The organism is Bacillus cereus group sp. MYBK216-1, from assembly GCF_051916495.1.
Taxonomy (GTDB): Bacteria; Bacillota; Bacilli; order Bacillales; family Bacillaceae_G; genus Bacillus_A; species Bacillus_A thuringiensis_K.
The window spans coordinates 346,030-576,715 of the sequence record NZ_JBQAGT010000005.1 but is presented as its reverse complement, the minus strand read 5'-3'; the positions used below and the strand labels follow the sequence as shown (position 1 = coordinate 576,715).

The window sequence follows — 230,686 nt, the reverse complement described above, 5'->3', positions numbered from 1 at the left end:
CCTCTATTGTCACGTCTGTTAGCTTTCCGTTCTTTACCGTATTTTTCATACTAATTCGGTATTCTACTTCTTCTCCTAACTTAGGTGTTTCATTATTTACGCTTTTCTTCGCTTTAATTTTTCCATCTTTGTGTAATGGTGTAATTTTTGCTTCTGGTTCTTTCGGATGTTTCATATCATCAACAATTGCCTTATTGATGATTTCCTTACCCACTTCCGCTTCTTCCTTCACCTTTACCTTAAAGACAATACTTCTTTCTTTCGTATCCGTAATATTTTCGTATTCAGCAATAACTTTTCCATCTTTCACACTTAACTTTAATGGAGCTGGTTTATCACCTTCAGCCTTTTCACTGCCTTTTACATACTCTAAACCGTTAGGAATTGTATCCTCTATTATTACCTTTTCTAGTTTTCCGTTTTCTACCGTATTCTTAAAGCTAATTCGGTATTCTACTTCTTCTCCTAGTTTTGGTGATGGATTATCTACTGTCTTCTTCGAATCAATTATTCCATCCTTATGTTGCGGAGTAATTCTTTCCTCCGGCTCAATCGGTGGATTTTTCGTATCATCAACAATTGCTTTATTGACAATCTCTTTATCTACTCTTACTTCTTCCTTTACCTTTACTTTAAAGACGATACTTCTTTCTTTCATATCCATAATATCGATATACTTAGCTTTGACTATCCCATTTTCAACAGCTAATTCTACTGGTCCAGGTGCTTCTCCTTCAGCCTTGATGCTATTTTCTACATATTCAAGACCTTTTGGAATTGTATCTTCCACTCGCACCGTTTCTAGTTTTCCGTTCTCAACCGTATTATGAAAACTAATGCGGTACTCGATTTCTTCACCTAGCTTCGGTTTCTTATTATTAACTACCTTTGTAGCAGCAACTTCACCTTTTTTACTTTGCGGTGTAATAACAACCTTCGATTCAACAGGCTCATTTTTCGGATCTTTTGCAATTGCTTTATTTACAATTGCCTCCCCTACTTTTGCCGAATCTTTTACTTTCACTTTAAAGACAATACTTCTTTTTTCTGTATCCGTAATTTCTGGATACTTTGCCATTACTTTGCCGTCTTCCACTTTTAGTTCTACTGGCTCTGGTTTTATACCTTCTGCTTTCAAACTATCTTTCACATATTCAACACCTTTAGGTAGTGTATCTTCTACTAGCACCGTTTCTAGTTTTCCGTTTTCTACCGTATTATAAAATGTAATTCTGTATTCCACTTCTTCTCCTAGTTTTGGTGTTTGATTCGTTACGTTTTTTTCTACATCCACTTTACCGTATTTATAATCCGGCGTAATCTTTTCTTCTGGATGCTCAGACTGTCCATTTGGCTCACTCACAACCGCTTTATTAACGATCGTTTCTCCCGCTTTTGCCTCTTCTTTTACTTTCACTTTAAAGGCAATGCTTCGCTCTTTTGTATCCGTAATCTCTGGATATTTTGCGATTACCTTACCATTTTCTACTTTTAACTCTACTGGATTTGGTTCAGTACCTTCAGCTCTCTCACTGCCTTGAACAAATTCTAAGTTAACTGGAATTTCATCTTCTATTGTAACTGCATCTAGTTTTCCGTTTTCCACCGTATTTTTAAAGCTAATTTGATATTCAAATTCTTCTCCTAGCTTCGGCTTCTTATTTGTCGCTTTTTTCTTTGCGACAATTTTACCAGCCTTATGCTGTGGTGTAATCTTCTCTTCTAGATTCTTTGGTGGATTTGTTTTATCACTAACGGTTGCTTTATTAACAATTTCTTCACCAATTTTTGCAGTTTCTTTTACTTTTGTTTTAAAGACGATACTTCTTTCTTCCATACCCATAATTTCTGGATACTTTGCCATTACTTTGCCATTTTCAAACTTCAGCTCTACTGGCTCTGGTTTTGCACCTTCTGCTTTCAAACTATCTTTTACGTATTCAAGACTACTTGGTAATTCGTCTTCAATCGTCAATACATCTAGACGTCCATCTTTTACCGTATTTTTAAAGGTAATACGATACTCTACTTCATCACCTAACTTCGGTGTTTTATTAGATGCTATTTTTTTAGCTTCTATTTCTCCAGGGATCTCTTTTGGAGTCGTAACCGTAATATCTGCATCGTCCTCAGTTTCATACTTTATCTCGGCACTATCTTGTCCCTTTACAACAACGATATTTTTTACTGTTGTATCTGATTGTACAGAATGTTTCACTTTTACTTTGAATGTAATAACGGCACTTTCCCCCGGCTTTAAAACACCGCCGTCTTTAGCATTAGCACCTTCACCAACACGGAAATCAATTTGATTATTTACAAACTCCGCTTCATCATCGCTTGCATCATCTGTTTTATTTCCTTTATTACTTCCAGAAATATATTGTATAGATCCCGGAACATACTCTAAACGATCATCTAATTTATCAAAACCTTTTACATTCGATACCGGCGCTTGATTATTTTTCGTATCATTTTTCACTTCAATTTGATACGTAAACTCTTCACCGGCTTTAATTTCCTTAACTTCTTTACCGGTACTATCTAATGCCTTTTTATCAACTTGTAAGTTTGGAGCATTATGTTCTGTAACAAATGTGGCGTTATTTAATACGTAAATATCACCAGTACCACCATATGCTCTAAAACGCATTTTCCCTTCTTTCAAACCATTCTTTACTTGAGTCGGTCCTTCAAGATGATACGTATGAATGTCAGTACTGAATGAATTTGTCCAAGCTGGTTTATATCCTGGATATTTTTTTGTAACAAACTCGTTAGTGCCATCTACTTGTACTTCTGTCATAGATGAGTCATTAACATCATTATCTTTACCTTTAATATTTTTAAACTTTTGATACCCTAACCCAAAATCATATTCTCCATAATCATAGGCATATCCATCATTATCAGCTGGATCACCTTGCGATGAAAAATAACTAAATTTTGCTTTAAAAGCACCTTCTTTTGGTGTGTTTATTTTATTAACACTAATATCCGTCCAAGCTGTACTTTTTTGAGAAACTAACCCTTCCCAAATTTTCATATCTTTTACTGTTTCTTTATAGTTTTCATAAACTAATATGAGGTTCCAGTTACCCCAGTAATAGCCGCCACCTGTTACATCTTTAATTTGTGGCACATTCGCAACTGTCAACGTTTGAGAAATACCTTGCTGTGCAATTACATTTGTTACATCTGCATACGCAACATATCCTGCACCACTACCTGAGTAATTAGAAATATAGGGTAGATAATCAGCTTTTCGTATGCTATCAGCACGTACCTCTGCATATTCTTTATTTCCCATTTTCATTTTGACTGGTTGTCGTACATCATTATCACTAACTCTTTGATTAACATTTGTACTAGTTACATTTCCCATTGCAGCTGTCCAAAACAAATACGCCTTTTTCACTTTACTTCCAGCAGGAATGTTAGGAAATGCACCTGTTGACGAATTAAAAGTACTATCATCGTTATCAACGTCCACAGTCATTTTATTCGTTTTATAACCCATACTTTGTCTGCCATAATGATCAGTTGTCAAACCAAGGGTCACATTACCAGTCTGTACTAAATTACCAGGAGCAATTGTAGAATACAGCGGGTCTCCAAATCCTTGTTTATCTCCTGTTTGGATTTGAACCTTCGAAGCATTTTCTGATGCAGCTTGTACTTCTGCATCCTTCTGCTTTATTGTTAGAGGTGATTGCTTTTCCTCTTTTTCTAGTTGCTTTTCAGCTTCAGGTTGTTTTACCTTCTCTATTTCTGTTTTTTGTGTAGATATATTTTTATCTTCTACAGATACTTTTAATTTTCCATCCACTTCTTTAGTTTTTGAATCAGTTGTTGATCCGATAGCTTTCTTACTACTGTCAGCCTCATCATCGGTATTAGCTTCTAACTTCTCTTCAGAAGGAAGCCCTTCAACATCTACAGACATGTTTCCTATTTGTAGTTGATCCTTTTGCACACTAATTTTTTGCTTATACTCTTTATTAAAATGTTGCGCACGACGAGCTTTTATTAATACATTCATTTTTTCATGTGATTTTAAATCTTGAATTTTAAGATTAGAAGAAAGAACCTTTCCTCCATTATCTTTTTCCTCTACATAGAAATCCGCTACCTTATTTTCAAGTAACTTCTCTCCGTTTACTTTCACAGATTGCGAAAGAAACTCAATTCCATTGTCATTATTTTGATTAATTACTAATTCTCGGATTGGTGTATCTCCCGTATTTTCAATCTTATATTGAAATACGTGCTCCCTCTCCGCTACTTCTCCCTTATACATTTCAGCATTCACTTGCTCTGCCTTAATTTTCACATCATTTCCTTGTAACTCATCCCAGCTTTTTTTATTTATCTCTGTAGCAAAAGCACTGGGCGAAGGCAATATGATGGATAGAAGAAGTGTGATCATTGTTACGACATTAAAACACTTCAATACTTGTTTCATATTTTCTACCTTTCTCCTTTCTATATACTTGCTATCCGTCTACTTAATTTCAGTAATCCTTTCATTTAGTAGCCGAATACATAGCAATATATATCCACTCGCAACAATCCGACCTACGAAAATGTATCGTTGAAATCCCAATGTCAACAATATAAATCTCATAGAATATTACTATTTTAATTTATCAAAAATAGCATATATATCGGACACTTATACAAACCTTTACCATATTTTTAATATAGTAAAAACACCGTGCTGTATAGGTTTATATAACAGTTAAAGGATACTTAAAAATTTTAACATACTCATTATCCTATTTATACATACAATAGAAATTTTACCATTTTTTAGTTATTTTCAGTTTGTTTTTTATGATTGAAATTTTCTAAAAATCACAACCGTTACATGTAAAAATATGTTATATTAAACGAGAACAAATGTTCTTATTTAAAAGGAGGAATTTTTTATGCTACACGAACCCATTATCGTAAAAAAAGAAGCTTTCCACGCAATCGGCGTTTCGGTTACAACGACTAATGAAAAAGAGGCATCTACTGAAGGAAACATTCCACAACTTTGGAACCGATACTTTCAAGAACAAATGATGCATCACATCCCAAATCAACAAACGAAAGAAACATTTGCTTTCTATTCCAACTACGAGTCAGATGAAACTGGTACATATACATTTACAATCGGTATGCCAGTTTCTTCACTAAAAGACGTTCCTGAAAATATGACAACTTTAACAATACCTACCGCTACATATGCGGTATTTACAACAAGAAAGGGACCAGTTGCTGAAGTCGTTTGTGAAGCTTGGGAATATATTTGGCAATGGTCGAAAGAAAATAAACGTGCCTTCACAACAGACTTTGAGCTTTACGACGAAAGAGCATTAGACCCAAATCAGGCACAACTGGATATTTATATTGCGTTAGCCTAAAAAAAGATGCCCATTCGGCATCTTTTTTTGTCGTTAAATAGCTACTGGGCAAATCCATTATTATTGTCTACAATGAGAAAGTGCAGTATAGAAATATTAGAAACTGTATAAAGTGAAACTATACTCAGCTGTGGGTATCTCCCATTGAGTATTAGCCCTTACCAATTGGGCGTTTACTGGTTTTTTAGTTTAAATTTGTCACATAGAAAGGAAGCAATATGGAGGAACTACAACAAAATAAAACTGCTTTAGAAGGAAGCGGAAAACCGTTATTAAAAAATACGAATTTCCTTTTTCTTTGGGCAGCTACTCTTTTTTCAAGCTTTGCTTTAGCCTTTTTTACTTTTTCACAAACGTGGTACATAGCAAAAACATTAAACCTTGAAGCTTCACTCGGTGTTGTTTTCGTAGCCCTTAGTGTTCCAAGGCTTATTTTTATGATTGTCGGCGGCGCTGTAGCTGATAAATTCCCGAAAAAAAACATTATGTTTTACTCCAATATCATTCGAGCGATTCTTGTCGCAACCATTCTCACATGGTTCATTGTCGGTGATGTAACGCTATATACATTTGCTTTATTCGCTTTATTCTTTGGACTTGCTGATGCTTTCTTCTGGTCAGCAGATGGATCTATCTTACCGGAATTGGTAGAAAAAAGCCGGTTAACACAAGCGAATTCACTTACACAAATGACGAACCAAGCATCGGTCATCTTAGGCCCTGTACTTGGCGGAATTCTCATTAAATTTACGAATTATGAGACAATATTTTCCATTACGATTTTATTACTGATTGTCGCGGCCATACTCGTTCAAAAAATACAATTTACGATGCCAGAACAAAAAGATACAGATAAAGGTATGTTCACTTCCATTAAAGAAGGAATCTTATATGTAAAGGAATCGCCATTCCTTTCAACTTTCCTTATTTGTAGCGCTTTTTTAAACTTATTTTTAATCGGCCCGATGCAAGTTGGTTTCCCGCTTTTTGTTAAAAATGTGCTGCATGGTGATTCGCTCCAGTTTAGTTACTTAGAAGCATCTGTAGGCGGCGGAATGGCAATCGGTGCTGTCATTGTCGGTTTAAGAAATATTAATCGTAGACGCGGTCTATTTTGTATTATCATGATGCTATTGTCTGGTGTCTTCTTCTTAGCCATCAACTTTAGTACCGTACTTTGGCAAGCACTATTAGCCGGCATGTTTTACGGTATTACAATCGCAATGGCTATCGTTCCGCTTATGGCGATGATTCAATCGACAGTAAAAGAAGAAATGATGGGACGCGTAATGAGTTTACTTATGCTATCATCAATGGGCTTTATCCCGCTCTCTTATGCATTCACATCCATTGCACTTGCAATAGGAATTCCAATCGTAACCGTTATGAAAAGTGGTGCAATAGCTGTTATTGTCTTCGTACTATTTGTAGCGATTCGTGTTCCAGTTGTAAGGAAGTTCGATTAGCTAATTAGAGTCATGTATTATACACATGGCTCTTTTTTGAATGGATCAAATAGTGTTATTCCCTTACTTCTCCTTAATGCTGCTCCCCATTCTAATCCAACCTCTAAAAATAGATCCCGCACTGTACTATATAAAAGAGCCTTCACATTTTTACGGATTTCTCCGTATTTATAAGCTCTCACAACACTCTTTACTCGCCAAATGAAATTTCCGTACACTTCTTCATCAGCTAATATTTGCTCCAGTAAAACACCTTGTTCTAGTAACCCGCTCTTTTTATATGCAAGCTCGACCTTACTCCAAAATATATTAATTTTCTTCGGATTACTCGTCATCGGCACCAGTGCGTATATAAAAGGCTTCGGTATATCATGACGGCAATACGTCTCATCAAGCTCGTACGTTCCTTTTCTTTTCTCTTTTATTTGTGGAATGTTTTTAGAAAGAATTGTTTCCCCAGCGCTTTTTTGCTCATTTTTACTACAGCCAGTTGCATTATCCTCACTTTTACAAGCGGACATTTTCATACGGTCATCCATGCGGTCAATCGCAGATATAAGAAATACATATAGGTTCGCACTATACCCGCCGCGCTTATGTCTCTCTTTTGTTGCAACACGCTTTATAATTCCTAGTTCCTCTAACTTTGCAATTGACCGGCGTACTGTACGAATACTCTTTCCAACATTCGTCGCAATCGTCTCCATTAATGGACAAGCGACCCCTACTGTTTTTTGTTTCTCATTTACCGCATATTTTCCTAAAAAATGAATGATGGTAGCATCCGTTTTATTTAATTGAAATCGATAATATTTCAAAACTTGCTTTTGATATGTATTAAACTCTTCTTTACTTCGAAATTCACTGTATGGTTTCATTAAGTTATATAAACTTCCCATTTTTATCACCTCACTTATAAATAAGAGGCAGGAAGAGAAATTGGCGTGACATTAAATATTTTTTATTGGAGATGAAAATATGATCGTAATTAGCGCTTGTTTAGGTGGGATTGCTTGCCGGTATGATGGAAATGACAATCTCTTTTCAAAAATAGAGGAGCTTCTGCAACAAGAAGATACAGTCCTCATTTGTCCTGAAGTATTAGGGGGATTACCAACACCTCGTCCCTCAGCCGAAATTATTGGCGGGAATGGCGATGACGTTTTAGACGGAAAAGCAAAGGTAATGACAAAAGATGGTGAAGATGTCACAGCAGCTTTCGTAAACGGTGCTTATAAAGCATTAGAACAAATCAAAAATTTACACCCAGAATATATTATTTTAAAAGAACGCAGTCCATCTTGTGGTAGTTCTACGATTTATACTGGAGAATTTAACGGTAATAAGCAAACTGGTTTCGGAGTGACAACTGCTTTATTTAAAAGACACGGATTTACAGTCATTTCAGAAGAAGAATTTGAAAACAAAAAAAGGAATTGACCCTGTTCGTCAATTCCTTTTTATCTGTCTTATTTCACACTTAGTTTTTCTTTCACTTTCGCTGGAAGCTCGTCTTTTTTCACTTCTTCCCAAGCTGTTACACCTTTTTTATCTGAGTGGTATACGCGTAAGAATGCATCTTTACGTAAGTTTTTTTGAGCTGTGAATTCTAATTCTTTCTCTTTACCATCTTTATCAAAGCCAGTCAGCTTATATTCGTAATCTTTATACGGCTCACCGTTATCAGCTTTACCATTATATTCTTTTCCATCTACTGTAATTTGAACGTAATACTCGTCTTTACCCATACGATTTAAATCACAGCCAACTAATAGGCTTGCAAATACAACTAAAATACTAAAAAGTGCAATATATCTTTTCATTTCCTTCACCTCATGTGTTTTTTCTTATATTCTTATCTTAAAGCCTAAACTTTAAAGAAGAAATTCAAAAACATGACATGAACATTACACTTTTGTAAGATAATAATTATTTCTTCACTTTAGAAATTGTCATTCCATTAAGCTTCTGTATAACGTTTTTGTTTCGCACGCTCATCAGCTACACTACCGCCAATAACGTCTTTCACGCCAATTTCGCCACTTATCACGTAATTTCCTTATACCGTTTATTACGCCTTCTATTATGCCCTCAATTATAATCTCTATTACAAAATATCTTATTAAACTAATAATAGGTTTAATCACGTATCTCCCTATAAATTCAAGAATATCCTCCATCATATTTTCCTCCTTCTTTCAAAAGGAAGCTGCTACTCCTCCGCGTCCTTTTACGTCCAGTTACAATTGCTGCCCTACTGCGGTATATATCAACAAAAATAATACGACAACAACATCCACAATAACGCTATTGAATTTGGAAGAACCTTCGGTAAATACTAATATGTAGTTAACATGGCTAAGAGAATTATTTTTTCACCTATATTCGGAGATGCTCCCAAAAACTTTATAAAATCAAAGACAACTTTACTACAATTCTTCCCGTAACTAATTTATTATCGTGGTAAACCGTTTTCCACTACATCCGTAACAGTTCCATTCGGTTCAAAGATTACACGTAATGATCCTTCTCCACCATAACCAGTATAGTCATATACTGAATATGATTTATATTTCTCAATCACATGTGGCTGTCCAATTGCAGCTTTTACTTGATTCGCGGCCATACCTTTTTTGATTTTCAAATAGTGATTGTAACTTACTGCTACCGAATTGTTATTTACATCTTTATACCACGGTACACGATCGTTTTTTTCTTCATATTCCTTTACAGGCTCTTCACTACGTTTCGTAAATACCTGATTCTCTTTATCTGTATCTGTATCTTTATCTTTATTCTTTATAGCAGTACGTTCAATATTTACAACATAACCATATGTATTTAATTCAACCATAATTTCATATGTACCATCCGTATCTTTTTCAGTATAAAATACGCGTTTTTCATGGTTATTATAATGTTTTATGTTCTCACCACCATAGTCAATCGTATTAAGAATATCCGTATACGTCATACCTTCCTCAATCTTTTGAGATTCATCATGAGAAATATAACGCTTTTGTGATGATGGTGCATCCTCATTTTTAATACTTTCACGTTTGCTCGTAGTCATAGGTGTTTTCTTCTGATCTTTTAGTACTTCACCTTCCGCCTTCGCTGGTTGCTTTGCTCCTACTTTTGTTAATACGTCTGTATCGCTAGAACAAGCTCCCAAAATCGATACTGTAATCAACGCCATCCCTACTATAAGTACTTTCTTAAATGACTTCACTCTAATCCCCCCGGTATTTTTAATATCTAGTAATCAACGTATTTTAATTAATACGGAACTATTCAGTTCTATACAATTGGCTATAACCTTCTCCCTTATGCACCTTTTTTGTATAAAGTGAAACTTTAATCAGTGGGGGGGGTCTTCATCCTCACTGATTATTAGTTGAACCAATCGTGCTGCATAAATCTACCTATTAGTAATAACCGATGCATTTACAACTATTTCGAACATAATTCCCAATCATCTTCGTTACAAATATTAACATTAAATATAACTAATAAATAGTATATTTTTGCTAATTATTTACATTTTGTCTACATAATCTTATCTTAAAACGAATAATATGAATCTCGAATTCACAGTATAAATTATATATACTATATATAATAACATTTAAATTAAAATCTAAAGTAACTTTACATGCATTTTCTGTTTTAACACAAAAAGAAAAGACCTTTCTAACGATTTTATTCTATCGCTAAAAAGGTCTTTCTCTATTTCTGCTAAAAACTTAGCACTCTTCTGGCTTACCAGCATTCGATGCTGTACGGAAAGATGATCCACATCCGCATGATGCGATTGCGTTTGGATTGTCGATTGTGAATCCACCGCCAAGCATAGATTGTTTATAGTCAATTTTTACTCCTTTAACAATTGGAGCACTTTCTGTATCGATAACAAATTCAACACCGAAAAACTCAAGAACTGTGTCGTCTTCTTTTGGTTCTACTTCAAATCCTAAGCCGTAAGAAAGACCGCTACATCCGCCGCCGTGGACAGCAAGGCGCACGTACTTCTCTCCATCTTCAGCATCTTTTAACATATCTTTAATTTGAAAAGCTGCTTGTTCTGTTACTTCAATCATGAAATACACCTTCCTTTCTGTTCTTAGTCCATTATACATCTTTACGCTTCTATCTTGTACTCATACACTCCGCGACAAATTACTTCCGCAGGTCCTTTCATCAACACGCTTCCCTCTTCAGTCCACGCAATCATTAAATCGCCGCCAGCTAAATGAACTGTAATTTCCTTACCACGTTCCATCTTTCCATTCAAAATAGCAGCTACAACTGCAGCACACGCCCCTGTTCCGCAAGCTTGCGTTACACCAGATCCACGTTCCCAAACGCGGAAGTTCATCTCTTCATCATTCAAAATTTCGATAAACTCAACATTTACTCGCTCTGGAAACATTTCATGTGTCTCAAGGACGGGTCCAAGTGTTGTAAGAGGTGCTTTTTCTACATCATCAACAAAAATAATCGCATGCGGATTTCCCATTGAAACAGCTGTAAATGCATAACGATGATTATTATATAAGAAGTTTTCACGAATAAATGGTGTTTCATCTTCACCAAGCATCGGTATTTCTGCACGTGTTAGACGCGGTGCCCCCATATCGATTTTCGCTAATGTAACTTTCCCTTCTTCTACTGTTACTTCCGCCGTTACAATGCCAGCTAACGTTTCAATTGTGAAAACTGTTTCTTCTACTAGTTTATGCTCATACGCATATTTCGCTACGCAGCGTAAACCGTTACCACAGCTCTTTCCTTCAGAACCATCATTATTAAACATACGCATTTTCACCGGAGCTACGTCTGAAGGGCAAATTAAAATCATCCCATCTGCTCCAATACCAGTATTAATATTTGAAACCTTTTCCGCCACAAGGGCTAAATCTTCTTCAGAAATTTGCTCTTCAAACATATTTACATATATATAACTATTGCCAAGACCATGCATTTTTGTAAAAGAAAATTGGCTCATTTATATTCACTCCAAAAATAATTTGTTATGTTAAGTATAAAATGCATGCTTTTAGAACACAATATGAATGTCCCCCGTTTCTCATATTTGACAACGTTTGGCGATGAGCCACTCTTACACAATTTGTGTAAGAAAAAAGCCCTTCTAAAAAGGGCCTTTTTTTATTTATCCCACTATTTTCGATTGGGGAAGGCTAATAATCAGTATTAGCCTTCCCCACGAAATAAAGTTTTATCTAATGAAAAAGGTGCTGCTGATTCGCAACACCTTAAAACATTGGATTTTCATCCAAATACTCATATACATTATTAACAAGCTCTTCTACTGTTGCACCTTGTACAACTTCACCATTTACAAGTGCAAACGGTCCCTCAAAACAAATACCACAATATCCTAAACAACCATACTCCATTACATCTAAATTCGGATCTTTTTCTAATTTTTCTAGAGCTGCTTGCGAACCACTTGCAAGGTTACCTACACAAAATTCAATTAATGGTTTAATCAAAATTCTCCCCCCTGTACTACAAAACAAATTACCTTCTGACTTTATCTATAAGAAGAAAACTAAGCTGTTTCTTGTTGTTTTCGTTACACAGTCTAAACTATTTAGTTACTTCATTACTTCACTTCAAAGTAGATGACTTCTTCTATATAACATGCTACTTCTAATGAAATAGTAACTACAAAGGAAAAACAGTTTACTTTACTTTTCTTCTTATTGTACAACAGAGTATTCATTCATGCATTGTTATTTGTTCACAAATTCGATATAATTTGATTGAGTAAAGTCAAAATATTTTATTAATATAAAATTTTATGATTAGGGGATATTTCAACAGAAAAGGGGTAATCCATCATGAAACACCTCGTAATACTAGGTGGCGGCTACGGTGGAATGAGAATTCTGCAAAGGCTACTTCCAAGCAACCAACTTCCAGATGATGTACAAGTGACATTAATCGACAAAGTACCATACCATTGCTTCAAAACTGAATATTATGCATTAGTTGCGGGTACTATTTCAGAAACGCATATTCGTATACCGTTTCCTGAACACCCACGCCTCAATATTCAATACGGCACAGTAACAAATATTGACCTCGAAGAAAAAGCTGTTCATCTCGATGGCGGCGAAGCGATCCAATATGATGATTTAATTATCGGACTTGGCTGTGAAGATAAATATCATAACGTTCCTGGGGCTAGGGAATATACACATAGTCTACAATCAATTGAACAAACACGTAAGACATATGAACAATTAAATAGTCTAGAACCAAATGCAACAGTAGCTGTCGTTGGTGCTGGCTTAAGTGGTGTTGAAGTAGCAAGTGAACTTCGGGAAAGCCGTTCTGATTTAAAAATCTACTTATTTGATCGAAAAGATAGAATTTTATTCCCATATCCAGAGAAATTAAGTAGATACGTAGAAGAATGGTTTGTAAAGCATAAAGTTAACATTATACGAAACTCTAACATTACAAAAGTAGAACCAAATATTGTGTACAACCACGATGAACCACTTGAATGTGATGCAATCGTCTGGACAGCTGGTATTCAAGCGAATGAAGTTGTTCGAAACCTTCCAGTTGAACAAGATGGTAGCGGACGGGTTGTCTTAACTAAATATCATAATATTCCAAATAACGATCATGTTTACGTTGTAGGAGATTGCGCAGCACTTCCACATGCACCATCTGCCCAACTTGCTGAAGGTCAAGGAGAACAAATTGTCCAAATATTATTAAAACGTTGGAATAATGAAGCACTTCCTGACGAACTACCTGTAATTAAATTAAAAGGTGTTCTCGGTTCTCTCGGTAAGAAGCACGGCTTTGGTTTACTAGCAAACCAACCATTAATGGGACGTGTACCGAGATTATTAAAATCTGGTCTTCTTTGGATGTACAAATATCATAAAGGTTAATACTTTACAGGCTGTCTACTAAGTAGGCAGCCTCTTTTATGAGTTAACATATAATTATCAGACACATCTTTTTCAATATGTATAATGATTTATTTTTCATTTTCATATTAAAAACTATTGATAAAAAGTGTATGCTATTTGTAAGTTGTCTTATTATTTCCTTTAAGACCGAATTCATTCGGTCTTATTTTTTATGTGATAAATACTTTTGTAGGAGGCATTACATTCAACTTATGAACTTATCGAAACTAAACAATCGAATAGAAGCGAAAAAGAAAGAGTTAATCTATCTCGTTGAACAATACGGATTCACTCATGATAAAGTGATTTCTTTCAGCCAAGAATTAGATCGTTTACTTAACTTATTAATAAAACTCAAGATGAAGAAAAAACGTTGTTCGTTATAACCATTTCCCCCTCTTTTTTGATACGATATAACTAGAATCAGAAAGGAGCGATTTATGTTTATATTAAAAGACGTTATATATAAAGATATACTACACATTCCTTATTTACGGATTCAAAAAGAAAAGATTACTTGCATTATCGGTGAAAGCGGAAGCGGAAAAAGTACATTGCTTCGGATGTTAAACGATTTACAATCTCCAACATCCGGTACAATTGAATATAACGGAAAGTTAATTTCTAATTATCCACCTATTCAATTACGTCGTGACGTAGTTATGCTTGGGCAAACTCCACCTATTTTTGATGGAACCGTTAAAGACAACCTATTAATGGGACTTCGTCTTTCTGAAAAACCATTTCCAAATGATGATGCCCTGCGGAGTGCACTAAAAACCATTAGTTTAGACAAGCAATTAGAAGATAGCGCTTCCTCATTATCCGGCGGTGAAAAACAAAGGCTTGCCTTTGCTCGTATTGTACTTATGGATCCACCTGTCTATTTATTAGATGAACCTACTTCAGCATTAGACAGTGATACAGAACGACGCGTAATGAAACAATTTACTGAACTAGCACGAAAAAAGAAAAAAACAGTTATCTTCATCACACACTCGCAACAACTTCCAGAAGAAATTGCAGACGACATTATTGAAATTAGTAAGGCAAACGGTGCAACTAGAAAGGAAGTGCTCTCTGTTGAAGGGCGTTATTGAACTCCAAATTTGGCAACTTGCGGCTGCCTATATTTTCATTCTTATTTTAATCGGGATTGTGAAATTAAAAGGGATACCTCGCGAAAAACAAATCGCGCTCGCAACATTCCGTATGACCATCCAACTCGTACTTGTTGCATATGTCCTTACATACGTATTTGAAAATAGTAATCCATTTTATACAATTGCTCTCATTACTTCTATTACTACCTTTGCAATTTTTAATATTTATAAACGAGTTAGCATCCCAATGTCTAAAGAATTAAAACGAGTAGCCGCCCTTTCCATGGTCGCCGGATCAATTGGGCCACTTCTACTATTTATCTTTGTTATTATCGGTCATGACCCTTGGTATGCTCCGCAATATATCGTCCCTATTACAGGAATGTTAGTTGGGAATGCCATGACTGGTGTTTCTCTCGGTGCAAATACGTTCTTAAACAATATGAAATCGCAAAGAGGTCAAATTGAAGGTGCACTTATGCTGGGCGCAACACCGAAAGAAGCTGCTGCTCCGCTCATACGCGACGCTTTTGACTCTGCCATTTTACCTACAATCAATTCTATGGTCGGAATGGGGATTATAAGCCTACCAGGCATGATGACAGGACAAATCTTATCTGGTGTATCACCGTTCACAGCTATTCAATATCAAATTGCCATCATACTCGGTATTTCTGGAAGTACTGCCTTTGCTGTCATTATCTTTTTACAGCTTGGATATAAAACGTTCTTTAATAAGCGATGTCAGTTGAAAGAGGTTGACTATAGTGCGCGGTAAATGATACTTCTTGCTCGGTAAATCATGCTCTGTTCATCGTAAATGAAATCATATCGACTTACCGAAAAAAAATGACAATAAAAAAGAGGAGGCTACCCGCCTCCTCTTTTTTATTACGCCTTCTTAACGAATTGTGATTTTAACTTCATAGCTCCGAAACCGTCGATTTTGCAATCAATATCGTGATCGCCATCAACTAGACGGATACTCTTTACTTTCGTACCGATCTTCACAACTGAAGAAGTTCCTTTTACTTTTAAATCTTTAATAACAGTAACAGCATCGCCGTCTTGAAGAACGTTTCCGTTCGCATCTTTTACAACTTTTGCACCATCATTATTTTCAGCTTCTGCTTCTTGGCCCCACTCATGAGCACACTCAGGACATACGAAAAGAACGCCATCCTCATACGTATATTCTGAATTACATTTTGGACAATTTGGTAAAGTAGCCATAAATTCATTTCCTCCGTTCATTATTTATACGTAAAAATCAAAATTGATGTTTACATCTCGATAAATAAAATTTGTATAGCATTTCTTTATAGTGCCATAGTCTCACGTTATTGACAAGCCTACCTCAAATTCTCATTTTTTATTGTATTTTACAAAATTTCAATTTGTATGGTGTTTCCAATAAAAAAAGAAGAACCTTCACAAGGTCCTTCTTTCCAAAATGAACGAGTTTCGCTCTAGAAACTCCAACTATTTTCTTCAATATAAAATTGATACTCTTCTAACTCTTCTTCACTTAACTTCTTATTATTCTCGTATACCTCTTGCCACTCGAAATAATCTTCATCGAAATAAACAGCAAATTTTATTTTCACGTTTTTCTTCTCTGTATAATCATAACCAGTAAACTCTACTACGTCATACTCTTTTTCTTTCTTCACAAACTTCCAAGTTGGGTTATCTGTCATAATTTCTAAAGTAACCCCTTCATCACTTGAACGAACAACGTTTTTAATATTCGGCTCAGTTGGTAAAAAGGACAGCCCGAACGCAGCTAAACCAAACACAATCCCGACTATAATCTGTAAACCAATCATACCAGCTACACTAACGCCGCCCTTTGATTGTAAGAAATACGCCTTCTCATGATCAGACGCATCTTCTCCCTTACGAAAAACACGAACAGCATGCTTATAATATAAACGGTTTCCTTGCCATCCAGTAAATATCATCATTCCTAATTGAAGAGCTAAACTAAATGTTACATAAATCCCATCTGGAATATCTATAAAAGGGGGTATAACTATACTAGGTATAGCCAATAACGCAAATATAATAAATAACTTATACATTTTACGATAAGCTAACCAAAAGGTTGGGAAGAAAAAGGCTACCCAATTCCATGTATTCCCTTGCGCAGGATTTTCTACTTTACCCCACTTAAAATCATAATAAGCTGTATTTTTTTGAACAACTTTATGTAATTCTTGCTGAGAAATTGTTTCTTGTAAAACAGTGTCCTTCACGTACATCATCCTTTTCTTATTTCTATATACATTTATTGTATATGTACAAAATGAAGGAATCTAACAAAAAGTACACATATTTTATAAAAATGAACGGAAATCGAATATATTCCGACAATTATTCATTAATTATTTCATTTTCCTTTTAAATATATTAAAATACTTATGAATGATATGTTTAATACACTAAGTTAAACTTTATATATATTTAATACTAAAAATGTTTCACATGAAACTATCCATATTTCGTATTATTTTGCTATCATTTTCGATTTGCTGCAAACATCAGTCCTATATAAAAAACTAATAGAAGAAGCAATATAACTTCACATTGCATTTCTACTAGTCATTTATCCCATTTTTATATCCTCTCCTACAACTCCCAAGTAATATTCATTTCTTCAAATGAGTCCTTACATACTTCCAGTCCTCCGTCATCATCCGTTCCAATCATCGCTACTTCTTCTTTAGACAACATAATTTCCTCATTTGGATTTTTGATTTTTCTCTCATACACGAGTTGTAAAAGCTCTATTTGCTCTTCTGTCAGCTCATATTCTTCTTCTAATCTTTCCATTGCTGAGTGCAGATTAAGTAGCGGGATTTCTAATAAGGATCCGCCATGCTCTTCTATCTCTTCAAATGAATCAATTGAATATGCACCGCTCTCCTCAATCCAAAATGCTGCTGTAATGAAAGGCACTGTTTCGCCTTCTAATTCTTCTAATACGTATTGAAGAGCTTCTTCTTTCGCAATGTCTATTACTTCCGAAGGTGCCCCTTCAAAATAATTTGCCGCATCAATCCACTCATCAATTCTTTCACTATTCACATCTTGAAGACATACGATCGTATAATCCGGATGAAACGTAATTGTTCCTCTTCCGCCTTGACTATCTTGCATACTATAGTTACATCCATCCCATGAATTCTCATGTGAGAAATCAGGAGCATGTGCTGCAAAAATTGCATCTGCAATCGACTTTAAGATGCAACCTTTCCATAGTTGTTCTTTACTTATATGTAATTTATATTTACTCATCAACTTCCCCCATACACATATTTTTTCTATTATCTTTCCTCTACATAATACTTGTAAAGCCTTTTCTACCTAATACCAAATACGAAAGACGCCCTTTTCAAAAGGCGTCTTTTTACAGTTGAAAATTTACTAATATAAAAAATGCGTTATTTAATAAATGAATCCCCCATGGGACGAGTAAATTATTTGTTTTCTTATACGTATAAGCTAAGCATATACCGCCACCCAAAATATATAAAACGCTCCCTACTGTAAGGGGATGCCCTAAAGTAAATATAGAAGCACTTATAACGGCACTACTAAGTATAGAGAAGCGCTGAGATAATTTCGTGAAAAATATCCCACGAAATAAAAGTTCTTCCCAAATCGGTGCAAAAATCGTGAGTACAACTACGTATAAAATGATTTCATTTTTAGTAGGCTCTATTACTATATTAGGTTCATCCACACGAAGCCCATGTGGTAAAACTAAATTTAATATTGCAAGATATATAAGCAGTACGATCATCGTCATTACTATCGTTACATAATGTTTAAAATTATTGAACTGTATTGATTTTACTAACTGTACACAGTGATTTCTTGCTGGTGAATATATATAAATAATAGTAAGAAATGTTAAAGGCGGAATAAGATGATCTACATACCATGGATATAAGGAAGAGTCATATATAATGTTTAAAAAACCAATTCCATACATTACTCCAAAAATAATTATTATCATGCTAATTACTTCGCGCATACTCATTACTACATTCTTTTTTTCATATGTAGCTAATTCTGTATTCATCTTATCCCCTCCAGTATAATTAAACCTTTTAAACCATTATATACCATTTCCAACACAAAAACCGACGATACAATTTACTGTATCATCGGTTTTTTCCCTACCATTTCTCTTTACATGTTTCAATTAAATGCAGTAAGTACCTCTTCGTCATATCTGCCCTTCTCCACCTTGAGAGCATTCGCTTTTCTTTTGGATTGTGTCGTATTCGCTCTACTTCTTTTAATAAAAGCTCCCATTCTTCCGATGAACGTTCTGACAAGTATTGCAATCCTCTATCTTTTGAAACGATTGTTTTATGATCTAGTGTATATAAAATACGTCCCATCGTAACGACAGCTGATTCTACCCACTCTTCTATAAAAAATAAATATGGCTTCTTCGCCTTTTCACTCCAGTACTGTTCTACGTTATATTTCATCGTATTTACTACATCACTCCATTGTATTTGCAGCGGAAGATCTTCTGCTTCTTTTCCGGTAACTGTAATGCCTTGATTTTTCAACGTCCACCATGTGACCGCATTAATGTCCCAATGACCAACATTAGCTTTACCATCTGCACAATACACATACTCGTTTATTTCATCATTGTATTTCCCTAAATCAGCAAGCGGAATATACATACCGTCCATTCTTTTACCTAGCGTATTATCACTAAGTTTCTCATGTAGTTCCACAAGCTGCTGTTTTTCAGCTTCATTCACGGAATCATTTATCACTGTAACAAAATCAACATCGCTCGTTTCCTTATGAAATGCGCCTAGTGCGATGGACCCGTAAATATATACGCCGACTATTTTTTCATCTAAAAAAATTTCTTTTAATTCTACTGTGTACTGCTCCATTAACTGTCGTACTTCCGTTGGTAACGCATGCTTCACTCCATTTTTCACATCTATCCCTCCAATAAAAAAGAGCCTTTGCAAATTCGCAAAGGCTTCCTGCTTTATAAATATTTCTCGATTTCTTCGTAAACATCCTTCAAACGAGGATTTCCTTCTCCAACAATTTCTCCATTTACAAGAACGACCGGATAAAATAGATCTTCCTCCACTACGCGCTCAGCGAATGCTCTCTTATCTTCATCTTCTTGTTCTTCTTGAAAATCAATATACTCGAAATTAAATTTATTTTCTTGTCCTTCATATTTACGACCAATCGCCGCTTGTAACCACTCAAACGTTTCTGTTGAAGATGGCATTCCAACGCAGCTCGCACAAATTACTTTCGTCCCATACACTTGCACATTAACCATTTCTTCTCCCCCACTTCTTGTTTCAACAGTATATTCAGATGTCTTATTACATAAGCACATCATTTTACAAACTTATTCCATACCCCTATACTGAAAAAACACGTTGTAAACATGATAAAAAATTTCAACATTAAAACAAGAACAGAAAAAATAGATTTTCCCCTCTATCTTGATTATAATAAAACTGATGAAAGGAGTCGATAAAAATGGAAAACCCACATATGCAAGAACAAGTACTAGAAGTATTAGATAAATTACGTCCATTCTTACTTCGCGATGGCGGAGACGTTGAATTAGTAGACATTGAAGAAGGTATCGTAAAATTACGCCTTATGGGTGCATGCGGAAGCTGCCCAAGTTCTACAATCACACTAAAAGCTGGTATCGAACGCGCATTACTTGAAGAAGTACCAGGCGTTATTGAAGTAGAACAAGTATTTTAATTAAAAGCAGAAGCGGCTCGTTCAGAACAGGAGGTCATTGGAGCTCCTGACGAAGAGGCGCTTTTTGCCTCGCAGGAAGGTGCGAAATGGCCGACTGTTTTAGCCGCTGGAGCTGGATAACTAAAAGCAGAAGCGGCTCGTTCAAAATGTGAGGAGGATGGAGCTTCTGACATAGAGGCGCTTTTGGCCTCGGCGGAAGAAGCGAAGCCACCGAACATTTTAGCCGCTGGAGCTGGATAACTAAAAGCGGAAGCGGCTCGTTCAGAATCGCCTTCTAAAAGGAGACCAAATTTGGTCTCCTTTTTTTATTCAAATTACATTTATCCGTTAACATCATAAAACAAAATTGGAAATCCTTCTCAAAAAATGCGATAATTAATAATATAGAATCGTTCACACATATATAGAAAAAAACATAGGGGGACGACACATGCCAAGAATGGGGAACACTTTTTTAACAATTCAAGAACTAGAAAAGAAAAAAGAGTATTTATTAGACCTTTCATCTGTTATACCAACATGGAATGCGAGCTACCAATTTTTATTTAAAGAAATCCAGCAAGAATTATTGGATAAAGTAAATGAAAAGCTCGAAAAGCATCAATTCGTTTTAAATATATGTACAGATCAGCAGGTAGGGGCATAATGTATTACATAAAATTGTGGTATATAAAAAAGAGACCTCACTCGGTCTCTTTTTTATATTTTTAAGATAACCAATCTAATTTTCTAATCCCAAGCTTATCTACTGGTAAACGAAGTGAGCCATAAAAGTGCTTCATAAATTGCTCTGAGCGGTTCACATCGTGTAAAATGGCTTCTAAGCGATCTCTATATATGCTTTTTTGTTCTTCGTTTCCAGTTTGGTAATATCGTTCGACCGTTTCAAAATAGTGAAGCGGGAACAGGAGCCTTGCAAATAATAAGCGCCAACCAAATGAGGACAGCGAGTAATTCCGTTCATAATCTGTAACAAATTGAACGATTGTTTGATCCCAGTCTTTCTTTTTTTCAATCATCATATAGCGAATCCATTCTGCTATATCTCGAGTTGGGTGATCATACACCCAATCAAAAGGGAGTTTGAGACGCTTCGTTTGATGCCATAATAAAGGTGTAAATCGTTCTTGGCAAATTGTTGCTGCATCAGTCAGTTGGGGCGTATCATCCATCTCTGTATCGACAACATATTGAATTGCATTTTCTGCAACTCCTAAGTAATACGGGAAGGATTCAATAAACAATTGATCGAATACGTCTGTAGGGTGGTTCATCACTTGTGATTGCCAAAACTTTTCTAATTGATCGAGCCTTTTTTCCCATAACGCTTTCCATTCACCAATGCGGCTTAATTGCTCGATCTCTTCTGGAAAAAAAGCACCTCGTTTATGGAATATAGAAAGCTCACTTCCTAATGATGTAGCATGTCGTTCTAATGCACGCATACCTTTTAATAAGCAGTAATTTTGTTCTTCTATCTCACTTACATAGTAGCCGTGTATAGTCGGAACGAAAGTCGCTACAGTTATATCCCCTTGCTGGTTCATATAGTCACTGAGCTTTTTCATCTCTACAAGTACTTCTTCCTCCATGTCTCCAATTGGAACAAGTACATAAATTTTGTTGCGAATCCAAAAGCTTTTATAGGGGCCAAGGGGGATTAATTCTTTAACATGCATGTGATAATGCTCATAAATATGATGAATCATCGCAGTCGCCACCTATGGTTTTTCTTTATATATATGAGCTTGTGCTCGCCTTTCATTCCTATGCACATGATAAAGCAACGAAACGTATACAAATACTAAAAAGAAAAAAAGGTGATAAACATGAAAGAATCAAATCAACTACAAGAAAGAGCATTACAACTATTACAAGAGCGCGGTGTAACAATTGACGATATTGCTGAGCTTGTTCATTTTCTTCAAAAAAAATATCATCCAAATTTAGAGATGTCAGAATGCCGTTACAATGTAGAACGTGTACTATCAAAACGTGAAGTACAAAACGCACTGATTACTGGTATCGAGCTTGATGTCCTTGCTGAAAAGGGAATGCTAAGTGAGCCGTTACAAGATATTGTAAAACGTGATGAAGGCTTATACGGAATTGATGAAGTTATCGCACTTTCTATCGTGAATGTGTATGGCTCTATCGGTTTCACGAACTTTGGATATATTGATAAATTAAAACCTGGTATTTTAGAATACTTAAATGATAAATCAACTGGAAAGGTGCATACATTCCTTGATGATATCGTCGGCGGAATCGCTGCCGCTGCGTCAAGCCGTTTAGCGCACCGAGCTGAGCACTCAGAATGATAATGTTTTCTAGGCCGTCAGTTTCATGCTGACGGCCTTTCGTATTCCATCAGCATAAATTCTCTTCCGCGACTCAAAAAAATAGTCCCTTGTCTAAATCCGATATTTTTATATAACGTAATTGCTCTTGTATTAAATGTCGCTACGCTTAATCGAAACATTTTTGCATTAAACTCTTTCGTGGCGAACGCTATTCCAGCTTGGAAGAATTCTTTCCCCATTCCTTTCCCAGTTAACGCCGGCTTCATGCCAAGTCCGATATCAATCACATCTTCTCCACCATATAAATTAGCATCTCTTCCACCTGGTACTTGTGCATTTGCTCCAAAACAAAAATAACCGATGAACTCTCCTTGACCGTCACAACAGCCATAATACATTCCATCTAATAGCTCTTCCATTACTTCTTTCTCGCCTGAAAAACTATATAAATTATATGGTTCCTCGTACGCCCACGTATTTATCTCCATCGCTTCTTCTTTTGTTAACACATGTATATCCAATCTTCTCACTCCTTATCAAATATTCTATATATTTACTCATTCATTTTTCACATTAAATTTCCCTCTAATTGCAATATGCAGAATTACATACGCACAGCCATTAAACAAGTGGTACAATTTATTTGAATCGCTGTTGCTACACTTCTTGATTAGAGAAAAGGCGTTAACACGGAAATTAGCGTCTTATCAACCTCAAGCAATTGGCACATTTTGTCATCTTAAAAGACACTCCAACGAGTGTCTTTTTTTCTATATCCAACAAGGACTTACTCATTTCAAAGTATAAATACATAAAATAATGTAAATCATTACACGCATGAATCACTTTCTAAAAATTATAAAGTAGATTCAAAATAAAAAAGCACTCTTAACTAGAGTGCTTTTTACTTTCAAGCAAGGAGGCTACATATATGGATAGTACTCTCGTATTTAACTTCGGCATTGGTATTGTCATTATTTTATTTGTCTTTTTTGTACTTTGTATGAGCGGGGTATAAAAAGGCGATTTTCGGGCGTCTTTTTATACATACATATGTATTACTTGACTTCTACAAAAGCAGTAACCATAATAGTTACAGATATACAAATAACTATTCACATATCCACAAATAGGAGGAAGAACAATGAAACATGTAATCGTTTATGCACACCCAAATACAGAAAGCTTCAACCATGCGATTTTAGAAACGGTAAAAAGTAAATTAGAAGAAAAAGGCCATGAAGTACGCGTTCGCGATCTATATGAATTAAACTTCAATCCAGTATTAGGCGCTTCCGATTTCATCTCATTTTCTCAAGGAAACACACCAGCAGATATTAAAGAAGAGCAAGAGCATATCTCTTGGGCTGACAGCATTACATTTATTTATCCAGTTTGGTGGGCGGGACTTCCTGCTATTTTAAAAGGATACGTTGACCGTGTATTTAGCCACGGCTTCGCTTATGCTTACGGTGAAAATGGCATCGAGAAGTTATTAAGCGGTAAAAAAGGGTTATTATTATCTACAATGGGCAATACGAAAGAAGCATACACAGCAGGCGGCATGTTTGATGCAATGAAGAAAACAGCGGATGTTGGTATTTTTGAATTTACAGGCATTGAAACAATTGAGCATACATTCTATACAAGTGTTCCTTCTGTGGATAACAGTGTGCGTAAACAATATCTTGAAGAGGTTAAAGACGTTGTGAATCGTGCTTTTTAATAAAATTAAATCAGCGCAACTCAGATTATATCAGCGATTTTCTAAATATATCGGCGCAACTCAGATTATATCGGCGATTTTTAAAATATATCGACTTACCGACAAAAATCGACACTAGTCACAACTGAATGTTAGCCCACACCAATCGGGCTGCCTGCAAATAGCAGGAATAAAAAAAGCTGTTCCAAAGTTTGGAACAGCTTTCTTCACTACATCTTCTCAATCCACTCCGTCAAGTTATGCACAACTTGCGTTGGTTGTACTTCATATTCTGTTAACTTCTCCACAGTTGTGACTCCAGTGTGGACAAGAAGGGTATGCATACCAGCATTTATTCCTGCTAAAATGTCTGTATCATAGTTATCCCCAACCATTAATGCTTCATTTTTTTCTATGCCAAGCACTTTTAAAGCTTGTTCCATAATGATTGATTCTGGTTTTCCGATAAAGATTGGATCCACACCTGTTGACACTGCTACAACTGATGTTAATGAGCCGTTACCTGGTAACAATCCGCGCTCAGTCGGAATGGCAATGTCTCCATTTGTAGAAATAAACGTTGCGCCGTTACGCACAGCAAGACAAGCTTTTGCTAATTTTTCATATGTGATGTCACGATCTAAACCAACAACAACGAAATCAGGATTTTCATCCACAAGTTCAAATCCTTTTTCCACAAGTGCATCGTGTAAGCCTTCTTCACCAATCATATATACAGTTGCGTCTTGTTTACGTTCATAAATGAAGTTCGCAGTCGCCATACTCGTTGTGAATACTTGCTCTGCTTTCGCTGGAATATCGAAACGAACAAGTTTTTCTGCTACCTGTTCTGGTTTACGAGTTGAGTTATTCGTAACGAATAAATATGGAATGCCGCGCTCTCCTAATGCTTTTACGAAGTCGCTTGCTTCTTCAATTTGTTCTTCTCCGCGATACATCGTACCGTCTAAGTCAATTAAGTACCCTTTATACATCGATTATGTCTCTCCTTCTATGCTAACGTTCTCACCTTATCATACCATTCTTATATTACCCGCTTTTTACAAAGAAAAAAACGCTTTACCTTAAAGCGCCCCATAACGTTCATTTTTTCTCTTTTACTTGGTAAGAACAACTACAATCGCCCTCGCACATGTTTGCTAACGTCTTTACATCTGCCCCTGCAAATAAACGCTTATACATCTCTTTTTCATCTTCACATACTTGCGGAAATCTCTCTGCAATTTCCTTTAACGGACAGTTTTGTTTTTCAATTACGAAAGAGTTCTCTCCGTCTCTCTTAATTTGAACCATATAACCATTTTTCTCTTGCATCGCTGCTATCTCTTGCACTTTATATGCTAAATTCTTTTGATCACTCACTCGCTTTTGTAACTGTTCTTCCATTCGCTTCGTTCTCTCTTTTAAAACATAACGAAGTATTTTTTCATCGCCCATTCGAGCTAAATCTTCTAGCATATCAATCGCAAATTGCTTATACTCTTTCGGGAATGTATCTTCTCCCTTTTCACTTAATCCATACAAATAAGTTGGTCTTCCGACATGTTGCCTTACCATCTTAGAATAAATGAGTCCGTCTTTCTCAAGATTACTTAAATGTCTTCGGATTGCCATTTCTGTAATCTCTAAAACGTCAGCTAGTTCCGCTACCGTGTGCTCTCCCTTTACTTTCAACAATTGTACAATCTCGTCTTTCGTAGTACGTGCTTCCCCCATACTTCACCCTTCTCCCTTTTCTTTCTCACATACAATATAAGATCCCCAAAAGGCATTCTCTGGGGATCTTATAAGCATAATTATTCTGGTACAAATGCAGATACAGGTCCTAATTCCTTTTCTAAATAACTGCGAATATTTGCTGGGTATTTTTCTACCACTGCAATATGTTTTTGAATCGTCTTATATAATTCATCATGATTCATTTGAATATAATCTTGCATAAGCATTTTTCGAAGAAGGATAATTTCTTTCATCCCTTGTCCATCTTCTTCACTTATCACTCGCTCATCCATTAAAATATCAATAATATCTTCATAACTTCCTGGATCGCGCATAATAAATCCATCAATCATCGCATTTCCTACATCTAATACAGTATCAATAATAAGATGGGCTATGCGCTCTAATGCATAAAATTCAAACTCGGTTTCATATATCTTTTTCTCTTGAAATGTACTTGTTGCTCGTTCTAAACATACTAGCATTTGTTCTATTTTCTTTCTGTCTACAAAATACATGAATGTCACCTACCTGGAAATTAAAGCATTTACATTTTAATTGTAACGCTTTCTTCTGAAAAAATCGACAATTTTTCGAATTCACCTTTTCTCTGTTATTTGTTATAGTTATATTTGTATGATTTTTGAAATTGGAGGAATGAAATCTTGGAACGTGAACTCGCACTAGAAATTGTCCGTGTAACAGAAGCAGCAGCATTAGCATCCGCACAGTGGATGGGCCGCGGAAAGAAGAACGAAGCAGATGATGCAGCAACTACAGCAATGCGTGATATGTTTGATTCAGTAAACATGGCAGGTACAGTTGTAATTGGTGAAGGAGAACTTGATGAAGCACCGATGCTGTATATTGGTGAAGAACTAGGAACAGGTAACGGTCCAGAAGTAGACATCGCCGTTGACCCACTAGAAGGTACAAACATCGTTGCAAAAGGTCTTGCAAATGCAATGGCAGTTATCGCAATCGCAGATAAAGGAAACCTTCTTCATGCTCCTGATATGTACATGGAAAAAATCGCGGTTGGTCCAAAAGCAGCTGGTAAAATTAGCTTAGATGATCCAATTGAAAAAACAATTGAAATTGTAGCAGAAGCTAACAATAAAAAGATTCGCGATCTAACAGTTATCGTTCAAGAACGTGAACGTCATCAAGATATTATCGATCGTGTTCGTGCTAAAGGTGCACGTGTAAAATTATTTGGTGACGGTGATGTTGGTGCGTCAATCGCAACAGCACTACCTGGAACAGGTATTGACTTATTCGTAGGTATTGGCGGAGCTCCAGAAGGCGTTATTTCTGCAGCAGCATTAAAATGTCTTGAAGGTGAAATGCAAGCTCGCTTAGTTCCAATGAACGAAGAAGAAGAAGCTCGTTGTCGTGAAATGGGATTAGAAGATCCTCGTCAACTTCTTATGTTAGATGACTTAGTATCTGGGGATGATGCAATCTTCTCAGCAACTGGTGTATCTGCTGGTGAGTTATTAGACGGTGTTAAATTCCTTGGCGGAGATTTAGCTGAAACATACTCTATCGTAATGCGTTACAAAACAAGAACAGTACGATTCATTAAAACGCATCACCATTTAGATCATAAACCACACTTAAACTTAGATATTTAATAAAGGAGCCATGTGTATGGAAGAACGTTTCTTTCTGTACGACGATACTGTCGCTACAAAAACTCGTTTCGTTAGCTTTATGGGAGAAAATGAGCGTCATGATTTAGCGCTTTTATACTCCGATCGTCATTACGGTAAAACAATTGTACTTGATATGCAAAGTAATAAATTTGCAATCATCGGCGCTGACGATTTAAACGAACCAGGCTACTTAGAGCACGCATTTTCTATGACTGAAGAAATTGCAGAAGAACTACGCTCATTTTTATTTGAACTTATATAATTTATCGTATGCACCAGCTATTTTAGCTGGTGTTTTTTCGCCTTTATTATTTTGAATTTTCAGTATTATATGTTATAATGAAGAATAAATCTATTTGGATAGAAAGGACGTTATCTACGTATGCCAACATTTACTTTGTAATGGACCAGCAATTGGATAGCATTACTCTCAAAAAAGCACCACGCTTTTTCAAGGGAGTAGTCTGCCCATTCCCATTACAAAGGAACGTATTGCATCTGTAGTATGATGTTTACGGAGGTTCCTCTTTGGGGAACCTCCTTTTATTTTTGTCTTTTTCTCATGTCTTCATACTACAAGACATCCAAATAGCTGTATTACGTTTCTTTGCCACTACTATAAGAGGTGAAGGAAAATGCAGAAAGTACAAATTTCTTGGAGTTTATATGAAAATCAGCAACACACAATCGAAAAATATTGTAAAAATTGCGGACGTACTACCCTATTTACTGATACGAATATTCGTAGGCATAACGCCAATGGAAAAAACATATACCGCTTTGCTATTTATAAATGTCCGAAAGATCATACGTGGAATCAAAAACTGCGTATTTATAAATCATTTACTGATCACGTTGAAACGATCGATATGACCCAGCAAGATCAAGCCGAAACAACAACTACTATTTCCATTATGCAACATAAAGAAAACGGCATAGCCGAAATCACGCTTGTATTAGACCTCATTTTCGGTTCCCACCGCATCGATAAAGCCTTATCCACATATATTTCTGACTGGAGCCGTACACTCATTGTGGATAAAATTAAAAATGGGGATATTCAATTGAACGGACAACAAATGAAGCCAAATACAATACTTTCTGAAGGCGATTATATCTCGATTTGTTTGTAAGCGAGCATATGCAAAAAATCCTCTTACAATTGTAAGAGGATTTTTTTATTTCTTCACTTTTCGTAATACGAAGTGTGCACAACCGAAGTTACAGTACTCGTATAAATACTCTGATAACGTACTAATTTTCGTATCATATGTCGAACGTTGATTACTATCATCAAAGAAACCGCGCAATCTAAGTTGCTCATAACCCCAGTCTCCAACGATGTAATCATATTTATTTAAAATTTCTGCATAACGCTCTTTAAATGCTTCTTCACTAAAACCATCACGAAAGTTTTTAATTACTTCGTACTGAACATTATTAATGCTCACCGTAGCATGCATCTCTTGCTCTTGCTTTTGCTCCATCATTAACTTCCTCTCTAAGCATTCTTCTTTTTATCGTATCACAAAGCATACCAACCAACAATTTCAAATACAAAAAATTGAAAATTAGTGCATGCTATGGAGAAGGAGGTGATACATCGTGAAAAAACAAATTATGCTCTCTCTCCTCACTCTTTCCTTATTTGCAGGCTGCCAGCCAGCAAATAAAGCCGAAATGGAACGTGAAGAAGGAAGCCGTGTTCTTGTTTCCAATAAAAATGACATGTATCATACGGAAAATACAAATACAAGACTCACAAGAGTCGGTTATTCTTCTAAACAAAAGCATGAAGTATCTAACAAACAAGTAGGGGCCATTAATCGCGAGAAAGTCGCTGAAATGATTACAAGCATGACCGTCAAACTTCCTGACGTTACAAACGCTGCTACACTCGTTACCGATGATGAAGTATTTGTTGTATATCGTGCAAACACAACGGATCCAAAACTTGTAGCGGATCAAGTATATAGAGCTGCTTTGTCCATCGTCCCTCGCTATTATAAAGCATATGTATCAACAGACCAAAAGTTGATTTCCCAAATTCAAGGCCTTCAATCTGGCGCATTAAATGATACAGAATATACGCAAAGCCTCGATATGCTAAAACGTGAAATGAGTAAAAATCCTCATTTGAACAATACGGGAGATCAGACCTTGAATGATATGATTAAAAAGTAAAACAGGTGGAGAAAATCTCCACCTGTTTTACTTTTTATTTTTTATTACGATCCGCATAAACTTCCATTGCATCACACATAAACTGCGCTAAACCTTCGCCAAACTTATCGATATTTTTCGTAAAGCGCTCATCAGCGACGTACATTTGGCCGAGTCCTTTAAAAGCATCTAATGAATAGTGACTAAAGTTTTGCAAGTAATCGTACCATACTTTGATAGCTTCTTGCGCCTCTTTGGAATCAGGTGCACCGTGTCTAAGTGCCGCTAAATTTCTGTAAATAGCATTAAACTCTTCTTGCTTCTCTTTTGACATACCTTTCGCATATTCATTCGCTTTATCTACAGCTGCGTCTCCCCATCTTTCACGTGCTTCTTCTTCATATGGGTTATGGCTGAAATCGAATCCTTCAAATTTCTCTTTATTCGTCATTTCAATCTCTCCTTTTGTATGCTGAATTGTTTTATCAATCGTCGCAATCACCTTATCTAATCTGGCACGCTTCTCAAGAAGCATTTTCTTATGAAGCTGTAGTGCCTCTTCGCGATCAAATGATGGACTCATGATAATTTCTTTAATTTTCTTCAAAGGGAAGCCTAGTTCTTTAAAAAACAAAATTTGCTGCAACGTCTCTAAATTTTCATTGGAATACAGACGATATCCAGACTCTGTCGTCTCGTCTGGGGTTAACAACCCAATTTCATCGTAATGATGCAGTGTGCGCACACTAATTCCAACTAAATCAGCTACTTCTTTTACTCTCATTGTCATTTGTATCCCCCCTTAGTACATACGATAAAGTATGACGCAACGTTAGAGTCAATAAGTAAATTCATTTTCTTTCTAAAAGTTTCATCTCTCCCCTATTTCATGCATAATAGATATGTACATATATTAGAAAGCGGTGAAAGTATGGTTTCAAATACTGTAATTGCCAGCATCATCTTTCAACTCATTGTCTCGATTCTGGTCCCAATTATCGTACTCGTTTATTTCCGTAAAAAATATCATATTAATTGGAAAGTGGTCGGCATTGGTGTTCTTATCTTTATCGGATTTACCCAAATTCTTGAAACACCATTCCACCTATTTATGCGCGGTAATCCAACAATCGCTCCATTTTTAGAAAATCCGTTTGGCTTCGCAATTTATGGCGGATTGACTGCTGGTATTTTTGAAGAATTAGGACGCTTCGTTGCCTTCTTCTTCTTACTAAAAAAATATCTAGAATATAAAGATGGCTTCGCTTATGGAATAGGTCACGGCGGAATTGAATCTATTTTAATTGGCGGCTTTTCTGCATTACAAGCATTAATCTTTGCTAATTCTATTAACGATGGTAGCTTCGCTCGACTGATTGAACAAAAACCCGAGCTCAACATTTTACAGGACATGTTAATTCAGCAACCTGCCTACTTATACTTCCTTGGTAGCTTAGAAAGAATTATGGCACTCGTGCTTCAAATCGCCTTTACAATGCTTGTTTTATACGCAGTAAAACAGAAGAAATATATCTTCCTAGTATACGCTATACTATTCCACGCATTTGTAGACTTTTTCGCGGCACTTTACCAAACAAAAACAATCAATCTCTTCGTTGCCGAAGGAATTACACTTCTCTGTACAATTGGCGCTGTCGTTCTTATTCGCAAGATGAAAGCGAAATTAATGAGTGTGCCGGAGTAAAAAATAAACCACCAAAATTGGTGGTTTATTTTTTATATGAATTACCACACTAATGATAACTTTTGCCCTCTTGCAGCTCCCTCTTTGTTTCTGCATCTATAACGATATATTTATGAAACTCTTCTACCTCATTTTGAGAAAAGGAAGCGAAAAAATAAACTTGGCGATCAGGATGAACAAAAAAATCTTGAAGCATCACACTACTCCGACGACCCATGGCTGTTTTTTGTAGGAAAGAAAATTCTTCATCAGCCACTTCTTTAAATAAGATTTTTTTCCGAACACTATATGCTGCATTATTGTATTCTTTATAGATTTTCTTGTCTAACTGTTTATAAAAAACATCCTCACTCACAAATGACTTATTTCGATTGCTTGGATAATTTACTTTTTGATTCGACTCTGCATAAGTTGTGGACAAGTGTATAAAAAAACAAAGACTAAATACAATACATATCATTTTATTCATGATTGCACCTCAAATGTTCATTATCCACATTAATTTTCCACATATTTAAATCAATATGCCGTTTCCAAGAAAAAGGAATTATTTCCACATTTGTCGAAGTATATAGCGTCAACTTGAAAGATGGGGATGAATTATGAAGAAAATTATTGTAATACGACATTGTTCAGCAACTGGGCAAAAACGTGATGATGAATTAACGACCGATGGAAAAGACCAAGCAAATACTCTTGCTACATTCCTCTTAGAAAATCATCTACAAATCGATCATATTATTTCAAGCCCATTTGTCCGAGCTATCGATTCCATTCGGCCCTATGCGCTCCAAGCTAACTTATCTATCCAAGAAGATGAACGATTAACTGAACGCATATTGAGCAACGTTCCAATGGATGATTGGATGCAAAAACTAGAATCCACTTTTACGAACATAGATATTGCCTTTTCAGGCGGAGAGTCAACAAAACAAGCAACAGACCGTGCCATTTCGCTTATTCAAGACGTTTTACAATTAAACCATACGACAACACTATTTGTTACACATGGCAATTTACTTACGCTCATTTTAAAGCATTTTGATCATACGATTGGCTTTAATGAATGGAGAACTTTAACCAATCCTGATATTTACGAAATTACAATCGACGAACAATGTATCATAAAACGCTTATGGGAAGCATCGTCCAAGTAATATCCCTTTCCAAAACATTCAGTTGACGCCACGAGAAGAGACTGTTCTAACAATAGAAAGGGGTATCATTTCATATGTACGAAGACGTACTTGCTTTACTACATAAAACAAATGTTTCTTATGAAAAATTCGAACACGAACCAGTACTCGATTATGAGACGGATCGGATCGTACGTGAGAGACTTGGCTTACAAGGCACTCCAAGTAAAAGCTTATTTTTAAAATCAAAGTCTGGAGATTATTACGTATTTTTTACGTTAGAGGGCACAAGGCTCAACCGGGGGGAGATGAAAGAGCTAACAGGAGAACGCTTATCTCTCTGTTCTCCTGATGAACTGCGAGACAAAACTGGTTGTACGCCGGGATGTGTAGCTCCTTTCGGATATTCACACGATGTAACAATTATTGTGGATAACGCTATTTATACGTACGATAAAATTTTAATTACACCTGGTGTTCCTGAATTTACAATTGAATTATCCACAGAAGAATTAAAAAAGATTTTATTAACATGTACAAATACCGTTTTAGAGTACAAACAAAAAGAGAGCTAATCGCTAGCTCTCTTTTTTCATTATTTAGCTTCTGCTGTTTTTTCTTTTGCAGAACGTACTTGCTCATCCGCATGGTAAGAAGAACGCACAAGTGGGCCAGCTTCACAGTGGCTAAATCCTTTGCTAAGTGCAATTTCTTTAAGCTCTGCAAATTCTGCTGGTGGGTAATATTTAAGAACTGGTAAATGCTTCTTAGATGGTTGTAGGTATTGCCCAAGAGTTAAAATATCCACATTGTTTGCACGTAAGTCATCCATTGCTTCAATTAAATCTTCTCTCGTTTCACCTAAGCCCACCATAATGCTCGATTTAGTTGGAATATCAGGCTGCATTTCTTTCGCTCGACGTAAAAACTCTAATGAACGTTCATATTTTGCTCTAGCGCGAACTCGGTCAGATAATCGACGTACTGTTTCAATGTTATGGTTTAGAATATCTGGTTTTGCATCCATTAACATTTTTAAGTTTTCTTCTACTCCACCCATATCAGATGGTAATACTTCGATAGACGTGAATGGGTTTTTACGACGTACTGCGCGTACTGTTTCAGCAAAAACAGCTGCTCCCCCGTCCTTTAAATCATCACGTGCAACCGCTGTTATAACAACGTGCTTTAAGCCCATTTGAACTACTGAATCTGCTACGCGTTCTGGTTCTTGTAAATCAAGCTCAGTTGGTAAGCCTGTTTTAACCGCACAAAAACGACAAGCACGTGTACAAACCGCACCTAAAATCATAAATGTTGCTGTTTTTCTTACAGCCCAGCATTCATGAATATTCGGACATTTTGCCTCTTCACAAACGGTATGAAGATTCTTAGAACGCATCATTTTCTTTAAGCCTGTATAGTTTTCATTCGTGTTTAACTTAATTTTCAACCATTCGGGCTTGCGCTTATATTCTGTTTGTTTTGTCATGGTTATCAACTCCGCACAATATGAAATAGTTTACCGTGTTCGCTTCTTTCAATGTAACATATCTATTCTAACGTATGAAAGCGATTTGCTCAAATGAAGATTCTAAGATTTTTTCCAATCGTTCCCTATAATGAAATACTCCGTATATCCCACACTAAAAAGAGTGATGTTGTGAAAGGAGTCTATTTCATGCTTCGAAAAATTTCTCTTTTGCTTTCTATTTGTTTTCTTCTCCACCAAAACATCGCTTACGGTGAAGATAATCAGCAAAGCATATACGAAAAGCGCATGGCACTATATAAAGAAACCGAGCAGTCTTCAGGCATTCCATGGTATTACTTAGCTGCAATGGATCAATATGAAAGAAATATACGGAGCGTAAGAAAAGATATTCCGAAAAAACCAGATGCCATCATTTCCCTTTATTTCAAACCAGAAATATGGGCTGGGCCTATTAATAGTAACGATACTCTCCCCCATACAATTTCTCTATTTGGCGGAATAGGTTTAGATGGTGACAAAGATGGATTTGCAAATGCAAATAGCGACCGTGATCTTCTGCATACCGCAGCGACTATTTTAAGGAAACAAGGAACGTCAGAAGACCGTATTAAAATTATGCTTTGGGAATATTATAGACGTGCAAAAACAGTTGATTTAATTAGCGAATACGCCCAAATTTATAAACATTATGGACGTATTAATTTAGAAGGAAATGCTTTTCCTCTTCCGATTCGTAGTGACCATAGCTACCGTAGTACTTTCGGCGCTGGAAGAAGTTTTGGCGGCAGAAGGATTCATGAAGGAACCGATATTTTCGCCGGATATGGCGTGCCAGTAAGATCGACTTGCTATGGCATTATTGAAACGAAAGGTTGGAACCGCCTTGGTGGATGGCGCATTGGTATCCGTGACCTTCATAACAATTACCATTATTACGCCCATTTAGGCGGGTTTTCAAAAGAAATACAGCTTGGACAAATTGTTGAACCAGGAAAAGTAATCGGATTTGTTGGTAGCACTGGTTATGGACCTCCTGGTACAGCCGGAAAATTTCCACCCCACTTACATTTTGGCATGTATAAAGACAATGGCTATACAGAATGGGCCTTCGATCCATACATGCATTTAAGCCTTTGGGAACGCAAAGAACGAGCAAATACAAAACGATAACCGTAGCGCATTGCTACGGTTATTTTTTATCCAGTAAAAGCCCGGCTCAGCCGAGTTTCACTTTATATGCAATTAACTATCTGTTTTCTTTTTATCAGGTACAGCAACACTTCCGCTTCCATAATACGTAGGCACTTCCCCTTGAACGATACGCGTCGCAATTGGAACATTTTGTTTCACCGTTATCTCTTTCGTATGAAATGGAATAATTACTTGCAATGTTACTTCCATTTCCATAACAATTTGAATTGCTGTAGTATTAATCCCATGCGGCTCAATTTTTTGTTTAATATCTGTATTCACATGACCAATTGGCGTGAAATGAATTGGAATATCTGGTCCTATATTACCAAGAAGTGCATTATCCGTTACACGCCCAAAAGGAACTGCCATAGTCGCCCCGTTTTTTTCAGAAATACCTAGCTCCTTCAACTTCCCTTGTTCTACTTGTTGCAAATATTTTTCTATGTACGTGGTCGTTGACATTACGATTTCATTTACTTGCTTCGTATTTAAATTAATTGTGGATACTTTTCCGTTTTTATCATTCTGTACTTTCATTAATGAATCGACATCGAATCCTTCATTAATTCGATCCTTTACTGCCTTCGTCATAATTGCTGTAGCCATTTTATGTGTCTCTACTTCCCCATATTTAATTAAGGTCGGCTGAATATTATTATTCACAATCCACAACCCTTGCGTAAGTAATATAACAAAAAGAATAAACGACATAAGCAGTATATACCGAAAGGCAATAGGTCCCTTTCGAAACCGCGAGTTTTTCGAGCGAAATATACTCATAAAAAAACCTCCTTCTTATATCATTTCTATGCAAGAAGGAGGGACGATATATGCTTATCTCATTTTTAATAATGCTTCTTTTCCAATCGTTCCTGCTGGAATGCCTAATGCTTCAGCTCCAGTCGTTACCGATTCTAGTGGCGCTTCAAGAAGTTGTTCAATCGTTCTTACACCAACCGCACGACCAGCAATAATTCCTCGATCACCTAATTTCTCATTTAAAAGACCTACATCTAATGCACCACACATAATATATCCTTTATCGCTCATTACAGCTAGCAAATTCGTCTTTGGAAGTTTCACGCTAACTGCAATAAACGTATAATTATCAATTATAATTGGCTCCACATTAACCATAGTTCACACTCCTCTCTTTCTTATCTGTATGACAAGAGAAAAATGAGTGTTACAAGTTAACTAGCCTATAGTTTAACGGAAGATGTATAAGTTATTAACATATCTGTTAACACATCTCTAAGTAGTTCTGGCATATAATATTGTTTGTCAGAAAGTGTGGATAGCTCTGGGTATAAGTAGCCAAATGTAAACATATCAATCGTTCCTACTGTATATATACGATCTAATTCCAGCGATTCCCCGTTAATTAATACATCTTCGAGTAAAATTTTATTCCCGGGAATCGTATCTGGAATGACTTCTACACCAGCGTAAATCATTTTCCCCATCACTTTTCCCCGAAATCCGAATCCTTTTACCTCAAGATTCTCCATATTCGGTTTACGTGCTTTCAAAATAACTTCTCTTAATATCTTTCCTGGAACTTTCAAAGCACAAGGATTAATTGGATGTGGACAAATTCTGTGAATATCTCCGCGCGTCACAACACCTTCTTCTAATCCTTCAAGAAGTACACCCGCGTTCACCATTCCAATCTCTGCACCGCACCACATTTTCAGCGCATTTGCTAACATGTGCGAAAATGCTGTTTCCTGAAACCAATCGACTGGCAATGATTCCTTTACATGAACGACAGGCTCTGCCATAATCTGTTTACTTTCTTCCTGCAGCAATTCAATTGTGGATAACGGTTTGCTGTAAGCACCTAAACGTTCTGTCTTAATCGCTCTACCGTCCTTTTTCAACAGCTTCTTCGTCTCTTTATCCACAGTAAGCTGAACGTGCCCAACGTAACGTCCCCACTTTTCACAACAACAAAGTAACGTATTATTCATAAGAACGCCTCGCTCAAATAAATGATGCGTATGTGCCCCTAAAATAACATCTACATCATAATGCTCCGCCATATACTCATCCATGCTTTTTCCAAGGTGAGAAAGAACAACTGTAATATGAGCCTCATCTTTCACTTCTTCTAAAATTGACTCTAAATGGATAAGCGGATCTTCAATATGCCAATCGAGCATATAATAAAACTCCGGATAAGCTACCGTTAATCCGATAAAAGCAATCGTAATCCCATCTGTCGTTGTATGTAATTTATAAGGCTTTGCCCACTCCGGACGTACCCCTTCTTTTTCAAATAAATTCGCGACGAGCACCTCAAATCCAGCATCATCATATAGACGATTCAAATGCTCCTTCGCTAACGTAATTCCTTCATTATTTCCGATCGTTACATAATCATATAACGCCTCATTTAAAAGCTTCGTATTGCCAAGTCCATTCGTCGCTTCCGAAATACTATGAAAACGATCCACATGATCGCCGATATCAACCGTCAAGACGGTCTCTCCCGCTTCCTGTCTTCGCTTTTTCTCCTCTTGTACAAACCGAGAAATTTGCGGCCAATTTTCAAAATGACTATGTATATCGTTTGTATGATAAAGATGGATGATTGTTTCTTTATTTATATTCAGAGAAAAAACCTCCTCTCAGTTCCTTACTGCCATTTACGCTATGCGCACGCAATAATCCTGTAAATACTTTTCGTCTTTTCTTGCTATTTTACATTGTACTCGCATTGTGAGAAAAAGCAAAAGATTGTCCTTTTTTATATGAGAAATTTTCTTTTTTTAGTTGTTGAATTCTTTGATAGAACGGGGATTTGTCAGAAAGTTTGTTAAGTGGTTTTACGAGTATTTTGGTGGATTTCCTTGTGGATTCTCCTGTGGGTTTGTCAGTATCTTAGTCTCAACTACTTCCATTCGGCCACCTTATGGATATCATCTAAATATTGAGGGGGGTATATGCCAGCTCTACTATGTCGTAATTTGTCGATAAGTCGATATCCCTTGTCGAATCGTCGATATATTGAAATAATCGCTGATATATTCGGAGTTATGGTCGATATATTTGAAAAATCGCTGATATATTTAGCTGGAAACCTACCTGGGTATCCAGGTCACACTCAATTTCAGATAAACAAAACAAAAAAAGCGCCCTGCTGTGCAGGGCGCTTTCTTCATACTTATATTAACCGATAGAACCTTCCATCTCAAACTTGATTAGGCGGTTCATTTCAACTGCGTATTCCATTGGAAGTTCGCGAGTGAATGGCTCGATGAAGCCCATTACGATCATTTCTGTAGCTTCTTGCTCAGAAATACCGCGGCTCATTAGGTAGAATAATTGTTCTTCTGATACTTTCGATACTTTCGCTTCGTGCTCAAGTGAAACGTAATCGTTTTTGATTTCGTTGTAAGGAATTGTATCAGATGTAGATTGGTTATCCATGATTAACGTGTCACACTCGATGTTAGAGCGAGAGTTTTTCGCTTTTGGTCCGAAGTGTACGATACCACGGTAAGTTACTTTACCACCATGCTTCGCAATCGATTTAGAAACGATTGTTGAAGACGTGTTTGGTGCTAAGTGAATCATTTTCGCACCAGCATCTTGGTGTTGGCCTTTACCAGCAATCGCGATAGATAATGTTAAACCACGAGCGCCTTCGCCTTTTAAGATAACTGCTGGATATTTCATTGTTAATTTAGATCCGATGTTACCGTCAATCCATTCCATCGTTGCGTTTTCTTCACAAACCGCACGTTTTGTAACTAGGTTGTATACGTTGTTCGCCCAGTTTTGGATTGTTGTATAACGGCAATAAGCATCTTTTTTAATGATGATTTCTACTACCGCACTGTGAAGTGAGTTAGTCGTGTAAACAGGTGCTGTACAACCTTCTACGTAGTGTACGTGTGCGCCTTCGTCTACGATGATAAGCGTACGCTCGAATTGTCCCATATTTTCAGAGTTAATACGGAAATACGCTTGAAGTGGTGTATCAACTTTAACACCTTTTGGAACGTAGATGAATGATCCACCAGACCAAACTGCAGAGTTTAATGCAGAGAATTTGTTGTCTGTTGGTGGAATTACTTTTCCGAAATGTTCACGGAAAATATCTTCGTTCTCTTTTAATGCGCTATCTGTATCTTTGAAGACGATTCCTAGAGCTTCTAGGTCTTCTTTCATGTTGTGGTATACAACTTCAGATTCGTACTGTGCAGATACACCAGCTAAATATTTTTGCTCAGCTTCTGGAATACCTAATTTATCAAATGTTGCTTTAATTTCATCAGGTACTTCATCCCAAGACTTCTCAGATTTCTCAGATGGTTTTACGTAGTACGTAATTTCATCAAAATCTAAGTCATTTAAGTCGCCGCCCCATTGTGGCATTGGCATTTCATAGAACTTATCCAGTGATTTTAAACGGAAGTCTAACATCCACTGTGGTTCTTCTTTCATACGTGAAATCTCTTCAACGATCTCTTTTGTTAAACCGCGTCCAGCACGGAAAATCGAAACGTCTTTGTCTTTGAAACCATATTTATAATCGCCGATATCTGGCAGTTGCTTCGCCATGTTGGTGTGTCCCTCCTTAGATAACCTCATTTTTAGGAACCTTTAACATTACTTATCTTCGTTTAAGCCCTTTTCTAACGCTTTCCACGCTAATGTTGCACATTTAATACGTGCAGGGAACTTGCATACGCCTTGTAATGCTTCAATATCTCCTAAATCGATGCTGTCATCGTACTCTTTTCCTAGCATCATGTCAGAGAAAATTTTCGAAAGCTGAAGTGCTTCTTCAATTTTCTTACCTTTTACTGCTTGTGTCATCATTGAAGCTGAAGACATTGAGATTGAACATCCTTCGCCTTCAAACTTCGCCTCTTGCACAATACCTTCTTCTACTTTCATCGTAAGTTGAATACGATCGCCGCAAGTTGGATTGTTCAAGTTAACAGTAACACTATCTTCTAACACGCCATTGTTACGAGGATTCTTATAATGATCCATAATAACTTGACGATATAACGTATCTAAATTATTAAATGACATTTGTGAAATACTCCTTTGTCTTGATTAGCGATTCAACAAATGTATCAATTTCTTCTTTTGTATTATATAAATAGAAGCTCGCACGTGCTGTTGAAGAAGCTTTTAGCCACTTCATAAGCGGTTGTGCACAGTGATGTCCTGCGCGAACTGCAATGCCTTCTATATCTAATACAGTCGCTACATCGTGAGGATGTACGTCTTCAATATTAAATGTAACAAGACCAGCGCGATGCTTTGGACCATAAATTGTAACGCCATCTACTTCTGATAGTCTTTCTAAAGCGTATTGCGCTAATTCATGCTCATGCTTTTCAATATTATCAAGACCGATTTCTTCTAGGAAATCAATTGCCGCACCAAGTCCGATTGCATTACCGATAATCGGTGTACCTGCTTCAAACTTCCACGGAAGCTCTTTCCAAGTAGATTCTTGTAAATCTACGAAATCAATCATTTCACCGCCAAATTCAATTGGCTCCATATTGTTCAGCAATTCTTTTTTACCATATAATACGCCGATGCCTGTAGGTCCGCACATCTTATGAGCAGATAATGCGTAGAAATCACAGTTTAAATCTTGTACATCTACTTTCATGTGAGGTGTACTTTGTGCACCGTCAACGACCATAATTGCGCCATTTTCGTGTGCGATCGCTCCGATTTCTTTTACAGGGTTAATCGTTCCAAGCACGTTTGAAACTTGCATAATAGAAACGATTTTTGTATTCGGTGTAACTGTTTGACGAACATCTTCTAAAGAAATTGTACCGTCTGGTTGAAGCGGAAGGTATTTTAAAGTTGCACCAGTTTTCTTCGCAACTTGTTGCCACGGAATGATGTTACTATGGTGCTCCATGTAAGAAATAACGATTTCATCGCCTTCTTTTACATTTTCAAGACCATAGCTAGCCGCTACTGTATTTAATGCAGTTGTCGTTCCGCGCGTGAAAATAATCTCTTCCATTGATTTCGCGTTAATAAACTTGCGAACTTTCTCGCGTGCACCTTCATACGCGTCGGTAGCTTTCGTACCGAGCGTATGAACACCGCGATGCACGTTAGAATTATATTCTTTATAGTAACGTTCTAACGTTTCAATGACTTGAATTGGTTTTTGAGAAGTTGCTGCACTATCGAAATATACAAGTTGTTTGCCGTTCACTTTTTGATCAAGAATTGGAAACTGTTTGCGTATTTCATGAATATTCATTAGCGAACTTTCCTTTCAATTACCTCAACAAGCTGTGCTTTTACTCCTTCAATTGGAAGCTCATTTACTACAGGTGCTAAGAATCCATGGATGACTAAACGTTCTGCTTCGCGTTTTGGAATACCACGGCTCATCAAGTAGTATAATTGGTACGGATCTACGCGGCCTACTGAAGCTGCGTGACCTGCCATTACATCATCTTCGTCGATTAAAAGAATTGGGTTTGCATCACCGCGTGCTTTCTCATCTAACATAAGAACGCGAGAAGATTGTTGTGCGTTTGATTTAGATGCACCGTGTTCAATCTTACCAATCCCGTTAAAGATAGATGTTGCACTATCTTTTTGTACACCGTGTTTTAAAATCCAACCTTCAGAGTGTTTACCGAAGTGAACAACTTTAGTTGTAAAGTTTTGTGTTTGGTTACCACGGCCAATTGTTACTGTTTTCGTATCAGCATATGAACCGTCGCCCATTAAGTTTGTAACGTTCTCGGAAATTGTATTTCCGTCATTCATAAGGCCTAGAGCCCAATCAATGCGGCCGTCGCGTCCAACAACACCGCGGCGGTTAACGTAAGTTGTTACGTCTTTTGCTAATAGATCAACCGCACCAAATTTAACTTGTGCGCCTTGTTCCACGATTACTTCTGCTACGATATTTGCAATACCTTTAGCATTTTCATTTGCAACATAGTTTTCTACATAAGTTGCAGTACTGTTCGCATCAGCTACGAATAATACATGGTTATATACGTTAGCTTCTTCGCCGTCTACTAAGAATACAGCTTGAAGTGGAGTTTCAAGAACAACGTTTTTCGGAACATATACGAATGCACCGCCGTTGATTAATGCAGCATGAAGTGCAGTTAAACGATGCTCGTCTACCTTCACGCCATCTTTCATTAAGTACTTTTGTACTAGCTCAGCGTGCTCAATTGCAGCTGTTACGATGTCTGTAAAAATAACACCTTTTTCTTTTGCTTCGTCTGCTAAAGAAACGAACGCTGTTGTACCAGTGCGTTGTACTAATACGCTGTTGTTTTCATCGATTAAGTTTTTCACTGCTTCTGGAAGCTCTGTTAAAGAACTTACAGGCTCTTGCTTAGCAGCGTCGCCTTTTCCGATAAAGTCCCATTTTTCAATTTTCGTTTTATCAGGCGTTGGCATTGGAAGTTCAGTTGCTTGTGCAAGAGCTTGTAAGCGGAACTCAGTCAACCAAGCAGCTTCGTTTACTTCGCTTGCCCGTTGACGGATTGTTTCTTGATCGAAAGGTAATGTACCGATTGTCATGTTTATGCTCCTCTCTTACGCTTCTTGCTCTGTTGTTTCGTCTTCAATACCTAATTCTTTTTTAATCCAGTCGTAACCTTCAGCTTCTAGACGTTGTGCAAGCTCAGGACCACCAGATTTAACGATACGACCGTTCATCATAACGTGAACGAAGTCTGGAGTGATGTAGTTTAATAAACGTTGGTAATGCGTAATCATTAGGCAACCGAACTCTTCGCCGCGCATTTCGTTAATACCTTTAGATACAACTTTTAATGCATCGATATCAAGACCTGAGTCGATTTCATCTAAGATTGCGATTTTTGGCTCAATCATCATTAATTGAAGAATTTCGTTACGTTTTTTCTCTCCACCAGAGAAACCTTCGTTTAAGTAACGTTGTGCCATTTCTGGATCCATTTCTAGGAATTCCATGTTTTTATCTAATGTACGGATAAATTTCATAAGAGAAATTTCATCGCCTTCTTCACGACGTGCATTAATTGCAGAACGTAAGAAGTCAGCGTTTGTTACTCCGCTAATTTCACTTGGATATTGCATTGCTAGGAATAGACCCGCTTGTGCGCGCTCATCTACTTCCATTTCTAATACATCTTCACCGTCGATGATGATGCTACCTTCTGTTACTTCATACTTTGGGTGACCCATAATTGCAGAAGATAAAGTTGATTTACCTGTTCCGTTAGGTCCCATAATTGCGTGGATTTCTCCACCTTTTACTTCAAGGTTTACACCCTTTAAAATTTCTTTGCCATCAATTGATACGTGTAAGTCTTTAACCGTTAATGTAGAACCAGCCATCTCAATACCTCCATTAATCCTATATATACATTTTAAAAATTCCTAAAACGTTCATATTCTCATTTTATTCTCATTCTAATTTTATATCAAATAAAATGATATCGCAAACGACGAAAAAAAGTAACCGTTTTTTCACAAATGTATATAAGTATTTCCTTTGCATCTTTCTATGATACACCTTTCTTCTTATTTATATAAAGAAAAAAGGACTGGTAATTTTCCAGTCCTTTCCTTATAATTATTCACTTACCGGAAGTACAGCACCTTTATATTCTTTATTAATAAAATCTTGAATTTCTTTTGAATGTAGCACTTCTACTAGCTCTTTAATTTCTTTTTTCTTCTCATCACCTTTACGAACTGCAATGATGTTTGCATACGGAGAGTCTGCTCCTTCAATCGCAATTGCATCCTTTGTTGGATTTAATTTTGCATCAATTGCATAGTTTGAATTAATAAATAAAGCATCACCTTCATTATTTTCATACAGCTTTGGTGACAATCCAGGCTCTACATCTGTTTTAAACTTTAAGTTTTTCGGATTTTCGACTACATCTTTTACGGTTGCCTTAACAACATCTACACCATCTTTAAGCTTAATCACTCCGCCTTTTTGTAACAATGCTAACATACGGCCTCGCTCCGCTACGTTATTACTCATAATTACTGTTCCGCCATCTGGTAAGTCTTTTAAGCTTTTATATTTCTTAGAATAAATACCCATCGGCTCTAAATGGATTTTTCCTGCGTTTACAATTTTATATCCCTTTTCTTGGATTTCTTTATCTAAGTACGGAATATGCTGGAAGTAGTTCGCATCAATTTCTTTATCCGCTAACGCTTTATTTGGCAGTACATAATCCTGGAACTTTTTAATCTCTAACTTAATACCTTTTTTCTCTAATATTGGCTGTGCCTTCTCTAGAATAACAGCGTGCGGCACGTTAGAGGCTCCAACAACAAGCTTATTCTCTTCTTTTCCTCCGCAAGCAGCTAATGTAAATACAGACAGCGCTGTAACAACTGACAATAAAATCTTTTTCATATGATGTCCCCTTCTCCCCTATAGTTATGTAGTTATAAAAAAGGCTGGCATACACCAGCCTTTTCAGCAATTATTCTTTTACAGGAACAACTGCCCCTTTATATTCTTTATTAATAAAGTCTTCGATTTCTTTAGAATGCAATACTTCTACAAGCTCTTTAATCTCTTTTTTATCTTTATCACCTTTACAAACCACTAATACGTTTGCGTACGGTGAATCATCACCTTCAATTGCAATTGCATCTTTTTCTGGATTTAACTTTGCATCAATTGCATAGTTCGAGTTAATTAAAACAGCGTCGCCTTCTTTATTGTTATACACTTGTGGTAACAAACCTGGCTCAATGTCCGTTTTAAACTTTAAGTTTTTCGGGTTATCTGCAATATCTTTTGGAGTTGCACTAACTGGATCTACCCCGTCTTTAATTTTTAAAATGCCTTCTTTTTGTAAAATTGCTAAACCACGTCCATGGTCAGTAACGGAATTACTCATAATGATTGTCGCTCCGTCTGGAAGTTCTTTTAAGCTCTTATATTTTTGAGAATATACACCGATTGGTTCTAAATGAATTTTTCCTGCTATTTCAAAATCATATTTTTTATCTTTAATTTCTTTCTCTAAATACGGAATGTGCTGGAAGTAGTTTGCATCTAAATCCTTATCCGCTAACGATTTATTTGGCAACACGTAATCTTGGAACTTTTTGACTTCTAATTCAATTCCTTTTTTCTCAAGTAACGGTTTTGCTTTTTCTAAAATTTCAGCATGCGGTACGTTAGAAGCACCCACAACAAGTTTCTTTTCATCTTTATCTTTCCCACCACAAGCAGCTAACCCAAAAATTGAAGTTGAAATAAGTGCCGTAAGTAATAATTTTTTCATTTGAAACATCCTCCCGTTTTTTATTACCGTTTATCTATTCGAGTCGTTAAACTATCACCAATCCACTGAATTAAAAATACAACTAGTAATACACAAATTGTCGCAACGATTGTTACATCGTTATTCCCTCTTTGGAATCCTTCTAAGTAAGCAAGTGTTCCAAGGCCACCAGCACCAACAACTCCCGCCATTGCTGTATAGCCTACTAAAGCAATTGTCGTAACAGTAATACCAGATACTAATGCTGGTAACGATTCTGGAATTAACACTTTCAAAATAATTGTGCTTGTTTTCGCTCCCATTGCTTTTGAAGCTTCAATTACACCTTTATCAATTTCGCGAAGTGCGATTTCAACCATTCTCGCGTAGAATGGTGCCGCTCCAATAATTAAAGCTGGCAATGCTGCACTTGCTCCAAGAATTGTTCCAAGAAGAATCTTTGTGAATGGGATTAATAAAATAATTAAAATGATGAATGGTATAGAACGGAATATATTTACGAATGCTCCAATCACCGTATTAATTGATTTGTTTTCCCATAAATTATCTTTCGCTGTCATGAAGAGTAACAATCCTAAAATTAGTCCTAAAACAAATGTCGCAAGAGCTGCGATTGCCGTCATATATAACGTTTCACCAGTTGCTTCTAACATTTGATTCCAATCAACATTTGCGAGTAACTTATCCATGTGCAATCACCTCCAGCTCTACTTGATCTTGATGAATTCCTTCTATTGCTTGCTGGATCGCTATTTCCTCACCATTTAAATGAACAACTAAACTACCGTAAGAACCGTTATTCGTTTGTGCGATATTCCCTTGCAAAATGCTAACTTCTATATCACTGCGTTGCATTAATCGTTGAAGCACTGGTCTTTCTACAGCCTCACCGATAAATTGCAAACGAATTACTTTTCCATCTGGATATTTTTCAATTAAACTTTCAATCGTTTCATTTGTATCTTCAGAATCTGTTAACTGCTGTACAAATCGTTTCGTAATATCTTGCTTCGGATTACGGAATACATCAAGTACTGGACCTGTTTCTACAATCTTTCCTCTCTCCATTACCGCCACTCGGTTACATATCTTTCGAATCACGTGCATCTCATGTGTAATGAGTACAATTGTTAAACCAAGGCGCTTATTAATGTCTAATAGTAAATCCAAAATTTGATCTGTCGTTTCTGGATCAAGAGCTGACGTTGCTTCATCACATAAAAGCACTTGTGGATTGTTAGCTAAAGCTCTTGCAATCCCGACGCGTTGCTTTTGTCCTCCGCTTAGCTGAGATGGGTACGCGTCTCCTCTCCCTTCTAATCCAACAAGATGAATTAATTCATCAACACGTTTTCTTCTCTTCGCTTTATCAACACCTGCAATTTCAAGTGGAAACTCTATATTTTCACGTACAGTTCGTGACCAAAGTAAGTTAAAGTGCTGAAAAATCATTCCGATTTCTTGCCTTGCCTTACGAAGTTCACTTCCTGTAATTGCTGATATAACACGATTGGCAATTGTAATTTGGCCAGAAGTCGGTTTCTCTAACTGATTAAACAATCTAATTAACGAACTTTTCCCAGCGCCGCTATATCCGATAACACCAAAGATTTCACCTTTGTCTATTTTTAAATTGGCGTTATCTACAGCAGTGACATCACCGCTTTTTGCTTTATATATTTTTTTTACATTTTCTAATAAGATCATGATGTTCACCCCTTTTTGTTTAGATCGACTCCGCAATTTTTTATGTTTAATGCGCGTAGTCCACCGTTATCACTACCTTTATTATTTGAATGTCCTCCACATTCAAACAATAAAAAAACCTTTCTGCTTTAGAGAAGCAGAAAGGTTTATGTGCGTATATAACAACATTATCCCTCTCTCTCATCTCTCAAAGCATTTGCTTTGCAGGAATTGGCACCATTTCAACATAAGTTGACGGTTGCCGGGCTTCACAGGGCACAGTCCCTCCACCTCTCTTGATAAGAGAAATCAGATTCAATTTTCGTCTGATTTGTAATTTATGAAATTGTCTATATTTTATGAATTGAATTGTATCAATATCTAAACACCATGTCAACAGAAATTTTCGTAAAAAATGAACCTTCAGAATTTTAAGCACCTACTGACATCGGTTTACATATATGAAACATCGATTCGACTAATAGCATCGTTCGATACGTTCCCGAATATTGTACACGTCCATCGTTCATTAACATTTGCAATCGTACATTGCCGTTTACCAATTGTTTTACATCTTCTTCATCTACACAAACGATTTGCTCCGTCCCTATTTCCTCATGTAGCAGTTCTATATAATCTCTTGAAATTTGTAACGAACAACTTTCATCTCCAAAGCGGAAATTAACAGTTTTTTCTTCTTTTCTTAAAAGCGGCTCTAAATGATATTGACCATTAGCGTAATTTACAAATGATTGAAGCAAAGAATATAATTTCACCTTAAATCACATCCTTCATATCACTTTCTATTACATACCATTCCCTCTCACTAAAGAGCAATCCTGTTATTTTCGCTCGACAAATACTGTATCCACCCTGCATCTCGACATATTTCCCAAGAAATATGTCGAGGCGGCAAAAATTTTGCCGCCTACTTTAATTCCGTATATAAATATTCAACCGAATGAAATGCGTATATCTTCTTCATCAGTGTCCCATTTTCAAAAACAAGTAAACAAGGTACACTTTCAATCCCATACTCTTTCGCTAAATGCGGAGCATAATTTAAATCTAACATCCCAATTTTGAGGCCTTCAATTGTCATCTCAACGACTGTTAACATCTTTTTTGCTAATTGGCATGTTCCACACATTGGAGTATATACATATAATACTGTTTTTTCTTCGTTCTCTATTAGGGCTGTAGCTTCGGCTCCTGTCCAATCAATCACTTCTATCATTCCTTACCGTAAATATTCTGTATAAACGTCAATGTCGGCTCCCCATAATACATTTGCTAAGTGTGTAGATGGCGCAGTTGCCACTTCTCGGTACGAGCGATCAATATAGATATGCTCGGCTTGCGGAAATTCTTTTCGAAATTGTTTCCTTAACTTTTCTCCAGCATCATCAGCATCCACTAGCACATACACTTCCTTATCAAAAAACTGATCAACGAGCTCATCCATTTTCGACAAACCAATTGTACCATTTGTACAAACAATTTCCACCGGTTCACGAATAATAGATTCAATCTTTCTTCTATCTGATGTACCTTCTACAATAATGACTTTTTCTACATAAATCATATGTCATCACCCGATCACCATATACTATATAACCTTGAACTTAGTATATAGTATATTCGTTATTTTCATGTTGTTTCCTGTTTATTTTTGCAAAAGAAAAGCGTAAGCGGCTCGTTCAGATTGTGAAGACTTATGAAACCTTACCACAAAACAGTTTTTCTCATAATAGCTTATTTATTTACATATAACTTGAATTTCATTATTTCACACAAAATAAAAAAAGACAGCACAAAGGCTGTCCTTTAATCGACTATAATTAGTCTTGGTTTGTCATTTCTGCATATTTTTCAGCAGTTAATAACTTCTCAACTTGGCTTGCATCAGAAAGTTCAACTTTAACCATCCATGCACCCTCGTATGGAGATTCGTTAACAAGTTCTGGTTGGTCACTTAATTCTTCGTTTACTGCTACAACTTTACCGCTTACAGGTGCGTATAACTCAGAAACTGTTTTAACAGATTCTACGCTTCCGAATGGCTCGTCAGCTTCGATTGTTGCACCTACTTCAGGAAGTTCAACGAATACGATATCGCCTAGCTCACCTTGTGCAAAGTGAGTGATACCGATAACAACTTCATTACCTTCAGTTTTTACCCATTCGTGTTCTTCAGAGTAACGTAAATTATTTGGAATGCTCATGACTGTACCTCCAGTGAATGTATTAATTATGTAAAAATACCTTATTGGTACTTTTTCCACACACTTTCAAACTGCTCTTCGTTAAAACCAAGTGTTACATTCGTTCCATCTGTTACAATTGGACGTTTAATCAACATGCCATCAGATGCTAAAAGCTCGTACATTTCGTCTTCGCTTGCATCTTTCAACTTATCTTTCAGACCAAGTTCACGGTAACGCATTCCACTTGTATTAAAGAATTTTTTTAATGGTAATTCACTTTTTTCATGTAAATTACGTAAATCTTCTTTTGATGGTGGATTTTCAACAATATGAATCATCTCATATGCTACATCGTTTGCCTCAAACCATTTCTTTGCCTTTTGACATGTGCCACACTTTGGATATGAATAAAATGTTACTGTCATAAATTCACCTACTTTTTTACTAACCTTTACCTTTATCATATAGAAAACGTTTTATTATTTCAAACCATTATTCGCTAAACTTTTACTTATTTCGTGATAATTTTTAATAATCCTGCGAATTTTTCTTATTTTTCCGCCATTTGTTAAGAAAAAAATAAATATATAAATTTTTTTAGATTCTGCACCAAACATATATCTTAAACAAGCGTTTGATTAATTCCACATTTTTCTTTCTTACGCCTTGAGCTGCATCGGTTTCTTCCTACCGAACATACAGCTTAAACAAACGTTTGATTAATTCTCCATTTTTCTTTCTTAACCCTTAAGTTACATCGGTTTCTTCCTACCGAACATACAGCTTAAACAAACGTTTATTTAAAAAAATAAGAAGCCTCGTTTACAGGCTCCCTCATCATCTATTCAAATAATCTGCGATGGTTTGAAATACGACGATATACATATTATGAATACTTTCTTCTGTATTTCCTCCATTAGATAAACCAATTGCCCATTGTTGCCCTTCACCACTTCCGATATTTGCAAAACCTTGCGTATACATCACATTTACATCTTTTCGTGCACTGTTATACTCTGTCCCTTTTGTAATAAAAATTGAATATGATTTATCTTGTAAACCGATAAAAAACACTGGTTTCTTTAGCGATGAAAATACATTTTTGTACTGCTCTGTTGAGGCTTCTTGAAAGTGATCTTTCATTATTAGAAAACCATCCACTTCCTTAGATTTCTTTTCCAGTGCCTCTAACTTCATTTCCTCAAACTTTACATTCCTAAACGTATCTTTCGGCTTTTCTCCAACAACTCCAATTACGAGTGCTCTTCCGTTATATTCTAATTTCTCTCCTTCTTTATCCTTTGCACACCCAGCACTGACTAGGCATATCAATATAAAAAATAAGAAATACGATAAACGCTTCATATAGCACCCTCCCCTTCTTTTTAGTCAAGTGACAAAAACGTAAGGTTAATTCAAGAAAATGTAAGTAAAATCGATAGCCCAATTCACGTTTCTATATTATAATCAATTGAATTTACTTACATTACTAAACATAGGAGATCAACATGAAGAAATTTAAACTTTCATCTTTTCTTCCGTTAAGTTATATACTTCTACTTGTACTCGTAAGTCCCCTTTACGACGTATTAAATAAATCGACTGTTCACGCAGTAGACGTTACAACTGTAGTAGATGATTGGATTCCATTTGTAAAAGCATTTATTATTCCTTATTTACTTTGGTTTCCATACTTATACGGCGCACTTATTTATTACTGCTTTGCTGACCGAAAGCAATATTATGTCACTTTAAGTAGTGTTATTTTTGGAAAGCTTGCTTGTTTTTCTATTTATTATTTTTGGCAAACAACTGTACCGCGTCCGACTGTCGTTGGAACAGATGTATTTTCTGAACTAGTTCGCTATATTTATAGTATCGATCAACCGGTAAACTGTTTCCCTAGCATTCACGTTCTTACTACATTTGTAATTATGTTAGCTGCCTTTAAGCGTAGAGAGCAACATGCTTTTGAATATTACATCCTTACTTTCTTCGGTACACTTATTATTTTATCAACGTTATTTACGAAGCAGCATGCCTTTGTAGATGCCGTTTCTGGAATGACGCTTGCAAGCATACTTTACTTCGGCGTTCAACTCTTATTGGCGAAAGAACCAATAAGAGTTCCAGTAAAACAAAATCATAGAATGTAACATGACAAAAAAGCAGACTGTGGCTTCTCAGTCTGCTTTTATCTATTATTAAGGAGATTTTCAATTTAAGATTGCGGTACAGTCATATCACCAGAATGAATACGACCTGCTTTTTTAAGAGCAATGTAAAGTATATAAGAAACAGCTACTGGAATAACGATATAAGTAATTACCATCGCTGGGAGAACTCCCCATCCTTGGCTGGAAATTAAATTAATTGGTGCGATAAGAGAACTTAATCCAAGACCTGCAATTTCCTTTCCTGCTTCCAGTTGGAAAATTAATGCGGATACTGGACCGACTATAGCACTGGCGACGACAGTTGGAACGAGAATCATTGGATTTTTAGTGATATTTGGCAACTGTACTTTCGGAGTACAAAGTGCTTGAGCTAATATGCCACCTAAATTGTTTTCTTTCGCTGAGATGACAGAGAATCCGATAAACTGAGCGACGCATCCGGCAAGAGCAGCACCACCTGCAACACCGTCTAAGCTAAGTGCAATTGCTAACGCAGCTGATGAAGCTGGAGAGATAAGTAATAGTCCCCAAACTACTGCAATGACGATAGAAGCGATAAACGGGCTACCAGCCGAGCTATCTTTAATAAAAGCTCCAACTGCGTTTAAAACAGGAGTAATATTATGAGCTAACCAAATACCAACTAAACCAGAGCCTAATATTGCCGCAAATGGAACGAGCATCATATCTAAAGCAGTTTTTCCGCTTAAACGTTTACCCATATATACAGCTAAAGTTGCTGTTAATAAAGCACCGATTGGCTCACCTGTTTTAATAATTAGACCTGCTTCAGTAATTGAAATGGATCCGGCACCAATTGCTCCAGCCACCATAGCCGAGAAGATTACAAGGCCATTTGCACCGAGCATAAAAGCAATCCCGGCACCAATTGCTGGTGCCATAAGTGATTTTGCAACAACTCCGATTGTAATAAGTAATGGTATATCAACAATTCTTCCTATATTTTCGATCAGTAAACCAATTCCGAGGGATACGAAAATACCTTGTGCGATTCCAGCAGATGCTTTAAATACACGAGACATTATATATTCCTTCATTTGTTTCACCTTCTTCTATAAGTTAGTAACCAATTGTTTTCATATAATCACGTAAAATATCGTTTGATTTTGCGAATCGAGATTCTTCATCCTCTGTTAAATTGAGTTCTACAACTTCTCTTATACCGTCTCTAGTAATAATAGCTGGTACTCCTGTACAAATATCATATTCACCATACTCACCATCTAAAATGGCTGATACAGCAATGACACGGTGATCATCATTAAAGATTGAACTCGCAATATATGCTAGAGAATTTCCGATTCCGTAATAAGTAGTTCCTTTTCGCTTATAAATTTCCCATCCAGCTTTCGCAGTCTTCTCAACAATTTCATCTAAATCTATTTCACCAAATCGTTCTTTTTGTTCTTCTAAAATTTGCAGAATTGGCTTTCCACCAACAGTTACGTGAGACCAAGCAACCATTTGAGAATCACCATGTTCTCCCAATGAATACCCATGAATACTACGAGGGTCTACATGTAACATTTCAGATAAAATTGTTCTTAAGCGAGAAGAATCTAATGATGTACCTGTACCGATCACACGATTTCTAGGTAATCCAGATAATTTCCATACTTCATATGTAATAATATCAACTGGGTTCGATGCGAGTAAGAAAATACCATCAAATCCACTTTCCATTACACCACCAACAACACTTTCCATAATCTTTGCACTTGCTCCTAAAGTATCTAAGCGACTTTGTCCAGGTTTTGGTGCTGGCCCTGCAGTAATAATAACAATGTCCATATCTTTGCAGTCTTCATAGCTTCCTGCATATACTTTTGTTCTTGTATTTGTAAAGTTAATGCAATGTGATAAATCCATTGCTTCCCCAACTGCACGTTCATGATTTATATCAATTAATAATAGCTCTTCGCAAATGCCTTGATTCACAATAGAATACGCACAACTTGATCCAACTAATCCAGTACCGATAATTGCAATTTTTCTTGTATGTCTTTTCATAGCAATCTCTCCTAAGTGATCATATAATCTATTTCTTTTGTTCTTTACACTCTTAATTATAGAGGTTATCACGATAGAAACCATGGATACTTTGTGAAATATTGAACAAAGTTTTTGTCCTTTTTGTGAATTGTTATATTCCATTTTCGTCATATTTGTTACAACTGGAAAAATATTTATTATATATTTATTGACATACAACAAAATAAAACGAGCGAATCCATTTTCGCTCGTTTTTTCATCCTATTATTCTGCACTTAACTGACTTTTCAATTGCTGCACAATCATCGGATTCGCAGGTGCTGCTGGTTTATAATAACTCTTTTGCTTTGCGTACTCATACATATTACGTTGGCGCATCTCATCTTGATTACGAATTTGGATTAACGTTTGATGTAACTGCTCATTATCAGACTGAGCAATATAATTTGCATAACTTGTTAAACTTGCATTTAATCCTGCTAAATAATCATTTACCATATCTTTTTCATTCATGTTCCGCTTCCTCCTATCCTAAAAAAGTCATTAATTGTTGCTTCGTATTTCGTGCATCTTGTGCATCCTTTTGTAGCATTTGTTTCAGTTGTGGATCTGTACACGTCTGTGCATACTGCTCCAACTTGTTAATAATTGTTGCATGTCCACCGATTAAATGACGTAAATTTTCTACTTCAAGCTCTGTTAAGTTTTGCATAGGATACTCCTACCTTTCTTTATTCGTTCACTGTTAGTATTTAGCTATTTTTTGATTGTATACATGAATTAACTTTTTCACGTGCATACAAAATAAAAGATGAATAGCTAAGCCATTCACCTTTTATACTGGTTATGTATTTATTTTTATAGAGATACAATCATACTTATACTCACAAGTAAGTTCCATACAATGTGTAAAATAATACTAGGTATAATAGATTGCGTCTTTTTGTATAACATTGCAAATACCATTCCCATAATCGTTGCTGTAATTAGAAGCCCCCCATGAAGAAGTCCAAAAATGAAGGAAGAGATAATGATACTAACTAAAAAATTATATTTCTTTTCTAAAAATCGATATAAAATACCTCGAAATAGAATTTCTTCTTTAACCGGCGTAATGATAGCAACACTTAACACATATATAATACTTTGTATGCTATTTTGAAGCCTTAAACTCCCTAATTGTTCCTTTTGTTCCGCTGCACTTTCAAAACTAAACACATGTAACATTAAATATTGTGATACTGCAATGATAATAAAACCAATTAATAGATATAAATATGTCTTCCCATTCTTCAAAACGGATACATCCCAAATGTATTTAATAAAATGAAAAACCGGTTTATAGGCTAATAAAACGATAGCAACAACAATTGCATCGAATAAGAGTAAATAATATCCTTCTAATTTAGTACTTAATGCTTCTTCTCCATAAATCTCAAAGGCTAAACCAAGAAATAATCCTCCTAGGAGTGAAATCCCTATAATCATTGCTATCATTACAAATAGATTTTTATATGTTATATTCTCGATTTTTCTTTCCACACTATACGCTTCTAACACTGTTTTACCCACAGTATCCCTCCAGTTATTCTCATTTATCTCATTAAAATCCTTTAATTTAAATATAAAGATAATATAACAAAATTTACAAAAAGAATAATATGCAATTTTACATATTATGAAAACTTTATATTTTATAGTTTTAGGAATAGGATTGCTATGCAATAATTATTATATGAAATTTCAAAAAACACTTACTATCCACCATAATCCTCGCATCATATAAAACTTATTAGTTAAAGGAGCAATGAACATGAAAACACATGACTTCCTTACAGAAATCCAGAAGGGCTCTGAGCCTAGTCCCTATCAAGACCCCATCGTATTCAGTTTCGTTTGCTTTTTCTTAGCGATATATACATTTTTCAAACCTGCAAAATAATATCATTTCATAAGAAAAAGCCTACCATTCTTTTCGAATCATATGCACTAAAAAACCTTAGAATCACTTCTAAGGTTTTTGTTTACCTTGCTTCTTATTCACGTAACCCTTTAATAAACGTTTCCAATAATACATGTAAACTTATATCTAGATCTAACGGCAAACCAAATCCGCCTTGCTGTTCAATCGAAGCAAATCCATGACAAATACTTCTGAATCCGCGTGTCGCATGAAGTGCATTCTCTCCTTCTAAGCCATACTGTTGTAATACTTGAAGACAAAGCTTTACAATTCCGTCACCTGCTTTTCTTACTTCTTCATCTCGTAAAAAAGTTGCTTCATATAGTCCAGGATGTTTTCGGACAAATGCTACATACGCTTCTCCTAATGCATGAATTGCTTCATCCATACGTTTATCCTCGGCCGCTTCTTCCAGTTTGTTATGCAGCTGTTTTATTCCGTAAATACCAAGATTTTTCCGTACATCTTGTAACCCTTTTACATGATTATATAGTGAGGGCGAACGTATCCCTAACCTTTTCGCTAATGAAGCTAACGTTACTTCTTGTATTCCATTTGTATCTGCAATTTCTGCAGCTGTTTCTACAATTTTCTGTAATGTAAGTCCGATTCTCGGTGACATAAATTAACCCTCTTTCTTACTTTCTATATTCCGTTTCGCTTCCTTAATAGCAAGCTCTATGACAGTCCCTGGATTCTTTATCATTTCCCCATGCCCTGCCGCAAGTAAGGAAGGCTCATATTCGCTTAACTTCTCTGCACTTTGTAATGATATTTCTTTGCTCCACGTTGCCATCGCAGGAAACGGAAACCAAAATTTCATTTGTCCCGAAACAGCCATACCTCCTCTTGTTTGGAATGCATCCCCAACAATAAGAGCTTTATTTCGTACATCAAGAAATGACATGGATCCTGGCGTATGTCCCGGTGTCATAATCGCAAGAAGCGATCCAACTCGGTCGCCATCTTCTAATAAAACATCAGGTACCGTTTTTACCTTTTTAGGTACACCGCCTTTTATCGGTATATTTGGTTCATCCTTTTGTAACGTCGTATCTCCTTCTAACAGCTTTGCGTCCCGCTTAGAAATATAGACTGGAACATTAGGGAGTACTTCCTTTATTGCGTCTAATGCACCGATGTGATCATCATGCGCATGTGTTAATACAATCTTAGTAATTGGTTTTCCTATTTTCTCAGCCGCCTGTAAAATACTTTTTGCGCTATATGGCAAAGCCGCATCAATTAAAGTTAAACCATCTTCTTCCTCCACAAAGTAACAATTCACAGGAAACACTCTTGGCAAAAATGACAATTGATATACCGTTTGTTCATGTATCATTCTCATATTTCCATCTCCCTTTTCACGAAAACTAATACCATTAGTTTTATTATACTAATGGTATTAGTTTTATGTCACTAAAAAATTTCTTTTTTTCAAAAAAAAGAACAGTAGCCGTATAAACGACTACTGTTCTTTAAAGATATTAAACTGTATAACGCTCATCTTCTAAAATTTTCGCAGCAATTTCACGTTTCTTCGGAATTACGTTAAGTGGTGTGTGGCGAGTTAATTTACGTAATGATGATAACATCATGCGCAGCATGTCGCCGTTTTCAACTGCGATAAGTGTTTCTTTCGCATCTGCTTCAATTTCGTTGAATGCTTCTTGGCAGAATACTTCAGTGTATAACACTTTTTGTTTATTCTTTTCAAGACCAGTTGTTTTAATTGCTTTTTCTGTACGAAGAACAGCTGATTCCATTGCATATAGGTTACTTACGATGTCAGCGATATTCACAAGAATTTCTTGCTCTTTCTCTAATGCTTTACCGTATTTTTGAGCTGCTAATCCAGCTACCATTAAGCCGATTTTCTTCGCGTTACTTACTAAATACTTTTGAAGTGCTAATGGCTCATCGCCTACTTCTTCTGGCATCATCATCATTAACTCTTCTTGTAATTTTTGTGCTTTTTGAAGAAGTGGTAATTCACCTTTCATCGCTTTACGTAAGAACGTACCTGGTACGATTAGGCGGTTAATTTCATTCGTTCCTTCGAAAATACGGTTAATACGAGAATCGCGGTACATTCTTTCAATCTCGTACTCTGCCATAAATCCGTAACCACCGTGAATTTGAACACCTTCATCTACTGTATAGTCTAATACTTCAGAACCGAATACTTTATTTAAAGAGCACTCGATTGCATATTCAGCGATAGAAGCTGCTACTGCTTTACCGTCTTTTACTTCTTCTTCAGATAATGTGCTCATGCGGCTTTCGAATAAACCTACTGTACGATATACAGAACTTTCAGCTGCATATGTTTTTGCTGCCATATTCGCAAGTTTCTCTTGAATTAATGGGAAGCGAGCGATTGGTTGCTTGAACTGTTGACGTTGGTTTGCATATTGTGCTGAAATTTCTACTGCACGTTTCGCAGATCCAACTGTACCAACACCTAATTTATAACGGCCGATATTTAAAATGTTGAATGCGATAATATGACCTTTACCGATTTCACCAAGTAGGTTTTCTTTCGGTACTAATGCATCTTCTAAAATTAACGTACGAGTTGAAGAACATTTAATACCCATTTTCTTTTCTTCTGGGCTTGTAGATACGCCAGCATATTCTTTCTCTACGATAAATGCTGAGAAGTGCTCTCCATCAATTTTTGCATACACGATAAATACGTCAGCGAATGCAGAGTTTGTAATCCATTGTTTTTCACCATTTAATACATAATGTGTACCTTCTGCATTTAAACGTGCAGTTGTTTTTGCACCTAATGCGTCAGATCCTGAACCTGGCTCTGTTAATGCGTATGCAGCTAATTTCTCACCAGTTGCAAGTAATGGTAAATACTTTTTCTTTTGCTCTTCGTTACCGAATAATACGATTGGTAACGATCCGATACCTACGTGAGCACCGTGAGTAATTGCAAAGCCACCTGCGCGAGAGAATTTCTCTGCGATTAACGCTGAGCTTACTTTATCAAGGCCAATTCCTCCGTACTCTTCTGGTACATCAGCACCTAATAAACCAAGTTCTCCAGCTTCTTTTAACAGACGAACAGAACGATCAAACTCATGTTGCTCTAAATATTCAAGCTCTGGAAGAACTTCATTTACGATAAAGTCCTCTGTCGTTTTTGCAATCATTTTATGCTCAGATGAAAAATCTTCTGGCGTAAACACTTGATCAATCGTAATCTCATCTACTAAAAAGCTACCGCCTTTAACCGCATTTCCTACTGTTTTTTCCATGAAAATTTCCTCCTTCATATTTTCATGAGCAGCTTCTTTCAAAAAAGAAAGAAGCTGGCTCTCAATTTTATTTTTTATAAACCTTCGTTGCTTCCATTCTTTTTTTATAATCCAGTTCCAGTGGCTAAAACAGTCGGTCGTTTCACCCCTTCCTGTGAGGCAAAAAGCGCCTCTTCGTCAGGGCTTCCAACGCCCTCCTGTTCTGAGCAAGCCGCTTCCACTTTTTTATAGTAATTCAAATACTCCCGCTGCTCCCATTCCGCCACCGATACACATTGTTACGATACCGAATTGTTCGTTGCGGCGTTTCATTTCGTGAATAAGAGATAGTGTTAGTTTTGCTCCTGTACAGCCAAGTGGATGTCCAAGTGCGATTGCACCACCGTTTACGTTTACTTTTTCTTCATCTAAACCAAGTTCACGAATAACTTGGATTGATTGTGAAGCGAATGCTTCATTTAGTTCGAATAGGCCGATATCAGATAGCTCTAAACCAGCTAGTTTTAACGCTTTCGGAATTGCAGCGATTGGACCGATTCCCATTACTTCTGGTGGTACGCCAGCTACTGCAAATGAACGGAATTTCGCAAGTGGCTTCATACCATCACTTACTGCTTTTTCACGATCCATCAATAATACAGATGCTGCACCATCACTCATTTGTGAAGAGTTACCAGCTGTTACAGAACCGCGAACGTTAAATGCTGGACGTAATTTACCTAAGATGTCTAATGTCGTTTCTGCTCTTACACCTTCGTCTTGTGCGAAAGTGATTGTTTCTTCTTGTAATTTGTTGTTTGCTCCAACAGTACGTAACGTTACATCTACAGATACTGTTTCATCAGCAAAGTTCCCTGCCGCTAATGCTTTGGCAGCACGTTGATGACTTCTTACTGCGAATGCATCTTGCTCTTCACGAGAAATTCCATATTTCACAGCAACTTGCTCTGCTGTATGTCCCATACCCATATAATATTCTGGAGCTGCTTCTACAAGGCGACTATTCGGACGAACAACGTGTCCCATCATTGGAACTAAACTCATTGATTCCGCTCCACCTGATAATACAGCTTCAGAGTGACCAAGCATAATACGCTCTGCTCCGTAAGCGATACTTTGTAAACCTGAAGAACAGTAACGGTTAATCGTAATAGCTGGAACATCGTAAGAAAGTCCTGCTAATCCACCGATATTACGAGCCATATTTAAACCTTGCTCTGCTTCTGGCATCGCACAGCCGAAAATTAAATCGTCAATTGGTCCTTCATAATTCGCACGCTTTAACGTTTCCTTTACTACTAACGCCCCTAGATCGTCAGGACGAACTGTTTTTAATGAACCCCTCTTTGCTTTTCCAATTGGTGTTCTTGCTCCCGCAACAATGACAGCTTCTCTCATGAACGATATCTCCCCTCGTTATTAGTTACGTAATGGCTTTCCTTTTACAAGCATGTGCTGCATTCTTGCTTGTGATTTCATCTCACTTACTAAGCTAATAAATGCTTCACGTTCTACATCTAATAAATATTGCTCATCAACTTCTGTTCCGTACGGCACTTTTCCACCCGCAATGACATATGCAAGTTTCTTCGCAATGTGAAGATCATGTTCAGAAATGTAACCTGATAAATGCATTGCTTCTGCACCAAGTACAAGAGTTGCATATCCTGTTTCACCAACAACTGGTATCTTTTTACGAATCGGTGCTTTATAACCAGCTTCATATAAAGCAAGTGCTTTCTGTTTCGCATCATATAGTAAGTGATCACCATTCACACTAATACCGTCTTTATCGCCTAAGAAGTTGTTCGATACAGCTTCTTGGGCTGATGTAGAAACTTTCGCCATCGCTACAGATTCGAACACTTTATTCGCAACTTTTTGCAGGTCAAACTCTACACCATTTGGCATTTTATTTAAGTGTTTAATGTATAGCTCTTTATTACCGCCTCCGCCAGGAATTAAGCCAACACCAACTTCTACTAAGCCCATATACGTTTCACTAGAAGCTTGAATGCTAGCTGCTGGTAAGCAAACTTCTGTACCTCCGCCAAGCGTCATACCATATGGTGCTGCTACAACTGGCTTAGAAGAGTACTTAATTTTCGTCATTGCATCTTGGAAGTTTTTCACAACCAACTCAATTTCAAAGTAATTGTCGTCTTGTGCTTCCATTAAGATCATCGCCAAGTTCGCACCAACGCAGAAGTTCTTCGATTGGTTACCGATAACAAGACCTTTATAATTTTTTTCTACTTCATCAACAGCATAGTTAATCATTTGCGTAATATCCATACCGATTGCATTGCTCTTCGAATGGAATTCTAAGCAAAGGATGCCGTCGCCTAAATCAATTAAGCTCGCTCCGCTATTTTTCTTTAATACACCATTTTTCGCTTTTAATTGCTTAAGAGAAATTGCTTTTTTATTACGCTCGATTAGCTTATATTCGCCATTATCGTAATAGTAGCTATCGCCGTTATCATGTTTATAGAAAGTAGTGAAACCTTTCTCTAACATTTCTTTCACCCAAGTAGGAACAACTACGCCGTTTTCTTCCATCTTTTGAACAGATTTTTCAACACCGATTGCATCCCACACTTCAAATGGTCCTTGCTCCCAGCCGAAGCCCCACTTCATCGCTTGGTCAATTGCAACGATATCGTCAGCAATTTCTTTATGAAGTTTTGCAGAGTATAAAAGAGTTGGTGTAATGATGTTCCATAACAACTCTCCTGCACGATCTTTCGCGTATACAAGCGCTTTCAATTTATTCGCTAATCCTTTTTCTTGTTTACTTAACTCTACGGATGCAGCTTTTAATTTTTTACGCGCTTCATATTCCATCGTTTTAGGGTTTAACTCTAAAATTTCTTTCCCTTGTTTTAAGAAGAAGCCTTGACCCGTTTTACTTCCAAGCCATTTTTTCTCAAGCATTTCATGCATGAAAGCTGGTACTTTAAATACATCACGCTCTTCTTCTTGCACATTTTCATATACGTTATTTGCAACGTGTACGAATGTATCTAAGCCGACAACATCTAATGTGCGGAACGTTGCGCTCTTCGGACGACCAATAAGTGGGCCTGTTACAGAATCAACTTCCCCAATACTATAGCCGCGTTTTACCATCTCTTGAAGAGTAACAAGTAAACCGTACGTACCGATGCGGTTTCCAATAAAGTTTGGTGTGTCTTTTGCGATAACAACGCCTTTTCCAAGAACGTCTTCGCCAAATAGTTTCATGAAGCTTAATACTTGTGGATCTGTTTCTTTCGTCGGTATTACCTCTAGAAGTTTTAAATATCGTGGTGGGTTAAAAAAGTGTGTGCCTAAGAAGTGTTTCTGGAAGTCGTCTGAACGACCTTCTGCCATTTTTTCAACTGAGATGCCTGACGTATTCGAGCTGACAATAGAACCCGGTTTACGAACAGCGTCTACTTTTTCAAATAATTTCTTTTTAATCTCTAAGTTTTCAACTACTACTTCAATAATCCAATCTACATCAGCTAGACGCTCAAGATCATCTTCTAAGTTACCTGCTTCAATCAGTGCTAGATTTCCTTTCACTGTCAGAGGAGCTGGTTTTTGCTTTAATAATTTTTGCACAGCCGTATTACTAAAACGATTTCTCACACTTTTATGTTCTAATGTAAGTCCCTTCGCTTCTTCTTCTTTCGTAAGCGCAGGTGGTACAATATCAAGCAATAATGTCGGAATACCAATATTAGCTAAGTGTGCCGCAATTCCCGAACCCATTACGCCTGAACCTAGAACAGCAGCCTTTTTAATTTGGAACATCCAATTCTCCCCCTATTCTTGAATGAATGCTCATTCAATTTTTCGACATAAGTCGCAATCAATGAGTGAGCCTCTACTAATAAATATATGATACTGTTTAAATTTTCGCAATATATTTATTGATAAAATTTTCTGAAATAAATATTTTTCTTTCATTTGGCTATGCTATACATGTGTATTTTCTTTGTTTAAATGCACTTTTCCTTTTTATAATCTGACGAAACTGGAGGAATATATATGGCAAAACTTAAGAAGAACCCTTCAAAGGCTGGAATTAGTGCAGCTAGTGTAACTGGAAACGCAGGTCCGCATAATCACGGTGTTGAAAAAGGACGCCAAGGTAACAACCAACAATATAAGAAGCATAATATGGGCGAAAAATAACGCTATATTTTTGGGCAGAGAACGTGGCATAATGATTAATGGCTGCTTTTTCTGCCCAATTTATTTGTACATATGGAAAACAAAAGAGGGACCGATGATGAAACGAACAATAGTTATGATTGTAATGATTGCTACACTATTTACAGGGATGATTTTCTTCTCTTATGCACAAAGGCAACAAGCTGTAAGAGTTAATCAACCTAACATTACTGGGCAATACGCCATTACAATCGATGCAGACACAGGTGAAATTTTGTATGGGAAACGTGAAGACGAACGCTCTTATCCGGCTAGTATAGCCAAAATGATGACAACCCTTCTTTTACTAGAGAATGTAAAAGAAGATGAAGAAATTACAGTTACAGAAAATGCAATTAAAACAGAAAGTCAAAGTAAGAAAATTAAACTTCGTGCTGGAGAAAAATTAAAACGTGATGAGGCATTAAAACTTATGCTTATCATTAGTGCAGATCCAATAGCTGAATCAATTGCAGAACATATCGCAGGATCAAAAAATGAATTTGTGAAAATGATGAATGCTAGAGCGAAGGAACTTGGTACAAAGCATGCGACTTTCAAGAACGCAAGTGGTGCTGATGCGATTGGAAATAAAGTATCACCATATGACATCGCTATGATTACGAAAGAAGCATTAAAGTATCCAGTTGTTTTAGAATATATGAATTCAACACGTACAACTCTACATACTTCAGAACGCTCTCCAAACATCGCAAACTATGGACGAGAAGAACTATATGACGATCCATATGCGATTGGAAGTAAAAGCGGTCTATCAGCACTTGGCAAATATACAGTCGTAACAGTCGATGAAAAAGATGGTAAACGCGTCATTAACGTCGTATTATCTTCTACTCGGGCGCAACTATATCCTGATACGAAGAAAATGGCACATTATGCATTTCAGCAATTAAAATAACCAAGGAGTATTTTCTCCTTGGTTATTTTTTAACCATACCTTTTAATACGAACGCAACGTTTGCTGGACGCTCTGCTAGACGACGCATGAAGTAGCCATACCAGTCGTTTCCATAAGGTACGTAAACACGCATTTTGTAACCTTCTTTTACTAGCTCAAGTTGACGCTCATTACGAATACCATATAACATTTGGAATTCAAATTGATCCCTTGGAATGTTGTGTTCTTCAGCAAGTTTTTTTGTATATTCAATAATCGCTTCATCATGTGAAGCAATCGCAGTATAATTTCCATTTAATAAGTGCATTTTAATAATCTTTTTATAATTGTCATCTACATCTTTCTTATCCGGGAATGCTACCTCTTCAGGTTCTTTATAAGCACCTTTTACAAGACGTAAATTAGGATTATACGCATTTAATTCTTCCATATCTTTTTCTGTACGATATAGGTAAGCTTGAATAACAGTACCAATATTATCGTATTCAGATTTTAATTGTTTAAAGATATCAATTGTTTTACCACAGCGTGTATAATCTTCCATATCAATTGTAACGAACACGCCATTTTCTTTTGCAGCTTCTAAAATACGGCGCATATTGTTCATTACGATTTCATCAGAGATATCTAATCCCATAGAAGTCATCTTTAAAGAAAGTTGCGAATCAAGACCTTCTCTTCCAATTGCACGGATCGCTTCAATCGATTGGTTAGCCATTTCATTTGCTTCTGCTTCATTATCAACGAATTCCCCTAAATAATCGATTGTTACACAAAGTCCTTGCTTGTTCAATTGTTTAATAGCTGCTGTCGCTAATTCAATTGTCTCCCCTGCGACAAAGCGACCTGCACCAAAGCGTAAACCGTACTTTTTAGCCAGTTTTGTTAGCGCTTTATTTTTAGATAAGAAAAGAAACGAATTTCGCATTAATTGTTCCATGTAATTCACCCCTATGACTGTAATTTATCTGTTTTTTACCCCTCTTCAAAATTATATCATTGTTTAAAATTATTGGATACAAATAATTATTTAGATAATTTATAAAATACTATAAAAACATTTAAAAACCTATATTCTCGCATGCAAATATGAAGGGAATATTTTTCGACATTTAGAAAAAACGGGTTTACTAGGGCAAAAATAGGCATACCGAAAATATTCGACATGCCTATAGAACCCTTAATATTCCACGTAAGTTATATAAGGATATTAATACAGAAAACTTGCGATTATATTTCCCTCAAGTTTTTTTATTGCTCATTTCGCTTCTCTTCATTCAGCCTTTTAATATCTGTAATTAACTGCACCATCTCTTCTTTCGCATCTGGATATGTCTCATTCCAATGCTTTACTAAAGCTGGCATTGTCTTCGCTATGTAAGAATAAAGCGCCCACTTCTGCACCTGCTCTTTTCTCTCTTCATTGCTCTCTCCAAGTAATAGTTCCGTGTATTTCTCTAACAACCCGTCAAATTGTTCATTAAACTTTTCACTCATCTTATTTACCTCCTATATGAAAAAAGCAGCGAAGATCGCTGCTTTTTCTTATAATTTTGATCGAACAGAGTTTAATTTTTTCTCCATTGTGCTTACTTTATCACGACGATCATCAATACGAATAGTTGTTGCAACACGCTGTGCACCTTTCGTATATGGAACTTCATGCATTTGTTGAATTACTTCTAGAATGACAGGAAGATCTCCTTCAATAATTGTATTCATCGGTGTTAATTGATACTTCACACGATCCGCATTTTTCTCTAGCACCTTTTGTACTTCTGCTACATATTCACTAACACTTGGATTACCTGTTCCTACTGGAATAATCGATACATCAACAATTGCCATAGTAGTCTTCCTCCTATAATCGTTTCTTATATATCCATTGTCTATTTTACCGAAATCCTCTTCATTTTACTAATATGTTACTCTTCCACTTTAAACTGCTCGACTAATCTTTCTAAATCTCTCATATGTTCTGTCAAACTTTCCATCGTGTGAGCTACCTTTTCTAAATGATTCACCTGTGATTCCGTTGCAGCATGTACCTCTTCAGAAACAGCTGCACTTTCTTGACTCGTACCAGCAATTGTATGCATTACCGCTGTAATTTCCCCTTGCTCGTAACCTATGTTATGTACCTCTGCTACAATTTTTTCAACTGAAGTACTAATCGTATTTACAACTGACATAATTGTCCGGAACTCTATTTCCGCCTCTGTCGTCACTTTATTTTGCACATCTGCAATATCTTTCAATTTACTTACAACTTCTACAACTCTTTTTACTTCTACTTGCACATCACCAATCATCTTTGTGATTTCTCCAGTTGCCTCTTTTGATTGTTCCGCTAATTTACGAACCTCCTCAGCAACAACCGCAAATCCCTTACCTTGCTCACCTGCACGGGCAGCTTCAATCGAAGCATTTAAAGCAAGTAAATTTGTTTGATCCGAAATACCTTTTATAAGCTCAACCACATTTTGAATAGATCCAACTCTTTGTTCTAACTTACCCGATGCTTCTTCTGTATGAACAACAATTGAAGATGATTGTCCCCTCGTACGGATTAAATTCCTCATTGTATTTAATCCTTGCTTAGATGCCTCTTCCGCTTTGCCAGCCACTCCTTTTATTTCATCAACAGAGCTGTTCATTTGTTCCACTGACTCCGCCATATTTTCGAGCTGAGCTGAAACTTCATCCACACTATTCGCAAGAGTAGAAGCTCCTCCGCTCACATCATCCATTGCTCCTGACACTTCTCTACTAGCCGCTACTGTTTCGTTCGTTAAATAATGTAAACTATTCGTTGATTGTTGCACCGTTGATACGCTGTTTTTAATTTTACTTACCATTTCATTCATTTGTTCAACCATATCATTAAAGTGCTTAGTCAACTCTCCAACTTCATCTTTACTTGTCACTTTCATTCGCAGCGTTAAATCGCCTTCTGCTACTTTTTGCACGTGATTCTTTAATAGTTGCAGTGGTCTTGCTAATCTTCTTGAGAACAAGTAGGAAGCTACGATTCCAACTAATAAACTAATACATGCCATTATAATAACTGTATTTCTTGTACTATTTAATAGCCCATCGATCGTTTCTTTCGGATAAAAGATTCCTATCGTCCATTTCATCGTATCAAATGATTGACTATAAACAACTACATCTTCACCTTTTATTGTAGTGACCGCATATTTTGTTACCTCTTTATTTAAGCTCTTTATAAGTGGCTCTTTAGAAACATCTTTCCCTATCTTTTCTGGATAAACAAGAGCCATATTTTTATCATTTATAATAAACATTTCTCCGTCATTATTGTATTGAATATTGTGAAGCAACTTCTGAATCGTCCCAAGCGATACATCCATCGCAACAACACCTAATACAGACCCATCTTGAGCTGTAATTGCTTTAGAAACACCTACACTTAACTTTCCTGTTGCAATTTCATAAGAAGGTTGTCCCCAATGGACCTTTTTTACATCAGCCTCTGAATCTTTATACCATGGTCTTGTCGTTGGATCGTATCCTTCTGGCACTTGCCCATCTTCAGCAAGATTGGCACTTAATGTTTTTTTATCTTTCGTACCAATATATAAATCTAAAATACCAGGATGATTCTTTTTATACTCTGCAAACTCTTTCGTTAAAAACGCTTCCTCTTCTGGAGTAACCCCACCTTGAAGCATATTACGAATCATCTCACTGTTCGCATAATACCCCATATCTTCATCCGTTCTTTGAACAAATGTCGTAAGTTGCTCTGTCACAAGATCCATCGCATTTTGAGAATACTCGTCTAAGGAACGCACTTCCTTTTCTTTCTGTAATTGATACACAGCTGTACCCAATATTACGAACATCATAGAAATAAGTACTGAAAACACTACCGCAATTTTTAAACGTAAACTTCTTAACATCTTCCCCCTAGCATCCCCTTCGCATTAAACTAAAATCTTATTAATCATTATATTAAGTATAATAGATAAAATTAAAAAATTGAAATTAATTCTCACCTTAATACAATTAGAAAACGGACTACCACTTGTGCAAAAACAAATAGTTCATTATCCTTAAAATATAATCTCATTCGTTCGGAGGTAACTATGTTACAAAAATTCGGTTTCTCACAATATGAAAGCCAAGCTTATGAAGTTGTCGTATCAAGCAATGAACCATTAGATGCTACAACAATTGTGAAGCATTCAGGTGTTCCAAAAGCAAAAATATATGAAGTGCTAGCACGCCTAATCGATAAAGGAATGGTAATGGATTCTGTTTCAGAAAAGAAAAAATTGTATACAGCATTACCACTAAAGCTAGCAATTGAAAAATTAACGACAGAATTCCAATCAAATATTAAAGAACTGGAAACAAATATATCAAAAAAATCATTTACAGATGACCGTGTGTGGAGCTTAAAAATGCAATCTTCTATTCGAGTTCAAAGTAAAGAACTCATTGAAAGTGCAAAAGAATCAATCCGTATTTCAGCTTGGAATGATACTCTTTTAGAATATCTCCCTTTACTAGAACAAAAAGCAAAACAAGGTGTTCAAATTGAATCCCTTATTGTTGGAGAAGTAGAAACAGACTTAGAAAAGATGCATTTTCTAATCCCAGCTGAAGAGCCTAATGCATTAGAGCGCTACTTACTACTCATCGTTGACGATCGTGAAATTTTATTTGCTGGCGTAGAACAAGAGTCATGGCAAGCGATGAAAACAATGTCACAACCTTTCGTAAAGTTCTTTACAGAATTTTTCTATCACGACGTTGCACTTGCAAAGATTACCCAGAAACACCATGACCTCTTTATGGAAGATGAGGAAATTAAGAGTTTGTTAATGAAATTAAGATACTAATTAAATAATAAAAAGGAGTCTAGTTTTTCACTTAGACTCCTTTTCGTTTTGTTCCTTTATCTCCATCAACAGCTCAATGATTTTCTCATTTTGCTCTACCTGTTTCTCAGAATTTTTATAGATGAAACGAACCCATCTAAGTGCAAGAATAATAAGAAACAAAGGGAGCATTGAAATTAGAAGACCAATAATTGAAAAATTCGTATACATATACCTCACCTCGCTATATACACCTTCTCCATCTTTCTACTAAAACCTGCAATTTTTTACAAATAAAAAAGAACCTATCAAACGATAGATTCTTCTTTCACGAACTGAGTAGAGCGTCCTCTTGTAATCGAGAAAATCGCACAAAGTAGTGCTAATATAATAAAGCCACCGCCTACCCAAGCATTATATATAACAGATGATTTTTCAATAACAACTCCACCTACTGTTGAACCGAGTGCAATTCCTAAATGAAGCGCAGAGTTATTTAAACCTTGCTGAATACCAGCTGATTCCGGTGCAATTTCAATTAAATAATTTTGCTGTGCTGGTGAAATCGCCCAGCTCAGCATACTCCAAAGTCCCATCATAATGATGAAGAGCGGGAATGAGAATGTCATTAATGGCAACATGAAGATTGCACATGCAAATACGATAATAATCGAGATAATACTTTTCTTCGACCCCCATTTATCAGCAAGCCATCCACCAAATCCGCCGCCAATTACTGCTGCGATTCCGAAAATGAAGTAAAACACACTAATCCAGTTTGCTTCAACATGCATGACATCCTTTAAGAAAGGCGTTAAATATGCATATAGTGTTAAATGACCCGTTAAAAATAAAAAGGATGTTAACTGTGCACTTACAATTTTTTTATCTTTTAAAGTAGCAAGTTGTTTCTTTATTGATAATACCGATGTCGGTGGTACTTTCGTTAAGAACAATGAAATACAAGCAATAGCCATAACTGTTAATATTGAAATTAATACAAATGGCGCACGCCATCCGTATGCATTTCCGAGCACAAGACCGAGCGGTACTCCAAGTACGAGTGATCCGCTAATCCCCATAAAAATGATTCCAATTGCACGCGCACGAAAATGCGGTTCCACTACACTAGAAGCAAGTGTTACCGATAGTGCAATAATTAATGAACCACTTGCCGCACAAATAACCCTTGAGAACATTAACATTCCGTAATTTACACTAAATGCCGAAATGATATTTCCGATTAAGAAAATCGATAATGCTCCAACATACAATGTTTTTCTTTCAAACTTCCCTGTCACAGCTAATAAAACTGGACCTGACAAAGCAAATACTACCGAAAATATTGTGATAAGCTGACCAGCTGCGCTAATAGATACTCCTAAATCATTGGCAACTAAATCGAGCGTTCCTCCTATAATTAACTCAACCGTTCCGACTACGAAAGCCGCGATAGCTAAAATATAAACACGAAAATTCAAGTCTTTCCCCACGCTTTCTATTTTGGTTACTACGACTATAGTAACCAAAATAGAAAGTGGACGCAAGTATAATTTTTTTGCAGTAAAAAAGGTAGGCGTATTATACGCCTACCCTTCCATCATTCTGTTTCTTTCTTCTTATTCAAGTACCAATACACCGGAAGTCCCGTAAATACAATTCCAATTGATAAAAAACAACTTACTGGATCGTTAATAATCGCACTACCGATTACAAAAAGTGAACCTAAAATCGCAACAATTGGTACGATTGGGAATAACGGTACACTATATGCACGCTCTTTATTCTTATTACGTTTTCTTAAAATGAAGACACCAATAAACGTCATCACATAGAAAATATAAATAATGAATACGGAAATCTCAGATAGCTTATTTGGATCACTAATAATCATTAAAATAATTCCTAAAATGATTTCAACAGTAATCGCATTTGCTGGTGTTTTAAATCTTGGACTTTCCTTTGCAATAAACTTAGCAAATGGAAGTTGTCCACGTTCTGCCATCGACATCGGGATACGTGGGAACGTTAAAATCTTTCCATTTAAACAACCGAAAATAGAAACGATAATACCGATACTAATAATTTTCCCGCCATATTCTCCAAGTAGCATGCCGGCAGCTGTCGCTGTTGCATTTTCTCCAAGGTCTACAATTTTCGCTGCTGGTAATACATTTAATAACGCCAAGTTAATTAATACGTATGCAGCTGTTACAATTAAAATCCCAACTGTCATTGCTTTCGGTAATAACTTTGTTGGATTCTTCATTTCCCCGCCAATTGAAGCAAGTAAAATCCAGCCGTCATAAGCAAATAACGTTGCTAAAATTGCCATACCGATACTTTGATTTTCCGATATCGGCACAACTACGTTAAAGATATCGCTATTCCCTTTCCAAAAACCTAGCACAACAATTAACACAATCGGAATCATCTTCCCAATTGTCGTGATTGTTTGAACGATACCTCCGTATTTTGTTCCCATACTATTTACAACGCCAAGGAACACAACCGTTCCAATTGCGATTGGTAAATTCCATGCTTTATCTAAATAGAAAAAATTAATCATTAAAGAACTAAAGTATAAGCCTAATGTTCCGATAATAGCAGGTCCATAAACAATTGTTTGCATCCAACCTGATAAATATCCCCAAAAACTTCCGTAAATCTCCTCTAAATACGTATACAAACCACCATTTTTCGGGATTTGCGCTCCAATTTCAGCTACTGTTAAACCACTCGCTAGCGTCAATAGACCACCAATTACCCAAGCAAGAATGGCCATATTAGAACTTCCCGAGTAATCTAATACGCTCCCTGGCTTCATGAACACACCAGATCCAATAATCGTTCCTACTACGATAGAAAGTGCTACTGTTAAACCAATTTTGTTCTTCTCATCATGATGCATGCTGCGTATCCTCCTTCCAATCCTAGTGTGATGCAAAAATGAAATAAAAAAACACTCCTCCCTAAAAAAGGGACGAGTGTTGTATTCGTGGTTCCACCCTTGTTTCAATTCGTAAAGTAACACACTTCACCAATTTCTCAAGTCTAAATAACGGTTTTTGCCGGCAAGCAATTACTAGATATTCGTTCACTGCTGCAGTTCAGAGGTGGTAATCTATTTTTCCGTATTAGGAAGCTCACAGCCAAAGGCTTCCCTCTCTGAGAATCGTAAAAAATTGATCGTGTCCTCATCATCACTTCTTGATGTCGAATTTTGTAGTTATTGTTCATTATATTGAATTGTTATAAAAAATCAATATATTTTTTATATAACATAAGAAAGAATTCTCTTCTTATATTATAACAGAAGATACAAAACTTCTCTATTTCCCTAAAAATGGTATAATCCATTTAGGAGGTGCATCAATAATGATTGCTGTCTTTTGTATCATCGCTACATGTCTCTCTGTTCTATTCGCTATCATGCATCGGCACAAGTATCCTGGTTATAGCATTTTAGCGGTAGCTATTATACCAGCTGGTTCCTTCTACGTATTGGGTAAATATCAATATACGGAAGTGTTTATCGGTTTTGCAATCTTCTACTGCGTCTTCGGATACATACTAACAATGAAAAGAATTTTATTGAATCATTAAAAGAGACCGATTTCTATAAGTAGAAATCGGTCCTCGCACGTACCTTCCGGTTGCCCCACGAAAGATACATAAATCCATTATTTATCTTCTTTTTTCATAAAAAAACTTGCCCCGTAAAAGCCCGATTGGTGAGGGCTAATAATCAGTGGAAATGCACCACTGATTAAAGTTTCACTTTATGATGCGGAAGATCCACATTTAATTCCTCTAATTGTTTCTTTTCATTGTCTAAAATCGCTTTTGCTTTTGTTTTCGTTGCTTCATCTAATCCCACAAAGATATCTTCATGCTTCTCTTTCTCTGGAAGTTTTACACTTAGTTTTGTTAATTCTTCTTTTGCTTGCTCATGCGTTAATTTTCCGGACTTTTCTTGTTCAAAAATAGACTTTGCTTTTTTCTTTGTTGCTTCATCTAAGTTAGCAAGCATGTCTTTACGCTTACCCTTCTCCGGCATGTTCACTCCTATCTTTGTTAATTCCTCTTTTGCTTGCTCATGCGTTAATTTTCCAGATTTCTTTTGCTCTAAAATCGACTTCACTTTTGCTTTCGCCTGTGCATCTAATCCTGCAAACATGTCTCCATGCTTACCTTTCTCCGGCATGTTCACTCCTATCTTTGTTAATTCCTCTTTTGCTTGCTCATGCGTTAATTTTCCAGATTTCTCTTGCTCTAAAATTGACTTCGCTTTTTCTTTCGTTTGATCATCTAATCCTGCGAACATGTCTTTACGTTTTTCTTTCTCCGGAAGCTTTACACCTAGTTCCTCTAACTGTTTCTTTGTATCGTCCATAATTGTTTTTACTTTTTGTTTTGTAGCATCATCCAAATCCTTTTTCGCCGTTTTTGCAGGCTGATCTGTTGCTGGAGTATTCGTTGCCGCGAATGCCGGAATACCGACTCCTCCAATGATTCCGAATGATAAAGCACCTGCAATCGCTAAATACCCAACTGTTTTCTTCTTCATAGGAAATTTCCTCCTTCATATTTCTAAAGCATGTACACTTTCATATACATCACCTATAGTAATGTTGGTTCCTTAAAATTTCCTTAACGATTCAAATAAAAAACACCGCTCGTGATGAGCGGTGTTTCTCTATGCTTTTTGTAATTGTAACTCTTCACGTTCCATTATTTTTCTTAATACAATTGTTTGTGTCATTGTAAATAAGTTACCTGTTATCCAGTACAATACAAGTCCTGATGGCGCCGCAAACCCCATAAATAGAATCATTGCCGGCATCATAATTTGCTGCATCTTTAGCATCTGTACTTGTTCTCCAGGTGTAATATTAGATTGGAAAACTTTCATTTGAATAAATGTCGTTAACGCTGCAATAATCGGTAATATATGATATGGATCTGCATGTCCTAAGTTCACCCATAAAAACGAAGATGTGCGAATCTCTTCTGTTCGGCTAATCGCATAATACAAAGCAGAGAAAATCGGCATTTGTATAAAAATTGGCCAGCAACCAGCAAGTGGATTCCAACCGCCTGATTTCATTAGTTCTGACATTTCTTTTTGATACTGTTTTTGTTTTTCAAGATCTTTACTTACATCACCGTATTTTTTCTTTAGCTTCTGCAATTCAGGTTGCATTTTCTTCATTTTCGCTTGGCTGCGATATTGCGAAACAGCTAATGGAATCATGGCTGAACGAATAACGAGCGTCATAATAATGATGGCAATCCCAAAGCTAGCTCCAGATATATGATGCGCAACAAATTGAATCATAAACGAGATTGGATATACAAAATAATGATCCCAAATCCCAGTACTATGTGCATCAATTGGGGCCGCATTACTGCAACCAGATAAAACAAAAACAAGTAATAATGATAAACTAACGAGCACAGCTCGGTATGATTTTAACATGTTCATTCCTCCAATGTTTCGTAATTATTTAGCGAAACATTGGTGTATACGGACCGACCTCGTCATTCTCTTCACTTGATTCTTGTCTGCGTACAGAACGTATCATTCCATATTTATAAAAAATAGAAAATAGCGGTACATTTCCCGCACTATCTTCACATGTATCAACTAACGCAAAAGCTCTTTGTCTACCGCTTGATGCTTGTTGACGCACAAAGCGAGAAACATTAGTAAGGAAGAAAACTTCTAATAAACAAAGTGCTGTCGTTACAAACGATATATATAGAATTGCATCCTGCAATAAAAATTCCATCGCTTCACATCCTTAATAAGGTCATTTTAGCACATTCGGCAAACATTCTCTATTTCCTTTTATTTTCAAAAAAAGCATTTTGCATATTTTCTCAAGAAAATAATAATTAAGAAACATTGTATTCGCTTTCTTTAGTATATTCACACACATCAATGAATAGGCTTGATTTATTAGAAATTTATAAAATTTTTGCATTATAATAAAACTATTGCCAGTTTTTGAAAAAACCTTTATTCTCTTCTTGTAATCAAAAATGAATATGGAGATGAAACATACTATGGGTCAACTAGGAGACGCCGATTACGTTCCCGACACCGCCTTTTTATCCTTCCCAGCAGCGAAAACATTTCACTTAGAATTTATAATACAGTTGGTTGTTATTTTTATAGCTTCTATTTTGTATGCAATTTCTATGAATATGTTTTTTATCCCGCATAATATGATTAGCGGTGGGTTCGCTGGTGTAGGGATGATTATCGGTTATTTAATGCACTACAATATCGGTGCACTTATCTTTTTACTAAACATTCCTCTTCTTATTTTAAGTCACTTTTACTTAGGCAAGAAGACAACCTTTTTAACAGCGTACTTTGTAGCTGTATCATCGTTAGCGATGAACATTATCCCGGTACACCAAGTTTCAGACGATATTTTACTTTCTTCTGTATTCGGTGGTGTTATCTGCGGAGCAGCTTCAGGAATTATATTCCGATTTGCTTCTTCAACAGGTGGTTTTGATGTTGTTGGATTGATTGTAGCGAAATATCGAGATGTTTCAATTGGAGCAATCATATTTGTATTCAACTTAATCTTACTTGTAGCAGCAGGTTTTATTTTCGGTTGGGATATTACACTTTATACGTTAATTAGTCGATTTGTAGTCAGCAAAGTTATCGACGCTGTGCATACGAAACATATTAAATTAACGATAATGACTATTACAGAAAAAGGCGAGGAAATAAAAAGCGCACTACTACATCACGGTATACGCGGGGTGACAATGGTAGACGCTGTCGGCGGCTATACAAACCATAAGAAAAAAATGATTTACACTGTCGTGACTCGCTATGAGTTAGGCGAAATGAAACGTATTATCCGTCAAGTGGATAACAAAGCATTTATGAACATTACTGAAACAGTTGAAATTGTCGGCCGTTTCAAACGTATATAAAAAAGGGTAATAAATTAAAGGGCATAACATATTAGTCATATATAATATGTTATGCCCTTTGTTATTCAACTAACGCACCTTTTAGCATAATAAAATCACTAAGTTTATTACTACAAATCGGAGGATAGCATTCCATATACAATACTATCTGTCCATTCATTTTTATTCCAAAAATCTTGTATGAAATGTGCTTCCTTTCTCATGCCTATTCGTTCACACAATTTTTGTGAAGCTGTATTACGTGCATCAAGATTAGCCTGTATACGATGTACATTACATTCATTAAATAATTTCAATACTAAACTACTTACTGCTTCTGTTGCCAAACCTCTCCCAGCTACTTCATTTGAAAAACTATAACCAATCTCAACAGTGTCTTTCATATTTGTGTACCATACGGATAAATCACCAACTACTTTAGCCTTATATATAACTGCCAAACTTAATATTGATTCTTTAGTAAGTACATTATTTGCTAGCTTCTTATTAAATCTTTTCTGCATGTCTTCATGAGTCCACTTATTATGTAATAGGAACTTACATGTATCATCACTATTATAAATAGCAAATACATCCTGTAAATCAGTACTCTTAAAAGGTCTAATTATTAATCTTTCTGTTGTGAACTCCAAGTTAGCTCTCCTCCCTTACATTCATGCTATAAAACATTTTTTATAGTATTTAGGCCTCATTCTTAGATCTCACTTTGATTACATATTTCATCATAATAAATTAAAATCCTTCTTCCACTAAACTGCACCGTTAATGGTATTTCCTTACGCTTTTTATTTTTTACACTTATTACAAAATCAGATAATTCTATTATTATGTCCCTAAATGTGTTATAATGAAAGCAGACTCACAAAAAAGAGTATATAGACTTGGAAGTTTCTCTTATTTTACAAGCAAAAAGAAACGAGCAGTCGGGTATATTTCAGACACCATACACGTAACGGTTTAAACAACCGATCATCTTAGTTACTCTTCAATGATCTTTTTATAAAAAGATACGTACAATTAAAACTCACTTCAATATACTATACCTACCTTTTTGACTTCCAAATCATCTTATTACATAGGGAGATGAACATATGAATCAATATATACGATATACAATAGCTGTCCTGTTTGCTATTATCGGCGGAACAATCTGCTTCTGGACAAACACTCAGCTTGGAGAGAATATCATTTTTAATGGAATCGAAACACTTGTAAGCGCTTCAATTTTAGGCGGATACATTTACTTCCTCTTCAATCCAGAAGAAAATGCTCAAAAAACAATGTTATTAACAATGATTGGAATCGTTGGTGGATGTATTTCCTACTCAATGACAAACTATACATTACCACTTCAATTAAGCTCAGCTTTCTTCCACGGTCTATGGACTTGGTTCATTGCATTCTGCTTAGCAGACGTATTCAACCTATTACAAGACAATGAAGAAGATAGCGGTCGCCAAATTGAAAGTAACTCTTAAGCTGGAAGGAATTCTTCCAGCTTTTTTATGTTGGTTTACATACCCCGGTTAGTATCTACCGTAATATATCAGCGATTCTCCAAATATATCGGCGATTTCTCCACTTATATCAGCGATTTTTTCATTATATCGACGGTTCGACACATTATATCGACTTACCGACAATTTTCGGCAACCTATTTATGCTCTATACCCCGTCACCACAATAAAAAGAAGCTACCCAACGGCAACTTCTTTTCCACATACCCCACTTCGTATTCACTTAAATATATCAATGATTTTTCAAATATATCGATCGTTTCTCCACTTATATCAACGATTCGGCACAAGATATCGTTTTAACGACAATCTTCCAAACTCGAAACGTACAACATACCCTATCCCCCAAGCAACTTACTGCCGAACTCTACGATTAAAAAGATAATTAATAGGATCGCGAGTATCTTTAATGCTACATATGCCACTTTAAAAACAACATAAATGAGCAAGACTATCAAAATAATTGATAAAATTTCCATATTTACTTCCTCCAAGCTGCGCTCTTCTTATCTTATTTTACTCGCCCTAGGCTGTTTATGGAACGGCATAAGATGACATAGAAAAAAGAGGATACCTCACCCATCGTAAGATACCCTCTTCTTTAGCTGCTCAAACCATTCTCTCTCTAATTGTAAATATCCCATTTCACTCTTCTCGGCGCTCTTTAATTCTTTATCAGCTTTCCTCATATAAGTACGGGATGCTTCCATATCGCCCTCTAAATATTTAATAATTCCTTTTGTACGGTAATATCCGTTTAGATCCATTTTTGTAATGGCCTTTGCATGTTCCTTTGCTTCTTGCAAAGAAAGACTATCCATCTCATAAAGTGCTTTATATAAAAGGTACCAACTATGAAAACTACTAACGAAAAACTTATTTTCTTTCGTTACAGGTAGTTGAACAATTCGTTCTATATGCGGTATCGCTCTTTCCATTCCCTCTTGATCTGCACGAGCAAAAAAGACAAGCATAAGCCTACTCATTATCTCTCTTATCTCTTTATTCTCTTTTATTTTCTCCTCACTAAGTTCTACTAATCTTTCATCCCAATCTTTCGGTCTTTTATAACTAAATAACTCACTCGATATTTGAATCTCATATAAATGATTTCTAGCTCTTTCATCATCTTTAATTAAAATAAGAAATTGCATCCCATCACTCATAAGCGTTCCTTTTATCGGCACAATTGTAACCGCAAAGATTGCAAAATGGAAAAAGGAAAAATATAAAAGATATTGATAATAACTTACCATGTATATGTAACCAAAAGTAATACCAAATAGTAAATTCGTAATCGGTCCACCTAAAGTGAGCCAAGCCCATTTTTTCGAAAGATTCGGTGTCTCTATAGAAGGTGGTACTAGTGTTGCAACGCCTCCAAAGTACGCCCATAATTTATTTTCTCGAATGCGTAATTTTCCTTTTTCTTTTTGAATAGTAATGGGTCCTACTGTTATAAATTTAAATGTCAAACCACCTATTACACCAAATACTACATGTCCTAGCTCATGAATGGCTAACACTAACAATGCAATTCCAACTATTGTCCACAGGTTCAAAATTACTTCTAATTTCCCAGTTCGGATTACTCCGTATAAAATGGACAGAATTAGCGCCACTGTCATTGAGCCAGCTGGCCTTCTTAAAATATCCACCTTTTTCTCCCCTTAATAAATCATTTTTCTCTGCATTTCGTACATGAACTTCCCGAGATGCAATATCCAAATAAATGAGATTAAACCAATTAACACAAAATCGATATCACTAGCAGCTGTATATATAACAGCAGCCCACCATACATATGCCAATATTGTATTCGTAAATTCATATGCTTTATATCCAGCCTCATGCACAATGTGCTTTAATCCTTCATCTGCGTTTTTCGTCCACATTTTCATAGATTCCATATATGTTACACCTTGTTCAGGATATAGCTTATTATAACGATTTTTTGTTATGAGTCCGATAATTACTACAGTAGTTAAACAAGCAATAGAAGCTACTAAATTCCACACCGCAAATGAAACATTTGTATCTTGCAACAGTGCACGTCTACATGTAATAACTGCATATACAAACCATGCCTGCGTAACTATATCACCTACACGTAAATATATACTTATAATGCCTAATTTTCTGCCTTGCACGCTCTCTTCTTCATCGCGTGCCTCTGCTAACATACGTGTATTCTTCCAAGTGTAGTACATCATTAAGATTCCAAAAATAGTACATATACCTATAAATGTATTGGATGATAATTTTCTCGGTTCATCCGAGAGTAAATTTAAAGCTATATAAGACGTTAAAAAACCACCCAGCATACTTAATGCTATTTTCCCTACAGAATCAAATTGTTTTTTTTGCTTACTCTTCATCGTCCTCTTCCCCCTCTACTAACGTAAATATTTCCTCCACCGATACGTTGAAAATTTTTGCGATTTTTAAAGACAATACGATAGATGGCGCATAATCCCCACGCTCGATTAAACTAATCGTTTGCCGCGATGATCCAATCGCTTTCCCTAAATCCCCTTGTGATAAACGATGCTTTGCTCGCAATTCCCTCACTCGATTTTGAAGCTTCATGTCTTCCCTCTTTTTCATTTATTTAATTAAAATTGTAAATAATATCCTTGTTTTTGTCAATTATAATTGTCATTACGACTATGATAATTGACAAAAATAAGGATATCTTATGATAGAAATAACCTATATAATGAATGTGAAATATTAAACAAAGGAGATTCCATATGAAGAAAACATCTACCTTTTCTTACATTCTTACTAAGCTTACAGCAGCTTTCTTGTTATTATTACTTATTAGCACGCTTCTCTTAACAACTAGTCAACCAACACTATATAGTTTCTTAACTGGATTACGCGAACTACTATATGTTCCCTTCGTTCCTATTCTTGCTGCATATGCAATTTTTTGTTCTATTTGCATCGATAAATTGAAATTAAAAACACATACAAGACTAAAGACATTATTCCTTTATATTTTTTGCGGCTATTTATTTTTTCTTCCCTTCCTAATATTTAAAGAAGCTAGTCTAACACAGTTCTTGTACCTCGGATCAATTGGAGCATTATGTTCTCTTTTTTTCTATTTATGTATAGTTATAGCAACAAAATTTAAGTGGATACAATATGTCGTCCCAGGCATTATGCTTATTATATTTATCACAATCAACTTTATTGATTTAGAAAAGGTTGGAACATCAAAAGAGCAATGGGTCGAAACAATAACAGATAACTCTTTCGAAGCATCTTTTCAACATTTTAGTGGTGAACATAAAGTCCCCATTGAGCTAAAACGAGGTGACATATTAGAATTCACCATTGAATCACAAGCTGAAAATCCAGATGGCTACATGGGAGACGTAAAAATGGCTAGTGAGTTTCAAGAGGAAGAAAATTATTTAGCTTCAGTCGGCCCTAATACATACCATTTCGCAGCAATTAAGACCGGAACTTACTACATTATAGTTAGCGGACACCAGTTAAAAGGAAAATTAAAAATAAACTGGAACATAAAATAAAAAAGGCAGTGCGTCTGCACTGCCTTTCAAAATTTTGACATAGAATGGATTTCATATTAACTTGCGTTTTGTAGTAATACTCGTTTTAACTGCTTACGGAAACGAATACCTAACGTAACCGCTACAATCACAATCACCCCAAAAATGATTTTACCGATGTGACCTTCTAGCGCCCCAAAAATATCATGTAAGTTGCCACCTAACCAGTAACCACCAATTAAGAAGAATGATACCCAAAATAGAGCACCTGAGTAAATTGTAATGGCAAAACGACGGAATGGTAAGTTAATAATTCCTGCAAAGTATCCTGTGAAATGACGTACACCAGGAATAAAGAAACCAATAAAAATTAAGAAGTACCCATACTTATCAAACCACATTCTCGTTAAGTCAATTTTTCTTTGTGTTAAAAATACGTATTTTCCATACTTTTGAATGAAAGGCATACCTAATTTATTTCCTAAAAAGTATTGAATCGTCATTCCTACACTTGTCCCAATAAAGGATAGAATAATTAAAATCGGTAAACTTAAATCACCCTTATGTGCTAAAAATCCCGCATATGCTAATGTTGGCTCTCCCGGAAACGGAAGTGCAATATATTCTAACAGCAAGCCGACAAGTACAACATAGTACCCGTATTGCTGAAATAATTCATGAATCCATTCCATGTCATCTCTCCTTTCAGTCACGTACAACTTCTTACTATTATTGTATAAAAAAATTGTCGAAATAACTATCACAATAGCTTACATTTTTATTACATTTTTGTAAGGGTCACACTAATGATTTTCGTTCTTTATTAAATAGTAAAAATCATTTTTTAAGTCGAAATAGCGAAAAGGTACATTAATAACATGCAGATTTCATCCATTTTTTAGCACTAAAAAACCTCTCTTATTTTGTTCTCAATAAAAAACCATCACAAACTCATGCTAACTTCATATTAGCTTCATATACGTATTGTAAGATTATATCGGAATTTGTTGAAAAATTTAACCAATATATGACTAAGCATTAATTTGAATAAATATAAGTCGTTTTTCGAAATTGAAAAAAGGGTGAATACGAAATGGAAGCATATAAAATGCACGATTTTATTAATACAAATGTTGAATCTCATCAAAATGAAACCGTTTTTAATTTACAAATATGTGAAACAAGTGAATTTGACGTAAGTTTAACAAAATCTACAACACTATCTTTTATCGTTTCAAAAAAGAATATTAAAATTGTCACGAAAAAATGGATTAATTCAAATCAAGAAAGCATGATTGGCAAAAGCTACATCATTCCAACAAAAGCTTTTCACTATTTCTTACCAATCATTTCTGAAAATGAAGATGAGCTAAATATTCAAGTTCAAAGTTTTGGACTACGTGGTGAGCTTTTATTAAATGAAAGATTACTTATTGATAACAACAAACATAACAGCAAAATCACTACATTCTTTGAAACATTAGATGAAAATGTAAATAAAGCATTACGAGGATTACAACTTCATTGTATGTAAGACTATTACGATAGTAAAAGGAGAATAACAATGAAAAAATTATTATTAAGCGCACTATTATCATTAGGATTTTTAACTCTTCCATTCGCTAGCACAGAGGCAGCTACAACGAAAGATCAATTAATCGTAGATACTCAGTTAAATAAAATGGATTATTATCAGGATGGAAAATTTATAAAAAGTTTTACTGTCGCTACTGGAAAAGCAGCAACACCTACACCTAAAGGCACTTTTCAAATCGTAAATAAAATTAAAAACCGCCCTTATTATACAGGCAAAATTAAAGGCGGCGATCCACGTAATCCACTTGGTGACCGTTGGCTTGGATTAAATATGGCAGGAACTTACGGAACAACTTATGCGATTCACGGAACTAACAATAATCAAGCAATCGGCAAATGGACAACACTTGGTTGTATTCGTATGTATAACAATGATATACACTGGTTATTTGAGCGCGTTCAGCAGCAAGCTACCGTCACTGTAAAATAGCCTAAAAACAAGATTTATGTGTAGCCAAGAATTTTATGTCTTGGCTTATTTTATTTATTCATTTACAGTAGCAAAACAACTGTATTTACATATATAATAGGAATAGATTTGATTAGCTAATGTCTAAACATTGATAAACGTAGATATTAAAATTATACAGTTATAATATTTTATAAATTTTATAATACATACTATAATAGAACTACTGTAATTCTGAACTATTCAGTAACACTAAACTATTCCCCTTGCTACCTTCATGATTATTTTATAGCGGGGGCTTATTATATGTATAAACAATCTGAGTCACTCGAAAAATGATGAATTCGAATATTGCAGTAAAAAGCGTTATTTAGGAGGTGTTACTATGACGCATATACTGGTGATTGAAGACAACCCAGATATACAAGAACTTATTCGTGAATTTCTAATGGCACAAAACTTTACCGTTGATGTAGTTGGTGCTGGAACAGAAGGTATTCTTCTTTTCCAAAAAAATTCATACGATCTTGTCCTCCTCGATGTAATGTTACCAGATATAGATGGCTATAGTATTTGTAAAATTATGCGAGGACAATCTGATGTACCAATCATTATGTTAACAGGCTTACATAATGAAGAAAGTGAAATTAAAGGATTTGAATTAGGTATTGATGACTATATTACGAAACCGTTCCATTACACTGTATTTATTAAGCGTGTAGAGGCTGTATTAAGAAGGGCAGCAACGAAGGAAGCAGAAGCTGCAACTATACTACAATTCCATGAATTGATGTTAAACTCTACAGCATATGCAGCTTATGTTCATGGTAATCAAATTGAATTGACAACAAAAGAATTTGAAATTATTTATACTTTACTGCAAAATCGAGGAAAAGTATTATCAAGAAGTGATTTGTTGAATAAGGTATGGGGCTATGAACATTATGGTGATGTAAGAGTTATAGATACACATATTAAAAACTTAAGAAAAAAATTAGGAATTCCTTATATTAAAACGGTGAAAGGCATTGGCTACAAAATCGAATCGTAGCAAAGACAACATCACCAAAAATATTTTCATCAAAACCTTATTATTTTGTATTCTTTTATCACTTTGTCTTTATCAAATGATTTACTTTCTAGCTTCAAACTACGATAAAGAACGTTTTGCAAAAGAAAATGGAACGCCGACTACAGAACAGGCCGATTCAGATAAGCAAAACGACGAAAGTAAAACGACGCAAAATAAAGCTGTATCAAAGGGGAGCATTTCTAATTTCCAATCTTCTATTATAGATTATAAATCTCTTTCTACGGCTATCAATCACCTTTTGCAGCCTAGCCAAACTGCAAAGGCAAAAGAACATACACAAAATCTTTCGGGGAAAAATAGCACTTCTAATCTGCCTATAGAAGCAGAAAAGAAAGCTGCTAATAATGATGCCTTACATACACAAAATGCAGCAAGTAAAACAAATGATACAAATGATAATCCAAAGTTAGCAGATGCGTTGCAGCAATTAGCTCCACATATTGGCGCGACAATGCTTGCATTATCACTACTCGGATCTTTAATTTATACAAAACTAATTGCCAAACCTTTTCAATATATGAGCGATGCTTTAAAAGATATTATGAACCTTGATTTCTCAGATAAAAAGCTACTTAACAAAAATACAGATCAAACAGATTTTAATTTGCAAGTAGCCGCTTCACAAGTACCAAATATTGTGAAGAATTTACATGCAAGCAATCAAGATTTAAGAAATGAGCTCAAAAAGGAAAAACAATTAGAGCAATCTCGTAAAGAATTTATGTCTATGGTATCCCATGAATTAAAAACACCAATCGCAGCCGTTATGGGACAGCTAGATGGCATGATTCACGGGATTGGAGCTTATAAAGATAGAGATAAATATTTAAAACGTTCCTATGAAATGATGCAAGACATTAACATATTAACGGAAAAAATGTCGGAATTATCCAAAATACAGAACCCTCAATTTAAACCAGATTTAAAAGTTATCTCATTAACTAACATTATTGAGGACGTTATGAAGAAGGTGGATTATTTCGTATCTGTAAAGCAATTAAATGTTCAATCTAACATTAAACAAGATGTACAGGTTTTAGCTGATCCTACATTTATTCAAACTGCTATTTTTAACATCATTTCAAATGCAATTCATTACACAATTGACCATCAGCATGTATATGTAAAACTTTATGAAAAACCAAACGGTTATGCATTAGAAGTATTAAATACAGGTTCGCAAATTGATGAAGATAAACTTGCTCATTTATTTGAGCCTTTCTATCGCGCAAACCCTGGCAAACATGGTTTAGTACAAGGTAGTGGTCTTGGATTATATATCGTGAAACAAATATTAGATAAACATCAGTTTCCTTATGGGATACAAAACACAGCTCAAGGTGTAAAATGCTCCATTGTATTCCCAAAAGCAATGTAACATTCACTATAATTACATACCCCAAACTCATACTTCATGTGTGAGTGGCGGAATTTTGTAGAGTATCTTACTCTGTTTCGTTCGCCCGTTATCCTTATTTGGATAGCGGGCGTTTTTTATTACTTAAAAGGAGGATTTTTTATGGAGAAGTTTAAATATTCCTTGCTCGTTTTATTTGGTGCTTGCAGCTACGGCATACTTTCAACTATTTTCAAACTCGGATTCCTAAATGGATTTTCAGCACATCAACTATTAGGAGGACAATATGTCTTCGGATGGATTGGACTTCTTCTACTCGTTCTTTTCTTTTCACGTCATAAAGTAACAAAAAAACAATTCTTTTCATTACTAACCGTCGGAACAACAATGAGTATGACGGGGATTTTCTACGCTATTTCTGTAGAAGAACTACCCGCATCTATCGCTGTCGTCCTACTCTTTCAGTTCACTTGGATTGGTGTCATTATCGAAGCCATTGCAAATCGGACATTTCCAATCCGCGATAAGATCATATCTATCCTTATTTTATTTGCTGGTACATTGTTTGCAGGTGGTGTATTTGAAGGCCTCGGACAAAGTTTTTCTACGAAAGGGATTATATTTGGACTATTAGCTGCCGTCTCTTTTTCATTCTATGTTTTTGCAAGCGGACGCGTTGCTACCGATGTTCCGCCTTATACGAAAAGCTTTCTTATGACAACAAGTGCGACTCTTATTGTATGTCTATTCTTCCCGCCAACCTTTTTAACAGATGGTGCCCTGCAAGCCGGTCTATGGAAATATGCTTTCTTCCTCGGATTATTCGGCGTTGTTGTACCTGTCATTTGTTTTTCAATCGGTGTACCAAAGGTTGGAACAGGACTCGGTACAATATTAGGTGCAGCTGAATTACCAACTGCTATTATCGCTTCTATTACACTTGTACATGAAGTCGTAACATTCATGCAGTGGATTGGAATTATTTTTATATTGATTGGGATTTTCACTCCCCAGCTGCTTACAGCTAGGAAAGCAAGGAAACATAATCGCGTGCATAGCGCTTGAAAAAAATGCAGAATTTATCTGGAGGTATAAATGACTATTTTAAGCATCGTATTTTTTGCTATTATGTGTATCTTCTTCCTAATAAGATATATGAAAGAAAAGAAATTTTACGATTTACTTCTCATTCCCGTTTGTATATATGCAGGAGCAGTGAAAACTCCTTTCGTAGAGTACTTAAACTTTAATACTACATTTAAAATAACGTATGATATTGCAGCTATTATTCTTGTAATCCTTGCTGTACTTTTCTTTTTGAAAGATAAGAAAGAGAATCATACTGCATAACAAAAGACCTTTCATTTACTTGAAAGGTCTTTTTCTATATTTCACGTTACCGCTCCATACAGCTTCTCTATCTCATGTTCAATTTGTTTTACATCGATTCGCTCAAATAATGGCTGCACGCTATCAATTCTACTTGGCAACGTATTTTGAGGTTCCCAATTTCGTTTCACAATCGATAATGTGTTTCTAACCCTTTCACTTGAAAATGGTAAAAACGGTTCAAGGAGATTTGCAAAATTAGCGATAAGATACACACAGTTATAAATCATTTCTTCACACGAAACTGGATCATCTTCTCGTTGTTTCCAAGGCTGCTTTTCATCAAAATATTTATTTGCAAAACGGACTGCATCAAATATTGTCTCTAACGCCACCTTAAATTGAGTTTGCTCAATCGCCTCTCCTACATATTTATATAATCCTTCTACTTTATCTTTCAGCTCTACCTCAATACTTCCCTTCGGCACGATACCACCATAATATTTTTCAATAAACTTTAATGTCCGGTTCACAAAGTTCCCGTATGCACCTAATAATTCACTATTATGACTGTAAATAAATTCCCGCCATGAAAAATCAGTATCGCGATTTTCTGGTGCATTGACGGTTAAAAAGTAACGAATAGAATCTGGATCATAGCGTTCTAATATGTCAGGCACCCATACTGCCCAGTTTTTACTTGTAGATAATTTTCTTTTTTCAACTGTTAAATATTCATTCGAAACGATATGACGCGGGCTTGCTCCTTCCCCTATTCCAAGTAATACCGCTGGCCAAATGACGGAATGAAACGGAATATTATCCTTTCCGTGCACATAATATGTTTTCGCTTCGCTATCCCAAAACTCTTGATCATCTTTCCCTGTTTTTTCAGCCCAATGTTTACTCGCTGAATAATAGCCTGTCACTGCTTCAATCCATACGTAAATTTTCTTATCTTCATACCCTTCTACTGGAATTGGTACCCCAATTGGTAAATCACGTGATACGGCCCTATCTAGTAATCCTTCCTTTACATATCTCTCTGTTAGTTGAATCGCATTGTCGCGCCATGTCCCTGTTTGTTTGGCAATTTCTACAGCCCTTTTAATTTGCTCCTGAAATGTATGCAACGCGAAATAGAAATGCTCTGTTTCCTGTACAGATGGTGTACTACCACATAACTTACATTTCTTTTCTAACAAATCGAGTGGATCTAAAATAGCTGAACACGCATCGCATTGATCTCCTCTTGCTGCTTCATGACAATGCGGACATATTCCTTCTACATAACGATCCGGTAAAAATTGCGTACACGTTTCACAATATGCTTGTTCCACTGTTTTTTTATAAATATAGCCTTCTTCTAATAAACGTAAAAAAACATTTTGAACCGTTTCATGATGATGCTCGCTAGCGGTATGTGTATAGCAATCATAGGTAAAACCTAGGTCATGAAAACATCTCTGGAATTCTTCATGATACTTATTAGCAATTTCTTTCGCTGTCACACCTTCTTGTTTTGCCCTAATTGCAATCGGTGTTCCATTACAATCACTCCCTGAAACATACAACACATTCTCACCTTTTGCCCTATAATAACGCGCTAAAATATCTCCTGGTAATAAACTTGCAATATGGCCAAGGTGTAACGAACCATTTGCATACGGCCAAGCGCCTCCAATAAAAATACTCATCTTATATTCCTCCTTTAAAATATAAAAAGCCCCGCCCTTATCTTAAAAAAGATAAGGGCGGGGCTGTATAAACAGTCGCGGTACCACCTTATTTCGCTAATTACTCACATAATTAGCCTTAACAAGTACGGAGCTCTATGCTCTTATACTGTGGTTTTGATAACGAGTACCAACTCTCGTCGCCGCCTACTATTATCATTTGATAAGTTCAGGACGAAGCTCAAAGGCCATTGTTCAAATGAATATTCTTGCTTCTTCTCAGCTACCGAAGCTCTCTGGAAAGAATGTGTTCATCCTACTTTTCCTTTTCAACGCTTTTACGTATAACAAGTATTGTACGACTTAATCACAGAAAAATCAAACTTTTATCCAGAAAGAAAAGGAAATCCCATCCTCTCACCGAATACCTATACGTTCACAAAAGGAGTGATAACATTGAACCAAAAACAACTAAGCACTATAAATGAAAAAAGCTGGAATGCAGCTGCCTATGAAGCTTGGACGAATCGCCATGGGGCGCCGGAGGGTTATGCGAAAAAAATTATGGAAGATCCCACGCGCGAGGTAGCACATTATTTACCTTACATACAATCTCCAAAAGGAAAATGTATTATTAATTTACTCGGCTCAAAAGGAAATAAAGGTGTTGCTCTCGCCCTTTTAGGAGCTGACGTAACAGTTGTTGATATTTCAGCGAGTAATGCAAAATATGCAAATGAACTTGCTGCCGCCGCAGACGTCTCTATTCATTACATCGTTTCTGATGTACTAGATGTAAATCTCTCCAAATCATTTGATATCGTATTGCTGGAGCTTGGTGTACTTCATTACTTTCTAGATTTAAAACCACTCTTTCAAAAAATTGCTACTTTACTTAAGCGAGATGGAATGCTTATCCTTCGTGACTATCATCCTGTTTACACGAAATTATTAGGAGTCAACCACCCATCATTTCAGGCCAATGGAAATTATTTTGATGAAGAATTAATTGAAGATGATGTTGCTTATAGCATCCTTCTTACAGAACCACAGAAAGAATCGTTACCTAAAACAACCATCCGTCGCTGGACGCTAGGAGAAATCATTACAACACTTGCGGAAGAACGTTTTAAAATTGAAAAACTAGTTGAAGAACATGGGCCCCATCAAAGATGGGTCTTCCCTTCTACTGCACCAGAAGGAATCGAAGAACGTATCCCTGGTCTATATACAATAATTGCGACAGCATGCAAAAAAGGATCCCTTCACGGATAGGATCCTTTTTGCATGCTCACGCATATAAGTTGAGGTTGGAGATTACCATAATTCTGTAGAATAGGACACAAGATATTTCAACATTTCGTCTCTGACTTACGTCGTCAAAAAGGGGTATGACCAACATAACGAAGAGTAATGTTTTTAGTTGATATTGATAATCGTTATCAACTAATTAGAAGTATACATGATGTCATTTCAAATTTCAATAGCATTTCTAATATTTATTTATGAATTTTATGATATGCAAATGTATACATTTTAAGAACTTTTTCTAATACCAATCTGACTCCTTCCATTATCTGCTATAATTTTCATTGAACAGATTAATAACTTCATAATAATGTTTTTATTAATTTCGTTTCAAAAATCTATAAATCATAATAAATAGTTTAAATGAGGGTAGGGGTAACGATGAAATATGTTAGTATTCGAAAAAAACTACTGTTCACACTCTTAAGCATTTCTTCTTTATTTAGCATTGCTCTTATTGTTATTCTTTCATTCGCCATGAATCAAGCAAGTGAAATCGAAACGTTAAAAAATGATGTATCAAAAAGAGCGACGATTTTAAAAGAACGTGGCGATTGGTTCCAAGCACAAGTTGCTGGTTTACAAGAATATTTACTATCACATGATCAAAAAGGATTAGATAAGTTCAACCGAGAAGGGAAAAAATTAGCTGATACTAGAGAGAAAGTAACAAGTGACAAGAAGCTCCCAGAAGGAATGAAAGAAGCTATTTTAATGGGGGGAAAATGGCGTAGCGTCATAGATAATGAGGTACTCCCTCTTGCGCGTGAAGGAAAATGGGACGAAGCATCTAAAATTGCTTTAGCACAAACAGATTATGTAAATGATCTTTTAGGTCGTTTTAATAAATATACAAATGAAGAAAATGAGAAACGTGACGCATTAATTGCTGACGTCGAGTCTTCTTCATCACTTATTCAATATATTATTTTCTTCTCACTCATTGCATGTACATTAACGTCTATCTTATTAGCATGGTGGTTCTCTGGTAAACTCGTTAAACCAATTCGACAAATTGATGAGAAGTTAAAAGAATTAGCTTCTCAAGATGGAGATTTAACGGCTAGATTACACGTAACAAGTAAAGATGAAATTGGTGACATTGCAAATTCCTTTAATCAAATGCTCACTAACTTACAGCATATAATAAAACAAGTTCAACAAACATCAACAAGTGTAAAAGAAGCTTCCGAAAATGTATTTATCGAAACAACCGCTTCTATGGAAAATACCGCAAGAACCCAAGAAACTATGAATGCTCTTGAACACAATATTCGTTCACAAGTTTCTAGCATTGAAGAAAGTTCAACCGCGATGGATGACATGGCAACGAGTGTTCAGCGTATCGCTGAGTCCGCCTCTTCTGTTACTAGTTTAGCTGTCACAACGTCAGAAAAAGCAGATGATGGGAATAAAGTCATTGAGAAATCTATTACACAAATGCATACAATTAACGAAGCTGTTAACGCTACATCACAAGTAGTTGAGCGACTCATTACACATACAAATCATATAGATACTGCACTTCAATCTATTTCGAATATCGCCGACCAAACAAATTTACTCGCTTTAAATGCTTCTATTGAAGCAGCTCGTGCTGGTGAACACGGAAAAGGATTCGCTGTTGTTGCCGATGAAGTTCGAAAACTTGCTGAACAATCTCAACTAGCCGCAACTGACATTAACCATTTACTGCATCAAATTCAAGCCGATACAAAAATAGCAAATGACATGATGACACAAGGTCAAGCAGAAGCTTCTGAAGGAATTACTGTTATTCGTACTGCCGGATCTTCATTCTCAGAAATTGTTAACCACATTAACAAAGTCTCTACGCAAATGCAAGAAATGTCTGCAACTGCTGAAGAGATGGCTGCAAGCTCTGAAGAAATGAACGCAGCTTTAAATAATATCGCTTCTATTTCAAACGAAGTTGCTGCAGAAACATCACAAACCGCACATTCGGCTGGTGATCAAGTAAACAAAATGAGTATCGTGGCTAAAAAATCATCTGAAATGAAAACAATCGTACAAGAACTTGAAGTTCTCGTCTCTCATTTCAAAACAAACGCTTAAAGTGAAAATGACACGAGCTCAAAGGTATAGGAAAGAAAGTTTTACAGTCTCTCTTTTTTCACTTTAAAATATCTCTTTCTATCTCTCATTCCGTCTGCTATAATTCCTAAAGGAAATAAGAAAGCTTTATTCCAACCGGAGTAAAGCTTTCTTTCAATTTTTTACATTTATTAATTCTAATACTAAGATTTCACAAAGGAGGCTTTTAATCATATGAATTTTGTAAGTATCAGAAAAAAACTTATGTTCATGATGGGAACGATTTGTGCTTTATTTGGTATCGCCTTAGCTTTTATTTTATTTTTTGCTATTGATCAATCTCGTAAAGCTGAAACATTACAAAAAGAAATTTCTCCACTGGCAACAGAATTGAAAGAACGTGGAGACGCTTATCAAGTACAGCTCTCTGCTTTAAGAGGTTATTTACTACAACATGATCAAGTCGAATTAGACAAGTTTAATGAGATGAGTAAACGTCTTGAGGATTCAAAAGATAAACTTCTTTCTAATCCAAATCTTTCTTCGTCCGTAAAAAGCACAATGGAATTAGGGTCTACTTGGAGAAAGTTCGTTGAAGAAAAAGTATTCACTCTTGCAAAAGAACAAAAATGGGAAGAAGCTTTACAAGTAGCTTCTTCAGAAAACGGAACTGTCTATAAAGTAATTGGTGACTTCACAAACTACAGTAATGAACAAGCTAAATTACGTGAACAATCTATTGAAAAAATTGATCAATCTGCACTCTTAATCGAATATGTTATTTTCTTATCACTTGTTGTATGTATTATCGTTGCAATTATTCTTGCATGGTGGTTCTCTGGTAAACTGGTGAAACCAATTCAACAAATTGACACGAAACTAAAAGAATTAGCCTCTCAAGAAGGTGACTTAACGGCACGTCTACAGGTAAATAGCAACGATGAAATCGGTGCTATCGCAGCATCATTTAATAAAATGTTAGAAAACCTACAACATATCATTAATCGTGTTCAAAAAACATCTGTGGAAGTACAAACTGCTTCTGAAAATATGCTAGAAAAAACGAATACATCACGTGAGGCAACATTAAGAGTCCAAAGCTCGATGTCCAACTTAAATGCAAGTATTCAATCACAAACTTCTAGTATGGAAGAAAGTTCAACTGCAATGGATGATATGGCAGTAAGTGTTCAGCGTATTGCTGAATCTGCTTCATCTGTAGCGGAACTTGCTGTTGCCACATCTGAACATGCTAGCGATGGAAATACCGTTATCCAAAAATCTGTTTCACAAATGACAACGATACATGAAGCTGTAAATGCTACGTCAGAAGTGGTTGAACGTCTAATCACTCATACGAAATATATTGATACTGCTGTACAATCTATTTCTAATATTGCTGAGCAAACAAACTTACTTGCTTTAAATGCTTCTATTGAGGCAGCTCGTGCTGGCGAGCAAGGAAAAGGATTTGCTGTCGTAGCTGACGAAGTTCGAAAACTTGCTGAACAATCTAAAACAGCTGCAACAGACATTAATCAATTACTACATCAAATTCAAAATGATACAGAAACTGCTAGCTCTATGATGTCTCAAGGCCGTTCTGAAGCATTTGAAGGTATCAATGTTATTCGTGAAGCTGGTACTTCTTTCACAACAATTGTGGAACAAGTAAATAAAGTATCTACTCAAATGCAAGATATATCAGCAACTGCTGAAGAAATGGCTGCAAGTGCTGAAGAAATGAATGCTTCACTTAATAACATCGCTTCTATCTCTACTGAAGTATCCAGCGAAACTGCCGCAACGGCACAATCTGCTGAACAGAAAGTTATTGTTATGAATGAAATGACAGTAACTGCTAGAAAAATGAAACAAACAGTTGAAGAGTTAGATCAGCTCGTATCTCATTTTAAAACAGAATAGATGTTCAAAAAATATCCCTCTTGCGAAGAGGGATATTTTTTTGAGCTCATTTCCTGCACATTATGCTCATTTCCGTTATAATGAGAATCGATATCATTAGAATGTAGGAGGGGCTGCTTATGTCACAAGAAGCATTTGAAAATAAATTATTTGCCAATTTAGAAGCTGTTATTGACCCTGAACTAGGTGTTGATATCGTTAATCTTGGATTAGTGTATGATGTTACAGCAGATGAAAATAATAATGCTGTCATTACGATGACTATGACTTCTATCGGTTGTCCAATGGCTGGGCAAATCGTATCAGACGTTAAAAAAGTATTATCAACGAACGTACCTGAAGTTAATGAAATAGAAGTTAATGTCGTTTGGAATCCGCCCTGGTCGAAAGAACGTATGTCACGTATGGCGAAAATCGCATTAGGTATTCGCGACTAAATAAAGTGAAAATTTCATCATTTGCGGATAGCGGGATAAAGAAAAGACCTGACTAGGATGTCAGGTCTTTTCTCTTATTATTTTACACCTACTGCATCATAAGCTTTCGTTACAGCTTGTACAGCTTTAGAGTTTTTACCATATAAATCTTCAGCTGACTGAAGAGCAGCTTGACGCATCATTTTGAAGTCAGAGTTTGCAGTTAAATATTTCGTAAGAGCACGGTAGTAAATTTTTTCTGTCGCTTCACGGCCCACTCCAGTTACTTTCACGCCGTAATGATCTCCGCCTTCAGATACTAAGTATGCAGCTTTATTGTTAATACTGCTGTTAATATGAACGCCGCCATTATCAGCTGTTCCAGTATAACGTTTACTATAGTGATCTGGGTAACCTTCACTTGGTTTTAATGGGTTTGGAATAGACGCTGGGTCTTTAAGAGAGCGAAGCGCATCACCAGGTTTATCAGGTGTATAAATGTCAGCACCTAAATCCCAGCTCTTCTTCTCAACCATAACACCCATAATATCAGATAACGATTCATTTAACGCCCCTGACTCATTTTTGTAAACAAGGTTTGCTGTATGTTCAGTTACAGCATGCGTTAATTCGTGACCGATAACATCAAGTCCAGCAGATAATGGAATGAATGTTTTTCCATCGCCATCACCATACATCATTTGCACACCATTCCAAGCTGCGTTATTCCAGCTCTCCCCTACGTGAACAGTTGAAATAAGCTTCGCACCTTTATCATCGAAAGAGTTACGATTAAATGTCTTTTTGTAGTAATCATATACTTTTCCTGCATTTACATGCGCATCAACTGCAGCTTTATCTTCGAAGAACTTAGATTTACTTTCAACTTCTTCTCCTGTATATCCAAGAATTTGTGAGAATAAATTAAACCAGTTCTCGTCCATATTTTCTGCATCAAATGTGTGAACACCTTGTCCTCGTTTACCATCAAACAAGTTGAATTGTCCTGTTTTCGTATCTTGAGCAATTTCAAATGATTGTCTAGCACCTAATACTCCGTAACCAAATCCAGTAATGTTATCTACAGCGTTATATTTCTCAATAACATTTCCATTCGTTGCATCAACAAAATAATGCCAATATCCTGGAGCTGGTTTTGAAATCGATGCCTTAACTAAGTATGCAAGGTAGTAATCACCGTCCTTTTCATATACAAATAAATCTTTTTTCACACCGTCATAACTCTTTACTTTACCAATTTCTTTCTCAATATCTGCCTTTGCAATTGTTTCTGCTTGTTCCGCACTAATGCTTGCAGATGCAGGAATATTTTTATCATCTAAATTCGGAATAACTTGTCCGAAGAATGCTTTTACATTGTTCTCTTTATCAAGTGTAACAGTTTGATCAGAACCGTACACAGGGATGTTATTATGTTTCTCAACTAGCTTCACATGTGTCGTATCAGATTCAGCGTCTTTTTCTTCTCCAACGATATTAAAATGCTTTTCAATATTTCCTGCTAATTTAAACATATCTTTCTTACTCTCTAAGTATTGAAAGACCGTCTCTTTTTTATCTAGTCCTTCCGGTGCTTTCCATTCTTCACCTATGTATGCAGGTGTTTTAAATTCTTGATGATATTGAATTTTTTGTTCTTCCGCTTTCGTTGTCGTTGCCCCAAACGCTCCAAATCCCCCGGCGATAACAGTTAACGCTAATGCTGATGAAATGACTTGCTTTTTCACTATAACATTCCCCATTCCCATAAAGATTTTTGACACTTTTATACAATTCTGATTTTTGCAGCTCATACCTCTACCGAAAATTTGAGAAACATTTTTCAGACAATTCCAATTAAAAAAAGAGGACATCCGATAGGATGTCCTCTTTTTTTACGCATTTTATTGTTTTTTCAATTCAATTGCTAAATAGTGTGATTGCTCTTTCGCTTGAATGTGAATATCTTCTCCTACAGATTCTGCTGCATCCCGCATAACAAATGTTTCACCATTTATTACACTGCTTCCTTCAATTTGTACAAGGTACAATTGACGGCCTTCTTTCACTGGAAAATGAATTTCTTTTCCAGCCTCTAATGATAAAGAATATAAATTCGCATCTTGGTGAATTTGAATTGGTGCATTTCCTTCTACTGAAGACACCATATGGAACCATTCATTTTCACGCTTGCTCCAATCAAATTTAAACTCACCGTAGTTTGGTTTATGATCTGCACGGTCTGGTAAAATCCAAATTTGTAATAAACGCAGCGTTTCATCGCCTAAATTATGCTCGCTATGAAATACACCCGTACCAGCACTCATATATTGAACATGTCCACGCTCAATCGTTCCGCGATTTCCCATGCTGTCTTCATGTGTTAAAGCACCATCTACAACGTAAGAAATAATCTCCATATCACGATGTGGATGCATATCAAAACCAGTTTGCGCCGCTACTAGATCATCATTAATAACACGTAACGCTCCGAAGTTCATATTATTTGGATTATAGTAATTGGCAAAAGAAAAATGAAAATGTGTATTTAACCAACCATGATTTGCTCTGCCCATATTTTTATGATCAACTTTTCTAAACATATCCTTCACCTCATACTATCTCGAATTCGAGATTTATTCTAAAATTTTTTCTTACTGTAACTTTTTTAGTAGTTTTAATAATTGCTTTTGTTCCTCTATATTTAAATTATGAAACTTCTCTGCTTGGAACGTTTCTTGAGGTGGGACGATTTCCTCATATAAAGCTCTTCCCTTTTCTGTTAAAGAAATATATTTCGTAGTACCCTCTTGTTCACGCAAAATCCACTCAAGCTGCTCCATTTTATTTAAAAGCTGCGTTACATTTCCTTTCGTAACAAATAGCTTATTTCCAAGTTCTTGCTGCGTTAAACGATCATGTCCTCCAACTTGAGCTAACACATCAAACTGGGCGGCAGATACATTCCATTTTTTTAAGTGCTGATTCGTCTCACGAATACTCTTATTATAAAAACGTGACAAACGAAACCATAATAGTAGCCCTAGTCTATCCTCTGTTTTCATTTCATCACCTCGCTCGTTTCATATCATTAGTTTAGAACTAAACTTAATGAAAGTCAAATACTTATTTTTAATAAGTATAAGGAAAGCACAGCGCTATTTCTCCACTATGCTTTACATTAACTTTCTACTCTTATATTCATCCAATTTCCTCTCCGCGAACTTCCTCGCATCTTTTTCAATCCATCGCTCTTCGTACCGTTCACTTCCCACATACAATATATCTCTCTTATGCTGCATCGCATGGCGAAATTCATGCAGTAGCGTTTTGAGAACTTGCTCATACTCTTCCCACATACAAACGAAAATTAATTGTTTTTCTTTATGATAAAAACCACCTACTGGGAATAGAAACTCTTCTTCCTCTTCCCCTAATGATAGAAGCACACCGTTTGCATCACACGTATCACAAAAAATAACGGGCGTTTTACATACTTCAATAAGAGAAAATAAATCCTCTCTTAGCTTTTTGACATCCCAAGGAAGCTCCGAATCCAACACATACCAATTCTCTACCTGTTGATATACATTTTGAAACTGGAGTTCCATTTCTCTTTATTCCCCTTTCCAAGCACCCTTTTTCTATATGTATGCCACAATATGGTAAATATTAAACGTATTCTCTTACCCTAAAAAAATGACAATAAAAAGAACCTATATCAGCATAGGTTCTTCTAAATTTCAAATTTTTGTAGCTTTCGTATCCCACTTAAAGATTTTATTTAAGAATTTATATACATTCTTCGACTCTTTTGTCAGAAGTGGGCCTAAAATGGATAGTATAAGCACGTATAGTGCTGAGAATGGTTTCAGTACTGACATTAAGCCACCGGCGATACCGATATTAGCCATAATGATGGAGAACTCTCCTCTTGAAACGATTGTTAATCCGATATTTGTTGATGCTTTATGAGATAATCCAGCTTGTCTTCCCGCAATCATTCCTGCTACAAAGTTACCGATTATCGTAAGAAGGACAGCGCCTAACGTTAACCATATCGCTCCGCCTAATGAGAACGGATCAATACTTAACCCGAAGCTGAAGAAGAAAATAGCTCCGAAAAAGTCTCTAAATGGAACAACAAGATGTTCAATTCGGTCACTATGCTCTGTCTCAGAGAAAACTAATCCTAGAAGAAGTGCTCCAATTGCTTCTGCAACGTGAATTGTTTCTGAAAAACCAGCAATGAAGAATAAAGAAGCAAATACTACAATAATAAAGATTTCATCTGAGCTAATATTGAGCAATTTATTTAATAACGGCGTAGCCTTTCTAGCTACTATAAAGAATAGAAGCATATATCCTAAAGCAATTCCAATTGAAGTAAGGGCACCTAAGAAGGAAGCGTGATCCCCTAGTACTAAACCAGAAACAACTGATAAATATACAGCAAGGAATATATCTTCAAACATAATAATTCCTAAAATTAATTCGGTTTCATTATTACCAGTTCTTCTTAAGTCCACTAACACTTTAGCAACGATAGCGCTAGAAGAAATCGTAATAATACCCGCTATAATTAAGATTTCTAGTAATGGGAATCCCATTATAAATCCGTATAACAAACCAAGTGAAAAGTTAATTAAAATATAAATCGTTCCGCCAATCGCAATAGAGCGTCCAGATTTAATTAGTTTTTTCATTGAAAATTCTAATCCTAGATAGAATAGAAGGAATAGAACCCCAATTCGTCCAAGGAAGGAAATTACACTTGCACTTTCAATAAATTTGAGATTGATAACACCTATTGTCGGTGCATGCGGTCCTACTAACATTCCAAGAACGATTAGAAAAGGAATTACTGAGAACTTAAATTTTCCAGCAATTACTGCTGCAATTGCCACTAAAACTAAAGCTGTACCAACTTCAAAAATTAACGTATCCATCTAATCAGTCCCCCCTATTTGAAAGTAATTCATTAATGATTTTTTTAATTTCTTCTCTCTCACCTGAAACTACAAGCATATCTCCTTCTTCAATTACTGTTTCTGGTCCTGGATTAAATAGCTTCTTCATGTTCTTCTTCATAACTGCGATTATCGTTACGCTATATGTTTTTCTTATTTCAAGATCGCCAATTGTTTTTCCGATTGCTGGAGCTGTATTCTCTACTTTAAACCACTCAATTGCTAAACCTTCAAAAACCATCTCAACATTTTCTAACGCCCTAGGCTTATATACCATTCCACCTAATATTGCTGCAATTTGTCTTGCCTCTGAGTCACGTAGTGAAATACTTGAGATGCTTTCTTCATGGTCTGAATCAAAATGATACATTTCTCTACGTCCATCATCATGAATAACAATTACCATCTTTTCGTTACCTTTCGTAACGATTTGAAACTTATAACCAATACCCGGAAGTTCACTTTCTCTAATATTCATTTTTAGCTCCTCCATAACTTATTTATTTTAATTTTCTGTTTTTCTGTCTTTTATTCATCCAATCAGCTTTAGAAATTCTAACCACTCAGGATATTTGTGATTTGGAAATCTTTTATTGTAATAATAAGTGGACCCTAAAAAGATACTTAAAGATGTAATGATAAAAAATATATTACTTCTCATTTTCAAACTCTCAAGGCTTACTTTCAATAAAGAATCTTCTTTCAAATTATCCCCACCTTCTCGCTTTAAATTTAGTTTTTTAAAATGTAAATAATTCTAAAAATATTATTATGTAACATAATCATAACACAAAAATGATTTAAGTAACATGATTTTTTAGAAAAATTGATTCTCGTATATTTTTTGCATATAATTTTCTTATTACGAAAAAAAGGAAGTGTATTATATGGTTGATATCTTTAGCAGATTCCTTGAGGTAACGAATAATATTTTATGGTCATATATTCTTATTGCAATGCTAATCGGCTTCGGTCTTTACTTCTCTTTTAAATTAAAATTTGTCCAAATTACTCATTTCAGTGAAATGGTCAGCTTAATTAGTAAAGGGTTTAATCGAAAGGAAAAAAAGAAAGATAGCATCTCCCCATTCCAAGCATTTTGCTTAAGTGCAGCAGCACGTATCGGTATCGGAAACTTAGCCGGTGTAGCATTAGCAATTTCAATGGGTGGACCTGGCGCAATATTTTGGATGTGGTTTATCGCAATTATCGGAGCAGCTACTAGTTTCGTAGAATGTACGCTCGCTCAAATTTATAAAGTAAAAGATGGTAGCAGGTTCCGTGGTGGGCCGGCATATTACATGGAAAAAGGATTAAACAAACGTTGGATGGGGGTTTGGTTCTCACTTCTTATTACAGTTGCGTACGGATTAATTTTCAATTCAGTACAAGCGAATACAGTAACAATAGCGTTTGAAAATGCTTTTGGACTAGAGCGAACGATCGTAGGAGCTCTATTAGCCTTATTAGTTGCAGTCATTATTTTTGGTGGTATTAAGAGCATTTCACGTATTACAGAAATGATTGTTCCGCCAATGGCAATCGTTTATATTGGCGTGGCTATTTTTGTCGTTATTAACAACTTCAGTATGTTACCAAGCATTTTTATGGAAATCTTTAACGGTGCATTCGGTTTAGACCAAGCCATCGCTGGTGGTATTGGAGCAGCAATCAAGTTCGGAATTCAGCGCGGTTTATTCGCGACAGAAGCAGGAATGGGTAGTTCTCCTAATGCAGCCGCAACATCTGATGTATCTCACCCTGTAAAACAAGGACTTGTTCAAGCGTTAGGCGTTTTCGTAGATACATTCTTAGTATGTACATCAACAGCATTTATCGTATTATGTTCTGGACTTTACAAAGGATCAAATTTAGAAGGTATCGAATTAACACAAAACGCATTAAGTTCACAAATTGGACCGTGGGCAAGCACTTTCTTAGCGATTATTATTTTCCTATTCGCTTTCAGTTCACTTCTAGGAAACTACTATTACGGTGAAACAAATATTGCATTCATTAAAGAAAGCAAAACATGGTTAATGATTTATCGTGTTGCAGTTGTTGGAATGGTATTCTTCGGATCAATTGCTGCTCTTAAAACAGTTTGGAGTTTAGCTGATTTATTCATGGGACTAATGGTATTCACAAACTTAATTGCCATCTCATTCCTTAGCAAATTTGCTTACGCTGCATTAGTAGACTATTTGAAGCAAAAGAAGCAAGGAAAAGATCCTGTCTTCGTTGCAAACTCTATCCCTGGCTTAAAGAATACAGAGTGCTGGGATGGACAGGATGTAGAAGAAAAACAAAAGGCTGTTTAACAAATAAAAGCGGAAGCGGCTCGTTTAGAACAAGAGCTATATATTAAACAAAATCCCTATTACTCCACAGTAATAGGGATTTTTATTTACAACAGTTTATAATTTGTTCAATTTAATTCCAGCAAAAGGGTTGATTTATAGAGATTATTAGATTATAATAATTATAAATTAGTAATTGATATCACATAACAACTCAAAAGGAGATTGATCATAATGAACAAACAAGTAATCGAAGTATTAAACAAACAAGTAGCAGACTGGAGCGTTTTATTCACAAAACTTCACAACTTCCATTGGTACGTAAAAGGACCTCAATTCTTCACATTACACGAGAAATTCGAAGAACTTTACACAGAATCAGCTACTCATATCGATGAAATTGCAGAACGTATTTTAGCAATTGGCGGCAAACCAGTAGCAACAATGAAAGAATACTTAGAACTATCTTCTATTCAAGAAGCAGCATACGGAGAAACTGCAGAAGGGATGGTCGAAGCAATCATGAAAGACTACGAAATGATGCTAGTCGAACTGAAAAAAGGCATGGAAATCGCTCAAGACTCTGATGATGAAATGACATCTGACCTACTACTAGGCATCTACACAGAACTAGAAAAACACGCTTGGATGCTACGTGCGTTCTTGAATCAATAATAATTAAAAGCGGAAGCGGCTTGCTCAGAATCGCAGGGCACTTCAAGCTCTCGACCTTGAAGCGCTTTTTGCTTCGAGCGAGAGAGCGAAATGACCGGAGATTCTAGCCGCTGGAGCTGGATATCATCTAAAAGCGGAGGTAGCTTGCTCAGAATGTGAGGGGGATGGAGCTTTTGACGTAGAGGCGCTCTTTGCCTCGCAGGAAAAAGCGAAGCCACCGAACATTCTAGCTACCGGAGCTGGATATTACTTTAAAGCAGAAGCGGCTCGCTTAGAACAGGAGGGTGTTGGAACTCCTGATTACGAGGCGCTTTTTGCCTCGAATGAAGGAGTGAAACAACCGACTGTTCTAGCCGCTGGAGCTGGATATCATTAAAAGCGGAAGCGGCTCGTTCAGAGTCGCTTTTTTCCATGGAATTATCGCGCATGCTGGTACATGAAATTTATATCAGCGATTTTTCCAATATATCAGCGATTCTGCCCAATATATCAGCGATTATCCAATTATATCGGCGATTCCCTCCAATATATCAGCGATTTTTCAATTATATCGACTTATCGACAAATCACGACAATATTAACACACCCCTCTCCCCTACTTTTATCAATATATTACAATCTCATCTATGTTAAAATATAGGAAACACCCTTTAGTATCATAGACCCAAAAAGCTTTTCCAAATTCATCATTTACTACTTAAATGACGGGAGTGGTTCAGTTGAAAGACTACTTAATTAGAGCATTTTTTGCGTTAATAACAGTTGGGATTCTCTTACTTATAGCTAATATTTTCAATATACATGTCGAGGTTAAGGACTATGCTTTCCTCGTTGTCGTAGCAATTGGTGGCGGCTGGGGTGGCTGGTACCTGTATAAAAAACAAAGCAATCAAAATGATAAAGGCATTCCAAAGTAATATGGAATGCCTCTTTTATTGCCTTCTGTAATAAATAATGAAATTCAGGCCACTAATACAACCAATCGCAATAAACATACAAAACGATTGTGGATCTCCAGCCAAATTATACTCATCAACAATAAAGCCAATCATAAAGAGTGTTATCGCCGAAACACCGATACACAATATCGAAATAAACCAAAGCGAAAATTCATTAATTAGCTCTTTCTTCTGCGTTGAAACGATTAGCATAACAAGAATAGACGCTGCTAAAATACTTTTAAAAACAGGACGTAAATACACAAACTCCTCCATCAATTTCTCCTTTTCCAAAAAACATCATATCTCAACATTAACATATTTAACCAAATTAAAAACACATGCCGTCTTACATTAAAACGACATGTGTTTCCGTATTTGCTATGATAGTTGCTTCCACTTCGTTCCCAAAACAGGACGCTCGTAATTTTGTATCTTATGAATGAGTGCATCTGCCGTCTCAGCGGCAACTATTAACTCTTTATTCGATGGATTCATGAATCCTTCTTCCGCTGCACGTTCAACCATTTGCAAAATTGGTCCGTAAAAACCTTTTATGTTTAATAAACCAACCGGCTTATTATGTATACCAATTTGTGACCAACATACAACTTCAAATAGTTCTTCAAACGTTCCGTATCCGCCTGGAAGCGCAATAAAAGCATCCGCAAGCTCTGCCATTTTAGCTTTACGTTCGTGCATCGTCTCTACTTCAATTAATTCTGTTAATCCTGTATGCACAATTTCTCCTCGGAATAGACCGCGCGGCATAACACCTGTTACACGTCCACCTAAACGAAGAACTTCGTTTGCTACTTCTCCCATTAATCCGACACATGAACCACCGTATACGAGCTCATAGTCGTTCTCAACAAACATTTTACCTAACTGAATTGCCTGCTCTTTAAATTCTGGTCTCTCCCCTAAATTTGAACCTGCAAACACACAAATCTTTCTCATTCTTACACCCCGAAACTATATATTGTTATGATACAATGAACATTGTACAACATATTGAGGGGATGAGAAAGAAATGGATATCGTTGCATTTCAAAGATGGGTTGAGGAATTTTACGAAAAACGAAGCTGGTCACAGTATAATGCTTTTATTCGGTTAAATTTCTTAACAGAGGAAGTTGGAGAAGTTTCACGCGTTGTTCGCGCAATCGAAATCGGTCGTGATCGTCCTGATGAAGACGCGAAAACAGAAGAAGAGCTAAAACAAGAACTAAAAGAAGAACTTGGTGATGTACTATCTAACCTTATTATTCTTTCGCAAAAATATGATTTAGACTTACAAGACATTATGGACGCACACGTCACAAAGCTTTCGAAAAGGTTCGAGACATCCAAATGAGAATATTATCAATTATGGTATAATATTCTTGTCACAATACTAAGGGGGATTTTATGTTATCAAAAAAATTGCACGACGCATTAAATGAACAAATGAACTTTGAATTTTACTCTGCCCATGCTTATATGGCAATGGCTGCTTACTGTACAGCGGAGAGCTATGATGGATTCGCTAACTTTTTCCTTGTACAAGCTGAAGAAGAACGTTTCCACGCAATGAAACTTTACAACTATATTAATGACCGCGGAGAGCGTGCTATTATTACTGGATTTGATAATCCGAATAACGAATACGAATCTGTATTAAACGCTTTTGAAATCGCACTTGAACACGAGCGTGAAGTAACGAAGCGTATTTATAACTTATCTGATATCGCTTGGGACGAGCGTGAACATGCAACAATTACATTCTTAAAATGGTTCGTTGACGAACAAGTGGAAGAAGAAGCTTCATTCGATAGCATCATTCAAAAATTAAAACGTATTACAAGCGATTCAAACGCACTGTTTATGCTAGATGCTGAATTAGAGAAACGTACATTTACGCCTCCAGCTGAATAATATTTCAATCACCTTAATACATGTATTAAGGTGATTTTTTTGTTTGCTCTCTATCTTAAAATCACCTTAAATTTCCTCATATTTGACATAGTGCCAGCTATAAAATGGTATTATTTTCAATATAAAAACGAATATACGAGGAGAGGAAAAATGAATCAACGTGTAGAAGCTGTTGATGCAATTCGTGGTTTCGCTTTGTTTGGCATTTTACTAGTCAATATGACATTAATTCAATTCGGGTTCTTCACCAGTGAAAAACCAACTTATCTATTCGGCGATCTTGATAAAGGCGCTAATTGGTTTATTCAATTCTTCGGCACACATAACTTTATATCCCTATTTTCTTTTCTATTTGGGCTTAGCATTATTTTGTTACAAAAAAGTATTATCGCAAAAGGAAAAAAATTCTTCCCCACATACATAAGACGTATTATCATTCTTTTACTACTAGGCTACATTCACGGCACTTTTGTTTGGGAGGGCGATATTTTATTTGCATACGGAATAATCGGGATTTTCTTAATGATGTTCATCAATCGAAAACCGAAAACTTTGCTCATTTGGGCGATTATTCTACTCGCACTTATTACACTTATGTCTTATCAAACTGATCCATCTACAAATATAGATGATTTTGCACCTTATACTGAAAAAGAACATAAAGTCCATCAAACTGGAAGCTATATGGATCACGTCAACTTTAGATTGACTGAAAATCCTTTTGATTACATGGGAATTGACGGTGCATTCGGATTATTTTTCATATCAGTTTTCGCAATAATTTTTATGTCTCCACTGTTCCTACTCGGAATGTATGTAGGGAAAAAAGGCTGGCTATTTGAGGTCAGTAAACATATACCTGCTATCAAAAAAATATGGTTTGCCACCGGTCTCTTCTCTTTTACAATTAAAATCTTAGCTATGTTCGTAAAACACCCGCTTTTAATTATGTTACAAGATGGCCTTACACCAGTAACTATGACCTTCTTTTACGGAAGCACGGTTATTTTATTATTCCATTATAAAAAAGCGACTCGTCTACTAACATACATGGCGAACATGGGGAAAATGTCCGTTAGTAATTACTTAGCGCAATCTATTATCGCAACAACCATTTTTTACGCATATGGATTTGGCTTATACGGGAAAATTGGCTATTTCTTCGGTATTCTTTTAACCATCGGAATTTATACTATTCAATTATTCGTTAGCACCTATTGGCTCCAGAAATACCGGATGGGGCCAGTGGAATATGCGTGGAGACTGGGAACTTATTTAGAGAAACCACGTTTTAAAAGAGACTTGGATAAAGCAAGTTAAACAAAAAAAGCAATGAGCCCACGCTCATTGCTTTTCTTAATTTATTAAAGCATAACCCCAACGATAATCGCTGATAATATACTTACTAACGTTGCACCGTATACAAGTTTTAAACCGAATGATGATACAACGTTTGCTTGTTTGCCATCGATACTCTTCGTTGCACCTGCGATAATTCCGATAGATGAGAAGTTCGCAAATGATACAAGGAAGATAGATAAAATACCTACTGTACGAGCTGATAAATCACCAGCTACTTTTCCAAGGTCAAGCATTGCAACGAATTCGTTCGTTACTAATTTTGTTGCCATAATTTGTCCTGCTTGTAGCATCTCTGATGTTGGAATACCCATTACGAATGCTAATGGTGAGAAGATGTATCCTAAAATGCTTTGGAATGTGATTCCGAAAATTGAATCGAATACACCGTTAATTGCTGTAATTAATGCTACGAAACCGATTAACATCGCCGCTACTGTTACAGCGATTGAGAAACCAAGCATAATATATTCGCCTAACATTTCAAAGAATGTTTGTTTCTTGTCTTCTTGTAATTCTAAAATATCGTCTTCTTCTTTTACTTCATATGGATTAATGATATGAACGATAATGAATCCACTGAATAAGTTTAATACAAGTGCTGTTACTACATATTTTGGATCAATCATTTTCATATAAGAACCGACGATTGACATCGATACTGTAGACATTGAAGATGCACAAAGTGTGTATAAACGATTTTTCGGTAATTTGCTTAGTTGATCTTTTACTGTAATGAATACTTCCCCTTGACCAACGATTGCAGCTGCTACCGCATTATATGATTCTAGTTTTCCTAAACCGTTAACTTTACTTAATAGGAAACCGACTGCACGAATGATAATCGGTAAAACTTTAATATGTTGCAGAATCCCGATTAATACTGCTAAGAAAATAATCGGTAATAATACTGTTAAGAAGAATGGTGCTTGTCCATCGTTTGCTAGACCACCAAATACGAAATTAACCCCAGCTTCCGCAAATTTTAAAATAGCGCCAAATCCATCTGCGATCCCTTTTACTAATACAAATCCGACCTTTGTATTTAGTAAGAAATACGCAAGTACCAATTGAATGACAAGCATAAGTGCAATTGGTTTATATTTAATTTTCTTACGATCTGAACTGATAAGGAAACCTAGTACAAATACTACAAGTAAACCGACTAGAAACATTACTATTTTCATATGTGAATCCTCCACTTCTCCCATGAGTTATTGGTCGTATAACGTATAACGAATGACGTCTGACCATTGATGTTAAAAAAATTTAAAACCCCTAAATACTATTCAACTGTCATCTAAAATCAGTAAGCGTTTACATAAATTGCAATTTATAAAAGGTAGCCTCTTCTCTCCTACCATATTTGAAAGTCTGAAATTGATACCACCTACAAATCAAATTGTAAGCGTTATCTAGACGAAATGCAATATAAATTTTAAAAGATTTTTATATGTTAATATATTCCTAATTAATTGGTTTTTTCATGCAATTTTACCATAAAAATAGCCCTAGCTATGAGCTAGGACCATCCTTTTTTACCCCGATTGGTGAGGGCTAATAATCAGCGGGGGATAAAGCCACCCACTGATTAAAGTTTCACTTTATAACATAACACCAACGATAATCGCTGATAGAATACTTACTAATGTCGCACCATACACAAGGCGTAGACCAAATGATGATACAACATTTGATTGATTTTCATCGATACCTTTCGTTGCACCTGCGATAATTCCGATAGATGAGAAGTTCGCAAATGATACAAGGAATACAGAAAGAATACCAACTGTACGAGCCGATAAATCACCAGCTACTTTTCCAAGATCAAGCATCGCAACAAACTCATTTGATACTAATTTTGTTGCCATAATTTGTCCCGCTGTTACCATCTCAGCTTGTGGGATACCCATTACGAATGCTAATGGTGAGAAAATATATCCTAAAATAGCTTGGAATGTAATACCGAACACGGAATCAAACAAGCTATTAATTGCTGTAATTAATGCTACGAAACCAAGTAACATAGCTGCTACTGTAATCGCAATCGTGAAACCAAGCATAATGTACTCGCTCAGCATTTCAAAGAATGATTGTTTTTTCTTATTTTCTAATTTCAGTGTATCTTCTTCTTCTGTAATATCGTACGGGTTAATAATATGAATGATAATGAAACCACTAAATAAATTTAATACAAGTGCTGTTACTACATATTTCGGTTCGATCATTTTCATATAAGAACCAACGATTGACATCGACACCGTCGACATAGAAGATGCACATAATGTATATAAACGATGTTTTGGGATTTTACTTAATTGATCTTTTACTGTAATAAATACTTCCGCTTGTCCAACAATGGCAGCTGCTACTGCGTTATATGATTCTAATTTTCCTAGACCATTTACTTTACTTAACAACGTACCAATAGCACGAATAAATACAGGTAAAATTTTAAAGTGTTGCAGAATTCCGATTAAAACGGCAAAGAATACGATTGGTAATAGCGCTGTTAAGAAGAATGAAACCTCTCCTTTATTAACAAGACCACCAAATACGAAAACGATTCCAGCTTCCGCATATCCAAGAAGTGCCCCAAATCCATCTGAAATTCCTTTTACTAAAATATAACCGACTTGCGTATTTAATAAGAAATAAGATAATGCTAGCTGAATAATAAGCATAATTGCGATTGGTTTATACTTAATCTTCTTTCGATCGGCACTTATAAGAAAACCGAGTACAAATACAACAAGTAATCCTACAAGGAACATAACAAACTTCATTAATAAAATCCTCCATTTAACTCTTCATTAACGTTGAACGTCTGACCACTCAAAACAAGAAATAATCCGAACTTTCTATTTCTCCTCCAAAACCTTCAATCGAATAGGAAAAATCATAAAACCTCTTGTTTCAAAGGCATTTATCATTCTAACACAAATCACATCTCATATCCGCACTTTTCTTAAAAAAATTACATTTTATTATAAAACACTCATTAATGTTCGTCTTTTACTCCCAACAAATATATGGATAAAACAAAAAATGAGCATCAAGTTTCACTTGATGCTCACCTCATTATACTGCTTTTTCTTTATCAGCTACTTGCTCTTCCCAGCACTCTGTATTTTCCAGGCCTGGAATTGAATTCGCATAAAAGACTGGATCTTTTCCTTGTTTCTTTTGCTTTACGTAATCTGATAATGCTGCAAAGGCATACTTAGAAAGGAATACGATTGCCACTAAGTTAATAACAGCCATAATACCCATGAATAAATCTGCTACATCCCAAACGATTTGAATTGTCGCTACAGATCCTAGCATAACCATACCAAGTACAGCAATGCGGTATGCATTTAATAACACTTTACTTCCATTTAAGAACTCAATATTCGTTTCACCATAGTAGTAGTTACCTACTAATGAACTAAATGCAAACAAGAAGATCGCAACTGCTACAAATATAGAAGCCCATGGACCGATATGTTGACTTAACGCCTGCTGCGTTAATTGAATTCCATTTAAATCAGCTGCATTATGCACATCTGATAAAAGAATAATAAATGCTGTACAACTACAAATTAATAATGTATCAGTAAATACCCCTAAAGTTTGAATGAAACCTTGTTTAACTGGGTGCGTTACGTTTGCAGTCGCTGCTGCGTTCGGCGCACTACCCATACCTGCTTCATTTGAGAATAACCCACGTTTTACCCCTAATAAAATCGCAGCTCCTAATCCTCCGCCTACTACTTCTTTAATTCCGAAAGCATGTAAGAAAATTTCTTTAAATACATATGGAATTGCCGTAATGTTTGTTACAACAACGAATAATGCCACTGCTACATAAATAATTGCCATTACTGGAACAATCATTTCAACCGCGCGAGCAATTCGTTTTACTCCGCCAAAAATAATAACTGCAAGTAAACCAGCCATTACAAGACCTACTAATCTACTATCTGTTTTGAATGCTCCATCAAAAGCAGCTGCTACAGTATTAGATTGCACAGCGTTAAAAATCAATCCGAAACTTACTGTTATTAATACAGAGAAAATAGCTCCAAGCCAGCGTTTATTTAAACCCTTTTCCATATAATACGCTGGACCACCACGGAACGTATTCCCATCTTTCACTTTATAAATTTGCGCTAATGTGCTCTCTACAAATGCAGAAGCACCCCCAATTACCGCGATTAACCACATCCAAAATACTGCTCCTGGACCACCTGCTGAGATTGCAATAGCTACACCAGCTAAGTTACCAGTACCTACACGAGAAGCTGTACTCATACAAAATGCTTGAAATGATGATACGCCGCTCTTCTCTTTTTGCGCTTTTCTCGTTTTCGAGCTTGCTCCATCCCCAAGCAAACGAATCATTTCACCGAAGTAACGAACTTGGACAAATTTCACACGAAATGAAAAATAGAGCCCTAACCCAATTAACATCGCAATAATGACATATGACCAAAGGATATTATTTACATCCCCAATTACCTTAGCTAAAAAATCCATATTTGCATTGCCCCCTCTTCCTAACAATAAGAAAATTATATTCTAAAAACTTTAAGTAATCAAGAACTTTATGTAAGGTTTTATGACATGAGTATGTCAAATATCTTAACGTATATGTTTTTTTACATAAAAATATAGCCATCACATGCATTTATCCAATACTCAATCACTTATCCTCTTCGACCAGTCATACTTTTAAAATAGTACGTTCCCCACAAATAACGAGAGGAACAAACAAAAAAAGTTATATTAATAATTACCTCTCACCCTTTTCATCATTTACTACAACAAAAAAGGCGAGCATCGAATTCATCTCGATGCTCGCCTTTTCATTATACTGCTTTTTCTTTATCCATTACTGCTGACTTATCCCAACACTCTGTATTTGTTAAGCCAGGAATAGAATCTGCACTGAAGACTGGATCTTTTCCTTGTTTCTTTTGTCTTACATAGTCTGCCAATGCAGCATACGCAAATCGTCCAAGAAGTGTAATCGCAATTAAGTTTGTGATTACCATTAGTCCCATAAATAGATCCGCCATATTCCATACAACTTGAAGCGTCGCAACAGAACCGAATAATACCATTCCTACTACCGCAATACGGTAAATCGTTAACCACGTTTTACTTTGTTTAATGAATTCAATATTCGTTTCACCATAATAGTAGTTTCCTAAAAGAGAACTAAATGCAAATAAGAAAATAATAATCGCTAAGAAGCTACTTGCCCATGGACCGATTTGTGAACTTAATGCATTTTGCGTTAACTCAATACCTTCTAAATTTGTTGCTTTATATGCACCAGAACATAGTACGATAAATGCTGTTGATGTACATACTAAGAATGTATCTACTAATACGCCAATTGTTTGAATAAAACCTTGTTTTGCTGGATGCGTTACATCAGCCGTCGCTGCCGCGTTTGGCGCACTACCCATACCTGCTTCGTTCGCAAATAATCCGCGCTGAATACCGTATTTCATCGCAGCGCCGATACCGCCACCTACAGCTGAATCTAAACCGAATGCACCTTTAAAGATTTCCGTAAACACATCTGGTATTAAATAGAAGTTTTTAATAACAACAAAAATAGCTACCGCAATATAAATAAGCGCCATTGGCGGAACAATCATTTCCGACATACGTGCAATACTTTTTACACCACCAAAAATAATAACCGCAACTAATGCAGCTAATACAATACCAACAATATAACGCTCTAAACCAAATGCATTTTCAAATGCTAATGTTACTGTATTCGCTTGTACTGAGTTAAAAATTAAACCGTAACTAATTGTAATAAGGATAGAGAACCAAATTCCCATCCAACGTTTATTTAAACCTTTTTCCATATAATAAGCAGGACCACCACGGAAGCCACTGCCATCTTTTATTTTATAAATTTGGGCCAGCGTACTTTCTACAAAACTTGAAGAAGCCCCGATAATCGCAATAACCCACATCCAAAATACCGCGCCAGGTCCTCCCATAGATATAGCTAACGCTACACCAGCTAAGTTACCGATACCAATACGAGCTGCTGAACTCATACAAAACGCTTGGAAAGAAGATACACTACCTTTTTTACGCGTCTTTCCAGTTAATCCATCACTCATTAGTCGAACCATTTCCCCTAAATGAGTAATTTGTACGAATTTCAATTTAATAGAAAAATAAAGACCTAAACCAATTAACATCGCAATAAGAATATATGACCAAAGAATTGTATTCGTTGATGAAACAAATTGCTCTAAAATATTCATACAATTAACCCCTCCTTTTCTCCATAAAACGAATTATATTTAAAAAACATTCAAAAATCAACATTTTTCGACAATTTGCAATTTCCAAATATTAGCCAGGCTCGCAGTAACAATATCTTTATGACTGCCCTCCCTCTAACTGTGCATACTAAAACAAAAAATAAATTCACAAACAACCCCATTGACAAAAACACCAACCTGTAACTATAATGATTACAACAGGTTGTAACAAACCTAATTACAATACATTCATTCACTTTCAGATATACACTTTAACAAAACACTTTGGAGGGATTTATTATGAAAATCGGAATTATCGGAGCAACTGGTAAAGCAGGAAGTCGTATTTTAAAAGAAGCATTAGATCGCGGACATGAAGTAACTGCAATCGTAAGAAACGCTGCAAAAATTACAGAAGAAAACGTAAAAGTGTTAGAAAAAGACGTATTTTCTCTTACATCTAACGACCTACAAGCATTCGATGTAGTTGTAAATGCATTCGGTGCTCCAGCAGGACAAGAACACCTTCACGTAGATGCAGGAAACGTACTAATTGAAGCGATGAAAGGTGCACCTAACACAAAATTACTTGTAGTTGGCGGCGCTGGAAGCTTATTTGTAGACGAAAAGAAAACAACACGTGTATTTGAGACACCGGGTTTCCCAGGCGAATACCTTGCAACAGCTCAAAACCAAGGCAAAAACTTAGAAATCTTACAACAAACAAATGATATCACTTGGACATTCATCAGCCCTTCTGCACTATTCGCATTAGGAAAACGCACTGGTTCTTACAAAGCTGGTAAAGACAACCTTCTTGTTAACGCAAAAGGTGATAGCTACGTAAGTTACGAAGATTTCGCAGTAGCAGCACTTGATGAAATCGAAAATCCAAAACATGTAAACGAACGCTTCACAGTAGTTTCTGAAGCTGAATAATAAAAAAGCTCGTAAAACATTATGTTTTACGAGCTTTTTCTTATTATTGTACTTGCTCTAAGCCATTTTGAGTAATCTTGAAGGAAATCTCTTTAAATTTTTTCGCATCCCCTTTTCCAATTAACTCACCAGTTTTATACCAACTTAAACGATCAGATTCTGCATGATACACTTTTACTACATCACCATACTCGAACATCATACCATTTACTTGCTCAGCAAAATTCTTTGAAGTCTCTTGTCCTTCTGCCGTTACATGTTTTTTCTCCGTTCCATTTTGATCATATAGGGTAATTCCCATATATAATTCATTGTTAAAGTAACTATGAATTTGTTCATTTGTAGACGTTACATGTAGTTTCTTATCATCATGATTTAACGTTACAATAGAACGAATATCATCACCCAGCCCTTGGTATACAAGACTATCTCCATATGTTACTTCTACTGGCACTTCTGTTATTTGCTTATTACCAAAGCGATCTTTCGTTTCTACTTTTACTGTTTGTTTTCCAACTTTTGATGTAGTTGGTTTTTCTACAAATCCAACTACTTCTCCGTCTTTCACTTCAACAAAAGCTTTTGGATCTAACTTTTCAACATCTGTTCCGATTACTACTTGTTGAGGTTTCGCTGTGACTTCTTGTAAAGCTCCCATTCTTTCGAAGCCTTGCTCTGTAATTTTAAAGAATACTTCATTTACACCATACTTTGTATCTACGAACTCATTCTTTTTATATACTTTAAAACGATCGAATTCTCTCTGATAAACCTTTACTATATCACCATATTCAAAGGACATTTCATTGAGCTGTGCTGCAAACTCTTTTGTATTTTCAGATGCTTTTACTGATAAATCTTTCTTCTCTTTTCCATCCTTATCATACACAGTCATTCCCATATACTTCTCATCTGCAAATGAAGTATGCATTGGACCTTCTGAATCTGTTGTACTGAATTTCTTTTCTTTATGATTTAATGTAACAATCGATTTAATATTCGTTTCGTCGTGCCATGTACCGAAGAACATAATGCTATCTCCGTAAATCACTTCTACTGGCACTTCTGTTATTTGCTTATTACCAAAGCGATCTTTCGTTTCTACTTTTACTTTTTGTTCACCAATCTTTGTCGTATTTGGTTTTTCTACAAATCCAACTACTTCTCCGTCTTTCACTTGCACAAAATCTTTTGCTTCTAATTTTTCAACGTCTGTTCCAATTACTAATTTTTGTGGTACTGCCGTTACTTCTTGCAGAGCTTCTAATCTTTCAAATCCATTTTCAGTAATTTCAAAGAATAATTCTTTTATTTCTTTATTTTTTCCTTCTCCCACATATAAACCTTTTTGATACCAATGTAAACGTGAAGACTCTGCATGGTATACTTTCACCACATCTCCATATTCAAATACTAACCCATTTACTTCCTTGGCAAAAGCTTCTGTATTCTCCAAGCCTTTTACCTCTATATTTTTCTTCTCTTTTCCCTCTTTATTGTACAAGGTGAATTCAAAATACTTCTCATCTCCAAAGTAATCATGAATCAAATTATCCGTATCTGTCGCACTCATTTTTTTCGTATCCTGATGTAACGTTATAATTGATTTCATATCGTCACCATCATAGCTTAACCCATATACAAGTAAACTATCTCCATATGTCACTTCTAATGGAACTTCCGTCACTTTCTTATTTCCAAAACGATCTTTCGTTTCCACTTTTACTTTTTGTTCACCGATTTTCATTGTATTCGGTTTTTCTACAAAACCAATTACTTCTCCACCTTTTACTTGAACAAAGTTGTTCGCCTCTAATTTTTCAGCGTCTGCCCCGATTACTACTTTTTGCGGTACTGCTTCTACTTCCTGTATACCGTCTATTAGTTCATATCCTTGTGGAGTAATCTTAAAGAACTTTTCTTTTTTATTCTTAGCTCCACCTTGCTCTACAAGTTTATTACTTTGATACCAATCGAAACGACTTGGTTCTGCATGATATACTTTCATAATATCGCCATATTGAAGTTCAACACCTTCAAGTTGCAAAGCAACTTTTTTAGAATTTTCTTGACCTTCTATAGAAATATTTTTCTTTTCATTTCCGTCCTTATCATATAAGGTAATCCCTACATACTTTTCATTTTTAAAGCGCTCATGGAACTCATTACCAACGAAAGAAACGTTGATTTTCTTTTCATCATGAAGGAGCGTTATAACAGAATTTACCTCATCACCGTAACCTTTAAATACCATAGTATCTCCATAAAGACTGTTAACTGGAACAGAAATGAAATTCCTCTGTCCTTTCTCATCCTCAATTTCTACTAATACCGCTCTTTTTCCAACCTCTAAATCCAGCCACATAATTCTACCTGTTACTTTTACATTTTCACCTAAATTTTGAACAAGACTATTTGCTAGATTTTCATTAAAATTCGCACCAACGATGAGATCTTGTACCACATTAGACGCTTCACCATAAGGAAGCCCGCCGTATGGTTTCACTTGTTTTTCACGAATAATATTACTATCTGTTGCTTTCCATATTTCTTTTTCTAATTTAGGTAAATTTAAATTTTCGATTTTCCCTCTAACCTCATCATTTGGACCTAATCCCCATTTCTCAAAAAACGGTACTAAGTTTTGTTTAGCCGCTTTCGATGCTATATAAATAAACATTTGCTTTTTATCTTCATCTGAAGCAGGCATTTCAGATTCTGGTAATAAGCGATACATTTGATGTAAATTAGGGTAAAAATGCTCTCCATAAGCTAAATCAAGTTTCCAAAACATTACTAGTTTCTCGAATTCTTCCATATTTTTTTGAGCATCAGGATTATCTAAGTAAGCAAAAGCTTTTTTATAATGACCATCTTCTTCTAGACTTGATTTATTGCCTAACATTCTTTGAACCGATAATGAATATATATTTACTGTTACTTCTCCTACACCTGACCAAAACCAAGGAGCTTGCTGATGTAAATGCCCTACTTCATGCCACGGTCCCCAGCCATCTCCTTGTAATCTCTTTATATTTAAAACCCTATCCATAGTCTCTGGAACATACCCTGTATGATAATGAGTAGCAAACATCCAATCATCTTTATCTGGTTTTCTCTTTTCAACAAATTGGATATAGTGGTTTGGAGCTTTTGACACCCCTATACCATCTTCAGATAATCCTGCTACAGAATTTTCAAAGCGAATAATCTTATCATGTAGCCTCATTAATTCTACTGGATCCGTCTCTCCCATATAGTTTTCCACTGCTTCAGGACTTGCAGTAATTAAACTTCTCTCACCCTTCAATTCAACTGCATAAGGATTTTTATACTTCTTTAACATTGCATCCCAATCTTTTTTTGTGTGCTTCCCTAAGATAAATAATGGAAAATGACTTCCTCCATGAATAACTGAAGCTGTTACTTCGCCATCATTATTCATGTTATAAAAATATAGTATTCCACCTATTGAAGATGAAATATTATTTTCACCAGGTTTTAACTCAAATTCTTCAAACCCTTTTTCATCATATGACTTCGTTCCTATGAACGCTTTAATAGATTGCGTTCCTTTTATTTCAATTTTAATTTCTTCATTTGGACCAGCATAAATTCCAGTTGGTTCATTCGCTGAAAGTACATAACGTACTTTTAAGCGTTTTTGCTCTTCTTCAATACTACCTTTCCCAGGCAAATGAAACGTTCTCTGCTCCAAACGATTCTCTTTACTCTCTTCCAACTGCCCGCCCTTATTCTCTTCCAAAGGCGCCGCATATCCTTTCGATGCTTCGAAAGCTACTGGTGATAATAATGTAGATATACAAATACCAGCTACTAATACCCTACTCTTTTTCTGCTTTGACATAATCTGTGTCCCCTGTCCTTTTTTTAGACAAACCATCCTATATATTCATTTAATAAGAAATCCTATTATTTTTATAAAAACATTTAACGAATAGACTAACGCCTCTCGCACCTATATCAATTACTTCCGCATTTCTCTAAATGTATTCGCTTTCTTACATTGTAAAATTTTTCATGTATTATGCCCTCCTCACTTCACTCTACTTGTGATGAGTTCTCTTCTTACACAAAAGAAACATAGTAAAAGATATATTTTAGTCTCGTCATCTATACATCTAAAAATAAAACCTTACATTTTCTTCATATATGACCATCTATAGGTAGTTTTTCCAACTGAATTGTACACGCTTTACACTTTGTTTGATAGACTTTTCAATTAGAATAATGTTACAATTTTGTGAATTTAATCTATTTATTGTAACGTTTGGATTTTATTATATTTTGTTATTTCCAAATAATTTTCTCAACATAAAAACAGTGTTTTATCTAATTAATAATTATCTTGATATAATTTTAAATTTCATATATAAAAAGCATTGGTTAACACCAATGCTTTCATCCTTACCTTTTATATTGATTCGGTTTATGCGGTTCATTTGGAGTATGTGGTTTATTATTATCATGACCATTTCCTTTTTTCCAACTCACTGATAACTCCGGACTTGTTTCTTCTTCACTACGCTCAAGTAATACAACTGCATTTTGAATTGTGGGTGTACCTTTATGTGCAATCCCTTGTAGCTTCGTTAATTTCCCGATTACTTTAAAGCTAAATCCACCAGCTGGTGTTTGTTTCGGAATTAAAATGCGGAACTTCTCTCCTACATTAAATTCTGTTTTTGTTTCGCCCTTTTCATTTGCAAATTTCACGCCCGCTGGTGCACCTGTTGGTTGCACTTTATACGTTCCGCTTTTTGCATTTGTTTCTACTGTATATAAGCCTGTTTCAAAGAAATCATTTTTCAATACCGCTTCTTGTTCTTCTGTTGGTACGACACTCATCGTAATTTCTTGTAACTCTTCACTAGCGCTAGCTTTTGCAACGATATCTTTCGTCACCTTTTCTACATTTTTATTACGGAAATCTAAATCATTAATATCGATTTGTTTTAACGCATTCCATACTGCAAGCTGCGTTGCATAATGAGCTTCTCTCCAATCAGAAACACCTAATTCTTGCGGGCTCTTTTGTGGATATCCATTCAATAATACGCGATATACGTTAATATCCACTTTCCCCATTTCCGGTAAATCTTGACCGCTTGGAGATTTTAAATCTACATTTAAGCAAAAAGCAATTTTGCCATCTGCCGTTTTAATAAGCTCTGTTCGAATTGGTTTCTTCTTGGACTTACTATAACTCCAATCCATTTGATACTTTGTATGGTCCATCACTTCTGCGAATGCTTTTTGAAGTGGGAATAACACAAATAAAACACTTAAAAACATAGCTAAAAGTTTGAACGATTGCTTTATATTCATGTTCACAGCCCCTTAATAACAAACTTAATACTAAGTAGTATTTAATTAGAAAATATTTTTATACAAAAAAAAGAGTGCTTTTACGCACTCTCTTTTCTTACCTTAATCTTAGAAATCGAAGTTATCAGGATCTGGACCAACGCGGTGATTTTGATTTAACGCATCGATTTTTTCCATATCTTCTTTCGTTAATTCAAAGTTAAATACATCAGCATTTGCAATAATGCGGTGTTCTTTCGTTGATTTTGGAATTGTAATCACTCCATTTTGAAGATCCCAACGTAAAATAACTTGCGCTGTTGTTTTGCCATATTTCTCAGCAATCTCTTGTAATGTTTCGTTATCTAATAATTGACCTTGCATAAGTGGTGACCATGCTTCCATTTGAATACCTTGTTCTTTACAGAAAGCTTGTAATTCTTTTTGTGTTAAACGAGGGTGGTATTCTACTTGGTTAATCATTGGCTTAATTTCTGCATCTTTCATTACATCTTGTAAGTGGTGAATTTGGAAGTTACTTACGCCAATTGCACGTACGAGATTTTCTTTATAAAGTGTTTCTAGCGCTCTCCACGTATCTTTATATTTTCCTTCTACAGGCCAGTGAACAAGATATAGGTCTAAATACTCTAGTTCTAATTTCTTTAAGCTCTCTTCGTATGCAGCAATTGTTTCTTCGTATCCTTGATCTGCGTTCCATACTTTTGAAGTGATAAATAATTCTTCTCTTGAAATACCAGTCGCTTCAATACCTGCACGGATTCCTTCACCTACAGCTTTTTCATTTCCGTAAATTGCAGCTGTATCGATGCTACGGTATCCTGCTTTAATCGCTGATTTTACAGCTTCTACAAGTTCTGGTCCTTCTTCTACTTTAAATACACCTAAACCGAACCAAGGCATTTCTACACCATTATTTAATACTGTTTTACTTTGTAAGTTTTTCATTTTATTTTCTCTCCTTTTATTTTACTTGATCTCTTTTTTCTAATGTCATGCTCCACGCTGTTAAAATCACAGCACCTACTACCATAATTCCGCCTACCCAAGCCGTATGAATTAATCCTAACGAGTTCGTTACAATACCGCCCAAGTAAGCACCAAGAGCAATTCCTGCGTTAAATGCTGCGATGTTAATCGCCGATGCTACATCAACAGCGCTAGGTACAAACCTCTCAGCCAAGATAACAACATACACTTGTAGCCCTGGGACATTCATAAACGCAAATAGTCCCATAAAAATAATTGTAATGAATCCAGCAACTTTAAATGGTGCTGTAAATGTTAAAACAAATAATACAATCGCTTGAATAAAGAACATGTAAAATAACGCTCGAATCGGATTATGATTTGATAATTTTCCACCGACCATATTCCCAATCGCAATTGCAATTCCATACACTAACAAAATAATTGTAACGGTACTTGCTTTAAATCCTGTTACTTCTTGTAATAACGGAGATAAATACGTAAATGTTACGAACGTTCCCCCATATCCTAATGCAGTAATAATAAATACAAGTAACAGTCTTCCATTCGTAATCAGCTTAAATTGATCGCGAAATGATACAGACGTACCTTTTTTTAAATTAGAAGGAATTAGCATACTATTGGCGATTAAAGCAACAATTCCAATGGCCACAATAACAATAAACGAGGCCCTCCAGCCAAATTGTTGACCGATAAACGTTCCAATTGGCACACCTGTAATAGTCGCAACTGTTAATCCAGTAAACATAATCGCAATGGCACTTGCACGTTTATTCTCAGGTACAAGAGCAGCCGCAATTGTAGATCCAATTGACATAAAAACACCATGTGCAAATGCAGATACAACCCTCGCAATAAGTAACACAGTAAAACTTGTTGCTACTGCCGCAATGCCATTACCAATAATGAAAATAATCATAATCCACATTAATAACGTCTTTCGCGACATACTAGCTGTTAATGACGTTAATACTGGAGCACCAAACGCTACTCCTAATGCATATAAAGAAACAGTTAACCCCGCTGTTGTAACAGAAACATGTAAATCCTCTGAGATAGATGGTAATAAGCCGACACTAATAAATTCAGTTGTACCAATTCCAAACGCACTAATTGCTAGTGCTAATAAAGCAAACATACTTCTCCGATTCGTCTGTACTGCCGAAGAAGATACTGTATATGAATTCAATTGAACTCCTCCTTAATGCGAGAAATCCAATCATAATAGTATGATAAAAAGGCCTTTTTATCTTCTACAAAAATAACTTTACTGTTGATATACGCTATTATGAATGGCTTTACTCTTTTTTTGAAGAACGCACTTAAAAGTACGATAGGTACCTAAAAGTAACATAGGCACTTTTTAGTACCGTACTACTCATTTCCCTCTTACGTATGCTATTATGGAACATATTCAACATGATAAAAAGTACGTACTTTAAAGTGCTATAGGCACTTTTTAGTAACATTTAATTATTTAGCTTCTTTTGTTGGAGAACTTAAATCTACATTCATCAAAGGAGATTTTTATATGAAAAAATATAATATTCCCGTTGAAGCGACTTTAGAGGTTATCGGTGGAAAATGGAAGGTTGTTATCCTTTGTCATCTAACGAAAGGCACAAAAAGAACGAGTGAACTAAAACGTTTAATGCCTGGGATTACACAAAAAATGTTAACTCAGCAATTACGTGAATTAGAAGACGATGGGGTCATTCAAAGAAAGGTATACAATCAAGTACCACCAAAAGTAGAATATTCACTTACAGAATACGGTTGGTCTTTAGAATCCATTCTTGATTCTCTTTGTACTTGGGGCGAATGCCATCTTGAAAAAAGCGGTAACACATCGATGCTAATTGTAGAAGGTGAATAATAGGAAAAAGGAAAAAACGAACATGAATTTGTTCATTTTTCCCTTTTTTTCTTTATATGTATATACATTTCTAACTGGAACAAAATATTTTATACGCTTTCATACCTTGTCAGTACTACGTTATACACTCAATATCAAATAATTAGGAATCATTTTTATGTTAACATAGGTGCATATAGTATATAATATAGGATATATATTATATACACTTTCCGGTAGCGGAGCTTTTCCATTATGCGGACAAGCCATGTATCGGACAGTTCATAAATGATAAGTGAGACGTTATGGTTTTAGATTTATGTTTGCAGCTTACTTGCTGTCGTAAATTTAAAGGCATTTTATTGTGTTTTGTGAAACTTTGTATAAAGTTTCGCAAGCGTTTACTATCTTACTTATCAAAAAATAAGAGTATTGCTATCGTAAAGGAGAATTGGAGATGCCAGAAACTATGACTCAAACAAAGCCAGAACAAGAAACTGTACAAATTTCTGCTAGCCAAGGACAACTTGATGTACTTGATCAGTTGTTAAAACCTGAGGTACAAGAATCATTAACAACACTAGTAGAACAGCTTCCAAAATTAACTGAGCTTGTTAACATTTTAACTAAATCTTATGACTTCGCTCAAACTGTTGCTACTGATGAAGTATTAAAAAGCGACACTGTTGGTGCAATTACAGAGCTTGTAGAACCTGTAAAAGATACAGTGAAAAGCATGGCTGCAACTGCAATCGAAGCGAAAGATCGTGCTGAAGAAAGCAACGAAGTTATCGGCCTATTCGGTCTGTTAAAATTACTAAAAGATCCACAAGCACAAAAAATGTTCCGCTTTGTGAACGCATATCTTCAAATTAGTGCAGAACGTAACAATAAATAATTTAACTTATAACAACAATTAGTAAAGACGGGGGATATCATACTATGTCAAAACAAATTGTCATCTTAGGCGCTGGTTATGGCGGTCTTCTTGCCGCTTTAAACGTACGTAAATATTACAGCAAATCAGAAGCACAAGTTACAGTGATTAACCAATACCCAACACACCAAATCATCACTGAACTACACCGCCTTGCAGCTGGTAACGTGTCTGAGCAAGCAGTTGCAATGCCACTTACAAAGCTTTTCAAAGGGAAAGACATCGATCTTAAAATCGCAACAGTTGAGTCATTCTCAGTTGATAGCAAAGAAATCAAACTAGCTGGCGGCACTACTTTATCTTACGATGCACTTGTAGTTGCTTTAGGAAGTAAAACTGCTTACTTCGGTATTCCAGGACTAGAAGAAAACAGCATGGTATTAAAATCTGCTGCTGATGCAAACAAAATCTACAAACACGTTGAAGACCGTATTCGTGAATACGCGAAAACGAAAAACGAAGCTGATGCTACAATCGTAATCGGTGGTGGCGGATTAACTGGCGTTGAGCTAGTTGGTGAGCTTGCTGACATTATGCCTAAACTTGCAAAAAGCCACGGCGTAAATCCAAAAGAAGTGAAACTTCTTCTTGTTGAAGCAGGTCCAAAAATCCTTCCAGTATTACCAGACCACTTAATCGAACGTGCAACTACTAGCCTAGAAGCACGCGGCGTTACATTCTTAACTGGTCTTCCTGTAACAAACGTTGCTGGCAACGAAATCGACTTAAAAGACGGTCAAAAACTTGTTGCTAACACATTCGTTTGGACAGGCGGCGTACAAGGTAACCCATTAATCGGTGAATCAGGTCTTGAAGTTAACCGTGGACGTGCAACAGTTGATGCATACCTACAATCTACTTCTCACAAAGACGTATTCGTTGCTGGAGACAGCGCTGTTGTCTTCGCTCCAGACGGACGTCCATACCCACCAACTGCACAAATCGCTTGGCAAATGGGTGAGTTAATTGGATACAACTTATACGCAGCACTAGAAGGCAAAGCATTCGAAGAGTTCGCACCTGTAAACTCTGGAACACTTGCTAGTCTAGGACGTAAAGATGCGGTTGCTACAATTGGAGCAAGCAATACTCCACTTAAAGGCTTACCAGCATCATTAATGAAAGAAGCAAGTAACGTTCGTTACTTATCACACATTAAAGGTCTATTCAGCTTAGCTTACTAATCTGAATATAAGCCCGAATCATGCCCTGCATGGTTCGGGCTATTTTTATCCGTAATTTTCTCTAACTTATTTATTCGTCAAAAAAATTATATACCCTTTAAATTTATCTAAATATACTGACTTTTTACAATGAAAGCTGTCCCGTTTGGAACAGCTCTTATTGTCGCTTTTTGTCGGTAAATCGATATATTGGGAAAATCGCTGATATATTCGGATTTGCGCTGATATATTTCAAAAATCGCCGATATAATTCGAGTTACGGTCGATATATTCGAAAAATCGCCGATATATTTTCCAGCCTTACTTATTATCCTAATTTCACAAGACTGTAGTTCTTCTTCCCTTTACGAATAATAATAAATCTTCCATCAAACGAATTTTCTACAGTAACATCCGTACCCACATCTGTTACTTTCTCACCATTCATAGAAATCGCACCATTATTAATGTCCTCGCGTGCTTGTCGTCTAGATGGTTCGATTCCTAAATCGACTAGCCACTCTACGATGTTTTTCGTCTCTTTTGAAGACTGAAATGTTGGCATTTCTTTAAAGCCTTGTTCAATTTCATCAGCTGTTAACGATTTAATATCTCCGCTAAATAACGCTGCTGTGATTTTTTCAGCTTGCAGGAACGCCTCTTCTCCATGAACGAATTTCGTCATTTCTTCTGCTAACACTTTTTGTGCTTCACGTTTATGAGGCTCCGCTTCTACCCTCGCTGCTAATTCATCAATACGCTCTTTCGTTAAGAACGTAAAGTATTTCAAGTATTTAACGACATCACGATCATCTGTATTTACCCAGAACTGGTAAAATTCAAACGGTGTCGTTTTTTCAGGATCAAGCCAAACCGCACCACCTGCTGATTTACCAAACTTCGTACCATCCGATTTTAATAATAATGGAATCGTTAATCCGAATACTTTCGCCTCATGACCTTCTAACTTACGAATTAAATCTAAACCACTCGTAATATTTCCCCATTGGTCACTGCCACCAATTTGAAGTTGAACATCCTCTTTCGTGTATAAATGATGGAAGTCCATCGCTTGCAAAATTTGGTACGTGAATTCTGTGAAAGAAATACCTGTATCTAAACGGCTTGCTACAATATCCTTCGCTAACATGCTATTGATGCTAAAGTTTTTCCCGTAATCACGTAAAAACTCAATAATATTTATTTCATGTGTCCAATCATAGTTATTTACCATCTTCACTTCGCTATTTCCGCCAAAATCAAATAGCTTTTTCATTTGTGCTGTTAGCGCATCTACATTATGCTGAACCACTTCTAACGTTTGAAGTTGACGCTCTGATTGTCGTCCACTCGGATCACCAATTGTTCCTGTTGCCCCGCCAATTAAAATAACAGGATGATGGCCAGCTAATTGGAATCTCTTCATCATCATAAACGGAATCAAATGTCCGATATGCATACTATCACCAGTTGGATCAACTCCGCAGTATAGTGAAATCTTTTTCCCTTCTACTAGCTTACGTAAGCCTTCTTCGTCAGTCTGCTGATTAACGGCGCCGCGCCATTCTAATTCATCAATAATATTCATCTTTTGTCATCCCCTTTATTTTTTAAAAACAAAAAAGCCCCTATGTCTACGATAGACATAGGGACGATTATTCACCGTGTTACCACCCAGTTTGCATAAATAGCATAGCTACTCATACCACTCTTAGCAATAATATCGATTGCTAGTCCGCTTAGCATTACCTAAGATACTCCAGAGTGTAATTCGCAAGTTTGTTTGTGCTAGGTTACAGCAACCCCTAGCTCTCTCGTTAACAGTGACAAACTGCTACTGGGCTCTTTCAACGTATGTTATTTGTTAAATTATTAGCCATTATATTGAATCGAAAACAAATTGTCAACAATACCCAAATATTATTTTAAAATAATTCACATCTTCATACGTATTTCTTTATTCCTTATCTTCTCCAATAATCCTTACTTCTCGCTCTAACTTCACGCCAAATTTCTCTTCAACTGTCTTTTGTACGAAGTGAATTAAATCGATGTAATCTTGTGCTGTTCCGTTATCAACATTCACCATAAACCCTGCGTGTTTTAAAGAAACTTCTACCCCACCAATTCGCTTACCTTGTAGTCCTGAATCTTGAATTAACTTACCAGCAAAGTTATTTGGTGGGCGCTTAAATACGCTACCACATGAAGGATATTCTAGAGGCTGTTTTGACTCACGTTTAAACGTTAAATCATCCATTTTGGCTTTAATTTCTTCATGTACACCTTCTTCAAGTTCAAATCTCGCTTCAAGAATAATGTAATGGTTGTTCGCAAATACACTCTTACGATATCCAAATTCAAATGCTTCTTTCGTCAAAGTACGTAGTTCTCCATCACCTGTCATTACGACAGCTTCTGTTAATACAAACGAAATTTCACCGCCGTATGCACCTGCATTCATATATAATGCTCCGCCAACTGAACCTGGAATACCACAAGCAAACTCAAGACCCGTTAAATTATGGTCTAGGGCAATACGTGATACGTCAATAATTGCTGCACCACACTGTGCTACAATCGTCGTTCCTGTTACAGTAACACCTGTAATATGAATTAAACTTACTGTAATCCCGCGAATTCCACCATCTTTAATAATGACATTCGATCCATTTCCTAAAAACGTAACTGGAATATTATATTCGTTCGCATATTTGATAACTTCTTGAATTTCATCATAATTTGTAGGCGCAACAAAAACATCTGCTTTTCCGCCAACTTTAATATGCGTATGATTCTTTAACATTTCATCTTGTTTAACATGTCCTTCAGGCAATACCGTACTTAAATATTTATAAACCTCTTGCATATTCATTTTACGATTCCTCTATTTCTATATTCATTTTATCCCGTTATACGGGCCCATAATATCCCCACGTACATGAAAGAACCTAAAGTGGTGGATACAGTGTACCCAAAATCAATTCGAGACACCTATAAACCTCTTAATTTATAAGAGGTGCCACTCATATTAAAATATATATTGCATAATAAAGCAACCCAAATGGACTACTAAACTTGACATGTCATCAGAAAGACAACAATTTGTAAAATATGTGACTTTTTCAAAACACTATCCCTCAGTATCTTACTATACCATACAAAAATAAAGTGGTATTTTTTTGTACTTTTTACTTTATTTACATCAATGAAAAAAGAGCACATCCGACAGAATGTGCTCTTTCTATACTCTTTATATTACTTTTCGTTCTCTTCTTTTTCTTTATCAAACCATAACAGCTCATCGTTATCAACTTCACCATTATAATTGATTAAAATTTCTTCTCCTGCTTTTATATCTTTATAAGCATAGAAGTTAAATGTATGATTCTCAAAAACGATGTCATACGTTGCATTCGGTGTATATGAATGATTAAATAACATACCATATCCTAAAAGGATTGCCGTATGATTGATCCCATACTCAAATGCGTAGTCAGCAAGTAACGTCTTCTCAATATGTTCATGCTGTTCATTCGGATAAGAGATAACTGGTGCGGCGTGTATCAACTCACCCTTTTTAATATCACGAGTTGCAAATACACCTCTATTAAATTCTCCATCACTAAGTTCAGAAGTCTTAACTTCGATCATATGCGTCACCTATATAATTCTTTCTTTGAAGTATTTTATTCCGCTATTTGCGGATAGCTTGATTGGTGAGGGCTAATAATCAGTATGTACTAGTCTCACTTTATCTCCTTAAGCTTGGCAGAAAACGCGCAGAAAAGCAATTAAATTCCTATCAAGTATTCGTTTCAATGAAAAAAGAGCACATCATTCGTGCTCTTTCCAAGTAATATTACTTTTCTAAAATATCTTCTAACAACTTCACTTGCTCGCTAACAGTTTGCAACGTCTTCACTGACGTATCATTTCGATATTTTTCTTCTTCCACACTCGCTAGCACTTCTTCTGTAGCTGTAGAAGTTTGCTGAATTACGTTAGAAGCATGCGTAACATCCTTTACGATATTCGTCGTTTTAACTTGGAAACTTTCTTGATGAACAACGACCTCTCGCATTACTTCATTAATTGCATCAATAAACTTCCCTAAATCAGTTACATTTGTTAAAACACTTGCTAACATCTCGTTACATTCTTCTTGTACTCTTTCTGACTTCTCTACCTGCACTTCTACCTTACTTGCTTGATTACTAAACTCCTTCAAAATCCCTTGAATTCTTCCCGCAGAACGATTTGATTCTTCAGCAAGCTTTAACACTTCACTCGCTACAATAGCAAAACCTTTTCCATGCTCGCCTGCCCTCGCAGCTTCAATATTTGCATTTAAAGCTAGCAAACTCGTCTGACTTGAAATATTCGTTATTACATCTACAATTTCATTAATTTGTTTCAATTGCATCATTAAATCTCTAAATATAATTCCAGACTGTGAAACAACATCATTTAAACTTCTCATGTTAGTTTCAAAATTTCTTAAAGTATGTACACTACCCTTTGAAATTTCTAAACTTTCATCCACACGAGCCGATGCAGTTCTTACTTGAGAGATGATTTGTTCAATATTTACCTCCATATCATTCAATACTTCTACCGAGCGATACATCATCTCTGATTGTGATTGCGTACCAACTGCCACCTCTTCAAAGGCAAAATTAATCTCACTCATCGATTCCATCGACTTGTTCATATTTTGTCTTAAATGATTGAAATTACTATCTAGTTTCACAACTGTTTCTTCAATAAGCCTTTGCGTCTCTTCTAGCTCTTGTGCTTTTCTCATTACTTCTTGCTTCTCATCACTTAAACGAAGGAGCAGATTAGAACCGATTTTCGTGACGCCCCACATAGCGATTGTTACAATCGCTAACAAACTTGCAAAATTAGCAGCTTCAGACGAGGCTGTATAAGCAAAGAATTGCTCCGGCCAATAGCTACAAAGGATAAATGTAATCACAACAGCTACCCCGCCAAGAATTAAAATAAGGCGCTCACTTAAGTAAATAAGTGAAACAGCTAATGTGAAATAGACCATTTGAAATACAGCCGGGCTTTCATTAAAAGCTTGTACCATAATGTAAGACATTGTAAGCAACATAAATGTCATGATATATTTATACACTGATTCCATACTTTTTATAAAAGTAAAAATCGTTCCAAATGCAACGACAGAAATACCACAAATCCAAAACGCTATTGCTCTCTCTGTAAAAATATATCCATAATACCCAATTGCGATTATCCCAAGGAAGAAACTACAAATCGTTATAAACAGTAATAAATGATTTTTCTGTGATTCTTTCTCAAGGTTAGAAAAACAAGTCCTCTTTAACCACTCCATATGAAGCCCCACCTTCTACTTATACATATCAATTACTTCAGTTTAAATACCGCACTCACTGGGTTATGATCGCTATTTTCAAACTTTAAATCTTTCCCTTGTACATTTACAATCTCTACATTCGGTGAAACGATAAAGCCATCAATAATAGTAACGAAATTTTCACCTTCTACATATTTCTTCACATCATCTCTCACAGTCATAACAGACGGATCTACAGCCCACTTAAAGCCACCGTCCGTAAAGTCCTTCGGTAACTCTACTAACCACTCAGGACGCTCTTTCACGAACTTCGGATCACTTAATTGAGCGTTCGAAACTAATTGATTCCAATCTCCACCCATTATTACGTAATCACCTTTTTCATAATGTTTGTTCATATATTCTTTTAAATACTCTACTTGCTGTTTTCTAATTTTCCCGCCTTCATCATAAGCAGACAAATGTAAATTTACGAGTCTAACATGTTTCCCATTATTAACAGGAATTTTATATTCCACAATTGCTCGATCTAAATCAAACAAACGCTTTGGCCAAGGCTCCATTCCAGGAAGCTGGAACCTCTTCGCTTCTTGAACAGTGTATTTAGAAAACGTACTTAATCCAGCCTCCGCATATCCCATTGGATTTGTTATTGGCACTGGAACCCATTTCGTATCGTAGTTCTTGCCAAATGACGAAACATAATCAGGTAATCCTTTTTTCAAAAATTCATGTCCATTTACATCAAATGAACGAAGTGACTTTATATCAACTTCTTGTAATAGTGCAAAATCACTATTCTCATTTTGTAAAAACGAAAGCATATTCTTTAAATTAGTTTCCGTTTGCTCTTTACTACTTGAACCAGATCCCTTTCCGCCATCCATAAAGAAATCTTGATCCTTATCTAATCCAGCATATCCAATATTAAATGTTGTAACTTTAAATTCATGTCCAGTCGCTAATACGCGCTCCTTATTATTCTCCACCTTCAAGGCTATAACATCAACAGGCTGTTCTTTAGTAAGTGTCATATACGCTAGAAATCCCCCTACAATGCCCGCTACCACTAAAACACATGTAAATACGATTTTTAAAAATTTCTTCAAATAAATGACTCCTTTTCACGCGAATTTATTTTTCTTTATTTTCAGTCAAATAAAACAAAACGACACACATAAGAAACATTTTATCATAATTAAAACCGTATATCATTATATTTAGTTGATAAGTAATCAATCCCATTTTAATTACTTAAAAAACCTTCAGACATCAAAAAAAAGAAAAGTTACACCTACCTCCTCACTGGAAATTAAACGGTATTTTTAGTACACTATATGTAATAATCATAGGCGATGGAGTTCGCCATAAACGCTGCTTAGCTAATGACTCCTACCAGTATATATACTGGTAGGAGTCTATTTTTTTGAGCAAGCTATTTAAAGAGGTGAGAAAATTGATTTATATTATCGTCGGCATTGCCGGTATATTAGGAGCTCTTTCTCGTTATTATTTAGGTCTTAATATCACCACATTTTGGCATCATTCATTTCCATTAGCAACATTACTCATTAACTTAACCGGTTGCTTCTTCTTAGCGTGGCTAACTACTTATATCGCTCGGCTAAACATCTTACCTTCAGAGATTATCACAGGCATCGGGACTGGATTCATCGGTTCCTTTACAACTTTTTCAACATTTAGTGTAGAAACTGTGCAATTGATCAATCATTCTGAGTGGAGTATAGCCTTCTTATATGTATCATGTAGCATACTTGGTGGCCTCATTATGTCTAGTCTTGGCTATACACTTGGAGATTTCTTAATTAAGAAATCTCTTACGGAAGGTGATTACTCATGATAGAGGCTTTATTAGTCGCAGCAGGAGGATTTTTCGGTGCGATTACACGATTTGCAATTAGCAATTGGTTTAAGAAAAGAAATAAAACACAATTCCCACTTGCTACATTCCTTATTAACATAACAGGGGCGTTTTTACTTGGATATATAATTGGAAACGGGGTCACTACAGGCTGGCAACTACTATTAGGTACTGGATTTATGGGGGCATTCACAACATTTTCGACGTTTAAACTAGAATCTGTTCAACTCCTCAATCGTAAAAACTTTAGCACATTCCTTTTATACTTAAGCGCTACTTACATAATTGGTATCGCCTTTGCATTCCTTGGAATAAAGCTAGGCGGAACATAAAAAAAGCGACTCTAACCAGTCGCTTTCTTTCATAAGAAGTATGTCCCGCCATATGGAATGGAAAATAAACCAGCTGGATGTACATCGTAATGTACAATTTGCATCGGAAGCTGTGAATACGGCATATACTGACTTTGCATCATTTGTGCAAAATATGCTTGTTGTTGCATTTGAATAGCTTGATTCACAGCATGAATAGTTCCCTGTGCCCCAGCCAAAGTAATAGCTGCTCCTACTTGTCTTCCATTATAAAAATGATGGTTCATCATGATTCATCTCACTTATTCTTTTTCTTCCATATGGTATGTTTCTATTTCATAGTGAGTGTTTTGTCCCTATCTATTGCCCTTTTTCAGCTTTGAAGTAATAAATCCAAATAATAATACACCAATACCACTAAGGAACAATACATAACTTATCGGTACTAGGAAAAAGAAAGGTTCTTCAAGGAATCCATCCGCTCCTACTTTACTGTTTGAAGCATGTATAGTTAAAGAAATAATTGCTAAAATCATGAAAGAAATAGCTACTATGTATTTATTTTTCATTTCAAATTCTCCTCTACTCGTGTAATTCTCCTTGGATCGTTAACATCATATTATCTAAAATGACATTAACAGTCAATAAGTATTTATCGTTTAACAATAAATACTTATTGACTAGACTAATAACAAAAAGGTTTGCAAAGCATCTTAAATCACTTTGCAAACCTTCTAAATTATAAAGTGAAACTTTAATCAGCTCTCACCAATTGGGCGTTTACGGGCAGCCCGACTCGCAAATAACGGAATAAATCTTTACGCTTCAAACCTCTTGCTTAATACAACATACATTGCGCAAAATAGCACAAATATCCCAGCATAAATTAACAAAATCCCTACACTAAACATATCCGACAATGGACCAAATATTATCATTCCTAAAGGAAGCGCACATGAATTCGCAATTTGTACAAGGCTAAACATCCGTCCGTGCATTGATGGTTCTACTTTCTCCTGCAATAACACAGTAACTGGTGTATTGAAGCACGGCATTGTTATACCAATTAAAAAGTTAAATACTAAATACATAATAAATACCGGAGCGATCCCTAGTCCAATCATAAGCAGTCCATATAATGCACAAGCTAGCGCTGTTGTATGCATACGATTACGAAAACCACCCCATGCCGCAATCAATATGCCACCAGCTGCCGCACCCGCACTAAAGGTCATCTCACTAGCAGTAAGTCTCCACATTTCAGCCCCGAAAGAACGAGTTACCATTAAAGGTGTTAAAAAAGCAGCTGGACTTATTAAAATCATGACGATAATCAATAAAACGATTAGCCTTTTAATAAATACATTTTCTTTTAAATAAGAGAACCCTTCTTTAATTCCTTGTAGATTAGATTTTTGCTTACTCTCTACATTCACATGTCCTTCCACCTGAATGACAAACATAATACTAATTCCAAACATAGCTGTAATAACATCAATAAAAAATGTTGTTTCAATGCTGGCAATAGAAAGAATCGCCGCACTTGCTGCTGGAGAAAGAAACATAATTAAAGATGTAATACTGCTATTTATTCCATTTACTTTCATCAGATACTCTTTCGGAACGATTTGCGGAATTAATGCATTCACAGCTGGCGTTTGTACTCCTGTTCCAGCTGAACGAATGAGTAACACAATAAAAAGTAACCAAATACTTTTATATCCTGTTAAAAATAAAATTGCTAAAACTAACGTCGCAATCGCTATAATCCCGTCCGATAACATAATCATCTTTTTGCGGTCATAACGATCAATCCAAACACCTGCAAACAAAGATATCGCAATTTGTGGTAGAAAACCGCAAACAGTTGAAATAGTCAACATCACTCCTGATGATGTTGTAAGGGTGATATACCATATAATCGCGTATTGCACGAGAGAGGAACCGAACAACGAAATAGTTTGAGCGGTCAAAAATAATATAATTTTCGTTTTCCAATTGTTTTCACTCATATGTTTCACACCCCATTAACTAATCCCGTCTCTATATGAAAAATGCTATCTGCCCAATCAAGATAAAAACTCGCTTCGTGAGATACGAGTATAATGCTGCCCTTAAACTTAATTAGCGCCTTTTGTAAAGCTTCCTTCGCTTCTGCATCTAAATGATTTGTCGGCTCATCTAAAATTAAGAAGTTACAAGGTGATAGTAATAATCCACACAGTTTCACCTTCGATTGTTCACCACCACTTAACGTACGAATTTCTTGCGAAACGTGCGTATCCTTCACACCACACGCAGCTAAATGATGGCGTATTTCCTTCATATTCAGTTTAGGAAACTGTTCTGAAATAATTTGAAGCGGAGTTAAAGAATCATTGCTCCAATTTAAATCTTGCTCATAATATCCAATCTTTATTTGCTCTAAAAAGTGAAACTCTCCAGAAATACTAGCAATATTTCCAACGATTGTTTTTAATAAAGTAGATTTCCCTACTCCATTGAAACCTGTAATAACAAGTTTTTGCCCACCCATTACTGAAAAATCCAACTTTGGTAAGAGAGCGAAGTCATAACCAACTTCAAGGTTATTTACTTCAAGAACTGTCTGAACTGAAATGGGAAGTTCCTGAAAATGAATAGACGGTTTATGAGTAAAACTTGGTGGCGCAATTCTTTCCATACGCTGCAATTGTTTTCGACGACCTTGCGCTATTTTTGAATTCACCCCGGCAATATTTCTACGAATATACTCTTCCGTTTTTTCAATTTTCTTTTGCTGTGCATAATATTGGCGAATATAATCTTTTCGCAAATGCTCCTTTTGTCTTACAAAATCTAAGTATTTGCCATAATACTTCTTAACCGTTCCGAACTCTACATCACATATGCAAGAAGTTACTTTTTCCAAAAAATCAAAATCATGTGATACGACAATAAACGCTCCTTCAAACTTCATTAAATAATTAGCAAGCCACTCCACATGCTCCTTATCGAGAAAATTCGTCGGTTCATCTAGTAATAAAATATTAGGCTCTTCTAATAAGAGCTTCGCTAAAATTACCTTTGCACGCTGACCTCCGCTTAATTCACCAATAACACGATCCATCCCAATCACATCAATACCTAGACCAGCTGCCACCTTATTTATTACGCTGTCTACTGAATAAAAATCACGAGCCTCCAGCTGCTCTTGCATTTCAGCTGCTTTTAGTAGTTGATTCTCATCTCCAGTCATCGCACTTTCTTCATATAACTTGTTCATTCTCTTTTCCATTTCATACAAATCATAAAAGGCTCTCTTTAAATATTGTGAAATGGTATAACCCTCATCAATTTCAGCGTATTGATCAAGATGCCCAATTTGAATATTGGGTTGCCACTTTATGTCTCCCTTATCAGGAATAATTTCCCCCACTAATATTTTCATTAATGTGCTTTTTCCTGCACCATTCTGTCCAACAATTCCCATATGCTCCCCTTTATGCAAATCAAAAGAAGCATTTTCGTATAATACTTTATCTATAAAACTATGTGATAAACTTTCAACTTTAAGTAAACTCATTTTTATTCCTCTTTTCCTGAAATTAAAAAAAGCAGAGAGATAGCGTCATTCGACACTAGCCCTCTGCTTCGTGGTTTTTCCTATACTACTCCAATTTACAGTAAAGACTCATCGGAATAATATACACAAAGGGCCATAGACAAAGCATTGTCTATGGCCCCTTAATCTATTTTATACACCAGCTGAAAAACCATAACGAAATAAGCATAGATATACTATACTTTTTTCGAAAAGTTATTCAGCCGATGAATATAGGGGATTTAAACCCCTTGATTAAGCTCCGTACAACGCTTCACCGTATACATTTGTGCGGAGCAAAGTTTTCTAATGAGTTTTACAAATTTTATATAAAGCATATTCTGCACCTTCCTTAATACTTAAAAGGGATTTTAGCATACGGTTTTACGAAGCGTCAACATTACTTCTGAATCTTTCAACTACTTGTTTTCAAAATATTGCTTCTGAAACATACACATTCTTATCGCATTATGATAGTTACCATCAACGAAAAACTCATCGATAAGCTCACCTTCTACCATAAACCCAACTTTTTTATAAACATGTACTGCCTTTTCATTTTCCTTATCCACAACTAAATATATCTTATGCATATTTAGTACAGAAAAAGCGTAATCCATTGCTAAACGCGTCGCATCCACTGCATAACCATATCCTTGATAATTCGGATCAATAATAATTTGGAATTCTGTTCTACGATGAATATAATCAATTTCTACTAACTCAACTAATCCAACCATTTCATTGTCTTTCTCAACGATAAATCGGCGTTCGCTTTGATCATGTATATGTTTATCGTATAAGTCTTGCAGCTCCACAAATGCCTCATATGGCTCTTCAAACCAATACGACATAATGTGCGCATTATTATTCAGTTCGTGTACAAACTTTAAATCTTCTCGTTCTAATGGACGTAACTTCAATTCCTGATTCATTCCTATAACCTCCAAGTAAAAAAAACTCTTCACTTAATTTCTCAATTTTTTTCGATTTCAAACGCCCTAATTTCATTGTAAACTTTCAAGCAACTTGAAGGTCAAGATGTAAAAACTAATGTAAAAATATTATGCCGAAATTTATAACTAATTAATAAAGAATGTAGGTATTTACAGTAACTTAACGAAAAAAGAACAGTCTTTTTGCTTTCCAAAAAGCTCAGTAAGATAAAATAAAATTATAAATATATCATCGTTAAAAATTAAGAAAAGGAGCTGAATCTATGAGTATACAATATAGAAAATATGCGTTATCTGTAATCTCATTAGCCTTATTTACTCTTATTGGTTGTACTAATAATGAGCAAAAAAACGATAAAAACGAGACATATACTTTTGAGGCTTCCAAAAAACGTGGTGATATTATTGAGAAAAACGATGAAGTTTATAACATAGAGAAATTAGATACTTTCGTAAAAAACTATAATTCAAATAAAGACGATTCAGTTAGAATTACTAAATTTAATAACAAGAACGAGCCTATTATTATTGATTTAACTGTAAAAAAAGAAAAGGAATCTACCTCCGTCTATTATGATGTCGACTACACAAAAACAAATGAGAAACTTAATGAAAACCAAGAGATACAATATTCGAATACTACATGTCAAAAGATAAAGAAAGATATTGAAGACAACAAAGTAACTTATAAATTAGAATGTCCTGACACTATTCATTTGATTACAGCCCCAAAATCATAGGGTGGAAAATTCCACATAAAAAAGTAGTGCAAACTTACGTCTGCACTACTACTCTTTTCTCAAATCTCTCATATTCGATATGTATAAAGCAATAACTAAAACAAGAATTGCTCCCGCGTATAATAACGTCTCCATCGGTTCCTCATGAGACACAATAATCAACCGAATTAAAGCCGTAATTCCGATATAAATAAAATAACGTAACGGGAAATGATAATTCGATTTAAAATACTTAATAATTAATGCAATGAACTCGAAGTATAAGAAATAGACGATGATACTTTCAACCAATTTATAAGACGTATACTCTTTTGACGAAAAAATATACTGCACAAACGTGATCGTCTCATTCACTAAGAAAATCGATAACACAATGGATAATATAATTAAAGCTATATTTAATATCCATTGCAAAATACTAGCTATAACATGATCGATATTAAACGACTTCATTTTATCTTTAAACTCCCCTTCGTATAAGTACTTATTTATTATAGCAAAATTACGATTGGAAAGAAGTTAAATCATATATTCGTCCTTTGTTGTTGCCAGTATAGGCCAGATTTAGTGTGTGGAGAATTCTGTTTACAACCATACCTGACGAAACATGGAGAAACTCTTTCAAATTACCGTTCGTACATGTCGTACTAATGAGCAATGCATAATCTCGTATAGCACCCTCATGTGCCACTTTTGAAAAATCTTTACAACTTGTACAACGCCAACCCTTCTTAACTTTAACCATTGGAATAACTAAGCATTTCTCACATTGTACTCCATTTAGCAACTCCTCTTTTTCTATTTTATATTGCTCAAGTATATTTTGTTGAAGTGGAGAATGCTCCGCTATTATTTGATGAATGAGCCTATCTACATTATCTATAACTTTTTTCTTATATTTACTTTCAAACCACTTTATTTTATGAGGTAGATTTGCACTATGAATAATTGTATGAAGAAGATTGTCATCTGAAGATTTTATAATGGTACGAGGCGAGCTAATAACAACGAGGGACTCGATTGGAAGACTAGAAGAAAATCCATGTAAGCTTAACCATTTTTTAAGTTGTATTTCCTGCCTTTTTATTTGTAAAACAGGGTCTGGAAATCCCTCTGAATTTCCTTCTGTTATTCGGATAAGTTGATTAAACTTTGTATCAAATATTAATGTACCTGCTATATTTTTTATCTCAAGAAACAGAAGAAACTTTGTGGAAATGATAATAGTATCAATTTGAAAGTATTGATCATGATTAGATAAGCGAACATCATGTAAAACACTGTACTCTTTCTCACAAATAAAACTAAGTGGATAATCAATCGCTTGCTCCCCTTTATACCCCGCCATGTGTTTTGCCAAGTTTTCTCCAATTATATTTCGTTTCGGATGATGTACAGGTAACCTTCTAAGAAGCGCTTCTAACTGTCTTATATAAATCGGTATTTTTCTTTCTTTCACAATCACCTCAAACACCCCTTTACAAATATATCAACGATTTTTTCAATATATCTATCACAACTAGCAATATATCAACGATTTTTCCAATATATCTATCATAACTTACAATATATCAACGATTTTTCTAATATATCGATCGGTCGACAATATCCGACACTACCTCACTTCAATCACTCACAGCATATCCTAGAAAAACACCTTCAGCAAAAACTTAAAATCGCATTTCCTCATAAAAAAACCATAACCCGATCCTCCAGCAAAGTTATGGTTTTTATCCTACAACGCCACTCTACCTATAACTTTGCCATGAATTCCACAAAATCCATTTGTGCCTATACCAACTTTCACCTTTTTCACAATGAAACTATATACGTTAAAATCGTTTCATAACGCTATTACTTCCGCATACCTACACTTTATATAATAACGGTACAGTACAAACAACGTACTGTACAAATATATGTGGGGGGATTAACTATGAACGAAGCGTTACTATTAGTCGACATACAAAATGATTACTTTGAAGGTGGCAATATGGAATTACATCAACCTGAAAAAGCCGCACAAAAAGCGAAAGAAGTTTTGAAAACATTTCGTGAAAAACATAAAACAGTTATTCACGTACAACATATTGCGAACAATGAAGGAGCTACTTTCTTCTTATCCGATACAATAGGTGTTCAAATTTATGATGATGTACAACCAATTGCTAACGAAAGAGTCATTCAAAAACATCACCCTAACAGTTTTTTAAGAACAAATTTATTAGAAACATTACAGACAGAGAAAATAGACCGACTAGTCATTTGCGGTATGATGACTCATGTATGTATTGATGCAACAGTGCGCGCTGCCAGTGACTTCGGATTTCAATGTATTGTAATTGAAGATGCTTGTACAACAAAAGATTTAGAATTCCAAGGAAATCTAATCCCCGCAGTACACGCTCATCAATCGTTCATGAGTGCATTAGAGTTTGGTGATATTTATGCAACAGTCATGTCAGCAAACTGTTTTATAAACAAGAGCAAATAAAAAATTACAGTTCAAAAAAAAGAAAGGATAAATATCTTATTCTTTCTTTTTTTCCATTGTCTTAATGACCGTATTTATACGATAATCACCATAATATAAAACATCTGCAAGAGCCTCTTCTAATTGCTGATGCGAAGATGTGTGAAGAGTCATGACATAGCACCCATCGCCGCTTATACGATACATTTCAGTAATTACGTCCGTTTTTTCAAAAAAGTTTTGAATTTGATTATGATAGTGCGGTGCATGCAAAAATAGTGTAACAAAGGTCATAATAGATCCTTCTAGCTTAGCCCTGTTGATATTTATCGTATATTTTTGAATGACACCTGCCTCTTCTAATTTATGAATTCGTTTCCCGACAGCCTGACCAGTCAAATGTACTATCTCCCCAATTTCCTTCCAGTTCATTCTAGCGTTTTCTTGTAGTAATTGTATAATCTTAAAATCTGTTGAATCAAACATGGACATCCCCTTCCTATACGAAACGAATTCTATAAAATCTTCATTTCCCCTACAGTTTAGCTCGAAAATTTTGCAATACAATCGATTGGCTCCATTAGGAATTACATTATTGTTAACGACTTTCCTTCTTCATTACAATGTATTTGTTGGATTACTCGTAGGCACTACAACAAGCTAGCGATTTTTTATAAATATGAACATTTTTTAGGAATTAGTTTATCTTTTTTTAATGTTTTATTTAGAGGCAGTTTATAGTCGAGTATTAACATAAGAAACGTAGCAACTAAGTTTATATATGACGCACTGCTACTATAATCGCAAACCGTACTACTTAAAATTACAAAATAAGGAGACGATAAAACATGAACAAAAAAACAAAAGTACTATCATCCATACTGCTCGGATTCACATTAGCATTAACAGGGTGTGCTGGTACTAAAGCTGAAGAAAATCATGGGAAACAAAAACAAGAACAAGTTGCTAAAGAAACAAAACAGGAAAACAAATTAACTAAAGGGCAAAAAATGGCTAATATTCTTAGCGAGACGAATTGGCAAGGTACACGAGTGTATGACAAAGATAAGAATGACTTAACAAAAGAGAATGCAAACTTCATTGGTCTAGCAAAATATGATGCGAAGTCAGGCAGATATGAATTTTTCGATGCTAAAACAGGTGCAAGTCGTGGCGATAAAGGAACATTCTTTGTCACAAATGATGGGAAGAAGAGAATATTAATTTCAGAATCAATGAAGTATCAAGCTGTCGTTGACATGACAAAACTAAATAAAAATGTATTTACTTATAAACGAATGGGGAAAGACGCTAACGGTAAAGATGTAGAAGTTTTCGTTGAACATGTTCCATATAAAGAAAAAGAACTTTCTTTCACTGATCCTGACAAGCAGCTGAACACGACTACAGGAGATATTGTTAAAAACGTTGATGGAGATAAAATTTTAGGCGGTACCCTTTGGCACGGAACAAAGGTATTAGACGAAGCTGGTAACGATGTAACACAGTTTAATTCGAATTTTATAAGTCTAGCAAAATTTGATGAAAAATCTAATAAATATGAGTTCTTCAATAGCGAAACAGGTCAAAGCCGCGGTGATTATGGCTACTTCGATGTTGTACACGAAAATAAAATAAGAGCCCATGTTTCAATTGGAAATAACAAATACGGTGCTGCTCTTGAACTTACTGAACTAAATAAGAATAAATTTACGTATAAAAGAACTGGTAAAGACCAAGCTGGTAACGATATAACTATATTCGTTGAACATGAACCTTATAAAGGTGATATGAAACCACAATTTAGCTTTTAAAAACGTTTGATTAAAGAGCCTGTACTGAGTTACAGGATCTTTCTTATTAAGCAAGAGAACGAAAAGACGAAAAACATGTAGCTTTTCGTCTTCACAATATTCCCACCTTATAGTTGATGATTTACAAAACCTAAAAACATACCGATACAAAATAAAATTTGTGACTAAGTAAAAAGCGCCCTACTTATAGGGCGCTTTTTTTATACTTAATGACTAATACTAGCTGTTGGGTATAATGTTGTTCCTCCAATTGAAACTTTTATTTCATTTGTTAATGGAACGTTTTGTTCATTAATAATTGTTCTCCACCATTCCCATGCAAGACCTGTACATTCTCTTGCAACAATTTTTATATTTTTTGAGTTCGGTGGAAGTGGGATAACTGTAGAGTAATGAGCCGTTTTGTCTTTTCCGCTACCATCCCATGTTTTATGTGTTAGTACTTCGTTACCCTTTTGGTCAAATGTGAATTCATCCCAAGATACATCAAATTGAGCAACGTAAGCACCGTAATGATCAAGTGTCATTTTAGCACTTGAATATTCTGTAGTTGTCGTCTCAATATAATCTGTATTGTTATGAACAGCAGCAGTTGCATTATCTTTTAAGAAAGTACTTGTATATGAAATTGGGTATGCTGGATTTTTAAGACTTAATTCAGCATTATCTTTAATGATATTTCGGATTTCATTGAAATCTTTAGTAACAACCTTGTTATGCTCTTTCGCATCTCCGCCTAATACTACAGCAGTAAAGGTACTTTCTTCAAAAATATCTTTATACTGTCCACTTGCTTCAACGCTGTTATCCTTAAGTAAGGCTTTAAAAGCAGCTTGTACATCTTTACTCTTAGATGTTGTTTCTAATTTTACATAAATCGTTCTACCATAAGCTACATTTGAAACCATAACAGGTGGAGCCGAATTACTTACGCCTTTTCGAGTTAACTCATCAAAAGTAACACTATTATCAAAAAGGTCGGATGGATTGTTAGGTAGTTCAGCACTTACCGTATAAAATATTTGCTTATATGCGGCAACCATCACTTTTTTCTCTCCATTTGCAACCGCATTAAAATCAATGTTTAGACTGTTATCAAGATATTTAGCGTTAACATTAAGAGCACTTGCGATTTGTGATTTACTATAAACCATAGATTCCGTATACTGCATTCTTGCAGGTAACGTATGTGTTGTAGAATACTTTTCATTCCAAGTAGATACTAAATCGTCTACTGCTCCAGCTACATTACCATATGTCGGATTTTGGACAGTGATTGTATTTTCTTTTCTCATACCCGGTAAGTCTATACTAATATTCAGAGGCTTTCTCTTAGCCACTAATAAACTTGGTTGATTGTCTGCAAAAGCTTTATTTGCAAGTTGTACAGCTCCTGGGTACGTGCGATTCACTACAGAATCAATAATTGAAATATCGACTGGTGACGTTGTAAGTGATTTTTTCTCGCGTTCCACCACTACAAATTTACCATTTGAATTGATACTTTCTTTCGGAACAAAACTCTCTACTTTATCACCATTTATAGCTAAAACCTCTTGATTATTATATTTAAGATTTGCTATACCAGTATCAATGCCACTAGCATTTTTGGTTACATCAGTTGCATTACTTGCTTGTGTTTCTGCGAAGGAAATAGATGAATAATTAATAGTGCATAGACTGACTAATAAACATGCAAGGAACTTTCTTCTTTTAGTGTTTTTCTTAATATTCAGAAAAATCACCCCGTTCTTTTTTTAGTAAAATATGATAATGATTGATAAATGATAGCTAACTAATAAACTTACATAAATGCTTTTAAAAGTTCTTGAATTAACGGGATTACGCCACCTACAAATTTTAATACTGCCATTGCGATTTCCATATTATTTCCTCCTTTTTATTGCTACGAAAATGTAATTTATCTTTATGCCCTCATTATAGTGACCCCTTACACTTTTATCAATACACTCTGGTATGCAATATTACATATAAAAAAAACAAGCTGAATTCTTTTAAAAAGTTATACAGAAATATTTTTTCATTTGGTACATACTTGAAAAGGTGAAGCATTCTTTTGCATTTTATGAGTAGTCACATAAAAAAAGCTGCTGCCTATAAAATATAGACAGCAACATCAACTAGAGTAGCTTGCATAATCTACGCAAGCTACAGTATTTTTTACATTTTATAACTAATAAACAGCGATTGGCCCATAAGGACCATTAATAATCTCTATTTTCGTTTCAAAAATATCCGTCAAAAGTGTTGGATCCATAACTTCTTCTACTGTTCCGAAAGCAGCAATTTGTCCATCTTTCATAGCACAAATTTTATCAGAGTATTTAGCCGCAAAATTTATATCATGCATGACAGTCAAAATTGTTCGTCCAAATTCATTAGCTGCACGTCTCAAATGCTCCATCATTTGAACAGAGCGAGCAACATCAAGGTTGTTCAAAGGTTCGTCCAAAAGTACATATTCAGTCTCTTGGCACAATACCATCGCTACATATGCCCTTTGTCTTTGACCACCAGAAAGCTCATCTAAATATCTATTCTCTAAACTAGTTAAATCTAAGAAATCGATATATTTAGAAATGATAACCTCATCTTCTTTAGTCAATCTTCCCTTTGAATAAGGAAAGCGCCCAAATCCAACTAGTTGTCTAACAGTAAGTCTAGTTACAAAATGATTTTCTTGTCGCAATATAGTCAAAACTTTTGCTAAGTCTTTTGATTTGGATTCAGAAACATCCATATTTGCTACCTGAATTTGACCTTCATCCATATCTAAAAGTCTGCCAATCATCAAAAGTGTCGTTGACTTTCCAGCACCATTTGGTCCAATTAAAGAAGTAAAGCCTGCTTTTGGTATTTCAATATCCAAAGGTCCTATTTTTACCTTATCAGTATAGAACTTTTTAACATTATCAATTTTTATCATAAAGCCCTCTTCCTTAAAACTATAGTTAAGAATATAATTCCACCAAATAATTCAATAATAACTGAAACTACACCTTGAGCATGGAATACATGATACATTAAAAAGTATGCGCTCGTCATTATTAAAAATCCTATAGCAAAAGCCATCGGAAAAATATATCTATGATCATAAGTTGCCGCTGCCTGATAACTCAAAGTTGCCACTAAAAAGCCGTAGAAAGTAAGTGGCCCAATTAGAGCTGTTGAAATGGACATTAAAATAGCAACTAATACAAGCGTATAAATTACACTAGGTTGATATTTAACTCCAAAAGAAGTAGCAACATCCTTTCCTAGTGACAAAACATTTAAATTCTTAGAATGAGCAAAAATTAATACCGCTACAATTATAATCATAGGAATTACAATAGGAAAATATGCAGGATCTGCATGATTAACAGAACCAAATAATCTTGCTTGTAGAATATCAAATTCTGAAGGCGCAAGTAGTTTTCTCATGAAAGTTGAAACTGAATTTAGCCCGGTACCAATAATAATTCCAACTAAAAGCATAAGTTGTAAATTCCCGTATTTACCGGAAAGTAACCATCCATAAAGTATCAAACTCATGAAGACCATAACAACAACTTGAAATAAAAATGATCCAATTCCATTAAAATTTATTAATGCACTAGCACCAAAGAAGAATATTGTACTCGTTTGAATTGCTGAATAAAGTGATTCGAAACCTAAAAGCGATGGAGTAATAATTTTATTATTCGTAATAGATTGGAATGCAACTGTCGACAAGCTATGGCAAACTGCAGCGATAATCATTGCAACAATAGCTACTATCCTTCTCTTAACGACTGGGATAAAAGAAGGTGAATCTATCGGAACTGGATTGTTATAAACTAAAAGTCCATATGAAGAAAGAAGACCTAAAGCAATCAATGTTATCAGTAAAATCCAATAACGTCTTGCTTCCTTCTTAGACCGAAAAGCGCTAGCTGATCTACTTTCATTATGAAGGCTAGAATCGATTTCGACATTTTCTTTTTTTCTATATTCTAATGTGATCATCGTAGCCTCCTTGGTTTTCTTTGTCTCAATAAAATAGTAATAAACACGACTGCTCCCACTGTTGCAAGTATTAAAGAAACAGGTAATTCAAAAGGCTGTATAATTGTTCGAGAAATGATGTCACAGGCAGTTATTGACCCCATTCCGATCACACAAACCCAAGGTAAATTACTCCTAAGATCATCACCTCTAAACATTGAAACGATATTTGGCACAATTAATCCTAAGAAAGGTAAGTGTCCAATAACAGCTGCAACAATTCCAACTGCAACAGAGATAAGAGCAGTCCCAAAAAGAACAATCCTATTGTAATTGACTCCAAGACTTGTTGCGACATCTTCTCCTAATCCAGCTAAAGTCAATCTATTAGCATACATAAAAATAAGCAAAGTAATGATAACAATCAGCCATAAATATTCATATCTTCCCACCTGAATGTTAGCAAATGAACCTACAAACCAAGTTTCAATACTTTGCGTCTTTTGAAAAAGGAGTCCCAAAAAAGTAGACACTGCAGAAATTACTGCTCCAAGCATCAATCCAATAATCGGGACAATTAAAGACGAACGAAGCTTAACTCTTCTTAAAAATAGAAAGAAAATCATAGTTCCTATAAAAGAAAAAATGATTGCACCAGTCATTCTTTGAACTAAAGTCGGGGCAGGAAATAGTAAATACACAAAAAGCAGGCCTAAGCCTGACCATTCAATCGTCCCCGTTGTAGTAGGTTCAACAAAGCGATTCTGTGTAATGAGTTGCATTACGAGCCCTGCCATCGCCATTGCAGCTCCAGTAAGCATTAATGCAACTGTTCTCGGAACACGAGTGATGAAAAACATCTCCATTCCATCCTCTTGTCCACGTATATCATAAACTCCAGTAAACAGTGATATAATCCCTAAAATTATAACAACTATAACCGCTATTATAAAAGGTTTTGTCCATATTTTATTGTGATTATAAAACTGGGGTTGAGAAATATTCTCAACCCTAGAAATCATATTTTTTGACACTGTTTCGTACCCCTTTACACTACTTAGCTAAAGTTTTTGCAAGATTTCCAAATAACTCTACATAAGTCTGAATTGATTCATTTGTGTAAGTATCTTCTGGTGCATAAACAACTTGTTTTTTAGAAACAGCAGTTGTGTTTTGAAGAGCTGGTGATTTAGAAATAACATCCTTAGCAGGTGTTGACTTAGCTGCATCAGATGTTGCAGCATCACGATCTAATACGAAAAGCCAATCAGGATTTGTTTGTGCAATAGCTTCAACAGAAACGTCATCACCTTTATGACCTGCAGTAGAATTTGAAACTTCTAACGCTGGAGTCCAACCGAAAATGTCATACATTGGTCCCCAAACACGACCAGAGTGCGGCGCAGCAAAACCAATATTACCACCAGTAACGATAACACTCATAACTTTATCTTTTCCGTTATAAGCAGATTTTGCTTTTTCAATAGATTTATCAAAATCAGCTACTAATTGTTTAGCTTCTTTATCTTTATCAAAGATTTTTCCTAGAGTAGTTGTAGAATTTTTAAGTCCATCTACTAAATTTTTTCCAGGCGTAGTAGATTTCTCAGAAACATCAAAATTAAGATCAATAACAGCTGCATTTGGCACTAATTTTTTGATTTCTTCGTAATGGTCAGCAAATCTTTGACCAACGATTACAAGTTCAGGATTTGCCGCTGCAATAATTTCTAGATTTGGTTCACGGTGATTCCCAATATTTTGAACTTTTTCATCCTTTTTATATGCTGAATCAGCAGGCATGATATCCTTTGGAGCAGCCGCTAATTTAATTCCCCAATCAGATAAAGTTTCAAAAGTTCTGTTATCCAAAGCAACTACATTCTTTGGGTTTACAGGGACTTTAACAGTTCCATGAGCATCAGTGATTTCAACCGTTTTTGGCTTATCACTACTATTATCTTTATTAGCTTTTGACTCTTTAGTATCATTACTTGGATTTGAGCAAGCTACTAACATTAAAGTAAAAATTGCTAGAATACTCACTAATTTTAAAAGCATAGATTTTTTCATATGTATACTCCTTATAGTGTAATTTATTTCGAAAATGATGACATCCATAGATTGAATTAGAAAGTAACTTTTATTCAATTGAATCGCTATTGATAATCATTTTCATTTGAACATCCTGTTAATTAGTATAGTCTTTAATTCTGTGAAAATCTTGTGAATGGTGTGAATTCATAAAATCAGGCATAAAAAGTAATATGTGACGTCAGGCGTGTTGATTAGCTATGATTTCCTCTACAAAATACGCTCATTAATAGCTAATATTTTCATAATCCATTTTTTCACGTCTTTTAATACTTCTAAGAAACTATTTGATTATCATATTTAATAAAAAATGAGTAAAACCGAATGAAATAATTTTACTCATTTTTTATTATCTTATTTTTATCAGTCAATCATTGAATAGCCTCTGCCATGTATCGTTTGAATATATCTGTCTTTCTTCTCGCACTTTAACTTTTTTCTTACATACCCAATATATAAGTCTACTACATTTGGATTTACTACTACGTTATATCCCCATACTTGATTCAAAAGCATTTCACGGCTCAATATTGTGTTTTTATTCTTGATTAAAAATACAAGTAAATCGTACTCTCGCTTAGTAAGCGACAGGTTTTCGCCACCTTTTTTCACAATATTGCTAGATGCATCAACAAAGAGATCTTTAAACTGAAAAAAGTTTATCTCCTTTTGCTGGTTACAATCACTTCTCCTTAAAATTGCTTGAACTCTTGCTACTAATTCTTCTTTCACAAATGGTTTTCTGATATAATCATCTGCTCCTGCTTGTAACCCTGCTACGCAATCCTTGCTAGAAACATTGTCGGTCACAATAATGATCGGTGTCGTTTTAACTAATCGTATTTGTCTACAAATTTCTGGTCCGGATATACTTAATGAATCCCAATCCAATATGATAATATCCCAATCTTGTTCATATATTATATTTAAACCTTCGTTTTCATTGTGAAGTTTTAAAATGAAATAGCCTTCTTGCGTTAGACCGCTTACGATTTTCTTCGCTAAAGACCGTTCATTCTTAATTACTAAAACCTGCTTCACCGATGGTTCACCTCTACTTCAATATAACTTAGTTAGATAAAAAATTATCCCAAAAAATAATTTAAGATTTATAAATTTAAACCCCCTAAATAATCCATTAAAACAGTTTATTAGGAGAACTCTATATAATCTTACAATAGGTATGGATAAAAACACAAAACATATGAAGATTCGAATAAAGTGAAAAAATAATAAGAACTCAACAATTGGGCGTTTACTAGCAGCTATATTATCTACCTGCTTATCGTCAATAACCATTTCTTCATTTTCTATTTCAGGGATATCGTCCCATCAACTTCAGCATTCTATAAAACCACAAACAAAAAGAACCATAACCTCGCCAACCTGGCAAAGTTATGGTTCATATCATACATGTGACTTTACCTATAAGTTGGTCAGAAAACACTTATTTTTGCAGATGATTATCTAATTATTCAACAGGATTGGAAGCATAAATTGGCTGTGAGTTAATTATTAACCCATAAGCTGGCCATGAATCTCAAAAAACAGCAAATAAAATAACCATTAGCTGCATAGGATATTCAAAATTACTAGCTTATTCATTAGAATATTTATATGATACACCCATTACTTCTAATTTAATAATGTCTGCATTCTTTGCTGGGGCTTTACACAAATTCGGGAAGTGTTTATAAAGCGTTCTTTTGGAATACCCTAACTGTTTAGCTAGTACATTCATTGATACAGTGGAATCTAAGTGGTGAGCATATTTTTGGAGTATAGATAAAGCTGTATCATAATCAAATTTTATTTCTCTTTTTTTAGTATCTTTCGAATAAGCCCCTGCATTGAAAACTATTTGCTCTTTATTTACACTTATATCTTCGATATAAAAATTAACTGGTGAAATATTAAATAAGTGACATATTTCCAACACCCTAGACAGTGGAAGAATAAAACTCCCATTACACCAATCCCACAGAGTTGTCTTTGCTAAATTTAAGTTTCTTGCAAACTCCTGCATATTTCCCTCTGTATAAATATCAACAAGAGGATTTAAGTTTCTAATGAATTGTTGCTTACTCGCTAAAGTTTTGATTTGTTCTTTATGCTTTATAATTTGTTCTGCCATTAAAGTTGTTTTGTAATCAAAATCATTTCCGTCTGAATGTTTATTAGAATTTGTTGCTCTTCCAAGCCAATTGTTGCAATAAGGACAATATCCATTTTGACTTTTCCTGTGTAAAATCGGAATCCTTTTATGACATAAAAAACACTCAATTTCTAACTTACACTTATGCTTTGAACATGTATTAACCATTTCAAGGCTCCACAACAGAGGATTATAAATGGCATACCCAGTATTAAGTTGTTCTTCGTAGCATACTGAACACCATGATAGATAATGTTTTAATAAATAACGTAATGGTACTACTTCTTTTATAGATGCTAACGTCAATATATCTAATTGCTGTACCTTCGTTATTTTCTCTAAAGCATCTACCATATCTAGCGCATTGGTTCCAAAACCATTCATTGTCTTTGCACCATCATAAAATCTATTTCCACCTCTAGCTGTACTATGGGTAAGAAATTCTTTATTCAATATTGGAGCAATAACGTAAGAGATTAATAATGAGGGATAAACCTTATGTGCTTCTGATAGCCTAATCAAGTAACTTGTTAAAGACTCAATATACGGCCCCCTATGCTAATGGGTTTTAAACTATACAACTGACTCCTATGCGGATAGTTATTTTTCACTTTTAACACCACACTTTTTTATATCCTATTACAAATATGGACACTTATCTCTTTATGTAAACTAGTGCAATGATTGTTGGTTTGGAATAAAGTTTGATTGAAAGTAGGCTGCAAATGTTGAATTTATATTATAGAAGAAACCCACGCATCTTTAACAAAGATTAATCAGAATACGTGGGCTCAAATTTAGTATAGCTACTATTTTTGTAAAAAAGATTGATTAAATTTTGCTTAATTCTTTAAATGCTATCTGGACTTCTTGGTATTCTTCCCAAGGAACAGACTGTAATAAATTTTTTCTTTCTGCAAATGCATCTGTAGGAGTTAATACAACAAATACAGATGTGAACCTAGCCTTAGTACGTTCACGTCTTTTACTTAGATAACGCTCTCCACCATTTAAACTATTTATAAAATTACAACATTCATCTACTATCTTGCTAATTAACTTATCTGGATCTTCTAGTTCTGATTTTTTTTTCAAAGCATTCAATAGAAAGTCTTCAATAGCTCCCGTAGTCTCAAAAGGAATTATTAGAGGTAACAATTCTATATTTACACTTTCTACAAACCAATTGTAGCGAACTTCATTCCAATTATTAATAGAAAATGCATTACATTCACAATTTCCCTCCGTTAGAACTTGAGTGATATTATCTAGAAATGTTTCTTGTGTATCTATTTCATCATTATCCGTAAGTATGATTATTTTCCCGAATAACTTCTCTTTTTCCATTTCATTTAAATTTATGAACCACATTTCTCTCAAGACATTCGGTATATTCGTACATCCTTTAGCTGCATAAATACATAAATAAGTTTCTTCTTCTTTCTTTCTAAACCACTTATACAAAGCTTTATTTCCAAACCTAGTTAATTCAAATTGGTCATACATATTTTTCTCTACGTATTCCCAGCTTGTAGTTTTTTCTAAGAAATATTGAATAAGAAGTAAATCTGTACTTCCTTCACAAATAAGTAAGTTTCTCATCCCCGTAACTCCATATCAAAATTATTTCTTAACTTTATAGCTTCTTCCCCTGTTAATACCCTAGCTATTGTTCTTGTTTCATTTTTCTTCAAAGTAACCAATCTTAAAACATCTTTTTCTATAGCTGAGGGATTAGCATTTAGTATCTCATCAACAACTTCTAAACTATGTGTTGTTAAAAATAGTTGAACAGAAAACTTTCTACATGATTCAATTAACCAATGAAAAACACGAGGCATTATTTTCTTATGAATAGATGTTTCAATTTCATCAACTAAAAGGATTCCATTTTTCGAAGATATTATTCCTGATGCCAATGCAATCACTTTTTTAATACCATCTCCATAAATACTTAAAGGCATCAATCCATTATTTTTACTTACAATACAGTGAATATAACGATCGTCATCCTCGACTATCACTAAATCTTCTATATCTTCGTCAAAAATATTTAATATCTCAATAACTTCTTTTTTAAAATCTATGTTCTTAATAATTACATTTATAAAGTCTTTTATAATGTGGTCTATTGAAGAAATAAAATTATATTTAAAATTATTATGGATACGTCTATTATTTCTTAAAATTTCATCTAAAATATATTTATTAAAAAATAATTCCTTTTTCTCGTCAATAATGTCATTTACAGAATAAGAGTGCTTTCCAATAAAGGTTTCAACTTCTTCATCTAAGGATTCGATTTCTTTATATCGTGATTTACTATATCGCGAGTTAGATAATAAATCCTTAATCATGAATTCATCTAATAACAATTTTTGGAATTCACCTTCTATACTTAAAGTTATACGAGAAGATCCGTAATTTCCATTAATCAACAAATTTAACCCTTCACTTTTTTTATTAAATAAATAAGAAAACACTTGGAAACTTAATAATCGGTTCCTTAACATTGGCATATATAATTTCCCTGACTCCCTTAATCTGGCTACTCTGATAATATTAAGTAAAGATTCTGGAACAGAAAGCATCATCATAGCTTCTAAAAAAGAAGTTTTTCCTGAATTATTATTCCCCGTTACTATATTGATACCACCTAAATTTTCAACTTTTAAATTTTGAATCCCTCTAAATGAAACTACTTCCATTGAGGTTATTTTATTCGTCATAGAATCCTCTACTTTCTTTAAATACTTTAAATTATATACTCTATGCTTACCTAGACTGATTAATTTTAGACAGAATTAATTTGGCCCTATGTGTAATATTTTCCTTACCATGTCTTAGAGTAAAAAAATTCATATTATTTAACGCTTTTTTATACCATACACTATTAGTATAAATTAAGTTAGACATTATTTGTTTTAAAAAGTTGGCAACATTCTTTTTATCCTCACAAATATATATAAAAGTTGATATAGCTTTTGCTTCTCTCTCAACCTCAATCACTTTAATTATCTATCCAAAAACAAGATTATCTAAGTAATAACATGCCTTCTCTCAGTCACGCCATCGCTCAAATAAACAAAACGCTTCGTATCGGAAAATCACTTTAAACTCTCTTGAATAATATTGATTGACTGTACTTCAGGAAAATTCTGTAGCACTCGCATTACTTTTATAAACTCGACTAACTTGCCATCAATTTGGACATCAATTAATGATTATTGCTCTAATCCCCTGTTAACCTGATTACCACCCACATCAACAGTAGATTGTTTACTTTCGCTATCAATAAATATCTTTCTCGTATTTGCATCTTCAAAATAACGTTTTTTATTCGTGTTCATTCGTAATTTCTTGATTTTAGATAATCTGGTATATTCATGTATTTTATTGTTCATTTCAATAACATCAAAGTTATCTGTAGTACCACTAACTTCTTCATCTAAAATGATATCTTCTTGTTCATTAACTAAATTTTTTTTGTTTTGCAAGGTATATTGCTTTGGCTCATTTACTTTAGTAGATTGCGCTATCTCCGGATGTTCAAATATAATCTCACTATATAGTATATACTTATTTTTCACGCTTGTTACTCGCAGCACCGTACCACCATTAATATTAGATTTTACTATAGCTCTAATCGTAAACGATTGTGTAAAAGACCACACAAACTTCAAACTACCTTCTCGATTAAATGTATAAACTATATTTTCATAAAATGCTCTTAAATCACGATTCGTTAGCAGCCAAGCAATCTGATAAAAAACTATTTTGTATATTTGATGTGATAAAGAGATGAAAAATCTAGATGCATTTTATTCAAGTCATATCTTTCAATAAAATACTGTGGAAATGAATTTGCTTCAAAAAGATGATAAAGTAAAAATCGATTAGGAGCTAATATACTTCTCACTACTTCAATCAAAGGCAAAATATAACTTTCGTCACCTTCTTTTACAAGAAAACTTCTTGAAATATCTTTATCACCTGTCGATTGCACTCGCCAATCATGCTCATGATATGACACTTTAATAGAAGAAACCCATCCATTTTGAAGAAAAGTTGATCGAGATGGATGGGTATAATTTTGTGGAGGAATTATTTTTTATAAGGCTCTGTTAAAGCTGGTTGTTGACTTTGACAAAAATAAACCCCACATTGTGGTTATGTATTTTATTGAACTACCGAGTCCCGTTAGCTAAGTTGCTATTCTTTTGCATTAAACTCTATTGCTGAAGTAACGATCTTTAACGCCATGATAAAAAGCACTAATGAAATTTCCAAAGTCAGTATACGAAATTGTACACTTAAAATAATCTAGTCTTTTAGTACCTTCGGGTTTAAAGTCTTCAAAAGTTATTAATCCATTTTCACCGATATGAACTCTCGAATGTGCTAAAGCGTTTCTTATCCTTCTACAAATATAGTTACTGTCACGTTTTTCCTTTTCGCATTCGAGTACTTCGAACTTTGAAGTGTCAGCAAACGAGTAATCTCGACCAATAAAATCTTTTTCTTTTGCATACACAAAAAATAAATAAGATGCCATGAGTAACATGCCAGGGTTATTATATAAATTAATGTTATCATTTATAGTTATAAATTCACTTAATACATCTTTCAATTTCCTATCTTGATTATCTGGTTTAAAACATTCTTGTATCCATAATAAACTTATATTCCCCTGAACCATAAAACTCAAATCCGCTAATGTACCTGTGTTATCACCTTTCATAAACCATCCCTCCATTTTCTTATTCTTTAATTTCTGGTTCTAAACATAAGTGGACCCTAGTTTCAACAATTCTTATTTTACTCCAAATGTAAATTATAGTAACTTATTAAATTCAATTTTCTTAATTATTCGCCTGTTACCTTAAAAAATCAACATCCAACATTAGCAGAACCTTTTATAAAAAAGTTTGATTAAAAATCCTTAGAATTCTTTAATTGAAAAGGAAAAAGAATAAAACACTTCAACCTTTTTGCAAACGGTATAGCTTCCTTTGGATTCTTTTTCTTTCACGTAAAATGTAGGTTCTCTTGATACTTTTAATCAAAGTTTATTTCAAAGCAACAGTTTATTGGTTACTCTTTGTCATCTTAGAAAAAGGATCTACTATTTTAGTAGGTCCTTTTTCATTATTTTAGTTGCTTTCATAAACTGAATAGTTGAAGTCTATATAATCTTCTATAGGTGTTCCTCATCTGGGTAATCTAATCCACATCCACAACGTTAAGAATCCTTACCGCCGTCTATGAAAATTACTTTGTACTTACACAACTTAACTCATTTATCTTCATTTCTATTTTCTGCGCTCATTGCCGATTCTACAATTCACGCAATAATAATCACCTTCATCTATAGCCTTGTCCATTTCATTCCATCTAATCTCTCCTTGGCAATCTCTACAATTCTCGATGTAATAACTATCATGAAAACATTTTGAAAAAATATGCCATTCCTTATCTGATATTATCCCTGGTCCTTTATCAATTATTTTTCTTATAATACCAATGACATCTTTATCTATTATAAATTCTTGCATTATACCACTTTCCAAATGAGTACAAAAATCTATAAATTCGTTATCTGGTGTTTTCCAGTCGCTATTTTTTTTATTGGCGAAATCAGTTAAAATACGTTGTTTCAATTTTAATGTTAAATTATTAATATCCATCATTATTCCTCCTCATATTAAAACAGTATAGGACTATTCCATTCACAATATGTGGCAGGATGTACATTTTTTAGATTGTATATGCTGCCACATATTGAGTTTTTAATTAAAACTATCTAAGTATGTTTGCAAAATCCTCAATTAATATTGCTAGTTCATGTCGATCAACATCTATATGCTTAAAATATATTCTTAAATCTACATTATCCCAATTAACAGGTGTATATTGTTTCATAATGTAAGCGATGCTTTGACCAATATAAGCATTCAGCATTACGTTATTAAAATACTGTGAATTTTCAACAGTCATTTCATATTCTTTAACAAGTTTCACTAAATTTAATAGACATATTTTAACGGTTGAGTCTTCCGTATAATCCAAGGCATACTCGATTTCTTGACAATCCGCATCTTCTATTTCTGTTTCACACTTTATTTCATACAGATCTGCAGCATATAAACTTACCAAATTTAATTCCATTGCAGTTCACTCCTCATTTTCAATAATATTTTTGGGGACTAGCCAACAAAAAGCGATATTCTTAAGCTAAGAAATTATCCAATTAATTAAATACGTTGTACCGTACGCTATGAAGATTTCTTAAACAACGGTTCTCGGGTTAATTTGATTAAATCAAGAATAAAGACTTTAGCGGACAGAATCTGCGTAATGTTGGTGCCAACCTATATGTAAAGGTCTATGCTGCATCAAAAAATAGCTATTGAATAACACAGAAGCAGCGAAAAGAATCATGTCTATACCCGCTTTTTTTACAGAAGCAGTGAAAGGAATTCAGTCTATACCCGCTTTTTTACAGAAGCAGTGAAAGGAATTCAGTTTGATTAATCTTTTTTCATAGTGGATTCTTCTCTTTTTCCGTTAAATATGGGTATTTCGAACATTTTTGATTAAACTTAATTTTACAGCCTAGATAATCGGATACATTCTGATTAAATACCTGCCTATACAGCTTTTGTTTCCTTTTTATTTAGAATATAAATCTCCACCGTAGTCCTTTAAATTTTAGAACTGTCTAAACCTTTTCTAACACATGAAAAAACAAGCATTCTTTCATCATAATTTACGAAAGAATGCTTGTTTGTATATTTTTTATCACTTAATAATCATAAATGTTATGTTTTTTATTTTTGATTTAATATTCTTACTCCTAATAATCCTCCTTCATCCGAGTTATCTGTTAAACGTAATCTTATATCCGATTTAAATTCTTCATCCATGTGAACCTTATCAGAATTTAAAAGGCATAGATATTGAAATCCTTTATCTTTTGATTCCTTTTTAGCAAGGGTAAGAGCTGACATTACCTGTCTTTCATCAACAGGGTCAAAAATACTACTATCGTGGATTAAGAAGCCTGGTGAATATAATTTTTCACTCCACAATTGTGAAATCATTAAATCATAGCAAAAAACTTTCATGTGTTCGATACCTTCACTGCCAGATTTATTGATATGAACATTAAATTTAAAACCTGAGTTTGTAATATCAATCAATAATTCACCTGGTTCTGAATACAAGGCTTGCGAATTTGAATTAAAAAGTTCAATTGCTTTTGTTCTTTGGGAAAGTCTTTCAAAATAATCATTTCTTGCTTCTTGTTGAAGCACTTCCTTTTCAATTTTTAAAGAACTTTTCCCTTTCTCAAACCTTTTCAAATTATCAATTGCATTATCAATTCCTTTAATTTTTGATACTTGCTCTAGATATTGTTGTTGTAAATTTGTATGTTCTTCTAACGCACCATAATCACTTAAAATTTGTAGATATTCCGCTCTTTTTTCTGAATTCCCCTTTATTCTTTCATCCCTATCAATTATATTTTTTCTCAATCTTTCTATTTCTAACCTTAAAAATTCTTTACGGTTTTTTACTACTTGCTGATGAAATTCTTCAACTTGTTCTATTTTATTTTTTATTAACTCTGGAAAGTGGATTTGTGCCTCTTCAAAAATATTCAAAATTACATTCCTATGATTAATCTCTTCTTCATTCAAGTTCTGCTCGTAAAATGAAATTAATTTTTGGTCTGAAATATTATCATTTGTATCCTTATGAAGAGACTGAGTCAAAGTATTCGCTTTTCGTTCCATTTCTTTATATCTAGGATGTACTTTAAAACTGTCTAATTGCTCCTTAAACTCTCTTGCTTGAGATTCTAATCTTACTTTTTGTGCTTCTAATTCTCCAATCGATCCACCAAGTACCCCACTAACTAATCCAAAATTAGACGCTTGTTTTAATTGGTCTAAAGTTTTCTCCTGATCTTTTATTGTTTGCCATTCCCTTGCAAACTCCCAATTTAAATCTAATAAAAATGAATTACTAGTTTGAATATCCCATTCTCTTTGTTGAGGAAAATAAGCAAATGGGTTTAAAAAAGCTCCTTTTTTTCTTCTAACGAAATAAGAAATTAACCCTCGAAAACTTGGGCTATATTTTACTTCTTGCTCTTCAGGCGTTAAGCCAAACATCCATTTCCCTAAAATCAGTTTCCACTCTTTCACCGAAACATAACTTTCATTTTTCTCATCAGTCTTACACGATATATTGAGCTTCTCAATTTCACCTGTAAGATAAATTTTCTTTGGATCCGCAACTTTTCTACTAACAGTAACACTGTGTTTCCCAATTACTAGATCCATAAAAAATATCCAATCTAACAATCCATCCACCCTTACACTTTCTCCTTTTCGCGGCTCCGATCCTAAGCAAAAATGGATAATTTCAATAAGGGTAGATTTTCCGGCTCCATTTCTTGAATCTTTTTGTGTAGACTCTTGAGTCTTATCTGCAAGAATTATATTAAAACCATTCTTTAGCTCTACTGTTTTGAATGATTCTTTATTAGCATAAATTGCTTTTATCATGTAATTCACACCTCTTTATTAAGCCATCTTCCATTTTTATAACACCTAAAATGAATAGTAAGTCTAAAGCGGAGATAAAGGTATTAAATGTTTTCACTATTCCCTTACTTCTAGCTCTATCCCAAAGAAAACTTACAGTAATTGGTTTATCTAAAAGCCTTATAATAAGAGCGCTAACTCCTATAAGAGATTCATTTGGTTTTATAAATTTATTAGGCAATATCATTTTTCAAAACCTCACATATTCGAAACATGTATGGTATTATCAAATCTTGACTGCTTAAATTTTTATTTTTTAGCAGTTCATCGATTTCAATTACCTCATGCCCAGCTTTATTGATATGTACTTTATTAACAATACATTCAATAGTATTATCTCTAATCTTCACCAACCCCAGCACAAATAAAAAATCTAAAGCATATACAAATTTCTCAAAAGTAATGTAACGTTTATCTAAGTTAAAGTTTATCCATAAATTATTTATACTGCATGGTTTATCTAAAGATACCAATATCATGGATCCAATGCCTAATAAAGAATTACTTAAGTTTACATACTTTGTAGGCATTATCATTTTTCAAATACCTCACAGATATGAAATAAATATGTTAGCACCGCTATGCCTGCAGCATGTCTTTTTAAGTCAACTCCTGTAGGACAAGCAAAATTTATCATAGCTAAAAACAAATCATCTCCTACTAATTGCTCTTCCTCTTTCAATCTTATATATTCTTGCTTAAAACCGTTAGCCAATTTAACGGGAAAACTAGGTATAAGTTGCCCTATACGCTCTAAATAATCTTTTACTGCTGAGAATTGGACCATGCCCATTAATAGATACTGATGAGTAATATCATTCAGAGAATTTTTTTTCATTTTATCTTTTGGTGGGATAATATTATAATCTTCCGTACTTACTGGTCTAAAATCATTATTCACTATTGCTTCTGTTACTTGTTCTAATTCATTAAAAGTCACTTGAACCATCGCTTCTCTTAATTGTTGATCTATTTTAGTCTCCAAATTTCTTTTCCATTTTCGGATTTCTTCCACGGTATAAGTCCTACTTTGTGCATCAATTAAGTCATGATGAAATCCACATAATAAAATCCAATTTTTATAACTATCCCTTTCCTCAACTGTTAAGCTAGGATTTGCTCTTGGTCCATCATCACTATGAGCTTCTATATGAGCAATTAACCCAAGAACAGCAGGTTCATCAAATTCCGTTTCAGTTGCAACACATCTTGTAGTACAACCTGGAAATGCACACATACCAGCGGAAAGCATAAATAATAATTTTACATCTTTTTGAGGATACCTTCTAGCCATCTCTATACAACTCCGATATTCTTGATATAAATAATTATCACTTATTTCCATTTAAATGTCGATAATTTAAACAAAAACTAATAAATTGATAGAGTTGTGCTAAGAGCTTAAAACCTACACCCTCGTTCTTCTAAATATCTATACAAGCTTTTAGTATGGCTAATTTCCATAAAAAATTATACATCCAATAAATTACTAAGAAAAACATCTGCAAATTTTGATTTAAAAGCCATATTGTAACAAATAAAATTACTTTTAAATTATAATATTACTAACGAATTATATAAGAATTGGGGAGTTTTTATGCAAATCACTAAATTAACAATAAGTAATTTCAGATCTTTTGGTCCAAAATCTACAAAAATAACCTTAAATAATTTATCAGCTATAATTGGTAGCAACAGTAGTGGAAAAACAACACTTATTCAAGCCTTATTAAAACTCTTCGGCCAAAACCAACATGAAAGAATTTTAAATAAAAATGATTTTCATGTTTCTCCTAATACAGATATTAATTCGATTGATAAATTAGATTTAATTATCGAAGCAAGAATTGATTTCCCAGAATTACAAAAAGGAACTGGAAATGAAGGAAAGAAAACTATACCTCCTTTTCTAAACCAAATGGTAATTAACGGGCCTCAAGAACCTCCATATCTTCGTATAAGGTTACAGGGAAACTGGATACAAGGTAATACCCCTGATGGGGATATTGATCAAAAGCTTTATTATGTCACAGTGGCAGAAGGAGAGGATGAAAAAGATGCATTACTTCCCGTTCCTTTACATCATAGAACAGCGATCCAAATGATTTATGTACCAGCTATTAGAGAACCTATGTCTCAGCTTAAAAATGCATCTGGAACGATTCTTTGGCGTATTTTAAATAATGTTCATTGACCTGAGAACATCGATGATCAAATTGAATCTTGTATGAAACCTATCGATAATTTATTTAATGATATTCCAGGTGTTAATACAATCAAACAAATAGTTGGTCAAGAGTGGAAAAAATATCATAAAGATTTCAGATATCAAAATGCTTCAATAGAATTTAGTAGCACTAATTTAGCTACAATCCTAAAAAAAATAGAGATACAGTTTTCTCCTATAGAACATGGTGGAAAATATACCATCGATAAACTAGGAGATGGTCTACGTTCACTGTTCTATTTATCACTAGTATCTTCTTTATTAGAAATTGAGCATCAAGTCTTAGATGATCAACCAGCAGTATTACGAATTTTAGCTGTTGAAGAACCTGAAAATCATATTGCCCCGCATTTACTAGGACGTGTAATGGAGAACTTAAAAGATATTTCAAAAAGAGACAATGCACAAGTTATAGTTTCTTCTCACAGCACATCAATAGTAAAAAGGGTTGAACCACAATATATTAAACACCTTAGGGTTAATAACCAAGGACATACCATTGTACATGATATTAAATTACCAACTAAAAAAACTGAAGAACATAAATACATAAAGGAAGCTATTAAAGCATATCCAGAGCTCTACTTCTCGAAACTCGTAATATTAGGAGAAGGAGATAGTGAAGAAATTGTACTACCTGGGATTTTAGAAGCAAATAATATTTTTCCAGATGACTTTGGGATTTCCATTGTGCCCCTAGGTGGACGATACGTAAATCACATGTGGCGATTACTCAATCAACTAGATATTCCACATATCACACTTTTAGATTTAGATCGCGAGCGTGGAGGCGGCGCTTGGGGAAGAATAAAATATGTACTAAACCAATTGATTGAAAATGGATATGATTCGACAGAAGTACTAAAAATTAAATACGGTGGAAGAAGTCATATTCTATCACAAAACGAACTAAAAAACTTACACAAAAAAAGAATGAATATTAGTTATTTAAATAAATGGATAAATAAATTGGATGAATACAATATATTCTTTTCTCAACCAATGGATTTGGATTTTTCTATGTTAAAATCGTTTCCTACTGCCTATAAAGAGACAGCTCCAAGAGGACCAAGTATTCCAAATAAAGAAACAAACCCTAAGGAATATAATAAAAAAATAAAAGCTGCTATTCATGGTGCGTTAAAAAGTGAAAAAGCCAAAGGGAATACTTACTCTGAACAAGATAAGGAACTTATGATTTGGTATAATAACTTATTTCTTGGTCGTGGAAAACCAAGTACACACATCCATGCAATAAACAATATACCGAAAGAAGAGTTACTTGAAAATAGTCCTACTGAACTAAAAAATTTAACTAATCGTGTAAAACAAATATTAGAAATACAGTGAGGTAAAAACATATGAATTCCATCCTGCTTTCTGATAATTGGAAGCCCGCTACAGACATACAACTAGAAAAAGCTGCATTAGCAGCTGTCAAAAGTGATTGTAACCTGGCGATTGTTGCTGGACCAGGAGCCGGAAAAACTGAGCTATTAGCTCACCGAGCGGGATATCTATTACAGACTAAAAAATGTGAATATCCTAGAAAAATTCTAGCAATCAGCTTTAAAGTTGACGCTGCTAAAAACTTAGAAACAAGAGTAAAAGAAAGGTATGGCGAGGAAATATCCCAAAGATTTGACTCCAAAACTTTCGATTCTTTTGCAAAACACTTAGTAGATCGTTTTAGAAATGCTCTCCCTACAGAATATCGTCCGAGTAGAGATTATGAAATTATTAGCACCGAAAGAGAAGTTGGAGAGATTGCTAAAACATATATTACTGAAGAAAATCCTTATTTTCCGAATTGGGAATACTTTTTCAGTAATAAGGAATTATTTAAAGCTCTCCATAATAGTAAACTTCCCTTGGTGCAGGTGAAAAGCGATTTATATAATTGGCTCTCTAGCAGTATGTGGTCCCTTCTAATTCATGGAAAAGGTGATTTAAAAAGTTCTCTCACTTTTCCCATGATATCTAGATTAGCTGAATATTTATTAAGAGTGAATCCTTATATACTTTCGGCACTACAGTGTACCTATAGTCATGTATTTTTGGATGAATTCCAAGATACCACAAACACTCAGTATGATTTATTAAAAACTGCTTTTTTAAATTCAGATACAATCTTAACGGCAGTAGGGGACAATAAACAGCGAATTATGGGCTGGGCAAATGCTCTCAATGATGCTACTTCTGATTTCATAAAAGATTTTAATGGAACACAGAATCAGCTAATAATGAATCATAGATCTGCTCCTAAGTTAGTGGAAATCCAAAATGTGTTAGCCCAACGCATCACAGAAAATTGTTCTCTAGCTAAAGTATCAAATAAATGGGGAGAATTAGAAGGATTATGTGAAATCTGGGCATTTGAACATTATCAAAAAGAAGCTGATTATTTAGCAGAAAAAATATCAACATGGATAAATACCAACGGTCTACAACCTCGTGATATTTGTATTTTAGTAAAACAACAAGAGCTGATTTACGGAAAATCCTTGATATCCGCACTAAGTAAAAAAAATATACAAGCAAGAATAGAGAAAGAGTATCAAGAATTACTTAGCGAAGACTGTGTACACTTATTCCTAAATATTTTTTCTATATTAGCAGACGCTGAAAGTTCAAAAGCTTGGCTAAATATTGTTTCCCTTTTAAGTACTATTCGTGGTATACAGGATAATCAAAACAATGAAGTTTTCAATCTTGAAATAGAATTACAAGTCTTTATTGAACAACTACAACGAGATATAAATACATTCAACTTTGAAAAAGATACATTATGTTTAAATATAGAAAAGGTCTTAAGACGAATTATAGATTTCATAGGTGACTCAAACTTTAAGTGCTATTTTCCTTATTATCAAAAAGATAAATATTTAACCGCTATACTCCAAAAATTTTCATTAAAATTAGCAATAGCTTATATTGAAACTAAGGATTGGTATAAAGCTATAAAAGAATTTCTTGGAGATTATAGTATTCCTATTATGACCATTCATAAAAGTAAAGGTTTAGAATATGATACAGTAATTTTTGTTGGTCTAGAAGATGATGCTTTCTGGAGTTTCAAAACCCAGACACAGGCGGATACATGTGCCTTTTTCGTTGCTTTATCAAGAGCAAAAAAACAAGTAATTTTTACATTTAGTCAATACAGAGAGATTAAAAAAATGAAAACTTTAAGCACTGAAAGACAATCCGTACAAAACATTTCAGAACTCTATAAGATTTTACTATCTGTTAAAGTACCAATAAAAAAAATAGGATCTACTATATAATTCTTTTATCACAGTTTATATTTCCGAATGCACGCCCACTTTAAGGAACCATATCTTTGCCACAAACAAAAAGAACCATAACCTCGCCAATCTGGCAAAATTATGGTTCATATCATACAAAATAAAAAAACCACCAAATATGTATTGGTGGAGACGGTGGGAGTCGAACCCACGTCCAAAAATATCGGCACTTAAGCTTCTACGAGTGTAGTCGATATATTAGCATTTCGCGAACTCTTCGGCCTATCGACAGGCTTCCAAGTTGCTAGTCTGATTGTTCTCTTCCTTCGCCCTCAGACGGCGAACTCCGGCGTAGTCCACTTAGTTTGAGTCCCTTACCCTACCACATGGACGATGGAGGGAGGAACCTTTAGTGCAATTAAGCAGCTAAAGAAAGATTGTTTTGTTTGCCAATTATAGGCTTTGACGTTTTAACGAGGCCGATCCCCTCGACTCGCAACCTAAGCTCGAACTATCCCTGTCGAATCCGTAACGTCCCCATGATAAAAATGGAGCATACGAAGAAAATATCGTGATAGCTACTAAGAGCTGTTTTTCAATGTGCAACAATCTTACATAAGTTATTATAACATACGTGCTCTATTTTACAAATGTAAATATCTGTATTACATCTTTTGGCGATCACGGAACGCGCGTGCAATTTCACGTTTAGCTTCTTTCTCTTTTAAATCGTGACGTTTATCGTATTGTTTCTTACCTTTTGCTAAGCCAAGTGCCATTTTCGCAAATCCATTTTTCAAATAAATTCTAAGTGGAACTAATGCGTAACCTGTTTCTTTCGCAGCACCCGCTAGCTTATCAATTTCTTTTTTATGAAGAAGTAATTTTCTCGTACGAAGTGGATCATGGTTGAAACGATTCCCTTGTTCATACGTATTAATGTGCATATTATGAACCCATACTTCACCATTATGTACACGTGCAAACGCATCTTTCAAGTTTACGCGTCCAGCGCGAATCGACTTAATTTCCGTTCCTTGAAGGACAAGCCCTGCTTCGTATGTTTCTTCGATGAAATAATCATGAAATGCTTTTTTATTTTGTGCAATAACCTTACCTGTACCCTTTGGCATATAACGTCCCTCCTCTATTTTTACTATTGTAACAAATGTTAATAAAAAGCGAAAGTGGCTCGCTCAGAATGTGAGGTGGATGGAGCTTCTGACCTTGAGGCGCTCTTTGCCTCTCGGGAAGAAGTGAAGCCGCCCAACATTCTAGCCACTGTAGCTGGATTCCAACAAAAAGCGAAAGTGGCTCGCTCAGAATGTGAGGTGGATGGAGCTTCTGACCTTGAGGCGCTCTTTGCCTCTCGGGAAGAAGCGAAGCCGCCCAACATTCTAGCCACTGTAGCTGGATTATACAAAAAGCGAAAGTGGCTCGCTCTCAAGCCACGAAGAAAAAAGAAAAGGCCCCGCTTTTCATCAAAGCGAAGCCACTCTTTTCTTACTTACGCTTTTTCTTTTTCTTCTTGAATCCTGGTACGTTTTCGAAGAATGCTTTTTTCTTCTTACCGTTACCATCTTTTTTTCCTGGCTGGCTAGCAGAAGCGGATGCAGATGCAGATGCAGATCCTCTTCCTTTTCCTTTACCACCACGGTCAAATTTTCTACCTGTGCCACGTTCACCGCCGCGCTCATTACTGCGCTCGCTACGTCCACCGCGTTTCTTTCTGCCTGTTCTTGGCTGTTCGATAACGACTGGACGATCTTTGAACTTACGGCGAGGTGTGCCTTTCATGCCAACGATTTCAAAGTCGATTGCACGCTCGTCTTTGTTTACGTTAATAACGCGAATTGTAATTTCATCACCGATGCGGAATACGTTTCCTGTACGTTCTCCGATCATAGCGAAATGCTGCTCATCATAACGGTAGTAATCATCCGTTAAGTAGCTAACGTGTACAAGACCTTCAATTGTATTTGGAAGCTCTACGAATAAACCGAAGTTTGTTACAGAACTAATCATACCGTCATACTCTTCACCGATCTTATCAACCATATACTCTGCTTTTTTCATCTCATCTGTTTCACGCTCTGCTTCAACAGCACGGCGTTCCATATTAGAAGAGTGCTCTGCAATCTCAGGTAATTTTTCACGCCATTTTGCTTGCGTTTCGTTGTCGACTTTACCATTAATAATGTATTCACGAATTAATCTATGAACGATTGTATCTGGGTAACGACGAATTGGTGATGTGAAATGTGTGTAGAACTCAGTTGATAAACCGAAATGTCCTAAACTATCCGCATCGTAACGAGCTTGCTTCATAGAACGAAGCATAACTGTTGAAATAACTACTTCTTCTGGCTGTCCTTGAACCATTTCAAGAATTTGTTGCAGCGCACGAGGGTGCACTTCATTCGCACGTCCTTTTACCGCATATCCGAAGTTCGTTACAAACTCGAAGAAACGCTCAAGCTTATCTTCTTTCGGATCTTCATGGACACGGTACATAAACGGTACGTTCATCCAGTGGAAGTGCTCTGCTACTGTTTCATTCGCAACAAGCATAAATTCTTCAATTAACTTCTCTGATACAGAACGATCGCGCATAACAACGTCTGTCGGTTTTCCTTCTTCATCTACTAATACTTTCGCTTCTTTAAAGTCAAAGTCAATTGCACCACGGCGCATACGTTTTTCACGTAAAATTTGTGCCAATTGGCCCATCTCTTTAAACATCGGTACGAGCGGCTCATAACGCTTAATTAACTCTTCGTCCTCATCTTCTAAAATGCTTCTTACATCAGCATACGTCATACGCTCTGTCGTTTTAATCACACTTTGGAAAATCTCGTGTTTAACAACATCACCTAAGTTGTTGATTTCCATTTCACAAGATAATGTCAGACGGTCTACTTTCGGATTTAATGAACAAATACCGTTAGATAGACGATGTGGAATCATCGGAATTACACGGTCAACAAGATACACACTCGTCGCTCTTTCTGCTGCTTCTACATCAATTGGAGAACCTTCTTGAACGTAATGACTTACATCCGCAATATGAACGCCAAGCTTGTAGTTACCGTTCTCAAGCTTCGTTACTGTAACAGCGTCATCTAAATCTTTTGCATCTGCACCATCAATCGTTACGATCATTTGATCACGTAAATCGCGGCGATCCTTTAAATCTTCTTCTGAAATCGTTTCTGGTACACTGTTTGCATGCTCCATCACTTCCTCAGGGAATGCCAAAGGTAAATGATGTTTATGAATGACAGATAAAATATCTACTCCTGGATCATTTTTATGACCTAGAATTTGAATAACTTCACCTTCTGCGCTTAAACGATTCTCTGGGTAGCTCGTAATTTTCACAACTACTTTATGACCTTCTACAGCTCCCATTGACGCACTTTTCAATACGAAAATATCACTTGTCCAGCGCTTATTGTCAGGTATAACAAAGCCAAAGTTTTTCGATTCTGTATATGTACCAACTAGCTCTTTCGTGCCACGTTCTAAAATGCGTACAATTGAACCTTCTTGACGTGAACCGCTTGATTGAGAACTAAGGCGTGCTAATACTGTATCGCCATGAAGTGCACCGTTTAATTCTGTAGGCGGGATGAAAAGATCATCGTCTCCAGTTTTCTTCTCTTCTGGTACAACGAAAGCAAAGCCACGTGCATGTCCAATTAACTTACCTCTTACTAAATTCATCTTTTCAGGAAGACCGTAACGGTTGCTACGTGTACGAACAACAAGCCCCTTCTCTTCCATCGTTACAAGTGCCTTTACGAAATCTTTAAAGCCCTCAGAACCTTCAATTCCAAATGCCTCTTCTAACTCTTGTATCGTTAACGGTTTATACGCTTCTTCTCTCATAAATAATAACAACTTATCAATATGTTCTTGTATGATTTCTTCCAAGCAAAAATACCTCCTTTAAAACCTTATATTATTTAGTGTATCCGAAAGATAGGGGATGTATAAAGCGAAACTTCAATACTCCCCTTATGATTTTTACAGTTTTCACAAAAAATTCCTTATGAAAAAAAGAGGCAACTAGATCTTACCAATCTAGTTGCTCCAAGAAGTTATATACATCCTCATGTAGCTCGTCACGTTGTTTATCAAGTGTAATGACATGCGTAGAGTCTTCATACCATTTAATGTCTTTTAACGTAGATTCTACACCGTTATAAATAATGTTAGCACTATCTGTATTAATCATTTCATCATGACGCGCTTGTACAACAAATGTTGGCGCATAAATCATATCCACATTGTTACGTACGTCAGCAATTAATTGTTGTAATGCTTTTAATGTATTCATTGGTGTCTTTTGGAATTCCAACATTTCTTGTTCGATTTGTTCTAGTGATTTTTGCTCACGTTTTTTATATTCGCGGGCATATGCCAATATACCTTGGTACATAGTTTCTTCGCTCTTAATATACATCGGTGCACACATTGGTACCACACCTAAAACAGGTACTGTATAACCTAATTTTAAAGAAAATACGCCGCCAAGTGACAATCCAACAACAGCAATTTTCTCAAAACCTTTATCTTTTAAAAGCTGATATGCCTCCGTTACATCTTGCCACCAATCTTCAGGCCCTGTATGAACAAGCTCTTCTGGTGGTACACCGTGCCCTTTATAAATTGGCGCATGACAAGTATAGCCTTTCTTTTCTAAGAAACGCCCTAACATACGTACATCAGCTGAGTTCCCTGTGAATCCATGTAGTAATAAAACAGCGCGGTCTCCACCCTCAAATGTAAATGGTTTCGGAGATGCTAATTTCATCATGTACTTCTCCTCTTTCTCTTCTGTAATCTAGTCGTATTCTTTCTATATCTAGTGTACCATATTTATATTTCTATAATCTAATTAGAAACATCTTTCAAATGGTAAAACAAAAAAAGAAGAACCATTAGTACATCTTACTAACGCTTCTTCTTTCAATTCTATAAGTTTAAGTACGTAACAGCAATTGTTAATACAAAGAACAATACAGCTAAAACAATTGTAATACGGTTTAATACCGCTTCAATTCCACGTGCTTTTTGCTTACCAAATAATTGCTCTGCACCGCCTGAAATTGCACCTGAAAGGCCTGAGCTATTACTAGATTGCATAAGTACCATAACAATCATTAAAATCGATACAATAATAAGTAAAACTGATAATAACGTATGCACTTGGCGTACCTCCTACAAAGATTCAGTTATTGTAACTGTAGCATAAATCCTATAGAAAAGCGAGAGCTATAGAGTCGCTCTCGCTTTTCTTCTATTACATAAACATCATTGCAAATAACGGTCCAAGTAAACATGTCAAAATTGCTGTTAATGTCATTGTTACCGATCCAATAACACCTTCATGTTCGTTATTTTTCATCGCTCTCATAACACCCATAATATGAGACGCACATCCAAATCCGATACCTTTACCAACTGAGTTTGTAACACGGCTCCATTTTAATAAAAGAGGTCCTGTAATGGTTCCAGTAATACCCGCGATAACAACGAAAGCTGCTGTTAAGGAAGGTACACCACCAACTTGTTCAGAAACGCTCATCGCAACTGGCATTGTCACCGATTTTGGTAAAGAGGATAAGATTAAGCTTTTATCTGTTCCCATAAGTGAAGCAATGGCAAAATCACTAGCGATTGCAACTGTTGTACCTACTAATACGCCACCAGCAATCGGTACAACATATTTTTGCAGAACATGACGTTGTTTATAAAGAGGAATTGCAAATGCTACAACACCGGGTCCAAGTAACTTTGCAATCCAGCCACCACCACTTTCCATATAATGTTGATATGGTATATCAAGCACGATAAATAGGAAAGCCATTAATCCTGTTGCTACAAGCATTGGGATGGTGAATGGTGTTGGAAATAATTTATAGATTTTTTTAGATAATTGATATAATAGCACCGTAAAAAGAACCCAACCGATTCCGATTAATATTTGGCTCATCGCGACTCTCTTTCCTTCCTATTCGCAAGATATTGTCCTGTATGTCCTGCGACAATAATAATTAAAAATGTACTCGCTACAACTGTAATGAAAAGAGAAATTCCTTTACTCATAAAAAAAGCACCGTAATTCATTAGGCCAAGCGTTGGCGGAATTAATAAAAACGGCATAATAGCAACGAGTGTTTCTGCTCCTAAATCGAACCATTTCACTGGAAGAACTTTTAGGCTAAGTAAAACAAGTAAGAGGAACATTCCAATCAAACTTCCTGGAATCGGAATATTTAACATTTCTTGCACCCAAGTTCCAACCATATAAAACACGTAAAGAGCAGCAATTTGGACAAGAATCTTTGTAAATTTCATGTTCATCATCCCTCATGTTTATACGATCTTCTGTTAATATCTTTATCATAGTATAAATTGTAAAAAGCTGCAATTTATCAACTTGACAGCAAAAACAGCCTATGTTATACGCTTACAACCTTGATATGACTGCATTTCTAAACAAAAATTACGTCAAAAACATTGACCTAATATAAAAAGTTTTTATTTTCTGAATTTAAAAGACTATTATTTCAATAAAATAATCTTTTTATCCTTAAACTTACATATATATAAAGTGAAACTTTAATCATTGAGGTTTTCCTCATCCCCATTAATTATTAGCCCTCACCAAGCGGATTTGTACGGGATAAACAAGATAGGTGGTGAACATATGCCCAAAAAAGTTCTCATTTTTTGTGATCCTGGGATTGATGATACGATGGCTCTCCTCTTAGCATTCTTTATCGATGAAATAGAAATCGTCGGTATCGTTGCTGATTACGGCAATGTTCCAAAAAAAACGGCCGTAGAAAATGCTCATTTTTTTAATAACGAAACAAAGAATAGAAATATCAAGATATTCGGTGGTTCAGAACGTCCCCTTACTGGTGCCCCACCTGCGTTTTTTACGGATGTACATGGGAAACAGGGGCTCGGTCCAATTATTCCAAAGGTGAATGTGACTAACGGAGAAATGGAGAATTTTTTTGAAGTCATTCCTCTTATTGAACAGTATAAAGATGAATTAATCATTGTGAGTTTAGGAAGACTTACCTCCCTAGCAATTTTGTTTATCATGTGCAAACAGTTAATGAAACAAATTAAATCTTACTACGTAATGGGCGGTACCTTTTTACATCCTGGTAATGTTACCCCTATTTCCGAAGCAAACTTTTATGGCGATCCTACTGCCGCTAATATAGTCCTTCAATCCGCAGTTAACATGTACATATACCCATTAAACGTCACTCAATACTCCATCATTACACCAGAAATGGCAGAATACATTGAGGTAAAAGGAAAAGCTCCACTTGTCAAACCGTTATTTGATCATTATTACTACGGATATTATAAAGACGCCCTACCACATTTAAAGGGGAGCCCCTTCCATGACACAATGCCAATACTCGCTTTATTTGATAACTCTATGTTCACGTATCATAAATCACCTATTGTTGTCATGACAGAATCCTCTGCACAAGGAGCAAGCATAGGGGAATTTCGCTCTCTAGTGAACCAGAAGCCATTTATTGATTGGCCGGTTCATCAAATTGCAATTGATTTTGACTATAACCGCTTCTTCAAACATTTCATGTCACTTATGACGGGTGAACAATTTTAGCATAAAAAAACAGACCGTGATTTCTCACGGTCTGTCGTTTATTTTCTACAATTATCGTTTGATGTTATAGAAAGATTTGATACCATCGTAAACAGCGATTTCGCCTAGTTCGTCTTCGATGCGTAATAATTGGTTGTACTTAGCAATACGGTCAGTACGGCTCATAGAACCAGTTTTGATTTGGCCAGCGTTAGTTGCAACTGCGATGTCAGCGATTGTAGCATCTTCAGTTTCACCAGAACGGTGAGATACAACTGCTGTGTAACCAGCACGTTTAGCCATTTCGATAGCTTCGAAAGTCTCAGTTAAAGTACCGATTTGGTTAACTTTAATTAAGATTGAGTTAGAGATACCTTTTTCGATACCTTCAGCAAGTTTTTGAGTGTTAGTTACGAATAAGTCGTCACCAACTAATTGTACTTTATCACCGATACGCTCAGTTAATAATTTGTGACCATCCCAGTCGTTTTCGTCTAAACCATCTTCGATAGAGATGATTGGGAAGTCTTTGCAAAGCTCTTCATAGAAATCAACCATTTCTGCAGAAGTTAAGCCAGTACGGCCTTCGCCTGCAAGGTCATATTTACCAGTTTCTTTGTTGTAGAACTCAGAAGAAGCAACGTCCATTCCTAAGAATACGTTCTCGCCAGCTTTGTAACCAGCTTTTTCGATAGCTTCGATGATTACTTCTAAAGCTTCACGGTTAGAACCAAGGTTTGGAGCGAATCCACCTTCGTCACCTACTGCAGTGTTAAGACCTTTGTCATGTAATACAGCTTTAAGTGCATGGAATACTTCAGCACCCATACGGATTGATTCTTTGAATGTTGGAGCACCAACTGGTAAGATCATGAACTCTTGGAAGTCAACGTTGTTATCAGCGTGAGAACCACCGTTGATGATGTTCATCATTGGAGTTGGTAATTGTTTTGCATTGAATCCACCAAGGTAACGGTATAATGGAAGACCTACGAAGTCAGCTGCTGCGTGAGCTACTGCCATAGATACACCAAGGATAGCGTTAGCGCCTAGTTTACCTTTGTTTGGAGTGCCATCTAATTCGATCATAGCGCGGTCGATACCAGCTTGGTCAGTTACATCGAAACCAGCGATTTCTGGAGCGATAATTTCGTTAACGTTGTTTACTGCGTTAACAACACCTTTACCAAGGTAACGAGATTTGTCACCGTCACGTAATTCTACTGCTTCGTGCTCACCAGTAGATGCACCACTTGGTACGATAGCGCGTCCGAAAGCGCCGCTTTCTGTGTAAACTTCTACTTCTACAGTTGGGTTACCACGAGAGTCAAGGACTTCGCGAGCATAAACATCAATAATTGTTGACATAATAAATTCTCTCCTTTTTATATAAGCAAATTATTTAATAATTGTTTTACCTGTCATTTCTTTCGGTTGCTCAACACCAAGAAGTGTAAGCATTGTTGGAGCGATATCACCTAAGATACCATCTTCACGTAATTCTACGTCGTTCTTAGTAACGATGAAAGGAACCGGGTTAGTTGTATGAGCTGTCATTGGCTCTCCTTCAGAAGTTAATTCTTCATCCGCATTACCATGGTCAGCAGTAATAAGTGCTACACCATCTTTTGCAAGAATCGCTTCTACAACTTTTCCTAAACATTCGTCAGTTGCTTCTACTGCTTTAATTGTTGGTTCCATCATCCCAGAATGGCCAACCATATCACAGTTCGCAAAGTTAAGAATGATAACATCATGTTTATCATTTTCGATTTCATTTACTAAAGCGTCCGTTACTTCGTAAATGCTCATTTCAGGTTTCAAGTCATATGTTGCAACCTTCGGTGAGTTAATTAAGATACGCTCTTCTCCTGGGAATTCAGCCTCACGACCACCGCTAAAGAAGAATGTAACGTGCGGATACTTTTCAGTTTCCGCGATGCGAAGTTGCTTTAATCCCGCTTGCGCAACAACTTCACCTAAAGTGTTATCAAGGTTCATTGGCTTGAATGCCACGTAACCATCTACAGTTTCACTGAAGTGTGTCATACATACGAATTCTGGAATGTGAGGTACTTTTTCACCACGATCGAACTCACGGAAGTCTTCGTTTGTAAATACACGAGCAATTTGAATTGCACGGTCTGGACGGAAGTTATAGAAGATAACTGCATCATCATCATTGATTGTTGCAACTGGCGTGTTATCTTCGTTAACAATTACAGACGGCAATACGAATTCATCATAGATACCGTTCGCATAAGAGTCTTCTACACACTCTTCTGCTGATTTATAAGTAGGGCCTTCACCATTCACCATAGCACGGTAACATTTTTCTACGCGATCCCAACGCTTGTCACGGTCCATGGAGTAATAACGACCAGAGATAGTCGCGAATTGTCCTACTCCTGTTTCTTTAATTACTTCATTTGTTGCATCGATATAGCTTTGTGCTGTTTTTGGTCCAACATCGCGGCCATCTAAGAATGCATGAATGTATACTTTCTCAACGCCTTCTTTAGCTGCTAAGCGAAGAAGAGCAAACATGTGATTCATGTGACTGTGCACACCACCGTCAGAAAGTAAACCGAATAAATGAAGTGCAGTACCTTTTTCTTTTACGCTTTTAATTGCACTTTGGAACGTTTCGTTCTTATCGAACTCACCTTCACGAATTGCAACGTTAACGCGTGTTAAGCTTTGATATACAATGCGGCCAGCACCAATATTTAAGTGACCAACCTCAGAGTTACCCATTTGACCTTCTGGAAGACCTACTGCCTCGCCACAAGCTGTAAGCGTTGTGTGAGGGAATTTATTCCAGTAACCATCAAAATTAGGTTTCTTAGCTTGTGCTACAGCATTCCCGTAAGTTTCTTCACGAAGTCCGAAACCGTCAAGAATGATTAAAGCTGTTGGCTTTCTCATTTTACCGCCCCCAGAAGACCTAAGAACGAAGCAGGCTCTAAGCTAGCACCGCCAACTAAAGCGCCGTCGATGTCAGATTGTGCCATATACTCTTTAATGTTTTCTGGTTTTACGCTACCGCCGTATTGGATACGAACAGCTTCTGCAGCTTCTGGAGAAACAGCTTCTGCAACAACTTTACGGATGTGCGCACATACTTCGTTTGCATCTGCAGAAGAAGAAGATTTACCTGTACCGATAGCCCAGATTGGCTCATAAGCGATAACAGTTGCTTTAACTTGCTCTTCTGTTAAACCTGCAAGTGCTTTTGTCACTTGACCTGCTACTAGATCAAATGTTTTTCCGCTTTCGCGCTCTTCTAAAGTCTCACCACAACATACGATTGGTGTTAAACCATGTTCAAATGCTGCGATAGTCTTTTTGTTTACTGACTCATCTGTTTCAGCAAACATTTCACGACGCTCAGAGTGGCCAAGTACTACATAGCCAACTTTTAAGTCGCTAAGTGCTACTGGGCTAATTTCGCCAGTGAATGCACCATTTTTTTCGAAGTGCATGTTTTGTGCACCTACTTGTAAGTCAGTTCCTTCAGTTGCTGCTACAAGGCGCTCTAAGAATAGAGCTGGAGAGCAAACTACTGCATCAACAGCTGAAGCTGCTGGGATTTGACCTTTAACTTCCTCTACGAAGCTAACTGCTTCTGATAGAGTTTTATTCATTTTCCAGTTACCTGCGATAATTGGTTTACGCATGCTTTGCACCGTCCTTTTTCTTTGGCTGCTACTTATTTGTCGTTAAGACAAACTACACCTGGAAGCTCTTTACCTTCCATGAATTCTAATGACGCACCGCCGCCAGTAGAAATGTGGCTCATTTTATCAGCCATACCGAATTTTTCAACAGCTGCTGCAGAGTCACCACCGCCGATAACAGAGTATGTATCTTCTGCATCTGCTAATGCTTGTCCTACTGCTTTTGTACCTTCTGCGAATGGAGTCATTTCGAATACACCCATTGGTCCATTCCATACAACAAGCTTAGAATTTTTAATTACATCTGCATAAATTTCACGTGTTTTAGGACCGATGTCCACGCCTTCCCAGTTAGAAGGGATAGAGTCGATACCAACGATTTTAGTTGTTGCAGTTTCAGAGAATTCCTCAGTGATTACAACATCAACTGGCATGTAGAAGTTTACGCCTTTTTCTTTTGCAAGTTGCATAAATTCTTTAGCTAGTTCGATCTTGTCGTCTTCACATAGAGATAGACCAATTTCATGACCTAAAGCTTTAACGAATGTGTAAGCAAGTCCACCACCGATGATTAAGTTATCTACTTTGTCTAATAGATGACGAATTACACCGATTTTATCTTTTACTTTCGCACCACCGATGATAGCTGTAAATGGACGTTCTGGGTTAGAAAGTGCTTTACCAAGTACATCTAACTCTTTTTCCATTAATAGACCAGATACTGCTGGTAGGTAGTCTGCGATACCTGCTGTAGAAGCGTGAGCACGGTGAGCTGCACCGAATGCATCGTTTACGAAGATGTCAGCAAGTGCTGCAAATTCTTTCGCAAGTTCTGCATCGTTCTTTTCTTCGCCCGCATAGAAACGTACGTTTTCAAGAACTAATACGTCGCCTTCGTTCATTGCTGCAACCATTTCTTGTGCAACTGGTCCGAATGCTTCGTCCGCTTTTTTAACGTCTTTACCAAGAAGCTCGCCTAAACGTGCTGCTACTGGAGTTAAACGCATTTCTTCTACTACTTGACCTTTTGGACGGCCTAAGTGACTTGCTAAAATAACTTTCGCACCTTGCTCTACTAAATATTGAATTGTAGGAAGAGCTGCACGGATACGAGTTTCATCTGTAATTTTGCCTTCTTTCATAGGTACGTTGAAATCAACGCGGCAAAATACACGCTTACCTTTTAAATCTACGTCACGAATTGATTTTTTGTTCATTGGATTTCCCTCCGACTACTAGTTAGGATTGACAAAACCCACTCAAAAGCTTAACACATTTGCTTTTAAAACGAAAGAAGAGAGAGAGGGAACAAACCCTCTCCCTCGTTTTGTCATTGATAACTTATATAATTAAGAATTAAAGACCTTTTGAAGTCATGTAAGCTGCTAGGTCTACTACGCGGTTAGAGTAACCAGTTTCGTTATCGTACCAAGAAAGTACTTTAACCATGTTACCTTCCATTACCATTGTAGATAATGCATCGATTGTAGAAGAAGCTGTACATCCGTTATAGTCGATAGATACTAATGGCTCTTCGCTGTATCCAAGGATACCTTTTAATTCGCCTTCAGCTGCTGCTTTGAATGCTGCATTTACTTCTTCAACTGTTACTTCTTTGTCAAGTTCAACAACTAAGTCAACTAGAGAAACGTTAGCAGTTGGAACACGTACAGCGCCACCGTTTAATTTACCTTTAAGTTCTGGTAATACTAATGCTACAGCTTTAGCTGCACCAGTAGATGTTGGGATCATGTTTTCAGCTGCTGCACGAGCACGACGTAAATCTTTGTGTGGTAAGTCTAAGATTTGTTGGTCGTTAGTGTAAGAGTGAATTGTTGTCATCATTCCGCGTTTTACGCCGAATTTTTCGTTTAATACTTTAGCGAATGGAGCTAGACAGTTTGTAGTACAAGAAGCGTTAGATACTACGTTGTGGTTAGCTGCATCGTATTGTTCGTGGTTAACACCCATAACTACAGTGATATCTTCGTCAGAAGCTGGAGCTGAGATGATAACTTTCTTAACTGATCCACCTAAGTGTTTCTCAGCATCTGATTTTTTAGTGAAACGGCCAGTAGATTCTACTACTACTTCTACTCCGTAGTCGCTCCATGGTAATTGAGCTGGGTCACGCTCAGCGATAACTTTAATTTCTTTACCGTTAACAACGATGCTGTTTTCGTTAGCAGATACTTCTGCATTTAAAGTTCCGTGAACTGTGTCATATTTTAAAAGGTGAGCTAATGTTTTAGCATCTGTTAAGTCGTTGATTGCTACTACTTCTACCTCAGAGTTGTTAAGAGCTGCGCGGAATACGTTACGTCCGATACGTCCAAATCCATTAATACCAATTTTAGTCATTTGAATTTCCTCCTTGGGGGATTATATTAAAGGGTAAAACCCTTTGTTAACTGTTTTGCTGCACCTTCATCTGTAATTAGAATTGAAGTGTGCCCTTGTTTAATTACAGCCTGTATTGCTTTTGCCTTTGAAGAACCTCCAGCGACTGCAACAACGTGAGATACATTTTGTAAGTCCTCTAGTTGCATACCAACTGTTCTTACTTTATGAACAACATTTCCTTCTTCATTAAAGTAGTAACCGAAAGCTTCGCCAACTGCTTCGCTTGCCTGAATCTTTAACCAATCTGCTTCTGAAGTACTTCTGCGACGTGCCATTGTTAACGCATCACCTATTCCATGAATGACGATATTGGAAGATCGAATCAACTCAAGAACTTCTTTCACGGAAGGCTCTGTCACAATAGACGCATATGCTTCGCTGCTAACATGGTCTGGAACATACAATAAGCGATAATTACTCATCGTATTTTGCGCCATCTTGGCACAAATGGTATTGGCTTCTAACTCGACGCCTTCTCCAATTCCACCACGTGCTGGGACAAATAGCATATGTAAATCTTTGCAATCAAGTTGCATCATGTCCGCAGCAGCAGCTAGCGTAGTTCCTCCAGCCACAGCAACGATATTATTCGCTGTCAGACGGTCTTTTATACAAGTCACACAAGCACGGCCCATCTCCAGTTTGACCCAAGGTGATTCATCACTATCGCCAGGGACAACGAAAACTTCATCCAAGTCTAATGTTTCCTTAAGTTGCTTTTCTAAAACCTTTAACCCGGAAATTTCTTTCATAAAGTCTTCCAAAGCAAGAACTAAAGCTGTTCCTTCTTCTGTCAAAGTCATTCCAGAAGAAGCGACGTGAACTAAGTTTTGTTCTTTCAAAACTTGTACTTCACTTCGCAATACTCGTTCTGTCATACCGAGACTTGCTGATAAGTTTCTTCTTCCAATCGGCTGCATGAGCCTAATGTATTGAAGAATTTGCATTCTCGTTTGCATAACAGGTAGCAGATCAGGTAATAATTTTTTTGTGTTCTGAATCCATGAGCGCATATCTTTTCTCCTCACTACATCGGTTCATTTCCCCTCGTGGTCACTTTACGTCCCGTAGTGACATTTTGTGTCCCACATAGGTTAAAAAAATAATCCCTGCTACGTGTATTATTGTAACAGGAGATAGAAACTTATTCAACTCTTAACTGCATTCTTTATATAGTTTATTATGACACCTTTGTGAATGTTACCATATTCTACTTGTTTTCCGTCCATTTCTACAACCGGAATCATTAAATGATATTTTTCTAAAAGGTCATTATCTTCATATATATCTATTTCCTCGATTTGAAAAGAATATTCACATTGTACTTCCTGTAAAACTTGTTTCGCCTTCACGCAAAGGCCACAATCTTTTTTGGTATACAGTACAACTTTCATCTTCTTCACCTATCCAATCGTTTTTCTTAATGACGAAGCTGGGATATGCATTTGCTCTCTATACTTCGCCACTGTTCTTCGAGAAATAACAATTTCATGCTCTTCTTCTAATAATTTTGAAATCTTTTGATCTGAAAGTGGCTTTTTCTTATCCTCTGCCCCAATTAGCGTTTGAATAAATTGTTTTACACGTTTTGTAGAAACTGCTTCATCTTCAGTCGTCGAAACGGCATTGCTAAAGAACGATTTCATCTCAAATAAACCGTGTGGTGTTTGCACATATTTATTTCGCGTCGCACGACTAATTGTCGATTCATGCACACTTAACTCTTCTGCTACCTCTTTTAAAGCGAGCGGTCTTAAATACTCTGGACCTTTCCAGAAGAAATCACGTTGTTTTTCCATAATAATAGTCATTACTTGCAGCAATGTCTGTTTTCTCTGCTTCAAACTGCGCATAATCCACTGCACATGCTGATACTTTTCTGACACGTAAGATGCTACTTCACTTTCACTATTATTAAGAAGCGCACTATACTCAGAATGAATTTCAATTCTCGGCATATTTCTCTCATTCATTTGCAAAACGAGGCGATCATCTTCTTTTTTTACTGCCATATCAGGCACAATATAAAGTGGCTTATCTGAAGAAAATGCAAGACCTGGTTTTGGTTGTAATGACGTTATACAATTTACTGCACTCTGCAATTCTTCATTGCTACACTTCAACACTTGAACGAGCTTTCGCCAATCTTTCTTCACAAAATAAGCGAAATGATCTTCTACAACCTCTTCTGCTAATCCATTACGTCTTTGTAAGCGCTTCAATTGTAAGGTTAAACATTCCTGAATATTACGCGCCCCTACCCCTGCTGGCTCCAGTGATTGGACAAGCTCTACAGAGCGGTCAACTACATGAATATGTGCAGAAAGGAGCTCTGCTAACTCTTCATTCGTTTCTTGTAAATACCCGTTTCCATCCATGTTCATAATAATGAAAGAAGCCACTTTCCGCTCTTCTTCATCTATTTTATAATACTGTATTTGATTTAATAAATGTTGCTGAATCGTTGTAGAATCCACACTGTAGATTTCCATCTGATTCTCGACTTGTTTGCTGGTACTTTTACTTGTGTTAGAGCTCTTTTTCTTCTCCCTCTCAAAACCACCTAACTCAATAAGGGGATTCTCTAACGATTGCTCATACAAAAACTCCGATAATTCTTGTACATTATACTGGAGCATTGTAATCGCTTGCCTTAACTCTTGTGTCATTGCCAAACGTAAGCTTTGTTCTTGTAAAAGACTTGCCTTCAAACTAATCTCCCCCTTGTTTCTATTGTACAATAAGTTTGGTAAAAGGAGAATCCTCACGCAGACACCCATTCCAAAATATTATTAATTTATATGTATTAATGAGATTTACAACTTACAACCGAAATTTGAATAATATTGAAAGAAAATATTAAGGTCAAAAATTATTATCAAGTACTAATAGTAAATCTTATTACTAGATATAACAAGAGGGAAATAAAAAAAGTCCTAACCTACAAAACGTAAGTTAGGACTTTTTGACGCGCCCAGAGGGATTCGAACCCCCGGCAGACGTGGTACCGGAAACCACCGCTCTATCCGACTGAGCTATGGGCGCATGAGATTATGATAATATCAACGGTTTGCCTCCGTCTTCTTCCGATTTGTTCTTATCGAAAGTTAAACGTAGGATACGAACACCAACACATAGACGTTCGCTTCTTTACATATGGATATTATATCCTGACGCTATCCTAATAGGCAAGCATAAAAATCTCTTCTACACGAGCTTTAGGGTGCGATTCTGACGCAATTAGATACCCTACTACCCACGAAATAAAAGATAAATCGATAGAATTGCGATTCTCGGCGACCTTCTTCTCGCCAAAAAGAAGGCGACACCGTTAAGCATCGCCATTTCTCCCCTGCTACCATTGCCCCCTCGCTCTTGATTTTTGTCGTTCCATTCTAGCCATCTCTTGACTGATTTCTTTCGCCAACTTCGGTAAGTCTTGGTCGTCACGTACATTCATTTCTGCGACATTGACGTTTACAGTCATCATAGTATTTCCGACCTGTCCTCCACCTTTATTCGGCGCTACTGCGCCCATTGTCGAAGGTCGATTCGCAGTACGAATGAAGTTAAATAGATTCGACTGTTGTGCTTGCGTGAGTACCATCTCGTTCTTCAGTAATCTCGCATCTACTTCGTCGAACTTCGCTCCCTTGCCGACTAGTCCACGAGGATTCCCGCCACTGTGATACTTTGGTCGAGTAGACCTATTCGAAGGAGATGCACCGACCGTTCCACCTGAATGGAAGTACTTTAGCGGATTAAGATCGCCCAGCCATTCCAGTGAGATTCGCTTCGTTGCTGTTTTCACGATTTTGCCCATTAATGTCTCATGCTTTGAATCTGCGCTCGACGTATCCGCATCTATCGGCTTTGTCTTTTTCTTCTCCGCACTACTATCGAGTTCTTTGATTACTGCGTCCGCCATCTTACCGTCACCGAGAATCTTCTTGACTTTCTCTGCTAGGGCTTTGCGGTCAGTATCCGCAATTGCCGAGTCAGCTTGCGACTTGTCTGCCTTGACTTTCTTCGTTTTCTCTGCCGTTGCTTGCTTGTCGAGAAGGTCGATAAGTAGCTTCGCTGCTGTCGTGTTACCGAAGATTTTCTTGATTTTTTCGGCTACCGCTTTCTTATCGATATCGGCGATTCCCTTCTCAGCGTCCTTTTTATCGACGCCCATTTTCTTATCCTTTTTATTCTCGATATCTTTCTCGGTTTTCTTGATACCGTCTTGTGCTTGCTTATCGTCCACTCCCATCTTTTTGTCTTTCTGCTTTTCGATTTCACCTTCGACTTCTTTGTTCTTCGACTTAGCTTCGTCAGTTTCGAGATTCACCTTCTTATCGACAGGCTCTTTCGTCTTCTCGTTCAACTTCCCAGCCTTTTCGAGTTGCTTATCGTACTCTTCGGTATTCTTCGCATGCTTCTCTCGCAACTCTCCGATAGAGTTCTTTGTCTCTTCTAACACACCCTTATTCTTTACCGCATTCTCGTACTCTTCCTGTTGTTTCTCGGTAATCTTCTGCTGATTGGCTTGCTTCTTCTCGTAAGATGCAATCGTTTTATTATGACCTTCGAGAGCCTTATCGATTGCTTCGACTTCCTTTCCGACTTCATACGAGATTTTCGTTGCTTGCATCGCTTCAGCTACACGAGTACGTACGATGTTTTCCGCTTCTTTTCGTTTGTCTACAATCGATTGAATCTCGGTACGGTGCTGGGAGATTGCGAGTTCATTCGCATCTATCTTTTCCTTCTTCTTGCCCAAGATCGCTTCTTCATGAGACAACTCCTTCTTGAGCATGTGCGCTTTACCTTTTTGTCCTTTATCAACCGCTTCGTTGTACTTTGCTTCTAGTTCATTTACTTTCTTCTGTTGCGTTTCTACGTCTTTAACGAGATTCTTACGATTGGCGATTTTCTCGTTTCCTTCCTTGACATTTTGCGCGTAGTCCTTCAGGTCTTTCGCTTGGTTCTTGTACGACTGGTTTAACTGCTGGTCTAATTCGAGTTTCTGCTTCTCTTTAAGGGCGGAAACCAACTCACGAGCTGCGTCCGCACTTAATGCGATAGCTTCGCCGTTTTTGCTGTATGCTTGCGCCGTGGCAGGTGCTTTCGCAATCATTTCGTCATTGACGCCTAAGAACTTTTTCAATTCTTCATGCGATACACCTGACGCTTTAGCGAGTCTATCCATTTCATCAACTAGTGCTTTTTTCTTTTCAGGATTTTCAACTCTCTCAACCTCTTTCATTACGTCCCTGTAACGAAGTAACTCGTCATTACTTAGGTTGATTTTCCCACGCATTTCATCGAATTGAGTCGCTAAGTCGTCGACTGTACGTGCTTGTTCGCCGATTTCCCTATACGTATCCATACTGACCGCTTTATACTGTTCCGCTTCGCTCTTGCCATGCACCATCGCAGCCGTCAGTACTCCAAGACCTGCTGAGATACCTGCAATCCACATCGTAGCTGGGTTCGTTACGATAGCGACAGATAATGCTCTCATTGCGGTAATTATTTTGTAGATTCCGACACCGATAAGCGCCGTTCCTGCCGTAACTGCTCCGAGTGTTAATCCGAATGATACGAATTGCGGGTCTAGCTTTCCGAGAACGCCGACCATCGATGTCATACCGCTTGCTAGGTTCGTGAACGCAGGAAGCATTGCTTCACCTATTGCAATTGCTACGCCTTCCGTTGCGGATTGTAGTTGCGTAAATGCCCCCTGAAGTGTTTCTTGCTGAATTCTCGCTACTCGTTCGGCTGTTCCACCTGACAGTTCTAGTTCGTTCTTGTACTTTTGTAATGAACCTTGTCCTTGGTCTAGTAACGCAAGGAAACCTGCTGATGCTTCCGTACCTACTAACTGTGCAGCGGTCACGGTACGTTGTGCGTCCGTCATTCCTTCCATCTTTCCGCTGATGTGTCCGATTAGTTCAGGAAGTGGTTTAAACTGCCCATTCGCATCTGTAACGGAAATACCGAGTTTCTTCATTGCCTTCTCGGTTTGCCCTGTCGGATTCGCTAACGATAGTAGGGCCGCCCTCAGTGATGTACCTGCTTGCGAACCTTGAATACCTGCATCGGACATCTTCGCAATTGCTGTCGCCGAGTCTTCGATTCCCCAGCCTAATGACTTCGCAACTGGCGCAACATATTTCATTGCCATACCTAACATGTCAAGATCGGTATTCGCTGTCGTCATTGTCTTCGCTAAAACATCTACTGCTTTGTCGGTATCCTTCGCAGATAATCCAAAGCCAGTCATTATGTTACTCGCAATATCTGCGCTCTTTCCGAGTTCGATTCCGCCGACCGCTGCGAGGTTAAGAACGGATGGAAGTGCGTCGATATTATCCTGCGCCTTGAATCCTGCCATCGATAGAAACGATAAACCCTCCGCCGCTTGACTTGCGCTGAATTGTGTGGTAGCACCTAAGTGCTTCGCTGTACTCGTTAACGCTTGGAACTCGGTGTCCGTCGCTCCTGATATCGCCTTAACCTTCGCCATAGATTGCTCGAAGTTCATCGCAGATTTAATCGAAGCACCAATAGCGCCCACCATCGCAACTCCTGCGATAGCCGACGCCTTTCCTAGTGCTGACATTCCTTTCGATGTACTTTGAGAACCTCTGTCGAGTCCTTGCATATCCGCACGAGATTGTGCAACCCCTGCACGGAATTGAGCGTTATCTAGGACAAGCCTTGCCCTGACTTCACCTGCTGATGCTGACATATTCCTCATTCCCTTCATTGTTTAAATGCAACAAAAAGACGCTACCCTCTGCGGATAACGTCCTAATCGCTGTTCTTTATTTGTTTAAATCGTACTTACCTTACTTACCCCTTTTCTTTAATTGAGACTGTAACGTATTTTTAACCGTTACATATGTAACCTTATCGTTAATATGCCCACTACTTGATGCAACACGGCTTGCGCTTGTCATGTCTCCTTGTGTTAATTCCACACCATTTCGTAACTTATTAAGAATATCTGCTCTCATTTCATTTAGATTCATTGAGTTCATATTATTCATCTCCTTTTAGTAATCTAGTTGGTACACGTCTCTGTACTCGTGCTAGTTCTAACTCTTTGTCAGAAGGATATATAATATCGCGCCCATCTGTTATCCTGCCTAGGGAGTAATAGCCCTTCTCCCCTCTAATTCTACGCGTTAAGTCACTAGCCCACTTGTGGTCTTCTTCATATTTATCTGCGAACTTCTCATACTCTATTAGGGATTCATAAAACTCTTTCAATGCGTTTCTTTGCCGTTCAATAATCGGCGCTAATTGTGTCGCACGAACTTCAGCTCTATATTGCCACCAACTATCCGCTAACTCATCGATAGTCATGTTATCCCTTAGATTTACTGACGAATATTCCTCTGCTTTTTTTAATTCGTCTTCGGCGATCTTTAGTATCTTATTCGCCTTTTCAATGGATACCAACGCTTTCTTTTTATCAGCAACTACATCATCACCTGCAAACTCTTTCAATAAGATAGCTTCGTAATTCTCGGTCGCTTTTTTCACGGATTCTTTGGCTTCTGCTACAGCCTTTTTGTATTTCGCGTCAAACTCATTCTCCTTAGTGTTCTTCGATAGCCATCTAGTTTTCCCATCCCAACGCATTAGTTCCATTTTACTCAACATCTCCTTTGATTAATTTAGTCAGTTTATTAAGTGTTTCCGCTACTTTGTTTAATAATTTAATGAAGAATTTCTCTGCTTTAGATACTTTCTTCTTTGGTATTTCTTCAGGGGGTACTAATTCATAAATACTACATAGCGCATGAATAACTTTCGGGTTTTGTATGGTACGGAATGTTTCGCTAACTTCCGACTCATGCTTGAAGAATTGCGATATATCTGGTTCATTGATGCATATTTTGAATATTTCTTCGGTGCAGGTTAATAAATCAAACGCTGGATTATGCGCCTTGCAGTTCTTATGTACGTACTCTCGGAATTGTGTTGGTAAATGACGCACCTCATCGACTGGTACTACGAAGTCAGCTACTTGTTTACCAAAATCATAGACATACGAAACTAGAAACTCCTTACCGTGTAATCTATGAATATTCGTTACTAATATCGGTCGATTTACGTTAGTCGATTGACTCATTTTGATCGCTCCCCTCCTGTTTCAGCTTTTTAATTTCTGATGATACCGCCTGTCTTGCACCTTTTGTCGCTATATCCCTAATAAGAATGTCTAGCTTATATAAGTTATTACTACCGATTAATTGTTCCATTTTACGCATTCGGTACTCGTTAGGGACTTGCTTCGCATTTTCCCAGCGATTTACTGCAAGTGGTTGTACTCCGAATTGCTTTGCGAACTCCTTTTGAGTCATACCAAGGATTTTTCTGATGAGACGTATCCTATTCGCATTTGCTCGTTTAGCTGTTTCGCTCACTTTCTATCAACTCCTTATATTTAATCGATTGATATTATTACCATATATTTGATATGGTTCCAAATTAAAATGGAGGTGGAGACAGGATTGACATACCTGTCCCCCTATGAATCAGCTCAGTGCAGGTGAACACAGAGCAAAGTTAAGTTAGTAATATAAAAACCATGTATTTTATATGTTTTAAGTTTAGATAAAGTATTTTTACCCCTTCATACTGTATCGGTGGCTAACAGCCATTTATTTGCATACCTAACGCAAAGTTCTTTAATTTATTTTAAATAATAGGAGAGCCGTTAAGCCCTCCGCATTATTAGTTTTGAACTTTAGATTCTAAGATATCGAATTGCATCATAATATCACTTGGTACGTCTTCACTAGGGATTCGACATGCTACACGCGGGTTAATTGAGTAAGCAGTTCCGCTACATTCGATTCGTGCGATAGCCCCCGCATTAATCATTGTTTTTAAGCGATTCGTAATTGATTTCCTACTTAATCCCGTAACTTCTGCGATACGGCTCATAGTTAATGGCTCAATCTTCGTTAAGTCACGCTCACTTGGATTTTCAACGAGTAGGCAGGATTCCATATGAATGTACGGTAATAGTTTAAATATGATTCCTTTTTCTGCGTCCGCTAATCTGTCCATGATTTGTTTCGTGTGCGTTTTATATACCATTACATAATCATCCTCCATGTCGCCTTTTCCGCAAGCGATGTATTTTTCGTTTAGATAATATTTCGCAGTCTTATTAGTTCTATCGACAATTACGATGTCTTTCTCTTCTAGTCTAGCGATAATTTGGTCGATACCCCTGCGACTTTTCCCCGTAACGTTCATAATATCTTTAATCGTCATCGGGTCGAGTTCACGCCTTCCACGACAGCTACTATTCATTAATAATCCGCCACGCTCATAATAGATATGTTGCATTAAATCGAGTAGTACGCCTAAATCTGCGCCCTTCAGGTCATCGTTTTGCTCTGAGATCGCTCTCGCTACCTTCGCGAATGCACGTCCATCTCGTGTTTTCTTTTTTCGTAACGCCTTTTTATAACCGTCCTTTTGGCGGTTCTGTGCTTTAATCACACCGTTGATTAACGCTACTTTTAACGACTCTATATCGATAATTTCGCCGTCCGTTGTTATTAGTTGATTTCCTAAGTTATTTAAGTCCATATTGTCCATTCTCCTTTGTGGTGGTTTATAAAAGATGTTTAATCCCTTACACTTATTAACCCGTCCAAAGGAGTGTTTTTTGTATATCGTGTGGAAATTACACAAAATATGCTACTTTTTATTCATAAGCAATCAGATATACACTATAGGCTGGTGTAAACAGATGCCCAAAATGTGCAACAAAATACTCAAATCATGCCCAAAATGTGCAATGCACAAAAGTGAATTCACTCTTACTCCCACAAGGGATTTCGCTGTTTATAGGTCTGAATTCCTTCTTATTATTGTATATCTTGGGTATGTTTATTTTTACGCATCAACTACATAACAACGACTGATAACTAATTATGACTACGCACAAATAGAAAGATTGCGCTCCATCACTACTCGCTAGCGCTCCCAGTATTATTTGTAGAATGCGATAATCTCTTTAATAAATAACGCAGTAATATAGTTGATAGTGAGAGCAGTGCGAACACTCGAAGCGAAGCGCCGATACTCTTTATATAGAAGAAAGAGGGACGGTGGGGAAGCCGTCACCAGTGATAGTAATCTAACGCAATGCGCCAGTTACAATATAATAAGGACGCTACGTCCGTTAATAAGATTGTTTGTCCCTTCGTATATATAAACACCAATACATTGCGTAATATTGTTAATAGATATGCGGAAGGATTTCGTAAGTGATTGCGTCAAGAACAACGCCCTCAGTTCAAAAATTGCGGGTACTTTTTGTAGGGGCTTGCTTCAGGGGGTGTTGACGGTGGGCTTGGGGGGTCGAAGATTTTCGAGGATTGGGCAACCGCCGTGGTGAATGCGATATTCATTCGTTTGCATACTGAATGAAACAGAAGGACTTTGTGTTACTTTCGACAATCTCTTTGAAACGTTGATTTAAAAGGATTCTTCGAACTTTCTTCGCACATTCATTTCGAATAAACTTTTATTCATTAAAAGAAACGTTGACTTAAAAGGATTCTTCTTTCGCATTCGATTCGAAGTTGTTGAATAAATTCTTGCATAAAGTTTTTACTCTCTTCTTTTTCAACCCCTTGAGTTTCGAAGTCCTTCTCCACGAAAGTTCTCAGCAGAATAATTCAATCGAAGTTCTTCACGCAAACACAACGTAACTCTTCACGCCATTACCCTATCATATCATTGCGTTATGGTATCGTATCATACCGCCGTGGTATCGTGTGGTGTGCCGATGGTATTGGCGTGGTGTATTACGGAATAGGTCATCATTTAGCAACGTCTAGGACTTCGCGAACGAGTCGTTAATTACTTAGAATACTTACGACATACGCAGATAGAAGCGCCTATATGAGCCTATATGGTGCGCATTGTGGCGGTATGGTATGACGGGTTAAATGCGTCGGGGTATTGCAATTATGTATCGATGGTTTGGTAATATGATGCGGGCTATTGGTCGAATGATGTGCAGACTTGTGAAAATATAAAACATATAGCGGGGTATTTCTATTCTTATAAGTCCGTGGGTAATTGGTGCAATGTCATCATATTTATGTCATAACTCTCGAGATTTGACACAGATTTTAAAGTGTAGTAATATAGCATCATCTTATTATGTCGTAACTCTATGTCAAAAGTGATGGCGCAGAAAGGACGGATTAATTATGAAATATGGATACGCTCGTGTCTCAACGGTAACTCAAGATTTAGAATCACAACTACAAACGTTAAAAGTAGAAGGATGCGATGTCATTTATTCGGAAAAGTTCACGGGAACGACTACAGATCGCCCCGAACTATCGAAGGTACTCACAGTATTAAGCGAAGGAGATACACTGACAGTAACGAAGCTAGATCGCCTTGCACGTAATACAAAGGAAGGTATCGAGATAATTGAAGCGCTATTCAAAAGAGGTATAAGGGTTCACGTTCTCAACGTAGGACTACTAGAAGATACGACAATGGGGCGATTCTTCTTACAAACGTTATTAGCAGTCGCAGAAATGGAGCGCAACCTAATCTTAGAAAGAACACAAGAAGGTAAAATAGTAGCTAGACAGAATCCGAATTACAAGGAAGGTCGCCCGAAGTCGCATTCAGATAAAAAACTAGTCGAAGCTATGCGTATGAAAGAGAAAATGGGCTACTCATTCCGCCAGCTATCGGAAGCAACGGGTATTAGCATGAGTACGCTACAACGATTCGCTAGAAAGCAACGTGACCAGCAAGAAGCATCGACAGAATAGGTCGGTGTCTTTTTATTATGTGCTGACTTCTTCACCCCTTGAAATTTCGAATAGACCTCCACAATCAGCTTCTGCTGATGTATAGCTATAACTACAAATCTACACAAAGTACTACACATATGTATCGATGTAAAACGCTCACTATACGCAATCTATCATAAATCACTAGCGATAACTACCGAAATGTAGCGAAGTGTACCAATCCCTATGAGGTCGTATATACGTAAACGGTTGTAACTATCTTAACTAGACGTAACCAACGTAAACCTTACTCTCGCAAGGGATTCGCCGTTTCATCGGAAATATTACACGAGTTTACATTAATATTAACATTCGATTTATACAGTATGAAATATAAATAAACAGAGGTACGAAACAAATGCGGGAAAGGTGGAAAATAGTAAATAGACTAATCAACCTAGCACCCTTTTATCATTTATTTAGTATTCTTTTAAGAGAAATAGATTTTCGCTACTTGCGTTTTTAATCAACTTAAGGAAAAAGCATACGAATCAATTGCCTCATATCAACTATATTGTATAATAAGGTTATAAGGAAATGGAGGTGAAAGCATGAATTTGTGGATAGTCTTAGGTGCTGTAATAGTAGCCTTGAGCCAGTTATCATTACTAAGTGAAAACAGTGTAGATACATATACTACAAGGTTAAAGAGAAAAGAGTCGCTCCCACCAAGAAGACGACTCAAAGTAACCACAGGGAGAGAGAAGCCTCTCCTATACCTAAGATTATAACACATTCATACTAATTATGAAAAAATTCATCTGGACAAATGTCCCTGTTGCTATATTTTTAATTTTTGTTTTAACAACCCTTGATTATAACAATCTAGATACGGGGAGTTATATCTACATTATTTTTACTGGAATAGCTGTATTTTTAATGTTGGTTAATATAATTATCCTGTATATAAAGGAGAAGAAGAATGTTTAAATTTGAAACAAAAGAACAACTAACAAAATTTATACAAGATGAAATTTTAAATTCATCGGAAGCATTAGATATTCTCGGGTGTTCTAGACAGTATTTAAACAAATTGGTAAAAGAGGGGAAAATAACACCGATTAAAGAGACAACTCGCGATAAATTATTTTATAAACAAGATATTTTGACAAGAAAAGAAAAAATGAGAAAGTAAAAAGCAGTTTTTGCATACCGCCTAATTATTGGTAATTTATAGAAAGAATGGCGAGATACATTACTAAACAATAAAACAAAAAACGAAGTGGGCGCAAATTAATGCGTACCGCTTCGCTTAGAAGTGTTAGGAAATTATTATACAATTTCGCATACCTCAAAGCATAGTAGTTCATGATTACTTTAGGCTTGTTCCTATTAGTTTCAAAATAAAGATTTAGTTTTTTGTATAGAAAATAACTTTTGGAATCTATAACCAAGTTGGGTTATAATACGAATATACGAAAAAAGCCCGTCGTATTGGTAGTACGACAAGCTTCGTAAGGTGGTGAATACATATGGATGCAATCACCGTTACTGCGGTTTGCTCTTTACTCATGGTTGTTATGGGAATGATTAACATGAGCAAAGGAAAGAAGTAATATTTTTATCTAAAGTCTTTCAGTGTTGGTAGCACTTGAGAGACTTTTTTCTTTATATAGTATTCCTTAAATGCCAGTAAATATTCTGCATATTATAAAACGCTCTGGCTTTTGTATACATTTAAGCGTCTGCTTTTTACGTTTGCGTTTGCAATACTTTTGCTTTAGCCTCTGCTTTTACAATGCACTGCCAATGCATCCATATTCCTATTATAACGTTGCTCTAAGCAACATTTCAATACAAAACGCTCAATTAACAACAACTTAACAACAACTGGCGTTGCACATGCGCAATACTCTCGCTACACATATACCGACGCAAATGCCTTTGCCTTTGCCTTTGCCTTTGCCTTTGCCTTTGCCTTTGCCTTTGCCTTTGCCTTTGCCTTTGCTATTATGCGTTCTTTTGCGTCGGCTACGTTATTTTATTTCTGAATCTCCATTTCCTTTATTTCGTCTTGGTATTTTTCGCTTTTTTCATAATCAGAATTTCCAGTACCATACTTCTTTATGAAGTCTTTGAAATTCAATATTTCTCTTAGTGTTTTTCTATCCATTGGAGCAACAACTTCTTGCTCATCGAATCCTCTAGTTCTCAAAGAAGAAATATCAATTGCCTTATCAGAAGAAATCACTATAACAAATCCTCTGCGTCCATTTTCACCAAAATAATTTGAACCGATAACATCTACACTTTTTGTAAATGATACCCAATGATTATCAAAACGAATACGCTCAACATTATTCTCATCTAGCCAGTTATTATAATTATACGCATACTCCTCGTTTTGATTTTCTCCCCGATCATCATAATCATCATAATCTGGCTCATCATTCCCACCATTATGAACCCTGAATAGCAAAGTATTTGATTTAACAATTTCTAAATTACCTTTATTATTTTGTAAATCTATAAACTTTTCACTCCACATTTCATCAGAGGAAACCAAATTTTTTCTTCCCCTAATGCTCATATGATGATTAGTCCATTTTGAAATTACGTCCATTATACATCCCCCTTTTATTCCGCCAGTCACAAAAAATCAGTTCCCACCGCCCGTTGTAATGTGCTATTGTTGTGCATTCTCTTGCGCTTCCTTCTCTTCTATTTCTTTTAATTCATCTTGCCAAGTAGCACCAATACCACCGCTAGGCGTATTCCAACGTTTTTCTTGACGTAAGATTCTCGCCTTATCCTCTTCAGTCATTTCATCTTGGTATTTTTTCGCTTCCTTACGTTGCTGTTCTTCATATTCTCTTTCCTGTTGCTCTAGATGTCTTCGGTGTGCCTCTTCATCAATAATCTTATCGCAGTCATGCTCTGGTTCCTTCGTTTCATCGTGCCCATGTCCGCAGTAATCGTTCGGAATTTTAGTACTAGATTTCGTAGCAGGTTTAGAATTACGGTCACCATTACCAGTTGAACTATTTTCATTAACTTGAGTATTTCTAAGACCATCTTGCTCTTTCTTCGTTACACTACCATCAGGATTAAACGTTATAGTCATCGTGCCTTCTCCACCACGCCCTAAATATCCGTAGATAGAGAACGCCTTATATTTCTCGATGAATCTAGGCGTTCCCGCTATCTCCTTGACTTTATTCGCAGACATTCCGACCTTGATGCCGTCATACTGTTCTAGTGATACGGTTGGCGCGTCGTTATTTGCATCTTTATAATATGGACGTCTGTCGTTAATCTCCGCATCTTCCTTCGTGGATTCCTCCACTTGTTGCGGTTTCTCATCCTTCGTAGGTTCATCTTCAATCCTCTCGACCTTAGACGGATTGGATGTTTCCTCTTCTCCTTGCGCAGTTTCAACAGATTCTTGTTTCTTATATGGCTCATAATCCGCTTTTTCTTTCGTAGAGCAAGCACTAAAGATTGACATTGTCGCCACACCTAATAAAACTACTTTCTTCAATGGCTTCATAGTAATTCCCCCGTGTATTTTAATGCATATCAATCAACCTATGTTAATTTGTTATATATTAATAGTAGATTTCAAAAAGGACACTCAAATTCCCATACGTAACATACTTCGATATTACCCTTTATGTATTCACCACAATCTTTATTAAATCAATTCATCAGGCGTCTCCTTCTCCTTTCCTCCTGCGTATAAAATCCCCAACCATCTCAGTAACACATGCCAAACCTACCGATAATCCAAATACAACACCGAATGCTGCTACATATAGGTTTCCGAATGCCTTCGCTGCGCACATAAATAAAAATGCGAATATAATTAAATATCTCTCTTTACGCTTGTTCCTCATAGCATAATTCCTCCATCTTTTCCAAATCTTTATATGTCCTCTTCTTCTTCTTCTTTCTTCTTCCGCATAAAGCCCCCTATTCTCGCAGTAATAACCGATGCGACTACAGCCATCGCAAACAATACTGCTACCCCACCTATAATGACGTTTCCGATTATCTTTGTAACAACCAGCAATACAAATGCAACTATTAACAGATTCACCCTTGTATTTTTCTCTTTCTTTCTATCCTTCACGCCCTATCTTCCTTTCTAATATTTCTTTTTCGGATTCTCTGCTTAAATCCTCTCACCGTACTTCTAGCGGAATCAAATGATCGCCCCGTCTTTTTCGATAATACTCTAGAGATTTCGGCTTCTGTAACCCTATTGTAATTCTCTGCCGTATGTATCATAGTATCTAGTACAATAAAATCTATTTTCTTCTTGCATATGTTTTCATATAGCTTTGCGTAAGTATCTCGGGTAGTCATTATATTGCAGATCGCTTTCTCTTCCGCATTTTCTGCACAAACCTCTAGCGTTTCAAGTACGTTTATATCACTTATAAGTGTTAGTACCGTTCTTCTTTTTCCTCTTTCTCCGCAATATTTACGTAAAGCCTGATAAATAAAACACTTAACCCTCTTATCGAAATCGCCCTTATTTATATCAAAAGTTCTAATCGCATATCTTATCCTACGAAAACAATCATCGATAAAGTGTACCTCGTTATTTGTCTTATACCAATTATTTTTAGCTAAGCGTTCAATCAACGGTATGTAATGAGCTTCGATTTTTTCTACATACTTATTATCACATATTCCAGTGTAATAATCTTCCACTTCTTCTTTAGCCAGTATCGCTATTCTATTTAATGTTGCGCTTATGTCTTCGCCTTTATTTGCGTATTGTCTTATATTAAGTCTGCTTTCCATATGTAAGTCTTCCACCTCTTATAGCACCTGTACCCTCCGATATTCAACTCACTTCCGCTAGTTGCGTTCAATATCGAATTTACGCTATTGACAATCGGTGGACGGCGACTAGCCGAGGTGAGCGAAGCTAGGTTGAGTTGGGCGCAGTTTTCACCCCTATTCGCATCGATAAAAAATAACAAAGCGTTTAAACTTTGTCATAATTTCGTAGTATCTATGCAAATAAGGGGTAAGGCGTTTTACTAGCGTCGGATCGCTTGTAGTGTATCGTAGTAACGCCCCTTCCGTCCCTGCACTTTCGCACACACTATCTCATATCCATACGTCCCAATATGCGCCCAATCTTACGATTAAGCCCGATAATACACCCTGTTCCTTAGAACAACGTATTGCCACTCCTTGCCGTTAATGGTCGCAATCACCTAGCCTATACGCATGCGGAAGGGGATACATGTTGGTTGTATAGCGCTGATTTATTTGCGTCGGCTCTCGCTCACCTTTTACGTTTTTTAAGCGGTACGGCTTCCGCTTTTTGACTTACCGCATCAGTACCTAAAAAAGACATTACTAAAGACGCCTTGCAATCTTCGAATTTTTTCGATAGAATGCAAAGTAGATGGTCGGACTGATACGGCTTGTCCGTTATTTAGTTTCGATATGTATAGTTTTGAGTCTCCAATGGCGGTTGGAGGCTTTTTTCGTTGTTATACTCCGTAGTCGTTCTTGGCGGCTACTTTCTCGTATTGTTCTTTTACTGCTTCGTCGTTTAAACGAACATATCGCATAGTTGTTGTAATGTCCGCATGCCCCATAATTCGCATTAGTGCGTTAACACTTCCACCATTTCGCAAAAAGTTCGTAGCAAAAGTATGACGCAAACTATGCGGTGATGGACGGCATTCTTTTGAAAGCCCCGCTAACTGCCCATAGCGATACATACGCTTACGCAACAAATCATTATCTATCGAATTTCCATCTTGCGTAAGAAAAACATTTGTAGTGCCTTCGAAATACTCCCGACTTTCATCGATAAGCATTCGTAGCTCTTCCGCAATTTTCTTTGTCATAGGAACGGCTCTAGTTTTTCGATTCTTATTCTTAGCCCCTGATAACATAATCGTAAGGTTATCAAAATCTAAATCATTAGCTTCTAACTGATTAACCTCATTCACACGTAGACCACAATGTAACATAAGCAACATAGCACAGTAATCTCTATAACCCGCGTAGGTAGTCTTATCTACAACACGAAAGAGACGCTTGATTTGATTATTATTTAGCGTAAAGATCGGTGCCTCATCAGTACGCAATTTCACGAAGTCCACTGCAGGATTACTTTTGATATATCCCTGTTCATGTAGTCGCTTAAAAACCGATTTCAATGCTGATATGCGAATATTTATAGTAGCGGGAGCTAATTCCCGACTAAGTAATTTATTAATATACATTTGCACGTGCTTCGCGGTAATAATCTCAACCTTTTCGATGTTTAACTCTCGCATAAAATAATGAAAAAGCTTTGTGTAATCATCGATGGTACGCTTTCTGAACCCTTCCGCTTGAAAAGCCTGCGTAACAATTCTTATCACCGTTTCTGTGCTTAATTCTTCGGTAGTATCGATAAAATCAACTATTTCTCTTCGTCTTTTTACAACTCGTCTGTTTTTTAACATAATAAAAAAGAGCCCCCTATCTGAATTTTTTCAGACGGAAGCTCTCCGTAAATATATTTTCATTATTCTCATTTAACAGTCCGTAGCATGTCCTAACTATGCGACACTAACTCGCTAATGCCTTCGTAGGACAATTACGGTTTGTTCTCGCTCAAGTTAAGCGTTAAAAACAATACCAAACGGCTTTATATAGCGCCTAACCCTCGATTAGCTTCCTTATCCATACCAGACGTGGTACCGGAAACCACCGCTCTATCCGACTGAGCTATGGGCGCATGATTATAGAAAACACTTCATTTTCTTCTCATAATAATAGCAATAAAATCCATCTAAATCAATAAAAATATCCCCGTAATACCTTATGCATCTTAGCTAAAATCATATAAAATCTATTCCACCCCTAAATTTTCCAATCATAAATTCACCCCAACTCACAAATTATAACCTATGAATTGATATTCCAAAGGGGGCTTCATTCAATGACTGTAATTACAAAATTAAAGCAAACTGTTTCTGGATTAAAAAGTGCACAAGCTAGCTTAGAGGGATTCGCTCTTGATACGGATAACCAACAAGCTAAGCAACTTTTCCAAACAGCTGCGCAGCAAACACAAACGATTATCGATTCTTTAAACCCACGCGTTGAAGAAGTCCAACAAGAAGAACCACAATACTCACAGCAATAACGCATCCGTCTTGCTGTGAAATAGAAAAAGGATGATATGCAGTCATCCTTTTTCTATCACATTACATATTGCAATAGAAATGGAATGATAATTATGCGAAAACTCGGCCTCATAACCGCATTATTTGCACTTCTATTTAGCTCTTTTACCGGATGTAATAATAGTCCTTTAGATAAAAAAGTGAAAGAAGAAGCAAAACGAACGGAGAAAGAAAAAGGTCCAAAGTTAACAAAGACGAGTACGGAATCCTTTAATCAATCTATATCACAAGGAGCGAAGAAAAGAGCTCTCGCTATGGATGAAATTATAAAAAGCACAGCAGTGAATTCAAATTTAGATCTCTACATAGCAGTTACACCTGAGCATCACGAAAGGTTTGGATTAAAACCGCTGCGCAGCAAACTTCAAAAGCAATTAAGTGATGAATACCCCACTTTCGATGTTCGTGTAAGTACAGATAAAAAAATCTTTATGTTACTCGAAAAACTTGAAAACAAAATTAAGAAAAAAGAAGTATCTAAAGATGAAATTAATAAGCAATTAAAATTCATCGGCAAAAAAATGGAGTCTAACACTTAACGCTTTTTAAAAGAAAAGGAAGGATTGCAATGTCTAGTAAAGATAAAAACTTAACCCCTGTACAACAGGAGTATAAAAAATTCGAACAAGAACGCGAACCGAAACGACCTGTCTTAAAAAATTGTATAAAAGCCTTTTTCGTCGGTGGTTTTATTTGCTTCATAGGACAACTAATCTCTACTTTTTATATTACTTATTTCGATTTCACTGAACGTTCGGCAGGAAATCCAACCGTCGCAACTCTTATTTTTATTTCTATGTTACTAACTGGATTTGGTATATACGATCGTTTTGGGCAGTTTGCCGGTGCTGGTACAGCTGTACCTGTTACTGGATTTGGTAACTCTGTTATTGCCGCATGTATCGAACACCGAACGGAAGGATTTGTACTCGGCGTTGGTGGTAACATGTTCAAATTAGCTGGTTCTGTTATTTTATTTGGTGTATTTTCTGCTTTCGTCATCGCACTTATTAAAACGATTCTCGTTCAATGGGGAGGGCTATAAATGTTACAAGGGCACCGAACGTGGGTATTTGAAAACAAACCAGTTATTATTTCGACAGGAGTCGTTGGGGGGCCATTTGAAGCAAAAGGGAAAATCCCAGAAGACTTCGATATTCTTCATGAAGATTTATGGCTCGGACAAGATTCCTATGAAAAAGCACATAAAATTTTATTCGAAGAAGCTTGTAGTCGCGCAACTGAAAAAGCAAAACTTCGTAAAGATGATATTCAATTCGTACTTGCAGGAGATTTAATTAATCAAATTACCCCTACAAGCTTTGCTTGCCGTACACTGGGCACTCCTTATCTCGGGCTATTCGGGGCTTGTTCTACTTCTATGGAAGGTTTAGCACTTGGAGCAAGTATCGTAAATGCAAAAGGCGCAAAATATTTATTAACTGGTGCATCCAGTCATAATACAGCTGTAGAAAAACAGTTCCGCTACCCTACCGAATACGGCGGACAAAAGCCACCTACTGCACAGTGGACAGTAACCGGTGCTGGGGCCGCTATTTTAAGTGATACTGGGCACGGTCCAAGAGTAACCTCTGCAACAATCGGACGAGTGGTTGATATGGGATTAACAGATCCGTTTAATATGGGAGGTGCAATGGCTCCAGCTGCCGTCGATACAATTGAAGCTCATTTACGTGAACGTCAAATTGATGCCTCTTACTACGATTTAATTGTAACAGGCGATCTCGGACATGTAGGCCGTGAAATTGCTTATGACTTACTACATAAACACGGAACAAAAGTAACGAGCGAACAGTTTCAAGATTGCGGGCTACTCATTTATAGAGAAGGACAGCCTGTCATAGCTGGTGCTAGTGGACCAGGATGTTCCGCAACAGTCGTTTATGGTCATTTATTAAACCGAATGAAAAGAGGAGAGTTCAAAAAAATACTTGTCGTTGCGACAGGCGCTTTACTATCTCCACTTACATTCCAACAAGAAGAAACGATTCCGTGTATAGCTCACGCCGTTTCGATTGAATTTGGAGGTGCAACGCAATGATTTTTTTCTGGGCTTTCGTCATTGGCGGACTCATATGTGTAATTGGACAACTTATGTTTGATGTTGTAAAACTTACACCAGCTCATACAATGGCAACACTCGTTGTTGCCGGAGCTATATTAGATGGATTCAATTTGTATGAACCATTAATTGATTTCGCTGGAGCTGGTGCAACTGTGCCTATTACAAGCTTTGGTAATGCTCTCGTTCATGGCGCAATGGAAGAAGCTGCAAAACATGGCATCGTTGGTGTTATCACAGGCATGTTTAAAGTAACGAGCGCCGGCGTATCCGCAGCTATTATTTTCGGCTTCATTGGAGCATTGTTATTCAAACCGAAAGGATAAGGAGTGTTTGTATGACTGTTATCGCTAGCGTTAAAACTTGCCTTGCTAGTGTAAGAGGAGCTCAAGCAAGCTTAAGTTCCCTTTCGCTAAATTCTACAGACGATGAAGCTAAACGCATATTTCATGAATGTATGTTAGAAATGGACAGTATCATCGCTGATTTACAAAATAGAGTTTCAGTATTGGAACGTGAAGAACCTCAATATAAAGGGTTTTAAGTAGACTGGAGGAAATGACTATGTCTCACCTGCCGGAATGGACACTTGTCATTATTCGCTCTGTATTCATATTAATCATTTTATTCACTATCACAAAGTGCTTAGGAAAAAGGCAAATTTCTCAGCTTTCCTTTTTCGAATACATAGCAGGAATGACAATCGGTGATATCGCCGCTCAAATATCTACAGGGCTTGACCAAAAGTTTTTCCATGGCGTCTTCGCTATACTTATTTTCGCCTCAGTACCTTTTTTCGTTGGCATTCTTTCCTTAAAAAACAAAACTGCTAGAGACTTTTTTGAAGGAAAATCTACAGTGTTAATAAAAGATGGCAAAGTACTTGAGGATAATTTAAAGAAAGAAAAATATACTAGTGATGAGTTACTCGAACTTCTTAGAGGAAATGGTGCATTTAGTATAGCTGAAGTCGAATTTGCTGTCTTAGAACCGAGCGGAGAATTAAATGTATTATTAAAGAAAGATTCTCAGCCACTTACTGCAAAAGACATCGGTTTAAAAGTACCAAACGAGAAAGAACCACAAACTGTTATTATGGATGGAAATGTACTAGATGAACCTCTTTCAGCAAGCGGACATAACCGCGCTTGGCTACATTCAGAATTAGAAAAACTCGGTGTTGTTATTGAAAATGTCTTTCTCGGTCAAGTGGATTCATACGGACAACTTACTATCGACATTTACAATGACAAACTCCAAATGCCTTCTCCTCAAAACAAACCTTTATTATTAGCATCTTTAAAAAAATGTCATGCTGATCTTGAACTATTTTCCTTAGAAACAAAGTCGAAATCAGCAAGCGAAATGTATAGTAAAAACGCGAAACAAATCGAAAAGATTTTAAATAAAGTAACCTATCTTTTAAAAGACTAATTATCGAAAGAACGCTTCAGTTAAAAGGCGTTCTTTTCTTTTTTTCTCCAGTTTTCATAACGTTTAAATTTATGTAATTCGGTTATGATGTTGAAGATACATAAGCAGGGAATTTCGAAAACATAGCGAATATTTCATGGTACAACTACATATTTTTTTGATTTAAAGTGGTTTCGTTTGACCTTTATTGACCATAATTGTATTATAAGACTAAGAAAGCTTTAGAAGGAGGAAATAACAGATGAATTTAATTCCTACAGTAATTGAACAAACAAATCGTGGAGAACGCGCTTACGATATTTACTCTCGACTATTAAAAGACCGCATCATTATGCTTGGTAGTGCAATTGATGACAACGTAGCTAACTCAATCGTTTCCCAGCTTTTATTCTTGGAATCTCAAGATCCAGAAAAAGATATTCACATCTACATCAACAGCCCTGGTGGTTCTATCACAGCGGGTATGGCAATCTATGATACAATGCAGTTTATTAAACCACAAGTATCAACAATCTGTATCGGTATGGCAGCATCTATGGGTGCCTTCTTACTTGCAGCAGGTGAAAAAGGAAAACGTTATGCACTTCCAAACAGTGAAGTAATGATTCACCAACCACTTGGTGGAGCACAAGGTCAAGCGACTGAAATCGAAATCGCTGCAAAACGTATCCTATTCTTACGTGAAAAACTAAATCAAATTCTTGCTGACCGCACTGGTCAACCACTTGAAGTACTACAACGCGACACAGACCGCGACAACTTCATGACAGCAGAAAAAGCTTTAGAATACGGTTTAATCGATAAGATCTTTACAAATCGTTAATACTTAAAAGCGGAAGCGGCTCGTTCAGAATCGCAGGGTGTTGGAGCTTTTACATCCGAGGCGCTTTTTGCCTCGAATGTAAAAGCGAAACAACCGGAGATTCTAGCCGCTGGAGCTAGATAGATTTAAAGCGAAAGCGGCTCGTTTAGAATCGCAGGGCGATGGAGCCCCTTCATCCGAGGCGCTTTTTGCCTCGAATGAAGGGGCGAAGCGACCGGAGATTCTAGCCGCTGGAGCTGGATATAACTAAAAGTGGAAGCGCCCTATAATTGGGCGCTTCTTTTATATATTGTTCCCCGCTCACATACCCCATCCAGTATCCCTCTAAATATATCAACGATTTTTCAATTATATCGAACAAAACTTAAATTATATCAACGATTTTTTTAATATATCAACGGTTCGACACAACATATCGATTTACCGACAATCTACGACAAGGACAAACCACCTACATACCCCCTATCCCGAAAACTCCCTTTAAGTAAACCGCAAAAACAAAAAGCTATCGCATATACGCGATAGCTTCTTATTGTACATATGCAGCTAATGCTTCTAAAGCCTCTTCTGCATCTGAACCTTCTGTTGTAATTGTTATCATGCTTCCAGTTCCAATTGCTAAGCTCATAATCCCCATTATGCTCTTTGCATTTACTGTCTTTCCATCTTTCTCGATGAAGATATCTGCATGAAAGCGATTTGCCTCTTGTACAAACAACGCAGCCGGACGTGCTTGTAAACCGTTTTTTAATGAAACCCGAACTCTTTTTTGAACCACAGCTCCATTTCCCCTTTAACCTCTTATTTTTTTGCTACCGTTTCCCCCGCGCGTAATTTCTCTGCAATTTCATCGATTTTACGCAAACGATGATTAATACCCGACTTACTAATCTTCCCCCCGGATACCATCTCACCTAACTCTTTCAATGTTACATCTTGATAATCTCTTCGTAATTGCGCAATCTCTTGTAGTTTATCCGGCAATATATCAAGACCAACTGTCTCATCAATGTAACGAATATTTTCAATCTGCCTTAGTGCTGCACCAATTGTTTTATTTAAATTAGCTGTTTCGCAGTTCACTAAACGATTTACAGAATTACGCATATCACGTACGATTCGAATATCTTCAAATCTTAAAAGCGCATTATGAGCACCTATAATATTTAAAAACTCTGTAATTTTTTCTGCTTCTTTCAAATACGTAATGTACCCTTTTCTTCTTTCCAACGTCTTACTATTTAAATCAAATCCGTTCATCAGTTCACATATAGCATCATTATGTTCCTTATATAACGAAAAGATTTCTAAATGATAAGATGATGTTTCTGGGTTATTTACTGAACCACCTGCTAAAAATGCACCTCGTAAATACGATCGTTTACAACATTTCTTCTCAATCAATTCTTGTGATATATTTCGAATAAATGAAAAGTCATCTCGAACGATATGAAGATCAGCTAATATTTCACGAGACTTCTCAACAAGCCGCACAATGTATACATTATTTTTCTTCAATCGCATTTTTTTACGAACAAGTAATTCTACCGTCACGTCATATCCTTTTTTCAAAAGCGTATAAATCCTTCTTGCAATTGCCGCATTTTCCGTTTGAATATCGATAGATAGACGACGGTTTGAAAAAGAAAGCGACCCGTTCATTCGAAGCAACGCTGATAATTCTGCTTTCTCACAGCATTCCTTCATCTCAAGATTCGTCAACTCTTTCTTTGTTTCTGATGCAAATGACACAGTCAACACCTCCTTATACGATTATTGCGGAACAAAAATCTTGTCCTATATGAATGAGGAGCGCTACCTCAAACGAGGCAACGCATATTTATAACAATGAATATAAAATCGAAGCTAACTTTAACGTATCATGCCTTACAACATGATCATCATACTTCGCTAATCCCTCTTGAATAACATCAATATTATTTTCAACAAAACGTTCTTCATCCACTACAACTGGTGTAGACATTTCTTCATCATATAACTTACGTAATTCACAAGGAATCTCACGGTTATTTACAATTGCAGTATTAATAAATGGTTGCCCTAAATGATCGTGTAACGCCTGCACATGATCAAAAGCAGTATATCCCATCGTTTCACCCGCTTGTGTCATAACGTTACATACATATACCTTCTTCGCCTTTGCAGCAAGAACAGCGTCTCCAATTTTGTTAACAACTAAATTGGGTAATATACTCGTATACAAACTTCCTGGGCCGAAAACAAGTAAATCAGCTCGTTTAATCTCAGCCAACGTTTCATGCAATGGCTCTACATCTTCTGGAGTCAAAAAGACGCGATTAATCTTCTTTCCGTAATAAGGAATCTTTGATTCACCTGTTACAATTTCTCCATCTTCAAGTTCCGCATGAAGTACCGCACTTTGATTCGCTGCTGGTAATACACGTCCTCTGACATTTAATACTTTACTTGTTTCCGTAATCGCATGGAAAAAGTCTCCTGTAATCGAGGTCATACCTGCCAACAATAGATTTCCTAACGCATGACCTTTCAGTCCGTCTCCTGTTGTGAAACGGTGCTGAAATAAAGCTTCCACCAGTGGCTCTACATCCGATAACGCAACAAGTACGTTACGGATGTCACCTGGAGGTGGAATTTCTAGCTCATCACGTAATCTACCTGAACTGCCACCATCATCAGCAATTGTAACAACTGCTGTAATATCAACAGGATATTGCTTTAATCCTCTTAATAAAACAGAGAGTCCAGTTCCGCCTCCCATGATGACAATTTTAGGCTTTCTCTCTTTTTTCATCCCTTAATGGCCCTTTCTCTTCTCCACATCACGATGAGATACATGAACACTATACTCTGGTTTCAAATGTTTCCCAAGGTATTCTGTAAGCGTAACAGAACGATGCTGTCCACCTGTACATCCAATTGCAATTACAAGTTGACTTTTGCCTTCTCTTTTATAATGAGGCAGCATGAAAGTAATCAGATCCGTCAACTTCTCTAAAAACTTATGTGTCTCATTAAATTTCAGTACATAGGAAGAAACTTCTTCATCTAGTCCTGTTAATGGCTTCATATGTGGAATGTAATATGGATTTGGTAAAAAACGAACATCAAATACTAAATCTGCATCAATTGGAATACCGTACTTAAATCCAAATGACATAACATTTACACGGAATGCTTGCTCAGTTTCTGTTGAGAACAAGTGAACGATTTTTTCACGTAATTCTTTCGGTTTTAAATCCGATGTATCAAGCACAATATTCGCTCGTGCCTTCATATCTGTTAATAAATTGCGCTCAGCTTCGATTCCCTTTAACGGCAAACCAGTTGGTGCAAGTGGATGCGAACGTCTCGTTTCTTTATAACGAGTTACAAGCGTACTATCTTTCGCATCTAAAAATAAAATATGAGGAATAATCCATGTACGTTCTGATAAATCATCAAGTGCTCCCCATAAATGTTCGAAAAACTCGCGGCCACGTAAATCAATACCAAGTGCCACTTTATTCATTTTCCCTTTTGAATCCGCCATAAGCTCAATAAACTTTGGCAATAACATCGGTGGCAAATTATCTACACAAAAATATCCTAAATCTTCAAAACTTTGTAAAGCTACTGTTTTTCCAGCTCCAGACATTCCTGTAATAATTACCATTTTTATATCATTATTCTCTGTCATCGTATCCTCTCCTTGACGGTTTAACTCGGATCTAATCGATATGAAAGCAACTCAAAATCTGGGGTATATACAAATGTACCGTAGATTATGCCATTTCCTTTAATTAAATAATCAATAATGTGATAATCTCCTGGCGCCATTGCTAAATCATCAATTTTATCAAATGTATGCCAACCAATGATGCCTTCTTCGCTCTCTAGTTTGTTTTCTCCTGCAAAATCTGTCGCTAAAAAGGAGAACATCATCCATTCAGAAACAACTTTATCACCTTCTTGGATGACAAAGGTGAAGACCCCCTTTAACGCTGGGTTTTTCAAATAAATACCTGTTTCTTCACGATACTCGCGAACAACGGAATCTCTTACAGTCTCCCCACGCTCCATTTTCCCGCCTGGTGCAACCCACCAATTCCGGCGAGGTTTTTGGAGTAAGAGTACTTCATTATCTCTAATTAACACACAGTTTGTCACTCTTTGCATGTTTCTTCACCTCAGCTACTTGCAGTAAAATTCCTCACTGCATACTTATTTCATTATACTATCAAAAACAGTTTGCTACAACGAAGGAGCCAGTCCTCTTTCGCTAAGCATATGCTACTCAGCAATTTTAAAAAAGCTTTCTATAACAAGCAATGTAAATGCTTAGATTTTTAATGAATAGCATGAAAAATCCCCTTAACGATTTTTATCGTCAAGGGGATTAAAATCCTTATTTCTTACCGAAATAAGTAACAATCGCAAAGCCTAAAATAAAGGTAATAATTGAACTTATAATTGAAAATCCGCCAGTCGGAATCCCAGGGAATACAATTACAATCGAACCGATTACAAGTCCAATAATTGCCGCAAATGTCATACTTTTATAACGATCTAATAAAAAACTAATGCCTTTACTACTTACAACAAATCCAACCATAACACCAGCACCGATAACCACGATTAAAGGTAAGTTAAGTGTAGTTAAAGCGTTAATTGCTGTCGGATACACACCAATAATTAATAAAATAAACGATCCACTAATTCCAGGAAGCAGCATGGCCATACTAGCCATCCATCCTGCGAAAAATAAACCAATTGCATTTAAAATTGTTAAAGTCGTAATTGGATCTGCTGCCTTATCTGGTTTAAAGAAAGCTGTAATCGCAACAAGAATTGCTGCAACTATTAATAAAACGATGTGCTTACCTTTAAACGACGACTTTGCATCAGCTTCCCTCATTAGCATCGGTAATATACTAATAATTAAACCGAGGAAGAAAAATTGAGTCGGTTCATAATGATTTGCAAGTAAATATTTAATAACGTGACTTAACGTTAAAAATGCCGCTGCCACGCCAGCTGCAAGGGGAATTAAAAATCCTAAATGTTTTTTCCATTCACGACTAAAGAATCCACTAATTGCCGCAAGCAATTGTTCATAAATCCCTAACACAACAGCGATTGTACCGCCGCTCACACCAGGAATTAAATCACTAACGCCCATACAAAATCCACGATATATATTACGCCATTCCATACTGAATAAATTCCTCATTTCTTATAGTGATTTTTTCCGTAAAGTCCAGTATATCAATAAGAAAGCTTATAATCCTTATATTTTTTGACAAAACTTTGACATTTTCACACAAAAAAAGAAGAAAGCTCCTGTCGGTAGCTTTCTTCTCACAAGGTATATTATCCCTTATTTTTCTGATACAGTTTTTAATTCCTCTAATAATTCTTCTACGTAATGTTGTGCACTTTGCGCTGCAATACTACCGTCACCTGTTGCAGTTACAATTTGACGAAGCATTTTCTCACGAACATCACCAGCTGCGAAAATACCAGGGATTTTCGTTTCCATACGCTCGTTCGTTTCAAGGTAACCATTTTCATTTGTAATACCTAGTTCAACAAATGGTTTTGATAAAGGTAACATACCGATGTATACGAATACGCCATCAGTTTTGACTTCTTTCTCTTCTCCACTATTTACGTCCACAAGTGTTACACTTCCTACTTTACCACTTGCTTCGTTGATTTCTTTTATCGTGTGGTTCCAAATGAAATCTACTTTTTCGTTTTGGAAAGCACGGTCTTGTAAAATTTTCTGTGCACGAAGCGTGTCACGACGGTGAACGATCGTTACTTTTGATGCGAAGCGTGTTAAGAACACACCCTCTTCAACAGCAGAATCTCCGCCGCCAATTACGATAAGTTCTTTTCCTTTAAAGAATGCCCCGTCACATACTGCACAATATGATACACCGCGGCCGCCAAGTTCTGTTTCACCCGGTACACCAATTTTTTTATACTCTGCACCGCTTGCAACGATAATTGCACGTGCTTTATATTCTTTTTTACCAGCAATAATTGTTTTGTATTCCTTACCATCGATGACTTCTTTTACATCACCGTATGCATATTCGGCACCAAATTTCTTTGCATGCTCGAACATTTTATTTGATAAGTCTGGTCCTAAAATAGACTCATAACCTGGGTAGTTTTCTACATCTTCCGTGTTTGCCATTTGGCCACCTGGAATACCACGCTCAAGCATTAATGTGCTTAAATTTGCACGAGATGTATATACTGCAGCTGTCATACCAGCTGGTCCTGCACCAATAATAACGACATCATAAATTTTTTCTTCTGACACACTATTCACTCCTATCCATTCCTACACAATTAAGTTACCCTCATTATACTGTTAGCATCATTTTTTTCCCAATGATTTGCTTATCTTATGTGTGCGTACGCTTAACAGCTTGCACATACTTTCGGACAGTCGCTACAGATACATTATATACATCTCCAAGCTCCGACTGTGTCATTTTATTTCCTTGTTCGCCGCGTACAATGTATTCAATCGCAGCTGACCAGCCGTACACATTTGTAAATATGTCTCCAGATGTATATAAACGTATGAACGTACAAAACCAAAAGTGTAAACACTCTTCAATTAATTCATCATCTTTTTTCGTATAATTGTATAATGCATCCGCGATTCGTACGCACTGCTCAAATTGTTGTAAATCAGCTGGAATACTCTTATGACTATTAAGTAAAAAGAAGTACTTTGCAAGTTGCGACACGATGGGAACACCGTTCTTCGCTTGCGTTATATCAAAAAAGAATCCAACCTTCTCCGGCGTTGACAATTCATTCATTAAATATAAAGCTAGCATTTGTTCTTCTAGCGTCGCACTTTGCTGAAATGATTTTCGTAATTCTTCAAATAACACGTTTTGTCCTTCATCTGCTAAATTCAGCGCATTCCACGGTTCTTTTCCCTTTTTATCAGGATGCAATTCCACGACATGTTGCCACATTTTTTCAGCTAGTTGTTGATCTTTCACCATATACGCAGAATATGCAAACCAATAATAAAAACTAACGTCTCCCTCGTATCCTTGACGCTTTAATAGTTTGAACCATTTATATGCATGCTCGAAATAACCAATTGTTGCAAGTGTAGTTCCCAGTTTCAAACGATGTTCAAATGAAATTGGATATACTGAAACTAGCTGTCCCGCTAACGCTTCTACTTGTTTATGCTCTCCAATTGAATATAGAAAAATAAGCGTATTACAAAGCGCATGTATATTACCAGGATTTTTCTCTAAAATCATTTCTGTTAACTTCAGTGCTTTGTCTACATTACCAGATTGAAAATGTGCAATGGCTAAATTATTATGCCCTGACCAAAACTCCGGATAATCCTTAGTAACAATTTCTAATGTAGCAATTGCTTCTTCCAATTGTCCATTACGAATATAACGATTCGCTTCTTCCTGCATAACAATTAAATCATCTTCATCTTCAATCTCTTCCGCACCCATTGCTTCTTCTTCCATAATCTCAAGAAGTTCTAATGTATCTTCTACGAATTCCTTCTCTTTTGCAACTTCTAAATAACGATCTGCATATTTCTTCGCCTGTTGAAATAACCCCATATATGCATAATTATTTGCAATAAAATAATAGCACTGTTCAAGTTCTGGATTAGATCTAACTAACTTTAAGAAGATTTGATTTGATTCTTGATATTCACCAGCCTCAGATAATACTGTTGCTAATTGACATAGAATAAACGGCTCCTTCTCACTTTGTGCCGCTCTTCGAAAATATTTAATTGCATCTTGCAATTTTTGTCCTTTGTAAGCTCTCATCCCTTTTTTATAAAAGAAGTCCGCTAATTGATTAAAAGAGATAACTTGTCCGTTCTCCTTATATATCCTTTGATTTTTCCCCATATATCCTCCAGTTTTTTGTTTTCTTCGTTCACACATTCTTCTATCTATAAGTATAAACGATTCCGTAAAAAACAAAACAGTATATTATACTCAATTATTTCCTTTTTATTCATAAAAAAAGAGGAGAAATGTTACATTTTCACCATGAACCTTCTCTTGCGGTCATTTGCTCTTTCGTATAAATAATACGCATTGGATTTCCACCTACGAAAGCACCGCTCGGTACATCTCTATGAACAAGTGTGCCAGCTGAGACAGTCGCACCGTCTCCAATTTTCACACCTGGTAATATTGTTACATTCGCTCCAATCATTACTTCATTTCCAATGACGATTTCGCCAAGTCGATATTCACGAATTAAATATTCATGTGCTAAAAGCGTTGTGTTATAGCCAATAATCGAATTCTCTCCCACAGTTATCTTTTCTGGGAACATAATGTCCGGCATAACCATAAGTGCAAATGATGTTTTCTTTCCTACTTTCATCCGTAAAAAAGTACGGTACAACCAATTCTTCACAGATAAAAATGGCGTGTAACGCGCAATTTGGATAATAATAAAGTTTTTCATTACCTTCCAAAAAGACACTGTTTTATACACATTCCATAACGAATTTTCTCCTGAAACAGGATAGCGCGTTGTCCGTCGCACTTAGCTCGCTCCTCTACTAACTTACTTGGACCTTTATGAACGGTTCATATTAGACAAAATCGGTAGCAAATCACTCATTTTATCTAGCATAAAGTCCGGCTTGTAAGCCTCTAAATACGCTCTACCTTTCAACGTCCATGAAACCGCAGCTGTTTTCGTCCCCGCATTTTGACCACCGACAATATCATGATGATTATCCCCAACCATCAATGCCTCTTCTGGTTTTGCATCTAATAATTCAAGCGCTTTTTGAAGTGGCTCCGGATGTGGTTTCACATGCTCTACATCATCAATTGTCACGACAACATCAAAAAATTCATCAAGCTTTGACAACTGTAATCCCATCTCAACGGTTTGTCTCGCTTTCGTTGTAACAATACCAACTTTATAACCTTGCTTCTTCAACTCTTGAACTGTTTCATATACAGTTTCATATTCTTCTACTAATTCATCATGATGATCATGGTTAAATTGACGATAGCTAGTAATCATCTCTTCAACCTTACTTTCATCAATCTTGCTGAAAGTATCATGTAAAGATGGACCGATAAATGGCAACACATCTTCACGCTTATATTGATTTGGATAATATGTATGTAAAGTATGTAAAAAAGAAGAAATAATAAGTTCGTTTGTATTAATTAAAGTTCCATCTAAATCAAATAACACTGTATTTATTCTCATCGCCTTAGTCCTTTCGCCTTCCTGAATATGAAAGAAGCAGCATCTTATAATAAGATGCTACTTGTCTCTAATTTTCTAAATATCTTTTATCAGCTTGCCCCATTTTTCGTCTCACAATAATGAAAATAATAGAAATAACAACAAGTCCAATTGACATTACTTGTGCAATACGAAGTGGTCCTAGCATTAAACTATCTGTACGTAAGCCTTCTACGAAGAAGCGTCCTACTGAATACCAAATTAAATATGTGAAGAATAATTCCCCGCGACGTAAATTCACTTTTCTTAATGCAAGTAGTAAAATTACACCTACAAAATTCCATAATGATTCATATAAAAACGTCGGATGATAGTACACACCCTCAATATACATTTGATTAATAATGAAATCTGGTAAATGAAGACCTTCTAAAAACTGTCTCGTTACTTCATCACCATGCGCCTCTTGGTTCATAAAGTTTCCCCATCGGCCAATTGCTTGTCCTAGTAAAATACTTGGAGCAGCAATATCTGCTAACTTCCAGAATGAAAGTCCGCGTCGTTTCGCAAAAAGAATCCCTGTAATAACAGCCCCGATTAAACCACCATGAATCGCCAAACCACCTTGACGAATATTAATAATTTGACTCGGATTTTGTGCGTAGTATTCCCATTCAAAAATAACATAGTACATTCTCGCAAAAAGAATAGCGATCGGTACCGCAATTAATACAAGGTCAACAAATGTATCTTTTGGAATACCTAGCCTTTCTCCCTCGCGAGTTGCCAGCCAAAGACCTAATAGCACACCTGTACCAATAATAATCCCGTACCAATATACAGGAAACGGCCCAAGTTGGATAGCTACACGGTCAAGCTGTGGTACAGAAGCTAACAGCATATGTATATGACCTCCCTCTCCAAAGTTTACTCCTGATTTCCTAACTCAATTGCACTCATTAATCGTTCAGAGAACTGCTGTGCTGCATTAACTCCCATACGTTTTAAACGGAAGTTCATCGCTGCTACTTCAATAATAACAGCCAAGTTTCGACCAGGACGAACTGGAAGTGTAATCTTCGTAAGTTCTGTATCAATAATTTTCATCTTCTCTTCATCAAGACCTAAGCGATCGTAATTTTTCTTTTGATCCCAAATTTCAAGATTAATAACAAGTGTAATACGCTTATAATTTCGTACTGCCCCTGCACCGAATAACGTCATAACGTTAATAATACCTAGACCACGAATTTCTAATAAATGCTCGATTAAATCTGGTGAGCTTCCTACTAATGTGTCTTCATCTTCTTGGCGAATTTCTACACTATCATCAGCAACAAGGCGGTGGCCACGCTTTACAAGCTCAAGAGCTGTCTCACTTTTACCAACACCACTTTGACCTGTAATTAAAACACCAACACCGTAAATATCTACTAATACACCATGAACAGCAGTTGTTGGTGCTAACTTACCTTCTAAATAATTGGTTAAACGACTTGATAATCTCGTCGTCGTTTGAGAAGAACGTAATAAAGGCATGCCTGATTCACGTGATGCTTGTAATAACTCATCTGGTACATCTTGATTACGAGTTATAATAATACATGGCGTCTCCTCAGTACAAAGCGCTTTCATTCTCTCTTGTTTTTGCTCTGTTGTTAACGTATCAAAGAACGTAAGCTCCGTTTTACCAAGAAGCTGCACACGATCTGCTGGATAGTATGTAAAAAATCCTGCCATTTCAATTCCAGGTCGTGATAAATCACTTGTATCAATCGGACGATGAATGCCTTCTTCACCACTGATTAACTCCAATTGAAATTGTTCAATTAAATCTTTTGTCCTTACTTTCGGCATATGTATAAACCTCCACTCCGCTGCGGGTTCAGTCTCGTTTGATGTGAAATTCCATTCTATCGGATATTGTACCATTTTTTTCTGGAAACAAGAAATACGGTTTCTAATAAATAGAAAAAAACATTTCATACGAATAATGAAATGTTTTTCTTTTTGTCACTTTCTCTTTTTTTCATATAGAGGTTCAACAATTGCCTTTTCAATTATCATATTAAAAATTGAAATACAAATTGCCGCAACAATCGCTACACCAAATCCTGATATATTAAAAGCATCTCCTAATAATGAATCTGCTATTTTTAACGTAATCGCATTAATAACAATTAAGAAGAACCCGAAAGTTACAACCGTAATTGGTAACGTAATTAAAATTAAAAACGGTTTTACGAACACATTTAAAACAGCCAAAATAATACTCGCAATAATTGCAGTTTGTATATTTGCTACGTAAAATGCATCTGGTGCAATCCCTTTTAAAAGTCCCGATACAGCGATTAACACAACGCTATTTACAAGAAGTGATACAATCCATCTCATTTCGTTACACATCCTTTTAACCATATATATTTCATCATACGCTAATAGATAATAAACGCAAGTATCATACAAATACTTATATCAACTTATTCTACTCTTCATGCTTGTATACCTACTAACACTTCCTCGCAAAATAAGGACCACACCACCTATTTTCATGAGTTTTTACAAAGGTCCAAGTGAAATCTTTATCTACAATATAGATATCGCCTTTATACGCATCGTCTGTCTCACACAATATATCATCCATATGTAACAAACTCGCATCCTTTATTAACAGTACTTCATCACAGTGTTGGTAGAAAACATAGCACTCCTTTTTCGCTTCATTATGAAACGCTCTCTCTGCTTCTGTTCCTTCTAAACACTTCTTTTTCTCATAACTAAATATGTGCCATAGATAACCACATGCATACCTATCTCCATAAAGAAAAATATCTTCTTTTTCTTCATCACTTAAATGATTTGCAAAGTGATCCTCCCAGCGCTTGCGAAAATATATACCCCAACTTTGAAATTCTCTTACCTTCATATTTTTCTTCCTTAACATCTCTAAAAACTCCATCTTCTCCCCCTATACAATAAAAAACCGAGCGTCATTTCCACTCGGTTTTCATCAATAAACTTATTGCGATAACTCTACTTCTTTTATTTTCTCTTTCATTCTTGCTTTATCACGATTTAAGATCTCTTTTAAATACTTACCTGTGTACGAGCGCTCTTCTTTCACTACTTGCTCTGGCGTTCCAGAAGCAACGATTTGTCCACCTTTATCTCCGCCCTCTGGTCCAAGATCAACGATATAATCAGCTGTTTTAATTACATCTAGATTATGTTCAATTACAAGTACAGTTTCACCGCTCTCAACAAGACGTTGCAGCACTTCTAAAAGACGTGCAATATCATGCGCATGCAAACCAGTCGTTGGCTCATCTAAAATGTATAACGTACGACCTGTAGAACGACGGTGTAATTCAGAAGCTAATTTCACACGCTGTGCTTCCCCACCAGATAATGTTGTTGCTGGTTGACCTAATTTCATATAACCAAGCCCAACATCTACAAGCGTTTGAAGTTTACGCTTAATTTTAGGAATATTGGCGAAGAATTCTACTCCATCTTCAATTGTCATCCCTAACACTTCAGAAATATTCTTATCTTTATATTTCACTTCTAACGTTTCACGATTATATCGTTTACCGTGACAAACTTCACACGGAACGTATACGTCTGGTAAGAAGTGCATTTCAATTTTAATAATTCCATCACCACGGCACGCTTCACAACGGCCACCTTTTACGTTAAAACTGAAACGTCCTTTTTGATATCCGCGCACTTTCGCTTCATTCGTTTGTGCAAACACATCACGAATATCATCGAATACACCTGTGTACGTCGCTGGATTAGAACGTGGTGTACGACCAATTGGCGATTGATCAATATCAATTACTTTATCTAAATGTTCAAGACCTCTAATCTCTTTATGAGTACCTGGCTTCGCTTTCGCTTTATATAGCTTTTGCGCTAACGATTTATATAGTACTTCATTAATCATCGTACTTTTACCAGAACCAGATACCCCTGTTACCGCTACAAACGTACCGAGTGGAAATGACATCTTCGCATTCTTTAAGTTATTCTCTTTTGCGCCGACAATCTCCACTTTACGTCCGTCACCTTTACGTCTTTCAAGTGGAACCGGAATAAACTCTTTACCGCTTAAATACTTCCCTGTTAATGAATTCTCATCTTGCATCACTTCAGCTGGTGTACCTGCTGATACGACTTGTCCACCGTGAATACCTGCGCCAGGCCCGATATCAAGTAAATAGTCAGCTGCCATCATCGTATCTTCATCATGCTCAACAACAATTAACGTATTACCTAAATCACGCATTTCTTGCAATGTACGAATAAGACGATCGTTATCACGCTGGTGTAAACCGATAGAAGGCTCATCAAGAATGTAAAGCACGCCAGTAAGACGAGAACCAATTTGCGTCGCTAAACGAATACGCTGCGCCTCACCACCTGATAATGTTCCGGCGGCACGACTTAACGTTAAATAATCTAAACCGACGTTTACTAAGAACCCAACGCGCTCCTGAATTTCTCTTAAAATTAAATGAGCAATTTTTTGTTGTTTCTCCGTTAACTCCACATTTGAGAAGAATTCCTGTACTTCTTGAACGGAATACTTCGTTACATCAGCAATCGTTTTTCCACCAACGAAAACAGCTAAACTCTCAGGTTTTAAACGTCCACCTTTACACTTCGGACAAGCTTGTTCTGCCATATACTTTTCCATTTGCTCACGAATGTAATCAGAACTCGTTTCGCGATAACGACGTTCAATATTTGGAATAACACCTTCAAATAAAATCTCATTTTCCTTTACTTGACCAAATTCATTTACATAGCGGAAATAAACTTTCTCTTCACCGCTTCCGTACAACACTTTATCAAATAAATCTTTCGGTATATCTTTCACAGGCACATCCATATCAACGCCGTAGTGATTACATACAGATTGTAAAAGTTGTGGATAGTATTGTGAACTTGTCGGTTCCCAAGGTGCAATCGCATGTTCATTTAATGATAAATCCCAGTTCGGGATAACAAGCTCTAAATCGACCTCTAGCTTTGAACCAAGTCCATCACAAGAAGGACATGCTCCGAACGGACTGTTGAATGAGAACATACGCGGCTCTAATTCTCCGATTGAAAAACCACAATGCGGACAAGCATGATGTTCACTAAATAGAAGTTCCTCTTCTCCCATTACATCAATTAACACTCGGCCTCCGCCAAGCTTTAATGCACTTTCAAGTGAATCAGCAAGACGGCTTGCGATTCCTTCTTTTACAACAATACGGTCAATTACAACTTCAATGGAATGCTTTTTATTTTTATCTAACATAATCTCTTCAGATACATCAAGCATTTCACCATCAACACGTACACGAACATATCCTTGCTTCTTAATATCTTCAAGTACTTTCACATGTGCACCTTTACGCCCAGACACGATAGGAGCTAACACTTGTAATTTCGTACGTTCAGGATATTCAAGAACACGGTCTACCATCTGCTCTACTGTTTGTGATGTAATTTCAATCCCATGATTTGGACAAATCGGCGTACCAATTCGCGCAAATAATAAACGTAAATAATCATAAATCTCCGTTACCGTTCCGACAGTTGAACGTGGATTACGACTCGTTGTTTTTTGATCGATTGAAATCGCTGGTGACAATCCTTCAATCGTGTCCACATCCGGCTTATCCATTTGTCCTAAAAACTGGCGCGCATACGCAGATAATGACTCTACGTATCTGCGCTGCCCTTCTGCATAAATCGTATCAAATGCTAATGATGATTTCCCCGAACCAGACAATCCCGTTACAACGACAAGCTGATTTCTCGGAATGGTTACATCAATATTTTTTAAGTTATGTGCTCTGGCACCTTTTACAACGATAAAATCCTTGCTCTTACTCACTCTTTTCACCCTTCCGCTTTTAATTCTAATAGTAAATCTCTTAGTTCAGCTGCACGCTCGAAGTCTAACGCTTTTGCTGCTTCTTTCATCTCTGCTTCCATCTTCGCAATTGTCTTTTCGCGCTCTTTTTTCGTCATTTTCTTAGCAGGAGTTGCTTCGTATGTTTCTGTCTCTTCAGCAGCTGTCGTTGCACGGATAACATCACGAACGCCTTTTTGAATCGTTTTCGGCGTAATACCATGCTCTTCATTGTAAGCTTCTTGTATACTACGACGACGCTTCGTTTCTTCAATCGCAATCCCCATAGATTTCGTTATACGATCTGCATACATAATAACGCGGCCGTTTTCATTACGCGCGGCACGACCAATTGTTTGAATTAATGAACGTTCTGAACGCAAAAATCCTTCCTTATCAGCATCTAAAATAGCTACAAGTGATACTTCCGGAATATCTAATCCTTCTCGCAATAAGTTAATACCGACAAGTACATCAAATTTACCGAGGCGAAGATCACGGATAATTTCAATACGTTCTAACGTTTTAATTTCAGAGTGAAGATAGTTAACTTTAATTCCTACATCTTTTAAGTAATCCGTTAAATCCTCTGACATTTTCTTCGTTAAAGTCGTAATTAATACACGTTCATTTTTTGCAATGCGATCTTGAATTTCTCCTAATAAATCGTCAATTTGCCCTTCAATTGGTCGTATATCAATTGGTGGATCTAAAAGCCCTGTTGGACGAATAATTTGTTCTATTACTTCTGGTGACTGCTCTAACTCGTACGGTCCTGGCGTTGCTGAAACATAAATAACTTGATTCGTTTTCTCTTCAAACTCATCGAATGTGAGCGGTCTATTATCTAAAGCTGACGGCAGACGGAATCCATGATCCACAAGCACTTGCTTACGCGCTTGGTCACCGTTATACATCGCTCTTACTTGCGGTACTGATACGTGCGATTCATCCATAACGATTAAGAAATCTTTCGGGAAATAGTCTAATAGCGTATACGGCGTTGCCCCCGCTGGACGAAGTGTTAAATGACGGGAGTAGTTTTCGATACCTGAACAAAATCCCATCTCGCGCATCATTTCTAAATCATAACGTGTACGCTGTTCTATACGCTGCGCTTCTAACAACTTGCCGTTATCATTTAATTCCTTTAAATGCTCTTCTAATTCTTTTTCGATATTTTCAATAGCGACCTTCATCTTTTCTTCACGTGTAACGAAGTGAGATGCTGGGAAGATTGCTACATGATCACGTTCTGCTAATACTTCACCTGTTAACGCATTTACTTCACGAATACGATCGATTTCATCACCGAAAAATTCGATTCGAATACAATGCTCATCAAGTGATGCCGGGAAGATTTCAACTACATCTCCGCGTACACGGAATGTACCACGCTTGAAATCAATATCATTACGTCCATACTGTACATCAACAAGTTCACGAAGCAATTGATTACGGTCTTTTTCCATACCAACTCGAAGCGAAACAACTAGCTCGCGGTATTCTTCTGGAGAACCTAAGCCATATATACACGAAACGCTCGCAACGATAATTACATCGTCCCGTTCAAATAATGCAGACGTTGCCGAGTGACGCAATTTATCGATTTCATCATTAATCTGCGCATCTTTTTCAATAAACGTATCTGTTTGTGGTACATACGCTTCTGGCTGATAATAATCGTAGTAACTGACAAAATATTCAACTGCATTATTCGGGAAAAAGTCTTTCAACTCACTATATAACTGCCCTGCTAACGTTTTATTATGAGCCATAACAAGTGTTGGCTTTTGCACTTCTTTAATGACATTTGAAATCGTAAATGTCTTACCCGTTCCTGTTGCTCCAAGCAACACTTGCTTTTTCTTTCCACTATTAATTCCCTCTACAAGCTTCTCTATAGCTACCGGCTGATCACCTTGCGGGGAATACGCTGAGACAATTTCAAATTGACGTTCCAAGAAAATCCGACCTCCTCATAAAAATCTGTATTATTATTTTACCACGAATACCTATAAAAAACCTAAAAAAACGAACAGATATTCGGTAAAGTTTTCGACAATATACACATAGAAAAAGGAAGGAGTAAATACTTCCTTCCTCTACTAATTCTATTTTTTAGATACATATACTAAGTCATATCCATTGCGCCCAGCTTCATTCATACAATCTGTTAACCGATAAGTACTTTCTGATTCGCGCAGCTCTTTAACAATACTTTTACAACTATCTTTATGTAATCCTTTATGGTCACCAGCAAACTTGTCTTGTCTACTATCTAACACATAAAGGATATCTTTCCCACTATGCTCTAACGTTTGAAAAACCGGGTCACCTTCATCGGTATACTGTACAATTCTTATTTTATCAACTTCCCTTTGCTCGACATTCAAAACGAACTTTTCAAATTTATCTAGATTGAGAATTCCTGCTCCCTTTACAATGACATCATTCTTCTTATCAATTGTAGTGCTAGATGGTGAACATGCTACTAAACTAAAGAGAAATAGACTTATAAAACTGGTTCTTTTTCCTATTGTCATCCTCTCCTATAAAAATTATTTGTATACCAGAAAAGCTACTTTCAATTATGAAAGTAGCTTTTCTTTTCCTTTCTCCTTCTTCGGAAAAATCACATATGAAAATGAAATCGCTGTATCAACTAAAAATATAATCGCCCACACTTGACTCACGCGACTTGCAGCTTTATTTAAAACAATTCCCGATTCTAACCAATTACCCCATTGTTCAAATGGAATAAATCCATACGCGAAGAAAAAGAATATGTGCACACCAACGAATAAAACAAGATGTAATACCCAATTTTTTATTTCCTGCTTTGCATAGGCCATACCTGTTAATTCTACCTGTTCTTCAATAATAGGCGCCGGTTCATTACGCCATTTCGCAACTGATTTTTGTACAAATATATCAAGCTTCTTTAAATCCTTTTTCCCGTAGAAAACTGCATATAATAAAATGATTACAGTAATAATCTGAAAGTTAGAGAACTTTCCTGTTTGATAATAGTCCACTACCCCTAAAGTTAAAATAAATACTTCATTTACGAGGAGTACAATCCCCATAATAAAACTCGCCCTTTTCAAACGGAATCCGTAGCGAAGTAAAAAGAAACCGATAGCTGATAACCAAAATACAATTTCTGCCCCAATTAAAAAATACCAACGATATTCTGCGAGTATACTCATTTACCCTTCTCCTTTTCATCATATATACGAAAAGCTTCATCCATATATAATAAAAATTCTTCTTCAATTGGATACATGCTCATTTTCTGTGAATCTTTCTTCGATTTTCTAACTTCCCATAACTTATCTAAAAATGCTTCATCACCATTGGCCATTTCTAAACACTTCTGCATTAATCTCTTCGTTGCCCTTTGTACCTCATCACTCGCGACTTCTTTACCGTCTTTCATAAAAGTACGTAATTGCTTTAATAAATCTACCCATTCTAAAACATTCGGATCTTCCTCACTCATATTTGGTAAATTCTGAAGCAATTTTTGTTCTTCCTTTGAAAATACTTCATTTTGAAATATTTCACGTATACGAGGAGACTGTTTTGAAAGCTGAATAAGTTCAAACATAACTTTCCAATCAAGTTCTCCCTCTACATCTACCGAATAAACAACTGCTTGTAAAACACGCTCCATTCGATTAAATTTCTTTTGTTCTTCCTGTACAAACCGAAGTTGTTTTTCAAGCGAATTTTTTAAATCCAGCTCACCTTTTACTAACATATTCGCAGCTTCTTTTAATGAAAATCCCATTTCCTTTAAAAATAAAATTTGTTGCAAACGAATAACGTCATTTTCACTATATAACCGATGTCCACCCTCTGTTTTTCCGCTCGGCTTTAATAAATCTATTTGATCATAATAACGTAGTGTACGTACTGTAACCCCTGTTTCTTTCGTCAATTCTTGTATTGAAATCACTACCATCACCTCTTCCCCTTCATTATAAAAGATGACGTTACGTCACTTTCAAGCCTTTTGTAAAAAAATACAAAAAGCTGTTTATACTCTTCGTATAAACAGCTTTTACGGAAATAATCCTTTTTGTACAGCGCGCCCACAAAATAAAATAAGTGCTCCAACAACAACACTCGTTGCCGTTTTATGATAATGGGCTAATAATAATAAATAATACGATAAACCTACAGTACCAATCATAATACACATACTCGGCACTGGATTACGAGAAAAGTTTTGCATTCCCCAAAGAAGCGCAAATATAGCTGTAGCGACACATAACACCGGTAATCCCATCCCAGTTCCCCTTTTTCTATCTATTATTCCTTGTTGCCAACACGCTCGTTGATGCCGTACTAATTAAACTAATTAATAAACCAAAACCAATCCTTATATATTTAAACGTTTAATTTAATTGAAATCTCTCAAGCTTGTCAGTTATTTTCTTTCTCCTTACTCCAGCGTAAAGATTTCCTCCACCTTCACTCCAAAATATTTGGCGATTTTTAAGGATAGCTCTAGACTCGGGTTGTAATGATGATTTTCAATCGCCACGATCGTCTGCCGCGTCACCTGCATCGCATTTGCCATTTCAACTTGTGTTATATGATTTTGCTTTCTTAATTCTTTTATTTTATTTTTCACACCCATAGGATCCACCTTCAAAAGTAAAGATATCTTTACTTAAATTATAAATATTTTCCAGTTATAAGTAAAGATATCTTTACAAATTTTAGAAAAATGTTTCATTGAACATCTACTCTAACAAAGTACAAGAGTAATTCAATTTATATCAGCGATTTTCTAAATATATCAGCGCAACTTGAAATATATCGGCGATTTCCCAAATATATCAGCGCAACTCCATTTATATCGGCGATTTTCCAAATATATCGACATCCGTAGCGCTACTATAATCATAAGAAAAAGCTGTCCCCAAACACCTTCGGGAACAGCTTTCTCCTCTACTACATAAATCCTAACGCATATACAAGAACGTATCCAAGAACCGATAAGCAAACCGAGCCAATCAGCCCCGCCACAAATGCTTTACTTCCTAATTTACGGAACGTTTTAAACTCTACATTTAAACCGAGCCCTGCCATCGCCATTGCGATAAGCATGTAAGCAAGAACAACAATGTATCCCGCAACAACTTCTGGAATAATCCCGAGCGAATGCACTGCACTCATCGCTAAGAACCCGAAAATGAACCATGGTATTGGAAGTTCGCGCCACGATTTCTTTTCTTTGCTACCTTCACTCTTACCAAACCATAGACCAATTAAAATCGCTACTGGCACAAGCATTGCTACGCGCGTTAGTTTCACGATAACTGCGATATCTACAGCCGTGCTTCCTCCTGGCACCGCAGCCGCAATTACGTGAGCAATCTCATGCAGTGTCGCCCCTGAGAACACTCCATATCCGTATGGAGATAGGCCAAGCACTGGATATAATAACGTATAAATAAGCGTAAATATGGTACCTAAAATCGCGATGATTGCTGCCCCAACTGCTGTTTCATCGTCCTTCGCTTTCACTTGCGGTGCAATTGCCACGACCGCGGCTGCGCCGCAAATTGCCGTACCGCATGCTGTTAAAATCCCAAGTTTCTTTTCTACTTTAAATACTTTCGTTAGCCCGTATACAACAAAAATAGTAAATGTAATAACAACCGCCGCGATGACCAATACTTTCGGTCCCGCCTTCGCAATATCAACAAGATTTAATCGCATTCCAAGTAAGATGATCCCAAAGCGCAGCAACTTCTTACTCGCAAAGTTCGTTCCTGCTATCGCATCGTGAGGAACTCCAATTGCAGCGCGCCAAACCATCCCAATTAGAATAGCAATTACTAATTGTCCCATAATATTTAAAAATGGAAGCTCTGCTAAATATTTCGCGGCAATTGCGATTAATAATGTAATCCCAATTCCTTGCGAAAATCCAAAACGCTTCTTCTTTTGTATAACAAGTGTTTGTTCCATTTTGAACCACTCCAATAATCGTATTGGAACATGCATGTTCTTTCTACTTACATTATAAGAGAGTTTCTATAATAAGTTTAATACCAATACCAAATCTCTATCATCAGAAATACTTATGATAAGATGATAGAAAAAGAAAGGAGCCCATTATATGAACGTAGACATTTTAAAAATTTTTGTTACTGTCGTTGAACAGAAACACTTCTCCCGTGCAGCAGAATTATTAAACCTTTCACAGCCTGGAGTAAGTATGCATATACGCAACTTAGAAAACGAATTTGGCACTACGCTTATTCAACGCTCCCCGAAGCACGTCCAAGTTACTGAAGCTGGAAACATATTATATATACATGCAAAGCAAATGCTCTCTCTTTACGAAGATGCTAAACAAGAAATTAATGAACTACATAACGTTGTAACAGGAACACTTCGCATTGGTGCTAGTTTTACAATTGGCGAATACTTACTTCCAAAAATACTGGCTAACTATGCGAATGAAAATCCACACGTCGAAGTTCATACTTTCATCTCAAATACAGAAGACGTTTTGCAAAGCCTTCGCTCTAATCAAATTGATATCGGCCTAGTGGAAGGACAAGTCGTATACGCCGACGTAGATGTTGAAACATTTATGCAAGATGAAATGAAGCTCGTCGTCCCGCCAAATCATCCATTACTCCGCACAAATGAAATAAATGAAAGTACACTCCAAGATCAAGTATGGGTATTAAGAGAAAGTGGTTCTGGTACACGCGCTTATAGTGACCGCTTTATTCATCAACACCATTTAAAAATGAAACGATTCTTTACATTCAGTAGTATCCAAAGCGTAAAGGAAGCTGTTAGTGCCGGGCTTGGCATCGCTATCCTTTCTGATTGGACTGTACGGAAAGAGCTATTAGCAAAAGAACTATTCCACGTCGAAGTTCCAAATGAACAACTAATCCGTCCGTTTTCCATCGTGCGCGGTAAATATTTCATTCCATCTAAAGCCATTCAAGTGTTCTTAAATCATGTAGATTCTTTTGCGAAAAAACAGAGTTGACCTTCACATTAGTGTGAAGGTTTACAATACATGTAAAAGGAGTGAAATACATTGCGAATTGGAGAATTATCAAAAGAAACTGGCGTTAGTGAAAGATCACTAAGACATTACGAAGAAAAGGGCTTACTCCCTTCTAAGCGCCTTGCAAATGGCTACCGTGATTTTGATGAAAGTGCCATCGAAAAAGTGGAGCTTATTCAAATGTACTTACAAATTGGCTTAAATTTAGAAGAGACGGCAAGGATGCTGCGCTGCCTTGAAATTGAACCGCACCTGTACGACAATCCGTGCAGCAGTATCCTTACGCTTTACGAAGATAAACTCAATGAAGTAACAAAGCAAATCACATTACTTTCCAACATCCAAGCGAATTTGCAAAAACACGTTTCACTCCTAAAACAAGCAAAAGAAAAGGAATGATTACATGTTTGTTATACATGGCAGTTCAAGACAAAACGGAAATACAGAAGCTTTAACACATATGATGATAGAGGACATTGAAGCAGAACAAATTTATTTGCGTGATCATACCGTCTATCCTATTACAGACCAACGTCATGATGCAGAAGGATTCCAATCCGTAAATGATGACTATGAGCAGTTAATCAAACGCATGCTAGAGCACGACACGATTATCTTTGCTACACCATTATATTGGTACGGAATGAGTGGACATATGAAAAACTTTGTTGATCGCTGGTCACAAAGCTTGCGCGATACATCTCTTCATTTCAAAGAAAAAATGAAAGGCAAAAAAATGTATGTTGTCATCGTTGGCGGGGATAATCCAAAGCTAAAAGCATTACCGCTTATTGCTCAATTCCAATATATCTTTGATTTTGTTGGTTCTTCATTTGAAGGTTATGTTATTGGAGATGCGAATGGACTGGATGAAATTAAAAACGATGCTGAGGCGCTGGCAAAAGCACAATTGTATAATAATAAATTCAAAAATAGCGAACAGAAATAAGTTTGACAAACCCTTTTGTATGCGCATACAATAAAAGTAATATTATGAAAGGAAGGTACTTTGACCAATGAAGTTCTAATTCTCTTATTTATTTCATCCATCACAAATAGTGAACAAAAATGATGAAAACTAGCAGGGGATTAGTCTGTCCATTTGTCGATACTTTCTTTCGAAACGATCATGTAAAAAATTGTTTATTTATGTACGATTTTTTACATACAAGGGCGACGTTTATCCTCTCTAGTGAAACTAGGGAGGTTTTTTTATGACTATTTTATTCGCACGTAATATTGAAAAGAGCTTTGGTGATCGCACACTATTTACATTACCATCACTGGAAATTCAAGCACAGGATCGCATAGGAATTGTCGGAGTCAACGGAGCTGGTAAATCTACGTTATTACAAATATTAAGTAAAGAAATAGAAGCTGACAGAGGCATAGTAACTCATCATAGTTCTATCGCCATCATTCCTCAGCTCAGCGAAGAACTACCGGAAACCGCTTCTTCTCTCGCAAAAGGAAAATGGAGTATTTCAAACGTTACCGACGCAATGAGCGGCGGTGAACGAATGCGACTAAAGATTGCGCATGCTCTCGAACAAAATGCAGGCATTTTATTCGCTGATGAACCAACAAGCCACTTAGATATGGTCGGTACAGAGCAATTAGAAAAGGCACTTTCATCTTATAAAGGGGCACTTGTTTTAATATCGCATGACCGTGAATTTCTAGATAATATATGTACCAAAATTATTGAAATTGAAGACGGTATTATTCAAGAGTACAAAGGTAATTATTCAAACTATCGAAAACAAAAAGAACGTGAACGAATACAAAAACAAGCAGAATATGAGCAATATATACAAGAAAAAAATCGTTTAGAACAGTCCATTCTACAAAGAAAGCAACGTGCTTCTAACATGACAAAAATCCCAACACGGTTCAGTTCATCTGAATCTAGACTTTATAGGTTAAGTGGGGCTCATGGCCAAGAACAGGTTAGTAAAGCAGCAAAAGCATTAGAGACACGTCTCGAAAAACTAGAAAAGAAGGAAAAGCCAAAGGATCTTTCTCAAGCTCAATTTGACGTGCAATACCATACACCCATTCATAGTAAGGTGGCAGTACAATTCAATAAAGCAACAAAGAAAATAGGCGACCGTATACTATTTAAAAATATGAATGGAACTATTGCCCCTGGTGCAAAGCTTGCCGTTTTAGGGGCAAATGGAAGCGGCAAAACCACTTTGTTCAACATGCTTCTCACAAACGAGCGTGGCATGCAGCTATCGAAAAATTGTAAAATTGGATACTTCGAACAAACATTATCTATTTTAAAAACAGATAAAACCATTTTAGAAAATGTTCTAGAAGAAACAAACTATACAGAAGCATTCGTTCGCACAATACTTGCACGACTTCTATTCCGCCGTGAGGATGTTCATAAACCTGTGCACGTTCTAAGCGGGGGTGAACGAATGAAGGTTGCACTCGCAAAAGTATTTTTAGGAAACTATAATATGCTTCTGCTAGATGAACCGACAAACTATTTAGACTTAGCGACGCAAGAAGAATTAGAAACCATGTTACAAGAATATCCTGGCACAATACTTTTCATTAGCCATGACCGTGCCTTTATTCGCTCTGTTGCAGACCATATTCTACAAGTAGATGAGAATGAACCAAGAATCTTCCACGGTAATTACGAGCAATACACAAAAAGAACCACCGGAGATTCTGTAAACGTTACTGAGCAAGAAATGTTACGATTACAAACAAAATTAACAGAAGTCATCGGCCGGATTTCCATTCCAAATCATCACGATGACATCACATCTCTCGAACAAGAATACGCAAAATTATTAACTCAAATTCAAAAATGTAAAGAAGCACTCTAATGTCTTCCCTATATATCGACGGGGCATTCCACATTTCCCAAGAAATATTGAATCTTCGACATAGAATACAAAAAGCCGTGCATCAGCACGGCTTTTCATTTTAGATACGGACAGCAGTCCCGCTCACAGCAACCATTAGCATTCCTTCGCGAACTACTTCATAATCCACGTCAATACCAACAATTGCATTTGCATTTTTTTGTCTTGCGAAAGTTTTCATCTCTTCCATTGCGATGTCGCGTGCTTCTTTTAATTTACTTTCATAAGCACCCGCACGACCGCCGACAACCTCACGGACGGAGGCGAAAAGGTCACGAACGATATTCGCGCCCATAATCGCTTCTCCATTGACAATATCAATATACTCAATAATTTCTTTTCCTTGAATTGTAGACGTTGTTGTTACAATCATACTTTATTTCCTCCCATATGAGATTTTTACCTACTTATGGTGCACTAATTCTGTACAAATTATATTTACGAACTAAACTGAGCTTCGTATAACCTACTGTATCCTCCACCTTGCTCAATTAATTCATTATGTGAACCTTGTTCTGCAATACCATCTTTATTTACAACAACGATGCGATCTGCATTTTTAATCGTTGCAAGTCTGTGAGCGATAACTAATGTTGTACGACCAACAGATAGCTCCGCAAGCGATTTTTGAATCGCAAGTTCTGTCTCAGTATCTAATGCAGAAGTTGCTTCATCCAATATTAAAATTGGAGGGTTTTTCAAGAACATACGAGCAATAGCTAGACGCTGCTTCTGTCCACCTGAAAGTTTCACGCCGCGCTCACCGATAACAGTATCTAAACCGTCCGGCTGTGAGTAAATTAAATCTTCTAACTGCGCACGTTTTACTGCCTGCCAAATTTCAGCTTCTGATGCTTTTAAATTTCCGTAAGCAATATTTTCACGAATTGTTCCTGAGAATAAGAACACGTCTTGCTGCACAATTCCAATTTGCTTACGAAGTGAAGATAACGTCATATCTTTCGTATCAATACCATCAATTTGAATCGATCCAGATGATTGCTCATAAAAACGTGGTAATAGGCTACATAACGTCGTTTTCCCAGCTCCTGATGGTCCAACGAACGCCACTGTTTCACCTGCATGTATTTTCAAACTAATGTCATTTAAAATCGGTTCTTTGTTTTCATATCCGAACGTAATGTTGTTATATTGAATATCACCATGTACATGTTTAACTTCCATTGCATCTTTAGAGTCTACAATGTCAGGCTCTGTTTCAAGAAGCTCTACATATCTTTTAAAACCAGCAATCCCTTTCGGATAGCTTTCGATTACCGCGTTAATTTTTTCAATTGGACGGAAGAAAATATTCGTTAATAGAACGAATCCGATAAATCCGCCGTACGTTAATTCTCCTTGCAAAACAAACCATGTACCGCATATTAAAACGAAGAGCGTTACGAGACGCATGAGCATATAACTAATCGATGAATTTAACGCCATAATTTTATACGCCATTAATTTCGTTGTACGGAAACGAGCGTTGTTCACAGCAAATTGCTCTTTCTCAAACTTTTCATTTCCGAATGCTTGTACAACACGAATTCCCCCAACATTGTTCTCAATGCATGCATTAAAATCAGCAACGTCTGAGAATAAACGTCTAAATGTACCTGTCATTTTTTTATTGAAGTAAAGTGCTAACCATAATAGGAATGGAATGACGAAGAACGTTAATAACGCTAACTTCCAGTTGATCATCATCATAAATGAGAATGCCCCAACTAAAGTCATTACGGCGATAAATAAATCTTCTGGTCCATGGTGAGCAATTTCCCCAATTTCCATTAAATCGTTTGTAAGGCGTGAAATTAAATGACCTGTTTTATTATTGTCAAAAAATCTGAATGATAGCTTTTGAATATGATCAAATAATTTCTGCCTCATATCTGTTTCAATGTTAACACCAAGCATATGTCCCCAATATGTAACGACATATTGTAAGCCTGCATTTAACATATAAACTGCGAGTAAACCGAAACAAGCCCATAAAATAAGCGTCCAGTTTTGCCCTGGCAATAACTTATCAATAAATTGATTTACGATAAGCGGGAAGCCAAGTTCTAATAACCCTGCGACAACCGCGCAAGAAAAGTCGAGTATAAATAAACCTTTATACGGTTTATAGTAAGAAAAAAATTTACGTAGCATATCTTCCCTCCATTTTCCAAAATTAAAAAGACTCCCTAAATGATAACCATTATCAAATGATTATTCAAGTTATCCGTCTATGAAACTGAAAATAAGCTTTGCGACAGTTGTCGTTTTTTGCCGGAAAGTCAATATATTCGAATAATCGCCGATATATTTCGAGTTGCGCTGATATATTTGCAAAATCGCCGATATATTTCAAGTTGCGCTGATATATTCGGAAAATCGCCGATATAAATTTCATTTACTAACTACCCTACCATCCCCCAAAAAACAAAAAAGGTACCACCACAAGGTGATACCATTCCTTCTATTACATCGCTTCCGAATCCCACTCATGCTCCTGTTCAACGAATACAATACCTAATTCGTGATGTCCACCAGCATATAATGCAGTTTGTGCAAGACGAAGCTCACCATTTGTATCTAATACTTCTAATTTACAAAATGCTCCTGTCGTCTTCGTTTGAAGCGCATCATAAAATTCCTCGGCGCTTTTTGGAATGACTCCATTTACTTTCGTAATAATTTCTCCAGGAAGTAATTTCAGCTCTGCTCCAATTGTATTTGGAATTGTATCTAGTACAACGAGCCCATCATTGCGTGCAGCAAAATACGCTGGTCTTGTTTCATCGGCAATTTTTTCTTGCATCGAAATTGTGAAACGCCCAAGCATAGCGACTCCCATCGCGATAATTGCAAGTACGTGCCACCAGTAACTTGCGATTCCTAAAACGAGCACAAGTCCCGCTAACCCATAAACACGTCTTCCTGTAAATAATAAAGCTGCCGTCGGCTCATAACTTTTAATCTTTCTCATAAATCCAATTAAAAATGGAACGAGGAATAGAGAATATGTATTTGAACCTATTGAAACGATAGGCCACCATGAAATAAACTGCGTTACCGCATCACCCGGTACAAGAATAAAAATAGGAACGATCCATAAACGCTTTGATTCGTGTAAACCAATCTTTAATCCACGCTTCCCCTTCCTAATCTTCGGCGTCGAATATCCTACTGCGTTTTTAGAAATCAATAAGCCTTCTACAATAAGCATAACGCCTAGTAAAATAACAAGGGATACAATGGTACTCTCTTCACCTTCTCGAAGCTGTAAAAAGGAAACTGGTAGCTTAGAAGATAATAGAACACATACAATCGCAATGCTAAATGTATAAGCTGCCGATAAATATCGATACATAGCCGTTAATCCAAATAGTAACGTCCAAATTAAAATGGCCCATAAGCTTGCTTTAGAAACAACAAGTCCAAGCCCAATCGTAACAATAGACACTACTAATCCATATCCAATCCCTGCAAATAGAGAGGTTCGCAGTTCAAACCAAATATCATAAACTTTAAAAGAAAAATCTTTTCGTTCTCTTAACATACGTAAGTATCCAACGAAGATACTACTTATTACAAATATATAGACAGCAGGGTGTAAGAAAAAACGTCCAACTGCCCGCATTATTTCAAAAATCCACGCCTCCATGAACTCATTCACCACCATTTATATCATTCTTTCTTTTTATATTATCATAACTAAACAAACGTTTGTTTAACACAAAAAAATACAGGCAGCAAACTGCCTGTATTTCTTCTTATTTTGCCATTAATTTTAATGCTGACTGTAATTGTAGATCATTTTCTCCAGAACGGATTTTTTCGATAATTTTAGTTTGAATCGCTTCAGCTGTCTTTTTATCAAGCTGTCCTGTCGCTTCCATCTCATTTGCATTTTGGAATGCTTTCAGAGCCGATTCTGTCTCTTTACTAAAGTATCCATCTTCACGACCTGGTACATACCCTAAGCTCTTAAGCATTTCTTGAGCATGTTTTACTTGTACATCATTTGAATTGTATGAAAGTGTTTTTTCAATTTGAATTGGTGTCGCATGATAATAATTTGGTTGCTTCACTTCTACTGTTGGCGCGATTCCTTTTTTATGAATCCAGTTCCCATCCGGTGTTAACCATTTAAACATCGTTAATTTAATGTTGCTGCCGTCTTTAAATGGAACAGCTTGCTGGACAGTACCTTTACCAAATGTCTTTTCACCAATTAAATCGTATCCTTCTCCTTCTTTTAGCGCACCCGCTAAAATCTCTGAAGCAGAAGCACTTCCATTATCAATTAATACTGAAATTGGATATGGTTTTCTCTCTTTCAGTTCTGTAGAGAATTTCTTCTTCTCACCATTTCGCTGCTCTACTTGTAGCATCGGCTTTTTATTCGTCATAATTTCTCCTAGTATATCTTCTACACTATTTAAATAACCACCAGGATTACCACGCACGTCAATAACTAAGCCTTTTATATTTTTCTTCTCTAACTCTTTTAACTGATCCTTAAATTCTTTCGCTGTATTTTCAGCAAAAGAAGTGATTTGCATATAACCGATATCTTTTCCACTCTCTTGCTTCACAGAACTAAATACTGTAAAGATTGGAATCTTTTCACGCTTAATTTTAAATACGATCGGATCAGTTACTCCCGCACGTTTAATTTCAATTGCGACAGTCGTTCCCTTTTTACCACGAATTTTTAATACTGCTTCTTCACGTGATAAGTCTTTCACACTGTTTCCATCTACAGATAAAATTTGGTCATTCGGTTTAATTCCTATCTTTTCTGCTGGTGAACCTTTAATTGGCGATACGATAATAAGCTTACCGTCCGTCTTGTTCAC

At 36.2% G+C, this 230,686-nt stretch carries 235 protein-coding genes, 1 tRNA gene, 1 other RNA gene, 3 pseudogenes, 2 riboswitches and 3 other annotated features (2 of these 245 running past the window's edge); of the genes and pseudogenes, 70 read left to right on the top strand and 170 right to left on the bottom strand.

Annotation, left to right across the window (positions count from 1 at the left end; translation table 11 throughout):
* A pseudogene (locus ACTFRH_RS21130) lies at positions 1-4,465 on the bottom strand (isopeptide-forming domain-containing fimbrial protein) (its annotated part extends 5,182 nt beyond the left edge of the window); the annotation flags it as partial.
* A 466-nt stretch (positions 4,466-4,931) separates the two neighbouring features.
* Between ACTFRH_RS21130 and ACTFRH_RS21125 the strand changes: the two are divergent.
* Both ACTFRH_RS21125 and ACTFRH_RS21120 read left to right on the top strand, forming a co-directional pair.
* A complete protein-coding gene (locus ACTFRH_RS21125) occupies positions 4,932-5,411 on the top strand; it encodes a GyrI-like domain-containing protein (protein WP_000902161.1) in 480 nt (159 codons plus the stop codon).
* Positions 5,412-5,629: 218 nt separating this feature from the next.
* On the top strand, positions 5,630-6,877 hold the full coding sequence (locus ACTFRH_RS21120; RefSeq protein ID WP_000391945.1) for an MFS transporter: 1,248 nt from the start codon (positions 5,630-5,632) through the stop codon (positions 6,875-6,877).
* A gap of 17 nt (positions 6,878-6,894) precedes the next feature.
* On the opposite strand, the gene ACTFRH_RS21115 is transcribed toward ACTFRH_RS21120, so the two are convergent.
* Positions 6,895-7,776 carry a helix-turn-helix domain-containing protein gene (locus tag ACTFRH_RS21115; RefSeq protein WP_000535277.1) on the bottom strand — a complete coding sequence of 294 codons (882 nt, stop codon included), beginning with the start codon at positions 7,774-7,776 and terminating at the stop codon, positions 6,895-6,897.
* 79 nt (positions 7,777-7,855) lie between these two features.
* Here ACTFRH_RS21115 and ACTFRH_RS21110 point away from each other — a divergent pair, with 79 nt between their 5' ends.
* Positions 7,856-8,317, top strand: coding sequence for a DUF523 domain-containing protein (locus ACTFRH_RS21110; protein WP_000635464.1), 462 nt, complete (start codon positions 7,856-7,858; stop codon positions 8,315-8,317).
* Between the two features lie 29 nt (positions 8,318-8,346).
* On the opposite strand, the gene ACTFRH_RS21105 is transcribed toward ACTFRH_RS21110, so the two are convergent.
* The 7 genes and pseudogenes from ACTFRH_RS21105 to ACTFRH_RS21075 all read right to left on the bottom strand — a co-directional run bounded on the left by ACTFRH_RS21105 (position 8,347) and on the right by ACTFRH_RS21075 (position 12,393).
* Positions 8,347-8,700, bottom strand: coding sequence for a YxeA family protein (locus ACTFRH_RS21105; protein WP_000833153.1), 354 nt, complete (start codon positions 8,698-8,700; stop codon positions 8,347-8,349).
* A gap of 143 nt (positions 8,701-8,843) precedes the next feature.
* Positions 8,844-8,912 (bottom strand): annotated as a pseudogene (locus tag ACTFRH_RS21100) (methyltransferase); the annotation flags it as partial.
* A 128-nt stretch (positions 8,913-9,040) separates the two neighbouring features.
* Positions 9,041-9,233, bottom strand: a pseudogene (locus tag ACTFRH_RS21095) (hypothetical protein).
* Positions 9,234-9,332: 99 nt separating this feature from the next.
* A complete protein-coding gene (locus ACTFRH_RS21090; protein WP_000834574.1) occupies positions 9,333-10,109 on the bottom strand; it encodes a hypothetical protein in 777 nt (258 codons plus the stop codon).
* A gap of 514 nt (positions 10,110-10,623) precedes the next feature.
* On the bottom strand, positions 10,624-10,977 hold the full coding sequence (locus tag ACTFRH_RS21085; protein ID WP_000573825.1) for a HesB/IscA family protein: 354 nt from the start codon (positions 10,975-10,977) through the stop codon (positions 10,624-10,626).
* 41 nt (positions 10,978-11,018) lie between these two features.
* Positions 11,019-11,885, bottom strand: a complete 867-nt coding sequence (dapF, locus tag ACTFRH_RS21080; protein ID WP_000077413.1) for a diaminopimelate epimerase — start codon at positions 11,883-11,885, stop codon at positions 11,019-11,021.
* 268 nt (positions 11,886-12,153) lie between these two features.
* Positions 12,154-12,393 (bottom strand): YuzB family protein, encoded by a 240-nt coding sequence (locus ACTFRH_RS21075; RefSeq protein ID WP_000595026.1) that lies wholly within the window; start codon positions 12,391-12,393, stop codon positions 12,154-12,156.
* Between the two features lie 351 nt (positions 12,394-12,744).
* On the opposite strand from ACTFRH_RS21075, the gene ACTFRH_RS21070 reads away from it, so the two are divergent.
* The 4 genes from ACTFRH_RS21070 to ACTFRH_RS21055 all read left to right on the top strand — a co-directional run bounded on the left by ACTFRH_RS21070 (position 12,745) and on the right by ACTFRH_RS21055 (position 15,717).
* A complete protein-coding gene (locus tag ACTFRH_RS21070) occupies positions 12,745-13,815 on the top strand; it encodes an NAD(P)/FAD-dependent oxidoreductase (RefSeq protein ID WP_000682076.1) in 1,071 nt (356 codons plus the stop codon).
* Positions 13,816-14,048: 233 nt separating this feature from the next.
* Positions 14,049-14,222, top strand: coding sequence for an aspartyl-phosphate phosphatase Spo0E family protein (locus tag ACTFRH_RS21065; RefSeq protein ID WP_001054086.1), 174 nt, complete (start codon positions 14,049-14,051; stop codon positions 14,220-14,222).
* 54 nt (positions 14,223-14,276) lie between these two features.
* Positions 14,277-14,936, top strand: a complete 660-nt coding sequence (locus ACTFRH_RS21060) for an ABC transporter ATP-binding protein (RefSeq protein ID WP_000470269.1) — start codon at positions 14,277-14,279, stop codon at positions 14,934-14,936.
* On the top strand, positions 14,920-15,717 hold the full coding sequence (locus ACTFRH_RS21055; protein ID WP_000679238.1) for an ABC transporter permease: 798 nt from the start codon (positions 14,920-14,922) through the stop codon (positions 15,715-15,717). Before ACTFRH_RS21060 ends, ACTFRH_RS21055 begins: the two co-directional genes overlap by 17 nt.
* Before the next feature lie 113 nt (positions 15,718-15,830).
* Here ACTFRH_RS21055 and phnA read toward each other — a convergent pair whose 3' ends face one another.
* The 6 genes from phnA to ACTFRH_RS21025 all read right to left on the bottom strand — a co-directional run bounded on the left by phnA (position 15,831) and on the right by ACTFRH_RS21025 (position 20,283).
* Positions 15,831-16,172 (bottom strand): alkylphosphonate utilization operon protein PhnA, encoded by a 342-nt coding sequence (gene phnA, locus ACTFRH_RS21050; RefSeq protein ID WP_000212737.1) that lies wholly within the window; start codon positions 16,170-16,172, stop codon positions 15,831-15,833.
* 236 nt (positions 16,173-16,408) lie between these two features.
* The gene (locus tag ACTFRH_RS21045) at positions 16,409-17,206 is read right to left on the bottom strand and encodes a DUF2628 domain-containing protein (RefSeq protein WP_003303348.1); all 798 of its coding nucleotides are present in this window, start codon (positions 17,204-17,206) and stop codon (positions 16,409-16,411) included.
* A gap of 364 nt (positions 17,207-17,570) precedes the next feature.
* A complete protein-coding gene (locus ACTFRH_RS21040) occupies positions 17,571-18,239 on the bottom strand; it encodes a hypothetical protein (RefSeq protein WP_000049715.1) in 669 nt (222 codons plus the stop codon).
* 112 nt (positions 18,240-18,351) lie between these two features.
* Complete coding sequence (locus tag ACTFRH_RS21035; protein ID WP_001091023.1) at positions 18,352-19,029, bottom strand: CPBP family intramembrane glutamic endopeptidase; 678 nt, start codon at positions 19,027-19,029, stop codon at positions 18,352-18,354.
* Between the two features lie 97 nt (positions 19,030-19,126).
* A complete protein-coding gene (locus ACTFRH_RS21030; RefSeq protein WP_000788490.1) occupies positions 19,127-19,921 on the bottom strand; it encodes a nucleotidyltransferase domain-containing protein in 795 nt (264 codons plus the stop codon).
* A 53-nt stretch (positions 19,922-19,974) separates the two neighbouring features.
* Positions 19,975-20,283, bottom strand: a complete 309-nt coding sequence (locus ACTFRH_RS21025) for a YuzD family protein (RefSeq protein ID WP_000248593.1) — start codon at positions 20,281-20,283, stop codon at positions 19,975-19,977.
* 206 nt (positions 20,284-20,489) lie between these two features.
* Between ACTFRH_RS21025 and ACTFRH_RS21020 the strand changes: the two genes are divergently transcribed.
* Positions 20,490-20,726: a NifU family protein gene (locus ACTFRH_RS21020; protein ID WP_000431159.1), complete on the top strand. Its 237-nt coding sequence runs from the start codon at positions 20,490-20,492 to the stop codon at positions 20,724-20,726.
* Positions 20,727-21,156: 430 nt separating this feature from the next.
* Positions 21,157-21,372 carry a hypothetical protein gene (locus tag ACTFRH_RS21015; protein WP_001137786.1) on the top strand — a complete coding sequence of 72 codons (216 nt, stop codon included), beginning with the start codon at positions 21,157-21,159 and terminating at the stop codon, positions 21,370-21,372.
* Positions 21,373-21,433: 61 nt separating this feature from the next.
* Here the strand turns inward: ACTFRH_RS21015 and yutH are convergent, their stop codons facing one another.
* Complete coding sequence (yutH, locus tag ACTFRH_RS21010; RefSeq protein ID WP_000581259.1) at positions 21,434-22,435, bottom strand: spore coat putative kinase YutH; 1,002 nt, start codon at positions 22,433-22,435, stop codon at positions 21,434-21,436.
* Positions 22,436-22,555: 120 nt separating this feature from the next.
* Between yutH and ACTFRH_RS21005 the strand changes: the two genes are divergently transcribed.
* On the top strand, positions 22,556-23,047 hold the full coding sequence (locus ACTFRH_RS21005; protein ID WP_000665103.1) for a phosphatidylglycerophosphatase A family protein: 492 nt from the start codon (positions 22,556-22,558) through the stop codon (positions 23,045-23,047).
* A gap of 23 nt (positions 23,048-23,070) precedes the next feature.
* Here ACTFRH_RS21005 and ACTFRH_RS21000 read toward each other — a convergent pair whose 3' ends face one another.
* Positions 23,071-23,550 carry a GNAT family N-acetyltransferase gene (locus tag ACTFRH_RS21000; RefSeq protein ID WP_000351219.1) on the bottom strand — a complete coding sequence of 160 codons (480 nt, stop codon included), beginning with the start codon at positions 23,548-23,550 and terminating at the stop codon, positions 23,071-23,073.
* 623 nt (positions 23,551-24,173) lie between these two features.
* On the opposite strand from ACTFRH_RS21000, the gene ACTFRH_RS20995 reads away from it, so the two are divergent.
* A complete protein-coding gene (locus tag ACTFRH_RS20995; RefSeq protein WP_000683454.1) occupies positions 24,174-24,755 on the top strand; it encodes an NAD(P)H-dependent oxidoreductase in 582 nt (193 codons plus the stop codon).
* Between the two features lie 209 nt (positions 24,756-24,964).
* Here ACTFRH_RS20995 and ACTFRH_RS20990 read toward each other — a convergent pair whose 3' ends face one another.
* The 3 genes from ACTFRH_RS20990 to ACTFRH_RS20980 all read right to left on the bottom strand — a co-directional run bounded on the left by ACTFRH_RS20990 (position 24,965) and on the right by ACTFRH_RS20980 (position 26,992).
* Positions 24,965-25,729: a TIGR01457 family HAD-type hydrolase gene (locus ACTFRH_RS20990; protein ID WP_000276467.1), complete on the bottom strand. Its 765-nt coding sequence runs from the start codon at positions 25,727-25,729 to the stop codon at positions 24,965-24,967.
* A 109-nt stretch (positions 25,730-25,838) separates the two neighbouring features.
* Positions 25,839-26,471 carry a helix-turn-helix transcriptional regulator gene (locus tag ACTFRH_RS20985; RefSeq protein WP_000503343.1) on the bottom strand — a complete coding sequence of 211 codons (633 nt, stop codon included), beginning with the start codon at positions 26,469-26,471 and terminating at the stop codon, positions 25,839-25,841.
* 80 nt (positions 26,472-26,551) lie between these two features.
* Positions 26,552-26,992, bottom strand: a complete 441-nt coding sequence (locus ACTFRH_RS20980) for a DUF86 domain-containing protein (protein WP_000274009.1) — start codon at positions 26,990-26,992, stop codon at positions 26,552-26,554.
* A 147-nt stretch (positions 26,993-27,139) separates the two neighbouring features.
* Here ACTFRH_RS20980 and glpX point away from each other — a divergent pair, with 147 nt between their 5' ends.
* The 3 genes from glpX (at position 27,140) to ACTFRH_RS20965 (ending at position 29,265) form a co-directional block, all read left to right on the top strand.
* Entirely contained in the window at positions 27,140-28,111 is a 972-nt protein-coding gene (glpX, locus tag ACTFRH_RS20975) for a class II fructose-bisphosphatase (RefSeq protein ID WP_000439090.1), read from the top strand.
* Positions 28,112-28,127: 16 nt separating this feature from the next.
* On the top strand, positions 28,128-28,394 hold the full coding sequence (locus tag ACTFRH_RS20970) for a DUF3055 domain-containing protein (protein WP_000392611.1): 267 nt from the start codon (positions 28,128-28,130) through the stop codon (positions 28,392-28,394).
* Between the two features lie 373 nt (positions 28,395-28,767).
* Positions 28,768-29,265, top strand: a complete 498-nt coding sequence (locus tag ACTFRH_RS20965) for a hypothetical protein (RefSeq protein WP_001174558.1) — start codon at positions 28,768-28,770, stop codon at positions 29,263-29,265.
* A gap of 45 nt (positions 29,266-29,310) precedes the next feature.
* Here the strand turns inward: ACTFRH_RS20965 and ACTFRH_RS20960 are convergent, their stop codons facing one another.
* A complete protein-coding gene (locus tag ACTFRH_RS20960) occupies positions 29,311-29,622 on the bottom strand; it encodes a YutD family protein (protein WP_002003766.1) in 312 nt (103 codons plus the stop codon).
* A 115-nt stretch (positions 29,623-29,737) separates the two neighbouring features.
* Between ACTFRH_RS20960 and ACTFRH_RS20955 the strand changes: the two genes are divergently transcribed.
* Positions 29,738-30,316: a YhcN/YlaJ family sporulation lipoprotein gene (locus tag ACTFRH_RS20955; RefSeq protein WP_000744207.1), complete on the top strand. Its 579-nt coding sequence runs from the start codon at positions 29,738-29,740 to the stop codon at positions 30,314-30,316.
* 34 nt (positions 30,317-30,350) lie between these two features.
* On the opposite strand, the gene ACTFRH_RS20950 is transcribed toward ACTFRH_RS20955, so the two are convergent.
* Entirely contained in the window at positions 30,351-31,085 is a 735-nt protein-coding gene (locus ACTFRH_RS20950; protein WP_000178780.1) for a MerR family transcriptional regulator, read from the bottom strand.
* Between the two features lie 99 nt (positions 31,086-31,184).
* On the opposite strand from ACTFRH_RS20950, the gene ACTFRH_RS20945 reads away from it, so the two are divergent.
* Positions 31,185-32,000, top strand: a complete 816-nt coding sequence (locus tag ACTFRH_RS20945; RefSeq protein ID WP_440048774.1) for a YhfC family intramembrane metalloprotease — start codon at positions 31,185-31,187, stop codon at positions 31,998-32,000.
* 49 nt (positions 32,001-32,049) lie between these two features.
* Here ACTFRH_RS20945 and ACTFRH_RS20940 read toward each other — a convergent pair whose 3' ends face one another.
* Entirely contained in the window at positions 32,050-32,469 is a 420-nt protein-coding gene (locus tag ACTFRH_RS20940; protein ID WP_001038436.1) for a hypothetical protein, read from the bottom strand.
* 133 nt (positions 32,470-32,602) lie between these two features.
* On the opposite strand from ACTFRH_RS20940, the gene ACTFRH_RS20935 reads away from it, so the two are divergent.
* A complete protein-coding gene (locus tag ACTFRH_RS20935; RefSeq protein WP_000721051.1) occupies positions 32,603-33,157 on the top strand; it encodes a histidine phosphatase family protein in 555 nt (184 codons plus the stop codon).
* Between the two features lie 74 nt (positions 33,158-33,231).
* Positions 33,232-33,711, top strand: a complete 480-nt coding sequence (locus ACTFRH_RS20930) for a YbaK/EbsC family protein (RefSeq protein WP_000272748.1) — start codon at positions 33,232-33,234, stop codon at positions 33,709-33,711.
* Between the two features lie 20 nt (positions 33,712-33,731).
* On the opposite strand, the gene lipA is transcribed toward ACTFRH_RS20930, so the two are convergent.
* Positions 33,732-34,628: a lipoyl synthase gene (lipA, locus tag ACTFRH_RS20925; RefSeq protein WP_000166372.1), complete on the bottom strand. Its 897-nt coding sequence runs from the start codon at positions 34,626-34,628 to the stop codon at positions 33,732-33,734.
* 189 nt (positions 34,629-34,817) lie between these two features.
* On the opposite strand from lipA, the gene ACTFRH_RS20920 reads away from it, so the two are divergent.
* Positions 34,818-35,801, top strand: coding sequence for a M23 family metallopeptidase (locus ACTFRH_RS20920; RefSeq protein ID WP_000944665.1), 984 nt, complete (start codon positions 34,818-34,820; stop codon positions 35,799-35,801).
* Between the two features lie 72 nt (positions 35,802-35,873).
* On the opposite strand, the gene yunB is transcribed toward ACTFRH_RS20920, so the two are convergent.
* The 18 genes from yunB to ACTFRH_RS20830 form a co-directional block, all read right to left on the bottom strand.
* A complete protein-coding gene (yunB, locus tag ACTFRH_RS20915; RefSeq protein ID WP_000021792.1) occupies positions 35,874-36,605 on the bottom strand; it encodes a sporulation protein YunB in 732 nt (243 codons plus the stop codon).
* A 54-nt stretch (positions 36,606-36,659) separates the two neighbouring features.
* On the bottom strand, positions 36,660-36,962 hold the full coding sequence (locus ACTFRH_RS20910) for a YunC family protein (protein WP_000248466.1): 303 nt from the start codon (positions 36,960-36,962) through the stop codon (positions 36,660-36,662).
* Between the two features lie 65 nt (positions 36,963-37,027).
* Entirely contained in the window at positions 37,028-38,419 is a 1,392-nt protein-coding gene (locus ACTFRH_RS20905; RefSeq protein ID WP_074593747.1) for a bifunctional metallophosphatase/5'-nucleotidase, read from the bottom strand.
* A gap of 580 nt (positions 38,420-38,999) precedes the next feature.
* Positions 39,000-40,397, bottom strand: coding sequence for a Fe-S cluster assembly protein SufB (gene sufB, locus ACTFRH_RS20900; protein WP_001118827.1), 1,398 nt, complete (start codon positions 40,395-40,397; stop codon positions 39,000-39,002).
* 48 nt (positions 40,398-40,445) lie between these two features.
* Positions 40,446-40,877: a Fe-S cluster assembly sulfur transfer protein SufU gene (gene sufU, locus ACTFRH_RS20895; RefSeq protein WP_000009525.1), complete on the bottom strand. Its 432-nt coding sequence runs from the start codon at positions 40,875-40,877 to the stop codon at positions 40,446-40,448.
* Entirely contained in the window at positions 40,867-42,087 is a 1,221-nt protein-coding gene (gene sufS, locus ACTFRH_RS20890; RefSeq protein WP_001020766.1) for a cysteine desulfurase SufS, read from the bottom strand. The genes sufU and sufS overlap by 11 nt, the downstream gene beginning before the upstream one ends.
* Positions 42,087-43,379, bottom strand: a complete 1,293-nt coding sequence (gene sufD, locus ACTFRH_RS20885) for a Fe-S cluster assembly protein SufD (protein WP_000152174.1) — start codon at positions 43,377-43,379, stop codon at positions 42,087-42,089. The genes sufS and sufD overlap by 1 nt, the downstream gene beginning before the upstream one ends.
* A 15-nt stretch (positions 43,380-43,394) precedes the next feature.
* Positions 43,395-44,180: a Fe-S cluster assembly ATPase SufC gene (sufC, locus tag ACTFRH_RS20880; RefSeq protein WP_000929160.1), complete on the bottom strand. Its 786-nt coding sequence runs from the start codon at positions 44,178-44,180 to the stop codon at positions 43,395-43,397.
* A 238-nt stretch (positions 44,181-44,418) separates the two neighbouring features.
* The gene (gene metQ, locus ACTFRH_RS20875; RefSeq protein WP_000722399.1) at positions 44,419-45,225 is read right to left on the bottom strand and encodes a methionine ABC transporter substrate-binding lipoprotein MetQ; all 807 of its coding nucleotides are present in this window, start codon (positions 45,223-45,225) and stop codon (positions 44,419-44,421) included.
* Positions 45,226-45,295: 70 nt separating this feature from the next.
* Positions 45,296-46,108 (bottom strand): methionine ABC transporter substrate-binding lipoprotein MetQ, encoded by an 813-nt coding sequence (gene metQ / locus ACTFRH_RS20870; protein WP_440048775.1) that lies wholly within the window; start codon positions 46,106-46,108, stop codon positions 45,296-45,298.
* Positions 46,109-46,131: 23 nt separating this feature from the next.
* On the bottom strand, positions 46,132-46,797 hold the full coding sequence (locus tag ACTFRH_RS20865; RefSeq protein ID WP_000359401.1) for a methionine ABC transporter permease: 666 nt from the start codon (positions 46,795-46,797) through the stop codon (positions 46,132-46,134).
* Entirely contained in the window at positions 46,790-47,815 is a 1,026-nt protein-coding gene (locus tag ACTFRH_RS20860; protein ID WP_000601761.1) for a methionine ABC transporter ATP-binding protein, read from the bottom strand. Before ACTFRH_RS20860 ends, ACTFRH_RS20865 begins: the two co-directional genes overlap by 8 nt.
* A gap of 177 nt (positions 47,816-47,992) precedes the next feature.
* Positions 47,993-48,100, bottom strand: a riboswitch (SAM riboswitch).
* Between the two features lie 125 nt (positions 48,101-48,225).
* Positions 48,226-48,570 (bottom strand): hypothetical protein, encoded by a 345-nt coding sequence (locus ACTFRH_RS20855; RefSeq protein ID WP_000781210.1) that lies wholly within the window; start codon positions 48,568-48,570, stop codon positions 48,226-48,228.
* A gap of 152 nt (positions 48,571-48,722) precedes the next feature.
* Positions 48,723-49,031 (bottom strand): thioredoxin family protein, encoded by a 309-nt coding sequence (locus ACTFRH_RS20850; RefSeq protein WP_002025020.1) that lies wholly within the window; start codon positions 49,029-49,031, stop codon positions 48,723-48,725.
* 3 nt (positions 49,032-49,034) lie between these two features.
* Positions 49,035-49,379: a toprim domain-containing protein gene (locus tag ACTFRH_RS20845; protein WP_000640870.1), complete on the bottom strand. Its 345-nt coding sequence runs from the start codon at positions 49,377-49,379 to the stop codon at positions 49,035-49,037.
* A gap of 256 nt (positions 49,380-49,635) precedes the next feature.
* Positions 49,636-50,019, bottom strand: a complete 384-nt coding sequence (gene gcvH, locus ACTFRH_RS20840; RefSeq protein WP_000026896.1) for a glycine cleavage system protein GcvH — start codon at positions 50,017-50,019, stop codon at positions 49,636-49,638.
* A 41-nt stretch (positions 50,020-50,060) separates the two neighbouring features.
* Positions 50,061-50,426 carry an arsenate reductase family protein gene (locus ACTFRH_RS20835; RefSeq protein WP_000218968.1) on the bottom strand — a complete coding sequence of 122 codons (366 nt, stop codon included), beginning with the start codon at positions 50,424-50,426 and terminating at the stop codon, positions 50,061-50,063.
* 412 nt (positions 50,427-50,838) lie between these two features.
* The gene (locus ACTFRH_RS20830; protein WP_000826885.1) at positions 50,839-51,366 is read right to left on the bottom strand and encodes a hypothetical protein; all 528 of its coding nucleotides are present in this window, start codon (positions 51,364-51,366) and stop codon (positions 50,839-50,841) included.
* Positions 51,367-51,509: 143 nt separating this feature from the next.
* Between ACTFRH_RS20830 and ACTFRH_RS20825 the strand changes: the two genes are divergently transcribed.
* Positions 51,510-52,157 carry a phosphatase PAP2 family protein gene (locus ACTFRH_RS20825; RefSeq protein WP_000713772.1) on the top strand — a complete coding sequence of 216 codons (648 nt, stop codon included), beginning with the start codon at positions 51,510-51,512 and terminating at the stop codon, positions 52,155-52,157.
* A gap of 65 nt (positions 52,158-52,222) precedes the next feature.
* On the opposite strand, the gene ACTFRH_RS20820 is transcribed toward ACTFRH_RS20825, so the two are convergent.
* From ACTFRH_RS20820 to ACTFRH_RS20775, 10 genes are all read right to left on the bottom strand, one after another.
* Positions 52,223-53,236, bottom strand: a complete 1,014-nt coding sequence (locus ACTFRH_RS20820; RefSeq protein ID WP_000666183.1) for a PTS transporter subunit IIC — start codon at positions 53,234-53,236, stop codon at positions 52,223-52,225.
* A 22-nt stretch (positions 53,237-53,258) separates the two neighbouring features.
* Complete coding sequence (locus ACTFRH_RS20815; RefSeq protein ID WP_000820650.1) at positions 53,259-54,209, bottom strand: L-lactate dehydrogenase; 951 nt, start codon at positions 54,207-54,209, stop codon at positions 53,259-53,261.
* 246 nt (positions 54,210-54,455) lie between these two features.
* A complete protein-coding gene (locus ACTFRH_RS20810; protein ID WP_001002987.1) occupies positions 54,456-54,704 on the bottom strand; it encodes a spore coat protein in 249 nt (82 codons plus the stop codon).
* A gap of 13 nt (positions 54,705-54,717) precedes the next feature.
* The gene (locus ACTFRH_RS20805; RefSeq protein ID WP_001180555.1) at positions 54,718-54,903 is read right to left on the bottom strand and encodes a hypothetical protein; all 186 of its coding nucleotides are present in this window, start codon (positions 54,901-54,903) and stop codon (positions 54,718-54,720) included.
* A 146-nt stretch (positions 54,904-55,049) separates the two neighbouring features.
* On the bottom strand, positions 55,050-55,763 hold the full coding sequence (locus ACTFRH_RS20800; protein WP_000520911.1) for a CPBP family intramembrane glutamic endopeptidase: 714 nt from the start codon (positions 55,761-55,763) through the stop codon (positions 55,050-55,052).
* A 464-nt stretch (positions 55,764-56,227) separates the two neighbouring features.
* A complete protein-coding gene (locus ACTFRH_RS20795; protein WP_000074931.1) occupies positions 56,228-56,776 on the bottom strand; it encodes a TetR/AcrR family transcriptional regulator in 549 nt (182 codons plus the stop codon).
* Positions 56,777-56,779: 3 nt separating this feature from the next.
* Positions 56,780-57,502, bottom strand: coding sequence for an MBL fold metallo-hydrolase (locus tag ACTFRH_RS20790; protein WP_001242348.1), 723 nt, complete (start codon positions 57,500-57,502; stop codon positions 56,780-56,782).
* 139 nt (positions 57,503-57,641) lie between these two features.
* On the bottom strand, positions 57,642-59,426 hold the full coding sequence (locus tag ACTFRH_RS20785) for an acyl-CoA dehydrogenase family protein (RefSeq protein ID WP_000416286.1): 1,785 nt from the start codon (positions 59,424-59,426) through the stop codon (positions 57,642-57,644).
* Positions 59,427-59,651: 225 nt separating this feature from the next.
* Positions 59,652-60,824, bottom strand: coding sequence for an acetyl-CoA C-acetyltransferase (locus ACTFRH_RS20780; RefSeq protein ID WP_001206335.1), 1,173 nt, complete (start codon positions 60,822-60,824; stop codon positions 59,652-59,654).
* Positions 60,825-60,845: 21 nt separating this feature from the next.
* Complete coding sequence (locus ACTFRH_RS20775; protein ID WP_000486395.1) at positions 60,846-63,227, bottom strand: 3-hydroxyacyl-CoA dehydrogenase/enoyl-CoA hydratase family protein; 2,382 nt, start codon at positions 63,225-63,227, stop codon at positions 60,846-60,848.
* 237 nt (positions 63,228-63,464) lie between these two features.
* On the opposite strand from ACTFRH_RS20775, the gene ACTFRH_RS20770 reads away from it, so the two are divergent.
* Both ACTFRH_RS20770 and ACTFRH_RS20765 read left to right on the top strand, forming a co-directional pair.
* Positions 63,465-63,611 carry a YuzL family protein gene (locus ACTFRH_RS20770; protein WP_001096344.1) on the top strand — a complete coding sequence of 49 codons (147 nt, stop codon included), beginning with the start codon at positions 63,465-63,467 and terminating at the stop codon, positions 63,609-63,611.
* A gap of 97 nt (positions 63,612-63,708) precedes the next feature.
* Positions 63,709-64,548 (top strand): D-alanyl-D-alanine carboxypeptidase family protein, encoded by an 840-nt coding sequence (locus tag ACTFRH_RS20765; RefSeq protein WP_000831481.1) that lies wholly within the window; start codon positions 63,709-63,711, stop codon positions 64,546-64,548.
* Positions 64,549-64,570: 22 nt separating this feature from the next.
* Here the strand turns inward: ACTFRH_RS20765 and ACTFRH_RS20760 are convergent, their stop codons facing one another.
* The 4 genes from ACTFRH_RS20760 to ACTFRH_RS20745 all read right to left on the bottom strand — a co-directional run bounded on the left by ACTFRH_RS20760 (position 64,571) and on the right by ACTFRH_RS20745 (position 68,474).
* Complete coding sequence (locus ACTFRH_RS20760; protein ID WP_000436776.1) at positions 64,571-65,488, bottom strand: proline dehydrogenase family protein; 918 nt, start codon at positions 65,486-65,488, stop codon at positions 64,571-64,573.
* Between the two features lie 311 nt (positions 65,489-65,799).
* On the bottom strand, positions 65,800-66,045 hold the full coding sequence (locus ACTFRH_RS20755) for a YusU family protein (protein ID WP_001290594.1): 246 nt from the start codon (positions 66,043-66,045) through the stop codon (positions 65,800-65,802).
* Positions 66,046-66,093: 48 nt separating this feature from the next.
* A complete protein-coding gene (locus ACTFRH_RS20750) occupies positions 66,094-66,396 on the bottom strand; it encodes an MTH1187 family thiamine-binding protein (RefSeq protein ID WP_001018860.1) in 303 nt (100 codons plus the stop codon).
* 77 nt (positions 66,397-66,473) lie between these two features.
* Entirely contained in the window at positions 66,474-68,474 is a 2,001-nt protein-coding gene (locus ACTFRH_RS20745; RefSeq protein WP_440048776.1) for a methyl-accepting chemotaxis protein, read from the bottom strand.
* 186 nt (positions 68,475-68,660) lie between these two features.
* On the opposite strand from ACTFRH_RS20745, the gene ACTFRH_RS20740 reads away from it, so the two are divergent.
* Entirely contained in the window at positions 68,661-69,419 is a 759-nt protein-coding gene (locus ACTFRH_RS20740) for a TrmB family transcriptional regulator (protein ID WP_000939477.1), read from the top strand.
* A gap of 27 nt (positions 69,420-69,446) precedes the next feature.
* Here ACTFRH_RS20740 and ACTFRH_RS20735 read toward each other — a convergent pair whose 3' ends face one another.
* From ACTFRH_RS20735 to ACTFRH_RS20725, 3 genes are all read right to left on the bottom strand, one after another.
* A complete protein-coding gene (locus ACTFRH_RS20735; RefSeq protein ID WP_000288473.1) occupies positions 69,447-69,629 on the bottom strand; it encodes a hypothetical protein in 183 nt (60 codons plus the stop codon).
* A gap of 77 nt (positions 69,630-69,706) precedes the next feature.
* A complete protein-coding gene (locus ACTFRH_RS20730; RefSeq protein WP_003303294.1) occupies positions 69,707-70,891 on the bottom strand; it encodes an MFS transporter in 1,185 nt (394 codons plus the stop codon).
* Positions 70,892-70,998: 107 nt separating this feature from the next.
* Positions 70,999-72,309 carry an APC family permease gene (locus ACTFRH_RS20725; protein WP_000546304.1) on the bottom strand — a complete coding sequence of 437 codons (1,311 nt, stop codon included), beginning with the start codon at positions 72,307-72,309 and terminating at the stop codon, positions 70,999-71,001.
* A gap of 65 nt (positions 72,310-72,374) precedes the next feature.
* Positions 72,375-72,611: a binding site (T-box leader), on the bottom strand.
* A 165-nt stretch (positions 72,612-72,776) separates the two neighbouring features.
* Between ACTFRH_RS20725 and ACTFRH_RS20720 the strand changes: the two genes are divergently transcribed.
* Positions 72,777-73,004, top strand: coding sequence for a hypothetical protein (locus ACTFRH_RS20720; RefSeq protein WP_000562230.1), 228 nt, complete (start codon positions 72,777-72,779; stop codon positions 73,002-73,004).
* Positions 73,005-73,167: 163 nt separating this feature from the next.
* On the opposite strand, the gene ACTFRH_RS20715 is transcribed toward ACTFRH_RS20720, so the two are convergent.
* From ACTFRH_RS20715 to ACTFRH_RS20705, 3 genes are all read right to left on the bottom strand, one after another.
* Positions 73,168-73,968, bottom strand: coding sequence for a hypothetical protein (locus ACTFRH_RS20715; RefSeq protein ID WP_002164228.1), 801 nt, complete (start codon positions 73,966-73,968; stop codon positions 73,168-73,170).
* A 129-nt stretch (positions 73,969-74,097) separates the two neighbouring features.
* The gene (gene yidC, locus ACTFRH_RS20710; RefSeq protein WP_000920540.1) at positions 74,098-74,880 is read right to left on the bottom strand and encodes a membrane protein insertase YidC; all 783 of its coding nucleotides are present in this window, start codon (positions 74,878-74,880) and stop codon (positions 74,098-74,100) included.
* A 28-nt stretch (positions 74,881-74,908) separates the two neighbouring features.
* A complete protein-coding gene (locus ACTFRH_RS20705) occupies positions 74,909-75,193 on the bottom strand; it encodes a hypothetical protein (RefSeq protein ID WP_000394936.1) in 285 nt (94 codons plus the stop codon).
* Positions 75,194-75,470: 277 nt separating this feature from the next.
* On the opposite strand from ACTFRH_RS20705, the gene ACTFRH_RS20700 reads away from it, so the two are divergent.
* The gene (locus ACTFRH_RS20700) at positions 75,471-76,364 is read left to right on the top strand and encodes a YitT family protein (RefSeq protein WP_000530032.1); all 894 of its coding nucleotides are present in this window, start codon (positions 75,471-75,473) and stop codon (positions 76,362-76,364) included.
* A gap of 110 nt (positions 76,365-76,474) precedes the next feature.
* Here ACTFRH_RS20700 and ACTFRH_RS20695 read toward each other — a convergent pair whose 3' ends face one another.
* Positions 76,475-76,996 carry a GNAT family N-acetyltransferase gene (locus ACTFRH_RS20695; RefSeq protein ID WP_000397304.1) on the bottom strand — a complete coding sequence of 174 codons (522 nt, stop codon included), beginning with the start codon at positions 76,994-76,996 and terminating at the stop codon, positions 76,475-76,477.
* 459 nt (positions 76,997-77,455) lie between these two features.
* Between ACTFRH_RS20695 and ACTFRH_RS20690 the strand changes: the two genes are divergently transcribed.
* Complete coding sequence (locus ACTFRH_RS20690; RefSeq protein ID WP_001077773.1) at positions 77,456-77,842, top strand: DUF3938 domain-containing protein; 387 nt, start codon at positions 77,456-77,458, stop codon at positions 77,840-77,842.
* 377 nt (positions 77,843-78,219) lie between these two features.
* Here ACTFRH_RS20690 and ACTFRH_RS20685 read toward each other — a convergent pair whose 3' ends face one another.
* The 4 genes from ACTFRH_RS20685 to ACTFRH_RS20670 form a co-directional block, all read right to left on the bottom strand.
* Positions 78,220-78,360 (bottom strand): DUF3985 family protein, encoded by a 141-nt coding sequence (locus tag ACTFRH_RS20685; RefSeq protein ID WP_000404758.1) that lies wholly within the window; start codon positions 78,358-78,360, stop codon positions 78,220-78,222.
* A 96-nt stretch (positions 78,361-78,456) separates the two neighbouring features.
* The gene (locus ACTFRH_RS20680; RefSeq protein ID WP_033703600.1) at positions 78,457-79,509 is read right to left on the bottom strand and encodes a site-2 protease family protein; all 1,053 of its coding nucleotides are present in this window, start codon (positions 79,507-79,509) and stop codon (positions 78,457-78,459) included.
* A 42-nt stretch (positions 79,510-79,551) separates the two neighbouring features.
* Entirely contained in the window at positions 79,552-80,259 is a 708-nt protein-coding gene (locus ACTFRH_RS20675) for a DUF3169 family protein (protein ID WP_000837683.1), read from the bottom strand.
* On the bottom strand, positions 80,249-80,470 hold the full coding sequence (locus tag ACTFRH_RS20670) for a helix-turn-helix transcriptional regulator (RefSeq protein WP_000776161.1): 222 nt from the start codon (positions 80,468-80,470) through the stop codon (positions 80,249-80,251). Before ACTFRH_RS20670 ends, ACTFRH_RS20675 begins: the two co-directional genes overlap by 11 nt.
* Positions 80,471-80,634: 164 nt before the next feature.
* Between ACTFRH_RS20670 and ACTFRH_RS20665 the strand changes: the two genes are divergently transcribed.
* The gene (locus ACTFRH_RS20665) at positions 80,635-81,426 is read left to right on the top strand and encodes a hypothetical protein (RefSeq protein ID WP_000753815.1); all 792 of its coding nucleotides are present in this window, start codon (positions 80,635-80,637) and stop codon (positions 81,424-81,426) included.
* A 56-nt stretch (positions 81,427-81,482) separates the two neighbouring features.
* Here the strand turns inward: ACTFRH_RS20665 and ACTFRH_RS20660 are convergent, their stop codons facing one another.
* A complete protein-coding gene (locus tag ACTFRH_RS20660) occupies positions 81,483-82,097 on the bottom strand; it encodes a DedA family protein (RefSeq protein ID WP_000454751.1) in 615 nt (204 codons plus the stop codon).
* A 401-nt stretch (positions 82,098-82,498) separates the two neighbouring features.
* Between ACTFRH_RS20660 and ACTFRH_RS20655 the strand changes: the two genes are divergently transcribed.
* The 6 genes from ACTFRH_RS20655 to ACTFRH_RS20630 all read left to right on the top strand — a co-directional run bounded on the left by ACTFRH_RS20655 (position 82,499) and on the right by ACTFRH_RS20630 (position 87,210).
* Complete coding sequence (locus ACTFRH_RS20655; RefSeq protein ID WP_000388768.1) at positions 82,499-82,939, top strand: DUF3978 family protein; 441 nt, start codon at positions 82,499-82,501, stop codon at positions 82,937-82,939.
* Between the two features lie 30 nt (positions 82,940-82,969).
* The gene (locus ACTFRH_RS20650) at positions 82,970-83,431 is read left to right on the top strand and encodes a L,D-transpeptidase (protein ID WP_000735062.1); all 462 of its coding nucleotides are present in this window, start codon (positions 82,970-82,972) and stop codon (positions 83,429-83,431) included.
* A 364-nt stretch (positions 83,432-83,795) separates the two neighbouring features.
* Positions 83,796-84,461 (top strand): response regulator transcription factor, encoded by a 666-nt coding sequence (locus tag ACTFRH_RS20645; RefSeq protein ID WP_000148833.1) that lies wholly within the window; start codon positions 83,796-83,798, stop codon positions 84,459-84,461.
* Positions 84,439-85,881: a sensor histidine kinase gene (locus ACTFRH_RS20640; RefSeq protein WP_000201969.1), complete on the top strand. Its 1,443-nt coding sequence runs from the start codon at positions 84,439-84,441 to the stop codon at positions 85,879-85,881. The genes ACTFRH_RS20645 and ACTFRH_RS20640 overlap by 23 nt, the downstream gene beginning before the upstream one ends.
* A gap of 141 nt (positions 85,882-86,022) precedes the next feature.
* Positions 86,023-86,925: an EamA family transporter gene (locus ACTFRH_RS20635; RefSeq protein WP_000410489.1), complete on the top strand. Its 903-nt coding sequence runs from the start codon at positions 86,023-86,025 to the stop codon at positions 86,923-86,925.
* A 30-nt stretch (positions 86,926-86,955) separates the two neighbouring features.
* Positions 86,956-87,210, top strand: a complete 255-nt coding sequence (locus tag ACTFRH_RS20630; RefSeq protein WP_000154129.1) for a hypothetical protein — start codon at positions 86,956-86,958, stop codon at positions 87,208-87,210.
* A gap of 41 nt (positions 87,211-87,251) precedes the next feature.
* Here the strand turns inward: ACTFRH_RS20630 and metG are convergent, their stop codons facing one another.
* Positions 87,252-88,886, bottom strand: coding sequence for a methionine--tRNA ligase (gene metG / locus ACTFRH_RS20625; RefSeq protein ID WP_000021583.1), 1,635 nt, complete (start codon positions 88,884-88,886; stop codon positions 87,252-87,254).
* A 50-nt stretch (positions 88,887-88,936) separates the two neighbouring features.
* Positions 88,937-89,207, bottom strand: a binding site (T-box leader).
* A gap of 114 nt (positions 89,208-89,321) precedes the next feature.
* Here metG and ACTFRH_RS20620 point away from each other — a divergent pair.
* The 4 genes from ACTFRH_RS20620 to ACTFRH_RS20605 all read left to right on the top strand — a co-directional run bounded on the left by ACTFRH_RS20620 (position 89,322) and on the right by ACTFRH_RS20605 (position 94,591).
* Positions 89,322-90,140, top strand: a complete 819-nt coding sequence (locus tag ACTFRH_RS20620) for a class I SAM-dependent methyltransferase (protein ID WP_001072236.1) — start codon at positions 89,322-89,324, stop codon at positions 90,138-90,140.
* A 414-nt stretch (positions 90,141-90,554) separates the two neighbouring features.
* Positions 90,555-92,249: a methyl-accepting chemotaxis protein gene (locus ACTFRH_RS20615; RefSeq protein ID WP_000878439.1), complete on the top strand. Its 1,695-nt coding sequence runs from the start codon at positions 90,555-90,557 to the stop codon at positions 92,247-92,249.
* Between the two features lie 213 nt (positions 92,250-92,462).
* A complete protein-coding gene (locus ACTFRH_RS20610) occupies positions 92,463-94,154 on the top strand; it encodes a methyl-accepting chemotaxis protein (protein ID WP_001012198.1) in 1,692 nt (563 codons plus the stop codon).
* 119 nt (positions 94,155-94,273) lie between these two features.
* Complete coding sequence (locus tag ACTFRH_RS20605; RefSeq protein ID WP_000076418.1) at positions 94,274-94,591, top strand: metal-sulfur cluster assembly factor; 318 nt, start codon at positions 94,274-94,276, stop codon at positions 94,589-94,591.
* A 77-nt stretch (positions 94,592-94,668) separates the two neighbouring features.
* Here the strand turns inward: ACTFRH_RS20605 and nprB are convergent, their stop codons facing one another.
* From nprB to ACTFRH_RS20575, 6 genes are all read right to left on the bottom strand, one after another.
* Positions 94,669-96,318 (bottom strand): neutral protease NprB, encoded by a 1,650-nt coding sequence (gene nprB / locus ACTFRH_RS20600; RefSeq protein ID WP_000745127.1) that lies wholly within the window; start codon positions 96,316-96,318, stop codon positions 94,669-94,671.
* Positions 96,319-96,474: 156 nt separating this feature from the next.
* Entirely contained in the window at positions 96,475-97,173 is a 699-nt protein-coding gene (locus ACTFRH_RS20595; RefSeq protein ID WP_000488930.1) for a pirin family protein, read from the bottom strand.
* A 51-nt stretch (positions 97,174-97,224) separates the two neighbouring features.
* Complete coding sequence (locus ACTFRH_RS20590; RefSeq protein WP_000845479.1) at positions 97,225-97,635, bottom strand: MarR family winged helix-turn-helix transcriptional regulator; 411 nt, start codon at positions 97,633-97,635, stop codon at positions 97,225-97,227.
* Positions 97,636-97,746: 111 nt separating this feature from the next.
* Positions 97,747-98,181, bottom strand: a complete 435-nt coding sequence (locus tag ACTFRH_RS20585) for a DUF3920 family protein (protein ID WP_000422802.1) — start codon at positions 98,179-98,181, stop codon at positions 97,747-97,749.
* 132 nt (positions 98,182-98,313) lie between these two features.
* Complete coding sequence (locus tag ACTFRH_RS20580) at positions 98,314-99,519, bottom strand: cation:proton antiporter (RefSeq protein ID WP_000380229.1); 1,206 nt, start codon at positions 99,517-99,519, stop codon at positions 98,314-98,316.
* A 4-nt stretch (positions 99,520-99,523) separates the two neighbouring features.
* Positions 99,524-100,018: a cation:proton antiporter regulatory subunit gene (locus tag ACTFRH_RS20575; RefSeq protein ID WP_001026075.1), complete on the bottom strand. Its 495-nt coding sequence runs from the start codon at positions 100,016-100,018 to the stop codon at positions 99,524-99,526.
* 409 nt (positions 100,019-100,427) lie between these two features.
* On the opposite strand from ACTFRH_RS20575, the gene ACTFRH_RS20570 reads away from it, so the two are divergent.
* From ACTFRH_RS20570 to ACTFRH_RS20560, 3 genes are all read left to right on the top strand, one after another.
* Positions 100,428-101,861 carry an alanine/glycine:cation symporter family protein gene (locus ACTFRH_RS20570; protein WP_000227591.1) on the top strand — a complete coding sequence of 478 codons (1,434 nt, stop codon included), beginning with the start codon at positions 100,428-100,430 and terminating at the stop codon, positions 101,859-101,861.
* A gap of 213 nt (positions 101,862-102,074) precedes the next feature.
* Positions 102,075-102,515, top strand: coding sequence for a Dps family protein (locus tag ACTFRH_RS20565; RefSeq protein ID WP_001041895.1), 441 nt, complete (start codon positions 102,075-102,077; stop codon positions 102,513-102,515).
* 719 nt (positions 102,516-103,234) lie between these two features.
* Positions 103,235-103,432 carry a hypothetical protein gene (locus tag ACTFRH_RS20560; RefSeq protein ID WP_000656310.1) on the top strand — a complete coding sequence of 66 codons (198 nt, stop codon included), beginning with the start codon at positions 103,235-103,237 and terminating at the stop codon, positions 103,430-103,432.
* A 15-nt stretch (positions 103,433-103,447) separates the two neighbouring features.
* Here the strand turns inward: ACTFRH_RS20560 and ACTFRH_RS20555 are convergent, their stop codons facing one another.
* Both ACTFRH_RS20555 and ACTFRH_RS20550 read right to left on the bottom strand, forming a co-directional pair.
* Positions 103,448-103,729 (bottom strand): hypothetical protein, encoded by a 282-nt coding sequence (locus ACTFRH_RS20555; RefSeq protein ID WP_000390916.1) that lies wholly within the window; start codon positions 103,727-103,729, stop codon positions 103,448-103,450.
* Between the two features lie 105 nt (positions 103,730-103,834).
* A complete protein-coding gene (locus tag ACTFRH_RS20550) occupies positions 103,835-104,398 on the bottom strand; it encodes a TIGR00730 family Rossman fold protein (protein ID WP_178379652.1) in 564 nt (187 codons plus the stop codon).
* A gap of 88 nt (positions 104,399-104,486) precedes the next feature.
* Between ACTFRH_RS20550 and ACTFRH_RS20545 the strand changes: the two genes are divergently transcribed.
* The 3 genes from ACTFRH_RS20545 (at position 104,487) to ACTFRH_RS20535 (ending at position 106,690) form a co-directional block, all read left to right on the top strand.
* On the top strand, positions 104,487-104,810 hold the full coding sequence (locus ACTFRH_RS20545; protein ID WP_000355748.1) for a MazG nucleotide pyrophosphohydrolase domain-containing protein: 324 nt from the start codon (positions 104,487-104,489) through the stop codon (positions 104,808-104,810).
* A gap of 53 nt (positions 104,811-104,863) precedes the next feature.
* Positions 104,864-105,370: a ferritin gene (locus ACTFRH_RS20540; RefSeq protein WP_000949398.1), complete on the top strand. Its 507-nt coding sequence runs from the start codon at positions 104,864-104,866 to the stop codon at positions 105,368-105,370.
* 150 nt (positions 105,371-105,520) lie between these two features.
* On the top strand, positions 105,521-106,690 hold the full coding sequence (locus tag ACTFRH_RS20535) for a DUF418 domain-containing protein (protein WP_001076353.1): 1,170 nt from the start codon (positions 105,521-105,523) through the stop codon (positions 106,688-106,690).
* Between the two features lie 44 nt (positions 106,691-106,734).
* On the opposite strand, the gene ACTFRH_RS20530 is transcribed toward ACTFRH_RS20535, so the two are convergent.
* The 4 genes from ACTFRH_RS20530 to ACTFRH_RS20515 form a co-directional block, all read right to left on the bottom strand.
* A complete protein-coding gene (locus tag ACTFRH_RS20530) occupies positions 106,735-107,916 on the bottom strand; it encodes a NupC/NupG family nucleoside CNT transporter (RefSeq protein WP_000706848.1) in 1,182 nt (393 codons plus the stop codon).
* Positions 107,917-108,333: 417 nt separating this feature from the next.
* On the bottom strand, positions 108,334-109,515 hold the full coding sequence (locus ACTFRH_RS20525; protein WP_000673843.1) for a NupC/NupG family nucleoside CNT transporter: 1,182 nt from the start codon (positions 109,513-109,515) through the stop codon (positions 108,334-108,336).
* A 295-nt stretch (positions 109,516-109,810) separates the two neighbouring features.
* The gene (locus ACTFRH_RS20520; RefSeq protein ID WP_000346393.1) at positions 109,811-111,250 is read right to left on the bottom strand and encodes an alanine/glycine:cation symporter family protein; all 1,440 of its coding nucleotides are present in this window, start codon (positions 111,248-111,250) and stop codon (positions 109,811-109,813) included.
* A 332-nt stretch (positions 111,251-111,582) separates the two neighbouring features.
* The gene (locus tag ACTFRH_RS20515; protein WP_001022944.1) at positions 111,583-113,013 is read right to left on the bottom strand and encodes an alanine/glycine:cation symporter family protein; all 1,431 of its coding nucleotides are present in this window, start codon (positions 113,011-113,013) and stop codon (positions 111,583-111,585) included.
* Between the two features lie 300 nt (positions 113,014-113,313).
* Between ACTFRH_RS20515 and ACTFRH_RS20510 the strand changes: the two genes are divergently transcribed.
* Positions 113,314-113,952 carry an NAD(P)-dependent oxidoreductase gene (locus ACTFRH_RS20510; RefSeq protein WP_000689908.1) on the top strand — a complete coding sequence of 213 codons (639 nt, stop codon included), beginning with the start codon at positions 113,314-113,316 and terminating at the stop codon, positions 113,950-113,952.
* Positions 113,953-113,995: 43 nt separating this feature from the next.
* On the opposite strand, the gene ACTFRH_RS20505 is transcribed toward ACTFRH_RS20510, so the two are convergent.
* From ACTFRH_RS20505 to ACTFRH_RS20490, 4 genes are all read right to left on the bottom strand, one after another.
* Entirely contained in the window at positions 113,996-117,820 is a 3,825-nt protein-coding gene (locus ACTFRH_RS20505) for a putative mucin/carbohydrate-binding domain-containing protein (protein WP_000043243.1), read from the bottom strand.
* Positions 117,821-118,380: 560 nt separating this feature from the next.
* The gene (locus tag ACTFRH_RS20500; protein ID WP_001022543.1) at positions 118,381-119,301 is read right to left on the bottom strand and encodes a thioester domain-containing protein; all 921 of its coding nucleotides are present in this window, start codon (positions 119,299-119,301) and stop codon (positions 118,381-118,383) included.
* A 108-nt stretch (positions 119,302-119,409) separates the two neighbouring features.
* Complete coding sequence (locus tag ACTFRH_RS20495; RefSeq protein ID WP_000793560.1) at positions 119,410-120,249, bottom strand: aldo/keto reductase; 840 nt, start codon at positions 120,247-120,249, stop codon at positions 119,410-119,412.
* Positions 120,250-120,265: 16 nt separating this feature from the next.
* Positions 120,266-121,429, bottom strand: a complete 1,164-nt coding sequence (locus ACTFRH_RS20490; RefSeq protein WP_003303256.1) for an MFS transporter — start codon at positions 121,427-121,429, stop codon at positions 120,266-120,268.
* A gap of 393 nt (positions 121,430-121,822) precedes the next feature.
* Between ACTFRH_RS20490 and ACTFRH_RS20485 the strand changes: the two genes are divergently transcribed.
* The 3 genes from ACTFRH_RS20485 to ACTFRH_RS20475 all read left to right on the top strand — a co-directional run bounded on the left by ACTFRH_RS20485 (position 121,823) and on the right by ACTFRH_RS20475 (position 124,267).
* Positions 121,823-122,167, top strand: coding sequence for a winged helix-turn-helix transcriptional regulator (locus ACTFRH_RS20485; protein ID WP_000760475.1), 345 nt, complete (start codon positions 121,823-121,825; stop codon positions 122,165-122,167).
* A gap of 436 nt (positions 122,168-122,603) precedes the next feature.
* Positions 122,604-123,044: a DUF1641 domain-containing protein gene (locus ACTFRH_RS20480; protein ID WP_001115311.1), complete on the top strand. Its 441-nt coding sequence runs from the start codon at positions 122,604-122,606 to the stop codon at positions 123,042-123,044.
* A 44-nt stretch (positions 123,045-123,088) separates the two neighbouring features.
* Entirely contained in the window at positions 123,089-124,267 is a 1,179-nt protein-coding gene (locus tag ACTFRH_RS20475) for an NAD(P)/FAD-dependent oxidoreductase (RefSeq protein ID WP_000043202.1), read from the top strand.
* 307 nt (positions 124,268-124,574) lie between these two features.
* On the opposite strand, the gene tyrS is transcribed toward ACTFRH_RS20475, so the two are convergent.
* The 5 genes from tyrS to ACTFRH_RS20450 form a co-directional block, all read right to left on the bottom strand.
* Positions 124,575-125,834, bottom strand: a complete 1,260-nt coding sequence (tyrS, locus tag ACTFRH_RS20470) for a tyrosine--tRNA ligase (RefSeq protein ID WP_001021124.1) — start codon at positions 125,832-125,834, stop codon at positions 124,575-124,577.
* A gap of 56 nt (positions 125,835-125,890) precedes the next feature.
* Positions 125,891-126,106: a binding site (T-box leader), on the bottom strand.
* A gap of 97 nt (positions 126,107-126,203) precedes the next feature.
* Entirely contained in the window at positions 126,204-127,121 is a 918-nt protein-coding gene (murB, locus tag ACTFRH_RS20465; protein ID WP_001057102.1) for a UDP-N-acetylmuramate dehydrogenase, read from the bottom strand.
* A 383-nt stretch (positions 127,122-127,504) separates the two neighbouring features.
* Positions 127,505-127,900 (bottom strand): SET domain-containing protein, encoded by a 396-nt coding sequence (locus ACTFRH_RS20460; protein ID WP_000573649.1) that lies wholly within the window; start codon positions 127,898-127,900, stop codon positions 127,505-127,507.
* A gap of 208 nt (positions 127,901-128,108) precedes the next feature.
* A complete protein-coding gene (locus tag ACTFRH_RS20455) occupies positions 128,109-129,611 on the bottom strand; it encodes a DUF4077 domain-containing protein (protein ID WP_000455076.1) in 1,503 nt (500 codons plus the stop codon).
* Between the two features lie 32 nt (positions 129,612-129,643).
* Positions 129,644-130,702 (bottom strand): endonuclease/exonuclease/phosphatase family protein, encoded by a 1,059-nt coding sequence (locus ACTFRH_RS20450; protein ID WP_000714053.1) that lies wholly within the window; start codon positions 130,700-130,702, stop codon positions 129,644-129,646.
* A 233-nt stretch (positions 130,703-130,935) separates the two neighbouring features.
* Positions 130,936-130,995: riboswitch (Fluoride riboswitch) on the top strand.
* Between the two features lie 54 nt (positions 130,996-131,049).
* Between ACTFRH_RS20450 and crcB (ACTFRH_RS20445) the strand changes: the two genes are divergently transcribed.
* On the top strand, positions 131,050-131,454 hold the full coding sequence (crcB, locus tag ACTFRH_RS20445) for a fluoride efflux transporter CrcB (RefSeq protein ID WP_000639317.1): 405 nt from the start codon (positions 131,050-131,052) through the stop codon (positions 131,452-131,454).
* On the top strand, positions 131,451-131,807 hold the full coding sequence (gene crcB, locus ACTFRH_RS20440; protein WP_000568571.1) for a fluoride efflux transporter CrcB: 357 nt from the start codon (positions 131,451-131,453) through the stop codon (positions 131,805-131,807). The genes crcB (ACTFRH_RS20445) and crcB (ACTFRH_RS20440) overlap by 4 nt, the downstream gene beginning before the upstream one ends.
* Positions 131,808-131,836: 29 nt before the next feature.
* Here the strand turns inward: crcB (ACTFRH_RS20440) and ACTFRH_RS20435 are convergent, their stop codons facing one another.
* The 5 genes from ACTFRH_RS20435 to speG all read right to left on the bottom strand — a co-directional run bounded on the left by ACTFRH_RS20435 (position 131,837) and on the right by speG (position 136,304).
* Entirely contained in the window at positions 131,837-132,076 is a 240-nt protein-coding gene (locus tag ACTFRH_RS20435; RefSeq protein ID WP_000980932.1) for a DUF3947 family protein, read from the bottom strand.
* 66 nt (positions 132,077-132,142) lie between these two features.
* Positions 132,143-132,355 carry a DUF3955 domain-containing protein gene (locus ACTFRH_RS20430; protein ID WP_000792583.1) on the bottom strand — a complete coding sequence of 71 codons (213 nt, stop codon included), beginning with the start codon at positions 132,353-132,355 and terminating at the stop codon, positions 132,143-132,145.
* Between the two features lie 249 nt (positions 132,356-132,604).
* Complete coding sequence (locus tag ACTFRH_RS20425) at positions 132,605-133,798, bottom strand: MFS transporter (RefSeq protein ID WP_001293748.1); 1,194 nt, start codon at positions 133,796-133,798, stop codon at positions 132,605-132,607.
* A gap of 5 nt (positions 133,799-133,803) precedes the next feature.
* Positions 133,804-135,351: an ABC-F family ATP-binding cassette domain-containing protein gene (locus ACTFRH_RS20420; RefSeq protein WP_000054866.1), complete on the bottom strand. Its 1,548-nt coding sequence runs from the start codon at positions 135,349-135,351 to the stop codon at positions 133,804-133,806.
* A 437-nt stretch (positions 135,352-135,788) separates the two neighbouring features.
* Positions 135,789-136,304, bottom strand: coding sequence for a spermidine N1-acetyltransferase (speG, locus tag ACTFRH_RS20415; RefSeq protein ID WP_001071092.1), 516 nt, complete (start codon positions 136,302-136,304; stop codon positions 135,789-135,791).
* Positions 136,305-136,588: 284 nt separating this feature from the next.
* Here speG and ACTFRH_RS20410 point away from each other — a divergent pair, with 284 nt between their 5' ends.
* Positions 136,589-137,065: a DUF4362 domain-containing protein gene (locus ACTFRH_RS20410; protein ID WP_000027507.1), complete on the top strand. Its 477-nt coding sequence runs from the start codon at positions 136,589-136,591 to the stop codon at positions 137,063-137,065.
* A 48-nt stretch (positions 137,066-137,113) separates the two neighbouring features.
* Here ACTFRH_RS20410 and psiE read toward each other — a convergent pair whose 3' ends face one another.
* Together psiE and ACTFRH_RS20400 are read right to left on the bottom strand one after the other, a co-directional pair.
* On the bottom strand, positions 137,114-137,518 hold the full coding sequence (psiE, locus tag ACTFRH_RS20405) for a phosphate-starvation-inducible protein PsiE (protein ID WP_000834707.1): 405 nt from the start codon (positions 137,516-137,518) through the stop codon (positions 137,114-137,116).
* Positions 137,519-137,567: 49 nt separating this feature from the next.
* The gene (locus ACTFRH_RS20400; protein WP_080545954.1) at positions 137,568-138,524 is read right to left on the bottom strand and encodes a nuclease-related domain-containing protein; all 957 of its coding nucleotides are present in this window, start codon (positions 138,522-138,524) and stop codon (positions 137,568-137,570) included.
* A 477-nt stretch (positions 138,525-139,001) separates the two neighbouring features.
* Here ACTFRH_RS20400 and ACTFRH_RS20395 point away from each other — a divergent pair, with 477 nt between their 5' ends.
* Positions 139,002-139,559 (top strand): cysteine hydrolase family protein, encoded by a 558-nt coding sequence (locus ACTFRH_RS20395; RefSeq protein WP_001001086.1) that lies wholly within the window; start codon positions 139,002-139,004, stop codon positions 139,557-139,559.
* 36 nt (positions 139,560-139,595) lie between these two features.
* Here the strand turns inward: ACTFRH_RS20395 and ACTFRH_RS20390 are convergent, their stop codons facing one another.
* Positions 139,596-140,024 (bottom strand): Lrp/AsnC family transcriptional regulator, encoded by a 429-nt coding sequence (locus ACTFRH_RS20390; protein ID WP_000460475.1) that lies wholly within the window; start codon positions 140,022-140,024, stop codon positions 139,596-139,598.
* A gap of 362 nt (positions 140,025-140,386) precedes the next feature.
* Between ACTFRH_RS20390 and ACTFRH_RS20385 the strand changes: the two genes are divergently transcribed.
* Positions 140,387-141,352 carry a DUF4822 domain-containing protein gene (locus tag ACTFRH_RS20385; protein ID WP_001036743.1) on the top strand — a complete coding sequence of 322 codons (966 nt, stop codon included), beginning with the start codon at positions 140,387-140,389 and terminating at the stop codon, positions 141,350-141,352.
* A 206-nt stretch (positions 141,353-141,558) separates the two neighbouring features.
* Here ACTFRH_RS20385 and alo read toward each other — a convergent pair whose 3' ends face one another.
* From alo to ACTFRH_RS20295, 18 genes are all read right to left on the bottom strand, one after another.
* Positions 141,559-143,097 carry an anthrolysin O/cereolysin O family cholesterol-dependent cytolysin Alo gene (gene alo, locus ACTFRH_RS20380; protein WP_000576722.1) on the bottom strand — a complete coding sequence of 513 codons (1,539 nt, stop codon included), beginning with the start codon at positions 143,095-143,097 and terminating at the stop codon, positions 141,559-141,561.
* A gap of 449 nt (positions 143,098-143,546) precedes the next feature.
* On the bottom strand, positions 143,547-144,299 hold the full coding sequence (locus ACTFRH_RS20375) for an iron ABC transporter ATP-binding protein (protein WP_000590070.1): 753 nt from the start codon (positions 144,297-144,299) through the stop codon (positions 143,547-143,549).
* Positions 144,296-145,360 (bottom strand): iron chelate uptake ABC transporter family permease subunit, encoded by a 1,065-nt coding sequence (locus tag ACTFRH_RS20370; protein ID WP_000631241.1) that lies wholly within the window; start codon positions 145,358-145,360, stop codon positions 144,296-144,298. Before ACTFRH_RS20370 ends, ACTFRH_RS20375 begins: the two co-directional genes overlap by 4 nt.
* Positions 145,357-146,373, bottom strand: coding sequence for an ABC transporter permease (locus tag ACTFRH_RS20365; protein ID WP_000042065.1), 1,017 nt, complete (start codon positions 146,371-146,373; stop codon positions 145,357-145,359). Before ACTFRH_RS20365 ends, ACTFRH_RS20370 begins: the two co-directional genes overlap by 4 nt.
* A 19-nt stretch (positions 146,374-146,392) precedes the next feature.
* Positions 146,393-147,412, bottom strand: coding sequence for a siderophore ABC transporter substrate-binding protein (locus tag ACTFRH_RS20360; protein WP_000749442.1), 1,020 nt, complete (start codon positions 147,410-147,412; stop codon positions 146,393-146,395).
* A gap of 384 nt (positions 147,413-147,796) precedes the next feature.
* Positions 147,797-148,474, bottom strand: a complete 678-nt coding sequence (locus ACTFRH_RS20355; protein ID WP_000815806.1) for a response regulator transcription factor — start codon at positions 148,472-148,474, stop codon at positions 147,797-147,799.
* Between the two features lie 556 nt (positions 148,475-149,030).
* Positions 149,031-150,110, bottom strand: a complete 1,080-nt coding sequence (locus tag ACTFRH_RS20350; RefSeq protein WP_003303222.1) for a TniQ family protein — start codon at positions 150,108-150,110, stop codon at positions 149,031-149,033.
* A 309-nt stretch (positions 150,111-150,419) separates the two neighbouring features.
* Positions 150,420-151,190, bottom strand: coding sequence for a DUF3226 domain-containing protein (locus ACTFRH_RS20345; RefSeq protein WP_001245148.1), 771 nt, complete (start codon positions 151,188-151,190; stop codon positions 150,420-150,422).
* Complete coding sequence (locus ACTFRH_RS20340) at positions 151,187-152,296, bottom strand: AAA family ATPase (RefSeq protein WP_003303218.1); 1,110 nt, start codon at positions 152,294-152,296, stop codon at positions 151,187-151,189. The genes ACTFRH_RS20345 and ACTFRH_RS20340 overlap by 4 nt, the downstream gene beginning before the upstream one ends.
* 516 nt (positions 152,297-152,812) lie before the next feature.
* Entirely contained in the window at positions 152,813-153,271 is a 459-nt protein-coding gene (locus ACTFRH_RS20335) for a hypothetical protein (RefSeq protein ID WP_050426815.1), read from the bottom strand.
* Positions 153,272-153,360: 89 nt separating this feature from the next.
* On the bottom strand, positions 153,361-153,621 hold the full coding sequence (locus tag ACTFRH_RS20330; protein ID WP_050426814.1) for a hypothetical protein: 261 nt from the start codon (positions 153,619-153,621) through the stop codon (positions 153,361-153,363).
* Positions 153,622-153,813: 192 nt separating this feature from the next.
* On the bottom strand, positions 153,814-154,329 hold the full coding sequence (locus ACTFRH_RS20325) for a hypothetical protein (protein ID WP_000675493.1): 516 nt from the start codon (positions 154,327-154,329) through the stop codon (positions 153,814-153,816).
* Positions 154,330-154,900: 571 nt separating this feature from the next.
* Complete coding sequence (locus ACTFRH_RS20320; RefSeq protein ID WP_000354059.1) at positions 154,901-155,275, bottom strand: hypothetical protein; 375 nt, start codon at positions 155,273-155,275, stop codon at positions 154,901-154,903.
* 112 nt (positions 155,276-155,387) lie between these two features.
* Positions 155,388-155,756, bottom strand: a complete 369-nt coding sequence (locus tag ACTFRH_RS20315; RefSeq protein ID WP_000422444.1) for a hypothetical protein — start codon at positions 155,754-155,756, stop codon at positions 155,388-155,390.
* 662 nt (positions 155,757-156,418) lie between these two features.
* Entirely contained in the window at positions 156,419-158,164 is a 1,746-nt protein-coding gene (locus ACTFRH_RS20310) for a DUF2326 domain-containing protein (protein ID WP_000588271.1), read from the bottom strand.
* Positions 158,142-158,390: an ABC-three component system middle component 6 gene (locus ACTFRH_RS20305; protein ID WP_000602839.1), complete on the bottom strand. Its 249-nt coding sequence runs from the start codon at positions 158,388-158,390 to the stop codon at positions 158,142-158,144. Before ACTFRH_RS20305 ends, ACTFRH_RS20310 begins: the two co-directional genes overlap by 23 nt.
* Entirely contained in the window at positions 158,377-158,739 is a 363-nt protein-coding gene (locus ACTFRH_RS20300; protein WP_000605829.1) for an ABC-three component system middle component 6, read from the bottom strand. Before ACTFRH_RS20300 ends, ACTFRH_RS20305 begins: the two co-directional genes overlap by 14 nt.
* Complete coding sequence (locus ACTFRH_RS20295) at positions 158,736-159,497, bottom strand: HNH endonuclease (protein WP_000124069.1); 762 nt, start codon at positions 159,495-159,497, stop codon at positions 158,736-158,738. The genes ACTFRH_RS20300 and ACTFRH_RS20295 overlap by 4 nt, the downstream gene beginning before the upstream one ends.
* Positions 159,498-159,800: 303 nt before the next feature.
* On the opposite strand from ACTFRH_RS20295, the gene ACTFRH_RS20290 reads away from it, so the two are divergent.
* The 3 genes from ACTFRH_RS20290 to ACTFRH_RS20280 are packed head-to-tail and all read left to right on the top strand — an operon-like array spanning position 159,801 to position 163,717.
* The gene (locus ACTFRH_RS20290) at positions 159,801-160,397 is read left to right on the top strand and encodes an AAA family ATPase (protein ID WP_001167484.1); all 597 of its coding nucleotides are present in this window, start codon (positions 159,801-159,803) and stop codon (positions 160,395-160,397) included.
* Positions 160,398-160,430: 33 nt separating this feature from the next.
* On the top strand, positions 160,431-161,780 hold the full coding sequence (locus tag ACTFRH_RS20285; protein WP_000802367.1) for an ATP-dependent nuclease: 1,350 nt from the start codon (positions 160,431-160,433) through the stop codon (positions 161,778-161,780).
* A gap of 11 nt (positions 161,781-161,791) precedes the next feature.
* A complete protein-coding gene (locus tag ACTFRH_RS20280) occupies positions 161,792-163,717 on the top strand; it encodes a UvrD-helicase domain-containing protein (RefSeq protein WP_001084692.1) in 1,926 nt (641 codons plus the stop codon).
* 145 nt (positions 163,718-163,862) lie between these two features.
* Here the strand turns inward: ACTFRH_RS20280 and ssrA are convergent.
* The 7 genes from ssrA to ACTFRH_RS20245 all read right to left on the bottom strand — a co-directional run bounded on the left by ssrA (position 163,863) and on the right by ACTFRH_RS20245 (position 170,044).
* Positions 163,863-164,217, bottom strand: a transfer-messenger RNA (tmRNA) gene (gene ssrA, locus ACTFRH_RS20275).
* A gap of 126 nt (positions 164,218-164,343) precedes the next feature.
* Positions 164,344-164,811, bottom strand: a complete 468-nt coding sequence (gene smpB, locus ACTFRH_RS20270; protein ID WP_001123919.1) for an SsrA-binding protein — start codon at positions 164,809-164,811, stop codon at positions 164,344-164,346.
* A 370-nt stretch (positions 164,812-165,181) separates the two neighbouring features.
* Positions 165,182-167,614 carry a ribonuclease R gene (gene rnr, locus ACTFRH_RS20265; RefSeq protein WP_000391111.1) on the bottom strand — a complete coding sequence of 811 codons (2,433 nt, stop codon included), beginning with the start codon at positions 167,612-167,614 and terminating at the stop codon, positions 165,182-165,184.
* 142 nt (positions 167,615-167,756) lie between these two features.
* A complete protein-coding gene (gene estA / locus ACTFRH_RS20260) occupies positions 167,757-168,497 on the bottom strand; it encodes a carboxylesterase (RefSeq protein ID WP_000761974.1) in 741 nt (246 codons plus the stop codon).
* 161 nt (positions 168,498-168,658) lie between these two features.
* The gene (secG, locus tag ACTFRH_RS20255) at positions 168,659-168,892 is read right to left on the bottom strand and encodes a preprotein translocase subunit SecG (RefSeq protein ID WP_000557263.1); all 234 of its coding nucleotides are present in this window, start codon (positions 168,890-168,892) and stop codon (positions 168,659-168,661) included.
* A 94-nt stretch (positions 168,893-168,986) separates the two neighbouring features.
* The gene (locus ACTFRH_RS20250; protein ID WP_000078304.1) at positions 168,987-169,679 is read right to left on the bottom strand and encodes an LrgB family protein; all 693 of its coding nucleotides are present in this window, start codon (positions 169,677-169,679) and stop codon (positions 168,987-168,989) included.
* A complete protein-coding gene (locus tag ACTFRH_RS20245; protein WP_000673222.1) occupies positions 169,676-170,044 on the bottom strand; it encodes a CidA/LrgA family holin-like protein in 369 nt (122 codons plus the stop codon). Before ACTFRH_RS20245 ends, ACTFRH_RS20250 begins: the two co-directional genes overlap by 4 nt.
* Positions 170,045-170,396: 352 nt before the next feature.
* On the opposite strand from ACTFRH_RS20245, the gene ACTFRH_RS20240 reads away from it, so the two are divergent.
* Positions 170,397-171,347: a nucleoside hydrolase gene (locus ACTFRH_RS20240; protein WP_001125063.1), complete on the top strand. Its 951-nt coding sequence runs from the start codon at positions 170,397-170,399 to the stop codon at positions 171,345-171,347.
* Positions 171,348-171,398: 51 nt separating this feature from the next.
* Here the strand turns inward: ACTFRH_RS20240 and eno are convergent, their stop codons facing one another.
* From eno to ACTFRH_RS20165, 15 genes are all read right to left on the bottom strand, one after another.
* A complete protein-coding gene (eno, locus tag ACTFRH_RS20235; protein WP_000103951.1) occupies positions 171,399-172,694 on the bottom strand; it encodes a phosphopyruvate hydratase in 1,296 nt (431 codons plus the stop codon).
* A 30-nt stretch (positions 172,695-172,724) separates the two neighbouring features.
* On the bottom strand, positions 172,725-174,254 hold the full coding sequence (gene gpmI, locus ACTFRH_RS20230) for a 2,3-bisphosphoglycerate-independent phosphoglycerate mutase (protein WP_001231152.1): 1,530 nt from the start codon (positions 174,252-174,254) through the stop codon (positions 172,725-172,727).
* Positions 174,251-175,006, bottom strand: coding sequence for a triose-phosphate isomerase (tpiA, locus tag ACTFRH_RS20225; RefSeq protein ID WP_001231038.1), 756 nt, complete (start codon positions 175,004-175,006; stop codon positions 174,251-174,253). The genes gpmI and tpiA overlap by 4 nt, the downstream gene beginning before the upstream one ends.
* 32 nt (positions 175,007-175,038) lie before the next feature.
* A complete protein-coding gene (locus ACTFRH_RS20220) occupies positions 175,039-176,223 on the bottom strand; it encodes a phosphoglycerate kinase (protein WP_001036350.1) in 1,185 nt (394 codons plus the stop codon).
* Positions 176,224-176,362: 139 nt separating this feature from the next.
* Positions 176,363-177,367, bottom strand: coding sequence for a type I glyceraldehyde-3-phosphate dehydrogenase (gene gap, locus ACTFRH_RS20215; protein WP_000161236.1), 1,005 nt, complete (start codon positions 177,365-177,367; stop codon positions 176,363-176,365).
* 26 nt (positions 177,368-177,393) lie between these two features.
* On the bottom strand, positions 177,394-178,422 hold the full coding sequence (gene cggR / locus ACTFRH_RS20210; RefSeq protein WP_001258185.1) for a gapA transcriptional regulator CggR: 1,029 nt from the start codon (positions 178,420-178,422) through the stop codon (positions 177,394-177,396).
* 135 nt (positions 178,423-178,557) lie between these two features.
* A complete protein-coding gene (locus tag ACTFRH_RS20205) occupies positions 178,558-178,803 on the bottom strand; it encodes a glutaredoxin family protein (RefSeq protein ID WP_000869730.1) in 246 nt (81 codons plus the stop codon).
* Positions 178,804-178,812: 9 nt separating this feature from the next.
* Positions 178,813-180,120, bottom strand: coding sequence for an RNA polymerase factor sigma-54 (rpoN, locus tag ACTFRH_RS20200; protein ID WP_000647977.1), 1,308 nt, complete (start codon positions 180,118-180,120; stop codon positions 178,813-178,815).
* Between the two features lie 258 nt (positions 180,121-180,378).
* Positions 180,379-180,454 (bottom strand) — tRNA-Arg (locus ACTFRH_RS20195).
* A 310-nt stretch (positions 180,455-180,764) separates the two neighbouring features.
* A complete protein-coding gene (locus ACTFRH_RS20190; protein WP_001276290.1) occupies positions 180,765-184,151 on the bottom strand; it encodes a phage tail tape measure protein in 3,387 nt (1,128 codons plus the stop codon).
* A 100-nt stretch (positions 184,152-184,251) separates the two neighbouring features.
* Complete coding sequence (locus ACTFRH_RS20185; RefSeq protein WP_001087498.1) at positions 184,252-184,443, bottom strand: hypothetical protein; 192 nt, start codon at positions 184,441-184,443, stop codon at positions 184,252-184,254.
* A gap of 1 nt (position 184,444) precedes the next feature.
* Complete coding sequence (locus tag ACTFRH_RS20180; RefSeq protein ID WP_232294077.1) at positions 184,445-184,951, bottom strand: hypothetical protein; 507 nt, start codon at positions 184,949-184,951, stop codon at positions 184,445-184,447.
* 109 nt (positions 184,952-185,060) lie between these two features.
* On the bottom strand, positions 185,061-185,543 hold the full coding sequence (locus ACTFRH_RS20175) for a hypothetical protein (protein ID WP_000083635.1): 483 nt from the start codon (positions 185,541-185,543) through the stop codon (positions 185,061-185,063).
* Positions 185,527-185,838, bottom strand: coding sequence for a helix-turn-helix domain-containing protein (locus tag ACTFRH_RS20170; RefSeq protein ID WP_000004752.1), 312 nt, complete (start codon positions 185,836-185,838; stop codon positions 185,527-185,529). Before ACTFRH_RS20170 ends, ACTFRH_RS20175 begins: the two co-directional genes overlap by 17 nt.
* A 310-nt stretch (positions 185,839-186,148) precedes the next feature.
* Positions 186,149-187,018 (bottom strand): hypothetical protein, encoded by an 870-nt coding sequence (locus ACTFRH_RS20165; RefSeq protein WP_000365339.1) that lies wholly within the window; start codon positions 187,016-187,018, stop codon positions 186,149-186,151.
* Positions 187,019-188,655: 1,637 nt separating this feature from the next.
* On the opposite strand from ACTFRH_RS20165, the gene ACTFRH_RS20160 reads away from it, so the two are divergent.
* Entirely contained in the window at positions 188,656-189,237 is a 582-nt protein-coding gene (locus ACTFRH_RS20160; protein WP_000873669.1) for a recombinase family protein, read from the top strand.
* A 943-nt stretch (positions 189,238-190,180) separates the two neighbouring features.
* Positions 190,181-190,393, top strand: a complete 213-nt coding sequence (locus ACTFRH_RS20155) for a helix-turn-helix transcriptional regulator (RefSeq protein WP_000472089.1) — start codon at positions 190,181-190,183, stop codon at positions 190,391-190,393.
* A gap of 846 nt (positions 190,394-191,239) precedes the next feature.
* Here ACTFRH_RS20155 and ACTFRH_RS20150 read toward each other — a convergent pair.
* From ACTFRH_RS20150 to ACTFRH_RS20125, 6 genes are all read right to left on the bottom strand, one after another.
* Positions 191,240-191,821, bottom strand: coding sequence for a hypothetical protein (locus ACTFRH_RS20150; RefSeq protein WP_000382612.1), 582 nt, complete (start codon positions 191,819-191,821; stop codon positions 191,240-191,242).
* Between the two features lie 63 nt (positions 191,822-191,884).
* Positions 191,885-192,748, bottom strand: a complete 864-nt coding sequence (locus ACTFRH_RS20145; protein WP_000803294.1) for a hypothetical protein — start codon at positions 192,746-192,748, stop codon at positions 191,885-191,887.
* Between the two features lie 157 nt (positions 192,749-192,905).
* On the bottom strand, positions 192,906-193,094 hold the full coding sequence (locus ACTFRH_RS20140; protein ID WP_001244915.1) for a hypothetical protein: 189 nt from the start codon (positions 193,092-193,094) through the stop codon (positions 192,906-192,908).
* Positions 193,095-193,123: 29 nt separating this feature from the next.
* Positions 193,124-193,330, bottom strand: a complete 207-nt coding sequence (locus ACTFRH_RS20135; protein WP_000654947.1) for a hypothetical protein — start codon at positions 193,328-193,330, stop codon at positions 193,124-193,126.
* On the bottom strand, positions 193,327-194,010 hold the full coding sequence (locus ACTFRH_RS20130; RefSeq protein ID WP_000445878.1) for a hypothetical protein: 684 nt from the start codon (positions 194,008-194,010) through the stop codon (positions 193,327-193,329). Before ACTFRH_RS20130 ends, ACTFRH_RS20135 begins: the two co-directional genes overlap by 4 nt.
* A 704-nt stretch (positions 194,011-194,714) precedes the next feature.
* On the bottom strand, positions 194,715-195,683 hold the full coding sequence (locus ACTFRH_RS20125) for a tyrosine-type recombinase/integrase (protein ID WP_000916954.1): 969 nt from the start codon (positions 195,681-195,683) through the stop codon (positions 194,715-194,717).
* A gap of 479 nt (positions 195,684-196,162) precedes the next feature.
* On the opposite strand from ACTFRH_RS20125, the gene ACTFRH_RS20120 reads away from it, so the two are divergent.
* The 8 genes from ACTFRH_RS20120 to clpP all read left to right on the top strand — a co-directional run bounded on the left by ACTFRH_RS20120 (position 196,163) and on the right by clpP (position 200,749).
* A complete protein-coding gene (locus ACTFRH_RS20120) occupies positions 196,163-196,369 on the top strand; it encodes a DUF1657 domain-containing protein (RefSeq protein WP_000216166.1) in 207 nt (68 codons plus the stop codon).
* 93 nt (positions 196,370-196,462) lie between these two features.
* Positions 196,463-196,948: a YhcN/YlaJ family sporulation lipoprotein gene (locus tag ACTFRH_RS20115; protein WP_001228550.1), complete on the top strand. Its 486-nt coding sequence runs from the start codon at positions 196,463-196,465 to the stop codon at positions 196,946-196,948.
* Positions 196,949-196,977: 29 nt separating this feature from the next.
* Positions 196,978-197,454 (top strand): stage V sporulation protein AC, encoded by a 477-nt coding sequence (gene spoVAC / locus ACTFRH_RS20110; RefSeq protein ID WP_000095399.1) that lies wholly within the window; start codon positions 196,978-196,980, stop codon positions 197,452-197,454.
* A complete protein-coding gene (gene spoVAD, locus ACTFRH_RS20105; RefSeq protein ID WP_000938958.1) occupies positions 197,455-198,471 on the top strand; it encodes a stage V sporulation protein AD in 1,017 nt (338 codons plus the stop codon).
* The gene (gene spoVAE, locus ACTFRH_RS20100; RefSeq protein WP_000575924.1) at positions 198,468-198,818 is read left to right on the top strand and encodes a stage V sporulation protein AE; all 351 of its coding nucleotides are present in this window, start codon (positions 198,468-198,470) and stop codon (positions 198,816-198,818) included. Before spoVAD ends, spoVAE begins: the two co-directional genes overlap by 4 nt.
* Positions 198,819-198,829: 11 nt before the next feature.
* A complete protein-coding gene (locus ACTFRH_RS20095; protein WP_000215912.1) occupies positions 198,830-199,036 on the top strand; it encodes a DUF1657 domain-containing protein in 207 nt (68 codons plus the stop codon).
* A gap of 20 nt (positions 199,037-199,056) precedes the next feature.
* Complete coding sequence (locus ACTFRH_RS20090) at positions 199,057-199,926, top strand: DUF421 domain-containing protein (protein WP_000018892.1); 870 nt, start codon at positions 199,057-199,059, stop codon at positions 199,924-199,926.
* A 241-nt stretch (positions 199,927-200,167) separates the two neighbouring features.
* On the top strand, positions 200,168-200,749 hold the full coding sequence (clpP, locus tag ACTFRH_RS20085) for an ATP-dependent Clp endopeptidase proteolytic subunit ClpP (RefSeq protein ID WP_001049162.1): 582 nt from the start codon (positions 200,168-200,170) through the stop codon (positions 200,747-200,749).
* A gap of 529 nt (positions 200,750-201,278) precedes the next feature.
* Here the strand turns inward: clpP and ACTFRH_RS20080 are convergent.
* The 22 genes from ACTFRH_RS20080 to ACTFRH_RS19975 all read right to left on the bottom strand — a co-directional run bounded on the left by ACTFRH_RS20080 (position 201,279) and on the right by ACTFRH_RS19975 (position 221,882).
* Positions 201,279-201,527: an HPr family phosphocarrier protein gene (locus ACTFRH_RS20080; RefSeq protein WP_000250310.1), complete on the bottom strand. Its 249-nt coding sequence runs from the start codon at positions 201,525-201,527 to the stop codon at positions 201,279-201,281.
* A gap of 23 nt (positions 201,528-201,550) precedes the next feature.
* On the bottom strand, positions 201,551-202,501 hold the full coding sequence (whiA, locus tag ACTFRH_RS20075) for a DNA-binding protein WhiA (RefSeq protein ID WP_000006560.1): 951 nt from the start codon (positions 202,499-202,501) through the stop codon (positions 201,551-201,553).
* An 88-nt stretch (positions 202,502-202,589) separates the two neighbouring features.
* A complete protein-coding gene (locus tag ACTFRH_RS20070; RefSeq protein WP_000712186.1) occupies positions 202,590-203,543 on the bottom strand; it encodes a gluconeogenesis factor YvcK family protein in 954 nt (317 codons plus the stop codon).
* Positions 203,544-203,546: 3 nt separating this feature from the next.
* Positions 203,547-204,428 (bottom strand): RNase adapter RapZ, encoded by an 882-nt coding sequence (gene rapZ, locus ACTFRH_RS20065; RefSeq protein ID WP_000138459.1) that lies wholly within the window; start codon positions 204,426-204,428, stop codon positions 203,547-203,549.
* A gap of 20 nt (positions 204,429-204,448) precedes the next feature.
* Positions 204,449-204,907 (bottom strand): NUDIX hydrolase, encoded by a 459-nt coding sequence (locus ACTFRH_RS20060; RefSeq protein ID WP_001190080.1) that lies wholly within the window; start codon positions 204,905-204,907, stop codon positions 204,449-204,451.
* 229 nt (positions 204,908-205,136) lie between these two features.
* Entirely contained in the window at positions 205,137-205,943 is an 807-nt protein-coding gene (locus ACTFRH_RS20055) for a DUF368 domain-containing protein (RefSeq protein ID WP_000455196.1), read from the bottom strand.
* 165 nt (positions 205,944-206,108) lie between these two features.
* The gene (gene trxB, locus ACTFRH_RS20050) at positions 206,109-207,065 is read right to left on the bottom strand and encodes a thioredoxin-disulfide reductase (protein WP_001288078.1); all 957 of its coding nucleotides are present in this window, start codon (positions 207,063-207,065) and stop codon (positions 206,109-206,111) included.
* Between the two features lie 85 nt (positions 207,066-207,150).
* The gene (locus tag ACTFRH_RS20045) at positions 207,151-208,662 is read right to left on the bottom strand and encodes a tetratricopeptide repeat protein (protein WP_000517724.1); all 1,512 of its coding nucleotides are present in this window, start codon (positions 208,660-208,662) and stop codon (positions 207,151-207,153) included.
* Between the two features lie 139 nt (positions 208,663-208,801).
* Positions 208,802-209,314 (bottom strand): acyltransferase, encoded by a 513-nt coding sequence (locus ACTFRH_RS20040; protein ID WP_001255070.1) that lies wholly within the window; start codon positions 209,312-209,314, stop codon positions 208,802-208,804.
* Between the two features lie 33 nt (positions 209,315-209,347).
* Positions 209,348-209,998, bottom strand: a complete 651-nt coding sequence (gene ppaX / locus ACTFRH_RS20035; RefSeq protein ID WP_033703200.1) for a pyrophosphatase PpaX — start codon at positions 209,996-209,998, stop codon at positions 209,348-209,350.
* A 67-nt stretch (positions 209,999-210,065) separates the two neighbouring features.
* Positions 210,066-210,878 carry a prolipoprotein diacylglyceryl transferase gene (lgt, locus tag ACTFRH_RS20030; RefSeq protein ID WP_000922847.1) on the bottom strand — a complete coding sequence of 271 codons (813 nt, stop codon included), beginning with the start codon at positions 210,876-210,878 and terminating at the stop codon, positions 210,066-210,068.
* Positions 210,879-210,904: 26 nt separating this feature from the next.
* Complete coding sequence (gene hprK / locus ACTFRH_RS20025) at positions 210,905-211,834, bottom strand: HPr(Ser) kinase/phosphatase (protein ID WP_001127251.1); 930 nt, start codon at positions 211,832-211,834, stop codon at positions 210,905-210,907.
* A gap of 156 nt (positions 211,835-211,990) precedes the next feature.
* Complete coding sequence (locus tag ACTFRH_RS20020; RefSeq protein WP_001267308.1) at positions 211,991-212,371, bottom strand: phage holin family protein; 381 nt, start codon at positions 212,369-212,371, stop codon at positions 211,991-211,993.
* A 115-nt stretch (positions 212,372-212,486) separates the two neighbouring features.
* Positions 212,487-212,936 carry a DUF4275 family protein gene (locus tag ACTFRH_RS20015; protein WP_000394732.1) on the bottom strand — a complete coding sequence of 150 codons (450 nt, stop codon included), beginning with the start codon at positions 212,934-212,936 and terminating at the stop codon, positions 212,487-212,489.
* A 60-nt stretch (positions 212,937-212,996) separates the two neighbouring features.
* Positions 212,997-215,873: an excinuclease ABC subunit UvrA gene (gene uvrA, locus ACTFRH_RS20010; RefSeq protein ID WP_000045585.1), complete on the bottom strand. Its 2,877-nt coding sequence runs from the start codon at positions 215,871-215,873 to the stop codon at positions 212,997-212,999.
* A 5-nt stretch (positions 215,874-215,878) separates the two neighbouring features.
* Positions 215,879-217,855 carry an excinuclease ABC subunit B gene (gene uvrB, locus ACTFRH_RS20005; RefSeq protein ID WP_000441043.1) on the bottom strand — a complete coding sequence of 659 codons (1,977 nt, stop codon included), beginning with the start codon at positions 217,853-217,855 and terminating at the stop codon, positions 215,879-215,881.
* A gap of 150 nt (positions 217,856-218,005) precedes the next feature.
* A complete protein-coding gene (locus ACTFRH_RS20000; protein WP_000152000.1) occupies positions 218,006-218,437 on the bottom strand; it encodes a DUF4362 domain-containing protein in 432 nt (143 codons plus the stop codon).
* Between the two features lie 45 nt (positions 218,438-218,482).
* Positions 218,483-219,103, bottom strand: a complete 621-nt coding sequence (locus ACTFRH_RS19995; RefSeq protein ID WP_000025225.1) for a hypothetical protein — start codon at positions 219,101-219,103, stop codon at positions 218,483-218,485.
* A complete protein-coding gene (locus ACTFRH_RS19990; protein WP_000260338.1) occupies positions 219,100-219,861 on the bottom strand; it encodes a MerR family transcriptional regulator in 762 nt (253 codons plus the stop codon). Before ACTFRH_RS19990 ends, ACTFRH_RS19995 begins: the two co-directional genes overlap by 4 nt.
* 99 nt (positions 219,862-219,960) lie before the next feature.
* Positions 219,961-220,188, bottom strand: a complete 228-nt coding sequence (locus tag ACTFRH_RS19985) for a hypothetical protein (RefSeq protein WP_000524136.1) — start codon at positions 220,186-220,188, stop codon at positions 219,961-219,963.
* 156 nt (positions 220,189-220,344) lie between these two features.
* Positions 220,345-220,542, bottom strand: a complete 198-nt coding sequence (locus ACTFRH_RS19980) for a helix-turn-helix transcriptional regulator (protein WP_440048777.1) — start codon at positions 220,540-220,542, stop codon at positions 220,345-220,347.
* 317 nt (positions 220,543-220,859) lie between these two features.
* Positions 220,860-221,882 (bottom strand): YeiH family protein, encoded by a 1,023-nt coding sequence (locus tag ACTFRH_RS19975; RefSeq protein WP_000438435.1) that lies wholly within the window; start codon positions 221,880-221,882, stop codon positions 220,860-220,862.
* A gap of 151 nt (positions 221,883-222,033) precedes the next feature.
* Here ACTFRH_RS19975 and ACTFRH_RS19970 point away from each other — a divergent pair, with 151 nt between their 5' ends.
* The 4 genes from ACTFRH_RS19970 to abc-f all read left to right on the top strand — a co-directional run bounded on the left by ACTFRH_RS19970 (position 222,034) and on the right by abc-f (position 225,797).
* Positions 222,034-222,927, top strand: coding sequence for a LysR family transcriptional regulator (locus ACTFRH_RS19970; protein ID WP_001099987.1), 894 nt, complete (start codon positions 222,034-222,036; stop codon positions 222,925-222,927).
* A 51-nt stretch (positions 222,928-222,978) separates the two neighbouring features.
* Entirely contained in the window at positions 222,979-223,347 is a 369-nt protein-coding gene (locus ACTFRH_RS19965; RefSeq protein WP_001219204.1) for a MerR family transcriptional regulator, read from the top strand.
* A 4-nt stretch (positions 223,348-223,351) separates the two neighbouring features.
* Positions 223,352-223,897 (top strand): flavodoxin family protein, encoded by a 546-nt coding sequence (locus tag ACTFRH_RS19960; RefSeq protein WP_000497607.1) that lies wholly within the window; start codon positions 223,352-223,354, stop codon positions 223,895-223,897.
* 265 nt (positions 223,898-224,162) lie between these two features.
* Complete coding sequence (abc-f, locus tag ACTFRH_RS19955; RefSeq protein WP_000153764.1) at positions 224,163-225,797, top strand: ribosomal protection-like ABC-F family protein; 1,635 nt, start codon at positions 224,163-224,165, stop codon at positions 225,795-225,797.
* Positions 225,798-225,897: 100 nt separating this feature from the next.
* Here abc-f and ACTFRH_RS19950 read toward each other — a convergent pair whose 3' ends face one another.
* The 4 genes from ACTFRH_RS19950 to ACTFRH_RS19935 all read right to left on the bottom strand — a co-directional run.
* Positions 225,898-226,209, bottom strand: a complete 312-nt coding sequence (locus ACTFRH_RS19950) for a heavy metal-binding domain-containing protein (protein ID WP_000637526.1) — start codon at positions 226,207-226,209, stop codon at positions 225,898-225,900.
* Positions 226,210-226,274: 65 nt separating this feature from the next.
* Positions 226,275-227,990 carry an ABC transporter ATP-binding protein gene (locus ACTFRH_RS19945; RefSeq protein WP_000944620.1) on the bottom strand — a complete coding sequence of 572 codons (1,716 nt, stop codon included), beginning with the start codon at positions 227,988-227,990 and terminating at the stop codon, positions 226,275-226,277.
* 313 nt (positions 227,991-228,303) lie between these two features.
* A complete protein-coding gene (locus tag ACTFRH_RS19940) occupies positions 228,304-229,488 on the bottom strand; it encodes a PDZ domain-containing protein (RefSeq protein ID WP_000388610.1) in 1,185 nt (394 codons plus the stop codon).
* A 109-nt stretch (positions 229,489-229,597) separates the two neighbouring features.
* Positions 229,598-230,686, bottom strand: the 3' portion of a protein-coding gene (locus ACTFRH_RS19935) for a S41 family peptidase (RefSeq protein WP_000830313.1). 348 nt of this gene lie beyond the right edge of the window; 1,089 of the gene's 1,437 nt are visible here — the last part of the coding sequence; its start codon lies beyond the right edge, outside the window; its stop codon occupies positions 229,598-229,600.

Coding starts and splice junctions, on each gene's coding strand:
- ACTFRH_RS21125 (WP_000902161.1), top strand. CDS start 4,932: ATGCTACACGAACCCATTATCGTAAAAAAAGAAGCTTTCCACGCAATC.
- ACTFRH_RS21120 (WP_000391945.1), top strand. CDS start 5,630: ATGGAGGAACTACAACAAAATAAAACTGCTTTAGAAGGAAGCGGAAAA.
- ACTFRH_RS21115 (WP_000535277.1), bottom strand. CDS start 7,776: ATGGGAAGTTTATATAACTTAATGAAACCATACAGTGAATTTCGAAGT.
- ACTFRH_RS21110 (WP_000635464.1), top strand. CDS start 7,856: ATGATCGTAATTAGCGCTTGTTTAGGTGGGATTGCTTGCCGGTATGAT.
- ACTFRH_RS21105 (WP_000833153.1), bottom strand. CDS start 8,700: ATGAAAAGATATATTGCACTTTTTAGTATTTTAGTTGTATTTGCAAGC.
- ACTFRH_RS21085 (WP_000573825.1), bottom strand. CDS start 10,977: ATGATTGAAGTAACAGAACAAGCAGCTTTTCAAATTAAAGATATGTTA.
- dapF (WP_000077413.1), bottom strand. CDS start 11,885: ATGAGCCAATTTTCTTTTACAAAAATGCATGGTCTTGGCAATAGTTAT.
- ACTFRH_RS21070 (WP_000682076.1), top strand. CDS start 12,745: ATGAAACACCTCGTAATACTAGGTGGCGGCTACGGTGGAATGAGAATT.
- ACTFRH_RS21065 (WP_001054086.1), top strand. CDS start 14,049: ATGAACTTATCGAAACTAAACAATCGAATAGAAGCGAAAAAGAAAGAG.
- ACTFRH_RS21060 (WP_000470269.1), top strand. CDS start 14,277: ATGTTTATATTAAAAGACGTTATATATAAAGATATACTACACATTCCT.
- phnA (WP_000212737.1), bottom strand. CDS start 16,172: ATGGCTACTTTACCAAATTGTCCAAAATGTAATTCAGAATATACGTAT.
- ACTFRH_RS21045 (WP_003303348.1), bottom strand. CDS start 17,206: ATGATGTACGTGAAGGACACTGTTTTACAAGAAACAATTTCTCAGCAA.
- ACTFRH_RS21040 (WP_000049715.1), bottom strand. CDS start 18,239: ATGAGTAAATATAAATTACATATAAGTAAAGAACAACTATGGAAAGGT.
- ACTFRH_RS21035 (WP_001091023.1), bottom strand. CDS start 19,029: ATGAATACAGAATTAGCTACATATGAAAAAAAGAATGTAGTAATGAGT.
- ACTFRH_RS21025 (WP_000248593.1), bottom strand. CDS start 20,283: ATGGTTAATGTGCAAGTGTATGGGACGAAAGTAATTTGTGCGAGCTGC.
- ACTFRH_RS21020 (WP_000431159.1), top strand. CDS start 20,490: ATGGAAAACCCACATATGCAAGAACAAGTACTAGAAGTATTAGATAAA.
- ACTFRH_RS21015 (WP_001137786.1), top strand. CDS start 21,157: ATGCCAAGAATGGGGAACACTTTTTTAACAATTCAAGAACTAGAAAAG.
- yutH (WP_000581259.1), bottom strand. CDS start 22,435: ATGATTCATCATATTTATGAGCATTATCACATGCATGTTAAAGAATTA.
- ACTFRH_RS21005 (WP_000665103.1), top strand. CDS start 22,556: ATGAAAGAATCAAATCAACTACAAGAAAGAGCATTACAACTATTACAA.
- ACTFRH_RS20995 (WP_000683454.1), top strand. CDS start 24,174: ATGAAACATGTAATCGTTTATGCACACCCAAATACAGAAAGCTTCAAC.
- ACTFRH_RS20990 (WP_000276467.1), bottom strand. CDS start 25,729: ATGTATAAAGGGTACTTAATTGACTTAGACGGTACGATGTATCGCGGA.
- ACTFRH_RS20985 (WP_000503343.1), bottom strand. CDS start 26,471: ATGGGGGAAGCACGTACTACGAAAGACGAGATTGTACAATTGTTGAAA.
- ACTFRH_RS20980 (WP_000274009.1), bottom strand. CDS start 26,992: ATGTATTTTGTAGACAGAAAGAAAATAGAACAAATGCTAGTATGTTTA.
- ACTFRH_RS20970 (WP_000392611.1), top strand. CDS start 28,128: ATGGAAGAACGTTTCTTTCTGTACGACGATACTGTCGCTACAAAAACT.
- ACTFRH_RS20965 (WP_001174558.1), top strand. CDS start 28,768: ATGCAGAAAGTACAAATTTCTTGGAGTTTATATGAAAATCAGCAACAC.
- ACTFRH_RS20960 (WP_002003766.1), bottom strand. CDS start 29,622: ATGATGGAGCAAAAGCAAGAGCAAGAGATGCATGCTACGGTGAGCATT.
- ACTFRH_RS20950 (WP_000178780.1), bottom strand. CDS start 31,085: ATGACAATGAGAGTAAAAGAAGTAGCTGATTTAGTTGGAATTAGTGTG.
- ACTFRH_RS20945 (WP_440048774.1), top strand. CDS start 31,185: ATGCATAATAGATATGTACATATATTAGAAAGCGGTGAAAGTATGGTT.
- ACTFRH_RS20940 (WP_001038436.1), bottom strand. CDS start 32,469: ATGAATAAAATGATATGTATTGTATTTAGTCTTTGTTTTTTTATACAC.
- ACTFRH_RS20935 (WP_000721051.1), top strand. CDS start 32,603: ATGAAGAAAATTATTGTAATACGACATTGTTCAGCAACTGGGCAAAAA.
- ACTFRH_RS20930 (WP_000272748.1), top strand. CDS start 33,232: ATGTACGAAGACGTACTTGCTTTACTACATAAAACAAATGTTTCTTAT.
- lipA (WP_000166372.1), bottom strand. CDS start 34,628: ATGACAAAACAAACAGAATATAAGCGCAAGCCCGAATGGTTGAAAATT.
- ACTFRH_RS20920 (WP_000944665.1), top strand. CDS start 34,818: ATGCTTCGAAAAATTTCTCTTTTGCTTTCTATTTGTTTTCTTCTCCAC.
- yunB (WP_000021792.1), bottom strand. CDS start 36,605: ATGAGTATATTTCGCTCGAAAAACTCGCGGTTTCGAAAGGGACCTATT.
- ACTFRH_RS20910 (WP_000248466.1), bottom strand. CDS start 36,962: ATGGTTAATGTGGAGCCAATTATAATTGATAATTATACGTTTATTGCA.
- sufB (WP_001118827.1), bottom strand. CDS start 40,397: ATGGCGAAGCAACTGCCAGATATCGGCGATTATAAATATGGTTTCAAA.
- sufU (WP_000009525.1), bottom strand. CDS start 40,877: ATGTCATTTAATAATTTAGATACGTTATATCGTCAAGTTATTATGGAT.
- sufS (WP_001020766.1), bottom strand. CDS start 42,087: ATGAATATTCATGAAATACGCAAACAGTTTCCAATTCTTGATCAAAAA.
- sufD (WP_000152174.1), bottom strand. CDS start 43,379: ATGACAATCGGTACATTACCTTTCGATCAAGAAACAATCCGTCAACGG.
- sufC (WP_000929160.1), bottom strand. CDS start 44,180: ATGGCTGGTTCTACATTAACGGTTAAAGACTTACACGTATCAATTGAT.
- metQ (WP_000722399.1), bottom strand. CDS start 45,225: ATGAAAAAGATTTTATTGTCAGTTGTTACAGCGCTGTCTGTATTTACA.
- metQ (WP_440048775.1), bottom strand. CDS start 46,108: ATGAAAAAATTATTACTTACGGCACTTATTTCAACTTCAATTTTTGGG.
- ACTFRH_RS20865 (WP_000359401.1), bottom strand. CDS start 46,797: ATGGATAAGTTACTCGCAAATGTTGATTGGAATCAAATGTTAGAAGCA.
- ACTFRH_RS20860 (WP_000601761.1), bottom strand. CDS start 47,815: ATGATCTTATTAGAAAATGTAAAAAAAATATATAAAGCAAAAAGCGGT.
- ACTFRH_RS20850 (WP_002025020.1), bottom strand. CDS start 49,031: ATGATAGAAGTGATTGATTGGACAGGAGCCGAAGCTACAGCCCTAATA.
- ACTFRH_RS20845 (WP_000640870.1), bottom strand. CDS start 49,379: ATGATTTATGTAGAAAAAGTCATTATTGTAGAAGGTACATCAGATAGA.
- gcvH (WP_000026896.1), bottom strand. CDS start 50,019: ATGAGCATTCCAAATAATTTACGTTACTCTGAAGAACACGAATGGGTA.
- ACTFRH_RS20835 (WP_000218968.1), bottom strand. CDS start 50,426: ATGACAGTAACATTTTATTCATATCCAAAGTGTGGCACATGTCAAAAG.
- ACTFRH_RS20830 (WP_000826885.1), bottom strand. CDS start 51,366: ATGAAGCGTTTATCGTATTTCTTATTTTTTATATTGATATGCCTAGTC.
- ACTFRH_RS20825 (WP_000713772.1), top strand. CDS start 51,510: ATGAAGAAATTTAAACTTTCATCTTTTCTTCCGTTAAGTTATATACTT.
- ACTFRH_RS20820 (WP_000666183.1), bottom strand. CDS start 53,236: ATGAAGGAATATATAATGTCTCGTGTATTTAAAGCATCTGCTGGAATC.
- ACTFRH_RS20815 (WP_000820650.1), bottom strand. CDS start 54,209: ATGAAAAGACATACAAGAAAAATTGCAATTATCGGTACTGGATTAGTT.
- ACTFRH_RS20810 (WP_001002987.1), bottom strand. CDS start 54,704: ATGAATGAAAAAGATATGGTAAATGATTATTTAGCAGGATTAAATGCA.
- ACTFRH_RS20805 (WP_001180555.1), bottom strand. CDS start 54,903: ATGCAAAACTTAACAGAGCTTGAAGTAGAAAATTTACGTCATTTAATC.
- ACTFRH_RS20795 (WP_000074931.1), bottom strand. CDS start 56,776: ATGTCACCGAGAATCGGACTTACATTACAGAAAATTGTAGAAACAGCT.
- ACTFRH_RS20790 (WP_001242348.1), bottom strand. CDS start 57,502: ATGAGAATGATACATGAACAAACGGTATATCAATTGTCATTTTTGCCA.
- ACTFRH_RS20785 (WP_000416286.1), bottom strand. CDS start 59,426: ATGGAAAAAACAGTAGGAAATGCGGTTAAAGGCGGTAGCTTTTTAGTA.
- ACTFRH_RS20780 (WP_001206335.1), bottom strand. CDS start 60,824: ATGAGAGAAGCTGTCATTGTTGCGGGAGCAAGAACACCAATTGGAAAA.
- ACTFRH_RS20775 (WP_000486395.1), bottom strand. CDS start 63,227: ATGTTCCAAATTAAAAAGGCTGCTGTTCTAGGTTCAGGCGTAATGGGT.
- ACTFRH_RS20770 (WP_001096344.1), top strand. CDS start 63,465: ATGGCAAAACTTAAGAAGAACCCTTCAAAGGCTGGAATTAGTGCAGCT.
- ACTFRH_RS20765 (WP_000831481.1), top strand. CDS start 63,709: ATGAAACGAACAATAGTTATGATTGTAATGATTGCTACACTATTTACA.
- ACTFRH_RS20760 (WP_000436776.1), bottom strand. CDS start 65,488: ATGGAACAATTAATGCGAAATTCGTTTCTTTTCTTATCTAAAAATAAA.
- ACTFRH_RS20755 (WP_001290594.1), bottom strand. CDS start 66,045: ATGAGTGAAAAGTTTAATGAACAATTTGACGGGTTGTTAGAGAAATAC.
- ACTFRH_RS20750 (WP_001018860.1), bottom strand. CDS start 66,396: ATGGCAATTGTTGATGTATCGATTATTCCAGTAGGAACAGGTAATCCA.
- ACTFRH_RS20745 (WP_440048776.1), bottom strand. CDS start 68,474: ATGTTAAGAAGTTTACGTTTAAAAATTGCGGTAGTGTTTTCAGTACTT.
- ACTFRH_RS20740 (WP_000939477.1), top strand. CDS start 68,661: ATGTTACAAAAATTCGGTTTCTCACAATATGAAAGCCAAGCTTATGAA.
- ACTFRH_RS20735 (WP_000288473.1), bottom strand. CDS start 69,629: ATGTATACGAATTTTTCAATTATTGGTCTTCTAATTTCAATGCTCCCT.
- ACTFRH_RS20725 (WP_000546304.1), bottom strand. CDS start 72,309: ATGCATCATGATGAGAAGAACAAAATTGGTTTAACAGTAGCACTTTCT.
- ACTFRH_RS20720 (WP_000562230.1), top strand. CDS start 72,777: ATGATTGCTGTCTTTTGTATCATCGCTACATGTCTCTCTGTTCTATTC.
- ACTFRH_RS20715 (WP_002164228.1), bottom strand. CDS start 73,968: ATGAAGAAGAAAACAGTTGGGTATTTAGCGATTGCAGGTGCTTTATCA.
- yidC (WP_000920540.1), bottom strand. CDS start 74,880: ATGTTAAAATCATACCGAGCTGTGCTCGTTAGTTTATCATTATTACTT.
- ACTFRH_RS20705 (WP_000394936.1), bottom strand. CDS start 75,193: ATGGAATTTTTATTGCAGGATGCAATTCTATATATATCGTTTGTAACG.
- ACTFRH_RS20700 (WP_000530032.1), top strand. CDS start 75,471: ATGGGTCAACTAGGAGACGCCGATTACGTTCCCGACACCGCCTTTTTA.
- ACTFRH_RS20690 (WP_001077773.1), top strand. CDS start 77,456: ATGAATCAATATATACGATATACAATAGCTGTCCTGTTTGCTATTATC.
- ACTFRH_RS20685 (WP_000404758.1), bottom strand. CDS start 78,360: ATGGAAATTTTATCAATTATTTTGATAGTCTTGCTCATTTATGTTGTT.
- ACTFRH_RS20680 (WP_033703600.1), bottom strand. CDS start 79,509: ATGACAGTGGCGCTAATTCTGTCCATTTTATACGGAGTAATCCGAACT.
- ACTFRH_RS20675 (WP_000837683.1), bottom strand. CDS start 80,259: ATGAAGAGTAAGCAAAAAAAACAATTTGATTCTGTAGGGAAAATAGCA.
- ACTFRH_RS20670 (WP_000776161.1), bottom strand. CDS start 80,470: ATGAAGCTTCAAAATCGAGTGAGGGAATTGCGAGCAAAGCATCGTTTA.
- ACTFRH_RS20665 (WP_000753815.1), top strand. CDS start 80,635: ATGAAGAAAACATCTACCTTTTCTTACATTCTTACTAAGCTTACAGCA.
- ACTFRH_RS20660 (WP_000454751.1), bottom strand. CDS start 82,097: ATGGAATGGATTCATGAATTATTTCAGCAATACGGGTACTATGTTGTA.
- ACTFRH_RS20655 (WP_000388768.1), top strand. CDS start 82,499: ATGGAAGCATATAAAATGCACGATTTTATTAATACAAATGTTGAATCT.
- ACTFRH_RS20650 (WP_000735062.1), top strand. CDS start 82,970: ATGAAAAAATTATTATTAAGCGCACTATTATCATTAGGATTTTTAACT.
- ACTFRH_RS20645 (WP_000148833.1), top strand. CDS start 83,796: ATGACGCATATACTGGTGATTGAAGACAACCCAGATATACAAGAACTT.
- ACTFRH_RS20635 (WP_000410489.1), top strand. CDS start 86,023: ATGGAGAAGTTTAAATATTCCTTGCTCGTTTTATTTGGTGCTTGCAGC.
- ACTFRH_RS20630 (WP_000154129.1), top strand. CDS start 86,956: ATGACTATTTTAAGCATCGTATTTTTTGCTATTATGTGTATCTTCTTC.
- metG (WP_000021583.1), bottom strand. CDS start 88,886: ATGAGTATTTTTATTGGAGGCGCTTGGCCGTATGCAAATGGTTCGTTA.
- ACTFRH_RS20615 (WP_000878439.1), top strand. CDS start 90,555: ATGAAATATGTTAGTATTCGAAAAAAACTACTGTTCACACTCTTAAGC.
- ACTFRH_RS20610 (WP_001012198.1), top strand. CDS start 92,463: ATGAATTTTGTAAGTATCAGAAAAAAACTTATGTTCATGATGGGAACG.
- ACTFRH_RS20605 (WP_000076418.1), top strand. CDS start 94,274: ATGTCACAAGAAGCATTTGAAAATAAATTATTTGCCAATTTAGAAGCT.
- ACTFRH_RS20595 (WP_000488930.1), bottom strand. CDS start 97,173: ATGTTTAGAAAAGTTGATCATAAAAATATGGGCAGAGCAAATCATGGT.
- ACTFRH_RS20590 (WP_000845479.1), bottom strand. CDS start 97,635: ATGAAAACAGAGGATAGACTAGGGCTACTATTATGGTTTCGTTTGTCA.
- ACTFRH_RS20585 (WP_000422802.1), bottom strand. CDS start 98,181: ATGGAACTCCAGTTTCAAAATGTATATCAACAGGTAGAGAATTGGTAT.
- ACTFRH_RS20580 (WP_000380229.1), bottom strand. CDS start 99,519: ATGGATACGTTAATTTTTGAAGTTGGTACAGCTTTAGTTTTAGTGGCA.
- ACTFRH_RS20575 (WP_001026075.1), bottom strand. CDS start 100,018: ATGAATATTAGAGAAAGTGAACTTCCGGGTATTGGTTATAAGTTTCAA.
- ACTFRH_RS20570 (WP_000227591.1), top strand. CDS start 100,428: ATGGTTGATATCTTTAGCAGATTCCTTGAGGTAACGAATAATATTTTA.
- ACTFRH_RS20565 (WP_001041895.1), top strand. CDS start 102,075: ATGAACAAACAAGTAATCGAAGTATTAAACAAACAAGTAGCAGACTGG.
- ACTFRH_RS20555 (WP_000390916.1), bottom strand. CDS start 103,729: ATGGAGGAGTTTGTGTATTTACGTCCTGTTTTTAAAAGTATTTTAGCA.
- ACTFRH_RS20545 (WP_000355748.1), top strand. CDS start 104,487: ATGGATATCGTTGCATTTCAAAGATGGGTTGAGGAATTTTACGAAAAA.
- ACTFRH_RS20540 (WP_000949398.1), top strand. CDS start 104,864: ATGTTATCAAAAAAATTGCACGACGCATTAAATGAACAAATGAACTTT.
- ACTFRH_RS20535 (WP_001076353.1), top strand. CDS start 105,521: ATGAATCAACGTGTAGAAGCTGTTGATGCAATTCGTGGTTTCGCTTTG.
- ACTFRH_RS20530 (WP_000706848.1), bottom strand. CDS start 107,916: ATGAAAATAGTAATGTTTCTAGTCGGTTTACTTGTAGTATTTGTACTA.
- ACTFRH_RS20525 (WP_000673843.1), bottom strand. CDS start 109,515: ATGAAGTTTGTTATGTTCCTTGTAGGATTACTTGTTGTATTTGTACTC.
- ACTFRH_RS20520 (WP_000346393.1), bottom strand. CDS start 111,250: ATGGATTTTTTAGCTAAGGTAATTGGGGATGTAAATAATATCCTTTGG.
- ACTFRH_RS20515 (WP_001022944.1), bottom strand. CDS start 113,013: ATGAATATTTTAGAGCAATTTGTTTCATCAACGAATACAATTCTTTGG.
- ACTFRH_RS20510 (WP_000689908.1), top strand. CDS start 113,314: ATGAAAATCGGAATTATCGGAGCAACTGGTAAAGCAGGAAGTCGTATT.
- ACTFRH_RS20505 (WP_000043243.1), bottom strand. CDS start 117,820: ATGTCAAAGCAGAAAAAGAGTAGGGTATTAGTAGCTGGTATTTGTATA.
- ACTFRH_RS20500 (WP_001022543.1), bottom strand. CDS start 119,301: ATGAATATAAAGCAATCGTTCAAACTTTTAGCTATGTTTTTAAGTGTT.
- ACTFRH_RS20495 (WP_000793560.1), bottom strand. CDS start 120,249: ATGAAAAACTTACAAAGTAAAACAGTATTAAATAATGGTGTAGAAATG.
- ACTFRH_RS20490 (WP_003303256.1), bottom strand. CDS start 121,429: ATGTTTGCTTTATTAGCACTAGCAATTAGTGCGTTTGGAATTGGTACA.
- ACTFRH_RS20485 (WP_000760475.1), top strand. CDS start 121,823: ATGAAAAAATATAATATTCCCGTTGAAGCGACTTTAGAGGTTATCGGT.
- ACTFRH_RS20480 (WP_001115311.1), top strand. CDS start 122,604: ATGCCAGAAACTATGACTCAAACAAAGCCAGAACAAGAAACTGTACAA.
- ACTFRH_RS20475 (WP_000043202.1), top strand. CDS start 123,089: ATGTCAAAACAAATTGTCATCTTAGGCGCTGGTTATGGCGGTCTTCTT.
- tyrS (WP_001021124.1), bottom strand. CDS start 125,834: ATGAATATTATTGATGAATTAGAATGGCGCGGCGCCGTTAATCAGCAG.
- murB (WP_001057102.1), bottom strand. CDS start 127,121: ATGAATATGCAAGAGGTTTATAAATATTTAAGTACGGTATTGCCTGAA.
- ACTFRH_RS20460 (WP_000573649.1), bottom strand. CDS start 127,900: ATGATCGAAGTTAAGACTTCTGAACTTAGTGATGGAGAATTTAATAGA.
- ACTFRH_RS20455 (WP_000455076.1), bottom strand. CDS start 129,611: ATGGAGTGGTTAAAGAGGACTTGTTTTTCTAACCTTGAGAAAGAATCA.
- crcB (WP_000568571.1), top strand. CDS start 131,451: ATGATAGAGGCTTTATTAGTCGCAGCAGGAGGATTTTTCGGTGCGATT.
- ACTFRH_RS20435 (WP_000980932.1), bottom strand. CDS start 132,076: ATGATGAACCATCATTTTTATAATGGAAGACAAGTAGGAGCAGCTATT.
- ACTFRH_RS20430 (WP_000792583.1), bottom strand. CDS start 132,355: ATGAAAAATAAATACATAGTAGCTATTTCTTTCATGATTTTAGCAATT.
- ACTFRH_RS20425 (WP_001293748.1), bottom strand. CDS start 133,798: ATGAGTGAAAACAATTGGAAAACGAAAATTATATTATTTTTGACCGCT.
- ACTFRH_RS20420 (WP_000054866.1), bottom strand. CDS start 135,351: ATGAGTTTACTTAAAGTTGAAAGTTTATCACATAGTTTTATAGATAAA.
- speG (WP_001071092.1), bottom strand. CDS start 136,304: ATGAATCAGGAATTGAAGTTACGTCCATTAGAACGAGAAGATTTAAAG.
- ACTFRH_RS20410 (WP_000027507.1), top strand. CDS start 136,589: ATGAGTATACAATATAGAAAATATGCGTTATCTGTAATCTCATTAGCC.
- psiE (WP_000834707.1), bottom strand. CDS start 137,518: ATGAAGTCGTTTAATATCGATCATGTTATAGCTAGTATTTTGCAATGG.
- ACTFRH_RS20395 (WP_001001086.1), top strand. CDS start 139,002: ATGAACGAAGCGTTACTATTAGTCGACATACAAAATGATTACTTTGAA.
- ACTFRH_RS20390 (WP_000460475.1), bottom strand. CDS start 140,024: ATGTTTGATTCAACAGATTTTAAGATTATACAATTACTACAAGAAAAC.
- ACTFRH_RS20385 (WP_001036743.1), top strand. CDS start 140,387: ATGAACAAAAAAACAAAAGTACTATCATCCATACTGCTCGGATTCACA.
- ACTFRH_RS20375 (WP_000590070.1), bottom strand. CDS start 144,299: ATGATAAAAATTGATAATGTTAAAAAGTTCTATACTGATAAGGTAAAA.
- ACTFRH_RS20370 (WP_000631241.1), bottom strand. CDS start 145,360: ATGATCACATTAGAATATAGAAAAAAAGAAAATGTCGAAATCGATTCT.
- ACTFRH_RS20360 (WP_000749442.1), bottom strand. CDS start 147,412: ATGAAAAAATCTATGCTTTTAAAATTAGTGAGTATTCTAGCAATTTTT.
- ACTFRH_RS20345 (WP_001245148.1), bottom strand. CDS start 151,190: ATGAGAAACTTACTTATTTGTGAAGGAAGTACAGATTTACTTCTTATT.
- ACTFRH_RS20340 (WP_003303218.1), bottom strand. CDS start 152,296: ATGGAAGTAGTTTCATTTAGAGGGATTCAAAATTTAAAAGTTGAAAAT.
- ACTFRH_RS20325 (WP_000675493.1), bottom strand. CDS start 154,329: ATGAAAGGTGATAACACAGGTACATTAGCGGATTTGAGTTTTATGGTT.
- ACTFRH_RS20320 (WP_000354059.1), bottom strand. CDS start 155,275: ATGGATATTAATAATTTAACATTAAAATTGAAACAACGTATTTTAACT.
- ACTFRH_RS20315 (WP_000422444.1), bottom strand. CDS start 155,756: ATGGAATTAAATTTGGTAAGTTTATATGCTGCAGATCTGTATGAAATA.
- ACTFRH_RS20310 (WP_000588271.1), bottom strand. CDS start 158,164: ATGATAAAAGCAATTTATGCTAATAAAGAATCATTCAAAACAGTAGAG.
- ACTFRH_RS20305 (WP_000602839.1), bottom strand. CDS start 158,390: ATGATATTGCCTAATAAATTTATAAAACCAAATGAATCTCTTATAGGA.
- ACTFRH_RS20300 (WP_000605829.1), bottom strand. CDS start 158,739: ATGATAATGCCTACAAAGTATGTAAACTTAAGTAATTCTTTATTAGGC.
- ACTFRH_RS20295 (WP_000124069.1), bottom strand. CDS start 159,497: ATGGCTAGAAGGTATCCTCAAAAAGATGTAAAATTATTATTTATGCTT.
- ACTFRH_RS20290 (WP_001167484.1), top strand. CDS start 159,801: ATGCAAATCACTAAATTAACAATAAGTAATTTCAGATCTTTTGGTCCA.
- ACTFRH_RS20285 (WP_000802367.1), top strand. CDS start 160,431: ATGAAACCTATCGATAATTTATTTAATGATATTCCAGGTGTTAATACA.
- ACTFRH_RS20280 (WP_001084692.1), top strand. CDS start 161,792: ATGAATTCCATCCTGCTTTCTGATAATTGGAAGCCCGCTACAGACATA.
- smpB (WP_001123919.1), bottom strand. CDS start 164,811: ATGCCAAAGGGTACAGGTAAGGTTATTGCACAAAATAAAAAAGCATTT.
- estA (WP_000761974.1), bottom strand. CDS start 168,497: ATGAAATTAGCATCTCCGAAACCATTTACATTTGAGGGTGGAGACCGC.
- ACTFRH_RS20250 (WP_000078304.1), bottom strand. CDS start 169,679: ATGAGCCAAATATTAATCGGAATCGGTTGGGTTCTTTTTACGGTGCTA.
- ACTFRH_RS20245 (WP_000673222.1), bottom strand. CDS start 170,044: ATGAAATTTACAAAGATTCTTGTCCAAATTGCTGCTCTTTACGTGTTT.
- ACTFRH_RS20240 (WP_001125063.1), top strand. CDS start 170,397: ATGCCCAAAAAAGTTCTCATTTTTTGTGATCCTGGGATTGATGATACG.
- eno (WP_000103951.1), bottom strand. CDS start 172,694: ATGTCAACAATTATTGATGTTTATGCTCGCGAAGTCCTTGACTCTCGT.
- gpmI (WP_001231152.1), bottom strand. CDS start 174,254: ATGAGAAAGCCAACAGCTTTAATCATTCTTGACGGTTTCGGACTTCGT.
- tpiA (WP_001231038.1), bottom strand. CDS start 175,006: ATGCGTAAACCAATTATCGCAGGTAACTGGAAAATGAATAAAACTCTA.
- ACTFRH_RS20220 (WP_001036350.1), bottom strand. CDS start 176,223: ATGAACAAAAAATCAATTCGTGACGTAGATTTAAAAGGTAAGCGTGTA.
- gap (WP_000161236.1), bottom strand. CDS start 177,367: ATGACTAAAATTGGTATTAATGGATTTGGACGTATCGGACGTAACGTA.
- cggR (WP_001258185.1), bottom strand. CDS start 178,422: ATGCGCTCATGGATTCAGAACACAAAAAAATTATTACCTGATCTGCTA.
- ACTFRH_RS20205 (WP_000869730.1), bottom strand. CDS start 178,803: ATGAAAGTTGTACTGTATACCAAAAAAGATTGTGGCCTTTGCGTGAAG.
- ACTFRH_RS20190 (WP_001276290.1), bottom strand. CDS start 184,151: ATGTCAGCATCAGCAGGTGAAGTCAGGGCAAGGCTTGTCCTAGATAAC.
- ACTFRH_RS20185 (WP_001087498.1), bottom strand. CDS start 184,443: ATGAACTCAATGAATCTAAATGAAATGAGAGCAGATATTCTTAATAAG.
- ACTFRH_RS20175 (WP_000083635.1), bottom strand. CDS start 185,543: ATGAGTCAATCGACTAACGTAAATCGACCGATATTAGTAACGAATATT.
- ACTFRH_RS20165 (WP_000365339.1), bottom strand. CDS start 187,018: ATGGACTTAAATAACTTAGGAAATCAACTAATAACAACGGACGGCGAA.
- ACTFRH_RS20160 (WP_000873669.1), top strand. CDS start 188,656: ATGAAATATGGATACGCTCGTGTCTCAACGGTAACTCAAGATTTAGAA.
- ACTFRH_RS20155 (WP_000472089.1), top strand. CDS start 190,181: ATGTTTAAATTTGAAACAAAAGAACAACTAACAAAATTTATACAAGAT.
- ACTFRH_RS20150 (WP_000382612.1), bottom strand. CDS start 191,821: ATGGACGTAATTTCAAAATGGACTAATCATCATATGAGCATTAGGGGA.
- ACTFRH_RS20145 (WP_000803294.1), bottom strand. CDS start 192,748: ATGAAGCCATTGAAGAAAGTAGTTTTATTAGGTGTGGCGACAATGTCA.
- ACTFRH_RS20140 (WP_001244915.1), bottom strand. CDS start 193,094: ATGAGGAACAAGCGTAAAGAGAGATATTTAATTATATTCGCATTTTTA.
- ACTFRH_RS20130 (WP_000445878.1), bottom strand. CDS start 194,010: ATGGAAAGCAGACTTAATATAAGACAATACGCAAATAAAGGCGAAGAC.
- ACTFRH_RS20125 (WP_000916954.1), bottom strand. CDS start 195,683: ATGTTAAAAAACAGACGAGTTGTAAAAAGACGAAGAGAAATAGTTGAT.
- ACTFRH_RS20120 (WP_000216166.1), top strand. CDS start 196,163: ATGACTGTAATTACAAAATTAAAGCAAACTGTTTCTGGATTAAAAAGT.
- ACTFRH_RS20115 (WP_001228550.1), top strand. CDS start 196,463: ATGCGAAAACTCGGCCTCATAACCGCATTATTTGCACTTCTATTTAGC.
- spoVAC (WP_000095399.1), top strand. CDS start 196,978: ATGTCTAGTAAAGATAAAAACTTAACCCCTGTACAACAGGAGTATAAA.
- spoVAD (WP_000938958.1), top strand. CDS start 197,455: ATGTTACAAGGGCACCGAACGTGGGTATTTGAAAACAAACCAGTTATT.
- spoVAE (WP_000575924.1), top strand. CDS start 198,468: ATGATTTTTTTCTGGGCTTTCGTCATTGGCGGACTCATATGTGTAATT.
- ACTFRH_RS20095 (WP_000215912.1), top strand. CDS start 198,830: ATGACTGTTATCGCTAGCGTTAAAACTTGCCTTGCTAGTGTAAGAGGA.
- ACTFRH_RS20090 (WP_000018892.1), top strand. CDS start 199,057: ATGTCTCACCTGCCGGAATGGACACTTGTCATTATTCGCTCTGTATTC.
- clpP (WP_001049162.1), top strand. CDS start 200,168: ATGAATTTAATTCCTACAGTAATTGAACAAACAAATCGTGGAGAACGC.
- ACTFRH_RS20070 (WP_000712186.1), bottom strand. CDS start 203,543: ATGAAAAAAGAGAGAAAGCCTAAAATTGTCATCATGGGAGGCGGAACT.
- rapZ (WP_000138459.1), bottom strand. CDS start 204,428: ATGACAGAGAATAATGATATAAAAATGGTAATTATTACAGGAATGTCT.
- ACTFRH_RS20060 (WP_001190080.1), bottom strand. CDS start 204,907: ATGCAAAGAGTGACAAACTGTGTGTTAATTAGAGATAATGAAGTACTC.
- ACTFRH_RS20055 (WP_000455196.1), bottom strand. CDS start 205,943: ATGGAATGGCGTAATATATATCGTGGATTTTGTATGGGCGTTAGTGAT.
- ACTFRH_RS20045 (WP_000517724.1), bottom strand. CDS start 208,662: ATGGGGAAAAATCAAAGGATATATAAGGAGAACGGACAAGTTATCTCT.
- ppaX (WP_033703200.1), bottom strand. CDS start 209,998: ATGAGAATAAATACAGTGTTATTTGATTTAGATGGAACTTTAATTAAT.
- lgt (WP_000922847.1), bottom strand. CDS start 210,878: ATGCTGTTAGCTTCTGTACCACAGCTTGACCGTGTAGCTATCCAACTT.
- hprK (WP_001127251.1), bottom strand. CDS start 211,834: ATGCCGAAAGTAAGGACAAAAGATTTAATTGAACAATTTCAATTGGAG.
- ACTFRH_RS20020 (WP_001267308.1), bottom strand. CDS start 212,371: ATGAGATGGATTGTATCACTTCTTGTAAATAGCGTTGTGTTAATCGCT.
- ACTFRH_RS20015 (WP_000394732.1), bottom strand. CDS start 212,936: ATGGAGTTTTTAGAGATGTTAAGGAAGAAAAATATGAAGGTAAGAGAA.
- ACTFRH_RS20000 (WP_000152000.1), bottom strand. CDS start 218,437: ATGACAATAGGAAAAAGAACCAGTTTTATAAGTCTATTTCTCTTTAGT.
- ACTFRH_RS19995 (WP_000025225.1), bottom strand. CDS start 219,103: ATGAGTATACTCGCAGAATATCGTTGGTATTTTTTAATTGGGGCAGAA.
- ACTFRH_RS19990 (WP_000260338.1), bottom strand. CDS start 219,861: ATGGTAGTGATTTCAATACAAGAATTGACGAAAGAAACAGGGGTTACA.
- ACTFRH_RS19985 (WP_000524136.1), bottom strand. CDS start 220,188: ATGGGATTACCGGTGTTATGTGTCGCTACAGCTATATTTGCGCTTCTT.
- ACTFRH_RS19980 (WP_440048777.1), bottom strand. CDS start 220,542: ATGGGTGTGAAAAATAAAATAAAAGAATTAAGAAAGCAAAATCATATA.
- ACTFRH_RS19975 (WP_000438435.1), bottom strand. CDS start 221,882: ATGGAACAAACACTTGTTATACAAAAGAAGAAGCGTTTTGGATTTTCG.
- ACTFRH_RS19970 (WP_001099987.1), top strand. CDS start 222,034: ATGAACGTAGACATTTTAAAAATTTTTGTTACTGTCGTTGAACAGAAA.
- ACTFRH_RS19960 (WP_000497607.1), top strand. CDS start 223,352: ATGTTTGTTATACATGGCAGTTCAAGACAAAACGGAAATACAGAAGCT.
- abc-f (WP_000153764.1), top strand. CDS start 224,163: ATGACTATTTTATTCGCACGTAATATTGAAAAGAGCTTTGGTGATCGC.
- ACTFRH_RS19950 (WP_000637526.1), bottom strand. CDS start 226,209: ATGATTGTAACAACAACGTCTACAATTCAAGGAAAAGAAATTATTGAG.
- ACTFRH_RS19945 (WP_000944620.1), bottom strand. CDS start 227,990: ATGCTACGTAAATTTTTTTCTTACTATAAACCGTATAAAGGTTTATTT.
- ACTFRH_RS19940 (WP_000388610.1), bottom strand. CDS start 229,488: ATGGAGGCGTGGATTTTTGAAATAATGCGGGCAGTTGGACGTTTTTTC.